At 50.0% G+C, this 230,686-nt stretch carries 196 protein-coding genes, 9 tRNA genes, 6 rRNA genes, 2 other RNA genes, 3 pseudogenes and 1 riboswitch (2 of these 217 running past the window's edge); of the genes and pseudogenes, 97 read left to right on the top strand and 119 right to left on the bottom strand.

Translation table 11 applies throughout. The features are described from left to right. Together recQ and pldA are read right to left on the bottom strand one after the other, a co-directional pair. Nucleotides 1-62 carry the 5' end (the start) of an ATP-dependent DNA helicase RecQ gene (gene recQ, locus J1C60_RS17445; RefSeq protein ID WP_128176304.1) on the bottom strand. The gene continues 1,768 nt to the left of window position 1, outside the view, so the window shows 62 of its 1,830 coding nt (coding positions 1-62); the start codon lies at nt 60-62; its stop codon lies beyond the left edge, outside the window. Between the two features lie 111 nt (nt 63-173). Next, entirely contained in the window at nt 174-1,052 is an 879-nt protein-coding gene (gene pldA, locus J1C60_RS17450; protein WP_128176306.1) for a phospholipase A, read from the bottom strand. Nucleotides 1,053-1,228: 176 nt separating this feature from the next. On the opposite strand from pldA, the gene J1C60_RS17455 reads away from it, so the two are divergent. Both J1C60_RS17455 and rarD read left to right on the top strand, forming a co-directional pair. Then, nucleotides 1,229-1,699, top strand: coding sequence for a thioesterase family protein (locus tag J1C60_RS17455; protein WP_128176308.1), 471 nt, complete (start codon nt 1,229-1,231; stop codon nt 1,697-1,699). Between the two features lie 129 nt (nt 1,700-1,828). Continuing rightward, entirely contained in the window at nt 1,829-2,728 is a 900-nt protein-coding gene (gene rarD / locus J1C60_RS17460) for an EamA family transporter RarD (protein WP_128176310.1), read from the top strand. Here rarD and J1C60_RS17465 read toward each other — a convergent pair. From J1C60_RS17465 to lptM, 8 genes are all read right to left on the bottom strand, one after another. Continuing rightward, nucleotides 2,708-3,754 (bottom strand): AbrB family transcriptional regulator, encoded by a 1,047-nt coding sequence (locus J1C60_RS17465; RefSeq protein ID WP_128176312.1) that lies wholly within the window; start codon nt 3,752-3,754, stop codon nt 2,708-2,710. The genes rarD and J1C60_RS17465 overlap by 21 nt on opposite strands. 255 nt (nt 3,755-4,009) lie before the next feature. Next, on the bottom strand, nt 4,010-4,963 hold the full coding sequence (gene corA, locus J1C60_RS17470) for a magnesium/cobalt transporter CorA (protein WP_128176314.1): 954 nt from the start codon (nt 4,961-4,963) through the stop codon (nt 4,010-4,012). 295 nt (nt 4,964-5,258) lie between these two features. Continuing rightward, the gene (gene uvrD, locus J1C60_RS17475) at nt 5,259-7,421 is read right to left on the bottom strand and encodes a DNA helicase II (protein ID WP_128176316.1); all 2,163 of its coding nucleotides are present in this window, start codon (nt 7,419-7,421) and stop codon (nt 5,259-5,261) included. 57 nt (nt 7,422-7,478) lie between these two features. Next, the gene (yigB, locus tag J1C60_RS17480) at nt 7,479-8,195 is read right to left on the bottom strand and encodes a 5-amino-6-(5-phospho-D-ribitylamino)uracil phosphatase YigB (RefSeq protein ID WP_128176319.1); all 717 of its coding nucleotides are present in this window, start codon (nt 8,193-8,195) and stop codon (nt 7,479-7,481) included. After that, nucleotides 8,195-9,103 (bottom strand): tyrosine recombinase XerC, encoded by a 909-nt coding sequence (xerC, locus tag J1C60_RS17485; protein ID WP_128176321.1) that lies wholly within the window; start codon nt 9,101-9,103, stop codon nt 8,195-8,197. The genes yigB and xerC overlap by 1 nt, the downstream gene beginning before the upstream one ends. Next, nucleotides 9,100-9,804 carry a DUF484 domain-containing protein gene (locus J1C60_RS17490; RefSeq protein WP_128176323.1) on the bottom strand — a complete coding sequence of 235 codons (705 nt, stop codon included), beginning with the start codon at nt 9,802-9,804 and terminating at the stop codon, nt 9,100-9,102. Before J1C60_RS17490 ends, xerC begins: the two co-directional genes overlap by 4 nt. After that, entirely contained in the window at nt 9,801-10,625 is an 825-nt protein-coding gene (gene dapF / locus J1C60_RS17495; protein ID WP_128176324.1) for a diaminopimelate epimerase, read from the bottom strand. The genes J1C60_RS17490 and dapF overlap by 4 nt, the downstream gene beginning before the upstream one ends. 39 nt (nt 10,626-10,664) lie before the next feature. Further along, the gene (gene lptM / locus J1C60_RS17500; RefSeq protein WP_128176326.1) at nt 10,665-10,868 is read right to left on the bottom strand and encodes an LPS translocon maturation chaperone LptM; all 204 of its coding nucleotides are present in this window, start codon (nt 10,866-10,868) and stop codon (nt 10,665-10,667) included. Between the two features lie 167 nt (nt 10,869-11,035). Between lptM and cyaY the strand changes: the two genes are divergently transcribed. Continuing rightward, nucleotides 11,036-11,362, top strand: coding sequence for an iron donor protein CyaY (cyaY, locus tag J1C60_RS17505; RefSeq protein WP_128176328.1), 327 nt, complete (start codon nt 11,036-11,038; stop codon nt 11,360-11,362). Between the two features lie 45 nt (nt 11,363-11,407). Here the strand turns inward: cyaY and J1C60_RS17510 are convergent, their stop codons facing one another. Next, nucleotides 11,408-13,966 carry a class I adenylate cyclase gene (locus J1C60_RS17510; RefSeq protein WP_128176330.1) on the bottom strand — a complete coding sequence of 853 codons (2,559 nt, stop codon included), beginning with the start codon at nt 13,964-13,966 and terminating at the stop codon, nt 11,408-11,410. Between the two features lie 288 nt (nt 13,967-14,254). Here J1C60_RS17510 and hemC point away from each other — a divergent pair, with 288 nt between their 5' ends. From hemC to hemY, 4 genes are read left to right on the top strand one after another with little or no spacing between them, the layout of a single operon-like run. Beyond that, the gene (gene hemC, locus J1C60_RS17515; protein ID WP_128176332.1) at nt 14,255-15,196 is read left to right on the top strand and encodes a hydroxymethylbilane synthase; all 942 of its coding nucleotides are present in this window, start codon (nt 14,255-14,257) and stop codon (nt 15,194-15,196) included. Beyond that, nucleotides 15,193-15,939 carry a uroporphyrinogen-III synthase gene (gene hemD, locus J1C60_RS17520; protein ID WP_128176334.1) on the top strand — a complete coding sequence of 249 codons (747 nt, stop codon included), beginning with the start codon at nt 15,193-15,195 and terminating at the stop codon, nt 15,937-15,939. The genes hemC and hemD overlap by 4 nt, the downstream gene beginning before the upstream one ends. 23 nt (nt 15,940-15,962) lie before the next feature. Next, a complete protein-coding gene (gene hemX / locus J1C60_RS17525) occupies nt 15,963-17,087 on the top strand; it encodes a uroporphyrinogen-III C-methyltransferase (protein WP_128176336.1) in 1,125 nt (374 codons plus the stop codon). A 2-nt stretch (nt 17,088-17,089) separates the two neighbouring features. Next, the gene (gene hemY, locus J1C60_RS17530) at nt 17,090-18,274 is read left to right on the top strand and encodes a protoheme IX biogenesis protein HemY (RefSeq protein WP_128176338.1); all 1,185 of its coding nucleotides are present in this window, start codon (nt 17,090-17,092) and stop codon (nt 18,272-18,274) included. 644 nt (nt 18,275-18,918) lie between these two features. Here the strand turns inward: hemY and J1C60_RS17535 are convergent. The 20 genes from J1C60_RS17535 to trxA form a co-directional block, all read right to left on the bottom strand. Further along, nucleotides 18,919-19,048, bottom strand: a non-coding RNA gene (locus J1C60_RS17535) — RtT sRNA. Between the two features lie 35 nt (nt 19,049-19,083). Beyond that, a non-coding RNA gene (locus J1C60_RS17540) (RtT sRNA) lies at nt 19,084-19,213 on the bottom strand. 35 nt (nt 19,214-19,248) lie between these two features. Then, nucleotides 19,249-19,325 (bottom strand) — tRNA-Pro (locus tag J1C60_RS17545). 26 nt (nt 19,326-19,351) lie between these two features. After that, nucleotides 19,352-19,438, bottom strand: a tRNA-Leu gene (locus tag J1C60_RS17550). 15 nt (nt 19,439-19,453) lie between these two features. Continuing rightward, nucleotides 19,454-19,529, bottom strand: a tRNA-His gene (locus J1C60_RS17555). Nucleotides 19,530-19,593: 64 nt separating this feature from the next. Further along, a tRNA-Arg gene (locus J1C60_RS17560) sits at nt 19,594-19,670 on the bottom strand. Between the two features lie 168 nt (nt 19,671-19,838). Further along, the gene (gene wecG / locus J1C60_RS17565) at nt 19,839-20,579 is read right to left on the bottom strand and encodes a lipopolysaccharide N-acetylmannosaminouronosyltransferase (protein ID WP_128176340.1); all 741 of its coding nucleotides are present in this window, start codon (nt 20,577-20,579) and stop codon (nt 19,839-19,841) included. A gap of 43 nt (nt 20,580-20,622) precedes the next feature. Beyond that, a complete protein-coding gene (wzyE, locus tag J1C60_RS17570; protein WP_128176342.1) occupies nt 20,623-21,975 on the bottom strand; it encodes an ECA oligosaccharide polymerase in 1,353 nt (450 codons plus the stop codon). Beyond that, nucleotides 21,972-23,045: a TDP-N-acetylfucosamine:lipid II N-acetylfucosaminyltransferase gene (locus J1C60_RS17575; RefSeq protein WP_128176343.1), complete on the bottom strand. Its 1,074-nt coding sequence runs from the start codon at nt 23,043-23,045 to the stop codon at nt 21,972-21,974. The genes wzyE and J1C60_RS17575 overlap by 4 nt, the downstream gene beginning before the upstream one ends. Then, nucleotides 23,042-24,292, bottom strand: a complete 1,251-nt coding sequence (gene wzxE, locus J1C60_RS17580) for a lipid III flippase WzxE (protein WP_128176345.1) — start codon at nt 24,290-24,292, stop codon at nt 23,042-23,044. The genes J1C60_RS17575 and wzxE overlap by 4 nt, the downstream gene beginning before the upstream one ends. Nucleotide 24,293: 1 nt before the next feature. Beyond that, nucleotides 24,294-25,424 (bottom strand): dTDP-4-amino-4,6-dideoxygalactose transaminase, encoded by a 1,131-nt coding sequence (gene rffA, locus J1C60_RS17585; RefSeq protein ID WP_128176347.1) that lies wholly within the window; start codon nt 25,422-25,424, stop codon nt 24,294-24,296. Between the two features lie 4 nt (nt 25,425-25,428). Continuing rightward, complete coding sequence (rffC, locus tag J1C60_RS17590; RefSeq protein ID WP_128176391.1) at nt 25,429-26,121, bottom strand: dTDP-4-amino-4,6-dideoxy-D-galactose acyltransferase; 693 nt, start codon at nt 26,119-26,121, stop codon at nt 25,429-25,431. Further along, nucleotides 26,099-26,980: a glucose-1-phosphate thymidylyltransferase RfbA gene (gene rfbA, locus J1C60_RS17595; RefSeq protein WP_128176349.1), complete on the bottom strand. Its 882-nt coding sequence runs from the start codon at nt 26,978-26,980 to the stop codon at nt 26,099-26,101. Before rfbA ends, rffC begins: the two co-directional genes overlap by 23 nt. A 22-nt stretch (nt 26,981-27,002) precedes the next feature. Further along, entirely contained in the window at nt 27,003-28,085 is a 1,083-nt protein-coding gene (gene rfbB, locus J1C60_RS17600; RefSeq protein WP_128176351.1) for a dTDP-glucose 4,6-dehydratase, read from the bottom strand. Further along, entirely contained in the window at nt 28,082-29,344 is a 1,263-nt protein-coding gene (wecC, locus tag J1C60_RS17605; protein ID WP_128176352.1) for a UDP-N-acetyl-D-mannosamine dehydrogenase, read from the bottom strand. Before wecC ends, rfbB begins: the two co-directional genes overlap by 4 nt. Continuing rightward, complete coding sequence (wecB, locus tag J1C60_RS17610) at nt 29,341-30,471, bottom strand: non-hydrolyzing UDP-N-acetylglucosamine 2-epimerase (RefSeq protein WP_128176354.1); 1,131 nt, start codon at nt 30,469-30,471, stop codon at nt 29,341-29,343. Before wecB ends, wecC begins: the two co-directional genes overlap by 4 nt. Before the next feature lie 51 nt (nt 30,472-30,522). Further along, a complete protein-coding gene (gene wzzE / locus J1C60_RS17615; protein WP_128176356.1) occupies nt 30,523-31,575 on the bottom strand; it encodes an ECA polysaccharide chain length modulation protein in 1,053 nt (350 codons plus the stop codon). A gap of 21 nt (nt 31,576-31,596) precedes the next feature. Next, on the bottom strand, nt 31,597-32,694 hold the full coding sequence (wecA, locus tag J1C60_RS17620; protein WP_128176358.1) for a UDP-N-acetylglucosamine--undecaprenyl-phosphate N-acetylglucosaminephosphotransferase: 1,098 nt from the start codon (nt 32,692-32,694) through the stop codon (nt 31,597-31,599). A 331-nt stretch (nt 32,695-33,025) separates the two neighbouring features. After that, nucleotides 33,026-34,285: a transcription termination factor Rho gene (rho, locus tag J1C60_RS17625; protein WP_128176360.1), complete on the bottom strand. Its 1,260-nt coding sequence runs from the start codon at nt 34,283-34,285 to the stop codon at nt 33,026-33,028. 361 nt (nt 34,286-34,646) lie between these two features. Continuing rightward, nucleotides 34,647-34,979 (bottom strand): thioredoxin TrxA, encoded by a 333-nt coding sequence (trxA, locus tag J1C60_RS17630; RefSeq protein ID WP_128176362.1) that lies wholly within the window; start codon nt 34,977-34,979, stop codon nt 34,647-34,649. Nucleotides 34,980-35,096: 117 nt separating this feature from the next. On the opposite strand from trxA, the gene rhlB reads away from it, so the two are divergent. Beyond that, nucleotides 35,097-36,389 (top strand): ATP-dependent RNA helicase RhlB, encoded by a 1,293-nt coding sequence (gene rhlB, locus J1C60_RS17635; protein WP_128176364.1) that lies wholly within the window; start codon nt 35,097-35,099, stop codon nt 36,387-36,389. A 7-nt stretch (nt 36,390-36,396) separates the two neighbouring features. Beyond that, nucleotides 36,397-37,881, top strand: a complete 1,485-nt coding sequence (gppA, locus tag J1C60_RS17640; protein ID WP_128176366.1) for a guanosine-5'-triphosphate,3'-diphosphate diphosphatase — start codon at nt 36,397-36,399, stop codon at nt 37,879-37,881. A 100-nt stretch (nt 37,882-37,981) separates the two neighbouring features. Here gppA and rep read toward each other — a convergent pair whose 3' ends face one another. Then, the gene (gene rep, locus J1C60_RS17645) at nt 37,982-40,003 is read right to left on the bottom strand and encodes a DNA helicase Rep (protein WP_128176368.1); all 2,022 of its coding nucleotides are present in this window, start codon (nt 40,001-40,003) and stop codon (nt 37,982-37,984) included. 90 nt (nt 40,004-40,093) lie between these two features. Between rep and ppiC the strand changes: the two genes are divergently transcribed. Next, the gene (gene ppiC / locus J1C60_RS17650) at nt 40,094-40,375 is read left to right on the top strand and encodes a peptidylprolyl isomerase PpiC (protein ID WP_128176370.1); all 282 of its coding nucleotides are present in this window, start codon (nt 40,094-40,096) and stop codon (nt 40,373-40,375) included. Nucleotides 40,376-40,439: 64 nt separating this feature from the next. On the opposite strand, the gene ilvC is transcribed toward ppiC, so the two are convergent. Continuing rightward, nucleotides 40,440-41,915 (bottom strand): ketol-acid reductoisomerase, encoded by a 1,476-nt coding sequence (gene ilvC / locus J1C60_RS17655; RefSeq protein ID WP_128176372.1) that lies wholly within the window; start codon nt 41,913-41,915, stop codon nt 40,440-40,442. Between the two features lie 166 nt (nt 41,916-42,081). On the opposite strand from ilvC, the gene ilvY reads away from it, so the two are divergent. Continuing rightward, a complete protein-coding gene (ilvY, locus tag J1C60_RS17660; protein ID WP_128176374.1) occupies nt 42,082-42,963 on the top strand; it encodes an HTH-type transcriptional activator IlvY in 882 nt (293 codons plus the stop codon). Here the strand turns inward: ilvY and ilvA are convergent, their stop codons facing one another. The 6 genes from ilvA to ilvL form a co-directional block, all read right to left on the bottom strand. After that, nucleotides 42,964-44,517 (bottom strand): threonine ammonia-lyase, biosynthetic, encoded by a 1,554-nt coding sequence (gene ilvA / locus J1C60_RS17665; RefSeq protein WP_128176376.1) that lies wholly within the window; start codon nt 44,515-44,517, stop codon nt 42,964-42,966. A gap of 2 nt (nt 44,518-44,519) precedes the next feature. After that, nucleotides 44,520-46,370, bottom strand: coding sequence for a dihydroxy-acid dehydratase (ilvD, locus tag J1C60_RS17670; protein WP_128176378.1), 1,851 nt, complete (start codon nt 46,368-46,370; stop codon nt 44,520-44,522). Between the two features lie 63 nt (nt 46,371-46,433). Continuing rightward, the gene (locus tag J1C60_RS17675; RefSeq protein WP_128176380.1) at nt 46,434-47,363 is read right to left on the bottom strand and encodes a branched-chain amino acid transaminase; all 930 of its coding nucleotides are present in this window, start codon (nt 47,361-47,363) and stop codon (nt 46,434-46,436) included. 18 nt (nt 47,364-47,381) lie between these two features. Then, complete coding sequence (gene ilvM, locus J1C60_RS17680) at nt 47,382-47,639, bottom strand: acetolactate synthase 2 small subunit (RefSeq protein WP_128176382.1); 258 nt, start codon at nt 47,637-47,639, stop codon at nt 47,382-47,384. Then, nucleotides 47,636-49,282 (bottom strand): acetolactate synthase 2 catalytic subunit, encoded by a 1,647-nt coding sequence (ilvG, locus tag J1C60_RS17685; protein WP_128176384.1) that lies wholly within the window; start codon nt 49,280-49,282, stop codon nt 47,636-47,638. The genes ilvM and ilvG overlap by 4 nt, the downstream gene beginning before the upstream one ends. Before the next feature lie 149 nt (nt 49,283-49,431). Next, a complete protein-coding gene (gene ilvL, locus J1C60_RS17690; RefSeq protein WP_072133251.1) occupies nt 49,432-49,530 on the bottom strand; it encodes an ilv operon leader peptide in 99 nt (32 codons plus the stop codon). Between the two features lie 425 nt (nt 49,531-49,955). On the opposite strand from ilvL, the gene J1C60_RS17695 reads away from it, so the two are divergent. Next, on the top strand, nt 49,956-51,476 hold the full coding sequence (locus J1C60_RS17695) for a YifB family Mg chelatase-like AAA ATPase (protein ID WP_128176386.1): 1,521 nt from the start codon (nt 49,956-49,958) through the stop codon (nt 51,474-51,476). Nucleotides 51,477-51,503: 27 nt separating this feature from the next. On the opposite strand, the gene J1C60_RS17700 is transcribed toward J1C60_RS17695, so the two are convergent. After that, complete coding sequence (locus tag J1C60_RS17700; protein WP_128176388.1) at nt 51,504-51,842, bottom strand: MaoP family protein; 339 nt, start codon at nt 51,840-51,842, stop codon at nt 51,504-51,506. 121 nt (nt 51,843-51,963) lie between these two features. Here J1C60_RS17700 and hdfR point away from each other — a divergent pair, with 121 nt between their 5' ends. Continuing rightward, complete coding sequence (gene hdfR, locus J1C60_RS17705; RefSeq protein WP_128176390.1) at nt 51,964-52,788, top strand: HTH-type transcriptional regulator HdfR; 825 nt, start codon at nt 51,964-51,966, stop codon at nt 52,786-52,788. 142 nt (nt 52,789-52,930) lie between these two features. Here the strand turns inward: hdfR and J1C60_RS17710 are convergent. From J1C60_RS17710 to btuB, 9 genes are all read right to left on the bottom strand, one after another. Continuing rightward, nucleotides 52,931-53,006 (bottom strand) — tRNA-Trp (locus J1C60_RS17710). An 8-nt stretch (nt 53,007-53,014) separates the two neighbouring features. Continuing rightward, nucleotides 53,015-53,091: transfer RNA gene (locus tag J1C60_RS17715), tRNA-Asp, on the bottom strand. Nucleotides 53,092-53,175: 84 nt separating this feature from the next. After that, nucleotides 53,176-53,291 (bottom strand): 5S ribosomal RNA (rrf, locus tag J1C60_RS17720). Between the two features lie 100 nt (nt 53,292-53,391). Then, nucleotides 53,392-56,299, bottom strand: a 23S ribosomal RNA gene (locus tag J1C60_RS17725). Nucleotides 56,300-56,500: 201 nt separating this feature from the next. Beyond that, nucleotides 56,501-56,576 (bottom strand) — tRNA-Ala (locus J1C60_RS17730). Between the two features lie 129 nt (nt 56,577-56,705). Then, nucleotides 56,706-56,782: transfer RNA gene (locus tag J1C60_RS17735), tRNA-Ile, on the bottom strand. 72 nt (nt 56,783-56,854) lie between these two features. Continuing rightward, a 16S ribosomal RNA gene (locus J1C60_RS17740) occupies nt 56,855-58,396 on the bottom strand. The 16S, 23S and 5S rRNA genes sit together here with 4 tRNA genes alongside, the layout of an rRNA operon. 357 nt (nt 58,397-58,753) lie before the next feature. After that, nucleotides 58,754-59,605 (bottom strand): glutamate racemase, encoded by an 852-nt coding sequence (murI, locus tag J1C60_RS17745; RefSeq protein WP_128175579.1) that lies wholly within the window; start codon nt 59,603-59,605, stop codon nt 58,754-58,756. Further along, a complete protein-coding gene (gene btuB, locus J1C60_RS17750; RefSeq protein ID WP_128175577.1) occupies nt 59,550-61,424 on the bottom strand; it encodes a TonB-dependent vitamin B12 receptor BtuB in 1,875 nt (624 codons plus the stop codon). Before btuB ends, murI begins: the two co-directional genes overlap by 56 nt. Nucleotides 61,425-61,495: 71 nt before the next feature. Beyond that, a riboswitch (cobalamin riboswitch) is annotated at nt 61,496-61,676 on the bottom strand. 122 nt (nt 61,677-61,798) lie between these two features. Here btuB and trmA point away from each other — a divergent pair. After that, nucleotides 61,799-62,905 (top strand): tRNA (uridine(54)-C5)-methyltransferase TrmA, encoded by a 1,107-nt coding sequence (gene trmA / locus J1C60_RS17755; protein WP_128175575.1) that lies wholly within the window; start codon nt 61,799-61,801, stop codon nt 62,903-62,905. On the opposite strand, the gene J1C60_RS17760 is transcribed toward trmA, so the two are convergent. From J1C60_RS17760 to fabR, 3 genes are read right to left on the bottom strand one after another with little or no spacing between them, the layout of a single operon-like run. After that, complete coding sequence (locus J1C60_RS17760) at nt 62,902-63,183, bottom strand: hypothetical protein (protein ID WP_128175573.1); 282 nt, start codon at nt 63,181-63,183, stop codon at nt 62,902-62,904. The two genes, trmA and J1C60_RS17760, sit on opposite strands and share 4 nt — an antisense overlap. A gap of 57 nt (nt 63,184-63,240) precedes the next feature. Further along, nucleotides 63,241-63,594 (bottom strand): YijD family membrane protein, encoded by a 354-nt coding sequence (locus J1C60_RS17765; protein WP_128175571.1) that lies wholly within the window; start codon nt 63,592-63,594, stop codon nt 63,241-63,243. Between the two features lie 22 nt (nt 63,595-63,616). Next, the gene (fabR, locus tag J1C60_RS17770; RefSeq protein ID WP_128175570.1) at nt 63,617-64,258 is read right to left on the bottom strand and encodes an HTH-type transcriptional repressor FabR; all 642 of its coding nucleotides are present in this window, start codon (nt 64,256-64,258) and stop codon (nt 63,617-63,619) included. A 192-nt stretch (nt 64,259-64,450) separates the two neighbouring features. On the opposite strand from fabR, the gene sthA reads away from it, so the two are divergent. After that, nucleotides 64,451-65,851 carry a Si-specific NAD(P)(+) transhydrogenase gene (gene sthA / locus J1C60_RS17775; RefSeq protein ID WP_128175568.1) on the top strand — a complete coding sequence of 467 codons (1,401 nt, stop codon included), beginning with the start codon at nt 64,451-64,453 and terminating at the stop codon, nt 65,849-65,851. Here the strand turns inward: sthA and oxyR are convergent. Next, nucleotides 65,834-66,751, bottom strand: a complete 918-nt coding sequence (oxyR, locus tag J1C60_RS17780) for a DNA-binding transcriptional regulator OxyR (protein WP_128175567.1) — start codon at nt 66,749-66,751, stop codon at nt 65,834-65,836. The genes sthA and oxyR overlap by 18 nt on opposite strands. Nucleotides 66,752-66,886: 135 nt before the next feature. Here oxyR and J1C60_RS17785 point away from each other — a divergent pair, with 135 nt between their 5' ends. Continuing rightward, a complete protein-coding gene (locus J1C60_RS17785) occupies nt 66,887-67,621 on the top strand; it encodes a glutathione peroxidase (RefSeq protein WP_128175565.1) in 735 nt (244 codons plus the stop codon). 109 nt (nt 67,622-67,730) lie between these two features. On the opposite strand, the gene argH is transcribed toward J1C60_RS17785, so the two are convergent. From argH to argC, 4 genes are all read right to left on the bottom strand, one after another. Next, nucleotides 67,731-69,104, bottom strand: a complete 1,374-nt coding sequence (gene argH / locus J1C60_RS17790; protein ID WP_128175564.1) for an argininosuccinate lyase — start codon at nt 69,102-69,104, stop codon at nt 67,731-67,733. A 135-nt stretch (nt 69,105-69,239) separates the two neighbouring features. Further along, the gene (locus tag J1C60_RS17795; protein ID WP_128175562.1) at nt 69,240-70,454 is read right to left on the bottom strand and encodes an argininosuccinate synthase; all 1,215 of its coding nucleotides are present in this window, start codon (nt 70,452-70,454) and stop codon (nt 69,240-69,242) included. Nucleotides 70,455-70,483: 29 nt separating this feature from the next. Beyond that, on the bottom strand, nt 70,484-71,260 hold the full coding sequence (argB, locus tag J1C60_RS17800) for an acetylglutamate kinase (RefSeq protein ID WP_128175560.1): 777 nt from the start codon (nt 71,258-71,260) through the stop codon (nt 70,484-70,486). An 18-nt stretch (nt 71,261-71,278) separates the two neighbouring features. Further along, the gene (gene argC, locus J1C60_RS17805) at nt 71,279-72,283 is read right to left on the bottom strand and encodes an N-acetyl-gamma-glutamyl-phosphate reductase (protein ID WP_128175558.1); all 1,005 of its coding nucleotides are present in this window, start codon (nt 72,281-72,283) and stop codon (nt 71,279-71,281) included. Nucleotides 72,284-72,463: 180 nt separating this feature from the next. On the opposite strand from argC, the gene argE reads away from it, so the two are divergent. The 5 genes from argE (at nt 72,464) to J1C60_RS17830 (ending at nt 80,516) form a co-directional block, all read left to right on the top strand. Beyond that, nucleotides 72,464-73,624, top strand: a complete 1,161-nt coding sequence (argE, locus tag J1C60_RS17810) for an acetylornithine deacetylase (protein ID WP_128175556.1) — start codon at nt 72,464-72,466, stop codon at nt 73,622-73,624. Nucleotides 73,625-74,185: 561 nt separating this feature from the next. Further along, complete coding sequence (gene ppc / locus J1C60_RS17815; protein WP_128175554.1) at nt 74,186-76,837, top strand: phosphoenolpyruvate carboxylase; 2,652 nt, start codon at nt 74,186-74,188, stop codon at nt 76,835-76,837. A gap of 258 nt (nt 76,838-77,095) precedes the next feature. Next, on the top strand, nt 77,096-78,229 hold the full coding sequence (locus J1C60_RS17820; protein ID WP_128175552.1) for a hypothetical protein: 1,134 nt from the start codon (nt 77,096-77,098) through the stop codon (nt 78,227-78,229). A gap of 5 nt (nt 78,230-78,234) precedes the next feature. Further along, nucleotides 78,235-79,368, top strand: coding sequence for a BamA/TamA family outer membrane protein (locus J1C60_RS17825; protein WP_375139780.1), 1,134 nt, complete (start codon nt 78,235-78,237; stop codon nt 79,366-79,368). Further along, nucleotides 79,368-80,516 (top strand): DUF4056 domain-containing protein, encoded by a 1,149-nt coding sequence (locus tag J1C60_RS17830; RefSeq protein WP_128175548.1) that lies wholly within the window; start codon nt 79,368-79,370, stop codon nt 80,514-80,516. The genes J1C60_RS17825 and J1C60_RS17830 overlap by 1 nt, the downstream gene beginning before the upstream one ends. A 2-nt stretch (nt 80,517-80,518) precedes the next feature. Here the strand turns inward: J1C60_RS17830 and metF are convergent, their stop codons facing one another. The 3 genes from metF to metB all read right to left on the bottom strand — a co-directional run bounded on the left by metF (nt 80,519) and on the right by metB (nt 85,246). Then, nucleotides 80,519-81,424 carry a methylenetetrahydrofolate reductase gene (gene metF, locus J1C60_RS17835; protein WP_128175546.1) on the bottom strand — a complete coding sequence of 302 codons (906 nt, stop codon included), beginning with the start codon at nt 81,422-81,424 and terminating at the stop codon, nt 80,519-80,521. A gap of 223 nt (nt 81,425-81,647) precedes the next feature. Next, on the bottom strand, nt 81,648-84,083 hold the full coding sequence (locus J1C60_RS17840) for a bifunctional aspartate kinase/homoserine dehydrogenase II (RefSeq protein ID WP_128175544.1): 2,436 nt from the start codon (nt 84,081-84,083) through the stop codon (nt 81,648-81,650). Nucleotides 84,084-84,085: 2 nt separating this feature from the next. Then, a complete protein-coding gene (gene metB, locus J1C60_RS17845; protein ID WP_128175542.1) occupies nt 84,086-85,246 on the bottom strand; it encodes a cystathionine gamma-synthase in 1,161 nt (386 codons plus the stop codon). A 286-nt stretch (nt 85,247-85,532) separates the two neighbouring features. Here metB and metJ point away from each other — a divergent pair, with 286 nt between their 5' ends. Then, on the top strand, nt 85,533-85,850 hold the full coding sequence (gene metJ, locus J1C60_RS17850) for a met regulon transcriptional regulator MetJ (RefSeq protein WP_128175540.1): 318 nt from the start codon (nt 85,533-85,535) through the stop codon (nt 85,848-85,850). Nucleotides 85,851-85,861: 11 nt separating this feature from the next. Here metJ and J1C60_RS17855 read toward each other — a convergent pair whose 3' ends face one another. Then, the gene (locus J1C60_RS17855; protein WP_128175538.1) at nt 85,862-86,761 is read right to left on the bottom strand and encodes a LysR family transcriptional regulator; all 900 of its coding nucleotides are present in this window, start codon (nt 86,759-86,761) and stop codon (nt 85,862-85,864) included. Between the two features lie 94 nt (nt 86,762-86,855). Beyond that, complete coding sequence (gene rpmE, locus J1C60_RS17860; protein WP_128175536.1) at nt 86,856-87,068, bottom strand: 50S ribosomal protein L31; 213 nt, start codon at nt 87,066-87,068, stop codon at nt 86,856-86,858. Nucleotides 87,069-87,406: 338 nt separating this feature from the next. On the opposite strand from rpmE, the gene priA reads away from it, so the two are divergent. The 7 genes from priA to rraA all read left to right on the top strand — a co-directional run bounded on the left by priA (nt 87,407) and on the right by rraA (nt 95,904). Then, complete coding sequence (priA, locus tag J1C60_RS17865; protein ID WP_128175534.1) at nt 87,407-89,602, top strand: primosomal protein N'; 2,196 nt, start codon at nt 87,407-87,409, stop codon at nt 89,600-89,602. A gap of 212 nt (nt 89,603-89,814) precedes the next feature. Further along, nucleotides 89,815-90,852, top strand: a complete 1,038-nt coding sequence (gene cytR, locus J1C60_RS17870; RefSeq protein WP_128175532.1) for a DNA-binding transcriptional regulator CytR — start codon at nt 89,815-89,817, stop codon at nt 90,850-90,852. A 340-nt stretch (nt 90,853-91,192) separates the two neighbouring features. After that, nucleotides 91,193-92,152 carry a cell division protein FtsN gene (gene ftsN / locus J1C60_RS17875; protein WP_128175530.1) on the top strand — a complete coding sequence of 320 codons (960 nt, stop codon included), beginning with the start codon at nt 91,193-91,195 and terminating at the stop codon, nt 92,150-92,152. A gap of 90 nt (nt 92,153-92,242) precedes the next feature. After that, nucleotides 92,243-92,773, top strand: coding sequence for an ATP-dependent protease subunit HslV (hslV, locus tag J1C60_RS17880; protein ID WP_004154863.1), 531 nt, complete (start codon nt 92,243-92,245; stop codon nt 92,771-92,773). Between the two features lie 11 nt (nt 92,774-92,784). Beyond that, the gene (gene hslU, locus J1C60_RS17885; protein ID WP_128175529.1) at nt 92,785-94,116 is read left to right on the top strand and encodes an HslU--HslV peptidase ATPase subunit; all 1,332 of its coding nucleotides are present in this window, start codon (nt 92,785-92,787) and stop codon (nt 94,114-94,116) included. A 269-nt stretch (nt 94,117-94,385) separates the two neighbouring features. Beyond that, the gene (locus tag J1C60_RS17890) at nt 94,386-95,312 is read left to right on the top strand and encodes a 1,4-dihydroxy-2-naphthoate polyprenyltransferase (RefSeq protein WP_128175527.1); all 927 of its coding nucleotides are present in this window, start codon (nt 94,386-94,388) and stop codon (nt 95,310-95,312) included. A gap of 106 nt (nt 95,313-95,418) precedes the next feature. Continuing rightward, complete coding sequence (rraA, locus tag J1C60_RS17895) at nt 95,419-95,904, top strand: ribonuclease E activity regulator RraA (RefSeq protein WP_128175525.1); 486 nt, start codon at nt 95,419-95,421, stop codon at nt 95,902-95,904. 76 nt (nt 95,905-95,980) lie between these two features. Here the strand turns inward: rraA and zapB are convergent, their stop codons facing one another. Further along, nucleotides 95,981-96,220, bottom strand: a complete 240-nt coding sequence (gene zapB, locus J1C60_RS17900; RefSeq protein WP_128175523.1) for a cell division protein ZapB — start codon at nt 96,218-96,220, stop codon at nt 95,981-95,983. A 565-nt stretch (nt 96,221-96,785) separates the two neighbouring features. On the opposite strand from zapB, the gene J1C60_RS17905 reads away from it, so the two are divergent. The 3 genes from J1C60_RS17905 to glpX all read left to right on the top strand — a co-directional run bounded on the left by J1C60_RS17905 (nt 96,786) and on the right by glpX (nt 100,302). Next, nucleotides 96,786-97,643: an MIP/aquaporin family protein gene (locus J1C60_RS17905; protein ID WP_128175521.1), complete on the top strand. Its 858-nt coding sequence runs from the start codon at nt 96,786-96,788 to the stop codon at nt 97,641-97,643. Between the two features lie 35 nt (nt 97,644-97,678). Further along, nucleotides 97,679-99,184, top strand: coding sequence for a glycerol kinase GlpK (gene glpK, locus J1C60_RS17910; RefSeq protein WP_128175519.1), 1,506 nt, complete (start codon nt 97,679-97,681; stop codon nt 99,182-99,184). Between the two features lie 107 nt (nt 99,185-99,291). Further along, a complete protein-coding gene (gene glpX, locus J1C60_RS17915; protein ID WP_128175517.1) occupies nt 99,292-100,302 on the top strand; it encodes a class II fructose-bisphosphatase in 1,011 nt (336 codons plus the stop codon). Nucleotides 100,303-100,437: 135 nt separating this feature from the next. On the opposite strand, the gene emrD is transcribed toward glpX, so the two are convergent. Further along, nucleotides 100,438-101,616 carry a multidrug efflux MFS transporter EmrD gene (gene emrD, locus J1C60_RS17920; protein ID WP_128175516.1) on the bottom strand — a complete coding sequence of 393 codons (1,179 nt, stop codon included), beginning with the start codon at nt 101,614-101,616 and terminating at the stop codon, nt 100,438-100,440. 391 nt (nt 101,617-102,007) lie between these two features. Here emrD and fpr point away from each other — a divergent pair, with 391 nt between their 5' ends. Further along, nucleotides 102,008-102,754: a ferredoxin--NADP(+) reductase gene (fpr, locus tag J1C60_RS17925; protein ID WP_128175514.1), complete on the top strand. Its 747-nt coding sequence runs from the start codon at nt 102,008-102,010 to the stop codon at nt 102,752-102,754. Here fpr and J1C60_RS17930 read toward each other — a convergent pair. Next, on the bottom strand, nt 102,745-103,182 hold the full coding sequence (locus tag J1C60_RS17930) for a DUF805 domain-containing protein (RefSeq protein ID WP_128175512.1): 438 nt from the start codon (nt 103,180-103,182) through the stop codon (nt 102,745-102,747). The two genes, fpr and J1C60_RS17930, sit on opposite strands and share 10 nt — an antisense overlap. A gap of 103 nt (nt 103,183-103,285) precedes the next feature. Between J1C60_RS17930 and J1C60_RS17935 the strand changes: the two genes are divergently transcribed. After that, nucleotides 103,286-103,876, top strand: a complete 591-nt coding sequence (locus J1C60_RS17935; protein ID WP_128175510.1) for a YiiQ family protein — start codon at nt 103,286-103,288, stop codon at nt 103,874-103,876. A 193-nt stretch (nt 103,877-104,069) separates the two neighbouring features. Next, the gene (gene tpiA / locus J1C60_RS17940) at nt 104,070-104,837 is read left to right on the top strand and encodes a triose-phosphate isomerase (RefSeq protein ID WP_128175508.1); all 768 of its coding nucleotides are present in this window, start codon (nt 104,070-104,072) and stop codon (nt 104,835-104,837) included. A gap of 27 nt (nt 104,838-104,864) precedes the next feature. Here the strand turns inward: tpiA and J1C60_RS17945 are convergent, their stop codons facing one another. The 5 genes from J1C60_RS17945 to cpxP form a co-directional block, all read right to left on the bottom strand. Further along, entirely contained in the window at nt 104,865-105,617 is a 753-nt protein-coding gene (locus J1C60_RS17945) for a CDP-diacylglycerol diphosphatase (protein WP_128175506.1), read from the bottom strand. Between the two features lie 197 nt (nt 105,618-105,814). Further along, the gene (locus tag J1C60_RS17950; protein ID WP_128175504.1) at nt 105,815-106,804 is read right to left on the bottom strand and encodes a sulfate ABC transporter substrate-binding protein; all 990 of its coding nucleotides are present in this window, start codon (nt 106,802-106,804) and stop codon (nt 105,815-105,817) included. Between the two features lie 146 nt (nt 106,805-106,950). Then, nucleotides 106,951-107,913, bottom strand: a complete 963-nt coding sequence (gene pfkA, locus J1C60_RS17955; protein WP_128175502.1) for a 6-phosphofructokinase — start codon at nt 107,911-107,913, stop codon at nt 106,951-106,953. 320 nt (nt 107,914-108,233) lie between these two features. Then, on the bottom strand, nt 108,234-109,127 hold the full coding sequence (fieF, locus tag J1C60_RS17960) for a CDF family cation-efflux transporter FieF (RefSeq protein ID WP_128175501.1): 894 nt from the start codon (nt 109,125-109,127) through the stop codon (nt 108,234-108,236). 119 nt (nt 109,128-109,246) lie between these two features. Beyond that, entirely contained in the window at nt 109,247-109,753 is a 507-nt protein-coding gene (gene cpxP, locus J1C60_RS17965) for a cell-envelope stress modulator CpxP (RefSeq protein ID WP_128175499.1), read from the bottom strand. Between the two features lie 150 nt (nt 109,754-109,903). On the opposite strand from cpxP, the gene cpxR reads away from it, so the two are divergent. The 3 genes from cpxR to trmL are packed head-to-tail and all read left to right on the top strand — an operon-like array spanning nt 109,904 to nt 112,489. Next, the gene (cpxR, locus tag J1C60_RS17970; RefSeq protein ID WP_128175497.1) at nt 109,904-110,602 is read left to right on the top strand and encodes an envelope stress response regulator transcription factor CpxR; all 699 of its coding nucleotides are present in this window, start codon (nt 109,904-109,906) and stop codon (nt 110,600-110,602) included. Then, the gene (cpxA, locus tag J1C60_RS17975) at nt 110,599-111,972 is read left to right on the top strand and encodes an envelope stress sensor histidine kinase CpxA (RefSeq protein WP_128175495.1); all 1,374 of its coding nucleotides are present in this window, start codon (nt 110,599-110,601) and stop codon (nt 111,970-111,972) included. The genes cpxR and cpxA overlap by 4 nt, the downstream gene beginning before the upstream one ends. Before the next feature lie 43 nt (nt 111,973-112,015). Beyond that, nucleotides 112,016-112,489, top strand: a complete 474-nt coding sequence (trmL, locus tag J1C60_RS17980; protein WP_128175493.1) for a tRNA (uridine(34)/cytosine(34)/5-carboxymethylaminomethyluridine(34)-2'-O)-methyltransferase TrmL — start codon at nt 112,016-112,018, stop codon at nt 112,487-112,489. Nucleotides 112,490-112,549: 60 nt separating this feature from the next. Here trmL and cysE read toward each other — a convergent pair whose 3' ends face one another. The 5 genes from cysE to J1C60_RS18005 form a co-directional block, all read right to left on the bottom strand. After that, nucleotides 112,550-113,371, bottom strand: coding sequence for a serine O-acetyltransferase (gene cysE / locus J1C60_RS17985; protein ID WP_128175491.1), 822 nt, complete (start codon nt 113,369-113,371; stop codon nt 112,550-112,552). Between the two features lie 74 nt (nt 113,372-113,445). Next, the gene (gene gpsA, locus J1C60_RS17990) at nt 113,446-114,465 is read right to left on the bottom strand and encodes an NAD(P)H-dependent glycerol-3-phosphate dehydrogenase (RefSeq protein ID WP_128175489.1); all 1,020 of its coding nucleotides are present in this window, start codon (nt 114,463-114,465) and stop codon (nt 113,446-113,448) included. Further along, nucleotides 114,465-114,929, bottom strand: coding sequence for a protein-export chaperone SecB (gene secB / locus J1C60_RS17995; protein ID WP_128175487.1), 465 nt, complete (start codon nt 114,927-114,929; stop codon nt 114,465-114,467). Before secB ends, gpsA begins: the two co-directional genes overlap by 1 nt. Before the next feature lie 160 nt (nt 114,930-115,089). Beyond that, nucleotides 115,090-115,341, bottom strand: a complete 252-nt coding sequence (gene grxC, locus J1C60_RS18000) for a glutaredoxin 3 (RefSeq protein ID WP_128175486.1) — start codon at nt 115,339-115,341, stop codon at nt 115,090-115,092. 19 nt (nt 115,342-115,360) lie between these two features. Further along, nucleotides 115,361-115,792: a rhodanese-like domain-containing protein gene (locus J1C60_RS18005; RefSeq protein WP_128175484.1), complete on the bottom strand. Its 432-nt coding sequence runs from the start codon at nt 115,790-115,792 to the stop codon at nt 115,361-115,363. Nucleotides 115,793-116,235: 443 nt separating this feature from the next. On the opposite strand from J1C60_RS18005, the gene envC reads away from it, so the two are divergent. Both envC and J1C60_RS18015 read left to right on the top strand, forming a co-directional pair. Continuing rightward, entirely contained in the window at nt 116,236-117,543 is a 1,308-nt protein-coding gene (envC, locus tag J1C60_RS18010; protein WP_128175482.1) for a murein hydrolase activator EnvC, read from the top strand. Nucleotides 117,544-117,546: 3 nt separating this feature from the next. Then, complete coding sequence (locus J1C60_RS18015) at nt 117,547-118,464, top strand: divergent polysaccharide deacetylase family protein (protein ID WP_128175480.1); 918 nt, start codon at nt 117,547-117,549, stop codon at nt 118,462-118,464. A 152-nt stretch (nt 118,465-118,616) separates the two neighbouring features. Here J1C60_RS18015 and tdh read toward each other — a convergent pair whose 3' ends face one another. Beyond that, nucleotides 118,617-119,645, bottom strand: coding sequence for an L-threonine 3-dehydrogenase (gene tdh / locus J1C60_RS18020; protein ID WP_128175478.1), 1,029 nt, complete (start codon nt 119,643-119,645; stop codon nt 118,617-118,619). An 11-nt stretch (nt 119,646-119,656) separates the two neighbouring features. Then, nucleotides 119,657-120,853 carry a glycine C-acetyltransferase gene (locus J1C60_RS18025; protein WP_128175476.1) on the bottom strand — a complete coding sequence of 399 codons (1,197 nt, stop codon included), beginning with the start codon at nt 120,851-120,853 and terminating at the stop codon, nt 119,657-119,659. Between the two features lie 228 nt (nt 120,854-121,081). Here J1C60_RS18025 and rfaD point away from each other — a divergent pair, with 228 nt between their 5' ends. From rfaD to J1C60_RS18060, 7 genes are all read left to right on the top strand, one after another. Beyond that, complete coding sequence (gene rfaD, locus J1C60_RS18030; RefSeq protein WP_128175474.1) at nt 121,082-122,014, top strand: ADP-glyceromanno-heptose 6-epimerase; 933 nt, start codon at nt 121,082-121,084, stop codon at nt 122,012-122,014. A gap of 17 nt (nt 122,015-122,031) precedes the next feature. Beyond that, a complete protein-coding gene (gene rfaF, locus J1C60_RS18035) occupies nt 122,032-123,081 on the top strand; it encodes an ADP-heptose--LPS heptosyltransferase RfaF (protein ID WP_128175590.1) in 1,050 nt (349 codons plus the stop codon). After that, the gene (gene rfaC / locus J1C60_RS18040) at nt 123,081-124,058 is read left to right on the top strand and encodes a lipopolysaccharide heptosyltransferase RfaC (RefSeq protein WP_128175473.1); all 978 of its coding nucleotides are present in this window, start codon (nt 123,081-123,083) and stop codon (nt 124,056-124,058) included. The genes rfaF and rfaC overlap by 1 nt, the downstream gene beginning before the upstream one ends. 185 nt (nt 124,059-124,243) lie before the next feature. Then, nucleotides 124,244-125,455, top strand: a complete 1,212-nt coding sequence (locus J1C60_RS18045) for an O-antigen ligase family protein (protein ID WP_164877262.1) — start codon at nt 124,244-124,246, stop codon at nt 125,453-125,455. Between the two features lies 1 nt (nt 125,456). Continuing rightward, nucleotides 125,457-126,467 carry a glycosyltransferase family 2 protein gene (locus J1C60_RS18050; protein WP_128175469.1) on the top strand — a complete coding sequence of 337 codons (1,011 nt, stop codon included), beginning with the start codon at nt 125,457-125,459 and terminating at the stop codon, nt 126,465-126,467. Between the two features lies 1 nt (nt 126,468). Then, nucleotides 126,469-127,503, top strand: a complete 1,035-nt coding sequence (gene rfaQ / locus J1C60_RS18055; RefSeq protein ID WP_128175467.1) for a lipopolysaccharide core heptosyltransferase RfaQ — start codon at nt 126,469-126,471, stop codon at nt 127,501-127,503. 15 nt (nt 127,504-127,518) lie between these two features. Continuing rightward, nucleotides 127,519-128,469, top strand: a complete 951-nt coding sequence (locus J1C60_RS18060; protein ID WP_128175466.1) for a glycosyltransferase family 8 protein — start codon at nt 127,519-127,521, stop codon at nt 128,467-128,469. A gap of 67 nt (nt 128,470-128,536) precedes the next feature. On the opposite strand, the gene J1C60_RS18065 is transcribed toward J1C60_RS18060, so the two are convergent. The 4 genes from J1C60_RS18065 to J1C60_RS18080 form a co-directional block, all read right to left on the bottom strand. Next, complete coding sequence (locus J1C60_RS18065; RefSeq protein WP_128175464.1) at nt 128,537-129,544, bottom strand: glycosyltransferase family 8 protein; 1,008 nt, start codon at nt 129,542-129,544, stop codon at nt 128,537-128,539. A gap of 92 nt (nt 129,545-129,636) precedes the next feature. Next, nucleotides 129,637-130,650 (bottom strand): glycosyltransferase, encoded by a 1,014-nt coding sequence (locus J1C60_RS18070; RefSeq protein ID WP_128175462.1) that lies wholly within the window; start codon nt 130,648-130,650, stop codon nt 129,637-129,639. A gap of 34 nt (nt 130,651-130,684) precedes the next feature. Then, on the bottom strand, nt 130,685-131,482 hold the full coding sequence (rfaP, locus tag J1C60_RS18075) for a lipopolysaccharide core heptose(I) kinase RfaP (RefSeq protein ID WP_128175460.1): 798 nt from the start codon (nt 131,480-131,482) through the stop codon (nt 130,685-130,687). Continuing rightward, nucleotides 131,475-132,599, bottom strand: a complete 1,125-nt coding sequence (locus J1C60_RS18080; RefSeq protein ID WP_128175458.1) for a glycosyltransferase family 4 protein — start codon at nt 132,597-132,599, stop codon at nt 131,475-131,477. The genes rfaP and J1C60_RS18080 overlap by 8 nt, the downstream gene beginning before the upstream one ends. A gap of 432 nt (nt 132,600-133,031) precedes the next feature. Here J1C60_RS18080 and waaA point away from each other — a divergent pair, with 432 nt between their 5' ends. Continuing rightward, nucleotides 133,032-134,309: a lipid IV(A) 3-deoxy-D-manno-octulosonic acid transferase gene (waaA, locus tag J1C60_RS18085; RefSeq protein WP_128175457.1), complete on the top strand. Its 1,278-nt coding sequence runs from the start codon at nt 133,032-133,034 to the stop codon at nt 134,307-134,309. An 11-nt stretch (nt 134,310-134,320) separates the two neighbouring features. Continuing rightward, nucleotides 134,321-134,797, top strand: coding sequence for a pantetheine-phosphate adenylyltransferase (coaD, locus tag J1C60_RS18090; RefSeq protein ID WP_128175455.1), 477 nt, complete (start codon nt 134,321-134,323; stop codon nt 134,795-134,797). A gap of 25 nt (nt 134,798-134,822) precedes the next feature. Here the strand turns inward: coaD and mutM are convergent, their stop codons facing one another. From mutM to radC, 4 genes are all read right to left on the bottom strand, one after another. Next, the gene (gene mutM, locus J1C60_RS18095; protein WP_128175453.1) at nt 134,823-135,632 is read right to left on the bottom strand and encodes a bifunctional DNA-formamidopyrimidine glycosylase/DNA-(apurinic or apyrimidinic site) lyase; all 810 of its coding nucleotides are present in this window, start codon (nt 135,630-135,632) and stop codon (nt 134,823-134,825) included. Between the two features lie 75 nt (nt 135,633-135,707). Beyond that, nucleotides 135,708-135,875: a 50S ribosomal protein L33 gene (gene rpmG / locus J1C60_RS18100; protein ID WP_001051798.1), complete on the bottom strand. Its 168-nt coding sequence runs from the start codon at nt 135,873-135,875 to the stop codon at nt 135,708-135,710. 11 nt (nt 135,876-135,886) lie between these two features. Next, complete coding sequence (rpmB, locus tag J1C60_RS18105) at nt 135,887-136,123, bottom strand: 50S ribosomal protein L28 (protein ID WP_128175451.1); 237 nt, start codon at nt 136,121-136,123, stop codon at nt 135,887-135,889. 268 nt (nt 136,124-136,391) lie between these two features. Beyond that, nucleotides 136,392-137,060, bottom strand: coding sequence for a RadC family protein (gene radC, locus J1C60_RS18110; RefSeq protein ID WP_128175449.1), 669 nt, complete (start codon nt 137,058-137,060; stop codon nt 136,392-136,394). A gap of 210 nt (nt 137,061-137,270) precedes the next feature. On the opposite strand from radC, the gene coaBC reads away from it, so the two are divergent. The 3 genes from coaBC (at nt 137,271) to slmA (ending at nt 139,741) form a co-directional block, all read left to right on the top strand. Next, nucleotides 137,271-138,485 (top strand): bifunctional phosphopantothenoylcysteine decarboxylase/phosphopantothenate--cysteine ligase CoaBC, encoded by a 1,215-nt coding sequence (gene coaBC, locus J1C60_RS18115; protein WP_128175447.1) that lies wholly within the window; start codon nt 137,271-137,273, stop codon nt 138,483-138,485. After that, nucleotides 138,463-138,921, top strand: a complete 459-nt coding sequence (dut, locus tag J1C60_RS18120; RefSeq protein ID WP_164877261.1) for a dUTP diphosphatase — start codon at nt 138,463-138,465, stop codon at nt 138,919-138,921. Before coaBC ends, dut begins: the two co-directional genes overlap by 23 nt. Nucleotides 138,922-139,144: 223 nt before the next feature. Further along, nucleotides 139,145-139,741, top strand: a complete 597-nt coding sequence (gene slmA, locus J1C60_RS18125) for a nucleoid occlusion factor SlmA (RefSeq protein WP_128175445.1) — start codon at nt 139,145-139,147, stop codon at nt 139,739-139,741. A gap of 6 nt (nt 139,742-139,747) precedes the next feature. Here the strand turns inward: slmA and J1C60_RS18130 are convergent, their stop codons facing one another. Genes J1C60_RS18130 through rph form a run of 4 tightly spaced genes read right to left on the bottom strand, consistent with a single transcriptional unit; the run spans nt 139,748 to nt 143,724 of the window. Beyond that, nucleotides 139,748-140,233, bottom strand: a complete 486-nt coding sequence (locus J1C60_RS18130) for a GDYXXLXY domain-containing protein (RefSeq protein WP_128175443.1) — start codon at nt 140,231-140,233, stop codon at nt 139,748-139,750. Next, nucleotides 140,226-142,277 carry a DUF4401 domain-containing protein gene (locus tag J1C60_RS18135; RefSeq protein WP_128175441.1) on the bottom strand — a complete coding sequence of 684 codons (2,052 nt, stop codon included), beginning with the start codon at nt 142,275-142,277 and terminating at the stop codon, nt 140,226-140,228. Before J1C60_RS18135 ends, J1C60_RS18130 begins: the two co-directional genes overlap by 8 nt. A 32-nt stretch (nt 142,278-142,309) precedes the next feature. Beyond that, nucleotides 142,310-142,951, bottom strand: coding sequence for an orotate phosphoribosyltransferase (pyrE, locus tag J1C60_RS18140; RefSeq protein ID WP_128175439.1), 642 nt, complete (start codon nt 142,949-142,951; stop codon nt 142,310-142,312). A gap of 56 nt (nt 142,952-143,007) precedes the next feature. Beyond that, the gene (gene rph / locus J1C60_RS18145; protein WP_128175437.1) at nt 143,008-143,724 is read right to left on the bottom strand and encodes a ribonuclease PH; all 717 of its coding nucleotides are present in this window, start codon (nt 143,722-143,724) and stop codon (nt 143,008-143,010) included. 238 nt (nt 143,725-143,962) lie between these two features. On the opposite strand from rph, the gene J1C60_RS18150 reads away from it, so the two are divergent. Next, nucleotides 143,963-145,147 (top strand): NupC/NupG family nucleoside CNT transporter, encoded by a 1,185-nt coding sequence (locus J1C60_RS18150; protein ID WP_128175435.1) that lies wholly within the window; start codon nt 143,963-143,965, stop codon nt 145,145-145,147. 33 nt (nt 145,148-145,180) lie between these two features. Here J1C60_RS18150 and J1C60_RS18155 read toward each other — a convergent pair whose 3' ends face one another. Next, nucleotides 145,181-145,630, bottom strand: a complete 450-nt coding sequence (locus J1C60_RS18155) for a DUF3574 domain-containing protein (RefSeq protein ID WP_128175433.1) — start codon at nt 145,628-145,630, stop codon at nt 145,181-145,183. Nucleotides 145,631-145,797: 167 nt separating this feature from the next. On the opposite strand from J1C60_RS18155, the gene J1C60_RS18160 reads away from it, so the two are divergent. Together J1C60_RS18160 and J1C60_RS18165 are read left to right on the top strand one after the other, a co-directional pair. Next, a complete protein-coding gene (locus J1C60_RS18160) occupies nt 145,798-146,661 on the top strand; it encodes a YicC/YloC family endoribonuclease (protein WP_128175431.1) in 864 nt (287 codons plus the stop codon). A gap of 38 nt (nt 146,662-146,699) precedes the next feature. Next, nucleotides 146,700-147,390, top strand: a pseudogene (locus J1C60_RS18165) (IS3 family transposase); the annotation flags it as partial. Between the two features lie 86 nt (nt 147,391-147,476). Here J1C60_RS18165 and J1C60_RS18660 read toward each other — a convergent pair. Beyond that, nucleotides 147,477-147,994: pseudogene (locus tag J1C60_RS18660) on the bottom strand (low molecular weight protein arginine phosphatase). A gap of 332 nt (nt 147,995-148,326) precedes the next feature. On the opposite strand from J1C60_RS18660, the pseudogene J1C60_RS18175 reads away from it, so the two are divergent. After that, nucleotides 148,327-148,512: pseudogene (locus tag J1C60_RS18175) on the top strand (transposase); the annotation flags it as partial. Between the two features lie 190 nt (nt 148,513-148,702). Here J1C60_RS18175 and J1C60_RS18180 read toward each other — a convergent pair. After that, nucleotides 148,703-148,945, bottom strand: a complete 243-nt coding sequence (locus J1C60_RS18180; protein ID WP_128175425.1) for a hypothetical protein — start codon at nt 148,943-148,945, stop codon at nt 148,703-148,705. A gap of 756 nt (nt 148,946-149,701) precedes the next feature. Between J1C60_RS18180 and J1C60_RS18185 the strand changes: the two genes are divergently transcribed. The 3 genes from J1C60_RS18185 to yjiA all read left to right on the top strand — a co-directional run bounded on the left by J1C60_RS18185 (nt 149,702) and on the right by yjiA (nt 153,112). Beyond that, nucleotides 149,702-151,855 (top strand): carbon starvation CstA family protein, encoded by a 2,154-nt coding sequence (locus J1C60_RS18185; RefSeq protein ID WP_128175421.1) that lies wholly within the window; start codon nt 149,702-149,704, stop codon nt 151,853-151,855. A 71-nt stretch (nt 151,856-151,926) separates the two neighbouring features. Next, entirely contained in the window at nt 151,927-152,130 is a 204-nt protein-coding gene (locus J1C60_RS18190) for a YbdD/YjiX family protein (RefSeq protein ID WP_128175387.1), read from the top strand. A gap of 19 nt (nt 152,131-152,149) precedes the next feature. Then, nucleotides 152,150-153,112: a GTPase gene (yjiA, locus tag J1C60_RS18195; protein WP_128175385.1), complete on the top strand. Its 963-nt coding sequence runs from the start codon at nt 152,150-152,152 to the stop codon at nt 153,110-153,112. A 40-nt stretch (nt 153,113-153,152) separates the two neighbouring features. Here yjiA and btsR read toward each other — a convergent pair whose 3' ends face one another. Further along, nucleotides 153,153-153,872 (bottom strand): two-component system response regulator BtsR, encoded by a 720-nt coding sequence (gene btsR / locus J1C60_RS18200; RefSeq protein WP_128175586.1) that lies wholly within the window; start codon nt 153,870-153,872, stop codon nt 153,153-153,155. Further along, the gene (locus tag J1C60_RS18205; RefSeq protein ID WP_128175383.1) at nt 153,872-155,554 is read right to left on the bottom strand and encodes a sensor histidine kinase; all 1,683 of its coding nucleotides are present in this window, start codon (nt 155,552-155,554) and stop codon (nt 153,872-153,874) included. Before J1C60_RS18205 ends, btsR begins: the two co-directional genes overlap by 1 nt. 191 nt (nt 155,555-155,745) lie before the next feature. Between J1C60_RS18205 and J1C60_RS18210 the strand changes: the two genes are divergently transcribed. Beyond that, the gene (locus J1C60_RS18210) at nt 155,746-156,141 is read left to right on the top strand and encodes a polyketide cyclase (RefSeq protein WP_128175381.1); all 396 of its coding nucleotides are present in this window, start codon (nt 155,746-155,748) and stop codon (nt 156,139-156,141) included. Between the two features lie 185 nt (nt 156,142-156,326). Beyond that, nucleotides 156,327-156,944: a trimeric intracellular cation channel family protein gene (locus J1C60_RS18215; RefSeq protein WP_128175379.1), complete on the top strand. Its 618-nt coding sequence runs from the start codon at nt 156,327-156,329 to the stop codon at nt 156,942-156,944. 76 nt (nt 156,945-157,020) lie between these two features. Here the strand turns inward: J1C60_RS18215 and ligB are convergent, their stop codons facing one another. Further along, nucleotides 157,021-158,700 (bottom strand): NAD-dependent DNA ligase LigB, encoded by a 1,680-nt coding sequence (ligB, locus tag J1C60_RS18220; RefSeq protein WP_128175378.1) that lies wholly within the window; start codon nt 158,698-158,700, stop codon nt 157,021-157,023. Nucleotides 158,701-158,952: 252 nt separating this feature from the next. On the opposite strand from ligB, the gene gmk reads away from it, so the two are divergent. The 5 genes from gmk (at nt 158,953) to recG (ending at nt 165,038) form a co-directional block, all read left to right on the top strand. After that, nucleotides 158,953-159,576: a guanylate kinase gene (gene gmk / locus J1C60_RS18225; protein WP_128175376.1), complete on the top strand. Its 624-nt coding sequence runs from the start codon at nt 158,953-158,955 to the stop codon at nt 159,574-159,576. Between the two features lie 53 nt (nt 159,577-159,629). After that, nucleotides 159,630-159,905 carry a DNA-directed RNA polymerase subunit omega gene (gene rpoZ / locus J1C60_RS18230; RefSeq protein ID WP_017801603.1) on the top strand — a complete coding sequence of 92 codons (276 nt, stop codon included), beginning with the start codon at nt 159,630-159,632 and terminating at the stop codon, nt 159,903-159,905. A gap of 21 nt (nt 159,906-159,926) precedes the next feature. Further along, nucleotides 159,927-162,044, top strand: a complete 2,118-nt coding sequence (gene spoT / locus J1C60_RS18235) for a bifunctional GTP diphosphokinase/guanosine-3',5'-bis pyrophosphate 3'-pyrophosphohydrolase (protein WP_128175374.1) — start codon at nt 159,927-159,929, stop codon at nt 162,042-162,044. A gap of 220 nt (nt 162,045-162,264) precedes the next feature. Beyond that, nucleotides 162,265-162,960 carry a tRNA (guanosine(18)-2'-O)-methyltransferase TrmH gene (trmH, locus tag J1C60_RS18240; RefSeq protein WP_128175584.1) on the top strand — a complete coding sequence of 232 codons (696 nt, stop codon included), beginning with the start codon at nt 162,265-162,267 and terminating at the stop codon, nt 162,958-162,960. Further along, nucleotides 162,957-165,038, top strand: a complete 2,082-nt coding sequence (gene recG / locus J1C60_RS18245; protein ID WP_128175582.1) for an ATP-dependent DNA helicase RecG — start codon at nt 162,957-162,959, stop codon at nt 165,036-165,038. The genes trmH and recG overlap by 4 nt, the downstream gene beginning before the upstream one ends. Nucleotides 165,039-165,075: 37 nt before the next feature. Here the strand turns inward: recG and J1C60_RS18250 are convergent, their stop codons facing one another. After that, nucleotides 165,076-165,981, bottom strand: coding sequence for a LysR family transcriptional regulator (locus J1C60_RS18250; RefSeq protein WP_128175580.1), 906 nt, complete (start codon nt 165,979-165,981; stop codon nt 165,076-165,078). 117 nt (nt 165,982-166,098) lie between these two features. Between J1C60_RS18250 and J1C60_RS18255 the strand changes: the two genes are divergently transcribed. The 4 genes from J1C60_RS18255 to J1C60_RS18270 all read left to right on the top strand — a co-directional run bounded on the left by J1C60_RS18255 (nt 166,099) and on the right by J1C60_RS18270 (nt 171,101). Then, nucleotides 166,099-166,959, top strand: coding sequence for a pirin family protein (locus J1C60_RS18255; protein ID WP_128175372.1), 861 nt, complete (start codon nt 166,099-166,101; stop codon nt 166,957-166,959). A 70-nt stretch (nt 166,960-167,029) separates the two neighbouring features. Next, nucleotides 167,030-167,665 (top strand): isochorismate family cysteine hydrolase YcaC, encoded by a 636-nt coding sequence (ycaC, locus tag J1C60_RS18260; protein ID WP_128175370.1) that lies wholly within the window; start codon nt 167,030-167,032, stop codon nt 167,663-167,665. A gap of 235 nt (nt 167,666-167,900) precedes the next feature. After that, nucleotides 167,901-169,289: a nucleobase:cation symporter-2 family protein gene (locus J1C60_RS18265; RefSeq protein ID WP_128175368.1), complete on the top strand. Its 1,389-nt coding sequence runs from the start codon at nt 167,901-167,903 to the stop codon at nt 169,287-169,289. 138 nt (nt 169,290-169,427) lie between these two features. Beyond that, the gene (locus J1C60_RS18270) at nt 169,428-171,101 is read left to right on the top strand and encodes an AsmA family protein (protein ID WP_128175366.1); all 1,674 of its coding nucleotides are present in this window, start codon (nt 169,428-169,430) and stop codon (nt 171,099-171,101) included. A 377-nt stretch (nt 171,102-171,478) separates the two neighbouring features. Here the strand turns inward: J1C60_RS18270 and fabY are convergent, their stop codons facing one another. The 5 genes from fabY to typA all read right to left on the bottom strand — a co-directional run bounded on the left by fabY (nt 171,479) and on the right by typA (nt 176,427). After that, complete coding sequence (gene fabY / locus J1C60_RS18275) at nt 171,479-172,417, bottom strand: fatty acid biosynthesis protein FabY (RefSeq protein WP_128175364.1); 939 nt, start codon at nt 172,415-172,417, stop codon at nt 171,479-171,481. Between the two features lie 59 nt (nt 172,418-172,476). Beyond that, nucleotides 172,477-172,914, bottom strand: a complete 438-nt coding sequence (gene dtd, locus J1C60_RS18280) for a D-aminoacyl-tRNA deacylase (protein ID WP_128175363.1) — start codon at nt 172,912-172,914, stop codon at nt 172,477-172,479. Beyond that, nucleotides 172,911-173,768: a virulence factor BrkB family protein gene (locus J1C60_RS18285; RefSeq protein ID WP_128175361.1), complete on the bottom strand. Its 858-nt coding sequence runs from the start codon at nt 173,766-173,768 to the stop codon at nt 172,911-172,913. Before J1C60_RS18285 ends, dtd begins: the two co-directional genes overlap by 4 nt. Before the next feature lie 11 nt (nt 173,769-173,779). After that, nucleotides 173,780-174,376 (bottom strand): glucose-1-phosphatase, encoded by a 597-nt coding sequence (yihX, locus tag J1C60_RS18290; RefSeq protein WP_128175359.1) that lies wholly within the window; start codon nt 174,374-174,376, stop codon nt 173,780-173,782. A 227-nt stretch (nt 174,377-174,603) separates the two neighbouring features. Beyond that, a complete protein-coding gene (gene typA, locus J1C60_RS18295; RefSeq protein WP_128175357.1) occupies nt 174,604-176,427 on the bottom strand; it encodes a ribosome-dependent GTPase TypA in 1,824 nt (607 codons plus the stop codon). Between the two features lie 435 nt (nt 176,428-176,862). Here typA and glnA point away from each other — a divergent pair, with 435 nt between their 5' ends. The 3 genes from glnA to glnG all read left to right on the top strand — a co-directional run bounded on the left by glnA (nt 176,863) and on the right by glnG (nt 181,043). Then, nucleotides 176,863-178,272, top strand: coding sequence for a glutamate--ammonia ligase (glnA, locus tag J1C60_RS18300; RefSeq protein WP_128175355.1), 1,410 nt, complete (start codon nt 176,863-176,865; stop codon nt 178,270-178,272). 303 nt (nt 178,273-178,575) lie between these two features. Beyond that, nucleotides 178,576-179,625, top strand: a complete 1,050-nt coding sequence (gene glnL, locus J1C60_RS18305; protein ID WP_128175353.1) for a nitrogen regulation protein NR(II) — start codon at nt 178,576-178,578, stop codon at nt 179,623-179,625. Nucleotides 179,626-179,633: 8 nt separating this feature from the next. Beyond that, a complete protein-coding gene (gene glnG, locus J1C60_RS18310) occupies nt 179,634-181,043 on the top strand; it encodes a nitrogen regulation protein NR(I) (RefSeq protein ID WP_128175351.1) in 1,410 nt (469 codons plus the stop codon). A 115-nt stretch (nt 181,044-181,158) separates the two neighbouring features. On the opposite strand, the gene hemN is transcribed toward glnG, so the two are convergent. Next, on the bottom strand, nt 181,159-182,532 hold the full coding sequence (hemN, locus tag J1C60_RS18315; RefSeq protein ID WP_128175349.1) for an oxygen-independent coproporphyrinogen III oxidase: 1,374 nt from the start codon (nt 182,530-182,532) through the stop codon (nt 181,159-181,161). A gap of 251 nt (nt 182,533-182,783) precedes the next feature. Further along, on the bottom strand, nt 182,784-183,308 hold the full coding sequence (yihI, locus tag J1C60_RS18320; RefSeq protein ID WP_128175345.1) for a Der GTPase-activating protein YihI: 525 nt from the start codon (nt 183,306-183,308) through the stop codon (nt 182,784-182,786). A 679-nt stretch (nt 183,309-183,987) separates the two neighbouring features. On the opposite strand from yihI, the gene yihA reads away from it, so the two are divergent. After that, nucleotides 183,988-184,626 (top strand): ribosome biogenesis GTP-binding protein YihA/YsxC, encoded by a 639-nt coding sequence (gene yihA / locus J1C60_RS18325; protein ID WP_182611436.1) that lies wholly within the window; start codon nt 183,988-183,990, stop codon nt 184,624-184,626. A gap of 127 nt (nt 184,627-184,753) precedes the next feature. Here yihA and spfP read toward each other — a convergent pair whose 3' ends face one another. From spfP to J1C60_RS18345, 5 genes are all read right to left on the bottom strand, one after another. Next, a complete protein-coding gene (spfP, locus tag J1C60_RS18780) occupies nt 184,754-184,801 on the bottom strand; it encodes a small protein SpfP (protein WP_071892919.1) in 48 nt (15 codons plus the stop codon). Between the two features lie 387 nt (nt 184,802-185,188). Further along, nucleotides 185,189-187,984, bottom strand: a complete 2,796-nt coding sequence (polA, locus tag J1C60_RS18330) for a DNA polymerase I (RefSeq protein WP_128175341.1) — start codon at nt 187,982-187,984, stop codon at nt 185,189-185,191. 529 nt (nt 187,985-188,513) lie between these two features. Further along, the gene (gene dsbA, locus J1C60_RS18335) at nt 188,514-189,143 is read right to left on the bottom strand and encodes a thiol:disulfide interchange protein DsbA (RefSeq protein WP_128175339.1); all 630 of its coding nucleotides are present in this window, start codon (nt 189,141-189,143) and stop codon (nt 188,514-188,516) included. A gap of 25 nt (nt 189,144-189,168) precedes the next feature. Further along, a complete protein-coding gene (locus J1C60_RS18340) occupies nt 189,169-190,155 on the bottom strand; it encodes a serine/threonine protein kinase (RefSeq protein WP_128175337.1) in 987 nt (328 codons plus the stop codon). A 209-nt stretch (nt 190,156-190,364) separates the two neighbouring features. Then, entirely contained in the window at nt 190,365-190,634 is a 270-nt protein-coding gene (locus tag J1C60_RS18345) for a YihD family protein (protein ID WP_128175336.1), read from the bottom strand. A gap of 76 nt (nt 190,635-190,710) precedes the next feature. Here J1C60_RS18345 and mobA point away from each other — a divergent pair, with 76 nt between their 5' ends. Both mobA and mobB read left to right on the top strand, forming a co-directional pair. Beyond that, entirely contained in the window at nt 190,711-191,298 is a 588-nt protein-coding gene (mobA, locus tag J1C60_RS18350; RefSeq protein WP_128175334.1) for a molybdenum cofactor guanylyltransferase MobA, read from the top strand. Beyond that, complete coding sequence (gene mobB / locus J1C60_RS18355) at nt 191,299-191,838, top strand: molybdopterin-guanine dinucleotide biosynthesis protein MobB (RefSeq protein ID WP_128175332.1); 540 nt, start codon at nt 191,299-191,301, stop codon at nt 191,836-191,838. 115 nt (nt 191,839-191,953) lie between these two features. Here mobB and rrf (J1C60_RS18360) read toward each other — a convergent pair. The 4 genes from rrf (J1C60_RS18360) to J1C60_RS18375 all read right to left on the bottom strand — a co-directional run bounded on the left by rrf (J1C60_RS18360) (nt 191,954) and on the right by J1C60_RS18375 (nt 197,014). Continuing rightward, a 5S ribosomal RNA gene (gene rrf / locus J1C60_RS18360) occupies nt 191,954-192,069 on the bottom strand. A gap of 99 nt (nt 192,070-192,168) precedes the next feature. Then, nucleotides 192,169-195,076 (bottom strand): 23S ribosomal RNA (locus J1C60_RS18365). A 215-nt stretch (nt 195,077-195,291) separates the two neighbouring features. Beyond that, nucleotides 195,292-195,367 (bottom strand) — tRNA-Glu (locus tag J1C60_RS18370). A gap of 105 nt (nt 195,368-195,472) precedes the next feature. Then, nucleotides 195,473-197,014, bottom strand: a 16S ribosomal RNA gene (locus tag J1C60_RS18375). Nucleotides 197,015-197,571: 557 nt separating this feature from the next. On the opposite strand from J1C60_RS18375, the gene mdtD reads away from it, so the two are divergent. Further along, nucleotides 197,572-198,969, top strand: a complete 1,398-nt coding sequence (gene mdtD / locus J1C60_RS18380) for a multidrug transporter subunit MdtD (RefSeq protein ID WP_128175310.1) — start codon at nt 197,572-197,574, stop codon at nt 198,967-198,969. Between the two features lie 5 nt (nt 198,970-198,974). On the opposite strand, the gene rbsR is transcribed toward mdtD, so the two are convergent. The 7 genes from rbsR to kup all read right to left on the bottom strand — a co-directional run bounded on the left by rbsR (nt 198,975) and on the right by kup (nt 207,144). Beyond that, nucleotides 198,975-199,979, bottom strand: coding sequence for a ribose operon transcriptional repressor RbsR (gene rbsR / locus J1C60_RS18385; protein WP_182611422.1), 1,005 nt, complete (start codon nt 199,977-199,979; stop codon nt 198,975-198,977). Between the two features lie 5 nt (nt 199,980-199,984). After that, nucleotides 199,985-200,914 (bottom strand): ribokinase, encoded by a 930-nt coding sequence (gene rbsK, locus J1C60_RS18390; RefSeq protein WP_128175309.1) that lies wholly within the window; start codon nt 200,912-200,914, stop codon nt 199,985-199,987. 63 nt (nt 200,915-200,977) lie between these two features. Then, nucleotides 200,978-201,859 (bottom strand): ribose ABC transporter substrate-binding protein RbsB, encoded by an 882-nt coding sequence (rbsB, locus tag J1C60_RS18395; protein WP_128175307.1) that lies wholly within the window; start codon nt 201,857-201,859, stop codon nt 200,978-200,980. 107 nt (nt 201,860-201,966) lie between these two features. Further along, nucleotides 201,967-202,926: a ribose ABC transporter permease gene (rbsC, locus tag J1C60_RS18400; RefSeq protein ID WP_375139774.1), complete on the bottom strand. Its 960-nt coding sequence runs from the start codon at nt 202,924-202,926 to the stop codon at nt 201,967-201,969. Nucleotides 202,927-202,930: 4 nt separating this feature from the next. Further along, nucleotides 202,931-204,445 carry a ribose ABC transporter ATP-binding protein RbsA gene (gene rbsA, locus J1C60_RS18405; protein ID WP_128175303.1) on the bottom strand — a complete coding sequence of 505 codons (1,515 nt, stop codon included), beginning with the start codon at nt 204,443-204,445 and terminating at the stop codon, nt 202,931-202,933. 7 nt (nt 204,446-204,452) lie between these two features. Further along, the gene (gene rbsD, locus J1C60_RS18410) at nt 204,453-204,872 is read right to left on the bottom strand and encodes a D-ribose pyranase (protein WP_128175301.1); all 420 of its coding nucleotides are present in this window, start codon (nt 204,870-204,872) and stop codon (nt 204,453-204,455) included. Nucleotides 204,873-205,275: 403 nt separating this feature from the next. Further along, complete coding sequence (gene kup, locus J1C60_RS18415; RefSeq protein ID WP_128175299.1) at nt 205,276-207,144, bottom strand: low affinity potassium transporter Kup; 1,869 nt, start codon at nt 207,142-207,144, stop codon at nt 205,276-205,278. Between the two features lie 253 nt (nt 207,145-207,397). On the opposite strand from kup, the gene ravA reads away from it, so the two are divergent. The 20 genes from ravA to pstS all read left to right on the top strand — a co-directional run. Continuing rightward, the gene (ravA, locus tag J1C60_RS18420) at nt 207,398-208,891 is read left to right on the top strand and encodes an ATPase RavA (RefSeq protein WP_128175297.1); all 1,494 of its coding nucleotides are present in this window, start codon (nt 207,398-207,400) and stop codon (nt 208,889-208,891) included. Next, complete coding sequence (gene viaA, locus J1C60_RS18425) at nt 208,888-210,351, top strand: ATPase RavA stimulator ViaA (RefSeq protein WP_128175295.1); 1,464 nt, start codon at nt 208,888-208,890, stop codon at nt 210,349-210,351. The genes ravA and viaA overlap by 4 nt, the downstream gene beginning before the upstream one ends. A 136-nt stretch (nt 210,352-210,487) precedes the next feature. Continuing rightward, complete coding sequence (gene ovoA, locus J1C60_RS18430; RefSeq protein WP_128175294.1) at nt 210,488-212,674, top strand: 5-histidylcysteine sulfoxide synthase; 2,187 nt, start codon at nt 210,488-210,490, stop codon at nt 212,672-212,674. A gap of 46 nt (nt 212,675-212,720) precedes the next feature. Continuing rightward, nucleotides 212,721-213,182: a transcriptional regulator AsnC gene (gene asnC, locus J1C60_RS18435; RefSeq protein ID WP_128175292.1), complete on the top strand. Its 462-nt coding sequence runs from the start codon at nt 212,721-212,723 to the stop codon at nt 213,180-213,182. A 244-nt stretch (nt 213,183-213,426) separates the two neighbouring features. Next, nucleotides 213,427-213,867, top strand: a complete 441-nt coding sequence (mioC, locus tag J1C60_RS18440) for an FMN-binding protein MioC (protein ID WP_128175290.1) — start codon at nt 213,427-213,429, stop codon at nt 213,865-213,867. Between the two features lie 460 nt (nt 213,868-214,327). Next, nucleotides 214,328-216,217: a tRNA uridine-5-carboxymethylaminomethyl(34) synthesis enzyme MnmG gene (gene mnmG, locus J1C60_RS18445; RefSeq protein WP_128175288.1), complete on the top strand. Its 1,890-nt coding sequence runs from the start codon at nt 214,328-214,330 to the stop codon at nt 216,215-216,217. A 52-nt stretch (nt 216,218-216,269) separates the two neighbouring features. After that, nucleotides 216,270-216,893 (top strand): 16S rRNA (guanine(527)-N(7))-methyltransferase RsmG, encoded by a 624-nt coding sequence (rsmG, locus tag J1C60_RS18450; protein WP_182611423.1) that lies wholly within the window; start codon nt 216,270-216,272, stop codon nt 216,891-216,893. 707 nt (nt 216,894-217,600) lie between these two features. Beyond that, nucleotides 217,601-217,981, top strand: a complete 381-nt coding sequence (gene atpI / locus J1C60_RS18455) for a F0F1 ATP synthase subunit I (protein WP_128175286.1) — start codon at nt 217,601-217,603, stop codon at nt 217,979-217,981. A gap of 8 nt (nt 217,982-217,989) precedes the next feature. Beyond that, nucleotides 217,990-218,808: a F0F1 ATP synthase subunit A gene (gene atpB, locus J1C60_RS18460; RefSeq protein WP_128175284.1), complete on the top strand. Its 819-nt coding sequence runs from the start codon at nt 217,990-217,992 to the stop codon at nt 218,806-218,808. A 174-nt stretch (nt 218,809-218,982) separates the two neighbouring features. Further along, the gene (gene atpE, locus J1C60_RS18465; RefSeq protein ID WP_003849523.1) at nt 218,983-219,222 is read left to right on the top strand and encodes a F0F1 ATP synthase subunit C; all 240 of its coding nucleotides are present in this window, start codon (nt 218,983-218,985) and stop codon (nt 219,220-219,222) included. Nucleotides 219,223-219,329: 107 nt separating this feature from the next. Beyond that, on the top strand, nt 219,330-219,800 hold the full coding sequence (atpF, locus tag J1C60_RS18470) for a F0F1 ATP synthase subunit B (protein WP_128175282.1): 471 nt from the start codon (nt 219,330-219,332) through the stop codon (nt 219,798-219,800). A 14-nt stretch (nt 219,801-219,814) separates the two neighbouring features. Beyond that, nucleotides 219,815-220,348, top strand: a complete 534-nt coding sequence (gene atpH, locus J1C60_RS18475; RefSeq protein WP_128175280.1) for a F0F1 ATP synthase subunit delta — start codon at nt 219,815-219,817, stop codon at nt 220,346-220,348. 14 nt (nt 220,349-220,362) lie between these two features. Further along, entirely contained in the window at nt 220,363-221,904 is a 1,542-nt protein-coding gene (gene atpA / locus J1C60_RS18480; protein WP_128175278.1) for a F0F1 ATP synthase subunit alpha, read from the top strand. 52 nt (nt 221,905-221,956) lie between these two features. Continuing rightward, nucleotides 221,957-222,823, top strand: coding sequence for a F0F1 ATP synthase subunit gamma (atpG, locus tag J1C60_RS18485; RefSeq protein WP_128175276.1), 867 nt, complete (start codon nt 221,957-221,959; stop codon nt 222,821-222,823). A 64-nt stretch (nt 222,824-222,887) separates the two neighbouring features. After that, a complete protein-coding gene (gene atpD, locus J1C60_RS18490) occupies nt 222,888-224,270 on the top strand; it encodes a F0F1 ATP synthase subunit beta (RefSeq protein WP_128175274.1) in 1,383 nt (460 codons plus the stop codon). 142 nt (nt 224,271-224,412) lie between these two features. Continuing rightward, entirely contained in the window at nt 224,413-224,832 is a 420-nt protein-coding gene (locus J1C60_RS18495; protein ID WP_128175272.1) for a F0F1 ATP synthase subunit epsilon, read from the top strand. A 139-nt stretch (nt 224,833-224,971) separates the two neighbouring features. Continuing rightward, the gene (glmU, locus tag J1C60_RS18500; RefSeq protein WP_128175270.1) at nt 224,972-226,342 is read left to right on the top strand and encodes a bifunctional UDP-N-acetylglucosamine diphosphorylase/glucosamine-1-phosphate N-acetyltransferase GlmU; all 1,371 of its coding nucleotides are present in this window, start codon (nt 224,972-224,974) and stop codon (nt 226,340-226,342) included. A 155-nt stretch (nt 226,343-226,497) separates the two neighbouring features. Next, complete coding sequence (gene glmS / locus J1C60_RS18505) at nt 226,498-228,327, top strand: glutamine--fructose-6-phosphate transaminase (isomerizing) (RefSeq protein WP_128175269.1); 1,830 nt, start codon at nt 226,498-226,500, stop codon at nt 228,325-228,327. Nucleotides 228,328-228,654: 327 nt separating this feature from the next. Then, complete coding sequence (shiA, locus tag J1C60_RS18510) at nt 228,655-229,965, top strand: shikimate transporter (protein ID WP_128175267.1); 1,311 nt, start codon at nt 228,655-228,657, stop codon at nt 229,963-229,965. A gap of 237 nt (nt 229,966-230,202) precedes the next feature. After that, a protein-coding gene (gene pstS / locus J1C60_RS18515) for a phosphate ABC transporter substrate-binding protein PstS (RefSeq protein WP_128175265.1) crosses the window boundary here: on the top strand, nt 230,203-230,686 show its 5' end (the start). The gene runs 557 nt beyond the window's last position; 484 of the gene's 1,041 nt are visible here — the first part of the coding sequence; its start codon is at nt 230,203-230,205; its stop codon lies beyond the right edge, outside the window.

Genomic DNA, 230,686 nt, shown 5'->3' on the forward strand with positions numbered 1-230,686 from the left:
AAGGTATCTTGTAATACCTGCTCCGCCAACGTCTCATGGTTAATTACAGCAGCCTCAGACACATCTTCCCCAAAAATCATTTGTGCATACTTTTCAACAGGAGCGGATAAAAGACTCGTACTTATGAATCAATTACTGAACCGGATAACGTATTTTTCCGGGACCTTCGCAGATTAAAACAGATCGTTCAAGGTTATTCCGACGCCAAGACGCGTCTGCCGATGATCGTAGTCAATTAAGGATTCACCGTAACCGCTGAAAAGTTGCGTGTAGAAACGTACGTGCTCGCTGATCGGATAGCTCCATCCAAGTTCAGCACCACCAAAACCACTGTTCCAGTTGTAATTACCCTGGACGCTAAAAATGCTGTCACCTAACGCATAGCCAAGCTTCAGCCGATAGTAACCCATGTATTTGGTGATATCCGGGTTATCATCATTATTGGCACTGTCGGGAATACGATACCATGGCTTAATTTCCGCCAGGAAATTACCGTTCTCAGCCATCAAACGCGCATAAACGCGGTTCCAGCTGCGCGATGTTGGATCGGAGCGACCATTAGATTGATGGTTCAAGCCAACTTCAATATCCCGAAGCGTCCAGCCAGCAAAGCGATAATCCGTGGCCCAGCCCAGGAAAATTTGGGGTTCATAATTCGTTTCACGAAACGGTGAAGAAGCCGAACGGTTGGAAAGCTGCCACCACGAGCGCTGTGTATAAGATGCGGCCAGAATAGAGTTATCACCGAGCACACCGCGCCATAATGGAAAAGCCAGGCTAAGCTGGAATTTTACTTCGTCTTTTTTTGCGTTATTGGCCCAGTCATACGATTCGATAGCATCTTTATTGATCGAGTTGGTATACGTGTAGAGTAAGTAATTGTTTTCGTAGGGATAAAGTAAAAAAGGATTATCATGCTTTTCCAGCAGGTTAGCAATGATGCTCCCACGTACCGCTGGCGCATCATGAACCTCGTTGACGGTTGCTTCCTGCGCCTGCGCTATTACAGGGAGTAACATCAATGCCGCCAGTATTCCTCGTAGCATACGCATAATCATCTCCAGATAAGAGGTGCGTTATGATGTGTAAAAAGCAGGCCATTCTACACAGAAATGCCCCCCGATATCAGCGTTGATTTCTGAATGTGAAAAGTACATCCTCTGATACAGAAAATAATTATTTGTTTAACATCTTTGGTCGTTAATTTGGCCTTCAGGAATCTCTGTTCATGTCGACTATCCCTTTAACTCAGGATGCTGCACGGCGCCTGATTGGTGAAATTTTCGTCTACCACATGCCATTTAATCAGGCGTTGGGACTGAAACTGGAACGTCTGGAACCCGATTACGCTGAGTTAAGCTTTACCAATCAGGAGATGCTGGTAGGTAATTCCGCGCAAAAAATTCTGCATGGTGGTGTTATCGCTTCAGTACTGGACGTTGCCGCCGGGCTGGTTTGCGTGAATAGCACACTGACGAGGCAGGAATGTATAACCGAAGAAGAATTGCGCCAGCGCCTGTCACGGATGGGGACCATCGACCTGCGCGTTGATTATCTGCGCCCTGGGCGCGGCGAACGCTTTATTGCCAGCAGCAGCCTGTTACGTGGCGGTAATAAGGTCGCGGTAGCCCGTGTCGAACTACATAACGATGCTGGCGTGTATATTGCCAGCGCGACGGCAACTTACCTTATTGGCTAGTAACGTCAAACTACGATTCACTTTTCTTAAGCTGATGACATACAGCACAGACAGATATCGCTAACCGCTGTTCCATCCAGTATAAAGCGAGTGAATAATATTGGATATTGTCTACTAAGCGTGGTTTTCATGGATGCACAACAAACACGCCAGGGCATTCTTTATGCCCTCGGTGCTTATTTCATCTGGGGCATTGCCCCCGCTTATTTTAAGTATATCAAGCAGGTTGCTCCCGGTGAAATCATGACGCACCGCGTTATCTGGTCAGCGCTGTTTATGATCATCTTGATTAGCCTTGGCCGTAACTGGGCAGCAGTGCGCAAGACCGTCCATCAGCGCAAAAAAGTCTTTTTACTCGCGCTTTCCGCGTTGGCTATTGGTGGGAACTGGCTTCTGTTCATCTGGGCGGTCAATAATAACCATATGCTGGAAGCGAGCCTTGGCTACTTCATCAACCCGCTGCTAAATGTGCTTGTAGGAATGCTATTTCTCGGTGAACGTTTTCGCCGCATGCAGTGGCTGGCAGTAGCGCTAGCTGCCTGTGGCGTGCTGATTCAGTTATGGAAATTCGGTTCCTTGCCGATCATTGCTCTGGGTTTGGCATTAAGTTTTTCATGCTATGGCCTGATCCGCAAAAAAGTGGCGGTCGATGCACAAACCGGCATGCTGATTGAAACTATGTGGTTATTTCCACTCGCGGCAATTTATCTTTTTGGTATTGCCGAAAGTAGTACCAGCAATATGAACAACAACGCCTCCACGCTGAATTTATTGCTGATTGCGGCTGGCATTATCACCACTATTCCGCTGATGTTGTTTACGGCGGCCTGCACGCGTTTAAGGCTATCAACGGTCGGTTTTTTCCAGTATCTCGGCCCCACACTCATGTTTCTGCTCGCCGTGATCTTTTACGGTGAGAAAATGACCGATGATAAAATGGTGACCTTCAGCTTTATATGGCTCGCACTGGCATTATTCATACTGGATGCGTTGTACACGCTGCGACACTCACGTACGCGCATAGCGTGAGATAAAACGCGCCACCGCCGGGCCGGTGAGCAAGATAGTAAATAAGCGTAGCGTCTGCATCGCCATTACAAATGCGATATCGACCCGGCTCCCGGCGGCGATGATTGCCACGGTATCCAGCCCACCCGGGCTGGTTGCCAGATAAGCTGTCATTAAATCCACATGCAACAACCGTGTTAACATCCATGCCATCGCACCACATAGCACCATTAATCCAACAATTGACCCGATCATTTGCGGCAAGGTACGTAACGCCAGAAGGAAAATAGATTTAGTGAAACGTAATCCTACGCTCCAGCCAATAAATGCATAAGCCAGCGCCAATAACCATTCAGGAACCTGTAATACCAGGGTATCCGTCGAGTGCAGCGTTGCACCGATCAGCGCCGGTAACAGTAACGCGCCGGAGGGAATGCGAAAACACTGACCCAGCCAGGCACCGCCCAACGCGACGACCAGCATCCCAACAAAACCCAGTCCCAGGGATGGGAACCAGACAAGAGCCCCTGCACTGTGTACATCATTCCCCATACCGATACGCGTGACCATAGCCGCAGCCGTCGCCACGAATAAGACGCGCAAATATTGCATAAAAGCGACCAAACGGACGTCAGCGCCAAAATCGCCAGCCATGGCGACCATCGCTGATGCTCCTCCAGGTGACGAACCCCACGCTCCTGTAGGCCCGGGAAGATCGCTAAAACGCACCAGTAGAAAACCCGATAGCCCGCTGGCAGCCAGCGTCATTAGTAAGACGCTGAGTACGACTGGCCAGTTAGCGATGAGCGGAGTCAGGATTGAGGGGGACAGGCTTTGTGCAATCATGCATCCGAGAATCGCCTGGGAGAAAATAAACAGACGCTTATCAATACGTACCGATGCACCCAAGAGCCCCATAACAACACCAACAATCATCGGCCCAAGCAGCAAAGCGGCTGGAACGTGAAAGTATTGCAGTGCAAAACCCAGTAGCAGTGAAGCACTCAGCAAGATAAATCCTTGCAGTCTTAGAGACAGTCGTTCCATATGATGACAACTTTGCTCAGAAAAATAAGAATATATACCCTAAATGATTTAAGTTGCAGGGCGCAGTGGAAAGATCGAGCATTCTGGGTCACTTACATAGATATGTGACCGGGGTGGCAAACCTGCCAGGGAAAAGATTTGAACGCGAGTTTAGCCGCCCAATGGGGCAATATCCAATCCAGGTGCCCCCGGGAGCTTACACAGGTAAGAACCCGGGGTGACTAAGTTTGTAGCCAGTGTGCAGTATGATAAGGATTACAACCAGTTCTTACGCTTAAAGTAGGCATAAGGTGCCAGACCTGCCAAAATCATCAGGGTAATCGCCCCCGGATAGCCAAAGCTCCATTTTAACTCTGGCATAAATTCGAAGTTCATACCGTAGCTTGAGGCCACCAGCGTAGGTGGCAGGAATACAACGGAAACCACAGAGAAGATTTTGATAATCCGGTTCTGCTCGATATTGATAAACCCCATTGCCGCCTGCATCAGGAAGTTCACTTTTTGAAATAACGATTCATTATGCGGCAACAGCGACTCGATATCGCGCAGGATTTCACGCGCCTGCTCTAGCTGGTTACCCGGCAGGCGGGCTTTGCGTACCAGAAAGTTAAGTGCTCGCTGGGTATCCATCAAACACAAACGCACTTTCCAACCGATATCTTCAAGTTCGGCCAGCGTCGATAGCGCACCGTCAAATTCATCTCCCTGATGCCCTTCCATAATCACACGGCTCAGCTTTTCCAGATCGCTATAAATATTTTCGATCTCATCAGCCAACTGCTCAATTTTGGTTTCAAACAGATCCAACAACAGTTCGAACGCATTACCATCTATTAGGGTCTGATTACGCGCGCGCATACGGTAGAGGCGGAATGCCGGTAGCTCACGCTCACGTAGAGTATAGAGACGTCCTTCACGAATGGTAAAAGCTACCGTCGCGTTACCCGCATGATCTTCAGCATCTTCATAAAAAAAGAAGGAGTGAATATGCAAGCCATCTTCATCTTCAAAAAAACGCGCGGAGGCTTCGATATCCTCCAGTTCCGGACGAGTGGCCAGACTCTGCCCTAACTCAGCCTGGACCCGCTCGCGCTCATTCTCTTCGGGTTCGATCAAATCGACCCAAACGGAAGAGATAAGTTCGTCAGACGTTTCGTCCAGCTCAAGACGCGTTAAGCGACCATGATTCAGTTTAAATGCGCTCAGCATAACAGTACTCCCAATTGCTGTAACAAATGGGACATCGCGCCAGAACACCAGAAACACCAAGGCTTCATTCAGTGATCAACGCTGACTCGTGCGACGGGGGAAATAAGCGGTCGCTGACAACCACGAAGGCTATCAGGCAAAAAGAGGATAGCCTTAGGCGTTGTACCTGCGTAACAGGTTAACGAGCCAGTATCGACTGGGTGTGTCCAAGGCGAATGTCCTCTTAGGGTGATCGTGCGCGCATGTTACGCTGAGACGAAAAAGCCGTCAAGCGCACCACTGCGCCTGAACACACTCAAACCGTCTCCAGCCGCGCGTAGGCTGCAACCAGCCATTTGATACCCTGTCCCTGAAAGGCGACCTGCAATCGACTATGTTCGCCGCTCCCCTCCAGATTAATAATGGTTCCCTCACCAAATTTCGCATGCCGGACACGCTGCCCCAGCGCAAAGCCACTGTCATTTTGCGTCATGGGTGTTCCCAGGCGCTGATGGCTTACTGGTCGGCTAACGCTGGCACGTAAACGCACTTCATCCACACATTCTTCGGGCAATTCACCAATGAAGCGTGAAGGGCGATGATACACTTCCTTACCATAAAGCCGCCGCGTTTCGGCATACGTCAGCGTCAGTTTTTGCATCGCACGAGTGACGCCAACATAAGCAAGCCGGCGTTCCTCTTCCAACCGTCCCCCCTCATCCAACGACATCTGACTCGGGAACATGCCTTCTTCCATCCCAACAATAAAAACCTGGCTAAACTCCAGACCTTTTGCCGCATGCATGGTCATTAGTTGTACCGCATCCTGCCATTTATCGGCCTGCCCTTCACCTGCCTCAAGCGCCGCGTGAGAAAGAAACGCCTGCAGTGGCATCAGATCCTCATCTTCATCCTGGTAACTGTACTGCCGCGTGGCATTCACCAGTTCTTCTAAGTTCTCGATGCGTGCCTGACCTTTTTCGCCTTTTTCCTGCTCATACATCAGCCACAGGCCCGAGTCTTTTACCACACGATCCGTTTGCACATGCAGCGGTAGTTCGGCTGTTTCCTGCGCCAGTGAATCTACCAGTTCGGTAAATCGCTGCAACGCCGAAGCCGCACGGCCTGCCAGTGCTTTTTCCTGCAGTAATATACGTGTCGCCTGCCACAGCGTCAGTTGGCGCTCGCGTGAAGTCTGACGTACCACATCCAGCGTGCGGTCACCGATGCCGCGCGTTGGCGTATTGACGACACGTTCAAAGGCTGCATCGTCGTTACGGTTGGCAATCAGGCGTAAATAAGCAAGCGCATCTTTAATTTCCTGCCGCTCAAAGAAGCGCATGCCGCCATAAATGCGATACGGCATACTGGTTTGTAATAGTGCCTCTTCCAGCACACGCGACTGGGCGTTACTACGGTAAAGAATGGCACAATCGTTCAATGCACCACCGTTTTCTTGCCAGACTTTGATACGATTAACAACAAAGCGCGCTTCGTCCAGTTCATTGAACGCACAATAAAGCGAAATCGGTTCGCCATCGCTACCGTCAGTCCACAATTCCTTACCCAAACGACCGCTATTGTTAGCGATAAGGGCATTAGCCGCTTTCAGTATATTATTGGTAGAACGGTAATTTTGCTCAAGGCGGATAGTTTCAGCACCGGAAAAATCACTCAGGAACCGCTGAATATTCTCAACCTGCGCACCACGCCAGCCATAAATGGACTGATCGTCATCACCGACAATAATGACTCGGCCACTATCGCCGGCCAGCAGACGGATCCAGGCATACTGAATATTGTTAGTATCCTGAAACTCATCCACTAAAATATTACTGAAGCGCTCACGGTAATGATTAAGAATATGCGGTTTATTCAGCCACAGCTCATGCGCCCGCAGTAACAGCTCTGCGAAATCCACCAGCCCGGCACGATCGCAGGCTTCCTGGTAAGCCTGATAAATTCGTAACCAGGTTTGCTCAATCGGATTGCCGTAGCTTTCAATATGCTTTGGCCGCAGCCCTTCGTCTTTTTTGCCGTTGATGTACCACATTGCCTGGCGCGCTGGCCACTGCTTCTCATCCAGATTCATGGCTTTAATCAGACGCTTAAGCAGGCGCAGTTGATCTTCGCTATCAAGGATCTGGAAGTCCTGAGGCAAGTTGGCATCCAAGTGATGAGCACGCAGCAAACGGTGCGCTAAACCATGAAAGGTACCAATCCACATGCCGCCCTGACTGGTACCAATTAACTGCTCAATGCGGTGGCGCATCTCAGCCGCTGCTTTGTTAGTAAAGGTGACGGCCATGATGGAGTAAGGCGAGCAGTTCTCTACCGTCAGTAACCAGGCAATACGATGTACCAGAACGCGTGTTTTTCCGCTCCCCGCGCCCGCCAGCACCAACAAATTGCTGCGTGGCGCCGCAACGGCTTCGCGTTGTTTGTCATTCAAACTGTTGAGCAGATCAGAAACGTCCATAAGCACCATTCAAGCAGGAAACGCAGGCTGCGCCTCACTGGATATTTATCCAGCTTATTATATCAGCGCCGTCAGCGATGCCAACTGCGAAATTTCAAGATGAGGCAGCAAACGACCGTCATTAATCTCCATCAGGCTACCGCCCTGCAAATTAATCCAGCATGCCTGCATACCGCTGCGTAGTGAACCAGCAACATCGGTGGTGAGATCGTCGCCGACGTGCAGGATATTTTCTAAGGGAATGCCAAGTTTTTCTGACGCCAGATGATACATATCCTGCCAGGGCTTCGCGCGGCCATCTGGCCCCGCACGCAGGATAAACTGAAAGTATTTATCGATACCAAACAGATGCGGCTGCGCATTGCCATTGGTGATGGCCACTAACGGAAAACGTTCACTGAGTGCCGCCAACGCCGAGTGAGTCTCTTCGGTGATGGTTATCTGGCTACGCCAGTAATCAAAGTTTTCCATCACTTTTCGTGAGCCATGATCTGCCTCATCGGGCGTTAGACCAACATTACGCATTGCCAACTCAACGGCACGGCGTCGCCACTCGCTCACGTCGTGATAAATATCCGGCTCTTCAGCGCACAGTTCTTCTCGCAGTTGCTGATAAGCCTCTACGCTGAAATCCTTTAACCCTGGATGGTAGGCCTGCAGAAAAGCATGAGATTCCTGCTGGGTACGGCGAATAACCTCAGAGTTATCATACAAGGTATCGTCCAGGTCAAACGTCATCGCTTTGACCGGGCGAAGCGGACGGTAAAAATGCATTACGATTTTCCTCGTTTCGCACGGGGGTGTGCAGCATCGTAAACGGATGCAAGGTGTTGAAAGTCGAGATGGGTATAGATTTGCGTCGTCGATAAGTTAGCATGGCCAAGTAGTTCCTGTACCGCGCGCAGATCGCCGCTCGATTCCAGTAGATGGGTAGCAAAAGAGTGCCGCAGTTTATGTGGATGAACATGGCTGGCAACACCCTGTTTCACTCCCCATTCAGCAAAGCGTTTCTGCACGTTACGCGCTGATATACGTCTACCCTGCTTAGACAAAAACACGGCCTCATCCTCCGGAGCAAACAGAAAGCGCAGCGCCATCCATTGTTCCAGCCAGCTCACTGCGGTACGACCTATCGGTAAACGGCGCTCTTTACTGCCTTTACCCATCACCCAAACTTCACCGGAATCAAGATCGAGATGACCGCAGTCAATTCCAACCAATTCGGAAAGACGCAGTCCCGCACCATACATAATTTCAAGCATCGCACGATCGCGCACCGCCAGCGGATCGTTAAGATCGATCTCCAGCAGTTGGTTAATTTCATCCACGTCAATATTTTTAGGCAAATGACGCGGCGCACGCGGTGTAGCAATCCCTTTTGCCGGATTGGCTTTTAACTTCCCCTGACTTACCAGCCAATCCAGGAAACTGCGTAGCGCGGAGAGACGTAATGCCAGGCTGGCAGGTTCTAAGCCAGCCCGGCGGCTGCGGGCGGCCAGAGAGCGCACGTGAGCAGCATCCAGCGCTGTCCAGTCTGCCACTTTCAGTTCATCAGCCAGGGCAACCAGTACCTCCAACTGATGAGCATAACTTTTCTGCGTTAGCGGGCTCAGTTGCCTCTCGACCTTCAGATAACGCAGAAAGCCCTCTACGGCGGACTGTAGAGGAGAAACCGGGGTCATGCTGGCTCAACCCAGCGGGAGAGGAGCTCCGGCATCATCATAGCCAGGTGTTGTAACAACACGGTGCCCATACCGGATTGATAGTGTTGCGTATCACGGCTGCTGAATATCAGAACGCCGAGATCGCCCCCTTCACCCATCAGCGACATGGCTACCGAGCCTATGGCTTTAGCCTGAGGAAGCAGCAGCAGCAGTTCCGGCCCGTTGAGATGCCCCAAATAGTGGTGCTGTTTGCCCAAACGTTGAATGCGAACCGGTTCAAAAGATTGCCGAGAGAGGGCCAGTTGGGTGAAACCAGAGGGGGCACCAATGCGCCACTTGTCATGGAACAGACGTACATTCGCTCCGGCAAGCCCCAGCTCTCTGGCCCAGCGATGCAGGCGATTGAGCATGTCATGCAGACTGGGGGCCGCCGCCAGGTGGCTCTGTAGCGCTAACAGCCGATCAAACAGTTGATGGTTGGCAGTCGCCTGTTCCATCAACAAGGTGATTTCTTCTTCCAGTTGCGCAATATGGTTACGCTGCCGTGCCAGATGCCACTCCACCAGCGACACTGTGCCGCGTACAGGATGAGGCACAACCATCTGCTCAACCTGACGCGCATTACGAATAAAGAAATCTGGATTTTGCAGTAGATAATCACCCACTATTCGATCGTCCAGCATGACCTCGCTGGATGTCTGTTCCTCGACATTTTTCATAGATGGATAAACCCGTCGTATACGTGTGTCGCCGGTCCTGTCATAAACAGGGGATGGCCCGGCCCTTTCCAGGCGATATGCAGTGTGCCACCCGGCAAATCGACACGAACTTTTTCTGCCAGCGTCGTCTGCTGAATCCCAACGGCCACTGCCGCACAGGCCCCACTACCACAAGCCTGCGTTTCGCCAGCACCGCGCTCGTAAACACGCAGGCGAATGTGCTCGCTACTTACCACTTCCATAAAACCCACGTTTACCCGTTCCGGGAAACGCTCATGGCTTTCCAGCACCGGTCCCAATGTTTCAACCGCAGCTGTTTTAACGCTGTCGACCTGGATTACGCAGTGAGGGTTGCCCATCGAGACCACGCCACACATAACCGTTTGCTCTGCAGCGCGCATTAGGTAGAGGCTTTCTGCTTTATTGGCTCGGAAAGGAACCTGTTGCGGTTCAAAATTAGGCTCCCCCATGTTCACCCGCACCCGATCGTCATCGGTCACGCTTAGGACCATACGCCCTGTTTGCGTACTAACATGAATTTCACTTTTATTCGTCAACCCTTTCAGGCGGACAAAGCGTGCAAAACAGCGAGCACCATTGCCACATTGGGCAACTTCACTACCGTCAGCATTAAAAATACGGTAATGAAAATCCAGATCGGGATCGTAAGGCGGTTCGACGATCAGCAACTGATCAAACCCGATCCCCAGATGACGATCCGCAAGACGGCGGATCAACTCCGGAGAGAAATAGACATTTTGCGTGACGGCATCAACGACCATAAAGTCATTGCCCAGGCCGTGCATTTTGGAGAACTGCATCTTCTGCTCCGCCGAGTGCGCCATAGGTTATTAAGTCGATTACATACTCGTATTGATGGTTGTCGGGTTTTCTTCGGCACCATCCGGTTGGGTCATTCTTGGGTCCTGAGACGTTGGCTGAGGCTGCACCTGCTGCCGATCCGACTTATCCTTCGGCGGAAAATAAAGCGGCCCTTTTAAACCACAACCGACCAGGCTCGCCAGCGCCAGCGCCATCGCTAACTGGCAAATTGTTTTATTCATTATCATTCTGCTCGTGATTGATGCTTAGCTCAATTGCTTATCTTCGCAGGTGAACGCTGAAAAGCAATAGGAATTGGCGATTCACTGTGGTGGGGCCTGTCGCAATTTCATTATTTTCCCTCCGGGGCCATCACGTTATACTCAGCCAAACGACAAAGGAAATCATAATGAACGACAGCGAATTTCACCGTCTTGCAGACAGCCTGATGCTTACCATTGAAGAACGCCTCGACGAGAATAACGATCACGGCGATGCAGACATTGATTATGAGAATAATGGCGGTACTTTAACGCTCAGTTTTGAAAACGGCAGCAAAATTGTCATCAACCGCCAGGAACCTCTCCATCAGATCTGGCTGGCGACAAAAGCAGGTGGCTATCATTTTGAGCTGAAGAATGAGCACTGGATTTGCAATCGCAGTGGTTTTGAATTCTGGCAATTACTGGAAGAGGCGTGTGCCGCTCAGTCTGGCGAAAAGATTCCATTTAAATAAATGCGATCCGCTGGGGCAGCTATCCTGCTCCAGCGCCACATGCATTTAATGTATCTGATAACGCTGAATGTAGTCGTTGTTATCATTATCCGGCAGGCTGGCACAGATTTGCGTCAGCGTCTGACTGCGGAAGGGAATAACCTGAAAGTTCCCATCTGCCTTCACGATTTGATAGAACTGCGGCAAATTAAAATTGATAAAACTCGAACCATAGGTAAAGCGATCGTGTGATGACGAGTAAAAACGGCTGACGTCACGTACCAGCTCTTCTTTGCTGCCTTCGCAATGATGATAGATCTCCACACGGTTTGTTTCATCCAGGATATAAATGTTAAAGCCGTGATCGTCACTGGTATCTTCAAAAAAGAATTGGATGATCCCCTCACTGGCGTAACCGTTTACCACATTCGGTAAGCGTGTTTGCTCGGTCTCAACCTTGATCGACAACCCGTGCAACTTGTTGTGGGAGATAGCACCATAGAATTCTACCGCATTTTCCAGCTTCTGCACTGACACGCTCAGGCGTTCGAAGAACAGTCCCCACGTTTGGCCTGCGACGCGCACCGCTTTAAACCGGCCGGGTTCCTGACGCGTGCTGGAGAGGCGCAGCTCAATACATTCGGAAACCAACTGCTGTACACGCGTACGAATAAGACCGCGCAAATGCTGGCTGTAACAAAATACCTCAACGGCATCAGGCGGTGCAGCATCCTGGTGCATTTTCCCCAGAATCGTTTTCAGCGCTTCGGTCATCGCCTGTTCACCATTAAAGTGCAGCGTACGGACTTCATTCCACGAGTTACGATAAAGCAGATCTATGCTGCCCACTAAACACTGCTGCTGCTGACCAAAACTGAAAACGTCCAGCTTACGGAAATCGAAATGCACGACCTGATTACGGAACGCCGATGTCGGATCATGCTCCAGATTTACGATGATCGCCAGATGACGAATTTCACAAGGGCTATAAAGCGCTTTCGGCGTCGGCGCAGGCAACCGCAAAGGGAAGTGGTGCGACACATCCGCCACCAACTCCTGCAAACGCGGCAAATCGCAAATATCATTGCCCTTAATATGCAGTCGCGTTTTCGCCGTCAGCAAACCATTAAACCATGCCCAGGCCACTAACTTATTCAGATAGCGGTTATATTCCAGTGGCTGGTGGCTAATGATCGAACTCATATCGGGCGACTGATTATAGAGGTACCAGCCGGCACGATTAGCACGCCCCGTCGGTACGTGAATAAATGTCAGGTGCGGCTCTGAGAGATCCGGTGATATTTGCGGGTTAACCAGCGTGACTTTACCGGGCAACGCCTCAAAGGCCGCATACAGCTTACGCGTTAGCACCCCAATATCCTGCGGACTGGCGCTAACGCTTAAGTTGTTCCGACGAGCAAAGCGGATCAAATTACGATAACTCTGCATCATGGCATCCAGCAATTCATTGTGCGCTTCGCGGACACGCTCAATTTTCCAGTCTGCGCGGCTGTCCAACATTACAACGCGTGCGTTATCCCAGCCCCACTCTTTGACCAGTTGGTTCAGGATCTCACGACGCCAGCCTGATTTACCCGACTCAACGTCAACCGACAGTTTTTCACACACCTTCAGGTAGAAACAGCGGCGAACCAGATCGAGACGTGCATGATCATCAATGCTGGTCAGATAATGCGTGACGCGCTCCAGCATCATACAGTACGAATCAAGACCAAAAGAGACGATCTCACCATCATGCAAACGCTGCTTAATATCCATTGCTAACAACTTGGTGTCCGGATATTCCCAGGAATAGGCTTCCAGCAACAACGTTTTTAATACGGCCTTATAAGGAGAATCGATACTTTTATACAGTTGCCATAAGCTGGCCCCAAAATACTCTTCCGCTGAAAGCGTGCCGAGGCCGCCAAGATCCAGCCATTCGTTTGGCGTCAATACGCCCTGCGCGTACAGCGACATGACGTAATCGTCATAATGTTCTTCTTCTTCGCCAGGCACCATATTCCACAGAATACGTTTGCCTGCCATCCGTACAGCGGTACGGTAAAACTCATCAAGCAGCAGGATATGTTGCGTTGAGCCGCAGTCTTCACCACCCAAATTTCCGCTTTCGTTATGACGAAAACGATTTTCATCAATCAGGAAAAAGCTCACCTCAAAGCCCATCGCCGCGCACCATTTCTGCAGCAGCGTGCATTTTTTTTGCAGGCGCAAGCGCTCTTCGTTATCCAACCAGGATTGATGGCAGACCCAGATATCAAGATCGGAGGTAATATTCTGACCGACCGATGAAGTACTGCCCATGGAGTAAACCCCGGTAATCGGCATTTCTCCCTTCGGCGGCACAGCAGCATTCGCCCCTGATTTTCCTTCGATATCATTCAGATAACTAATTTGATTTTCATCAGGCGTGAAAAAGCTGATACCATGTGGAACGTTACCTTCAAGGTAACCCGGCATCAGCGGATGATGATAATGTAATAAGGTCGGCAGCAGACTGTACACCTGCTGGAAAGCAGGTCCCATGGCAGCCAGTGCACGATCGACGCGCAGCTGGTTGATGGCATCCAGTCTCTGTTTCAATGTCTCAATGTAGAGGTACAAGACGTCTCGCCTGATTATCCCAGTGCTTACAAAAAAACCCTGTTCCCAAAATCCGCCGCTTGCTTTAAAAATAGTCGTGCGAATTATTGCTGGAAACGTGATCAATCTAACACCTGACAGATTGACCGTAAAGAAAGTTGCGCTACACAACATTTTAGCACGTTTACGGCCACCCATCCCGCTCAATCCTTTATGCGTACTTTTCCCGTCGCTTAAAAAACGTTGCAACTGACAGTTTTGACTTATCAATGATAGGATAATCAATGAACGATCAAAACGGTAAAGAGCATGTTAGACAAAATTTTAAGAATTGCCACCAGGCAAAGCCCGCTCGCTTTGTGGCAAGCACAGTATGTTCAACAACGTTTGATGGCTTGTCATCCCCAGCTTAGCGTTGAATTAGTCCCGATGGTTACTCGTGGCGATGTGCTACTGGACACACCGCTAGCCAAAGTCGGTGGTAAAGGCTTGTTTGTGAAAGAACTGGAACTGGCGCTGTTGGAGGGCCGTGCGGATATCGCCGTGCATTCAATGAAAGATGTGCCTGTCGCCTTTCCTGAGGGGCTTGGGCTGGTCACTATCTGTGAGCGGGAAGACCCTCTGGATGCCTTTGTTTCCAATCTGTATGAGCGTGTTGATATGTTACCGTTGGGCGCAATTGTGGGCACATCAAGCCTGCGCCGCCAGTGTCAACTGAGCGAACGTCGCCCTGATTTAGTGATTCGTACACTGCGAGGTAACGTTGGCACGCGTTTATCGAAACTCGATGCCGGAGAGTATGATGCCATCATCCTGGCTGCTGCTGGTTTGAAACGCCTTCAGTTACAGGATCGCATTCGCCATACCATGCCCGCAGAGGAGTCTCTGCCTGCAGTCGGCCAAGGTGCCGTGGGCGTTGAATGTCGCCTTGGCGATAGTGAAACGATTGAGCTGCTGGCCGCCTTAAACGATGATGATACTTCAGTACGCGTAAAGGCCGAACGTGCAATGAACACTCACCTTGAAGGCGGGTGCCAGGTACCAATTGGTAGCTATGCGGTGCTGGAAGGCGATAACCTCTGGCTGCGCGGATTGGTTGGTTCGCCTGACGGTAAGAAAATGATACGCGGTGAGCGCCGTGGCCCTCGAGAAGATGCAGAAAAAATGGGTATCTCGCTAGCTGAAGAACTACTTGATAACGGTGCACGCGCAATCCTCAGCGACATTTATCAGGGAAATCCGCCCGTATGACTATTCTGGTAACCCGCCCCTCTCCCGCAGCCGAAGAACTGGTCAGCCGGCTGCGCGCCCTGGGAAAGGTTGCCTGGAGCTTACCGCTAATTGAGTTTACACCCGGCCGCGACCTTGACCATTTGCCACAGCTGCTGGCAACGTTACAGGCTGGTGATATGGTGTTTGTTCTGTCACAACATGCTATTCATTACGCACAATCTGTTATTAATCAGGCCAGAACCGAATTAACATGGCCGGTTAACCTGAACTACTATGCAATAGGGCGCAGCAGTGCGCTGGCATTGCATACCGCAAGTGGTATGCAGGTGGAATACCCGCATGAGCGTGAAACCAGTGATATCTTAGTCCAGTTGCCCGCCTTATTGCGGGTTGCAGGCAAGCGCGCATTAATTCTGCGAGGTAACGGCGGGCGCGAGCTATTAGCAGAAACACTAAGCGAACGTGGTGCTGAAGTAACATTCTGCGAATGCTATCAGCGTTGTGCAAAAATTTATGATGGCTTCAGTGAAGCCCGACGCTGGCGTGAACGCAACATTAATACGCTGGTCGTAACCAGCGGAGAAATGCTACAACAGCTTTATTCACTGTTCCCCGAGAGAGATCGCAGGGAATGGTTATTACACTGTCGGCTACTTGTCGTCAGTGAACGTTTGGCTACCCTGGCCAGGGAATTGGGCTGGCAAGCGATTACGGTAGCTGATGGGGCTGATAACGACGCGCTCCTGCGCGCGTTACAATAAACTTATAGATGGGAAGTGCCATAATGACGGAACAAAAAGATTCCTCCGCCATAGTTGATGATGCCGCAACAACGGTTGAAGCAGCGACGCCTGAACAGCCGCAAAAGGCAAAAAATGCCGGAACGGCCCTGGGCGCAATTGCGATTGTAATTGCCCTGGCAATGGGGGTTGGACTTTATATTAATGGTAAATATCAGGAACAGCTGCAAACAGAGGCAAATCAGGCGCTGACAACAAAGCTTGAGGAATTGCAGCGGCAATCCACCAGTGACAAACAGCAACTGACGCAGCAGCTCGCGACACGTGATAGCGCATTGCAGACCGAACGCGATCGCCTCAGTGCCACCAGCCAACAACTGGATGAGCTAAAAGAAAAAGTGACCACCATTTCTGGTAATGATGCCCATACCTGGCTGCTGGCGCAGGCTGATTATCTGGTGAAACTCGCGGGTCGTAAATTATGGAGCGACCAGGATGTCACCACTGCCGCAGCCCTGCTCAAAAGCGCAGATGCCAGCCTGGCTGACATGAACGATCCCAGCCTCATCGATGTGCGTCGTGCATTAACTCACGATATCAGCGAACTTTCGGCAGTAAGTCAGGTTGATTACGACGGTATTATTCTGAAGTTGAATCAATTGGCTAATGGCGTGGACAACCTCCGCCTTGCTGACAACGATAATGATGATACGCCGATGGATGCTGACAGTAATGAACTTACCTCATCTCTGAATGAGTGGCGTCAAAATCTGGTAAAAAGCTGGCACACTTTTATGGATGATTTCATTACTATCCGGCGCCGTGATAATACTGCCGAACCGCTTTTAGCCCCCAATCAGGATGTCTATCTCCGTGAAAACATCCGCTCACGTCTGCTAATTGCCGCACAAGCCGTACCACGTCATCAGGACGAGATCTATCGTCAATCGATTGATACCGTTTCCACTTGGGTACGAGCCTGGTTCGATACTAACGATCCCGCGACAAAATCTTTTTTGGCCCAGCTTGATGATTTAAGCCAGCAAAACGTGTCAATGGACGTACCGGATGCGCTGGAAAGCCAGCCAATGCTCAATAAACTGATGCAAACACGCGTGCGTAATCTGCTGGCTCAGCCGTCAGCATCATCGCAACCACAGGGAGAATAAGCATGCTCAAAGTTCTGTTGCTTTTTCTTCTGTTAATCGCAGGCGTCGTGATTGGCCCGATGATCGCAGGCCATCAGGGCTATGTCCTGGTTCAAACCGATAACTGGAATATCGAAACCAGTGTGACTGGTCTGGTTATCATATTGATCGTCGCTTTACTGATCATTTTTGCTCTTGAATCAATCTTACGCCGGATTTTCCGTACCGGGGCCAGAACGCGAGGTTGGTTCCTTGGACGTAAACGTAGCCGAGCGCGTAAACAGACCAATGCTGCATTAATCAAGCTGGCTGAGGGTGATTATAAACAGGTTGAGAAGCTCCTATCACGCAATGCCGACCATGCAGAACAGCCCGTAGTGAATTATTTGTTAGCTGCCGAAGCTGCCCAGCAGCGCGGCGACGAGATCCGCGCCAATCAGCATCTGGGACGTGCCTCCGAGCTGGCAGAAAGCGATCAACTTCCTGTTGAGATCACTCGGGTACGCATTCAACTGGCGCGTAACGAAGATCATGCAGCCCGACACGGTATTGACCGTTTGCTGGAAATCGCGCCACGTCATCCAGAAGTGCTGAGGCTTGCCGAGCAGGCCTATGTGCGTACCGGCGCATGGAGTTCCATACTGGATATTCTGCCTTCGATGGAGAAAGCGCAGGTCAGCGACGATGCGCATCGACAAGCACTTCAGCAACAGGCATGGCTTGGTCTGATGAATCAGGCAATGGCAGATCAGGGTAGTGAAGGTTTGAAGCGCTGGTGGCAGGATCAAAGCCGTAAAACGCGCCACGAAACGGCATTGCAGGTTGCAATGGCAAATCATCTTATTGAATGCGACGACCATGAAACTGCACAGCAGATCGTTTTAGATGGTCTTAAGCGTCAATATGACGAACGTCTGGTGTTATTAATGCCGCGCCTCAAAACAGGCAACCCTGAACAACTTGAGAAAGCCCTCCGCCAGCAGATTAAACAGCATGGTGCAACAGCATTACTCCATAGCACGCTGGGGCAGCTGTTGATGAAGCATGGCGAATGGGAGCAGGCGAGCGAGGCTTTTCACGCAGCCTTGCAGCAGCGACCCGACGCGTTTGATTATGCCTGGCTGGCCGATACGCTGGAGCGTCTGCATAAACCCGAAGAAGCGGCACAAATGCGACGGGATGGTTTATTGCTCACGCTGAAAAACTAGAGGCTGAAACACACCATACAATACCGGAGGCCATCGCCCTCCGGTTTTTTTAGTCTGATTTTAAGCAAAAAAAAACCTGCCAAAATGGCAGGTATAAAGATCAGATCGGTAAGACAACCGATTGGTACCAGACTCAACGTAATGCCCACTTTCCAATAAGGTCCTCTAGCCCTGCATACTTCGCGTTCAGTCAACAAACCTGCACTTTGAAGTATGAGAGAAAAACGATATTGGCTGGTCGGGCAACAAGTACCGTAAATTGGCTCTGCATCATTCCCAATTTTATGAAGCATCAGCAAACATAAGGGGTGGAATGAGCATCTACATATTTAGTATTGCACAACGCGTGCCAGTGTAGAATTTCCCTTATTCCGAATAATGCAACCTACTGATTTTATATTCTTATTTATTCAAACTATGAAAAATCAGGGAGCCATACTGTCGCTATCATGCTACGGTTAGCCTTTATCATGTCGTCATAAAACGACAGTTAAAAAGACATCTGTAAAAAAAATTATAAAACAAATAGTTATACGTCTCTACTTTGAGACACCTTATGTGGTTCAGCTGTATTTCACAGGATTGAGCTTCACTAAACTCCAGACGAAAAAAAAACCTGCTTTTTAAAGCAGGTTTCTTAAATAGGGTCGCCGAGAGAGGATGAACGCTCTCTGCGAGAGCCGCCCTGCGGGCCGTTGCTGAAGCAACGTTGTCTCGCTGCATTCGGCTCAAACCTCCTTCGGAGGTTCTCATCCTCTTTGAACTCCAGACGAAAAAAAACCTGCTTTTTAAAGCAGGTTTCTTAAATATGGTCGGCGAGAGAGGATGACCGCTCTCTGCGAGAGCTGCCCTGCGGGCCGTTGCTGAAGCAACGTTGTCTCGCTGCGCTCGGCTCAAACCTCCTTCGGAGGTTCTCATCCTCTTTGAACTCCAGACGAAAAAAAACCTGCTTTTTAAAGCAGGTTTCTTAAATATGGTCGGCGAGAGAGGATTCGAACCTCCGACCCACTGGTCCCAAACCAGTTGCGCTACCAAGCTGCGCTACTCGCCGAAATAATGCTGGCACTTTATTTTGCGTGGTGCGAAGAGAGGGACTTGAACCCTCACGTCCGTTAAGACACTAACACCTGAAGCTAGCGCGTCTACCAATTCCGCCACCTTCGCGTACCTTGCAAAATTTGGGGTGGCTAATGGGACTCGAACCCACGACAACTGGAATCACAATCCAGGGCTCTACCAACTGAGCTATAGCCACCACAGTTACTTCTTTAACTAACACGGTATTACATACCGCCGCAGCTCTATGCGCACAAAAATAATGGCGCGCCCGACAGGATTCGAACCTGAGACCTCTGCCTCCGGAGGGCAGCGCTCTATCCAGCTGAGCTACGGGCGCGTAGCGCCGTTGCGGATGTGCATACTACGGATCCGGGCCGAACCTGTCCAGTGCTTTTTTCACAAAAAAACGCGTTTGATTACGCTTTGCGCATTCCGTCGAAACAACCGCCGTTTTTGTCGCATCGCTACCATGCAAAATGCAGCTAACCTACCGGAAAACCATCGCTTAGAGTTGCCCACGATAATGATAACCCAGATATTTCAGCAGTCGGAGCTGCCTGCGCAAACGGCTTGGCTGAAGGATCAGGCGATAAAGCCACTCCAGTCCCAAATTTTGCCAGATCAGTGGGGCACGCTTCACATGGCCGGTAAAAACGTCATAAGTTCCACCTACGCCCATATAGAGGGCTTCAGGATACAGAGCCTGGCAATCCCGCATCACAATTTCCTGCTTTGGCGACCCCATCGCCACCGTCACTATTTTCGCACCACTCTCCCGAACCCGCTGAAAAAGCGCATCACGATCGGCAACATCAAAATAGCCATCCTGGGTACCCACAATATTGAGGTTCCACTGACGACGCAGCTTATCTTGCGTTTGTTCCAGTATCTGCGGTTTACCACCGATCAAAAATACCGGCACCCCTTCGCGCCCAGCCCGCTCCATCAGCGCTTCCCACAGATTTGCCCCGGCAATACGCGTCACCTTAGCCTGTGGGTATTTTTTGCGTATCGAACGCACAATACTGATGCCGTCAGGATACTTATACTCTGCTGCTGCAATTAACTGATGAAAATCTGCATCGCTCTCTGCGGTTAACACTTTTTCAGCGTTTATCGCCACCAGAGAACCCGTTTTTACTCTGCCACCAGCAAAAAGAAAATCCAAAAACTGGGGCATATCGCGAAAACCATATAGCGTCAGCCCCCTGATCTGATACTGCGGTGCAACAGGAATATTATCCATTCGTTTCCCTTACATCGTTCCGATCATTTAATCGGTAGAGAATTTATTGTGGTATCAGCGGGTAAGCGCGACCCCGAGAGAAGTGCTGCCGAATGAGACCGGCACGATCAAACAGCCAGTACAGCAGTTTCGCCACTAGCACGCACGCCCCAAAAACAATACAGAAAAACACCACGCGCGAGACAAAAGCATCCAGCCCTTCCCGCGCCAACACAATCATATTAAACACCGCGCCAAAGCAGAAGCTTTGTAAAATCGCCGCTTTGTAGCGGTTTTTCTCGTATTTTCCCAACGCATAAAGCCAGTCGAACCATTTAATGATAAAACCCACCACAATCGCGCCCAACGGGATAAACGCCACGCCCCCCATGACAAGCAGTGAACCAATAAGCGTGGGCGAAATCGCCAGCCCTGAGTGGTTATTCAACACTTCCCAGGTAAAGTAGTTACCGCTATTCAGCACGACTTGAGGACGCTCCGGCCAAAGCCAACTGGGAATAAAAACATAAAAGTCGCGCACAATCGGTGCTAATCCCTGAAAATCGATCTTGTCGTAATTTTGCAGCAATAATCCGAGGTTTTCCCACGGCGAAAAGGTATCACGCGTTAAATAAAGGAAAGTATAAAATGTCTCAGCACCACTGACATCCAGGTTATAGCGTCGCATCGCCAGTAAAAACATGCCAAGGATGCCTAACACGCCTGCAACGGCCAGCATCCACAGTGTGATCCAGCCGCGGATAATCCCTATAAACAAGAACAACGCAAAAGCAATGATGATATTGGCACGCGTTCCACCAACAATGACATACGTCAGCAAACCGAAAGCTACGGTGCTGACAAGGAAAAGTAACCAGGTACGAAAATTCTGCCGCAGGAAATAGATCACTAACATGGCGGGGATGAAAAAATAAAAAAAACGCTTTAGGGCAACCCCAGAAACGTCACTGGAAAAAATCTGGCTGTAGCTGCGCAATTTCAACAGTAAAAAGCCATTGTGCATGAAGAAGATGCCCACGGTGACCAATGCGATGAGTGCCAGCAGCATCCAGACCAAATGCGTTTCAACGCGATTCATGCTAAATAGCGGTCGTCGAGACCGGTCGCCATGCGCGCGAAGACGTGTCTTATAACTGACATAATAGATCGCATAGAACCCCGTCGCGGCCAACAGCGCCTGCAACAGATACTCGGAGGGGACGACTTTGACATCAAACTGAAAGACCAGCAGGCCAGTAAGCGGAAAACCGAAGTAGAATGTCAGTAAAAAAAGCAATGAAAAGAATACGTTAAAATTAAAGCGCACACGGCGGAATTCGCGCCAGGTGAGCGTGAGGATAAAGCCAAGTGATAACAGATAAACCGTCAATAACCCGCTAAACGCCATCATGCTCATGCCCTATCCCCTTCAGCAAGCAACAGTGCATGTTTCCAACCATCAATATAAGCCGGGTCAAAGAAGGCAATGCGCTGTTTATCCAGCAGGCTCATCTGTCGTCGTGCTTCCGCAACCAGCGTTTGATCCAGCGGGTCATCACTGAAGAGCACTGGAACGTGCTGTCCTGCTAAATCTTGCCAGAAGGGATTCTCCCGGCTTAGCACAAACGGTACGTTAGCCTGGATCAACAAACATAATGTCCCAATACCCTGCTGACGTTTAAAAATAAAATAGCCTAAATCACACTGGGCGATCAGCTGCAAATATGCGGTGAAATCGAGCTTTTCCGTAAGCAACTGCAAATTCTCTGCACGGAATAGCGCTTCACCAGCACGGCGGATCTGACTGATATAGGCATCATTATCCGCCGGGTACCCTAACGGCACCACTACGTTTACGTTATCGCCAAATTGCTGATAAATAGCCTCTAACGCTTCAATGTGATGATTACTGGCATCCCCGGAATTACCCACCAGAATGGTAAACGGATGAGAAGGCGTGATAATCTCCGGAAGCTCACTTGGCATCCGTGTCGGAAAGTAGAGCAAAGATACCGGCGTACGTGGATGCCGCCGTTGGTAATGATTGATATCACCTTGCGTGGCAAAAACATGCCCCACCCGCCCTTGGGCAAAACGGCGCAGCAAATAGAACACGCGAAATTTCAGGCTACCTGATTCTTCATACAGGTCAGCCCCCCACACATGCCAGAATACTTGCGAAGAGCGTAACTTGCCGCTCAGAATAGCCAGCCATATCCCAGAATTGAATTGTCCGTGAAAAAAGAAACGCGTTTGTCGATGTTTGGCTCGCTGGATTACCGCCTGTGCCAGCGCTTTTTTTGAGGGAAAACACTCAATATTCAGCTGAGGAAAATCCGTGAAAACACGGGCGTCTTCGGCAACCACCATAAAATGGCGGGCACCGTCAGCAGGCTGCTGTATGCTCATCACGTCATTAAAAAAACGTAATACCGTTTGGTTATGGTGCGGGATAGGCGATCCCAGTACGTGAATCAGTGTATTCATGCTCTTCGACGATAAATAACAAAGGCGCCACAACAGAGCGCAAAATAGAGGATATAGGTTGCCATATAGGCCTGTGCTGCTCCGGTCGCGCCATAGAGCGGGATGAGCCAGCGAGAAAATGCCGTTAACAGAATCAACTGGCTAATTTCCGTCAGAATATAGAGCCGAAGGGACGCTTTGGCGATCACCAGATATCCGAAAATATAACATCCGACTTTGAATACATCACCGATTAGTTGCCAAATAAACAGATCCCGCATGCCGCTAAACTTGCTGGTAAAAAGCAGCCAGATAGTAAAATCACGCAGTAACCAGACGCAAAAACTGGCGGCTGCCACTGCTGGTATCACAAAGCGTAACGCCCGGAAAATTTCATTCGCGATGTCAGCTTTATTATTTAGGCGTGAAAGCGTAGGCAACAACCAAACGCTGAAGGTGGCAGTGATGAATTGTAAATAGGCATCAGATATGCTGGTCACGCCCTGCCATAACCCAACCGATTCCCAGCCATAGCGGGACGCCAGCAAGTTACGCATCATGACCCAGGCAACAGGTAATGTCACTGAGGTGATTAACGCCATCAGCGTAAATTTGCCAAGATTTCTCGCCAGTTCGCCGTGCCATTGTGGCTTCAGGTAATGCAGTGGCAGGTGGTTACGCTTTGCCAGTATTAACACTGCGGGAATCACGACCAGCGTCGGTACGAGGGCTAACCCGACCAGCGCTCCACTGTACCCGCCCAGCCTGTAGCAGGCGTACCATGCCATAACGCCGATCAGGCTACCGATAATCAGCGCCAGCGCATTCCCTGCCGCATCACGAAAACCTTTCATGATTGCCAGCGATAAATTGGCCCAGGCAATGCCCATTTGCAGGAAAGCAACGATACGGACGACGTTTTGATAATCAGAGTGGCCAAACAGTCCAACACTGACCGGTTTTGCCGCCAGCAAAAAAATCACTGCCAGTAAGGTAGAGAATCCAAGCACCATACTGGTTGCAGTACCCGTAACGGCGTATAACCGATCGGGCTGCTGCTGATATTCAGCAACGTATTTGGTGACGCCGTTAAAAATCCCGGCACCGGCCAATACCCCCAACACGGTAATCAACTGACGAAAATTTCCCGCCTGTCCTACACCACCCGGCCCATAGCTGACCGCCAGCAGTTTCACCACCAGCAAGCCCGCTGCAATTTTTACCAGCGTGGACGCCGCCGTCCACACTGACGCTTTTGCCAGTGACATATCAGGAGAAAAAACTCAGTAGCGAGTTAATTACCGTGCTCTGGTTATTATCGGATAAATTGTAAAACAGTGGCAAACGCAGCAGCCGTTCACTCTCGATCGTAGTGTAGCGATCGTCGCCGTCAAAACGACCAAACCGTTCTCCCGCGGGTGAGGAGTGCAGCGGAATGTAATGGAAGACCGCAAGAATTTCCGCCTCTTTCAACCAGTTGATAATCGCACTACGATCGTCGTTGTTCTTGAGTTTGATATAAAACATGTGGGCATTATGCTGGCAATGCGTAGGCACCGAGGGCAGCGTAATCCGGCCAGCCTCGGCAAGCGGCAGTAATGCCGTATAATAACGCTGCCACAGACGTAAACGCTGCTCGTTGATGCGGTCCGCCGCTTCGAGCTGCGCCCACAGGTAAGCCGCCTGAAGATCGGCCATCAGGTAGCTGGAGCCGATATCGCGCCAGGTATATTTATCTACCTGTCCACGGAAGAACTGGCTGCGATTAGTGCCTTTCTCACGAATGATTTCCGCCCGCTCCACGAGCGAGCTTTCGTTGATGAGTACCGCCCCACCTTCACCACCGGCCGTATAGTTTTTCGTTTCGTGAAAGCTAAAACAACCAATGTGACCAATGCTACCCAGCGCTTTGCCTTTGTATTCTGACATCACGCCCTGTGCCGCATCTTCAATAACCATCAGACCGTGCTTTTGTGCCAGTGCCATAATCGTATCCATTTCACAGGCTACGCCCGCATAATGGACCGGTACGATCGCACGTGTCTTATCCGTAATCGCCGCTTCTATGCGGGTTTCATCGATATTCATGGTGTCTGGTCGGACATCAACAAACACGATGGTTGCACCACGTAAGACAAAAGCATTAGCCGTTGATACAAAGGTATAGCTCGGCATAATGACTTCATCACCGGGCTTAATATCGATCAGGATCGCCGCCATTTCCAGAGATGCAGTACAGGATGGCGTCAGTAATACTTTTTTGCAGCCAAAGTGCTGCTCCATCCACTGCTGACAGCGGCGCGTAAAGCCCCCATCACCGCATAATTTACCGCTGCCCATTGCCGACTGCATATATTCGATTTCGGTTCCCACCACCGGTGGAGCATTGAATGGAATCATCAGATTACCTGTATAGCCAGTATGCAGTGCTTTCAAGTGAAGCTCCGCAACGAAGATAAAGCCGCATTGCGGCAAGATTACTTAATTGGGTCGCCACTCGCAGACTGGAGAGCCTACGCGCCTGACACCAGTCGGCGGCCGCGTTCATCAAGCGTGTTCCAACACCCTGCCCCTGCATTTCTGGCAGTGTTGCCAGCAGGCCGATACGCGCGGCGCCGTTATCCAACTCACGTAACGAGACAAACCCCTGCAACGCCCCCGTCTCACCGACTGCCAGCAAACACTGATTGTCAAAGGTGCCACGCACCGCATTTTCAATCCACTGCGCGTAAAAACGACCGCTATCACCCGCTTGATACCAAGGTTCGCGAAAACGGCTACGAGCAAAAGCCGCACTGGCTGCATCACGTAATAACGGTATATGCTCCACACGGGCAATACGAATGCCGGACTGCCGCTCGGTGGATTCAACGTTAAGTTGCAGCTCAGCTTCGCCTTCAACCAGCCTGAAGCCCTGTCCGGCAAGCACATCTAACAGGTCAGTCCGGTCTGCGCTCACTTTCGCCTGTATCCGCTCATAAGCTTGCATTTGCAGAACATCCAGCGGTTGAGCGTCATCAAAGGTAAGCCTTGCACTTTTTATCCCAAAAAAGTGACTTTCCCACTCAAGGGGGCTAATACTGGCGAGGACGGGCATGAAGAAGATCCAGTAAATATTTGCCATAGCCGGTTTTTGACAACGCGGCTGCCGAACGACGCACGTCGTCGTCGTTTAACCAGCCATTGCGCCAGCCAATTTCTTCCAGGCAGGCGATTTTGAATCCCTGACGTTTCTCGACCGTTTGTACAAATGTACTCGCCTCTATCAGGCTGTCATGAGTCCCCGTATCCAGCCAGGCAAAACCGCGCCCCAGCAATTGCACGGTCAACTCACCATTATCAAGATACATCTGGTTTATTGAGGTGATTTCCAGTTCTCCGCGCACGGAAGGCTTTACCTGTTTAGCGTATTCCACAACCTTGTTGTCATAGAAATATAGTCCGGTCACCGCCCAGTTTGACTTTGGCCGCGCAGGTTTTTCCTCTATCGAAATCGCACGAAAATCATCATCGAACTCCACCACGCCAAACCGCTCAGGATCCATCACCTGGTAGCCAAATACCGTCGCACCGGATGTTTTCGCTGCGACGCTTTTCAGCTTCGGACTAAATCCCTGACCAAAGTAGATGTTATCACCCAATACCAGGCAACATGATTCATCACCGATAAAAGTCTCACCTATAATAAACGCCTGTGCCAGGCCGTCGGGATGGGGTTGCTCAGCATACTGAAGGGTAATGCCAAACTCTGCGCCATCACCAAGCAGACGCTGATAATGTGATTTATCTTCCGGGGTGGTAATAATCAGGATTTCGCGGATTCCAGCCAGCATCAGGACAGAAAGCGGATAATAAATCATCGGCTTGTCATATATGGGCAAAAGCTGCTTCGATATTCCACGCGTGATCGGATACAGCCGGGTTCCTGAGCCACCAGCAAGAATGATACCTTTCATAGCATGCTCCTCTGTCTTGCGCTTAACGCGTGGTGGTCGTTGGTGACAGGACGGGATGCGCAGCCTGATAGCTACCATCCAGGATAGCTTGCCACCAGCTTTCGTTTTCTAAAAACCAAGTGACGGTTTTACGGATACCGCTGTCGAAACTCTCTTGCGGGCGCCATCCCAATTCTCTCTCAATTTTACCCGCGTCAATGGCATAACGCTGGTCATGGCCAGGTCGGTCAGTCACCCAACGAATCAAATCGCGATACTGTTTGACGCCTTGCGGTTTATTCGGTGCCAGCTCTTCTAAGAGCGCACATAAGGCTTCCACCACATCAATATTGGTACGCTCATTATGGCCACCGATGTTATAGGTTTCGCCAGGCTTCCCCTGCGTGACAACCTGGTACAACGCACGCGCATGATCTTCGACATACAACCAATCACGGATCTGTCTGCCGTTGCCGTAAACAGGTAGTGGTTTCCCCGATAACGCATTGATGATCATTAACGGGATCAGTTTCTCCGGGAAATGGTAGGGGCCGTAATTGTTCGAGCAATTTGTCACAATCACCGGTAAACCATAGGTACGCCACCATGCCCGTACCAGGTGGTCGCTACTGGCCTTGCTGGCAGAGTATGGACTGCTGGGAGCATACGGCGTCTCTTCAGTGAAAAAAGCCTGGCTGTCGTCCAGATCGCCAAAGACTTCATCGGTAGAGATATGGTGAAAAATAAAGCCTGCTTTTTTCTTTGCATCCAGCGAGGCCCAATAATGGCGGCTCGCTTCCAGTAACTGCCAGGTACCGACAATATTCGTTTCGATAAACGCAGCAGAGCCATCAATCGAGCGATCGACGTGGCTTTCAGCCGCCAGATGCATAACCAAATCAGGTTGGAATGCCGTAATAACGCGATCAACTTCACTACGATCGCAGATATCCACTTTTTCAAACGTAAAGCGTGCATTGCCAGCAACCGATGCCAGAGAGGCCAGATTGCCAGCATAACTGAGCTTATCGATAACCCTCACCTGATGCGTGGTCTGCCCGATGAGATATCTGACGACAGCAGAACCGATGAATCCGGCACCTCCAGTAACAAGGATACGTTTCACCGCCACACTCCTTTGGTATCCACAATCCATTCCTGTTTAATTCGTGTGGCATCGATCGCTTTAAAAGGATGATGGTCAACCAGCATCACCAGAATATCGGCATATTCAAGGGCATCGTCAATGGAAACAAGGGTTGCGGCATTCGCCAGTTTTAAGGGAAGGCTATCTATATTTGGTTCAATGACCCATGTTTCACCAACGTTCCAGTTCGCAATTAAATGCGCAACTTCCATCGCCGGACTTTCACGTAAATCGTCAATATTGGGCTTAAATGCCAGACCAAAACAGGCAATTTTCAGCTCGCTGGCGCGCTTATTACTGGCTATAAGGCAATCCGCAACGGTGTTTTTCACCTGTTTCAGAACCCAATGCGGTTTATCATCATTAACCTCACGAGCAGTGCGGATAAGCCTTGCCAGCTGAGGATTCTGGGCGACGATAAACCAGGGATCGACTGCGATGCAGTGCCCGCCGACACCCGGACCTGGCTGAAGAATATTCACTCGCGGATGGCGGTTTGCCAGGCTAATCAGCTCCCAGACGTTTATGCCCTGTTCGGCACAAATCACCGATAACTCATTGGCGAACGCAATGTTAACGTCGCGAAAACTGTTTTCAGTCAGTTTGCACATCTCTGCTGTGCGCGCATGGGTCGTGATGCACTCACCCTCAAGGAAAATAGTATAAAGCTCGCTGGCGCGCGCCGAGCAAACCGACGTCATTCCGCCAATTACCCGATCGTTTTTAATCAGCTCAACCATCACCTGCCCAGGCAAGACGCGCTCAGGACAATAGGCAATATTAATATCGGCCTGTTCACCCACCTGCTGCGGAAAACGCAGATCGCGCCTTGCTTCCGCCAGCCACTCAGCCATTTGCTCCGTGGCGCCGACGGGCGATGTCGACTCCAGAATCACCAGATCACCCTTTTTTAATACCGGTGCCAGCGATTTTGCCGCTGCCTCCACATAGCTCAGATCGGGTTGATGCCCATCTTTAAAGGGTGTCGGTACCGCAATCAAAAACGCATCAGCGGCAACCGGCTGGGTAGCAGCAGATAAAAACCCGTTCTCCACCGCCAGCTTTACAACTTTATCAAGATCGGGTTCAACGATATGAATATCACCGCGATTGATGGTTTCTACCGCGTGAGAATTAATATCAATTCCGACAACTTTTTTCCCTTTTGATGCAAAAGCCGCTGCGGTTGGCAAACCAATATAGCCCAAACCTATAACGGAAATCGTTTTGAAACTCATAGTGTTACTCTATTATTTTTAAGCGCTTGTATAATACGCGCGCAGGCATGTCCATCGCCATAAGGATTGTGGGCGCGACTCATCGTCTGATACGCCTCGTCGTCTGTTAAAAGACGTGTGACTTCCGCCAGGATTTTCTCCACATCGGTTCCTACCAGACTAACGGTTCCCGCCTCAACGGCTTCGGGACGCTCTGTCGTATCACGCATAACCAATACCGGTTTACCTAACGACGGAGCCTCCTCCTGTATGCCGCCAGAGTCGGTCAGAATTAACCATGAGCGATGCATCAGCCAAACAAAGGGCAGATACTCCTGCGGCTCAATCAGGACAATATTTTCAATATTCGACAGGATGCGGTTAACCGGCTCACTGACGTTAGGATTAAGGTGCACAGGGTAGACGATTTGCACCTCAGGATGTAAACGCGCAATGTCAGCCAGTGCCTGGCAAATACGTTCAAATCCGCCACCAAAGCTTTCACGACGATGCCCAGTGACCAAAATCATCTTCTTCTGTGGCTGTAAAAAGGCGTAACGCGTTGTCAGGCTGCTACGCAGCGCTTCATCACCAAGTATTCGGTTTCTTACCCATAGCAATGCGTCAATCACGGTATTTCCAGTAACGAAAATACGCTCACCACTCAGATTTTCACGAAGCAAATTCTGCCTCGAGGTTTCCGTTGGCGTGAAATGAAAAGTAGCAAGGTGGCCTGTCAGTTTACGGTTTGCTTCTTCAGGCCACGGAGAGTAAAGATCGCCAGTGCGCAAACCGGCCTCAACGTGGCCCACAGGAATACGATGATAAAAGGCAGCGAGGCTAGCTGCCAGCGTTGTGGTGGTATCACCATGAACCAATACGACGTCAGGCTTAAACTCATCAAAAACTGCCTTCAAATCTTGCAAAATACGGCAGGTAATTTCGGTCAGGCCCTGCTCAGGACGCATGATATTCAAATCATAATCAGGCACCAGGGCAAAAAGGCGCAGCACTTGATCCAACATTTCACGGTGCTGCGCAGTGACGCACAGACGTGAGTCGATATCAGGGTCGTCAGATAGGGCTTTTACCAGCGGGGCCATTTTTATGGCCTCAGGTCGCGTGCCGAAAACGGTCAATACTTTCACGGTATCTCTCTTAATTCGTCTGCAGTAATACGGAACCAAATGAGCGCTTGATTAAGCGCGTGGTCGACGTATCAGCGCAATGCCCGCGCCAATTAGCGCCCCAACTGCACCCCACATAATCATTAAGAACAGGCGACGCGGACTATCACGCTTAACAGGTTCTTCTGGCGTACGCAGATAACGGTACGTCTGGAATTTAGCATCCAGCGTTGGCCCGACATTCAACGTCAGCAGCATCGCTCTGTTTTTATCATAATCGAGATCGTAACTTGGACCGCTTGCCTGAAGATTTTCCAGACGAGCTTGCAGCATGGGACGTCCGAGCAAAAAGAGTTCAGAATCCGGCAACTGTTCGGAAGGCGTCGTGGTTTTGAGCTGTTCAACCCCCTGCTGTTGCGCGATTTTTAGCGCTTGCTGAACATTATGCAGCTGGCGATCATAAATAGATTGAGCAACAGTCTCCTGCCGTTTTACCTGTGCCTTCAACTGCGTTTCACGGGCATTCCAGCCGCCCGTTAACTCGTCATTTAAATGACGAGCAGCGCGCTGGCTGGCAAAAGCGACATACTGGCGCAGCAGATTATTAGCATCCGCTGCCGTTTCAGCCATTAGCCTGACACTATCGTTAATGTTTTTTGCTGCATCTGCGGCGGTAAACTCAATATTACCCACCATCTCATCAAGCAATGCCGCATCCTTTTTCGCATTACCATTTTTACGCTGTTTGTAATAATCCGTTTGTAACCAAAAATCACGTCGCGTGTCGTAAGCCGACAGTTGCATGACAAACTCCTTGTAAGCATCGTCCATTACCGTTGGCTGCGGGGTTGCAGCCACTGTATTGATGCGTGAATCCAGATTTTGCAGAAATTGCTGCTGAGAATAAAAGCCACCAAGCATATTCACCGTTGGACGATCGGTTATCGCCGCCGCACTCCACTGCTGTTTAACCAGCAAGGAGTAGATAAAAGCAGCAGCAATAAACAGTAGTGCCATACCGGCAATCCAGTGCTTTCCCCGCCACAGGGTGCAGCAGAGCCCACGAATATCCAACTCATTTTCCACCCGGGCCGAGTGTGAAAAAACTTCAGAATCTGTTTTCATGGCATTCCCAACATCGTCCATTCAAGAAAGTGTCTTATTCGCGCTTGAATTACGCATTCTGCGTTTCATTCGTTTAATAAAACGCGCCACGCGCCACGCGCGCTTAATGCAATATCCATACAAGCCAAATGCAAGCAAGAACAATACCAACATTATCCATTCGGGAATAAAATTAAGATATTCACCCAGAACACCCACGCCCGCCAGTAACGCAGCAGCCAGCGTGATCAAGACAAAAGCCTGACGTGAAGAGAAACCCGCCCGCATAATTAAATGATGAATATGCTGGCGATCGGCGGAAAAGGGACTCATCCCTTTACGCAGGCGACGATACATAATGGCAATCATATCCATCAAGGGGATAGCAATCAGCCAGAGTGCGGTAACCGGGGTGATCGGATGCCTTTTCCCCTGCGTCGTTTCCAGCAGGATCCAGATAACGGTAAAACCGATGAGCGTACTGCCCGCATCGCCCATAAAGACTTTATAGCGGCGACCAAAAACACCGAGATTCAACAGGATATAAGGAATAATGGCGGCAATCATGGCGAAACACCACATTGCAAGACTAAGCTGTCCGTCGAAATAGAGGATGATTCCCATGGCGCCAAAAGTAACGCAGGAAAGGCCGCCAAGGAGCCCATCAATACCGTCCACCATATTGAAAGCATTGATGGCCGCCCAGACGGCGAACAGCGTCAGGACATAACCAAATGGCCCAACAACCAGCTCCCATGAACCAAAGATGTAGCCAAGGCTGAGCAGATAGAGATTGCCAAAATACATCATCGCGATCGCGATCAGCGCCTGCACTGAGGCACGCAGCTTAACACTGATATCGTACCGATCGTCCAGTGCCCCAATCAGCACAAGAATCCCCGCACAACTCAGATACAGCAGCGCGTGAGGGACATAATAGTTTGTAATCAGAAAAGTAAAGCAGATACCCGCATAAACGGAGATACCACCCACCAGTGGGATGACACCCTGATGACGTTTACGATAATTAGGTTTGTCCACCAATCCGATTTTTTTGGCTATTTTTCGAGCAAAAAACAGGAACACAAGTGAAAACAAAAATATTGAAGCAAGCTCAGTACTCATATTGAGTAAATTCACATTAACAGCTCTCAGCAAAGAATCTCAGGTTTACCGTATAAGGTATGTACCCGATTCTGAAATCCTGCAATGGCGAAGGGCAAATCTGTATAGCGCCATCCTGACCATCATCTCAACGCGGTCACCCTACCGCAATCTCACCCGTTAACCACTAAAAGAAAACGCCCCTTCAGCGCTTACCGAAAGGGTGAATCCCTCAGACTGATGCGCAACGTAATGTTGTTCTGACACCCTGGTTAACTATCGGCACAAAGCCGATGCTGACATATCGTATAGCCCATAAACGAAAAACGCCACGTTTCTACGTGGCGTTCCCCGAGTTTTTGTATTTTTAAGAGCGCTTCATCATGTCGAAGAACTCATCGTTGGTTTTTGTCATCGCCAACTTATTAATGAGGAATTCCATTGCATCGATCTCACCCATTGGATGGATAATTTTACGCAGGATCCACATTTTCTGCAGCTCTTCCTGAGAAGTCAGCAGCTCTTCTTTACGCGTGCCTGAACGATTGTAATCGATCGCAGGGAAGACACGTTTTTCAGCAATTTTACGGGCAAGATGCAATTCCATGTTACCGGTGCCTTTAAACTCTTCGTAGATGACTTCATCCATCTTCGAACCGGTATCGACCAGCGCGGTTGCGATGATCGTCAGACTTCCACCTTCTTCCACATTACGTGCGGCACCAAAGAAGCGCTTAGGACGATGTAATGCGTTCGCGTCTACACCACCGGTCAGCACCTTACCGGAAGCCGGCACCACGGTGTTATAAGCACGCGCAAGACGCGTGATGGAGTCGAGCAGGATGATCACATCTTTTTTATGCTCAACCAGGCGTTTGGCCTTCTCGATCACCATTTCAGCAACCTGAACGTGGCGAGAGGCAGGTTCGTCAAAGGTAGAAGCAATAACTTCACCCTTCACCAGGCGCTGCATTTCCGTAACTTCTTCAGGGCGCTCATCGATCAGCAGCACCATCAGTACGCAATCCGGGTGATTATAAGCAATGCTTTGTGCAATATTCTGCAACAGCATGGTTTTACCCGCTTTCGGCGGTGCCACAATCAAACCACGCTGCCCACGACCAATTGGCGATGCCAGATCGAGGACGCGTGCGGTCAGATCTTCAGTGGAGCCGTTACCGCGCTCCATACGTAACCGTGAATTAGCATGCAGCGGCGTTAGGTTTTCGAACAGAATTTTGCTGCGCGCATTTTCAGGTTTATCGTAGTTAACTTCATTAACCTTCAGCAGTGCAAAATAGCGTTCACCTTCTTTTGGTGGACGAATTTTACCGGCGATGGTGTCGCCCGTGCGAAGGTTGAAACGGCGAATTTGGCTGGGAGAAACGTAGATATCATCAGGACCGGCGAGGTAGGAGCTATCAGCAGAACGGAGGAAACCAAATCCATCCTGCAATATCTCCAACACACCGTCGCCGAAGATATCTTCGCCACTTTTAGCATGCTGCTTGAGGATGGCAAAAATGATGTCCTGCTTACGCATGCGCGCCAGGTTTTCCAGCCCCATATTTTCGCCGAGAGTAATCAGGTCAGAAACCGGCGTATTTTTTAATTCGGTAAGATTCATAATGGTGGGTTCTTAAACTCGGGGTAAATCTCGAAATGATTGTCGTGAGTGGTATGGCAATACTGTCCATGCCAGTTAATTGCATTGTTTCCGTTGTCCGCTCGGCGATCATGTGCAGGAAAATGCAGATCTGAAAACGAGGAGACGGTTGGAACGTGATGCCAGAAAAAGTGATGCTAACCGTCAGATTGCTGAATGCTAATGCACTTGCGTGCGGAATACAGTATTCAACAAGGGAAAATCTAAGATTCAAACTACAGGTAAGTTCGAAATGCAGTGAAAGTAACTTATCATGCTTAATACCGGGCGTCTAGCGGTCTGAGTAAAATAACGCAAACCACCAGCGCCTGGCAACAAAACATTAGTCCAGATTCGCGTTCAGGAATTCTTTAAGCTGGCCTTTAGAGAGGGCACCGACCTTCGTTGCCGCAACTTCGCCATTCTTAAATAACAGCAGAGTTGGAATACCGCGAATACCGTATTTCGGCGCTGTGCCCGGGTTTTCGTCAATATTCAGCTTGGCGATGGTCAACTTACCTGCATATTCCTCAGCAACTTCGTCGAGGATCGGTGCGATCATTTTGCACGGACCACACCACTCTGCCCAGAAATCTACCAGCGTCAAACCGTCGGCTTTTAGTACGTCGGTTTCAAAGCTGTCATCGGTCAGGTGAACAATTTTATCGCTGCTCATGTCTTACTCCAAAAGTTTATGCCTGGCTGGTTGGCGTAAAATCTGCCAACTTAGGTTGACTTTATTTCACCGGATACGCTTTCGTAAAGCAATAGTAAGCTGATATTCTATCACACTATGAGCAAAACACACTTAACCGAAAAGAAGTTTTCCGACTTCGCCCTGCACCCTCAGGTGATTGAAGCCCTTGAAAGTAAAGGGTTTCATAATTGCACGCCCATCCAGGCGCTTGCATTGCCTTTTACGCTCTCCGGACGTGATGTAGCAGGTCAGGCGCAAACAGGTACCGGCAAAACGATGGCGTTTCTGACGTCAACGTTCCATCATCTCCTTTCTCACCCTGCGGCACCTGGCCGCCAGGTGAATCAACCTCGCGCGCTAATCATGGCCCCTACGCGCGAACTGGCAGTACAAATTCATGCCGATGCTGAGCCACTGACAAAATCTACTGGCTTAAAACTCGGGCTGGCTTACGGCGGCGATGGCTACGATAAACAGCTTAAGGTGCTGGAAAGTGGTGTGGACATCCTGATCGGTACTACCGGCCGCTTAATTGATTATGCTAAACAAAATCACATCAATCTTGGTGCGATTCAGGTCGTCGTACTGGACGAAGCCGACCGCATGTTTGATCTTGGCTTTATTAAAGATATCCGTTGGCTATTCCGCCGCATGCCGGCAACCAATCAACGTCTGAATATGCTGTTCTCCGCGACGCTCTCTTATCGCGTACGTGAGTTGGCTTTTGAACATATGAACAACGCTGAATATGTCGAAGTTGAACCGGAACAGAAAACGGGCCACCGCATCAAAGAAGAGCTGTTCTATCCTTCCAACGAAGAGAAAATGCGCCTGTTGCAAACGCTGCTGGAAGAAGAGTGGCCCGATCGTGCAATCATCTTCGCAAATACCAAGCATCGTTGTGAGGATATCTGGGGCCATCTGGCCGCCGACGGACATCGTGTTGGTTTGCTGACTGGAGATGTCGCGCAGAAAAAACGCCTGCGTATTCTCGACGACTTCACCAAAGGTGACGTTGATATCCTGGTGGCAACCGATGTTGCAGCGCGTGGCTTGCACATTCCCGCCGTTACGCACGTGTTTAACTACGATCTTCCGGACGATCGTGAAGATTATGTGCATCGCATTGGCCGTACCGGTCGCGCTGGAGCTAGCGGGCATTCAATTAGCCTGGCATGCGAAGAGTACGCGCTCAATCTGACAGCGATTGAAGAATATATCGGCCACAGTATTCCAATGAGTAAATACAACAGCGAAGCGCTGATGACCGATTTGCCACCGCCGAAACGCTTAACGCGTAACCGCTCAGGCAACGGCCCACGTCGTGGGGGCAATAACAATCGCCGCAGCAGCGCACCCCGTAATAACAACCGTAAACGCCCGGGTTAAGTCAGCTATGCTAAGCGCGTCGTCACTTTATGCTGCGATCGATCTTGGATCTAACAGCTTTCATATGTTGGTGGTGCGTGAAGTCGCTGGAAGTATCCAGACCGTCGCGCGGATTAAACGTAAAGTTCGCCTCGCGGCCGGCCTTGACAACGCCAATCATCTTTCTGATGAAGCAATGGCGCGAGGCTGGCAGTGCCTGCGGCTATTTTCTGAACAACTCCAGGATATCCCGCTGGAGCAAATTAGGGTTGTCGCTACTGCAACGCTCAGGCTAGCCGCTAATGCGGATATTTTTCTGTCTAAAGCCCAGCATATTCTCGGCAGCACTATTAACGTCATCAGCGGTGAGGAAGAAGCACGGCTGATTTATCAGGGCGTCGCACATACCACTGGTGGTTCTGATAAGCGTTTAGTCGTTGATATTGGCGGCGGCAGTACCGAACTCGTGACTGGCGATGGCGCGCATGCGACATCACTATTCAGTTTACCAATGGGCTGCGTGACCTGGCTTGAACGTTATTTCACCGATCGTCATCTGGGTAAAGCGAATTTCGAACAGGCAGAGCAGGCCGCACGGGCGATGATCCAGCCGGTTGCTGCAGCCCTAAGAACGCAAGGATGGCAGATTTGCGTTGGTGCGTCCGGTACCGTACAGGCACTGCAGGAAATTATGGTTGCACAGGGCATGGATGAGCAAATCACGCTGTCCAAGCTGCAACAACTTAAGCAGCGCGCCATTCAGTGTGGCAAGCTGGAGGAGTTGGAAATCGAAGGACTAACACTGGAACGAGCGTTAGTTTTCCCGAGCGGCTTATCGATCCTGATCGCCATTTTTAACGAATTGGGTATCGAAAGTATGACATTAGCGGGTGGCGCGTTACGCGAGGGACTCGTTTATGGCATGCTGCACTTACCCGTCGATCGTGATATTCGTAGTCGCACGCTGCAGAATGTCCAACGCAGGTTCACAATTGACACCGAGCAGGCAGAGCGCGTACGCCAACTGGCAGAAAGCTTTGCTCGTCAGGTGAAGCAAAACTGGAAGTTGGATGAGCGCTGCTGTGAATTACTGGAAAATGCCAGTCTGATCCATGAAATCGGCCTTAGTGTAGATTTCAAGCAAGCCCCGCAACATGCAGCCTATCTGATTCGCCACCTCGCGATGCCTGGCTTTACTCCCGCCCAGAAAAAATTGCTGGCAACGCTGTTGCAAAACCAGGGTAACAACATCGACCTTGGGCTATTAAGTCAGCAAAATGCCGTGCCACAACGTATGGCGGAACGGCTATGCCGGCTGCTGCGTTTAGCCATTATTTTTGCCAGTCGCCGCCGCGATGACACGCTGCCAGCAGTGCGTCTGCATGCTGATGACGAAACGTTATCGTTAACACTCCCGACCGACTGGCTGGAAGCGCATCCGCTGCGCGCGGAGCTGCTTGAGCAAGAGAGCCACTGGCAGAGTTATGTTCACTGGCCGTTAATCATCTCCTGATTTATTTTGTCGCTGATGCCGGGTTGGCATCGGCTACATTGCTTGACGTTCACTGCCTGGGGGCAACCTTAAGCCATGTTAAGTTGCGTCGCCGCCGGGGTTATCCCCCTTTTGCCTTCGCTAACTGCGCCCGGATATTCGCTAAATGGCTTTGCCCTTTCTGCATCCTCTCCTCAGCGCTCACAACTTTTCGCTCCGTTTCCCATTGCAGGTCATCCTGAGGCAGCTCCAGCAGAAAACGGCTAGGCTCGGGCCGTACAATTTCACCATATTGTCGACGCTCGCGGCATAAAGTAAACGTCAGCTCTTTCTGCGCGCGCGTGATCCCTACATAGGCGAGTCGGCGTTCTTCTTCCACATTGTCTTCATCGATACTGCTCTGATGCGGCAACAGCCCCTCTTCCATACCGACAAGATAAACGTAAGGAAACTCCAGACCTTTTGATGCATGCAGCGTCATCAGCTGTACCTGATCGAGCTCTTCATCACTCTCTCCGCGTTCCATCATATCGCGCAGGGTAAAACGCGTGACAACCTGGGTTAAGGTCATCGCCTCATCAATTTCCGACCCTTCGAGCATTTCCGTCATCCACTGAAATAGCGTATTGACGTTTTTCATTCGCATTTCGGCGGCTTTTGGGCTGGCGGAGGTTTCGAACAACCAGCTTTCATAATCGATACCGTGAATCAAATCACGCACCGCAGCCACAGGCTCACGTTCCGCCAGTTGTGAAATATCCCGTAGCCAGAAGGTAAAGCGCTGCAGTGATTCCAGTCCACGGCCGTTCAGCGTTTGCTCCAGTCCCATATCAAAACTGGCGTTCAGCATGCTTTTATTCCGCTGCATCGCCCATTCGCCCAGTTTCTGCAGCGTAACCGGACCAATCTCCCGGCGCGGCGTATTCACAATGCGCAGGAACGCACTGTCGTCATCCGGGTTGGTTAAAATCCGCAGATAAGCCAGCAAGTCCTTTATCTCCGGACGCGAAAAGAAAGAGGTTCCACCTGAGATGCGGTAAGGGATACGGTTTTGCATCAGCATCTTTTCAAATACGCGTGACTGGTGGTTGCCGCGATAGAGAATGGCATAGTCTTTATACTGCGTTTTATTAATAAAGTGATGGGCGATAAGTTCTCCGGTCACGCGTTCAGCTTCGTGCTCCTCGTGGTTCGCCGTCACCACTTTGAGCTCAGCACCATAGCCTAGCTCAGAGAAGAGTCGCTTCTCAAAAACATGCGGATTATTCGCAATCAAAATGTTCGCTGCTTTAAGGATGCGTTCAGATGAGCGGTAATTCTGTTCCAGTTTAATCACCTGTAGCGCAGGGAAATCCTCTTTGAGCAGTACCAGATTTTGTGGGCGGGCCCCGCGCCAGGAGTAGATCGACTGGTCATCATCCCCTACTACGGTAAAACGCGCACGTGCGCCCACCAGCAGTTTCACCAGCTCATACTGGCTGGTATTAGTGTCCTGATACTCATCTACCAGCAGATAACGAATACGCTGCTGCCAGCGCTCACGGACCTCTTCATTACGCTGTAGCAACAGCGTTGGCAGTAAAATAAGATCGTCAAAATCAAGCACATTACAGGACTTAAGATGACGATCGTACAGGGCATAACAGTGGGCGAAAATTTTATCGCGCTCGCTGTTTGCTCTCGCCGCAGCGTGAGAAGGATCGATCAGATCATTTTTCCAGTTAGAGAGGGTCGAGATCAGCTGTTGTAATAAGGCTTTGTCATTTTCCAGCCACTCTGCGGTGAGATCCTTCAGCAAGGCCATCTGGTCCTGATCGTCAAACAGTGAGAACTTCGCTTTCATCCCGAGCGCTGCATACTCACGCTTAATGATCTCAAGCCCTAACGTATGAAACGTGGAAATCATCAGGCCACGCGATTCTTTACGCCCAAGCGTTTGTGCAACTCGCTCTTTCATCTCACGGGAAGCTTTATTGGTAAACGTCACTGCAGCAATATGACGCGCCTGATAACCGCATTCACGGATCAGATGAGCGATTTTATTGGTTATCACACGTGTTTTACCGGATCCCGCCCCCGCCAGAACCAGACAGGGTCCGGTAACGAATTCGACGGCTTGTTGTTGACCTGGATTTAAACGCATAAGTGAAATCGCTCAGTGAAAAAGGCAGAGGGGGATAAATTTCAGCGTGGTAGTATAGCCAGCGAAATCAATATGACTCAAGGTACTATCATGGCAAAAACAGCGGCAGCACTGCATATCCTTGTTAAAGAAGAGAAACAGGCTCAGGAGATTCTGGCACAGCTGGAAAATGGCGCAGACTTTGAAAAACTGGCCAAAAAACATTCGATTTGCCCGTCTGGTAAAAAAGGCGGCCATTTAGGCGAGTTTAAGCAGGGCGCTATGGTGCCGGCGTTCGATAAAGTGGTTTTTTCCTGTCCGCTGATTACGCCGTATGGCCCACTGCATACGCAGTTCGGTTATCACATCATTAAGGTGCTGTACCGCAATTAAAAAAGGAGCCGATCGCTCGGCTCCTTTTTATCTACATTCCCCCGGCATCGGGGGAGTTTGGGAATTAGCTAGCTACCGCAATACGTTTCATATCGGTCATATAACCACGTAATTTACGGCCAACCGCTTCAATCGGGTGATGACGAATGGCCTCGTTAATATCACGCAACTGCGCGTTATCGACGGAACCGGCTGCGATCGCTTTACCCAAATCGCCAGCTTGCAGCGTGGTCATAAACTCTTTCAGCAGCGGTACGGCAGCGTAAGAGAACAGGTAGTTACCATATTCTGCGGTATCCGAGATAACCACATTCATTTCGTACAGACGCTTACGCGCGATGGTATTTGCAATCAGCGGCAGCTCATGCAGTGATTCGTAGTAAGCTGACTCTTCAATGATGCCCGCATCCACCATGGTTTCGAATGCCAGTTCAACACCCGCTTTCACCATCGCAATCATCAGAACGCCCTGATCGAAGTAATCCTGTTCAGCAATTTTCCCTTCGAATTGCGGGGCGGTTTCGAAGGCGGTTTTACCCGTCTCTTCACGCCAGCCCAACAGCTTCTTATCATCGTCCGCCCAGTCAGCCATCATGCCGGAAGAGAAATCACCGGAGATGATGTCATCCATATGTTTCTGGAACAGCGGCGCCATAATGGTTTTTAACTGCTCAGACAGGGCGTATGCACGCACCTTCGCCGGGTTGGAAAGGCGGTCCATCATTAATGTGATCCCGCCCTGCTTCAGCGCCTCGGTCACAGTTTCCCAGCCAAACTGAATCAGTTTTTCAGCATAAGCAGGGTCAGTGCCTTCTGCTACCAGCTTGTCAAAGCAGAGTAAAGAACCCGCCTGCAGCATGCCACACAGAATAGTTTGCTCACCCATCAGGTCAGATTTGACTTCCGCAACAAATGAGGATTCCAGCACGCCCGCACGGTGACCACCGGTTGCCGCTGCCCAGGCTTTGGCGATGGCCATACCTTCACCTTTCGGATCGTTTTCCGGGTGAACCGCGATCAGCGTCGGTACGCCAAAGCCGCGTTTGTACTCTTCACGCACTTCAGTTCCCGGACATTTCGGTGCAACCATCACCACGGTAATATCTTTACGAATGGTTTCGCCCACTTCAACAATGTTGAAGCCGTGAGAATAACCCAGCGCAGCGCCCTCTTTCATCATTGGCTGAACCGCTTGAACCACGGTTGAGTGCTGCTTGTCCGGCGTCAGGTTTACCACCAGGTCGGCTTGTGGAATCAGCTCTTCATAGGTGCCAACTTTGAAACCATTTTCGGTGGCTTTACGCCATGATGCGCGTTTTTCAGCGATCGCTTCGGCACGCAGAGCATAGGCGATGTCCAGTCCTGAATCACGCATGTTGAGGCCCTGGTTTAATCCCTGGGCGCCACAGCCAACAATCACGACTTTTTTCCCTTTCAGGTAGCTTGCTTCATCAGCAAACTCGTCACGCGACATAAAGCGGCATTTACCTAATTGCGCTAATTGGTTGCGCAAGTTCAGGGTGTTGAAATAGTTAGCCATGGGTACTCCATTATAAGGTTATGTTTATCATTTGTTCGACGGGCGAGGCGCTTATCAACCTGCCTTGAATGTTTCCCATCATATGACAGGAAATGCGTTGCTTAAATTGATATATTAACAACGTGACATTGCAATAAGTGCAACGCAAAAACGAGGCCTGCATCGCATGGATTTACGAGATCTGAAACTGTTTCTACATTTGGCTGAAAGCCGCCATTTTGGGCGTACGGCAAGAGCGATGCATGTCAGCCCGTCAACGCTTTCCCGCCAGATTCAAAGACTCGAAGAGGATCTTGGACAATCACTTTTTTTACGCGATAACCGCACGGTCATCCTGACCGATGCCGGGGATCGCCTGCGGGAATTCGCACAACACACCCTGCTGCAATACCAGCAGCTACGCCATGCTATTGGACAGAATGGCCCCTCATTAAGCGGCGAGCTCCGCCTTTTTTGCTCGGTAACCGCAGCCTACAGCCATTTGCCACCAATACTTGATCGTTTCCGCGCCGAGCACCCGCAGGTGGAAATTAAACTGACCACCGGTGATGCCGCCGATGCCGTCGAAAAAATACAATCCAACGATGCAGATTTAGCGATTGCGGGTCGACCTGAAACACTGCCAGCCAGCATTGGCTTTACGCCTCTCGGTGATATCCCCCTTGTTTTGATCGCTCCCGCTCTTGCATGTACGGTGAGGGCGCAGGCAACACAGCACCATCCCGACTGGTCCCAAATTCCTTTTATCCTGCCAGAACAGGGGCCGGTGAGGCGACGAATCGATCTCTGGTTTCGTCGCCTGCATATTGCGAATCCGCTAATTTATGCCTCGGTATCGGGTCATGAAGCGATCGTTTCAATGGTTGCACTAGGCTGTGGCATCGCCCTGTTACCCGATATCGTACTGGAGAATAGCCCTGAGCCAGTGCGTAACCGTGTGCTGGTGCTGGATAATGTAACCTCCGTTGCGCCATTTGAGCTCGGTGTATGCGTACAAAAAAAGCGGCTCAATGAGCCGCTTATCCAGGCATTCTGGAATCTGCTGTAACTATTTCTCATTCCCGGCGAGGAAAAAGCTGAACGCCGGGTTACGTGTTTCATCATGACAATCATAGCCCAGTGCGGTGAGATGGCGCTCAAACTCCGGCTCGTTTTCTCCCAGTTCGAAGCCTGCCAGCACGCGTCCGTAATCAGTACCGTGGCTGCGATAATGAAACAGTGAAATGTTCCAGTGCGTACCCAGCGTTTGCAGAAAACGCAGTAATGCGCCAGGTGCCTCAGGAAACTCGAAGCTAAACAACCGCTCGCGTAGCGGCTTCGAAGGACGTCCACCGACCATATAACGCACGTGTAGCTTTGCCATCTCGTCGTCAGAGAGATCGACCACCTTGTAACCACCTTCGGTCAGTAACGAAATAATTTCGCTCCGCTCTTCAAGGCCCCGGGTCAAACGCACACCGACAAAGATGCAGGCGTTATCTGCGTCCGCATAGCGGTAATTAAACTCGGTGACCGAACGTCCACCCAGCAGCTGGCAAAATGTCAGGAAGCTCCCTTGTTGTTCAGGAATGGTCACCGCCAGAAGGGCTTCACGTTGCTCACCCAATTCGCAGCGCTCTGAGACATAACGCAATCCGTGGAAGTTAACGTTTGCCCCTGAAAGGATATGTGCCAGGCGTTCCCCTTTGATGTCATGCTGCTGGATGTACTTCTTCATTCCTGCCAATGCCAGCGCCCCCGAGGGTTCTGCCACCGCACGGACATCTTCAAACAGATCCTTCATGGCAGCACAAATCGCATCACTGTCTACCGTGATGATATCGTCCAGATAAGCCTGGCACAGACGGAAGGTTTCATTGCCAATGCGCTTCACTGCAACGCCTTCAGCAAACAATCCAACACGAGGCAGGTCAACAGGTTCCCCTGCTTCCAGTGCCGCTTTCAGGCAGGCCGAGTCTTCCGCTTCAACGGCAATGACCTTAATCTGCGGCATCAGCTGCTTAATTAATACGGCTACGCCAGCCGCCAGTCCACCACCACCAACCGGAACAAAGATACGATCGAGATGTGCATCCTGCTGCAACAACTCCATCGCCAGCGTGCCCTGACCGGCGATGACTGCAGGATGATCGAACGGCGGAACGAAGGTGTAACCCTGCGCTTCCGATAATTCGATCGCCTTCGCTTTTGCCTCATCAAAATTGGCACCAAACAGCAAAGCCTCACCGCCAAAGGCACGCACCGCATCCACTTTAATGTCCGCGGTCGCTAGTGGCATCACGATCAATGATTTGATCCCCAGCTTGCTGGCGGAAAGCGCTACGCCTTGCGCATGGTTACCCGCGGAAGCCGTTACAACACCACGTGCTTTTTGCTCGTCGGTCAGCCCGGCAATCATTGCGTAGGCACCACGAAGCTTAAAACTGTGGACTGGCTGCCGATCTTCACGCTTAACTAAAATAGTGTTCGCAAAACGTGACGAGATTTTTTCCATTTTCTGCAGCGGCGTCACCTGTGCCACTTCGTACACCGGCGAACGGAGAACCGCTCGCAGGTACTCTGCGCCATCAGGCTTTTCCGATAGCGGTTGAGACTCTGCCATGTTTAGCCTCCCAGCTTGCTCTTATCGCGTACCGCACCTTTATCGGCACTGGTTGCTAACAGCGCATAAGCACGCAGAGCAAAGGAGACAGAACGCTCGCGTCCGTGTGGCGTATAGGCCGCTTCACCACGCGCCTCTTCCTCTTCGCGGCGCGCGTGAAGTTCACTGTCCGCTACGTCAAGCTTGATGCCACGGTTCGGAATATCGATATCGATCATATCGCCATCTTTCACCAATGCGATGGTACCGCCGCTTGCCGCTTCAGGAGAAACGTGACCGATTGACAGGCCAGAGGTGCCGCCGGAGAAACGACCATCGGTGATGAGCGCACAGCTTTTACCGAGTCCCATGGATTTAAGGTAGGTGGTGGGATAGAGCATTTCCTGCATTCCCGGGCCACCTTTCGGGCCTTCATAGCGGATAACGACGACATCGCCTGCAACCACTTTACCGCCCAAAATCGCTTCTACCGCCGCATCCTGGCTTTCATATACCTTCGCTGGGCCACGGAATGTCAGGCTCTCTTTCTCAACGCCGGCGGTTTTTACAATCGAACCGTCTTCCGCCATATTGCCGTACAGTACCGCCAGACCGCCATCCTGACTGAAGGCATACTCACGGGAACGGATACAGCCTTCCTGACGATCGTTATCCAGCGTATCCCAGCGGCAATCCTGTGAGAATGCCTGCGTGGTGCGAATACCTGCCGGACCGGCACGGAACATTTTCTTCACGCTTTCATCCTGGGTCAGCATGATGTCGTACTGCTCCAGTGTCTCTTTCAGCGTCAGATTAAGGATGTTTTTAACACTATTATCCAGCAGCCCTGCACGATCCAACTCGCCAAGGATACCCAGAACACCGCCGGCGCGATGCACATCTTCCATATGATATTTTTGCGTACTCGGGGCAACTTTGCACAGATGAGGAACTTTGCGGGAGAGGCGGTCGATATCGGAAATATTAAAATCTACACCGCCTTCCTGTGCAGCAGCCAGCAGATGCAGAACGGTATTGGTTGAACCGCCCATCGCGATATCCAGCGTCATGGCGTTTTCAAAGGCAGTTTTATTGGCGATATTGCGCGGCAGCACGCTTTCGTCATCCTGCTCGTAGTAACGTTTCGCCAGGCCCACGATACGCTTGCCCGCGTTCAGGAACAGCTCTTTACGATCGGCGTGGGTTGCTAACAACGAGCCATTACCCGGTTGCGACAGCCCCAGCGCTTCGGTCAGACAGTTCATCGAGTTCGCGGTAAACATACCGGAACAGGAGCCGCAGGTTGGGCAGGCTGAACGTTCAATTTGCTCACTATCCGCATCGCTCACATTGGGATTCGCGCCCTGGATCATGGCATCAACCAGGTCCAGCTTGATGATCTTATCGGACAGTTTGGTTTTACCGGCTTCCATTGGACCACCGGAAACAAAGATCACCGGAATATTGAGGCGCAAGGCTGCCATCAGCATCCCGGGGGTAATTTTGTCGCAGTTAGAGATACAGACCATGGCATCTGCACAGTGTGCGTTAACCATGTACTCGACGGAGTCAGCAATTAATTCGCGAGACGGCAGTGAATACAGCATGCCACCATGTCCCATCGCAATACCGTCATCGACAGCGATAGTGTTGAACTCTTTAGCGACGCCACCGGACGCTTCAATTTGCTCGGCGACAAGTTTTCCCAAATCGCGCAAATGCACGTGTCCCGGTACAAATTGGGTGAATGAGTTAACGACCGCAATGATCGGTTTACCGAAATCATCATCAGTCATTCCGGTTGCGCGCCACAGGGCACGGGCACCTGCCATATTTCGGCCATGGGTGGTGGTGGCGGAACGGTACTTAGGCATGCTCTATTTACTCCAGTCTGAAAAAGTTGCGAGCAGGGAATTCCCCGCTCGCTAAATCGTTATTTATGGGTTAACCGGATCTAACCAGCCCCATTTATCTTCTGTCTCGCCAGTGAATAAACCAAAGAAGGCTTGCTGAATACGTTTGGTCACAGGACCACGTTTTCCTTCACCCACCTTAATACCATCAACGCTGCGGACTGGGGTAATTTCAGCGGCAGTTCCGGACATGAAGACTTCATCAGCCAGGTACAGCGATTCACGCGACAGAACCTGCTCGCGCACTTCTATACCCAAATCCTTCGCCAGTTTGATAATTGCATCACGTGTGATGCCCGGCAGAGCGGATGAAGTAAAGGGTGGGGTGAACAGAATGCCATCCTTCACTTCAAACAGGTTCTCGCCAGCACCTTCAGAAATATAGCCTTGGGTATCCAGAGCGATCCCTTCCTGATAACCATGACGGCGCGCTTCGCTACCGACAAGCAGTGAAGAAAGGTAGTTACCACCGGCTTTTGCCGCGGTCGGAAGGGTATTTGGCGCAACACGGTTCCAGGAGGAAACCATCGCGTCAATACCTTGCTCCAGTGCTTCAGCACCCAAGTAAGCTCCCCATGGGAAAGCAGCAATAATGACATCAGTGCTGTAACCGTCTGGAGGATTCACGCCCAGACCAACATCACCGACGAATACCAGTGGACGAATGTAAGCACTTTTCAGTTTGTTTTCACGCAGTACCTTACGGCACGCTTCCATCAGTTCATCGACGCTCTGGCTGACAGGGAAGCGGTAAATTTTTGCCGAGTCATGCAGGCGTTGCATATGTTCACGATGGCGGAAAACAACGGGTCCCTTGTGCGAGTCGTAGCAGCGGACGCCTTCAAACACTGACGTACCGTAATGCAACGCATGGGACATCACGCTAACTTTCGCCTCTTCCCATTTAACCATCTCGCCATTGAACCAGATAAAGTCTGCTTTCTTCGTCGACATTCTTATTCCCTCTCGCGGCTAAGCGCGGATTTGTTGTGTTGTTTGTTGTTGAACCTGGACGCATTCAACGTCCATTAATTTGCTTAACTGCGATGACAGTAAATCGACTGAGCGTTGGCTGGCAACGGTCATTTCAATATTTATATTCTGAAGGTCGATCGCAGGGGCCATATTCATGGCACAAACCTGAAAGCCGCGATGGCGCACAACGCGTAAAATGCGTTCCAATAATTCAGGTCGGAAACGCGCTTCGATAGATAATTGGTGTTGGTTCATGAAATTTTCTCCATCATATTTGCGTTGCTGGCTCCCGGTGGGACCAGTGGCCAGACATTTTCAAGCTCGTCGATAGAAACATGTAATATGTAGGGGCCTTCACTTTTCAGCAGGGCGTCTAACGCACCGTCGACTTGGTCTTTACGCGTGATCTGTTGGCCCGGGATACCAAAAGCGCGTGCCAACATCAGGAAATCCGGATTATCAGAGAGGTTAGTCTCACTATAGCGTTCAGAGAAAAATAGCTGCTGCCACTGTCGAACCATCCCTAAACGTTGGTTATCCAGCAAGACGATTTTCACCGGTAGCTGTTTTCGTTTAATGGTTCCCAGTTCCTGCACATTCATCATAAACGAGCCGTCACCCGAAACGCAGATGACCATATCGTGTGGGCGGGCTACCTGCGCACCAACGGCGGCAGGCAAACCAAAGCCCATCGTTCCCAGCCCGGCGGAAGTGATAAAATTTTCCGGCGCGCTGAAACGCATATGCTGCGCTGCCCACATCTGATGCTGGCCAACATCAGTGGTCACCACCGTATTATCAGGTTTACGTGCCGAAAGCTGTTGTAAGAACAGAGGTGCATAAATTGCTTCCCCTGGATGATCGTAACGCCAACCGTGCTGCGCTTTCAGCGCCATCACCTGTTCACGCCATGCACAAATTTCAATAGGCTGATACATGTCAGGCAATAACGCGTTAAAGTCACCTTGTAAGGTAATATGCGCCCGGCGCAATTTATTCAATTCTGCAGGGTCGATGTCCATATGAATCACACTGGCGTAAGGGGCAAAAGTGTCCAGCTTGCCGGTGACACGATCGTCAAAACGCGCACCAATGGCGATTAATAAGTCACACTCATGAACAGCAAGATTAGCGGCTTTAGTACCATGCATTCCCAACATGCCAAGATAGCAAGGATCGTTGACGTCAGGTGCGCCTAACCCCTTCAGCGTAGCCACCGTAGGGATACCCGTCTCTCTGGCAAAGGCACGTAGCGCCGGAACGGCCTGTGCTATTCCGACGCCCCCGCCCACGTACAGTATGGGCTTCTTTGCATGCATTAGCATCGCGCGTGCCTGCTGTAATGCCTTATCAGGATGGGTTGGCGCTTCTTCAACCGGCAATAAATATGGCGTTAATTCGCCAGTGGCCAGCTGAATATCTTTTGGAATATCAACCAGGACCGGACCAGGACGACCGGACTGTGCGATAGCAAAAGCTTCAGCCATCACTGCGGGAAGCTCCTCTAAAGATTCAACCAGGAAACTATGTTTGGTACAGGCCAGTGACAACCCCAGCACATCGATTTCCTGAAAGGCATCCGTGCCAATAAAAGCAGCAGATACCTGCCCGGTAATCGCCACAACCGGTACCGAATCCATCATGGCATCCGCCAGCCCGGTAATAAGGTTAGTTGCACCAGGACCTGAGGTAGCGATACAGACGCCAACTTTACCGGTTGAACGCGCATAACCGATCGCCGCAATGGCTGCACCCTGCTCATGACGACACAGTAGATGTTCGACGCCGCCATCATAAAGCGCATCGTATACGGGCATGATGGCTCCGCCAGGATAACCAAATACTGTTTCCACACCTTGCGCACGCAACGCCTGAACCACCCACTGAGCACCATTCATAGTTATTCCCCCGCCTCTGGCCAGGAACAACAGCATTTTATGCTACTGTTCATTCTCGATTCCTCTCTCATTCACTTCACGTTAGCCTGGGTCGAAAAAAAACCCCCGAACCTTTCGGTGCGGGGGTTTTTTGAATTCAGACTTGATTTTTAAGCCTTTCTTTCTCCAAGCGATGCCCCGCACGGTGTGATAATAATCACCACCACGCTAATCACGACTAGGCTAATCACTCGTAGAAGGGCTTTCATTTTCTATTCTTTATTTTGCTTGTTCGAAGTAATGCCTACAGAGTTATCACAGTTAGTGTTCTATTGACAACTTTTTTCATCAGTTAATTTTATGACGCCTTAAAAGATAAGAAAGAAAAGTTTTATTATTCAGTAGATAAGCTACAAGCTGAAAAATCATCACACACCGGCCATAGCGCCTTGATTCCAGATAGTAGAACGCTGCCATTCGTGAAATCACGCACAACAATTTTTTACAATCGTGTACCGAAGAATATCTTTTCAGAAGTGTTACGCAATACGGAGAGTGCGTCATCGCATGGGTGGGATATCGTGTGCACACTGGGGGCGAGCAGAACCTCTTTCAGTGACCGCTGTTACAGGAGCACAGCAGGGACAAACCGGCAAATCAAATAACCTATTGGAGTAGCCTCTAAGGAGCTGTTATGGCTTTAGCCATGGTATTAACCCGTGCTGCACTCGGTGTAGAAGCACCTTTAGTGTCGGTTGAAGTACATTTAAGCAACGGATTACCTGGACTGTCACTTGTTGGTCTACCAGAAACTACGGTTAAAGAAGCCAGAGATCGCGTAAGAAGTGCCATCCTCAACAGTGGCTTTACTTTCCCTGTAAAGCGCATCACGGTTAATTTAGCCCCAGCCGATCTTCCTAAAGAGGGAGGACGTTATGACCTTCCCATCGCCATCGCTATTCTTGCGGCCTCAGAGCAAATCTCTGCGGATAAACTCCCACATTACGAATTCCTGGGTGAACTCGCATTAACCGGTGCGCTACGTGGCATACAGGGGGCTATTCCAGCCTCAATAGCGGCATTGTCAGAGGGGCGCCAACTCATTCTTTCGGGCGATAATCAGCAAGAAGTTGCGCTGATTCAACATGGAGAAAGTTTGGTGGGATACCATTTGCAGGAAGTTTGTGCATTTTTAAATGGGCAACAATCATTAAGTTCCGCGATAATACCTCCATTCACTGAGTGTCCAACACAGCAGGATCTCAGCGAGATTATTGGTCAAGAGCAAGCTAAGCGTGCATTAGAAATTACCGCAGCAGGTGGTCATAACCTATTACTACTTGGGCCCCCCGGTACAGGTAAAACGATGCTGGCATCACGTCTACCCGGATTGATGCCACCATTAAGCAACAGAGAGGCACTGGAGTGTGCATCTATAGCAAGCCTGGTGAGCACCGCTACCCTGCAACACAAATGGCGACAGCGGCCGTTCCGTTCGCCTCATCACAGTTCATCAATGTTTGCGTTGGTAGGCGGCGGATCATTACCGAGACCAGGAGAGATTTCACTCGCCCATAATGGCGTACTCTTTCTCGATGAATTGCCTGAATTTGGAAGGAATGTGCTGGACGCGCTGCGGGAACCCATTGAGTCAGGAGAAATTTCAATTTCCCGCGCGCGTGCAAAAGTGACCTATCCGGCCCGATTCCAGCTCGTTGCCGCAATGAATCCGAGCCCAAGTGGCCACTATAGCGGTATCCACAATCGATGCTCTCCGCAGCAAACTTTACGTTATTTGAGCCGCTTGTCTGGTCCCTTTCTTGATCGTTTTGATCTTTCACTTGAGGTTCCGTTGTTACCGCCGGGAACTCTCAGTCGCCAGGTCCGGGGGCATGAGACTAGTGAAATCGTCAGAGAACGAGTATTCGCCGCTCGGGAAAAACAATTGGCACGTAGTGCAAAAGTTAACGCGATACTGACAAATACAGAAATCCAGCAGTGGTGCTCAATTAGTCAACAAGATGCAGAGTGGCTGGAGGATGTACTAATCAGATTGGGGCTTTCTGCCAGAGCATGGCAGCGACTGTTAAAAGTGGCACGTACAATTGCTGACTTGGCTGATGAGGAGAACATACAGCGCAATCATCTACACGAAGCGTTAAGCTATCGGGCAATAGACCGCTTGTTCATCCATTTGCATAAGAGTATAGAATAAATAATGGGGCCTCGAGCCCCATCAAAATTAATCATCGCTGTCAGAATAATCCTCAACCCCTTCCATTTGCGGCTTACCGCCAGAAAGAGTATGGAAGCGCTTCGGGCGCTTAATGCGCGTCATGTATTTAGACCATACACGTTCTGCTTCCGTTTGCGGCTCACGGATACCACGACAAACTTCAATAAAGAGTCGCTCTTCTTCTGTCGCGGGTTCACGCTTGGCCAGATCCAGCTCATTAAAAGCGTAACCATGACGCTCCAGGAGCTGGGCCTCTTTAATGGTGAAATCACCATGACGAGAGAATCCGCGTGGGTAATGTTTGTTATCGAAAAAACGATTAGTTGTTGCGAAGCTTTCCGCCATTTTACACGCTCCTAACTCTTTTATAGCCATGCTATTTATGGCGCGGAGTATTAGATAGGCTTGACAGAGTGTAAAACAAAACATTTAAATCATTACGACAAAAGTTTTTTGGGGGATAACTGTGGATACGGAATTACTTAAAACCTTTCTTGAAGTGAGCAGAACTCGCCACTTTGGACGTGCCGCTGAAGCGCTTTATCTCACGCAGTCTGCCGTAAGCTTTCGCATCAGGCAGTTAGAAAATCAGTTAGGAGTGAATCTTTTCACTCGTCACCGTAATAACATTCGTCTGACTTCTGCAGGAGAGCGTTTATTACCCTACGCAGAGAATTTAATGAGCACCTGGATGACGGCGAAGAAAGAAGTGTCGCAAACACAGCAGCATCATGAGCTGTCCGTAGGTGCTAGCGCATCCCTTTGGGAGGCTTATCTGACACCGTGGCTACAAACGCTTTATGAGAGCCTTGAAAGCCTCCATCTGGAAGCACGTATTGCACAACGCCATTCACTGGTGAAGCAGTTACATGAACGCCAGTTGGATTTGCTCATCACGACAGAAGCGCCAAAAATGGACGAGTTAACCAGTCAGCAAATTGGCCATATTTCTCTGACACTGTTTCGATCGCGCAAAAGTGAGAAGCGTGACAAATATGATTACATTAAACTGGAGTGGGGAGCGGATTTCCATCAACATGAAAGTTACCTTGCCGGCGCCGATGATGTACCGGTATTAACCACTACATCTGCTCATTTGACCCGGCATCTTTTACATACCACTGGTGCATGTGCGTTCCTGCCTGATGTCTGGAATAATGCGTACTCGGATCTGGTGGTGATCCCTGATACCCCCGTCGCCATACGCCCACTTTATGCCGTCTGGTTGCAAAGTAGCGATCAGCAGTCACATATACGTCAATTACTCAAGTTTCCGATCGTTACACAATAATGATTTAAGAAAGGACAAGCTATTAATTAAGGGTCAGTGAGAACTGGCTCTTTATATGCGGATTAATGAAAGGGGATTTAGGGCACTTAGTGTGCTTATTCAGGGTAAAAAAAATCCTTTGCAGATGCAAAGGATTATTGTCTGGCAGGGGCGGAGGGACTCGAACCCCCAACACCCGGTTTTGGAGACCGGTGCTCTACCAATTGAACTACGCCCCTAAATAGGGTGGCGGAACGGACGGGGCTCGAACCCGCGACCCCCTGCGTGACAGGCAGGTATTCTAACCAACTGAACTACCGCTCCACCGATTCTGGACTGAATTCAGAATGTTGCTTCTGATATCAGGTATTTCGCCCGCCCCGCGTCACCGGGATGGTCATGTCTGATGCCTGGCAGTTCCCTACTCTCGCATGGGGAGACCCCACACTACCATCGGCGCTACGGCGTTTCACTTCTGAGTTCGGCATGGGGTCAGGTGGGACCACCGCGCTAGTGCCGCCAGGCAAATTCTTTTCGTGACGCTCATTCTGCGCCACTGATTCTTTATCCGTTTACAAGCCGAAAATCTTTATCGTCTCTCTACCAAAACGCCTCTGGCGTTGTAAGGTTAAGCCTCACGGGTCATTAGTACCGGTTAGCTCAACGCATCGCTGCGCTTACACACCCGGCCTATCAACGTCGTCGTCTTCAACGTCCCTTCAGGACTCTCAAGGAGTCAGGGAAGACTCATCTCGAGGCAAGTTTCGCGCTTAGATGCTTTCAGCGCTTATCTTTTCCGCACTTAGCTACCGGGCAATGCCATTGGCATGACAACCCGAACACCAGTGGTGCGTTCACTCCGGTCCTCTCGTACTAGGAGCAACCCCTCTCAGTCTTCCAGCGCCCACGGCAGATAGGGACCGAACTGTCTCACGACGTTCTAAACCCAGCTCGCGTACCACTTTAAACGGCGAACAGCCGTACCCTTGGGACCTACTTCAGCCCCAGGATGTGATGAGCCGACATCGAGGTGCCAAACACCGCCGTCGATATGAACTCTTGGGCGGTATCAGCCTGTTATCCCCGGAGTACCTTTTATCCGTTGAGCGATGGCCCTTCCATTCAGAACCACCGGATCACTATGACCTGCTTTCGCACCTGCTCGAGCCGTCACTCTCGCAGTCAAGCCAGCTTATGCCATTGCACTAACCTCACGATGTCCGACCGTGATTAGCTGACCTTCGTGCTCCTCCGTTACGCTTTAGGAGGAGACCGCCCCAGTCAAACTACCCACCAGACACTGTCCGCAGCCCGGATAACGGGCCTACGTTAGAACATCAAACGTTAAAGGGTGGTATTTCAAGGTCGGCTCCACGCAGACTGGCGTCCACGCTTCAAAGCCTCCCACCTATCCTACACATCAAGGCTCAATGTTCAGTGTCAAGCTGTAGTAAAGGTTCACGGGGTCTTTCCGTCTTGCCGCGGGTACACTGCATCTTCACAGCGAGTTCAATTTCACTGAGTCTCGGGTGGAGACAGCCTGGCCATCATTACGCCATTCGTGCAGGTCGGAACTTACCCGACAAGGAATTTCGCTACCTTAGGACCGTTATAGTTACGGCCGCCGTTTACCGGGGCTTCGATCAAGAGCTTCTCCTTGCGGATAACCCCATCAATTAACCTTCCGGCACCGGGCAGGCGTCACACCGTATACGTCCACTTTCGTGTTTGCACAGTGCTGTGTTTTTAATAAACAGTTGCAGCCAGCTGGTATCTTCGACTGGCTTCAGCTCCGGGAGCAAGTCCCTTCACCTACGCGCCAGCGTGCCTTCTCCCGAAGTTACGGCACCATTTTGCCTAGTTCCTTCACCCGAGTTCTCTCAAGCGCCTTGGTATTCTCTACCTGACCACCTGTGTCGGTTTGGGGTACGATTCAGTGTTACCTGGAGCTTAGAGGCTTTTCCCGGAAGCAGGGCATTTGTTACTTCAGCACCGTAGTGCCTCGTCATCACGCCTCAGCCTTAAAGCACCCCGGATTTGCCTGGGATGCAAGCCTACACGCTTAAACCGGGACAACCGTCGCCCGGCTAACATAGCCTTCTCCGTCCCCCCTTCGCAGTAACACCAAGTACGGGAATATTAACCCGTTTCCCATCGACTACGCCTTTCGGCCTCGCCTTAGGGGTCGACTCACCCTGCCCCGATTAACGTTGGACAGGAACCCTTGGTCTTCCGGCGAGCGGGCTTTTCACCCGCTTTATCGTTACTTATGTCAGCATTCGCACTTCTGATACCTCCAGCAACCCTCACAGGCCACCTTCAACGGCTTACAGAACGCTCCCCTACCCAACAACGCATAAGCGTCGCTGCCGCAGCTTCGGTGCATGGTTTAGCCCCGTTACATCTTCCGCGCAGGCCGACTCGACCAGTGAGCTATTACGCTTTCTTTAAATGATGGCTGCTTCTAAGCCAACATCCTGGCTGTCTGGGCCTTCCCACATCGTTTCCCACTTAACCATGACTTTGGGACCTTAGCTGGCGGTCTGGGTTGTTTCCCTCTTCACGACGGACGTTAGCACCCGCCGTGTGTCTCCCGTGATAACATTCTCCGGTATTCGCAGTTTGCATCGGGTTGGTAAGCCGGGATGGCCCCCTAGCCGAAACAGTGCTCTACCCCCGGAGATGAGTTCACGAGGCGCTACCTAAATAGCTTTCGGGGAGAACCAGCTATCTCCCGGTTTGATTGGCCTTTCACCCCCAGCCACAAGTCATCCGCTAATTTTTCAACATTAGTCGGTTCGGTCCTCCAGTTAGTGTTACCCAACCTTCAACCTGCCCATGGCTAGATCACCGGGTTTCGGGTCTATACCCTGCAACTTAACGCCCAGTTAAGACTCGGTTTCCCTGCGGCTCCCCTATACGGTTAACCTTGCTACAGAATATAAGTCGCTGACCCATTATACAAAAGGTACGCAGTCACCCCATTAAAGAGGCTCCCACTGCTTGTACGTACACGGTTTCAGGTTCTTTTTCACTCCCCTCGCCGGGGTTCTTTTCGCCTTTCCCTCACGGTACTGGTTCACTATCGGTCAGTCAGGAGTATTTAGCCTTGGAGGATGGTCCCCCCATATTCAGACAGGATACCACGTGTCCCGCCCTACTCTTCGAACTCACAGCAGGTGCATCTTCGTGTACGGGGCTTTCACCCTGTGTCGCGCGACTTTCCAGACGCTTCCACTGATGCACAAGCTGATGATGGTTCCGGGCTCCTCCCCGTTCGCTCGCCGCTACTGGGGGAATCTCGGTTGATTTCTTTTCCTCGGGGTACTTAGATGTTTCAGTTCCCCCGGTTCGCCTCATGCCACTATGTATTCATGACATGATAGTGCAACGGATTGCACTGGGTTTCCCCATTCGGGTATCGCCGGTTATAACGGTTCATATCACCTTACCGGCGCTTATCGCAGATTAGCACGCCCTTCATCGCCTCTGACTGCCAGGGCATCCACCGTGTACGCTTAGTCGCTTAACCTCACAACCCACAGGCGTTTTGCAACGCACATGTGTCGTGATAATTTGAGAGACTCGAACACACCGCCTTCATTCTTTATTACGGAAGAATGACGCGACGTGTCGTTTCAATTTTCAGCTTGTTCCGGATTGTTAAAGAGCATAATACTTCGCAGCATACTGTTGCCAGTACACTCTGAAGTATTGGATTTCAGGACATATATGGTGGAGCTAAGCGGGATCGAACCGCTGACCTCCTGCGTGCAAGGCAGGCGCTCTCCCAGCTGAGCTATAGCCCCATACAGTCACTTGCAGAGACCTTTATTACCAAACTCAATCAAGAGTTAATTCTTTCTCAGGCAAGGCATGCGACCGGGAAGTTTACTTCAGTAAACGACCGCGAGCATAACGCAGCATGAGTAAGAATTTGGTAGGCCTGAGTGGACTTGAACCACCGACCTCACCCTTATCAGGGGTGCGCTCTAACCACCTGAGCTACAAGCCTATAAAGGTATCCTGCTCGTTTCTTTTCATCAGACAATCTGTTGTGGACACTGCGCCGGAAAGTATCTTCAGGTAAGGAGGTGATCCAACCGCAGGTTCCCCTACGGTTACCTTGTTACGACTTCACCCCAGTCATGAATCACAAAGTGGTAAGCGCCCTCCCGAAGGTTAAGCTACCTACTTCTTTTGCAACCCACTCCCATGGTGTGACGGGCGGTGTGTACAAGGCCCGGGAACGTATTCACCGTGGCATTCTGATCCACGATTACTAGCGATTCCGACTTCACGGAGTCGAGTTGCAGACTCCGATCCGGACTACGACGCACTTTATGAGGTCCGCTTGCTCTCGCGAGGTCGCTTCTCTTTGTATGCGCCATTGTAGCACGTGTGTAGCCCTGGTCGTAAGGGCCATGATGACTTGACGTCATCCCCACCTTCCTCCGGTTTATCACCGGCAGTCTCCTTTGAGTTCCCGGCCGAACCGCTGGCAACAAAGGATAAGGGTTGCGCTCGTTGCGGGACTTAACCCAACATTTCACAACACGAGCTGACGACAGCCATGCAGCACCTGTCTCACAGTTCCCGAAGGCACCAATCCATCTCTGGAAAGTTCTGTGGATGTCAAGACCAGGTAAGGTTCTTCGCGTTGCATCGAATTAAACCACATGCTCCACCGCTTGTGCGGGCCCCCGTCAATTCATTTGAGTTTTAACCTTGCGGCCGTACTCCCCAGGCGGTCGACTTAACGCGTTAGCTCCGGAAGCCACGCCTCAAGGGCACAACCTCCAAGTCGACATCGTTTACGGCGTGGACTACCAGGGTATCTAATCCTGTTTGCTCCCCACGCTTTCGCACCTGAGCGTCAGTCTTCGTCCAGGGGGCCGCCTTCGCCACCGGTATTCCTCCAGATCTCTACGCATTTCACCGCTACACCTGGAATTCTACCCCCCTCTACGAGACTCAAGCCTGCCAGTTTCAAATGCAGTTCCCGGGTTGAGCCCGGGGATTTCACATCTGACTTAACAGACCGCCTGCGTGCGCTTTACGCCCAGTAATTCCGATTAACGCTTGCACCCTCCGTATTACCGCGGCTGCTGGCACGGAGTTAGCCGGTGCTTCTTCTGCGGGTAACGTCAATGAAAAAGGTTATTAACCTCTCTCCCTTCCTCCCCGCTGAAAGTACTTTACAACCCGAAGGCCTTCTTCATACACGCGGCATGGCTGCATCAGGCTTGCGCCCATTGTGCAATATTCCCCACTGCTGCCTCCCGTAGGAGTCTGGACCGTGTCTCAGTTCCAGTGTGGCTGGTCATCCTCTCAGACCAGCTAGAGATCGTCGCCTAGGTGAGCCGTTACCCCACCTACTAGCTAATCTCATCTGGGTTCATCCGATGGTGTGAGGCCCGAAGGTCCCCCACTTTGGTCTTGCGACGTTATGCGGTATTAGCTACCGTTTCCAGTAGTTATCCCCCTCCATCGGGCAGATCCCCAGACATTACTCACCCGTCCGCCACTCGTCACCCGAAGAGCAAGCTCTTCTGTGCTACCGTTCGACTTGCATGTGTTAGGCCTGCCGCCAGCGTTCAATCTGAGCCATGATCAAACTCTTCAATTTAAAGTTTGATTTGCTTCAACTCGTGAAGCGATGCTCAAGGAAAACGTCGTAATGAATTTATTACGTGTTCACTCTTAAGACTTGATATTTTTTACGTCCGGAGACGTTGATATCAATCCTGCGAGTGCCCACACAGATTGTCTGATAAATTGTTAAAGAGCGGTGCCACAATCTCGTGTGGCGCGGGTTGCGTATATTACGCTTTGCCGCTGAAGAGTCAAGGGTTTATTCGCCTTTCTCTTCCTGACACGCCGACCTGTAAGCCGTTGTTCCGTGTCAGTGGAGGCGCATTATAGGGAGTTCCTGACGGCTGACAAGTGTTAAATGCAAAAAAAAAATCGAATGTTTCTTTTTTACTCAAAACGCCAGTTTCTCGAGTTTTACAAAGCCATATCTTTGTAAAACGGGCATTAACTGAGCAGTTTCTTCCGTAAATTCCATACAAAAAGCAGTGTTACTTTCTGTTGAATACACTTTTGGTGATTCATGTTCCAGCAACCAGGCCGTTCGGCGCGCGATAGCCGCACCGGAATCGATTAATCGGGTTCCTTCAGGCAAGACGCTTTGCAATTCTTCGCTTAATAAGGGGAAATGGGTACATCCCAATACGACGGTATCCGGCGGTTCCTGCATACGCAGCCATGGCTGCAAAATCTGTGTCATCTCTTCCAGAGAAATCATCCGCCCGTGCAATTTTGCCTCAGCTAACTCAACCAGCTCTGCTGAACCCAGCATTTCAATTTTACATTCACTGGCAAAACGCGAAACCAATTCATGTGTATAGCGGCGTTTCACCGTAGCACGCGTCGCCAGCAGGCCAACAATTCCGTTACGTGTTAAACGTGCAGCGGGTTTAATCGCTGGCACAACACCGACTACTGGGAAATCAAATCGCTCACGTAGCGCTGGTAACGTTACCGTACTGGCGGTATTACACGCGATAACCACCAGAGAGAGTGGATAACATTTTTCCACTGCAGAGACGATATCCACTACACGCTCGACAATAAAATCTTCACTCTTCTCCCCATACGGAAAAGCGACGTTATCGAAGGCATAGAGATAATGAAGATCCGGCAACAATTGCCGGATTTCATCATAGACAGAAAGCCCGCCCACCCCGGAATCAAAAACCAGTACGGTGGGGCGCTGTTTAAAAGGTATAGCTGCCGCTAAGGTAGTACTCCCTTCCTGGAGTTTGATAGCCATAAACTGTCTCGTAATCTTTATCAAACAGGTTGGCGATTCTACCACGAACGGTAAGCTGGGATGTGATCGGATACGAAACGGCGAGATCCCACAGGCTAACGCCACCGAGTTTCACTGTCCGTGGCGTAAAGGATGAATTGAAGTCTTTATCGTAACGATCACCCAGGTACTGATAGCTCAGCGACCAGTCTAAACTATAGATCGTATAGTCCAGTTGATATTTGACCTGCTGCTTAGCGCGGCGAAGCAGAACCTCATGCGTCTGACCGTCGCGTGGGTCAACATAATCATACGAGAGAGAATGGCTGACCGGTCCGGTGTCAAAAGAGGCCGTTGCTTCTACACCCTTTATGGACACTTTACCAATGTTGTAATAGCGGAAAGTGGTGGGATCGCTATCGATAAGGTCCTCAATATCGTTGCGATAGCCGGATACGCGCCAATTCAGCGGCCCAGTGAGCCCCTCGAAACCGCCTTCCCACTGTTTACTTTTTTCCGGATTGAGATCGCGATTGCCATAGGTTCCACTATAAACCTGGCTTAGATTAGGTGCTTTGAAAGCCGTACCGTAAGATGCGAAAACGCTATACCCATCAACTAATTCCCAGGACACGCCAGTCTGCCAGGTATTGTGCCAGCCAAACGCATTGTTATCGTCACCGCGAACCGCACCTTCCAGCGTCACGCTTCCCAATTTTTGTTGGGTCGTCGCGTAAACGCCAGTATTACGCTGCTCTTGCCCCTCGCTGACAAAGTTAGTATTCGGCTCAGATGTTTGCTTTTGCCAGTCAACGCCTGTACTCACAGTGCCATAACCCACGGCAAGAGTATTACCCCATTGCAGGTTATATTGTTCAACGTCATCTGCCGTTGCCGGTTCAGCGTAGCGGCCCAGGCGCGGATCGTAATTATAATCTTTCGTGTGGCTATAGCTGGCAATTAACTGGGTAGAATAGATGTCGCGGTTGAAACGCAAGCCGGTATCCCACGTTTGGCTATAGAGCTGGCGAGTATCCACCAGCGCGCCGGGCACCGCGAAACTGAGGCTATTATCATAAGCAGTACGGTTATCATAACCATAACCACGGAAAAAACCGCTAAACTCATCATTAAACTGGTGCTCTACCGCACCATACAGGCTTTTACTCATAAACCCGTCGCGATCTTTTTGCGCCGGATCGCCATAGACATCCGGGTAATTAGCCACAACATCATAGCCACGGGTATAAGTGTAATTAGCCGCCAGCGTGGCGCGAGTCTGATCGCCAAGCATCTGCTGCGTAGCACCATCATAGGCCTGATAGCCATTCGATCCTATCCCGGCCGTCAGAGTGGTGCCTGGTTTGTCGCGGCCGGTGATAATATTGACTACGCCGCCAATAGCATCCGAACCATATATAGCTGAACGCGCCCCCCGAACATACTCAATACGTTGTACGAGGGAGACAGGTATTTGGCTAAGGTCTGAAGAACCACTAATTCCCGCCTGATTCAAGCGAATACCGTCAATCAGCACTAATACATGGCGGGACTCCGTGCCACGAATAAACAGTGAGCTTTGCTGACCCAATCCACCACTTTGAGCGATATCTACGCCAGGCAAACGCCGCATGACATCCGCAACGCTTTTGGATTGCCAGCGATCAATCTCTTCACGGGTAACAACGGAGGTTGAAGCTAATACTGATGACACCGGTTGAGAAAATCGGTTCGCCGTGGTGACCAGCGTATTGTCAGGCTCCTGTGCGAAGCCGTTTTGCACCCAAAGGTAGAGCGCCGCTGTGTTCAATGCCAACAGCGTTTTTTTATTCTTTTTCATGGTGATTAAGCATCCAAAAAATCATACAGGATGCCGCAGGCATACGATTGATAGCACGCGATAATCGTACGAAGTGCGACGTTACGCCGGCAGGTCTTCGGGCTGGGAGTCGATGATAAGGCGAAGACTTCCCATCCGAAGACAGTGTCTGCATCAGCAATCGCCTGGATACTCTTTACCGCTGCGCGTCAGCTCCAGATTTACACTGGATTCCCTTTTAACTCCTCGGGAGGCCGGTGCACGCATACTACTTTTTAGATACATGGAAATCCAGACTTCTAAACTGCTAAAAAATCACTTTTTGCGACAACGCTGGACATCGACCATTGAATCCCTACAATCGCCGGCAAGCAGGCATATTACCAGGATTAAAGATGACACCCGAACAACTCCCGATTGAACAGTACGACGCGCAACTCACGGAAAAGGTCAGCCGTTTACAGGCAATAATGACGCCTTTTAGCGCGCCCGACGTGGAGGTGTTCCGCTCACCGGTGAGTCACTACCGTATGCGCGCCGAGTTCCGCATATGGCACGAAGGTGATGATCTCTATCACATCATGTTTGATCAACAGACCAAACAACGTATTCGTGTCGATCAATTCCCCGCAGCCAGCGCCTTGATCAACCAGATGATGCCAAAAATGATCGATGCGCTACGTGACAATCACGTGCTGCGTTATAAGCTGTTCCAAATCGATTATCTGTCGACAATGAGCAATCAGATTGTTATTTCCCTGCTGTACCACCGCAAGTTGGAAGACAAATGGAGCGCTGCAGCAGCAACCTTGCGCGATAACCTTCGCGCCGAAGGGTTTGATGTACAGTTGATTGGCCGCGCCACCAAAACCAAAATTTGCCTGGATCGCGATTACGTTGATGAATGCTTGCCCGTCGCGGGCAAAGAGATGATTTATCGCCAGGTGGAAAACAGCTTCACGCAGCCTAACGCGGCTATGAATATACAGATGCTGGAGTGGGCCTTAGATGTGACACAAAATTCACACGGCGATCTACTGGAACTCTATTGCGGAAACGGTAACTTCTCGCTGGCGCTCGCACGTAATTTCCGCCGCGTACTGGCGACAGAAATCGCCAAACCATCAGTTGCATCAGCGCAATACAACATTACGGCTAATCATATTGATAACGTACAGATCATCCGCATGGCGGCAGAAGAATTTACCCAGGCAATGAACGGCGTACGTAGCTTCAATCGGTTAGAAGGTATCGACCTCAAAAGCTATCAATGTGAAACCATTTTTGTCGATCCACCGCGCAGTGGGCTGGATGACGAAACATTAAAGATGGTCCAGGGTTATTCGCGGATTCTGTATATTTCATGTAATCCACAAACGTTGAGCGATAACTTGCAAACGCTATCGCAAACGCATGACATCACCAGATTAGCCCTGTTTGATCAGTTTCCTTATACACACCATATGGAGTGCGGCGTATTACTCTCACGCTCAGGAAACTAGCGCACAATCACTTTCATATAATCAGGATCCGGCTGATAAGAACGACTAACACAACGCAACTTGTGCTGTTTAAGCTCGCCATGCTTGCCCGTATTTTCCTTTATCAGCCTAGCCTGTCGCAAACAATCCTGATAGCGCTGGCTCTGCGTGCGTTTATCACCATGGATCTGACCAGTCGACGTGCCAGGATATAAATCCTCGGCAGACTTCCAGGTTGACCCGTGATCGCTACAACCCGCCAAAAAAACGATGAAAAGGGATAAAGAAAGATAACGCATAATTTAAAGCCTTCCTTGTGCTTTAATTTGTCTGGATCCGAGCTCACCTTTTTTTTATCACAGCTTCTTCTTTGCTTTAAGACGTAGCCCAATCCAGAAAATCAGTGCGACCATCAGGATAACCGGGATAAAATTTGAACCAATATCAGGGTATTCAGCGCGAACGATAGCGCTATAAAGCAGGACACCAAGCAGGAAAAACGCCGCCGCCAACGAAGGCATACCTTCAGGCATCGCACGGTTAAGGTAGCGTTGATGCAAGCACCAGACCGCCAGGCCAAGAGCAATAATGGGGAAAATTGAAAACGGCACGATGGAGCTAAAAAGCACCGAAAAAGAACCATTTATCGAAAGCCCGGAGATAAAAGCTAACAATAACGTCCCTCTGTCCCGGTGAGTTTGTTCAGTCATGTCATTATCCTTATTAACCTGCTTAGTGATTTGATTCTAATGTTACCGCCAACCTCTCCTGCTCACGGCGATACCAGTAATAAGCACCCTTCGAAATCATGCGCAACTGCAACACCAGGCGTTCTTCAAGCTGACGTCTCTGTTCAGTATCAATGTCTAATGCTTCTGCTCCCGCATTGAAAACAATCGTGACCATTGCTTCCGCCTGCGCTTCCGTAAAGCTGCGCGGCATGCGATTTTCCAGCTCGAGATAATCGGCAAGCTCAGCAATGAAATGCTGAATCTCGCGGGCAACAGCAGCACGAAACGCCGCGGAAGTACCGGAACGCTCACGTAGCAACAGACGGAACGCATTGGGATTATTACCAATAAACTCCATAAATGTTGATACAGAGGTACGAATAACGCTACCTCCTTTTGCAATACGCTGTCGTGCCTGGCGCATCAACTGACGCAACATCAATCCACTTTCATCAACCATGGTTAACCCAAGCTCATCAACATCACGAAAGTGACGGTAAAAGGAGGTCGGCGCGATACCCGCTTCGCGAGCGACTTCACGCAAACTCAGGCTGGCAAAACTGCGCTCGGCACTCAGCTGACTGAATGCCGCTTCAATAAGCGAACGCCGTGTACGTTCTTTTTGCTGCGCTCTGACGCCCATTTTTATGCCTGTTTTGCATGCCGAAGCGGCACTATAGCAAACTTTTCAGCGTACAGTCCGGCAAAGTTTGTGACCGCCTGTTAACCCCACGCTTTGTCAAATCATGGTAAAAAACCCTGATACAATTGGGATGTTCGCGACGAGATGTTAGAATCCCGTTGTAAAAATGTATATAAAATAGGACTTACGGGTATGCAACAGTCTTACGATTACGATGCCATTGTTATTGGCTCAGGTCCCGGCGGTGAGGGTGCTGCGATGGGCCTGGTGAAACAGGGGGCGCGTATCGCAGTGATCGAGCGCTACCACAATATTGGTGGTGGCTGCACACACTGGGGAACCATACCGTCGAAGGCATTGCGCCATGCCGTCAGCCGCACTATCGAGTTTAATCAAAACCCGCTTTACAGTGACCATAGCCATCTGCTTCGTTCTTCTTTCGCTGATATTCTTAATCACACAGAAAACGTTATTAGCCAACAAACCCGCATGCGTCAGGGCTTTTACGAACGTAATCACTGCCAAATTTTTCAGGGGGATGCGCATTTTATTGATGCGAATACCATTGAGGTGGCCTATCCCGACGGCACCACTGAGCGCTTTACCGCCGAAAAATTTGTTATAGCCTGTGGCTCACGCCCATACCATCCGGCAGACGTTGATTTTACTCATCCACGTGTTTATGACTCAGATTCCATCCTTAATCTGACCCATGAGCCCGGTCATGTGATTATTTACGGCGCTGGCGTAATCGGCTGCGAATATGCCTCCATTTTTCGCGGTCTGAACGTGAAAGTGGATTTGATTAATACCCGCGATCGTCTGCTGGCATTCCTTGATCAGGAGATGTCAGATTCACTCTCATATCACTTTTGGAATAGCGGTGTTGTTATCCGACATAACGAAGAATTTGAGAAAATCGAAGGGGTACAGGATGGTGTCATTGTACATCTGAAATCCGGTAAGAAAGTGAAAGCAGACTGCTTGCTGTATGCTAACGGGCGTACCGGCAATACTGATTCACTCTCGCTGGAAAACGTAGGACTGGAAGCCGATAGTCGCGGATTGCTGAAAGTAAACAGTATGTACCAGACCGCACAACCGCATATCTATGCAGTGGGGGATGTCATTGGCTATCCAAGCCTTGCCTCTGCCGCTTATGATCAGGGCCGAATTGCCGCACAGGCGATCATTAAAGGTGAAGCCACCGCACATCTGATCGAAGATATCCCAACCGGGATTTATACCATCCCAGAAATTAGCTCTGTCGGTAAGACTGAGCAGCAGCTTACCGCAATGAAAGTCCCGTATGAAGTGGGGCGTGCGCAGTTTAAACATCTGGCACGAGCGCAAATTGTTGGTATGAATGTCGGTAGCCTGAAAATCCTGTTCCATCGTGAAACGAAAGAGATCCTCGGTATCCACTGCTTTGGTGAGCGTGCAGCGGAGATTATCCACATCGGCCAGGCGATCATGGAGCAAAAAAATGGTGGCAACACGATCGAATACTTCGTGAATACCACCTTTAATTATCCGACGATGGCTGAGGCCTATCGCGTTGCAGCGCTAAATGGCTTAAATCGCTTGTTTTAAGCCATTGCCCATATAAATCTGCATATGGGCACGGATTGCCTCTGCCAGGTGCTCATAACGGCTACGCAGCGGCGAGCCAGGACGGTAAACCAGCGCAATGGTGCGCTGGGGTTCTGGCTTGTAACATGAGAGGTAACACACACCGTCGCGAATCCGCTCTTTTGGTACGGCCAGTGACGGTAACAGCGTAATCCCACTGCCTGCGGCAACCATATTACGTAGCGTTTCCAGACTGGTCGCACGGAAATGCGTGTCTTCATCTGCACCGGCCTGAAAGCAGAATCCCAGTGCCTGATCGCGCAAGCAGTGGCCATCTTCCAACATCAGTAACTTCTCACCGGCTAAATCAGACATCGGCACGCGATCGCGATCGCGCCACGGGTGATCGGCGTAAATTGCCAGCTTCATCGGCTCGTCAAACAAAGGAACCTCAATAAAAGCCTCAGTCTCTTTAACCAGCGCCAAAATAGCGCAGTCAAGTTTTCCACTGTCGAGCTGAGCTAAAAGCTGATGCGTCTGTGCCTCGTGCAAATACATTTCAAGCTTTGGAAAGGTTTGATGCAGCATGGGTATTATCTGCGGCAACAGGTAGGGACCTACCGTCGGAATCAGCCCGATATGCAAAGGCCCTGACATCGCTTCGCCCTGCTGGCTCGCCATCTCTTTAAGTACCTTCACTTCGCGCAGGACGGTACGAGCCTGATCCACCAGCAATAGACCCGCCTGTGTGAACAAGACTTTACGGCTGGTGCGTTCCAGCAACATGACACCTAATTCATCTTCAAGCTTACGAATTTGTCCACTCAGCGTGGGCTGGCTGACATGGCATGAATCGGCGGCTCGTCGGAAATGACGATGCTCAGCCAACGCAACCAGGTATTCAAGATCACGAATATTCATTTAATCCTCCGAGCCACGATAGCCCGTGGCGATAGATAGCATAGCAATCAACGATTAGCCCTATCAAGTCCGGATCTGAATAATGTCCAATATTCAGGCAAAGCCATATCGACATTATTCACCATGAGGTAGTTTATGTTTGCAAGTCAGGAAGGTAAAAAGGTCCCGCAGGTTACGTTCCACACACGCCATGGCGATCGCTGGATCGACGTTACGACCGATGAACTGTTTAAAGACAAAACGGTTATCGTATTCTCGTTGCCGGGTGCTTTTACGCCAACCTGCTCCTCCAGCCACCTGCCGCGCTACAACGAGTTGGCCAGCGTCTTTGCCGCACAGGGTGTCGACAGCATTCTTTGCGTGTCGGTAAACGATACCTTTGTCATGAATGCCTGGAAGGCTGACCAGCATGCCGACAACATCACCTTTATTCCGGACGGCAACGGTGATTTTACCCGCGGTATGGAAATGCTGGTTGAAAAAGCGGATTTAGGTTTCGGCCCGCGCTCATGGCGTTACTCCATGCTGGTACGTAACGGTGTAGTAGAGAAAATGTTTGTTGAGCCGAACAAGCCAGGCGACCCGTTTGAAGTCTCCGACGCTGACACCATGCTGCGCTATCTGGCACCGGAATTTAAGGTACAGGAATCGGTTTCCCTGTTTACCAAGCCCGGCTGCCCATTCTGTACCAAAGCTAAGCAGATGCTGCTCGATCGTGGTATCCAGTATGAAGAGATTGTTCTGGGACAGGATGCCACCACCGTCAGTTTGCGCGCCGTAACCGGCCGCGCCACCGTGCCGCAGGTGTTTATTGGCGGACGCCATATTGGCGGCAGCGACGACCTGGAAAAATACTTCGCGACGGCGTAATAAGCGGGAGGGCGGACGATTATCCGATAGCCCGTCCCTCGGATGTATCTAAAAAAATAACGATTCTAACGCGTTAATTTGGCGGACTTTTATAAGCCCGCCTTTTTTATTAACCCAGGCGCTGCTTCGCTTCGGTAATAGCCAGTGAAACCTGATGCGGAGAAACACCGCCTTTAGCATTCCGCTTATCGAGGCAGGATTGTAGTGAAAGGAAGGGATAAACATCGTCACCGATCACGTCACTGAATTTCTGCAAATCCGCCAGCTTCAACGCTTCCAGTGCCACGCCTTGACCGATCGCTTCCACCACAGCCTCACCGACAATATGGTGCGCTTCACGGAACGGTACACCTTTCGCGACCAGATAGTCCGCCAGCTCGGTTGCATTAGCATAGCCTTGCTCAGCAGCATCTTTACAGCGCGGACGTTTTACCTGAATCCCTTCCAGTACCAGCGCAGCCATATGCAGGCAATCCGCCCAGGAATCGAGCGCATCGAACAGCCCCTCTTTGTCTTCCTGCATATCCTTGTTATAGGCCAGCGGCAAACCTTTCAGCGTCATCATCATGCCGGTCAGTGCACCCTGTACTCGGCCACACTTACCGCGGATCAATTCCAGTGCATCCGGATTTTTCTTTTGCGGCATCAATGACGAACCGGAAGTCACGCGATCGGAAAGCTCAACAAAGTTGGCCTCGCCGGTATTAAAGAAGATCAGATCTTCAGCAAAGCGCGACAAATGGATCATCCCGATCGACGCGTCAGAAAGCAGCTCCAGCACATGATCGCGATCGGAAACCGTGTCCAGGCTGTTACGCGTGGCGGAGGCAAAACCTAACCAGCCTGCCAGCTGCTCACGATCGATTTCATAGGCAGTGCCCGCCAGTGCGCCACAGCCCAGCGGACTTACGTCCAGGCGCTTCAGCGTATCCTGCAGACGGCTCTCATCACGCGCCAGCATCTCAACATAGGCCAGGCACCAGTGTGCAAAGGTTACCGGCTGAGCACGTTGCAAATGGGTGTAGCCCGGCATCACCGCATCCTGATTCGCTTCCGCAGTGGTAACCAGCGCCTGCTGCAACTGACGCGTCGCCAGCAGCAATTCACCAATCTGCGCTTTGCACCAAAGCTTGAGATCGGTGGCAACCTGATCGTTACGGCTACGCCCGGTATGGAGCTTTTTCCCCAACGCCCCGACTTTATCGATCAAGCGTCCTTCAACCCAGCTATGAATATCTTCGGCATCGCTTTCCAGGATCTGCTGCGGATTAGCTCTTACCTCCTCCAGCAACACATTCAGCGCGGCTTCTAACTGCTGCTGCTCTTCTACATTCAGCACGTTAACCGTAACCAGCGCTTTGGACCAGGCAACAGAACCGACGATATCCTGCTCGGCCAGACGATAGTCAAAGCGTAACGAGTCATTAAACAACTTGAAACGTTGATCCGCCGCCTGAGTAAACCGTCCACCCCAAAGTGCCATGTTATTGCCCCATTTCATCATTAGTCATCGAAGATAATCGCTAAAGCGATACGCTGTCTGTTATTCCGGCCCGTAAAGAGAAAACATTACGGGCCGTGGTGGTCAGTCACTCTGACCACATTGCGCTAGCAGATATTATTTCTTTTCATTTAACGCACGGATGCGTGAAGAGAGAGAGAATAAACGGATAAAGCCGCCCGCATGGCGGTGATCGTACACTTCATCTTCACCGAAGGTTGCAAACTCTTCTGAATAGAGGCTGTTGGGTGATTTTTTCTGAATCGCCGTGACCTGTCCCTTATACAGCTGTAGCACCACTTCGCCGTTAACCTCTTCCGCCAGTGCCTGTGCCGAAGCTTGCAGCGCTTTACGCAGCGGTGCAAACCAGCGGCCATCGTACACAACGTATGACATTTCAAGGCCCAGCTGTTCACGCCATTTAAAGCTATCACGGTCCAGTACCAGTTGCTCAATGGCACGCAGGGCGTTAACCATAATGGTGCCGCCGGGGGTTTCATAGCAGCCACGGGACTTAATGCCCACCAAACGGTTTTCGACGATATCAATCCGGCCTACGCCGTGTTTCGCGCCGATAACGTTCAGTTTTTCCAGGCACTGGAACGGACTCAGTTGCTCGCCGTTCACCGCGACTACGCAGCCTTTCTCAACGGTAATGGTAACCTGCTCCGGCTGATCCGGTGCTTCCAGCGGGTCGACGGTCCATACCCAGCAATCTTTATTTGGAGCATTCCACGGGCTTTCCAGCACGCCGCCTTCGGTCGAAATGTGCCAGGCGTTCTCATCACGGCTGTAGATTTTTTCCAGCGACGCGGTGGTTGGAATATTGCGCTCTTTCAGGTAATCCAGCAGCGCCTCACGCGAGCGCAGGTTCCATTCACGCCACGGCGCCACCACTTTCAGCTGAGGTGCCAGCGCGGTATAAGTGGTTTCAAAACGTACCTGGTCGTTACCTTTGCCGGTCGCACCATGGCACAACGCATCCGCGCCCACTTTACGTGCCAGTTCAACCTGCGCCTTAGCAATAATCGGACGAGCCATTGAGGTTCCCAACAGGTAGGTACCTTCATACAGCGCACCGGTCTGCAGCACGGGATAGACGTAATCACGGATAAATTCTTCACGCAGATCCACCACATGGCACTCGGATGCCCCGGACTGCAGCGCTTTCTGCTCAACACCTTCCAGATCGCTACGCTCCTGGCCAATATCCGCCACGAACGCGATAACTTCACAACCGCCGTAGTTCTCTTTCAGCCACGGAATGATGGCCGAGGTATCCAAACCACCGGAGTAAGCCAGAACGATTTTTTTAATGTCTTGGTTTTGCATCTCTTAATCCTTGAATATAAAGCGTTTGGTTAGGCGAGGATCCGGGTGCCAATCGACACGCCGTTAAACAATGTGGGAAGTTGCTCCGCATGACGCCAGCTGGCAATATCCACCGGGCGCCCCAGCGTGCGGGCAGCATCCAGCGCAGCATTCACTTTCACAATCATCCCGTCGGTAATGATGCCCTGAGCGATCAGTTGCTCTGCTTTAGCGGCCGTCATCTCGGCGATACGCTGGCCTTTGCCGTCAAGGATGCCGCTCACATCAGACAGTAAGATTAAGTCCGCACCCAGCGTTGCCGCCAGTGCCGTTGCCGCCTGATCGGCATTCACATTCATCAATTCGCCCGCTTCAGTGATGCCAATGGAGCTGATTACCGGCAGAAAACCAGAAGATAACAATGTATTGAGCAACAGGGGTGAGCCGGGCGTCGCGTTACCCACGTGACCCAATGCAGGATCCAACTGCTTTACATTCACGCTATCGCCATCGGCCAACGACAGACCAACCGCGTTGATACCGTTTTTCTTCGCCCAGGCCATTAAGGTTTTATTTGCTGTGCCTGCCAGCGCTCCGGTGATAATGTCGATCTGATCGGCCGGCGTGACGCGCAATCCCATTTTCTTCTCAACCGGCAACGCCAGTTTTTTCATCAACTCATCCACCAGGCAACCCCCGCCGTGCACGATTAACAGCGGACGCTGATGGGACTCACGATAAGTGACTAACGCGTGGAACAGGCGTTCCAGCGCTTCTTCGCTATCTAACAGTACGCCACCCAGTTTGATAATTAATGGATTGGTCATGTGTTTTAAACTCGTCAGTTAAATAAGTGACAGTGTTTCAGGAAAGCCGAAACGAATATTCAAACACTGAACGGCCTGGGATGAAGCGCCTTTCAGCAGGTTGTCTTCTGCCGCAACCACGATCAAATGCTCGCCCTTAACGGCAAAACCAATATCGCAGAAGGGCAAACCGACCACCGATTTCAACGCGGGAACGCCTTTATCATACAAACGCACCAGCGGTTTATCCTGATATGCCTGCAGGAAAGCCTGTGCGACATCTTCATGGCCGACTCCCGCATTCAAACGGCAAGTAATAGTGGCCAGAATGCCCCGTGGGAAATTGCCTAAATGCGGCGTAAAAATGACGGGCATGCCAAGATGCGCAACAATTTCAGGCTGATGGCGGTGATTAAAAATCCCGTAAGGCTGAAGGCTCACCTCACAAAAGCTGGTGCCGAGGCTCGCTTTGCGCCCTGCACCGCTCACGCCACTGGTGGCATTAATCACCGGCCATTGCGCCTCATTCAGCAAGCCCGCTTCAACCAAAGGCTTCAACGCCAACTGTGATGCCGTGGGATAACAGCCAGGCACCGCAATCAATTGCGCCTCTTTAAGATCTTTGTGTCGCCACTCCGCCAGGCCATATACCGCTTTATCCAGCCACGCCTGATGCTGATGTGAAAATCCGTAGTACTCGGTGTAGAAATTTTCGTCATTTACACGGAATGCACCAGAAAGGTCGAATACGACACAGCCTGCACTAAGAAATTCCGGTGCTAAATCGTGGCTCACTTCATGTGCGGTTGCCAGAAAAACCACATCGACTTTATCCGCAAAATCCGCGGCCTGACTTAGGGGTTGCAGCGGGAGATCGAGGATCCCTTTCAGCTGCGGATGAAGATCAGAAAGCAATTTTCCTGCATCCGGGCTTTGCGCTGAAACCGCTAAAGCGGTTATGTTCATATGCGGGTGGCGATTCAGATAGGTCGCCAGTTCTACACCAGCATATCCACTGGCACCAACAATCAGCGTATTCAACATCAGGCTGTATACCTTATTACAGTCACAACATTCCGGGTTGCAGCTTAGAAGCTTCATTCCCACGATGTCGGCGTTCAGGTTTACACAATTAAAGGGTTTCCCTGCGCACGACGTTAATGTATTTTTATTCACTATTAATGCATGAATATTTATACTATCCTAACTCAAGGGCCGTCAACAGTGAAGACAAAATTACCCCCTTTTATCGAACTTTACCGCCAGTTAATTGCGATACCTTCGATCAGTGCGACCGATAGTGCCATCGATCAGAGTAATGAAAGTTTAATCAATTTACTGGCTGGCTGGTTCCGCGATCTTGGCTTCAGCGTGGAGGTACAGCCCGTACCCGGTACGCACCATAAATTTAATATGCTGGCTAAAAGCGGAATCGGTGCAGGTGGCCTACTGCTGGCGGGCCACACGGATACGGTGCCTTACGATGATGGGCGCTGGACGCGCGATCCCTTCACGTTAACCGAGCATGAAAACAAACTGTACGGTCTCGGCACCGCCGACATGAAAGGTTTCTTCGCCTTTATCCTTGATACGCTACGCGATACCGACATCAGCAAGCTGGAAAAACCGTTGTACATTCTGGCAACGGCCGACGAAGAAACCACGATGGCTGGTGCCAAATATTTTTCAGAAAGCACCGCACTGCGCCCCGATTGCGCCATTATCGGTGAGCCAACCTCGTTGAAACCGGTACGTGCACATAAGGGCCATCTGTCGAATGCGATTCGCATTCAGGGCCAGTCAGGCCACTCCAGCGATCCGGGTCGCGGTGTCAATGCCATTGAGCTGATGCATGACGCTATCGGCCATCTGCTGACATTGCGCAATACGCTGAAAGAGCGTTACCACCATGACGGTTTCGCTATCCCTTACCCCACGATGAATCTGGGACATATTCATGGGGGGGATGCTGCCAACCGTATTTGCGCCTGCTGCGAGCTACATATGGATATTCGCCCGCTCCCCGGTCTGACGCTCAGCGATCTGGACGCCCTGCTGAATGAAGCACTGGCACCCGTGAGTGAACGCTGGCCTGGCCGCCTGACGGTAAACGAGCTGCACCCCCCCATTCCGGGCTATGAATGCCCGCCCGACCATCAACTGATCAAAGTAGTCGAGAAATTACTGGGCACGCCGACCGAAGTGGTGAACTATTGTACTGAAGCGCCTTTTCTTCAGACTCTATGTCCAACGCTGGTTCTGGGGCCAGGCTCAATCAACCAGGCACATCAGCCTGATGAATTTATCGATATGGCCTTTATTAAGCCCACTCGTGAGCTGATTGCACAGGTGGTACAACACTTTTGTCATCACAAAATAGCCTGAGTAATGATCCGGGCAATGCCAATCAGGCGGAAGCACAAAGGCACACAACCTCCTCAGCAGAGAGGAGACATAGCACTCGGGGTAAATAACTGCTAAAACAGTCGCTTGCCCTTAATTTATTCCGTCTTTAGCGATAAGAATAACTTATCTAACCGTTCACTAAATAAATTTCTTAAATTACCGTTAGTTAGATGCATAGCAATGCGAATTTAAGTCAATTGACGAACGGATAGTTACATGGCTAGATAAAAGGCGACGTCGTGCCCACACGGGTGAAATATAGTGAGAATCAGTCTGAGATAGTGATGGGCAACAACCGATCGAAGCAATGTGCAGAGGTGTAACTTATTTATATATCCCCTCAATATTTCGAGTTGCAGGGCGGAGGCAAACTCGAGGGCCCCTAAAACTTACTGAGGTAAGTGACCTGCGGGCTTGGGTACAGGCAATATGAGGTATGAGGGTGATAAAAACAGATTTATGCACATCTTCGGTCGAAAAGCGCAATCACAGTATATTTCAGGCGGTTCTGACCTTGATAATGAAGGGTGTCAGGAGTCTATGAACGAACAATATTCCGCAATGCGAAGTAATGTGAGTATGCTCGGCAAACTGCTCGGGGATACGATTAAGGATGCGCTGGGAGAAAACATCCTGGATAAGGTGGAAACCATCCGCAAACTCTCCAAGTCATCCCGTGCGGGAAATGACGCTCATCGTAAAGAACTACTCACTACACTACAGAATTTATCCAATGATGAATTACTGCCCGTGGCCAGAGCTTTCAGCCAGTTCCTCAACCTGACGAACACGGCAGAACAGTATCACACTATCTCACCCAAGGGTGAAGGGGCGAATCAGCCGGAAATGCTGGCGAAAGTCTTTGAGCGCCTGAAACAACAGCCAGAACTGAATGAAAATGCGATTCGCGAATCGATTGAGTCTCTCTCTCTTGAATTAGTGTTGACGGCTCATCCGACGGAGATCACCCGCCGAACCCTGATTCACAAACTGGTTGAGGTCAATACCAGCCTGAAACAACTCGACCATAACGATCTGTCCGACTACGACCGTAATCAGATTATGCGCCGCCTGCGCCAACTGGTCGCACAGGCCTGGCATACCGATGAAATCCGTAAATACCGTCCCTCACCGGTTGATGAAGCCAAGTGGGGCTTTGCCGTGGTGGAAAACAGTCTGTGGGAAGGTGTACCGAATTTTCTGCGCGAGTTGAATGAGCAGGTTGAAGCCTCCTTTGGCTACACATTACCGGTCGATTTCGTCCCCATTCAGTTCACTTCCTGGATGGGCGGTGACCGTGACGGCAACCCGAACGTTACTGCAGACGTAACGCGTCATGTCCTGCAACTCAGCCGCTGGAAAGCAACCGACCTGTTTTTACGCGATATCGGCGTGCTCATTTCTGAGCTTTCTATGTCGGAATGTACCCCCGAAGTTCGTGAACTTTGCGGTAATCCGGAAGCCCTTGAGCCCTACCGTGAAATTATGAAGCGTTTACGCTCGCAGCTGATGAGCACACAGGCATACCTGGAACGCCGTCTGAAAAATGAACGCTTGCCGCGTCCGGCAGATTTACTGATTTCCAACGATCAGCTGTGGGATCCGCTCTATGCCTGTTATCAATCCTTACAGGCGTGCGGCATGGGAATTATCGCGAATGGCCAACTGCTGGACACCCTTCGCCGCGTGAAATGTTTTGGTGTTCCACTGGTACGTATCGATATCCGTCAGGAGAGCACTCGTCATACTAATGCTATTGCTGAAGTAACGCGCTATTTGGGGCTTGGTGATTACGAAAGCTGGTCTGAAGCCGATAAACAGGCGTTTCTGATCCGTGAGCTCAATTCCAAACGCCCCTTGCTGCCGCGACAGTGGGAGCCTGGCGCCGACACGCGTGAAGTCCTGGACACATGTCGCGTTGCCGCAGAAGCACCAAAAGGCTCGATCGCCGCCTACGTCATCTCCATGGCAAAAACCCCTTCCGACGTGTTGGCGGTACATCTGTTACTTAAAGAAGCGGGTATTTCTTTCGCTATGCCGGTCGCCCCGCTATTTGAAACGCTGGATGACCTGAATAACGCCGATGATGTGATGAGCCAGCTACTCAATATCGACTGGTATCGTGGCTTTATTCAGGGCAAGCAGATGGTGATGATTGGCTATTCCGATTCGGCCAAAGACGCCGGTGTGATGGCAGCTTCCTGGGCACAATATCAGGCACAGGACGCATTGATCAAAACCTGCGAAAAAGCGGGTATCGCGCTGACGCTCTTCCATGGGCGTGGCGGCACCATTGGCCGCGGTGGCGCGCCGGCTCATGCCGCACTGTTGTCACAACCACCTGGCAGCCTGAAAGGCGGATTGCGCGTTACCGAACAGGGGGAAATGATCCGTTTTAAATACGGCTTACCAGAAATCACCATCGCCAGCTTGTCGCTATATACCGGCGCCATCCTGGAAGCGAATCTGCTGCCGCCACCGGAGCCAAAGAAAGAGTGGCGAAATATTATGGACCAGCTCTCAGCTTTCTCCTGCGATATGTACCGCGGTTATGTGCGGGAACATGTCGATTTCGTGCCTTATTTCCGTTCAGCAACGCCTGAATTGGAACTGGGTAAATTACCACTTGGCTCACGTCCAGCCAAAAGGCGCCCCACTGGCGGCGTTGAGTCGCTGCGTGCTATCCCATGGATTTTTGCATGGACACAAAACCGTCTGATGCTACCTGCCTGGCTCGGTGCCGGTGCGGCACTGCAAAAGGCGATGGAAGAGGGCCACCGGGATCAGCTGGAGGCAATGTGCAGCGACTGGCCGTTCTTTTCCACCCGTCTCGGTATGCTGGAAATGGTATTCTCCAAAGCAGACTTGTGGCTGGCTGAATATTACGATCAGCGGCTGGTTGATCAATCACTGTGGCCACTGGGCCAGCAGTTACGCGAGCAGTTAGAGTCCGATATTAAAGCGGTACTGACCATCGCTAATGATTCACATTTGATGGCTGACCAGCCATGGATTGCTGAATCTATTGCCTTACGTAACGTGTATACCGATCCACTCAACGTACTGCAGGCCGAATTACTGCATCGTTCCCGGCAACAGGAAGCGAACGGCGGAGAACCAGACGCACGCGTGGAACAGGCGCTGATGGTGACTATCGCTGGTGTTGCCGCAGGCATGCGTAATACGGGTTAATAGTCAGCCGCAATGAAAGGGGGGCGTTACTCCCCTTTCACTTTTCTACCTTGTTCCTGATACCCTTCCCCTACTGACAGAATGTCCAGTTACAAATAACAGTATTAATAATAAATAATCTGATAGACCCGGTTATACGTTCGGGATGTATAAACTCCGGATAATTGTCACAGCACTTTATGAAACACTTCACCCGTCAAAATATGTTTTTTTATTACACCTCAAGTTCGTAATATTTTATTAATGGGAAAGGATTCCATGCGCCACTCCTGTCGCCTTAATTATAAGAATGTGCAGCGATATACTACTATTTTGCTGTTCGGCGTTATTGCGTTAACGCGTGTTTCAACGGCTTTTTCTGCACCGTCCGTCAACCAATTAATTGAGCAATCTGATAAACCAGAATTCTTAAATACGGGGATCCCACAGCCCTGGGAAATGCCTTTAGCCAATAATAATCAAATTAAATCCAGAAATGAGATGGTAAAACCACCTCACAATAGCACCTCTTTTTTACCTCTATGGGGTGATGAAGCCAGGGCACGTGGGTATGATTTGCCCGAACCTTTTGGAATAAATATAAACTACATGAATATTCGTCAAAATATTCATGTAAATAGCATTAACTTTGCAAATTTAGGCTGGGACAATTTTAGAATTCCGTCCGGGATTTTTGATATTAAAACCAGTAAAACGCGAGAAAAAAGTAAAACGGAAACCCTTAAACTGGATGCATGGATATTACCCTTTATGGATATTTACGGCATCATTGGTCATACCCACGGTAGTTCTTTATCCAAAGTCAGCGTAGATTCAGATCCGGCTAAATTTCACGACGATTTTATGCAACAAATCATCTCACAGGTCATACACGGGATGAATCAACAAGGTACCCTGAAAGATCTCGACTTTAAATTGAAGTTTAAAGGTACGACTTATGGCGTCGGCACCGTGCTGGTCACCGGATATGATAATGTGTTTGGAATGCTGGATATGAACTACACCCAGACCCACTTTGATATTCTTGATGGCAATATTGACGCCTTTACACTCTCCCCCCGTGTTGGCTATCGTTTTACTTTGCCGGGAATACCCTTTCTGAACAATTCACAGAGCACACTTAATGTCTGGGTGGGCAGCATGTACCAGCATGTGCAGCAGGAATTCAAAGGTAGCCTCAACGATCTATCAATGCCCGCAAACCTCCAACAGTTACTGATCATTGCTAATCAGAATCACAACGGCCGTTTTGACGTTAAGCAAAGTCTGGATTCCCCATGGAATATGCTGGTGGGTGCCAGCTATGAAGTGAACCGCAGTTTTAATATCAATACTGAAGTCGGCTTTTCTAAGCGTAACAGCGTGTTTGTTTCTGCCGAATATCGCTTCTGATGACACTGCGTTTTTTATTCGGGGCAATGTTCCTGTTGTGTGTATCCCCGTTAACCAAAGCCAGCGCGATACTTCCTGACAGGGGAGAAATTGACGGCTGGCTGAAGCCACTCGGAGCAGATAACCATTTCGATCCACAAAAAGGTATTAACTGGGGCATTGTCCCTGGCCCTTTTTACACACCCGAACTGGGTGCCGGGATCGGTGCAGCCATGGTAGGTATGTACCGTACTCATCCGCAGGATACCGCAGACCAAAATTCGGTCGTCACCATCAGTGGCTACACATCATCGACCGGTGCCCTGGGCATCAACTTACAAAATTACAGTTTCTTTCCAGGCGATCGCTGGCGCGTGTTCCTCAACGGTAAGCTGAATAATACCCCTTCATGGTACTGGGGACCGGGCTTTAGTGCAGGAAAACATAAAAATCACAGACAAAAATATACCGCGCGCGAAATTTCTCTGTCCCCTGAAATACTACGTCGACTTTGGACAAACAGCTATTTTGGACTCGGCTGGGATTTTTCATCGTTTCATGCCGCTAAACCGGGTAAAGGTCCTCGGCTGGTACAAAATGCGCCTGGCGGTCCCTCTTTGCTTAACTCCGGGATGAGTTTTCAGCTGCTTTATGACAGCCGCGATTTTATAGCTAATCCCAGCCGTGGTCGGATGTTCAGCCTGAGCGATACGGTATACACCCCCGAATTAGGTAGCGATAGTCGTTTCAACGTCCTGACCACCCGATACAGCCAATATCACGCCTTTACCTCACGCGATACGCTCGCCTGGGAAGTATCAGGTGAATTCACTTCAGGCTCTGTCCCCTGGATCTCTTTACCTACACTGGGCAGCAGCCAGCGCATGCGTGGATATTATCCAGGGCGTTACCGTTCCCGCGATACATTGAGTGGTCAGGTAGAGTACCGCCGTCGCCTGGCATGGCGTCATGGCGTAGTCGCATGGCTGGGTGGAGGTACAATGGGCTCCGATATGGATGCGCTTTCCCATAGCCGCTGGCTCCCTTCCGTTGGTGTGGGTTACCGCTTTGCGTTTAAACCCAAAATGAATGTTCGGCTTGATTATGGCGTTGGCCAACACAGCAGTAGCTTCTACTTTCAAGTTGGTGAGGCATTTTAATGAAGCTCCTGTGGCAGCTCTTGTTCGGAACATTATTACTTATCGCCTCGGCGGCCAGAGCAGCTCTCCCCATTGTGGCAGATCTCTCCCTTACACCACAGTTGCTTCCCTGCCGTGTCTGGCCAGTCGTCGCGCCCCTTCCTGCTCCCGACGGTTTACGTCCCTGCTGCGCATTTGGCTATAACTTAAAAGCACGCTTACTGGGTATTCCAGTGCCGTTTTACACGTTAGATAACGTGATAGAGGCGAACAAAACCGGCACACATCATTACAACCACCGTCACCTCACCGTCTTGCTCACGCTGGCCGGGATAAATGATGAAAAAAATGGCCTGATTTACACCCATCGGGGAGGTTTCATTGACAGTGCTCACGTACGTGACACCGCAGATATGACGCTATTTATCTTCAGTCATATATGGCCCATGCTTGGACAGCCCGCCCGACTCGCTTTGGAGGACGAACTCGCAAGCCGTAAAATCGTGTTATTCCCCCTCGCGCCACCAACTGATGCGCGGCAAGGCTACGCCATCGCTGCCTGGCTTTCTGCCTCGTTGGCTTTTCAGGTTGCAGCATGGCACGAAATCGCACAGTGGTATGGATATCAATCGGTTCCGGGATTTCCCGAGGGAATTTCTGCATTTTCGCCAGAAGATCTCTATTCGAATCTGCTGGGAGCAAGGCTTGCCGTAACACTGATCCTACGTGGGCAGGCAGCATCTGTGACACAGTACAACGCGGCAATGTCAGCCATACTGCCCAACGCACTGGCGCAACTCAATGCGGTTAGCGCAGAAAAAACACGGTTTATGTTCGATATGCTGGATGGCGTCTGGTGGAATAGCCGTCGGCGGATACCCGATAAATTCCTTCTTCTCAGGCGGAACTATGATACCTCTGACGAACGGCTGCCAACCGCGAGTTCATTAGAGAATTCCGTACCGTTACCGTTACGGCTTCCGCAAAGAATTTTCGGATACACATTAGATCAGTCAGGGGAATTACGACTTTATTGTGGCAAAAATATGAAAAGCTTGCCGCATCCCGCTACCTTCTGGCACTGGCGCGACTTTGCCACACTGGCGAGTATGGCCCGGATACAGGACAAGCGCTCACTGGCAGAAAAAATGCAGCATGCGGCTCGCTGACGTCAGGCAACATGAGGAACAGTATCCGGACGCACGCCCAGCGTATGACAAATGGCATAACTCATCTCAGCGCGGTTCAGCGTGTAAAAATGGAAATCTTTTACGCCTTCGCGACTGAGGATCTTCACCATATCCATCGCTATATTAGCCCCCACCATTTTGCGAGTTTCAGGATCATCGTCTAATCCCTCAAACATGGCGCTCATCCAGCCAGGCACTCGGACATTAGTCATAGTGGCAAAACGCTGTAGCTGTTTAAAGTTAGACACCGGCAGAATACCCGGTACAATTTCCACATCAATGCCAATTGATACACAGCGATCGCGAAAACGCAGGTAACTTTCTACATCAAAGAAGAATTGCGTGATAGCGCGGTTCGCCCCGGCATCAATCTTACGTTTTAAGTTAATCAAATCTGACTGTGCAGTTTTCGCTTCAGGATGCACCTCGGGATAAGCAGCAACCGAGATATCGAATTCGCCGACTTCGCGTAATAACGCAACCAAATCCACGCCATACATTTCCGGCTTGCCCCCGCCCGGTGGCAAATCACCGCGTAACGCGACGATATGGCGGATACCGTTGTTCCAGTAATCTTTCGCAATGCCGCGCAACTCATCACGAGAAGCATCAATACAAGTCAGATGAGGTGCAGCATCAAGCCCCGTACGCTCTTTAATATCTTTAATAATGCTATGGGTACGGTCCCGTTCGCCTGAATTTGCACCATAGGTAACAGAAACAAATTTTGGTTTCAGGCTACTAAGGCGCGTGATTGAGCTCCAGAGAGTTTGTTCCATTTCACTCGTGCGCGGCGGGAAAAATTCAAAAGAAACATTAATTTTCCCGTTCAGCTCTGCCAGATTTTGATTCAGCGCCTCGCGCTGGTTGGCGTGAAAAAAACTCATACTCAATTACCTCATCAATCGCTGCTTATGATTATCGCGCTAGCAAATAAACATCCATACGTTTAGACGTCCAGACAGTCAAAATGACGGATATTGCTTATGACGTCAACAGAAAATTGATCGATAAGCGTGACAAGTTTTCATTCCGGTTGAATGAAATTCATCTAAAAGAGGTACAGCGGCTGGGAATATTCAGGGGCAACCTCATGCTGCCCCAGGGGAACTAAAGCAGTTGCGCCAGGCGGTTAATGTCTGACTGAATCGCACCAGCGGTGACATCGCGTCCGGCACCGGGCCCGCGAATCACTAAAGGGTTATCACGATACCAACGGCTTTCAATAGCAAAAACATTATCACAGGGTAACAAAGAGGCGAGCGGATGTTCCGGTCGCACAGCTTCAACACCCACGCGCGCTTTGCCGTTAGCATCAAACCTGGCAACATAACGCAGTACCAATCCCATCTCCTGTGCGGCCTCAAAGCGTTGCAGCATTTGTTCATTCAGCGCATCGCCGTGGTCAAAAAAATGATCGACAGACCCCTCTTCACATCCCGTCGGTACCAGTGATTCAACCCTGACCTGATCCGGCTCGATGTCGTAGCCAGCTTCCCGCGCCAGAATAACCAGTTTACGCATAACATCCTCACCTGAAAGATCAGCACGCGGGTCAGGCTCGGTTAGTCCTTGCTGCCAGGCCTGGTCAACCAGTTCGGTAAAGGGTACCGTGCCGTCAAATTGCAGGAACAGCCAGGAGAGCGTACCGGAGAAAATACCGCTGATAGCTAAAATGCTGTCACCACTTTCACGCAGATCGCGCACCGTGTGGTTCACCGGTAAACCGGCACCCACGGTAGCATTGTACAACCAGTGACGTCCCGTTTTGGTAAAAGCATCCCGGATCTGGCGATAGTGATTGCTGTTTGACGCGCCAGCGACTTTGTTAGCACTGATGACATGGAAACCATGGCTGGCGAAATCGAGATACTGTTCTGCCAATGGCACACTGGCGGTCACATCCAGCACCACCAGATCATCGAACGGATGCGCTCGCATCCACAGAAACAGCGACTCCTCATCTTGTTCAACCGCTTCATCTTCAAAAAAAGCCAGCGCCCGGCTGGCGTCTAATCCTTCATAACTCAACAGACTGCGGCAACTGTCCACCACTCCAGCCAAAATAAATTCGAAACCGGTGCGGGCGGAAAGCGTTTCGTGCTCGCGAGCAAACAACTCCAGCCAACGCGAACCAATATTACCTTTGCCGAACAGCATCAAACCGATACGTTTCTCAGCCCGAAATAACGACTGGTGCAGCCCACGAATCAAATGTTCCGTTGGCCCGATACGCAACACCGCCACCAGGCTGATACTATCCTCTGACTGCCAGATAAATTCTATCGGCTGGTCTTTAATCTGCTGCCAAAAACGATGACTATGTAACGGATTACGACTAACGCCCGCCCCAACCATAGCAACCAATGCCAGCCCATCACGCAGTTGCAAATGACCGGGCAAGCCGGCGTCCTGCAGTATTTCCAACGCGCTATTCACTACTTCTGAGGTGTAACAAAGTTGTAGCAGGTTACGATCCGGATGCACGCCAGCTGCCAGCGGGCGGAGCTGGGCACGCTTAAGTAACAGGTCGATTTCTTTATGTAATCCGGAAAAATCGTGATGTGGTGGGACCTGAAACTCAATCAGGCAGACATCGTCATGACTGGTCACAATACGCGCGCCAGTTCCCGAAGCCAGTACGCGCTCAATACGCGTTGATCCCTGCTCTGGCTGATAGCTACAACGTAGTTGCAAATCAATATCGCTTGCAGAGACAGGCTGCAAAGTGCGCGTATGCAGTACCGGTGCGGCTAAACGAGCCAGCTCGCTGGCTTCATCCAGACGTAATAACGGCAGCAAACAGGCATCTTTAACTTTACGGGGGTCGGCACTGTAAACGCCTGCCACATCACTCCAGATGGTCACACGTGATACACCCGCCAGCGCCCCTACCTGGGTCGCAGAGTAGTCAGACCCATTGCGGCCCAGTAATACAGTTTCACCCGCATCGTTACGACAGATAAACCCGGTCACTACCAGCTTCTTGTTAGGATGCTGTGCCATTAATTGTTGTAATAAAGGCCAGGATTTCCCTTCATCAACCTGCGGCTGTGCCGCACGTTCGGCCCTCAGGAAGTCGCGTGCGTCCAGCCAAACGGCTTCCTGATCGTACTGGTTCAACACTGCCGCCATCAGACGTGCGGACCAAATTTCACCATGGCCAACCACTTCGGCATAAGTGGCATCCGTCATTTTGCTATCCAGCAGTGCCGCAAGCCTTTCCAGATCGTGAACAAATGCAGCGATCATGGGCTCAGCCATTTCAGCAGATAACAACCCGCTCATCAGTTCAATTTGGTAACGACGCAACGTCTGTTGCACCTGATGCGCAGACAGCCGATCGCTTTGGCTCAACTTCAGCCAGTTAATCAGCTGGTTAGTCGTGCTGCCCGCGGCAGACACCACCATCAGATCGCCAGGCTGGCTGTAATCCGCCATAATGCCTGCCACGCGTTGATAGCATTTAGCATCAGCCAGGCTACTACCACCAAATTTATGCAATTGCCGTAAACCCGGCACCCTTGCTACTGCTGAAATACTCATGATTACCTCTTGGCTGCAACCCGGAATGCGTTATCCAGATCGGCTATTAAATCTTCGTGATCCTCAATGCCAACAGAAATACGTAGCAGCATTTCTGAAATACCCGCTTCAGCACGCGCTTCAGCGGACATGCCCGCGTGGGTCATAGTTGCAGTATGAGAAATCAGGCTTTCTACACCACCTAACGACTCTGCCAGGGTAAACAGTTCCAGTGCTTTCAGGAAACGACGTAGCGTTTGCTCATCACCATTCAGTTCAAAACTTAACATGGCACCAAAGCCGCGCTGCTGTCGTGCCGCATACTCATGGCCCGCATTTTCCGGCAGTGAAGGATGATACAACTTTTTGACTAAAGGTTGTTGCTTTAGGTAATCAATAATAGCGAGCGCGTTACGCTGCGCGGCCGCCATGCGTGGCGCCAGAGTACGCAAACCACGCAGCAGTAAATAGCTGTCAAACGCGGCCCCCGTCACACCAATGTTATTCGCCCACCATGCCAGTTCCGTTACAGTCGCGGCCTCTTTCGCAATCACTGCTCCAGCCACAACATCCGAGTGACCATTCAGATATTTAGTGCAAGAATGAAGGACCAGGTCGGCACCCAGCGCCAATGGGTTCTGGAGCGCAGGACTCAGGAAGGTGTTATCCACTACGCTCACCGCGCCAGCCTCACGCGCCGCATGGCAAATAGCGGGAATATCCACAACCCGTAATAATGGATTGCTGGGACTTTCAATCAGTACCAGCTTAGGTTTTTCTGCTAATGCAGCCGCTAAAGCGGCGTCATCGTTTTGATCGACAAATTTAACGCGATAAGCTCCTCGCTTACTCATGCTATCAAAGAGTCGATAACTTCCACCGTAACAGTCATGTGGTGCAACCAACAGATCGCCAGGTCGCAGGAAGACGGTACAAACCAGATGTATAGCCGACATACCGGTATTGGTCATGACCGCACCGGCACCGCCCTCCAACTCGGCTAATGCACGTTGTACAACATCGCGGGTTGGGTTACCCCGGCGCGAATAATCGTGCGTGCGCGGCTCATTGAAATCCGTAAAATTATAAGTACTGGAGAGATGAATAGGGGGGACAACGCAGCCATATTGCTCGTCATCATTCAAACCGCTGCGTACTGCGATAGTTGCCTGTTTCCGCGTCATGGCGCTCTGTTCCTGACTGATGAATAGGTGAAGGCGAGTAGAATAGCATTACTTAAATAGACGTCAATACATCTGGACATCTAAATGTCTTTGCGTATAGATTGAGCAAAGCGCGAATAACCGCTAAGATTATGCGCCATAGTCCGGCGAAACTCGCGCATAACACTGCTTATGTGATGTTAAGCATCAAATGCTGACATTCATTAGTGGGAAGCGGAAAAATCGGGCATAATCGACTGATTTCCGGCAGTTTCACTTTTTATTATGATGATGATTAAGGTAGCCCATGGCTGAATGGAATGGCGAATATATCAGCCCTTACGCTGAGCACGGTAAGAAAAGCGAGCAGGTCAAAAAGATTACGGTTTCAATCCCGCTTAAAGTTTTAAAGATTTTGACTGATGAGCGCACCCGCCGTCAGGTCAACAACTTACGTCATGCCACCAATAGTGAGCTACTGTGTGAGGCATTCCTGCACGCATTTACCGGGCAACCTCTGCCGGATGATGTGGATTTACGCAAAGAACGTAGCGATGAAATCCCGGAAGCAGCAAAAGTGATTATGCGGGAAATGGGTGTCGATCCCGATACCTGGGAGTATTAATTCTTTCCCCCTCATTGGGTTATCTGATGAGGAGAGGCATCACCAAACACACTCACAATTGTGTCAATGGCAGCCATCAGGGTGGAGCAAGCCTTTTCACCCGGCTGCCACAATATAACCAGCGGATGAGTTAACCCCACCTCACCCATTTCAGTGGCTACCTGCACCACATCGGGCTGTCTATCCGTATGCCAGTGTTCAGGTAACATCGCCCAACCCTGCTGCTCCGCCAGTAACGCCGCCAACATACTCTGCTCACCCACGACCTGAAAACGATCGGCAATTTGCATCCATTGCGCAAGCTGTGAAGGCATGTCTTCATAGGGGATCAATTGATTACGCGACGCCAGCGCCAGTAAAGAAACCGGCTGTGAAGGGAAAAAATTTTGGTGGGCGTATACGCCAAGCGTCAAAGTATCGATCGCTCGCCATTTAAAACTCTCGCTAACCGCTTTATACATTGCCTGGTAAATACCAATATCCACATCCCCGCTAAGGAGCCCGACTTCTGCCAGACGTCGACTTTGGCAGAGCAAGTGGAACTGAATACCTTGAGCGTGCAATTGCACAACCGCCCTCATCAACTTGTCACGCGGGGTGAACACATCATAGCTCAGCGTCAATGTGTGTTGTGAGGGTTGTTCCAGGTTTGCAGCAACCTGACCAAAGGCCTCGGCCTCCAGCAAAAATAGCCTCGCCTGCCGATAAAGCAACTGTCCCTGTGCCGTCAACGCGAGTGGGCGCGTTGTACGTTCAAATAGCGCATAGCCTAAATCCAGTTCCAAACAGGCTACCAGCTCGCTAACTGTGGTTCGATCCTTTCTTAATTTTCGTGCAGCGCGGGTAAAATTACCGCATTCATACACGCAGGCAAACGCTTCGATTTGCGCCAGTGAATAGTGAAACGTCATCCATGAACCTCCAGGCTTTAATAACAAAAAACCCGGCCGAAGCCGGGTTTTTGTGTTGCTGGCGAGGCTAAATTGCCATCGCCTGCACGCAATCTTACTTGCTGCCTGGGATGCTGAAGCGCTTGTTAAAGCGATCAACACGGCCACCGCTGGCAACATCACGCTGCTTACCGGTGTAGAATGGGTGGCATTGACCACACACATCCAGGTTCAGATCGCGACCCACGGTAGAGCGGGTTTTGATTTCGTTACCGCAAGAACATTTTGCAGTAATTTCAACGTAATTTGGGTGAATATCTTTTTGCATGGGAAACCTCAGTAAAGGCCGTGTCGCTCTCCCGTGCCAGGAAAGATCCTGCACCGGCACCACACGAGATTAAAAATTATACCCTGAATAATTCAGGTTGCAGGAAGGCAATAACGCAGCAAATTCCCTGTAACTAACTAAAGTCAGTGACGGGATGAGCGAAGAAAGCCAACGCACATGCAGCTTGAAGTGTGACAGGTATCGGTATCATTGATACTGAAACTCGGTATCAAAGGCGGCGAACTATACAGAAAATAAGCGTTCACTGCAATCGGATCCGCACATTTCAGAAGACACAGTGTACACTATCTCGTCATTTTTTTCATCCGGATGAATACATGCCCGTCGTTCAGGTTGCACTTCCCGTTCCGCTTGCCCGCAATTTTGATTATCTGCTTCCTGCCCACATCAAGGTGGCAGTTGGCGGCCGTGTTAGCGTGCCCTTTGGGAAGCGTAAAGCGGTGGGGATTGTCGTGGGTATCCGAGAAAGCAGTGATTTCCCAATGGACCAGCTTAAAGCGGTACATGACGTACTGGATAACGAATCACTCTATCCTCCTTCGCTTTGGCGCATTCTGCTTTGGGCAGCCGATTATTATCATTTTCCTCTGGGTGAAGTGCTTTTTCATGCCTTACCGGTACTACTACGCCAGGGAAAACCCGCTAAAGAAGCACCACTTTGGCAATGGTTTATTACTGAGCAAGGACGAGAAACCTCGCCAGAAAGCCTGAAACGCGCCCCCAAGCAGCAACAGGCGTTGGCCGCACTGCGGCAGCGTACCATTTACCGTCATGAAATCACGCAGCATGACATCACCGATGCTACTTTGCAGTCTTTACGTGCCAAGGGGTTAAGCGATCTGCGTGAACATTCACGGATGCAGATCGACTGGCGCGCTCATTTCACCGTAAATGGTGAGCGTCTGCGACTGAATACAGAACAAGCCACAGCCGTTGGCGCGATTCGTAGTGAAGACGATCGCTTCGCCGCATGGCTGCTGGCGGGGATTACAGGTTCAGGTAAGACGGAAGTCTATCTCAGCATTCTTGAGAACGTACTGGCAGACGGACGACAGGCGCTAATTCTGGTACCGGAAATCGGTCTGACGCCGCAAACCATTGCCCGTTTTCGTGAACGATTCAGTGCGCCCGTAGATGTACTGCATTCCGCCCTTAATGACAGTGAACGACTCGCCGTTTGGCTGCGGGCCCGCAGTGGCGAAACCGCTATCGTCATCGGCACCCGTTCCGCATTGTTTACACCTTTTGCCCGCCTCGGGATCATCGTTATTGATGAAGAGCACGATAGCTCTTATAAACAACAGGAAGGCTGGCGTTATCAGGCTCGCGATCTCGCTGTATTCCGTGCCCGTGAAGAAGATATTCCGATTGTTATGGGATCGGCCACGCCCGCCCTGGAAACACTGCATAACGTACAGGCTGGTAAATATCGTCAACTAACGCTCAGCAAACGCGCCGGTAATGCCCGACAAGCAACACAACAACTTATCGATCTAAAAGGCATAAAATTACAAGGTGGACTTTCGCCAGCGCTGATCAAAAAAATCCAACAACATCTACAAGCTGATAATCAGGTTCTGCTTTTTCTCAATCGTCGTGGTTTCTCTCCGGCGATGCTGTGCCATGAATGTGGCTGGATAGCGGAATGCCAGCGCTGCGATCACTACTACACGCTACATCAGGCCCAACGCCAGTTACGCTGCCATCACTGTGATAGCCAACGCCCCATACCGCATCAATGCCCACAGTGTGGCTCAACTCATCTGGTGCCGGTTGGCTTGGGCACCGAGCAGCTTGAGCATAACCTCAGCACATTGTTTCCTCACGTGCCGTTATCACGTATTGATCGCGATACGACCAGTCGCAAAGGCGCGCTGGAACAACAGTTGGCTGAAGTTCATCGTGGTGGTGCACGCCTCCTGATCGGTACACAAATGCTGGCAAAAGGCCATCACTTTCCCGACGTCACGTTAGTGTCACTGCTGGATGTCGACGGTGCGCTATTTTCAGCCGATTTTCGCTCCGCCGAGCGCTTTGCCCAACTTTATACGCAGGTGGCAGGTCGAGCAGGGCGCGCCGGTAAACAGGGCGAAGTCTTACTGCAAACGCATCATCCCGAGCATCCATTGCTGCAAACTTTATTGCACCACGGCTACGATGCCTTCGCCAGACAGGCACTACGTGAGCGTAAATCCGTCTTTCTACCACCTTTTACCAGCCACGTACTGCTCCGCGCGGAAGATCACGATAATCAACAAGCCGCAGAATTCTTACATCAGTTACGCAATTTGTTTGAAGCCAGCCCGCTAAAAGATGATGCACTCTGGGTGATGGGACCGGTTCCCGCTCTACAGGCAAAACGCAGCGGGCGCTATCGCTGGCAATTACTGCTACAGCATCCTTCGCGTATTCTCTTACAGCGTCTGCTAAAAGCCAGCCTGCCACTCGTTAATACGCTACCGATGTCCCGCAAGGTCAAGTGGACACTTGATGTGGATCCAACGGAAAGCTAACCACAAAAGTTATCCGATGCCAGTTCTGCGAGATGGATCGTAAAAAGTCGTACAAGTCACAATTTTTATGCAAATTAAGTAACAGCATGCAGACACAATCTGTTAAGAATGTGATAACCGTCAGTTACTGGCGTTATTTGTGACACGACTGCAATGGATTAACGAGAAATTCAGTAGGTCAGGCCAGCGTTGCTGGCGTGAGGAGAGAAGCATTGGAGCACAATCAAGAAACGGCAACGGTCACCATGAAAGATGTGGCTGAAAGAGCAGGTGTATCGACTGCAACGGTTTCACGTGCACTGATGAACCCGGAGAAAGTTTCAGCCGCGACGCGCCAGAAAGTAGAGCAGGCCGTGGTTGACGTAGGCTACTCGCCACATACGCTAGCACGTAACGCCAGACGCAGCGAATCACGCACGATTCTGGTTATCGTACCGGATATTTGCGATCCCTTCTTTAGCGAAATTATTCGCGGGGTCGAAATTACTGCGGCAGCTGAAGGCTACCTGGTGCTCATCGGAGACTGCGCCCATCAAAATCAGCAGGAGAAATCGTTTCTGAACCTGATGCTCACACGCCAGATTGATGGCATGGTGCTGCTGGGATCGCAGGTTCCATTTGATACTGGTGTAGAAGAACAGCGTAATCTTCCGCCTATGGTCATGGCCAATGAATTTGCACCCGAAATGGAGCTGCCAACGGTCCATATCGATAACCTGACAGCCGCATTTGAAGCCGTGAACCATCTGCATAAACTGGGACATCGCCGCATCGCCTGTATTGCAGGTCCCGAAGAGATGCCGCTCTGCCATTATCGCCTTCAGGGCTATATTCAGGCTCTGCGCCGTAACGGTATTACCGTCGAACCAGGCTATATCGTAAGGGGGGATTTTACCTTCGAAGCTGGTGCTGCGGCGCTGAAACAGCTAATGACGCAGCCACAGCCACCGGATGCGCTATTTTGCCACAGCGATATCATGGCGTTGGGCGCGATGTCCCAGGCAAAAATGATGGGGTTACGTATCCCGGAGGACCTGTCTCTGGTCGGTTTTGATGATATTGAGTTATCACGTTATAGCGATCCCCCGCTTACCACCGTTGCGCAGCCACGTTTTAGTATTGGTCGCGAAGCAACATTGTTATTGCTGGAACAACTCCATGGTAAAAACGTGAGCAATGGGTCTCGCCTGCTCGACTTTGAGTTAAAAGTCAGGGGAAGTACGACACATACCGTACGTTATAAATCCTGAACAATATGAGTTGCAGAAGTGGCGCTCCGGAGCACGCTGGCTTAATCGCCTAAGAAGCGCTGATGCTGGCCTGTAGCGTAAAAATCGGCCCCGGAAACACGCAAATTAATCAGGTGAACAAACGCATAGTTTGCAATAAAGCAGCTGTAAATAATCCGAATTTATAAGCAAACGGCATGTTTCAGTAAATTCTTAAGCGACTCACCGCTGGTCAAACTTCCAGCCCTTGAGTAACATGACGGGCTGATAGTCGGGCTCACGGGAAAAGCGGTGTCTTTTCTCGTTCATCGCCAATGATTGCCCGGCAGGCATCTTCTTATTTGATATTAGCGGAACGATAGTGGCACAAAAAGATTATGTAGGCCGCGGGCGTTCGACAGGGACGCGTCGCAAAAAGAACAATAGTCGCGGCAAAAAGCGCAGCAGTGGTTCGGGTGTATCTAAATTAATGATGGTGCTGGCTGCTGCTGTTTTGGTGACATTCATCGGCGGTTTGTGGTTTATCGCCCATCATAAAAAAGAAGATGCGCCCGTCATTCCTAATCATAAAGCGGCAGGTAATGGCCTTCCGCCTAAACCGGAAGAGCGCTGGCGCTATATTAAAGAGCTGGAGAATCGCCAGATTGGGGTACCTGTGCCTACAGAACCCTCTGCAGGTGGAGAAGTCCATTCGCAAACGCAGCTGACCGATGAACAGCGTCAGCTACTGGAGCAAATGCAGGCTGACATGCGTCAGCAGCCGACTCAACTGAACGAAGTCCCCTGGAATGAGCAAACACCGGCTCAACGCCAGCAGACCATTCAGCGTCAGCAGCAGGTCCAGCGCCAGCAACAGATTCAACAGCAAAAAATACAGCAGCAGCCAAACGCTTTGCAGCAGCAGTCGCGTATGCCGCAAACACAGCCTGCCGCACCAGTAACACGCGAACCTGTTCGCCAGGCTTCAGCGCCTCCTGCGCCACTAGCGCCGAAACCAAAACCGCAGGAAGTTGCCAAACCGCAACCGAAACCGCAGGAAATTGCCAAGCCGAAACCACAGGAAACGGCGAAAGTTAAAGAAGATAAGCCAAAATCGCAAAGCTGGATGGTACAGTGCGGTTCGTTTAAGGGCACCGATCAGGCTGAATCAGTACGGGCTCAGTTAGCATTCGAAGGGTTTGAAAGCCGAATTACTACCGGCGGCGGTTGGAATCGTGTCGTGGTGGGTCCTTATAACAACCGTGCATCTGCTGACAGTACTCTGAGAAGCCTACGCAGTTCTGGCCATTCAAACTGTATTCCGCTCTCCGTGGGGGGTTGAAACACCTCAAAACCGCCCCATATATTGTTGCACTATGCCCCGTACTCACCCGTACGGGGACATCTTCCGACTGCAACAAGGGGTCTGTCCGTGACAACAATAGTAAGTGTGCGACGCAATGGCCAGGTAGTGATTGGCGGTGATGGCCAGGCTACTCTCGGCAATACCGTGATGAAAGGCAACGTTAAGAAAGTGCGTCGTCTCTACAACGACAAAGTGATCGCTGGTTTTGCTGGCGGCACTGCAGATGCCTTTACTCTGTTTGAACTCTTCGAACGAAAACTGGAAATGCATCAGGGGCACCTGGTGAAGGCCGCCGTAGAACTGGCGAAAGACTGGCGTACCGACCGCATGCTACGCAAACTTGAAGCGCTGTTGGCCGTTGCCGATGAGAATGCATCACTTATCATTACTGGCAACGGGGACGTCATCCAGCCTGAAAATGACCTTATCGCCATTGGTTCGGGTGGACCTTACGCTCAGGCAGCTGCACGTGCCCTGTTGGAAAATACCGATATTGGCGCTCGCGATATAGTTGAAAAAGCGTTGGGCATCGCAGGTGATATCTGCATCTATACCAACCATAATCTCACCATTGAAGAATTACCGTCCAAAGCGTAAGGATCCCAACAATGTCTGAAATGACCCCACGCGAAATCGTCAGTGAACTGAACAGATTTATCATCGGCCAGGATGGCGCCAAACGCGCCGTCGCTATCGCCCTGCGCAATCGCTGGCGTCGCATGCAACTGGACGAAGAACTGCGTCACGAAGTAACGCCCAAAAATATTCTGATGATTGGTCCAACCGGCGTAGGTAAAACCGAAATTGCACGTCGTCTGGCAAAGCTGGCAAATGCCCCGTTCATTAAGGTTGAGGCGACTAAATTCACGGAAGTTGGCTATGTCGGTAAGGAAGTGGACTCCATTATTCGCGACCTGACCGATGCCGCGCTGAAAATGGTGCGCGTTCAGGCGATTGAAAAGAATCGTTATCGTGCGGAAGAAATGGCCGAAGAACGCATTCTCGACGTGCTCATCCCACCGGCAAAAAATAACTGGGGCCAATCAGAAACCGCTGCGGAGCCTTCAGCTGCTCGTCAGTCTTTCCGCAAGAAGTTGCGTGAAGGCCAACTGGACGATAAAGAAATTGAGATCGACCTGGCTGCTGCGCCAATGGGTGTTGAGATCATGGCACCGCCGGGCATGGAAGAGATGACCAGCCAGTTACAATCGATGTTCCAGAACCTCGGAGGTCAGAAACAGAAACCGCGGAAACTGAAAATCAAAGACGCGATGAAGTTGCTGGTTGAGGAAGAAGCGGCCAAGTTGGTTAACCCTGAAGAGCTGAAACAGGAAGCTATTGATGCTGTCGAACAGCACGGTATCGTGTTTATCGATGAGATTGATAAAATCTGTAAACGCGGCGAATCTTCCGGTCCGGATGTTTCACGCGAAGGTGTCCAGCGCGATCTGCTGCCACTGGTTGAAGGCTGTACTGTCTCGACCAAGCACGGCATGGTGAAAACCGACCATATCCTGTTTATTGCATCCGGTGCTTTTCAGGTTGCCAGCCCGTCGGATCTCATTCCTGAGTTGCAGGGTCGCTTACCGATTCGAGTTGAGCTGCAGGCGTTAACGGTCAATGATTTTGAACGCATTCTTACTGAGCCAAATGCTTCAGTCACCGTGCAGTATAAGGCGTTAATGGGAACAGAAGGCGTTAACATTGACTTCACCGATGATGCCATCCGTCGCATCGCGGAAGCCGCATGGCAAGTGAACGAAACGACCGAAAATATCGGCGCCCGTCGTTTACATACCGTGCTTGAGCGCCTGATGGAAGATATTTCCTATGATGCCAGCGATCGCCACGGTGACTCAGTTACCATTGATGCAGAATATGTCGGTAAGCATCTGGATGAGCTGGTAGCAGATGAAGATCTTAGCCGTTTCATTCTGTAACGCTTAACCCCGGGACCAGGAGGGTGCAAGCCCTCCTGCTTTCTGTGACGTCCCTCTGACGTATCCAGAGCATACTTTTTTCCCTAAAACTCCGATGTTACCCTCCGTGTACGCCATCGCAATATAACTCTTTAGTGCTATAAATCGTCACTTTTCCCCTCCGGGCTTGACTGAGATTAACTTTTTTTCACGGTAGCAAACATAAACTGGGCCTTGGTTAACAGGCATTTTGCCTCCTTGTCCGGCCAACTACCCTCCCGGTGAACTCTATGGAAAATATTCAAGTCGTTCCGAGTATGCGGGCCTCACGCGCCTGGCTGGAAAGTTTGCGTTTGCGTACGCTGCCACTGGCGTTTGCGTCAATCATTAATGGCTCGGCGCTGGCTTACTGGCTTGGGCGCATTGACCTAAAGGTTGCGTTACTCACGTTACTCACCACCAGCTTGCTGCAAATCCTGTCTAACCTGGCAAATGATTATGGTGATGCACTTAAAGGCAGTGACACGACAGAACGCATTGGGCCGCTGAGGGGAATGCAAAAAGGCGCGATCAGCATCGATCAGATGCGCGGTGCGCTGGTGCTGATGGTGCTACTAACGTTGTTTTCCGGTATCGCATTGATCGTATTGGCATGTGATAACCTTCAAGATGTTATGGTTTTTATCGGGTTAGGTGCGTTAGCGATTGTGGCGGCCATCGCTTATACCGTGGGGAAGAAACCCTATGGATACAGAGGGCTGGGCGATATTTCCGTTATGATTTTCTTTGGGTTGCTGGGCGTATCGGGTAGCCAGTATCTGCAAACACATAGCTTCCATAATATTACCCTGCTTCCCGCGATGGCATGCGGCCTGCTGGCGGCTGCCGTATTGAATGTCAACAATATGCGCGACATCGACACAGATCGCCAGCACGGTAAATATACGCTGGCCACCCGCCTCGGCGCGATTAATGCCCGGCGTTACCATGCGTTGTTACTGTCGGGTGCCCTGTTCTGCTTCGGGCTGTTCGCCTTTCTCGCCCAGACTGGCCCTGCTGGTTGGTTATTTCTTCTCGCCTCCCCGCTGCTTTACCGGCAGGCCCGTCATATTTTGCTGGAAACTAGCACGGTGGCAATGCGTCCGATGCTGGAGAAAACCGTTAAAACCGCTTTGTTATCTAACCTTCTTTTTGCGACCGGCTTAGTGCTGAGTTAATTGCGATGTCATTGACCCATCGCAATTTTTAACAATTGATGGTTTTGCCAACAACTGGCAGAAAGCGATATACTGGTGGCTCCTGTGGCAAACAGACGAAACTCCTATGAAATACGATACTTCCGAACTCTGCGACATCTATCATGAAGAAGTGAATGTTGTAGAACCGCTCTTTTCGAACTTTGGTGGTCGTTCCTCCTTTGGCGGGCAAATCATCACGGTCAAATGTTTCGAGGACAATGGCCTGTTATATGAGCTACTGGAGGAAAATGGCCGGGGACGTGTGTTACTGGTTGATGGCGGCGGCTCTGTACGCCGCGCCCTTATCGATGCCGCTCTGGCGCGATTGGCTCAACAGAACGAATGGGAAGGCATAGTCGTTTATGGTTCCGTACGGCAAGTCGATGATTTAGAAGAGCTGGATATCGGTATCCAGGCTATCGCGGCTATCCCGGTTGGTGCTGCTGGGGAAGGTATTGGTGAAAGCGATATTCGCGTTAATTTTGGCGGCGTGACCTTTTTCTCGGGAGACCACCTTTACGCCGATAACACCGGTATGATTCTTTCTGAAGATCCACTTGATATCGAATAATCCGTGGACTATTCGCCATGAGCGATAGCAAAACGGGTGCCTGAGGCACCCGTTTTTCGTTCCCAGCGAGATGGAATTACACTTCTTCCATCTTGCCCAGCAGCGCGCGCAAGCGCTCCTGCCAAACGTGCTGCTCTTCTTTCAACTGCTGGTTTTCACGCACCAGCGTCTCGCTATTACCAGAAGCGTTATCCACTTCCTGCTTCAGCGTATTGTTCTGCTCTTTTAGCTCTTCGATTTCCATCTGCAACAGCGTGATGGTATCAATCGCCTGCTGTACTTTTGCTTCCAGTTTCTCAAACACTTCAAATGACATCTTTCTGACCTCTCCTAATCGCAAGGCGTTGATGATGCTAGCCGCAGACCATGAGATTCACTGAAAACTCCGCGGATAACAACGATGCCTCGATTGTATGTAGCCCGGCACCCCAAGTCCAGCGGCGAACCCACACCAAGTGCAGTCTGTAACAATTTTCAGCCAATACCTAAAATTTCAGGTAAACGATGGCTCGGCATGCATAGAGACAAATTACGTCACAGAGAGCCGCGGCAGCAGTCACTTAAGCCTCTAAAGATAAAATATCTCCGTAGCGAGAGCAAATCCACATAGCCAATAAACCTTCAACCTGGAGTAGAGCAAAAATAGGCCACTAGCGGGAGTTATAAAGTGGACGGACCAGCATTTAAATGGTGCTTTAAGAAAGCAATAACACGCGAAATCGCTCATTTTTATGACGCAGCACACAAATTTTAAGCTCGATATTTCTCGTTAATGCTCGTTAACGATAAATTTACATCAGCCCCTACATTAAATTGGATATGGCTCAATGGAATGATAACAACACAAGACAACATTTAACCTCGCCTTCAGGAACTTCATTATGAGTCAAACTATAAGCACACTTAAAGGCCAGTGCATTGCCGAGTTCCTCGGTACGGGCCTGATCATATTTTTTGGCGCTGGCTGTGTCGCAGCGATGAAACTGGCCGGGGCAAGCTTCGGACAGTGGGAAATCAGCATTATTTGGGGGCTGGGCGTTTCAATGGCGATCTACATGAGTTCCGCCATCTCGGGAGCCCATCTTAATCCAGCCGTTACCATCGCCCTTTGGCTTTTTGCCTGTTTTGAACGCCGTAAAGTACTGCCTTATATCGTCGCACAAGTTGCCGGTGCCTTTTGCGCGGCTGCGTTGGTGTTCGGGCTCTACTACAATCTCTTTTTCGATTTTGAACAAACACACCAAATGGTTAGGGGTTCTGTCGAAAGCCTGGACCTGGCAGGCATCTTCTCTACTTACCCTAATCCACATATCAGTGTCGCTCAGGCCCTGTTGGTAGAAATTGTGATTACTGCGGTGCTGATGGCACTGATTATGGCGCTTACCGATGATGGTAATGGCATCCCACGTGGTCCTCTGGCACCGCTGCTGATTGGCCTGCTAATTGCGGTTATTGGCGCATCCATGGGCCCGTTAACCGGGTTCGCACTCAACCCGGCTCGTGATTTTGGTCCTAAACTCTTCGCATGGCTGGCCGGCTGGGGCGATGTTGCTTTCACCGGGGGACGCGAGATCCCTTACTTCCTCGTACCGATTTTTGGGCCTCTCATCGGGGCAAGCCTCGGCGCTTTCGGATACCGTGCGTTGATTGGTCGCAATCTGCCATGTGATGTGTGCATCAATGAAGACGAAGAGGCAACGAAGCCCGCAACGTCACGTACTGAACAGCATAAAGCGTAACCGGGCTTCCCTTCTGGACCTATAAGGAATTGATTATGACCACAGAGAAAAAATACATTGTCGCGCTCGACCAGGGCACCACCAGTTCACGCGCGGTGATACTCGATCACGATGCCAATATCGTCGCAGTTTCACAACGTGAGTTTCAGCAAATTTATCCTAAAACGGGTTGGGTCGAGCACGATCCCATGGAAATTTGGGCATCACAGAGTTCTACGCTGGTTGAAGTGCTCGCCAAGGCCGATATTCGCTCCGATCAAATTGCGGGTATCGGCATCACGAACCAACGTGAGACAGCCATTGTCTGGGAAAAAGAAACCGGTAAACCCATCTATAACGCCATCGTTTGGCAGTGTCCACGTACGGCTAACTACTGCGAAAAGTTAAAGAAAGAGGGACTGGAAGAATATATTCGTCATACCACAGGCCTGGTGATTAACCCCTATTTCTCTGGCACTAAAGTGAAGTGGATCCTCGATCATGTTGAAGGCTCACGTGAACGTGCCAAACGTGGCGAATTGCTGTTTGGCACCGTCGATACCTGGCTGGTATGGAAAATGACGCAGGGCCGGGTACATATCACCGATTACACCAACGCCTCACGCACCATGATGTTTGATATTCATAAACTGCAGTGGGATCAGCGCATGCTGGACATTCTCGATATCCCACGTGAAATGCTGCCCGAAGTGCGTAAATCATCGGAGGTATATGGCCAAACCAATATCGGTGGCAAAGGGGGAACCCGAATTCCAATCGCCGGTATTGCGGGTGACCAACAGGCTGCGCTCTATGGGCAACTTTGCGTGTCTCAGGGGATGGCTAAAAATACCTACGGTACTGGCTGCTTTATGCTGATGAATACCGGAACTGAAGCGGTCACGTCCACGCATGGCCTGCTGACAACAATTGCCTGTGGTCCACGTGGCGAAGTGAACTATGCGCTTGAAGGTGCCGTGTTTATCGGTGGTGCATCCATCCAGTGGCTACGTGATGAGATGAAGCTGATTAACGAAGCGGAAGACTCAGAATACTTTGCCATGAAAGTGAAAGATACCAATGGCGTTTATGTGGTGCCAGCCTTTACCGGTCTGGGCGCACCTTACTGGGATCCCTATGCACGCGGCGCGATCTTCGGTCTGACCCGCGGCGCGAATGCAAACCACATCATTCGCGCCACCCTGGAGTCTATAGCCTATCAGACGCGCGATGTGCTGGAAGCGATGCAGGCTGACGCCGGTACACGCTTGCAAGCGCTGCGTGTCGATGGTGGAGCCGTTGCTAACGATTTCCTGATGCAGTTTCAGTCGGATATTCTTGGCACCCGCGTGGAGCGCCCGGAAGTGCGTGAAGTGACGGCTCTGGGATCGGCCTATCTCGCGGGTCTTGCCGTCGGTTTCTGGAAAGACCTGGATGAAGTGCGCGCAAAATCAGTAATTGAACGCGAATTCCGCCCCAGCATTGAAACCACCGAACGTAATTATCGCTATGCCGGTTGGCAAAAAGCCGTTGCCCGCGCTAAAGCCTGGGAAGACCATTAAGTAAACTCGTCCTCTACCGCCCGCGAACACTCGCTTCGCGGGCATGCATCTCCGCTCTGTGTTCCTCTGTGGTAAACTTCCTGCCTCATCAATTTTAGAGACATGTCATGAAACGAGAACTCGCTATTGAATTTTCACGCGTTACCGAAGCTGCGGCGCTGGCAGGCTATAACTGGTTAGGGCGCGGGGATAAAAACGCAGCCGATGGCGCCGCCGTTCACGCAATGCGTATCATGCTGAATAAAGTTGATATCGATGGTCAGATCGTGATTGGTGAAGGTGAAATTGATGAGGCGCCAATGCTCTATATCGGTGAAAAAGTCGGCACAGGCAACGGTGATACAGTTGATATCGCCGTCGATCCGATTGAAGGCACGCGTATGACCGCCATGGGACAAGCAAACGCGCTGGCAGTACTGGCAGTAGGTGATAAAGGTACCTTCCTGCACGCACCGGACATGTACATGGAGAAATTGATTGTCGGGCCCGGCGCCAAAGGCAGTATCGATCTCAGTCTACCACTGGAAGAGAACCTGAAGCGCATTGCCAATGCGCTTCACAAGCCGCTAAGCGCGCTTACCGTGACCATTCTGGCTAAACCGCGTCATGATTCCATCATCGCAATAATGCAGCAGTTGGGCGTTCGCGTTTTTGCTATTCCTGATGGCGACGTGGCAGCCTCGATTTTGACCTGCATGCCCGACAGTGAAGTGGATGTACTTTATGGTATCGGCGGTGCGCCCGAAGGTGTGGTATCTGCTGCCGTTATCCGTGCATTAGATGGTGATATGCAGGGCCGTCTGTTGGCGCGCCATCATGTGAAAGGTGACAGCGAAGAGAATCGCCGCATCGGTCAACAAGAGATCCGGCGCTGCACAGAAATGGGGATTGTTGTCGGCAAGGTGCTGCAATTGGATGAGATGGCGAGGAGCGATAACGTTATTTTTTCTGCAACCGGGATTACCAGTGGCGATCTGCTCAAAGGCATTACGCGTAACGGCACTATAGCAACCTCCGAAACGCTGCTAATACGAGGTAAGTCACGGACTATCCGGCGGATTCAATCTATCCATTATCTCGATCGCAAAGATGAGAGCCTGCATCAGTATATTTTGTAATTCTGGGGAACAAGGCCCTAAACGCGCGCTCATTTAGCATCGGCAGTGTACCCGGCTCAGCCGCCCTATTTTCTCGGATATTACGGGCCAACGTAAACGTGCACCCGTGTCCGTGGTATCAGAACGGCAAGAACCTCAGATCGTTTGCGGTTCCGCCCGTTTTGACAGCGGCCACCAGCAAAATAAGATCAGCATCGCCATTGCGAACATCAGCATACCGAGACTAAATTGTCCCTCTTGCGGCATTATTGCAGACAGCCATGCTGCAAAGCCGGCCCCCAGATTCTGCAAACCGCCAACCAATGCCCCTGCCGTGCCTGCCAACGCAGGATAAGGTTCCATGGCGCCGCTAGTGGCCAGCGGAAAGAGCATACCTGCGCCAAAGAAAAACAGTGAAGCAGGGATGATAAGCGTCCAGATATTCATCATACCGAACCACGCGGGTATCCACATCATCGCTCCTGCCAGCAGGCAACTATTCACGGCATACCACATCAGATGGTGAAACGTTTTATTGTTACGTCCGGCAAACCAGGCACCGAAAAATGCGGCAGGGATCGGCAAAATAAATAACACGCTAACCGTCAACGCATTAAGCCTCAGTTCCCCCCCCATCAGTACTCCGCAACTGGCCTCAAAGACTGCGATCCCAGCCAGTGCACCAATAAGCATAATGAGATAGCGCACAAACATACTGTCCGCCAGCAAAGGACGATAGCGCGAAAAAAGCGGACACCTCTCATGATTCTCAGGGTGCGTTTCTGGTAACCAACGCAGCATAGCAACGGTCACGGCAAGACATACAAACAACAGAAAAACGAAACATGCATGCCAGCCAAAGAGCTGTGTTAGTGCAGCACCGATCAGAGGAGCCAGTAACGGACTCACCAGAATTCCCATGTTCAGCAAGCTATTGGCCTGCCGTAATGCAGGGCCAGAATAGAGATCGCGCGGCATCGTGCGCGCCATCACTCCCGCCACCCCGGTGCCAAGCCCCTGGATCGCCGTTGCTATAACTAAAGTATTGAACGTTTGCGCACTAAGTGCAGTCAGCGCACCCACAATAAAAATCGCCATGCCACTGAGGATTACCGGTCGTCGCCCAATGCTATCCGACAAAGGCCCATACAGTAACTGAGAGCCGCCATAGGTCATTAAATAAGCCGCCATCATGCGCTGTACCGTACCATCAGATACGCTAAATGCCCCCGCGATATCGGCCATAGCCGGGACATAAACGGTCTGCGCCATCTGACCAACGGCCACCAGTACGATCAACATCAGCAATAAATAACTGTTCTCAATTTTTTTCATTACCAGATCACAGGACTAAAACCGGTTATAAATTCACAAGATAGTAAATTAATCGGCAAGATATATTTTATGGCGGAGAAAATATCAGGAATGGAATTTAAAGCGAGGGAAAGGCAATAAACGCTCTGGCTAACCTTGTCAGTGAAATTGCGCAGTAGCGTACAAATAGCTTTACGTTACCTTTCCGACTAGCCGCTGAAGCGATCTCAACACAAGTAACGCCCCGACTATCGTCCATCCGAACGAAAAATTTAACGATCTTCCGATCGGTATGCTCATGAATTTGTCGATACGAGCTTTGTCGCTTTGCGGGGGTGGAAAAATTATCGTTCACTGGCGAAGATAACAACGGCAAGCACGTCTGCCGTAAAATAACCTTAAGGAGTGACACATGGCTGAGTGGGTAAACGCGAAAGTAGCCCGGGTTGATAACTGGACAGATAACTTATTCAGTATCACGGTACATGCGCCCGTCGCCCCGTTCACAGCTGGCCAGTTCGCCAAACTGGCGCTGGAAATTGAGGGGGAACGCGTGCAGCGAGCCTACTCTTATGTGAATGCTCCGGACGACGAGAATCTGGAGTTTTACCTGGTTACTGTACCAGAAGGCAAACTCAGTCCTGGCCTGCATGCGTTACAACCGGGTGATGAAGTGATGATCACTAAAGATGCAGCAGGTTTTTTTGTTCTCGATGAAATACCCGAATGTGAAACACTATGGATGCTGGCGACAGGCACCGCAATCGGCCCCTATCTATCGATCCTCCAGCAGGGCGACGGACTTGAACGCTTTAAAAATATTGTCTTAGTCCACGCCGCACGCTTCTCTGCCGACCTGAGTTATCTGCCACTGATGCAGCAGTTGCAACAACGTTACAGCGGCAAGTTACGCATCCAGACAGTGGTCAGCCGTGAAGAGATCGCTGGCTCACTGACCGGCCGCGTCCCCGCATTAATCGAAAGTGGCCAACTCGAAGCGGCAGTAGGTCTGCCGATGGATGCAAAAACCAGCCATATCATGCTGTGCGGTAATCCACAAATGGTACGCGATACGCAACAGTTGCTGAAAGAGGCACGCGCAATGCAAAAACATCTTCGTCGTAAGCCCGGACATATAACCAGCGAGCACTATTGGTAATCAGGCTTACCGAAGTAATTAACCGGGCGTGGCTCGCTGCCAAAGCGGTTGTCGCCCGGGCTACCGGTGAATACGCCCAACTCCAGCAGCATCAGAATAACAATCAGTGACGGAATAAACCGTCCAATGATCCACTGGGCGGTATTGCCCATGACCTCCCAGTTTCCGGCCAACAGCATCCAGGCCACGATGAGTAAAAGCGCCCAATACCCCTTGCGGTTACGATCGTGTAATCGCTTCACCAGCACCGCGCTTGAAGGCCAAAATAAACATACGACACCAAACGCGGCCATCTGTGTATCCATCCACCCTTTCCCGGCCAGGGTAAATAATAGTGTCATTAGCGCCAGCCATATCACTTGCCAAATCCAGAAATCGCGCCGTCCTATCCGACCCCGTAAAGAGAAACACCACTGCTGTAATGTCATTTTTAACCCCAGAAAAACACAAATAAAGACGCCTCAGCTTTTGACTTTAGCGGGTAAAAACCGTTCTAATCGTGAACCAAGTTTACTGGTTAGGGCCGATAAAATGAAGAATGCGCCTGCCGTCGCGCTGCTATCAGGAATATTAACGTTCGGTACAACCTGGGCCGCTCCGGACCCTATTGATCGCGCTGAACATATGCCAACCGCGCCTTATTTGCTGGCGGGTGCCCCCACATTTGATATGACCGTAGGCCAATTTCGCGAAAAATATAATACCGCCAACCCTGACCTCCCCCTCAGTGAATATCGTGCCATTGATAATCGTGATGAGAAAAGTAATCTGACACGAGCCGCCAGTAAGATTAACGAAAATCTTTATGCTTCAACCGCACTTGAGCGTGGCACAGGCAAAATCAAAACATTACAAATCACCTGGCTACCTATTCAGGGGCCTGAAGAGCGGGCCGCGCACGAAAAAGCGCTGGCATATATGAGCGCACTACTGCGCTTTTTCGAACCCACACTCTCCGCAGAAGAGAGTAGTAAACGACTAAACATCCTTCTTAATAAGGGTAAAGGAATGCGCTACTTCTCTCAAACGGAAGGGGCATTACGCTTCATCATTGCAGACAATGGTGAAAAGGGGCTGACCTTTGCCGTTGAGCCGATCAAGCTGTCGTTGGCGACACCTTGATCGTTGCCTCATTATTCAGGGAACGTGCGCCGAAGCGAACATACCTTCGGTCTGAAACAGGACGCGCATAGCCCGGGTAATATGACAAAAAGCAAAGCCTTTAACTGTTTTGATCTCTATACTGTCTGGCAGACATCGCTGCTCAATGGCAGCGCTATTTAATATCACGTCAAGCGTGAACGTGGAGGAAATAATGCGACATCCATTAGTTATGGGTAACTGGAAACTGAACGGTAACAAAAAGATGGTTAACGAGCTGATCGAAGGCCTGCGCCAGGAACTCAGCACCATTGATGGCTGCGGCGTTGCTATCGCCCCGCCGGTGATGTATTTAGATCAGGCTAAACACGCCATTTCCGGTAGCCATATTGCGCTGGGTGCACAAAACGTTGACGTGAATCTTTCAGGTGCTTTTACCGGTGAAGTTTCTGCCGACATGCTGAAAGACATCGGTGCAAAATACATCATCATCGGTCACTCTGAGCGCCGTACTTATCACAAAGAGAGTGACGAATTTATTGCGAAAAAATTTGCGGTATTAAAAGCTGCGGGTTTGATTCCAGTATTATGTATTGGTGAGACTGAAGCGGAAAACGAAACGGGTAAAACCGAAGAAGTGTGCGCTCGTCAGTTGGATGCCGTACTGGAAACCCAAGGCGCAGCAGCCTTTGAAGGCGTGGTGATCGCCTACGAACCCGTCTGGGCAATCGGCACCGGAAAATCCGCGACACCAGCACAGGCTCAGGCCGTGCACAAATTCATCCGTGACCATATCGCCAGGAAAGATGCAAACATTGCAGCCCAAGTCATCATTCAGTACGGTGGTTCAGTCAATGACAAAAATGCAGCAGAGCTGTTCACTCAACCTGATATTGATGGCGCGCTGGTCGGTGGCGCTTCACTGAAGGCTGATGCTTTCGCCGTGATTGTAAAAGCTGCTGCAGCAGCTAAAAAAGCGTAAAAAAAGGTAGGGGTGGCGATGCCGCCCCTACAAGATTTTGCAATCATGGTCCTGGATCTCCTCGCCTGAACCCCGATTTAACTTTAGCCAGTTCTCTTTTATCGCCATCAATGCCAGCCGTCCGTCAGGCAATGCAGCTAAAGCCATTCCATATTTCCACATTTCTCCGCGCGCATCCGGCAACTCTTCGGCCAGTCGAATAAATACGCTCTTTTCGTCCAGCTCATGCAGCGTTAATGCTCTGATAAAATAAGAGTGCTTCAAAATCGTTGTCGGCTGCCATTGCGAGGTTAGCTGCGTTGATAACTGGTCCAACTGCTGTCTGACATCGGCACGTAAGCAGGATATATGCACGTGCAGTTGATTCTGTGTGCGGCTGTATTCGGCATTAATCGCTAACGCCACGTGACTATCGGAAACGAAGGCTCCTCGCCTTTCCGCCATCAAATGGCGCGCATCCCAGGCCAGCGCAAAAAAATTAGGTGTATGAGAATAAAGAATCTGCGGATCTTCAATACCGCTAATCTTCGCCACTGGCATTAATAAAAACTGCAGCGGGCCAACACGGTCCTTCAGGGTGACATAGCCCTTTGCTTCATCGACATTCTCACAGGGCGCGGGATGCCCATTAGCCTTCATGCCGGGAACACATCTTTCACTGACAATTTCCCACAGTGCATCAGCATTTTTATGGACATAAAAAGCGGCTCCCGCCAGCGCAATAACCAACAGGGTAAGAATGGCGGCGATGACCGTAAGAAAACGGTTTCGGCTCTGCATAGGTATCCACTCGGTTTTTAAGCTGTTTAAATCCTCGCCGAAACGTTGTGGAATGTCACGCCCTAATCGCGTTTACGCGACCCCCTGTGTATCAGCGCTATAGCGCCTGAACAAAAAACGTCGGGCACAATAAAACAAAACGGGCAGTGTGAGCTGCCCGCTTTGCGGTATCCAAAGGTACGTCGATCTACTCGACGTTAACGTTTCATAATCTGATCGTAGGTACCGCCGTCGGAGAAATGTGTTTTCTGCGCGGCAGTCCAGCCACCAAATTTATTATCAATGGTAAACAACTGCACAGGTTTAAAGGCACTGGCATACTTCTTCGCCACTTCAGCATCGCGAGGACGATAGTAGTTTTTTGCCGCAATATCCTGACCTTCAGGCGAATAGAGATACTTGAGGTAATCTTCCGCTACTTTCCGCGTACCCCGCTCATCGACGACTCGATCTACCACTGAAACCGTAGGTTCAGCCAGAATCGACTCTGACGGCGTGATAATTTCAAATTGATCTTTACCTAATTTATTCACTGCAAGATAGGCTTCATTTTCCCATGCAATGAGGACGTCACCGATACCACGCTCGACAAAGGTGTTAGTTGCACCACGCGCTCCGGAATCCTGCACCTCAACGTTTTTAAACAACGCTTTGACGAATTCCTGTGCCTTTGCCTGATCGCCATTGTTCTTATCTAGTGCATAACCCCAGGCGGCCAGATAGTTCCAGCGTGCCCCTCCCGACGTTTTTGGATTTGGCGTGATGACCGACACACCCGGTTTATTCAAATCAGGCCAGTCATGGATTTGTTTAGGGTTACCTTTTCGTACGAGGAAAACAATGGTGGACGTGTAAGGTGCGGCATTATCCGGCAGGCGCTTGATCCAATTTTTATCGATACGCCCGCGTTCGGCAATCGCATCCACATCAGAAGCCAGAGCCAACGTCACGACGTCTGCTTTAATACCATTAATTACCGATGTCGCTTGTTTACCAGAACCACCGTGTGACTGTCGGACAACAACATTATCGCCCGTTTCCTGCTTGTAGTGCTGGCTGAACGCTTTGTTATACTCTTCGTATAATTCACGCGTTGGATCATATGATACGTTCAGTAACTGTATATCCTTCGCCAGTACACTGGTTGAGGCCAGTAACAGGGTCAACCCCACACTCCACTTATTCATCGCACGCCCCCTCAAAATAATTATGTAAGCAGCGTGACACAAAGCTTTGCGTGAATTAAAGAATTAAAAACCAGCATTTATAACAATAAGGAATAACAAGGCATATAAGAAAGGCGCTGACGATGCAGCGCCTTACCGAGTAACCATTAATATAATTTTTTAGCCGTTTCCAACCAGTCACCCTTAAACGGGCGCTTCATGTTTTCAATCGCATCAATAATATCGTGATGTACCATTTTTTCATTCTGGATACCTACGCAGCGCCCGCCATAACCCTGCAACAGGAGCTCAATAGAATACGCCCCCATGCGTGAAGCAAGGATGCGGTCATAAGCGACAGGTGCACCGCCGCGCTGTATATGGCCCAACACCGTCGCGCGCGTTTCGCGTTTGGTTTCAGCCTCAATATACTTCGCCAAATCGTCGATATCACAGATATGTTCAGTAATCGCGACGATCGCGTGTTTTTTACCTTTTGCGATGCCCGCTTTAATCTCTTCCACCAGCTCTTCACGGGTGTAGGGAATTTCTGGCAGTACAATAAATTCACAGCCACCGGCAATGGCTGCAGCGAGGGTTAAATCGCCACAATAGCGGCCCATCACTTCAACAATGGAAATACGTTGATGTGAAGAAGAGGTGTCACGTAAACGGTCAATCGCCTCAACAACGGTTTCCAGCGCGGTGAAGTAACCAATCGTGTAATCCGTACCCGCAACGTCGTTATCAATAGTACCCGGCAAACCGATGCAGGGAAAACCCATCTCCGTCAAACGCTTCGCGCCCATATAAGAACCATCGCCACCAATAACGACCAGCGCGTCAATGCCGCGCTTTTTCATATTATCTATGGCTACAGCACGCACATCTTCATTACGGAACTCAGGGAAACGAGCGGAACCAAGGAAAGTGCCACCACGGTTAATCATGTCGGATACGCTGTAACGATCCAAGTTCACCATGCGATCTTCGTACAGGCCAAGATAGCCATCGTAAACACCAAACACTTCCAGCCCTTCGCTCAGTGCCGCGCGGACTACGCCACGGATAGCTGCGTTCATTCCTGGGGCGTCACCGCCGCTTGTCAGTACACCGATTTTTTTGATCATGACAACCTCTGAACTAATTGATGCAAAATGATGAGTTGGGGACGCCGGAATGTTACGACGCATTAAAGAGAGAACGGCTCACCGACTAATGATAGAAGATAGTATATCAAACACTTGCCGCTGAATTGATTCAGGTCAGGCAAGTTTCCGGTATTTTTTTCCTTAGGCTTATGCTTTAGGCAGCTTAGACCGCATCTCACCTGTTGATTCACCTGATCTATTTATCGTGCCGCAAGCAGCTCGCACGCTGGATTGTCTCCTCTGCTAAATGCTTGCACACGCCATACCATGAGCGATTACCCATATTATGGGAGACTCACTTAAAGCCTCTGCCGTTCTGCGGATACTACAGAACGGGGATCCTGATGAATAATAATGTCCGAGGCAGGAAACTTCATCAATAACGCCTGCTCGACCTGCTCGGCGACTCTGTGCGCCTGGACTAAAGGTAAATGATCGTCCATTTCCAGATGGATTTGAATAAAACGCGTTGGACCAGACTGTCGCGTACGTAAACCATGGACTCCCCGCACACCAGGCCATGAAGTAACAATATCAATGATAGTGCTACACTCTTCATCCGGAAGCGCGTGGTCAAGCAGTGACTGAACGGCTTCATAGCCCATACGCAGCGCGCTATAAAGAATCCAGACGCCAATCCCCAGGGCAAAAAGCGCATCCGCGCGCGAAAAACCGTACCAGCTTAGCGCCAATGCGATCAAAATCGCCCCGTTCATCACCACGTCAGATTGATAATGCAGCATATCGGCACGAATCGCCTGGCTACGCGTTTTGCGCACCACCCACCGCTGAAACGTGACCAGAACAAATGTGGATAAAAGCGCAATGACGGTGACGACTACACCCACCAGTGGTGCACGGAGCGTTTCAGGCTGAGCAAGATGCTGAAATCCGGTCAGAAATAAAAACAGCGCGGAACCCGAAATGAACATGCTTTGAGCCAGCGCAGCCAACGATTCGGCTTTACCATGCCCAAAAGCATGTTCATCGTCCGCAGGTTGCAGCGAATAACGGACAACCAGTAGGTTAGTTAGGGACGCAGCAATATCCACCAGTGAGTCAACCAGTGCGGCAAGCAAGCTGACCGATCCGGTATACCACCAGGCAAAGATTTTGACTATTAGCAGTAGCGAAGCCAATATCGTAGCAGCAATGGCAGCAGTATTGACCAGACGGGCGTATTGAGAATTCATGCCACAACTCCGCAATATTTTAGCGTCAAGTATACTGAATTTAGAGCAAAAAAAACCCCGCCATCATGGCGGGGAAGACAGGGATGGTGTCTATGGCAAGGAAAAACAGGGATACTATATTACTGGTTACTGCCGGTACTACTCACTGCCTGCAGCGGTGTTGCCTGCTGCATATTCGTTAGCTTGCGCAATTCAGCTATGCGCTGCTGGTGTTTCTGTTGCAAAACGTCCTGCTGCTCAGGCGTTAGCAGGTGAAACATTTGGTTGCGTACGCGGGCCATTTCGACCTGTCGTGCAACACGTTCCTGCGCTATTTTTTCTGCCAGAGCCTTTACGGCCGTTTCATCAAATTTTTCTGCAATGACAAGGTCATGCATGGTTTCAATATCATTAACACTAACGGGAGGACGTTCATGTCGCGCTTGTTGCATCAAGTCCCGCATTTGCTGACGCTGTTGTTCCGTCAGGTTGATGCCATCAAACATGTGGCTTTGCGAATTTTGCGTCATACTACGATTCGCAAATTCATCGTCTTGATGCATCTCGTCAATCGTCGTAACGTCTGCTGCCCATGCGATGGGGAAGACCAGCGCTGAAGCAATGACGACGGCGGTTAAGTTGCGCATCGTTTACTCCCAGGTTCGTTTCCGTCTCGATTCAATGAGAGCCAGTGTACGGTGATGGCTGCAAACTAGCGTCAGGGGGTGTAAAACTACGTAAAGCGATGGATTGAGGATATGGGATCACGGTATTTTGCCTGTGGAGGGAAATAAAAAATGAATAAAATCCTGTTGGTTGACGATGACCGCGAATTAACTTCGCTGCTTAAAGAATTACTTGAAATGGAAGGTTTTGATGTGGTGGTCGCCAGTGATGGCGAACAGGCGCTCAATATACTGGACAGCTCTATCGATCTGTTGTTACTCGACGTCATGATGCCGAAAAAGAACGGCATTGATACGCTAAAAGAGCTACGTCAGCAGCACCAAACCCCGGTGATTATGCTTACCGCACGCGGTAGCGAACTGGACCGTGTCCTGGGGCTGGAGTTGGGCGCCGATGACTATTTACCCAAGCCTTTTAACGATCGTGAACTGGTGGCGCGTATTCGCGCTATTTTGCGTCGCTCTAACTGGAGTGAACAACAGCAGCAACATGACAGTAGCTCGCCTACTTTGGAAGTGGATTACCTACGCCTCAATCCCGGCCGCCAGGAAGCCAGCTTTGAAGGGGAAACCCTGGACCTCACCGGCACCGAGTTTACCCTGCTCTATCTTTTGGCCCAGCATCTTGGTCAGGTGGTTTCACGTGAGCATCTCAGTCAGGAAGTATTAGGTAAACGCTTGACGCCTTTTGATCGTGCGATTGATATGCATATTTCTAATCTTCGCCGTAAATTACCTGAACGCCATGACGGTCATCCCTGGTTTAAAACCTTGCGTGGCCGCGGTTATCTGATGGTTTCCGCAACATGATAAGTAGTTTGACCACCCGCATCTTCGCTATTTTTTGGTTAACACTTGCGTTGGTGCTGATGTTGGTACTTATGGTACCTAAGCTCGATTCCCGCCAGATGACCTCGCTGCTCGAAAGTGAGCAGCGCCAGGGCATCATGATTGAACAGCACGTCGAAGCAGAACTGGTGCAGGATCCACCTAACGATTTAATGTGGTGGCGCAGGCTTTTTCGCGCTATTGATAAGTGGGCTCCTCCTGGGCAGCGATTATTGCTGGTCACCAGTGAAGGCAGGGTGATCGGCGCGCAACGAAACGAAATGCAAATTATCCGAAATTTTATTGGCCAGTCGGATAACGCCGATCGTCCCCAGAAGAAAAAATATGGCCGCGTTGAATTGATTGGCCCGTTTTCGATACATGATGGCGAGGATAATTATCAACTCTATTTGATTCGCCCTGCAGCAAGCTCACAGCTTGATTTCGTCAATCTGCTGTTCGATCGTCCTCTATTGTTGCTTATCGTCACCATGCTGATCAGCTCCCCATTACTACTCTGGCTTGCCTGGAGCCTGGCTAAACCAGCGCGCAAATTGAAATATGCAGCAGATGAAGTTGCCAGTGGTAATCTACGCCAACACCCTGAACTGGAGGCCGGGCCGCAAGAGTTTCAGGCAGCAGGTGCGAGCTTTAATCAGATGGTCAGCGCGCTGGAGCGCATGATGACCGCACAACAACGCTTACTCTCCGATATTTCCCATGAGTTACGTACCCCTCTCACTCGCTTACAGTTGGCAACGGCGTTAATGCGCCGTCGCCAAGGAGAAGGGAAAGAGCTACAACGCATTGAAACAGAAGCGCAAAGGCTTGATGGGATGATCAACGATCTGCTGGTGTTATCACGCACGCAGCATAAAAACGCACTGATCAGCGAGGTGATGAAAGCCAACCAATTGTGGTCTGGCGTTCTGGATGATGCCACATTTGAAGCTGAGCAGATGGGTAAATCACTGGAGATCCCCTACCCACCCGGGCCATGGCCGCTTTACGGCAACCCCAACGCGTTGGATAGCGCGCTGGAAAATATCGTTCGTAATGCATTGCGCTACTCCAACTCAAAAATTGAAGTGAGTTTTTCTGTAGATAACCAAGGTATTACCATCCACGTTGATGATGATGGCCCCGGCGTCAGTCAGGAAGATCGTGAGCAAATCTTTCGCCCATTTTACCGAACCGATGAAGCGCGCGATCGTGAGTCTGGCGGGACAGGTTTAGGACTAGCAATTGTAGAAACAGCCATTCAACAGCATCGCGGTTGGGTAAAGGCTGATGACAGCTCACTTGGCGGCCTGCGCCTAACCATTTGGCTACCGCTGTACTCCCGTCGTTAATATTTTGCTATTCTTCGGCCCTCGCTACTGAGGGCCAGCACCCATGTTAAACATCGTTTTGTTCGAACCTGAAATACCACCCAATACGGGTAATATCATTCGTCTTTGCGCGAATACCGGTTTTCAATTGCATTTAATCGAGCCGCTTGGATTTACCTGGGACGATAAACGTCTGCGCCGGGCCGGGCTTGATTATCATGAATTTACTCACATTAAACGCCATGCTAATTACGAGACATTTATCAGTAACGAAGCGCCACAGCGTCTGTTCGCATTAACCACCAAAGGTACGCCAGCACATAGCGCTGTCCGTTATCAGCAAGGGGATTATTTACTCTTTGGTCCGGAAACGCGCGGCCTTCCGACATTCATTCTTGATGCATTGCCAGCCGAACAAAAAATCCGTATTCCTATGATCGCAAACAGTCGCAGCATGAACCTGTCGAATGCGGTCTCGGTGGTGGTATATGAAGCATGGCGGCAACTGGATTATACCGGTGCTTTTATTCGGGGTTAAATGAAGTGTATAACCGCTGGCCAGCAGACTCTGGTCAGCTCAAATAATAAGGATCCCGGGCTATATACCATCGCCGAACTCGAAACCAGGCACCATTCCATTAAAATGCTGATCCATCTCCATGGAGGGTTTATCACTGCCAGGTTTACCGACAATACGGGCCGGGACACCCGCGGCGGTCGTGTGCGGGGGGATTGATTGTAAAACGACAGAGCCGGCGCCAATCTTTGCACCGCGCCCTACTTCAATATTGCCAAGAATCTTCGCGCCTGCGCCAATCATGACGCCCTCACGAATCTTTGGATGACGATCTCCACTGGTTTTCCCGGTCCCCCCAAGGGTTACAGACTGCAGGATAGAAACATCATTTTCCACAACGGCGGTTTCACCGATAACAATGCCTGTCGCATGATCCAGCATAATGCCGCAGCCAATACGTGCGGCAGGATGAATATCAACTGCAAAAGAGACGGATACTTCATTCTGAAGATAGATTGCCAACGCACGACGCCCTTCATTCCATAGCCAATGACCAATTCGGTAAGCCTGTAGTGCATGGAAGCCTTTAAGGTACAGCAACGGTGTGGAGTATTTATCGATCGCCGGATCACGCTGGCGCACTGCGTAAATATCGCAGGCCGCTGAGGCAATCATTGATGGATCTTTGCGATAAGCTTCCTCAACAATTTCGCGAATTGCTATCGCCGGCATTATCGGATTGGCGAGTTTATTCGCCAGCATATAGCTCAGTGCGCTTCCCAGATTTTCATGTTTCAGCAATGTCGCATGGTAAAAGCTGGCCAGCATAGGCTCACCATCAGCCAGCGCCCGCGCTTCCGCCGTGATGTTTTTCCAGACCAGTGCTAACTCTTCAGACGACATGACTTTCTCCCCATAAAAAAACAGCGCCCGACAGTCATCGGTACGCTACAGGCGAACATGCTACGCTTCCCGCATCAGCTACTGCTGTTTTCATCCTTCCTTGTACGACCGAGTAACGTTAATGCTGCCTCGCGTGCGCTTTTTTCGCAATATAGTACCTGATAAATTTGCTCGGTTATTGGCATTTCGACACCACAACGTGATGCGAGTGCTTTCACCTCTTTGGTATTACGGTACCCTTCAACGACTTGACCAATAGTCGCCTGCGCTGAATCAACATCGCTTCCCTGCCCCAGCATCATGCCAAACCGCCGGTTACGTGATTGATTGTCCGTGCAGGTTAGCACCAGATCACCCAGACCAGCCATTCCCATGAATGTGGTGGGATCGGCGCCCAACGCGATACCTAAGCGAGTCATTTCCGCCAGACCGCGCGTGATCAATGCAGTACGTGCATTGGCACCAAATCCGATGCCATCGGAAATACCCGCACCAATAGCAATGACGTTTTTCACCGCGCCACCAAGCTGGACACCGATAAAATCAGCATTGTTATAAACACGAAAACTTTTACCACAGTGCAGTAATTGCTGCAGATCGTCGGCAAACTGCGGGTCGGTTGCCGCTAAGGTAATCGCCGTTGGTAAACCGGCAGCGAGCTCTTTGGCAAAAGTAGGGCCTGAGATCACAGCCAGCGGGATATCATCGCCAACGATTTCGCGTGCCACATCCTGTAACAGACGCCCGGTTTCTTTTTCCAGGCCTTTGGTCGCCCAGACAATGCGGGAATCCTTGCGCAGATAAGGTTGAATCTGTCGCAATACATCACCGAATACATGGCTCGGCACCACCACCAGCAAATCGCGACTGGCGGCAATCGCCGTTTCCAAATCGCTTTCTAAAAGCAACGTATCGGGGAAAGGGACATCAGGTAGAAAAGCGATATTACAACGATCGGCCTCAAGCTGGGCCTGATGTTGGGAATTATGGCCCCACATCACTACGCGGTGTCCGTTACGGGCAAGCGTAATCGCTAAAGCGGTGCCGTAAGAGCCGGCACCGATGACGGTCATAGACGCGTTCAGATTTTTCATCAGGCATCCTGACGGGGTTCAGCACCTTCACCTTGCTGCTGCAGATAATTCATAAACAGCGCATCAAAGTTAACCGGTGCCAGGTTAAGTTGCGGGAAGGTACCGCGGGAAACCAGGCTGGTGATGCACTCACGCGCATACGGGAACAAAATGTTCGGGCAATATGCACCGAGACAATGCGCCATTTGATTACCCTCAATACCGGAGATACTGAAGATACCCGCCTGCTGAACTTCACACAGGAACGCCGTATCATTTTCTACCGTTGCGGTTACCGTCACACGCAACACAACCTCAAACACATCATCCGCCAGCTGATTGGACGCCGTATCAAGATCCAGTTTGACTTCAGGTTCCCACTCTTTCTGAAAAACCTGCGGCGCATTCGGTGCTTCAAAGGAGATATCTTTAGTATAGATACGCTGAATCTGAAAAGACATTTCGCTGGAGTTTTGTTCTGACATTTTACTCAATCCTATCTGTTAATAATCCATTATATCCGTCATGTTTCGAGGTCAGGCCGCGCGAAGCCTGTGGGAAAACCGAATCGCTTATCTGAGTAAACTTAGCGGCATCCTCACCTGCTGCCCACCCTCTGGAATCGTTCAGGTACGCTCGTGAGCATTATTTCAGCAGCGGGTCGAGACCTGCGCGCTCATCTAATGCAAATAAATCGTCGCAGCCGCCAATATGCTGCGCATCAATAAAAATCTGGGGCACGGTCGTTCGGCCACTGCGCTTAATCATCTCTTCCCGCTTATCGGCATCACCATCAATTGGGATCTCATGGTATGCCACACCCTTTTGGCTCAGCAATGCTTTAGCACGGTGGCAAAACGGACAGGTTGATTTGGTATAGATCTCTACATTCGCCATTCACAACACCTCAAAAGGTTTATTTGCCACGAACCAACGGTAAATTCTCACCACTCCATCCAGACACGCCGTCTTTCAATACGGATACCTGTGCAAAACCAGCAGCGTTAAGCTGAGCGGCGGATTCTGAAGCGGAAGCTCCCGTAGCACACACCACGATAATCGGTTGAGCTTTATGCTTTTCCAATTCGCCAAAACTGCCTTTTTTAATGTCTGCTGCCAGCACGTTCAGCGCGCCGGATATATGACCTTTACGATAATCATCACGCGAGCGGACATCAACGACGATGGCGTCCTCTTTATTAATCAAATGTGTCGCCTCGCCGCGGCTAATGGTTTTGACTTTAGAGAACAGACTCTTAGCGGTGGTTCCGATCACCAAAACCAGCAAGATAACCCACGCTAAACTTAAGACCGGGTGATTACTTGCGAATTGCATCATTTCTTGCATGAGGGGTAACAGCTCCCGACAGGGTTAATAAGCTAAAACAAGGCTTCTGAGTATACCTGCGCCACTTCTCATGTACAGTCGCGCAGCGGTCAGAGTGACGTTTTATGCGGTAGATTTCAAAAAAAAGTCCATTCACCACAAAATCCCTTATCTGCGATATGCCGCTTTGATCTGAACCGGCTATTGATTGCACATCAGCAAAGTAAACTTGTACTCATTTTTTCTTTGTATAAGAAACGACGATTATTACCCTTTTTCCCTGTTCCTTCGGGATATTTGTCAGGATAAAAAAGCAAACATGGTTGAGTGCCTCAACGAATGATCAGACAGGCAGAGGAACCAACTGAACATGGCTGTAGCCGGAAACGGTAAATAAACAGAAATAGAAATCCAGCAAGAGATGACTGGTAAGCCGCTGTTCATCGTGGAATAATCCACCATCTATGAGGGGAAAAGCGGCAATGTCACATCAATGGACCCAGCGTAACGGAATCACCACGAGCCCGCCGTTACGTTCGAGATTGTCCACTCTATCCGTCGGCGTATTGTGTGCTGGCGTCCTGCTATTGCCTTTTTATAGTCAGGCGGCAGAGGACAATAAATCTCAGCTAAAAACCATTCAGCAGGACATTGCTGCGAAGGAAAAAAGCGTAAAACTGCAGCAAGATCAGCGTAATAAGCTCCTCGGCCAGTTACAAAGTCAGGAAAAAACCATTGCCCAGGCCAGCAGACAACTCCGCCAAACGCAAATTTCACTTACCTCATTAGATAAAGAAATCACCACGCTGACCACCTCCATCACGAAACTGCAAAAACAGCAGACCGAACAGGAGAAAATACTGTCAGAACAGCTTGATGCCGCGTTCCGTCAGGGCCAGCACAGCGGTTTACAGTTAGTATTAAGCGGTGAGGAGAGCCAACGCAGTGAGCGTATTTTGGCTTACTTTGGTTATCTCAACGATGCCCGCCAGAAAAATATCGATGACTTACAGCGAACCCGCCACGAGCTTTCATCGCAGAAGGCATCGCTGGTTGATAAGCAATCCCAGCAAAAAAAGCTGTTGGCGCAGCAACAAATTCAGCAAAGTACGCTGGAGCAAGCACGCATAGCGCGTAAAAAAACCATCACAACGTTAGAATCTTCGCTGGAAAAAGACCAGGCCCAGTTGGTTGAGATGCGTCAAAACCAGAGCCGCCTGCAGGATAAAATTGCTAAAGCGGAACGGGAAGCGCGCGCGCGCGCGGAGCGAGAGGCCAAAGAAGCCGAACGTGTTCGCCAACGCCAGCAACAAGCGAAAAGCAAAGGCACTACATATAAACCGACTGAAAGTGAGCGTTCACTGATGTCTCGTACTGGCGGTCTGGGTCGTGCAGGTCGCCAGGCCGTTTGGCCAGTGCGCGGCACCATAGAACATCGTTTCGGTGAGGCATTACAAGGTGAGCTGCGCTGGAAAGGATTGGTCATTGACGCGCCGGAAGGCACAGAAGTGAAAGCCATCGCGGATGGCCGGGTGCTAATGGCCGACTGGCTACAAGGCTACGGTTTGGTTGTCGTAGTTGAACACGGTAAAGGCGATATGAGCCTATATGGCTACAACCAAAGTGCGCTAGTGAGCGTGGGAACCCAGGTTAAGGCAGGAGAGCCAATCGCACTGGTCGGGACCAGTGGCGGCCGGGGCACGCCTTCACTCTATTTTGAAATCAGACGACAAGGACAGGCCGTCAATCCACTGCCGTGGTTAGGAAGATAAGTCTTGTTTCAGCTCAGAAAATTCAACATCCTGCTGTGCAGTTTATCGCTTGCTTGTTCAGCGCATGCTGGCAAGCTTGCTATCGTCATTGATGACTTTGGTTATCGCCCTAAGCAGGAAAATCAGGTACTGCAGATGCCACAGGCGGTTTCTGTCGCCGTGTTACCTAACGCCCCCCATGCCCGAGAAATGGCGACCAAGGCTCACCAACGCGGCCATGAAGTTTTGATCCACCTGCCTATGGCTCCTCTGAGCAAACAACCTCTGGAGAAAGACACGCTGCACCCGGATATGACCCGTTCAGAGATCGAGCGCATTATCCGTGAGGCAGTTAATGATGTGCCTTTTGCCGTTGGCCTGAATAATCATATGGGGAGTGCAATGACCTCCAGCCTGTTTGGCATGCAGAAAGTAATGCAGGTTCTGGATCACTATAACTTCTACTTTCTTGACAGTATGACGATCGGCAATAGCCAGTCAACACGCGCCGCGCAAGGCACCAGCGTAAAAGTCATCAAACGACGTGTATTCCTTGATGATAGCCAGAACGATGCCGAGATCCGTAAGCAGTTTACCCGAGCGGTACGTTTAGCTCAGCGTGATGGCTCCGCGATTGCTATTGGACACCCACATCCTGCAACAGTAAAGGTGCTGCAGCAAATGCTTCCAACGCTGCCGGCAGACATAACGTTAGTTCGACCCAGTCAGCTACTGCATGAGCCACAGCATAACGGCGATAAGCCGCTGGTTACAGATAGCAAACCAACGAAACCAGAAAAGCCACGCAACCCATTCCGCGGCGGCGAAACCTGTGCCCTTAAACAGCAACCCCCAGCAATCCCAGCCACGCGCGCACTCAGCATCATTGCTGAAAGTATCGCTAACAGCCCCTTGGTCAAAACGCTAAAAAGTCTGTTCTGATATTGATATATCGATAAAGTAAGCTGGTGAGGCATGTGCCGCACCAGCGATATATCCGCCGTATAACCAGTAGAAGTTGATTGACCGCGCACTCCCGCTTGGAGAACCTGAGCTTACGACAAACCACAACTCGCATGATGTATAAAACAGCATTAATCCCAGCTCAGAATCACTTTCCCCGATTTGCCCGAGCGCATATCATCAAAGCCTTGCTGAAAATCATCAATGCCGTAGCGATGGGTAACGATGGGGGTTAAATCCAGGCCAGACTGAATTAAAGCAGCCATTTTATACCAGGTTTCAAACATCTCACGCCCATAAATACCTTTAATAAACAAACCCTTGAAGATAACCTGATTCCAGTCAATAGACATATCTGAGGGTGGAATGCCCAGCAACGCAATACGCCCGCCATGGTTCATCACATTAAGCATGGCGCGAAAAGCTGGCGGCGCACCGGACATCTCCAACCCGACGTCAAAACCCTCGGACATTCCCAGTTCACTCATCACATCACTCAGATTTTCTGAGCTCACGTTAACCGCACGCGTGACCCCCATTTTACGTGCCAACTCAAGGCGATACTCGTTGACATCGGTAATCACAACATTCCTGGCTCCCACATGCCTGCAAACTGCTGCCGCCATGATGCCGATAGGGCCAGCGCCAGAAACCAGTACATCTTCACCCACGAGATCAAATGAAAGTGCCGTGTGTACAGCATTACCGAAGGGATCAAAAATGGCAGCCAACTCATCTGGGATATTGTCAGGGATTTTGAACGCATTGAATGCCGGTATCACCAGATACTCAGCAAAACTTCCCTGCCGATTGACGCCGACTCCTACGGTATTACGGCATAAATGCGTACGACCGGCACGACAGTTACGACAGTGTCCGCAGGTGATATGCCCTTCACCCGAGACGCGGTCACCCACGCTGAATCCATTAACTTCCTGCCCCATTGCGACTACTTCGCCCACATACTCGTGACCGACGATCATCGGGACCGGGATAGTTTTCTGAGACCACTCATCCCAGTTATAAATATGCACATCCGTACCGCAGATCGCACTTTTGCGGATTTTGATCAGGAGATCGTTGTGGCCTGGTTCCGGAATTGGCGCGTCGGTCACCATCCAGATCCCCTCTTCTGCTCTTAATTTGGCTAAGGCTTTCATCTGGGTTCCTCTCAGGCAATCACGCCAAGTTGCTTTCCGATACGCGTGAACGCCTCAACAGCGTGGACTATCTGCTCATGGCTATGGCCAGCAGACAATTGGGTACGGATGCGTGCCTGCCCTTTCGGTACTACAGGATAAAAGAAGCCTGTCACATAAATACCCTCTTTTTGCAGCAGACGCGCAAACTCTTGGGCGATACTGGCCTCACCCAGCATCACAGGGATAATCGCATGGTCTGCTCCGGCCAGCGTAAAACCTGCTTTTGTCATCTCTTCCCGGAAAAATTTTGCATTGTCCCAGAGGCGCTGACGCAATTCGTCACCTTCAGTCAACATATCCAGCACGCGAATCGAGGCTGCCACAATGGCTGGCGCAAGCGAGTTGGAGAACAGGTAAGGCCGCGAACGTTGACGTAACCATTCGATGACCTCTTTTTTAGCCGCCGTATAACCGCCAGATGCCCCTCCGAGTGCTTTACCTAGTGTGCCAGTAATAATGTCGACTCTGTTCATCACATCACAATACTCATGTGTACCGCGGCCATTCGCACCAACAAAACCCACCGCATGGGAATCATCCACCATAACCAACGCATCATACTGATCTGCCAGATCACAAATGCCTTTCAGATTTGCAATCACACCATCCATGGAGAAAACGCCATCGGTCGCAATCATGATATGTCTTGCGCCCGCAGCTTTCGCCTCGTCCAGTCGCGCTTCTAATTCGCTCATATCATTGTTGGCATAGCGATAGCGTTTCGCTTTACACAAGCGGACGCCGTCGATGATAGAAGCATGGTTAAGTGCGTCAGAGATGATGGCATCTTCAGGGCCTAACAATGTTTCAAACAGGCCACCATTAGCATCAAAACAGGATGAGTACAGAATCGCATCTTCCATTGCCAAAAACGCCGCCAAACGCTGCTCAAGTTGTTTGTGGCTATCTTGGGTCCCACAAATAAAACGCACTGATGCCATGCCAAAACCATGGCTATCCATCCCCTCTTTTGCCGCCAGGATCAGTTCCGGATGATTAGCCAGCCCTAAATAGTTGTTCGCACAGAAATTAATGACATGCTCGTCATCACCTACTTTAATATCTGCTTGCTGTGCTGACGTAATAATACGCTCTTCTTTGAAAAGCCCTTCCTGGCGCGTGAGCGCAATTTGCTCACTGATTTGACGATAGAAATTCGCAGGCATATTTATCCTCCATTACGGGCTACTTTTCGGCACATATTACTGAATGGAAGACCATTAAACGAGAATATGCGGCAGTGATTATCATTTTTGCAGCATATATCACGCCATTTTTGTAACTTACTTTCGCTTACGGACTCATCTGGCTGTCGGCCCCGCAATGAAATGTTATGATGGGAGGTATCCGCGTGTGGAACCTCCTGTTTCACCCCATTATTTAAGGTTAAGATCATGATTATCGTGACTGGCGGCGCCGGGATGATCGGCAGTAATATTGTCAAAGCACTCAATAATGAAGGTTTTAACGACATTCTGGTCGTTGATAATCTGAAAGATGGCACCAAGTTCGTTAATCTCGTCGATCTGGATATCACCGACTACATGGATAAAGAAGATTTTATCGCCAGCGTGGTCGCCGGCGATGACTTCGGGACTATCGAAGCGGTGTTTCATGAAGGCGCATGCTCTGCCACCACCGAATGGGATGGCAAGTATATGATGGATAATAACTATCAATACTCTAAAGAGTTACTGCACTTCTGTCTTGAGCGCGAGATCCCATTCCTGTATGCCTCTTCAGCTGCGACCTACGGCGGGCGTAGTGATAATTTTATTGAAGAGCGTCAGTATGAACAGCCTCTGAACGTCTATGGCTACTCGAAGGCGCTGTTTGATAATTATGTACGGCAGATCCTGCCGGAGGCGGAGTCACAAATTTGTGGTTTCCGTTATTTCAACGTTTACGGTCCACGTGAAGGCCATAAAGGTAGCATGGCCAGCGTTGCATTCCATTTGAACACTCAGTTGAATAATGGTGAAAATCCAAAACTATTTGAAGGTAGCGACAGTTTTAAACGTGACTTTATTCATGTTGATGATGTGGCCTCCGTTAATCTATGGTTCTGGAAAAAAGGGATTTCCGGCATATTTAACTGTGGGACTGGACGTGCAGAATCCTTCCAGGAAGTGGCTGATGCCGCACTAAAATTCCATCAACAGGGAGAAATTGAGTACGTTCCCTTCCCTGAGAAACTCAAAGGACGTTATCAGAGTTATACGCAAGCCGATCTGACACGGCTGCGCGCAGCGGGCTACGACAAACCATTTAAAACCGTTGCTGAAGGTGTAGCAGAGTATATGGCCTGGTTGAATCGCAGCGTTTAAGGAAGGCAATGTCGGTGATGAAAATTCTGGTTATCGGGCCCTCATGGGTCGGCGATATGATGATGTCGCAAAGTCTCTATCGTACCCTTAAGGCCGGAAATCCCGATGCGGTCATTGATGTGATGGCACCCGCTTGGTGCAGCCCACTTCTGGCGCGTATGCCGGAAGTTAACGCAGCGCTGGCAATGCCACTTGGCCATGGCGCGCTCGAAATTGGCGAGCGCCGCCGGTTGGGCAAAGCACTTAAGACACAGGGATACGATCGTGCCTACGTGCTACCCAACTCATTTAAATCAGCGCTAGTGCCCTTTTTTGCCGGAATTAAACAGCGTGTTGGCTGGCGTGGAGAAATGCGCTACGGCTTACTCAATGATCTACGTGCCTTAGACAAGTCCGCCTTTCCACTAATGGTTGAACGCTATGTGGCACTGGCCTACGATAAAGAACACGTTCGTTCGGCACGCGATCTGCCTCAACCCATAATGTGGCCGCGGCTGCAAGTTAGTGATGATGAAAAAACCATCACGGCGTTGGCATTTTCACTGTCAATTGAACGTCCCGTTATCGGCTTCTGTCCGGGAGCAGAGTTCGGACCAGCCAAACGCTGGCCACATTACCACTATGCTGCACTAGCGCAGCAGTTGATTGCGCAGGGCTATCAAATCGTGCTGTTCGGTTCGGCTAAAGATCACGAAACGGGTGAGCAGATTTTACAATCACTGAACGATGATGAACGTCTATTCTGCCGTAATCTGGCGGGGAAAACCCAACTCGGAGAAGCCGTTATTTTGCTGGCACATTGTCATGCTGTGGTGAGTAATGATTCCGGGCTGATGCACATCGCCGCTGCGCTAAATCGGCCGCTCGTTGCACTATATGGGCCCAGTAGCCCGGACTTTACCCCACCGCTATCTAAACAGGCTCGCGTTGTTCGTCTCATCACTGGCTATCACAAAGTGCGTAAAGGTGATGCGGATGAGGGATATCATCAAAGCCTGATCGATATCCAACCCACGCGCGTACTTGCTGAGCTTGAAAGTTTGTTCGCTAAAGGCCAGGAGAATTAATGCAGGTTTTGATTGTTAAAACATCATCAATGGGCGATGTGCTGCATACTCTCCCCGCATTGACTGATGCGATGAATGCCATACCAGGCATCCGCTTTGACTGGGTCGTAGAAGAAGGTTTTTCCCAGATTCCCAGCTGGCATCCCGCAGTCGATCGTGTTTTGCCCGTCGCGATACGTCGCTGGCGAAAACACTGGTTTGGTAATCAGCAACGTGAAGAACGAGTGATATTTAAACGCGAATTACAGTCACGGACTTACGATATTGTCATTGATGCCCAGGGACTGATAAAGAGCGCGGCCCTGGTTACGCGCCTGGCTAAAGGGATAAAACATGGACAGGATAGCCGCAGTGCGCGCGAGTCTTTTGCCAGTTGGTGGTACGACAAACGCCATGAAATCAGCAAGCAGCAACATGCCGTAGAGCGCACTCGCGAACTTTTTGCTAAAAGCCTGGGTTATGAAAAACCAGCAACACCGGGTGATTATGCCATTGCCCAGCATTTCCGCCATCGTTTAAGCACGGATGCAGGACAGTACATCGTGTTTTTACATTCAACTACGCGTGATGATAAACACTGGCCGGAAGAGAAGTGGCAGGCGTTAATTGCGCTGATGCAACCTTACGGGCTCACGATTAAACTCCCGTGGGGAACTGAGAAAGAAAAAGCGAGGGCAGAACGACTGGCACAGGGCTACGATTACGTTACTGTACTGCCAAAAATGACGCTTGAACAGGTTGCCCGACAGTTGGCTGGGGCAAAAGCGATCGTTTCGGTCGATACAGGCCTGAGTCATCTGGCTGCCGCACTAAGCTGTCCCAATATTACCCTTTTTGGGCCAACCGATCCTGGTTTGATTGGCGGCTATGGCAAGAATCAAAAGGAGATCGTGAGTGATAACCGCAGCATGTCTGGTATCACGGCAGAAGAAGTCTTTAACCTGCTTGTCTCGATGAGTGACCTGTTCCCTAAATAATCCGAGTTGCAGGAAAGTGTGACGCAAAGAACCCTCAGGAACTGACTGGATGACGGCAGTAAGTCAGCGCACAGACAGCTTGAAGTATGGTGGGTGTATCATTATATAAAGAGAACCATATGCCTTGCAGTAAGATGTCAACTTATAAAGCTAGCGCTGAGTTTTTTAAAAACAATGTGTTAAACATGTTAAATAAAACACTGCATTATTTATGCCTGCTGGCACTGGCAGTGCTTATCTTTTATCCCGATGAAGCAGTTAAGGTATTCACCGTCGCCAGTGCGCTGGCATTTTTTTTAATCGCCAGAGATTACAAGTCACTGCTCCCTAATAAATCCCTGCTGATATTACCCGTCCTGCTGCTGGCTTTCGGCTTACTACAGATGATATGGGTAGCCATATATAAACAATCGGTCAACGAATTTACTGCCGCGTACCGTTCATATCAAAATGCAGGGAAACTGATGATATTCTCTGCACTTATTGTCTATGCCTTGCAAACGACGGCAAGGCCGACAAAAGCTGGTTTACATAAAATTCTCTATATAATCATTGGGCTCAGCCTGATCACCTGCATCTACGCATTTTATCAAAAATTCACCTATCCAGCCGATTTTAGAGTCACGCTGGGACTGGAACGCGCAACCGGAACCGCTTATACCATGTCAGGGATTGCGCTTTTAGGTTCACAGGCCATTTTGTCACTCCGCTTCAAGTGTCGTGACCTGCTGTTTATCGCTCATTTTATCCTGACGCTGACAGCAATTATCTTTACTCAGACCCGAGCTGCTATTCTGGTATTCCCGGTACTCAATATGGTGCTGTTCATCATTCATCACTGGCGAGATAAAAAACTACTTTCATTCTGGATGACCATTTTTATTATCGTCGGCGGTATCACGTTTATCCCTTTCAAAGATAAGTTACTGAATCGTTTTGAACGCGTCGCCTATGAGGTCAATAAGTACTCTAATGATGACAGTAACACCTCCGTCGGAGCGCGTCTTGCGATGCAAAAAACTGGCCTGCTTAGTGGGCTTGAAGCACCATGGGGGCAATCCCTTGAGCTGCGCAGCAAACATATAAAGGGATTAACAAAGCAGGAACCCATGCTAAGTGGTGCATTGAGATTCCTGAATGTTCATCTGCATAATGAAATGATTGACACATTTTCCCTTAAGGGCATTCTCGGCGTTACAATGCTTATCAGCCTCTATTACATGTTACTGTATACGGCAATCAGATTGAGAAGTGGGATCTTTCTGGTGATAAGCACCAGCATTGCTGTCTATGGTTTGAGCGATGTTGTGTTATATGCAAAAGCAGAGGCTCTTGGTTGCATGCTATTTCTTTGCATCAGCCTCATGTTACAGCCAGTTTTGAAGAGTCAAGCCTGATATGACAAGCAATAGTCACTATACTCTGAGTATCATCATCCCCGTCTACAACAGTGCGGAGTTCATCGTAGAAACGCTGGAGTCTGTCTATAAAAATATCGCTGAAGATGTTGAAGTGATCATTATCAACGATGGGTCAACAGACAACACCGAAGAAAAAATCCAGAGTTTCCTGTTAACGCATGATGTACATCAGACGCAGTTTATATCACAGAGTAATATGGGTGTTTCGGCAAGTCGTAATACAGGGCTCGCCAATGCTAAGGGTGATTATATTGCGTTTGTCGACAGTGATGATATCGTCAGCCCGGATTATCATGCCATCCTTTTGCCGTTGGTCCGCAAAAACAAGTACGATATCATTGAGTTCGACCTGACGCGTGATTACGATAAACTTTATCGTACCGAGCAAAACACCACGCTTCACGATGCAAAAGAAATTACTGTTACACGCGACAAAATGCATACCTTGACGCCCGTTTTTGAGGCATCACAATGGCACCTGATGACAAAAATCTTTCATCGCAAGCTGATCTGCAATGAGCAGTTTGAAGTTGCGCGCCGCTATGAAGATATGATCCTCACCCCTTTTCTTTATCTGAAAAGTACCTGCAACTTAAAAATTGACTGTGCTCTCTATTTTTATAGAAAAAACGGAAATAGCATTACAGAAAATTTGCAAGAGAGCGATGCCGAGCATATTTTCTATGCCATGATGAAAATGTGCTCCTACGTACAACATCATCAGCATGCCAGAGCGTTGGCAACGCTCATGATTGTCAACTGTTTCCTTGAAGGCAGGAAAATCATTCGTAAGAAACGAGGATTTTACGATTATAACGACACTATGCTGGGATATTTCTCTACCGTAATTAAACATTCCGATAAGAGCGTCATCCCATCAAAAATTTATTTTAAAATGAAATATCCAAAATTTGATAAATTCATATCAAAAATGCGTTACAGGTTACTTACTGCCCTGAAAGGGATATTTAAATCAGGGGTTAAATAATATGAAAAAGATCAACAAAATTTTAATTTGCAAATTAAAGTTTCATGGTGACATGTTATTAACAACGCCATTAATCGCTACGCTAAATCATTTATATCCTGAAGCAAAAATCGATATTTTACTGTATAAAGAAACAAAATCTCTTTTGTCTGCAGACAAACGAATTAATACATTTTATGAAATAGAGAAAACACCATCCCTCGTTAAAAAAGTAGCAAACTTTTTTAACGTTCGTTCAGCATTGAAGAAAAAAAACCATGACATTATCATTAATTTGACGGATCAATGGCCCATCGCTTTATTGCTGGCATCACTGAATCAATACAGCATTGCTTTTAAACGTGGAAAAAAAACCTGGAATAGGTTGTTTACAAAAGTGGTTCCCAGCCAGGGAGAACACATCATTGAACAAAACTTATCCATTTTACAAGCGTTGGATGTTCCAGAAAATAAATTAATTAAAACGCTTTCGCTTTACTACAATGAAAGTGATTATCAAAGCTTATTCACTATCGACTCCTCTTTTAATAGCAATAAGTACGTTGTTATTCAACCTACCGCACGCCAACCCTTTAAATGCTGGGATGATGAAAAGTTCGCAGCATTAATTAATAAACTGCATCATGACGGACTGGATGTCATGCTCACATCAGGGCCATCAACGGAAGATCTAGCGCAGGTGAAACGCATCGCGGCACTATGCCAACGACCGCCCAACAGTCAATTTGCCGGAAAAACCACATTCTTACAGCTTGCAGCATTAATCGACCATGCCGAACTTTATATCGGCGTCGATTCAGCCCCGATGCATATGGCTGCAGCATTAGATATTCCCCAAGTGTGCATGTTTGGCGCAACCAACTATAAGCAGTGGCGTCCGTGGTCAGACAAAGCTACTGTCTTATGGGCAGGGAATTATCAGAAAATGCCGGAAAGACGTCATCTCGATCGTAGTAAAAAATATTTATCTTGTATCCCAGCGGATGATGTTATTCATGAAGCAGAGGTGCTTCTTAATAAGTTCGCCACGCGTTAATAAGGGAATATAAACATGAATCATAATAATAACCATCAAATTAACATTGCATATTGCACTGATGCTAATTATCTGGAATATGTTGCGACTTCAATTACGTCAGTTATCATGAATAATATGCAGGCATCATTAGCTTTTTATGTCTTTGTCTATGATGTTTCGTCAGATGATATCGAGAAACTAAAGAAAACCAGTCCTTATATAGAAGTGTTTGAAATGGAGAAATCTGATATTGATAAATATCAGACGGATTTCAAAATAAAACATTTGAACAGGTCAACCTATATGCGACTGGCGGTTCCACGCCTGCTGAAGGATAAAGTCGACACCTTTATTTACTTAGACGCGGATACATTATGCTTTGATGATATCAGTGCAATAACAGAAATTGATGTCAGTAAGGTTATCTGTGCTGTTGGACATGATTCGTTAGATGCCGCAGAGACTAAGCATGCAAAGCGTCTGGGATTAAATGTGGATAATTATTTTAATGCAGGTTTTCTCTACATTAATGTAGAGAACTGGATTAGTAATGGAATAGAAGAAAAAGCTAATGAAATTCTTTTTGAAAAAGCACAAGAACTGCCCTATCTGGATCAGGATGCATTAAACATAGCGATGACTGGTAATGTGACGTTTATCGACAATAAATGGAATTTTATTCATAACTGGTATACCGAGACGCAAAAAGATACCTATTTTTATGATAAATCTGATTTACCAAGGATTGTACATTTTACCGGTGGACGGAAACCTTGGTTTAAAGAACATGAAGGCCTGTCACAACAACTTTTCTCTTTCTACCATCACTTTACTCCCTGGCGTAACGAACCACTGCGTTCTTTTTCTTCGAGAATGCGACCTACGGATTATCGTGTTTACTCGCGTCAACACTTTCAACGCAGGCAATTTGGTAAAGCAATTGTGAATTACTTAAAATATCTCAAAGCTAAATTTAAACCATAATTATTTAAATAGAAAACGAGTTAAACAGTACGCTGATTAACTCGTTAATAAAAAATCACATACTCAATTACTTGCTCTTAAGTTTAGCGAGGAGATATTGTATATAACTTATTATTGACGTGGCATATTTTCCCTGTAGCCGTTCATGCCGTGATTTTTTCTTAAACTGCTTGGGAGTACGGGCTCCAACTAGCGGTTGGTCAGCCCAAGGGGATAATTTCCAGGGACGAACAAAATATTGAGCGCTAGGATAATCAGCCCAGGTATTCCACGGTTTTGTCACGCCAATATAATGGATTAATTTAGTTGATTCCGTAATCGTTTCTTTATACCGAGTGATATCTCGATTTTTAAGCTCTTGCTTAATGCCATAGATGCAATTAAAATTATTACTTAAGAATTGCACATTTCCTACATAAAGAAGGTTTAATACATCCTGATCAAAAAACTGGAATTTATTATTCTTATCTAAAAGTAATGACAACGCTTTTTCAAAGAAACCATTCTCTTTCCATTTATTAAGTTTTACCAGCATAACGCCAGCATTGAAATATGAATGATTTAATTCACTATTTTTTAGCCTTTCCCCTGTCTTTTCTCTTATTTCAGCAACATCAGGAATCACTGCAGCATATCTTTCAAAAAAGTTATAATTTAATAACTCCAGTAAGCTTCCTTTGCACATTACATCTGCATCCAGATAGAGTACAGAGTCTATTTTCTCCGATAAATATTCAAAAGCAATAAACCTGTAATAGGTTGCAATGGACCATGCATTAGAAATAGGCAACATACTGAAAAAATCAGAACTTATATAATAAACACTAATGGAAATCTTATTTTCTTCTGCAAGTTCGTTACATTTTATACTAAACTCATCACTTTCATAATCAGTAAAAATATGGAAATTTAAATTTATATCTTTATTGTTTAATATTATAGATGTAATGGAAACTGCGGCCCCAAAAAGGAAATTTTTATCAATACCATAAGCAATATTTAAAGACTTTTCTTCACTTTCTTTATAATTATACTCATTTATTTTTTTTATTGCATTGCCAAGTTCAAAAACCATTGTATACCTCATCTATACTATTAATAATACTTGCGTGAGATATAGTATTTCACACTGTATCGAAATATAAACAATATATTCTAACCACATGATCATAGTGACGATTTTATTATTTTACTCTTAATATACATAATATGACTAAATATGGATTTAACGTATTTCTTCTGTAGTCGTTCATGTCTGGATTTTCGCTTGAAAAGTTTCGCTGTATTGGCCTTTAATAGTGGCTGTTCATTCCAAACAGATTTCTGATATGCATCAAGGAAATATTTTGAGATCGGATAGTCAGCCCAACTATGCCATGGCTTAGTCACACCAACGTAGTGGACCAATATGGTATTATCGGTAATACTCCCCACATGCTTTTTACTTGTTTTATCGAGCACCTGATCGACACCATTAATGCAGTTAAAATCTCGGCGTAGAATAATCAGATGATTAACAAATAGAATATTAAGTACATCCTGGTCAAAATATAGCAAATGAGATTGTTCATCCAGTAGAATTTTAAAGGCCTCACTGAGAAGCCCCATTCTTTTCCAGATGACAAGATTAGCAAAAACAACACCCGAATTAAAATAGTCATGCGCCAATGCTGGAATATTTAAGCGCTCTGCAGATTTCATTCTGATAATATCGAGGTCATTAACAACGGCGGCATACTTCTCACCGAGATTTATTTTTGTTAGTTCGATTAATGACCCTTTACAGATTACGTCAGCATCTAAATACAATACAGACTCTAACGAACTACTCAAATATTCGAAGGCAACATAGCGATAATACATCGCATATGTCCAAAATTTAGTGCTGGGCAAGACCTTAAACTCATCATTATTGAAAATATAAATCTCAATATTCGTACTATATTGTTTTGCCAACGACTGAATTTTATCTACATATTCTGGATCTGCATAATCAGTGAAAATGTAAAAATTAAATCCCATATCTATATTGTTAATTAATATGGATGTTATAGAGATGCCTGCACCGAAAAGAAAATTCTTGTCCACGCCGTATGCAACATTGAGGTTACTCTCTTTGACATCAACACAATAATTGAATTTATATTCTTTTGTAATGTGCCTGCTAAAGTCAATATTCATTAAATATCCTCGTTCTATTATCACTCCGTGATAATTATAAAGATTTATTAATTGTCCTTACTTTTATTTTTTCAGCCTTTTGTTGCGCTTGTCTGAGCAGTTCAGCCTCTTGCTGTTGAATATCTCTTAGCGGCGTTGAAAAATAACATTTTAAAAAGCGGAAAATATCACGTTGGGTTAAACCAATATCCAGAGATGAAAAATAGAGCCCGATGAGATCTTTGTTACGCCAACGAAGTGGTACACGCTCGCGGAGCTGCGCACGATGTAAGTCAATTACCGATATTTTTAAATTTTCAGCATCGCCATTAAATGGCAAGTGGAGGAGAAAATGGCAAATATAGCAATCACGATGATTTACGCCCACAGCATGCATATTCCGCACCATCATCGCTACGCGTTCAATAATCATGCGCTTTATCGCTGGAGGGGGTGACGATACTTTCCAGTCGGCACAATAATCTTCGAGGCTGATCGTCGGTGATAAATCCTCAGTAATAATAAAAGAGATTCTGCGGACTGGATTTAGCCCCTTTTGCCCAAAACCAACCCCATGCATGGTGTCTATATGGTGCTTTTGCAAGCGATGAATAGCTTTCCACTCGCGATCGGCCCCTAATACAGGTAAGCGTAAAGACGCAAGGTTTTTTATCACCTCTTTCCAGGTCGTGCCATAATGAAGTTTAAGAAAATATCCTTTCTTATCAATCTCAAACCGCAAAGTTCTGCGCGTTTCCAGAGCACGAAATACTTCTCCATTTAATTTTTCAACCTCATTAAAGGGATCTTTATTCCGCCACAGGCTGAGAAGTGGCTCTTTTAATTTAATCATGTTTACTACCTAATATTAGATCGGCGGCCTTTTCCGGCAAGCTATACAGGTCCTGAGTATCAGCATAATGGCGAGCATTCGTTGCCCATTGATTCCGGATTGAAATATTTTCCAGACCTTTCCGCACTGCATCATTGAATGCGCGCTGCTCAAAAGGCTGTTTAAGGACAACGCCACACTCTGCATCCGAAATATGATGGGCGTAACCACATACTTCTGTCACAAGAACTGGCAACCCTGCGACAATACCCTCCAGCAGCACTATTCCGGCGGCTTCCTGATACGCGGGATGCAACAAAAGATCGGCTGCCGCCATCAATTCTGCAATATCATCGCGCCCTCGAAAAAACTGAACCCTATCCGCTATACCCAGTTGGGTGGCCAACGTTTGATATTTTTCTGCCTTATCTTGCCCAACGATCATTAACGTTGTTTTCTCTTTTACCGCTTCCGGCAACGATGCGACAGCCTGCAGCGTTCGGTCGACGCCCTTACGTCTGAAATCAGAGCCTATTTGCAATAACAGATAATGGTCGTGTGGTATATGGTTCCTGGCGCGGTAAACCGCTCTGCTGTCCGGTATCTGATGGCTATATTTTCGATCGAGGCTGATACCTGGCGGGAGCATATGAAAACGGTTTTCTTCCGTTTTATAATGCTTACGGAAATCGTTTATCTGCCGCTCCGTTAGCATGAGCAGTTGTGTCTTTGCTCCACGATGGAACGTTGCATATTCAAAAGCGGCATAATGCCGATAGCGGCGAGTCAGCTTGTAGAAAAACCCTTTCTCGCGCGCTACTTTTTCAGCATAGCAAACGTCCGCAGCATAATAGATATCCAGGCCAGGCATTTTATTAAAGCCAACTACACGGTCAGCCGGATGTGCCTTGAGATGAGCCTGAACCCATTGATAATATTTGCTGTTACGCCCATGGTTTGTAGGTGATTTTACAGGAACGATAACAACCTCAAACTCAACGGGACGTTCACCTTGCCACTCAAGAACATAAACACGCACACGGTGCCCACGCTTTGTGACTGCCTGAGCAATCCGCATAAAATCGCGTTGTAACCCACCAAAGGGAAAATATTTATACAAGCAGAAGGCTATCGTCATGCCGCCATTCCCATGTTGACTGGTAATTAAAAACAGGTGTGTTTGTTTGCATGCCCGCAAAAAATAAAACACGCTACCGCCCCGGGCTCAGTAGCTACCCGTTCGCTGGTATCGCGCCCAATTTAGGTCGCATAGTGTAACATTTCTTACACGGCAATCCGAGATGAATAACCTTTACCAGGCCGCCTCATTATTTTCTTTAAAAATATATAGATAATAAAATTTTATTAAAATTTATTTCCTTTTCCTCTCCTCTTTCGTCCTTATGCACTTATTGCCGCAAAAAACCGCATTAAAAGATAAAAAAACCATTAAATACAAAAAGATAAACACCCTCTCTTTTATCAAGGCCACCTTAGTGGGCAAAAGTAATGGTAATGCCCAGCCTAAATACATAGAATTCCTGCAAATTCATTAATCAGCTAAACGCATATGCTTCAATCGCTTTACACAGTGTTGCTCTACTTAATCCAGCCTTTGATTTGGGTTAGGTTATGGCTGCGTGGTCGTAAAGCACCGGCATATCGCAAACGTTGGGGCGAGCGTTACGGATTCTGCTCACAGAAGATGCAGCACGGCGGCATCATGCTTCATTCTGTCTCGGTTGGTGAAACCCTTGCAGCAATCCCGCTGGTTCGAGCACTACGCCATCGCTACCCTACATTGCCAATCACCGTCACGACCATGACACCAACAGGATCTGAACGCGTACAATCTGCGTTTGGCAAAGACGTGCAGCATGTCTATTTGCCCTATGACCTCCCTGGCTCGGTCAACCGCTTTCTGAACCGTATTAATCCCAAACTGGTGATTATCATGGAGACAGAACTGTGGCCAAACCTCATTACCGCCCTGAAAAAACGCGATATCCCTTTAGTCATCGCAAATGCCAGGTTGTCGGAGCGTTCAGCCCGTGGTTACATGCGACTTGGTAAACTGATTAAACAAATTCTACAACGCATTACGCTCATCGCCGCGCAAAATGAAGAAGATGGACAGCGCTTCCTCTCATTGGGATTAAAACGATCCCAATTGGTCGTAACGGGTAGCTTGAAATTTGACATTTCTGTCACGCCACAGCTAGCCGCTCGAGCCGTAACATTGCGTCGCCAGTGGGCTCCCCATCGTCCTGTATGGATTGCTGCCAGCACGCATGACGGAGAAGAAAGCGTCATTCTCGCAGCACATCGCCAGCTGCTGGCCAGGTTTCCTGATCTTCTGCTTATTCTGGTACCCCGGCATCCTGAGCGCTTTCCCGATATTATCCGCATGGCTCAGCAGGCTGGCATGCCGTATATCACCCGTTCTTCCGGCGAGGTTCCGCCTGCCAGCGCACAGGTAGTGATCGGCGATACGATGGGCGAATTGATGCTATTGTACGGTATTGCCGACCTCGCCTTTGTGGGAGGAAGCCTTATCGAAAGAGGTGGCCATAACCCGCTGGAGCCGGCTGCACATGCGATACCGGTACTAATGGGGCCGCATACGCTCAATTTCAAAGATATCTGTGCCAAACTGGAAGAGGCGGATGGTCTGATTACGGTGCAGGATACCGACTCCCTGGTAAAAGAAGTTGGCCTGCTGATTTCCGATCAGGACTATCGTCACTACTATGGACGTCATGCAGTTGAGGTGCTTTATCAAAACCAGGGAGCATTGCAGCGATTACTGCACCTTCTTGAACCTTATCTGCCGCCTAAAACGCATTAAGAGGTGCAGCGATGCTGAAAAGATCTATTTACCCGGGTACGTTTGACCCTTTTACCAACGGGCATCTTGATATTGTTACGCGTGCATCCGCCCTGTTTGATGTGGTTATTCTTGCCATCGCAGCCAGCCCGAGCAAAAAACCGCTGTTTACGCTGGATGAACGTGTCGCATTAGCGCAGCAGGCCACCACGCATCTGGATAATGTGGAAGTGATAGGTTTTAGCGATCTGATGGCTAACTTTGCCAGATCGCAAAATGCCAATATATTAGTACGTGGTTTGCGTGCGGTATCCGATTTTGAATACGAATTGCAGTTAGCCCATATGAATCGGCACTTGCTCCCCACGCTGGAAAGCGTATTTCTGATGCCGTCAGAAAAGTTCTCCTTTATTTCCTCTTCGCTGGTGAAAGAGGTTGCGCGTCATCAGGGGGATGTGACTCCCTTTTTACCACCTGCGGTCTATCGCGCTTTGATGGCTAAGTTATAAAGCATGGTCAGTTGCCCCCTGCCTGTTATTTCTGGCAGCGGCGGCAGAAAAATGTGCTACGTTGTCCATGCTTTGCGCTCTCAATCAGCGTAGCGCAAACGCGGCAAGGTTCCCCGACTCGGCCATAAACCTGTAGCTCTTGCGCAAAATAGCCTGGCTTACCATCGCTTTGTAAAAAATCACGCAGCGTGGTGCCGCCCTGTTCAATAGAGCGTAATAATACCGCTTTAATCGTTTCTACCAGCAATTCGGCCTCGGCAAACGTCAAAGACATTGCCGGGCGATCGGGCAATATCCCGGCAGCAAATAGTGATTCGCTGGCATAAATGTTTCCGACACCCACCACCAGCTTATTATCCATAATCCATTGCTTAATCGCGGTACGCTTAGTGCATGATTTTGCAAACAGATATTCGCCGGTAAATGTATCGCTAAGTGGCTCAGGCCCTAAATGCGCCAGTACATTGCTGGCCGCTGGATTGATGCTCCATAGCCAGGCACCAAAACGACGAGGATCGGTGTAACGCAACACCTTGCCATTACTCATGACTAAATCCACATGATCATGCTTAGCAGCGGGCATATCCTCAGGTAATACACGAAGGCTACCAGACATACCTAAATGGATAATAATCCAGCCAGTTGGTAACTCCAGCAGCAGATATTTAGCACGCCGCTGCACACTTAACACCTGCTGATCGCTGAGCGTGTGAATCTCCCGGGACACCGGCCAACGCAGGCGCGCATTGCGCACCACCGCATGCAGAATGGTTTCACCAAGCAGATGTGGCTCAATTCCGCGCCGGCTGGTTTCTACCTCAGGTAATTCAGGCATGACCGCTCCTCTCGTTTTACTGAGTTATAAACAAAAAAACCCGGCCGAGGCCGGGTTTTTCTTAAGTCACCAAAATTACTTAATTTTAGCTTCTTTATAGATCACGTGCTGGCGGACAACTGGATCGAATTTCTTCAGTTCCAATTTTTCCGGCTTAGTACGCTTGTTCTTCGTGGTGGTATAGAAGTGACCTGTACCAGCAGAGGAAACCAGCTTGATCTTCTCACGAATACCTTTAGCCATGATTCAGTTCCTTAGTACTTCTCACCACAGGTACGCATATCGGCCAGAACCGTATCAATACCCTTTTTATCAATAACACGCATACCTTTAGCAGATACACGAAGTGTGACAAAGCGCTTTTCGCTCTCAACCCAAAAACGGTGAGAGTGCAGGTTAGGCAGGAAACGGCGTTTCGTCGCGTTCATTGCGTGGGAACGATTGTTACCGCTCACCGGACGCTTGCCAGTTACTTGGCAGACTCGTGACATGTCTATTCTCCAAAAATCAAATCAGCTCGAGCTTTAAAAATAAGGTCTTGGCCGCCTCGTCAGGCTCTTAGCCCATCCAAGCGAGTTCCATGTGAACCCGCTGAGCAGGCCCAAACGCCAAACCCGAGATTCTCAAAGGTGGCGTAGTATACGCCCTGTAGCGCCGCTGCTCAAGTCCCGAACAGATAAAGATCCCAGTGGATCGCGCAAAATAGCCGCACCTGACGATAAATTTTATAGCGACAGAGGCTTAAGCAGCATCTCCTCGTCATACCCAACCTCGCTCAGCAAATGAAACAAACTCGCCGCGTCCAATCACCAGATGATCCAATATCCTGATGTTGAATAGCGCACTTGCACGCATTATTTGCTGAGTAATATCGCGGTCTGCTGCGCTCGGCTCGGCAATGCCGGAAGGATGATTGTGTGCCAGAATTAAGGCTACCGCATTTATTTTTAATGCTTCACGGATGATTTCACGCGGATGGACTTCCACGCTGTCAATCGTACCGGAAAACATCTCCTGCGAACGAATAACACGATGCTGATTATCCAGGAAAATCACCATAAATACCTCACGTTCCTGATGCGCAAGCACACTTTGCAGAAACTGATGAGTAATATGCGGATTAGCAAGCGTATCCTCACGCGCAAGCTGCGCATTGAAAAAACGTTTGCCTAATTCAGCAATAGCCTGGAGCTGCGTCAATTTGGCATCGCCAACACCTTTTATAGCAGACAGATGCTGCTTATCTGCCGTCATGACCTGATAGAGCGAGCCAAAATCCTCCAGCAACTGTGCCGCCAGCATCATGACGTGACAGCCTGTCGAACCGGTACGTAAAAAAATCGCCAATAACTCCGCATCGCTTAAGGCACCAGCCCCCAATTGATGCAGCTTTTCCCTTGGCAGTAGTTTTTGCCCTGTTGCTTCCATACCCACCCTCCCTGATATCAGCAATACCATGCCAGCCCTCATCAGGATTCACCAGGCATACCCGTGAGAAATTGTCAGGTTTCGAGCCGACTCGCAAAGCTTGTCGCTTGCTAAAGGGAGCAGACAAACAGAGTGTGATAAAATACACAGATTGTGACGCTGAATCAGTGCGCCGGCGTCGGACTGAACGAATGATAGCGGGTAATAGTTATGATGGGATTAACCGGTAAACACATTGTCCTGGGTGTCAGCGGTGGCATCGCCGCCTATAAAACTCCCGAACTGGTACGTCGTCTGCGCGATCGCGGTGCGGAAGTGCGCGTCGTAATGACGGAGGCGGCAAAAGCCTTTATTACGCCACTGAGCTTGCAGGCCGTTTCCGGTTTTCCCGTTTATGATGATTTACTCGATCCCGCAGCAGAAGCGGCAATGGGGCATATTGAACTTGGAAAATGGGCAGATTTGGTTATCCTTGCCCCTGCAACCGCCGATCTTATTGCCCGTGTGGCCGCAGGCATGGCGAACGATTTAGTGACAACTATTTGTCTGGCAACCGCGGCTCCTGTCGCCGTAGTGCCCGCAATGAATCAGCAAATGTATAGAGCGATTCCTACCCAGCACAATCTAAATATATTGGCCGGGCGCGGCATACTGCTATGGGGGCCGGATAGCGGTAGCCAAGCCTGCGGTGATATTGGCCCAGGGCGGATGCTGGACCCGCTGGAAATTGTCGATTATGCGGTAAAATGGTCTTCCCCTATCAACGATTTGAAACATCTCAATATTATGATTACTGCTGGCCCTACGCGTGAAGCGCTGGATCCGGTACGCTTTATCAGCAATCACAGTTCAGGCAAAATGGGGTTTGCGATTGCTGCTGCTGCTGCTGCACGTGGTGCAAATGTCACCCTTGTGGCAGGACCGGTCAACCAACCCGCTCCGCCGTGGGTTAATCGTATTGATGTCACAACCGCGCTGCAGATGCAAAAAGCGGTAATGGAGCACATTAGCCGACAGCATATTTTCATTGGCAGCGCAGCCGTGGCAGACTATCGCCCGGCAGAGATTGCCGATGAGAAAATCAAAAAACAGGGCGATGACGTTACCGTTAGAATGATAAAAAATCCCGATATTGTGGCCGGGGTCGGCGCAATGACCACCAGCCGTCCTTATGTCGTAGGATTTGCTGCTGAAACCCAGAATGTGGAAGAATACGCCCAACAAAAACGTGCGCGAAAGAATCTGGATTTAATCTGCGCCAACGATGTGTCAAAAGCCGGGCAAGGTTTCAATAGCGACACCAATGCTCTTCACCTTTTTTGGCAGGAGGGAGAAAAAGTCTTACCGCTTAGCGATAAGTCACTCCTTGGCCAACAGTTAATAGACGAGATTGTCAGCCGTTATGATGAAAAAAATCGACGTTAAAATTATTGATGCACGCGTGGGCAAGGATTTTCCTCTACCAACCTACGCCACATCGGGTTCTGCAGGCCTCGATCTGCGAGCCTGCCTGGATCACGCAATTGAGTTGGCTCCGGGCGTGACCACCCTGGTACCAACAGGCTTAGCCATTCATATAGGTGATCCCTCACTGGCCGCCGTTATCCTTCCACGCTCGGGGCTTGGCCATAAACACGGCGTAGTACTGGGTAATCTGGTGGGTCTGATTGACTCCGATTATCAGGGACAACTCATGGTGTCAGTGTGGAATCGAGGTCAGGAGACATTCACCATTCAACCTGGTGAACGTATTGCGCAAATGGTTTTTGTCCCTGTCGTCCAGACCGAGTTTAATCTGGTGGAAGATTTTGACGCCAGCGCACGCGGTGAAGGTGGTTTTGGCCATTCTGGCCGCCAGTAACCCCGGAATCTGAAGTTGTTGGTATTGAGGTGAGATAAAACCTCACGCACTGGCGAAGGTCGCTATCCGCTATCGTGCATATTTGCCAACGGCGCTGCAATTTCGAGTATATAAAACAGCCTTCGCAACACTCTTTAAAAACTTTAACGCCGTGAGAGGCTTTCTCACGGATGTTGCGCGGGTATTTGCCCTTTTATGGTGAATTTCAGGGGTCTTTGAAGTCATGGCAGAGAAAAAGAGTGCGAAAAGGAATCGTCGCGAAGAAATATTGCAGTCGCTGGCGCAAATGCTGGAATCCGGTGACGGTAGCCAGCGCATCACGACCGCAAAATTAGCCGCGAATGTCGGCGTCTCCGAAGCGGCACTGTACCGTCATTTTCCCAGCAAAACCCGAATGTTTGACAGCCTAATCGAATTTATCGAAGACAGCCTGATCACCCGAATCAATCTGATCTTAAAAGATGAAAAAGAGACGGTTCCACGACTGCGCTTAATTGTGCAATTGATCCTGGGCTTTGGTGAACGTAACCCCGGTCTGACACGTATTCTAACCGGGCATGCGCTTATGTTTGAACAGGACCGTTTGCAAGACAGGATAAACCAGCTGTTTGAACGGATCGAAGTCCAGCTTCGCCAGGTATTGCGTGAGCGCAAAATGCGAGAAGGAGAAGGCTTTACCACCGATGAAACATTGCTGGCCAGCCAACTACTGGCGTTTTGTGAAGGTATGCTATCGCGTTTTGTAAGGTCAGAATTTCGCTACCGCCCAACCGTGGATTTTGACGCGCGCTGGCCGTTGCTGGCATCACAGTTGATATAGTCGCTTCTAAGGCGCTGCTGCCAAAGGTTTTAACTGGTTATCCAGCATATTCACCAGCAGCGCCGTTCCATCTTCAGCAACACGCAGTTCACCATATTTAGCCGCAGCAAAAATTTCGGCTTCGCCCTCCTGAAAATACCATGCATCGCTGGCAATACTCACTCCCCGGCTACCGCGATAGTAATGCAGGTAATGCTGGTTCCCGGCGAGTGACTGGCCACGATCCCACTCGACATCGGTAGCAATCTTTTGCTCATCAAGCGTGACAATTAGCCGATCGTTTTCAGAACGCTTCCCACCATCATGCAGGCGAACATCCAGCGCATAAGTCAGCGCCATATAATCTCCCTGCAACAACGCACGAGGATCAACGGGTGCCAGCGCCAGTCGAACAATGTTCCCCTGGCTCAACAAACGTTCTTTCTGATAAATCGATAAATTAGTAACCAATAAAATCACTAACAGTGCGATCAGCAGCAACCCTTTACGCATATTCCCCTCCCTCTAAACGGCGATGAGCCAGTGCGGCAATGAGCAGCAACAAAATACCCGCCAGCAGCAGCATTAGCGCCTTATTCAACAAGGGAACACTCAAGAAGTAATACCAATCGAGGGTATAAAACACCAGCAACGACGCCGCCGTCAGCATCAGTACTTTGCTGTTCTGATAGCGTGCGAGCAAAATCAGCAGCCACGCCAATGCAATACCCGGCATAAACAGGCTGGTCGCGCCCAGTAGTGTAGCAATCAGTAATAATTGCCAGGCCGTGGGCATACCTTTACGTCGGCCAATAACCAGTGCAGAAAGCAGCAGCCCTGCGGCAACCCCTTCATTGAGCGTAGAAAAATCGTCCCCACTGGGAATAAACGCATGGATCAATACCCGTTCATTCAATGGTATTGATCCATAAAAACAGAGTAGGAATAAACCTGAGGCAATACCCAATAGAAGTGGGCGATAGCGCCAGGCATAGCGATCGTCTACGCCAAGTAAAATAACAGCGGCAGTGATAAAGGTCACAACCAATACCGGTAAAGTACTGCTTAGCCAAGGCAATAAAATCAAACCGTTAATCAGAAAAAAAACCAGCGCGGTACTATTCAAATAACGGTAAAAACCATGGTGGAACAGAACATACAAGAGAGCCAGCGGCGGAAGTAGTACCAGCCAGCCCCCTTTTTCCCACCAGACGGTGTCTCCCCACCAAAATATTCCCGCCACGCATAAAGCGACCGTACTGGTCATCGCCCAGGATAAACCTATTTGCTGCAAGGCCAGGTGCCGTTTACGCAATAATATGCTGGCAGGAATGCCGCTAACGAGTGCCATGAGTCCAAAGGGCAGCGCGGTAACGTCATCAAACAGATTGAACATAAAGCAGATCAGCACCAGCCATGCAAACGTCATTAATCCGGTAAACCAGCCGCATAACACGAAAGCGACATGGACATACCAGGGTAAATCAGTAAGCACATCTTGCGATTGCAGCAGTGTCACCTGTGCGGGTGTCAGTAATGCCTGTTCTTGCAGTTGATGTCCGATGGCAATCTGTTCAACGCGCTCAGCATTCTGAGGCACGCTTCGGTTCTTCGTATGCCATTCAGACATCCAGTGATGGACCCACAGAATATAGAGCCCCAAAACAATCAATGCGATAGTGCAGGCAAGAACAATATCATGTCGGATAAATATGCGAACCGTTCCTGCCACAAGGACAGTGCCGATGCTAAACAGGCCACAGATGATAACGAAGAGATCGCGTTGCCGCCGATAACAGAGTTGATAGCCGACGCAAAGAAGCGACAGCCATATTATCGCCGTAAGCATAACCGAAGGAGTAAAAGGGCTAAACAGCCCGATACTGTTCGCCAAAGTAAGTATCACCAGCGTCCAGAAAAGCATAATACGGAAAAGCCAGTCACGATGCCGCACCATCACAAATCGTAGTGCCAGCGTCGCCAGCAAAAAAAGCTGACAAACAACATCAGAGACAGCGTGTTCCCACCCCCCTAATCGGAGAGCGCAAGCGATATTGGCGACCAGCCAGCAAAGGAACCACAAGACATTAAGACGGGCAAAACAGGCAAGCGCGAATAGCGCAATTGCCCAGTTGCAAAACAGCAGCCAGCTTTCAGCTCCGGTTTGATAGATTTGTCCGTATACGGCAAAAAGTACGCCCAGCAAAAAACCAATGGCCAGCATCGCTAACTGGCCAGGCATCCGTGCCCAACGCCACCAAACTAATAACGCCAGCGCGATAATTAGCCCTTCGATCAGGGCAAATTTTGCCATCCGCGGCAGGAACTGCCAGTTCCAGGCAAAGAAAAAGATCGCGCCACAAACAAGTGAGAGCACGCCAGTTAACGCAAGGGCAGCGCGAATAAATAACAGCCATCCCCGAGCATCAGGGCGCGCACCTATTGCCAGCAAAATAGCATGATGAGCAGGTGCAGAAATAACGCCCTGTAACTGAAGCCGACGCGCTGCTTGTGCAACCGCCGTCGTTGCGTTTCCTGCATAAAAAGGATTACTCACGCGCCCCCCTTCACACCAGCCTGCTCCGGTCGTTAAATCCCGTATGCTTGACGATAGGCGTGAACGGCAGCCAGATGGTCAGCCATTTCGGGTTTCTCTTCAAGATAATCAATCAGATCTTCCAGCGTAATAATCGCCGCCACCTTGCAATGATAATCCCGCTCAACTTCCTGAATAGCCGAAATATCTCCCCGTCCGCGCTCTTGTCTGTCCAGCGAGATCAGCACGCCTGCCAGCGTAGCGCCCTGCGCCGCGATAATTTCCATTGATTCCCGGATAGCCGTGCCGGCGGTGATCACATCATCTACCAGCATGATGCGCCCCTGAAGTGGGCTTCCTACCAGCAAGCCACCTTCACCGTGATCTTTAGCCTCTTTGCGATTAAAGCAGTATGGCACATCGCGTTCATGATGGTCGGCAAGCGCCACCGCGGTGGTGGTCGCGATTGGGATACCTTTATAGGCCGGGCCAAATAACAGATCAAAATCAATCGCGGAATCGACCAGCGCCTGAGCATAAAAACGGCCTAACAGTGCCAGATCGCGACCGGTATTGAACAGGCCTGCGTTAAAGAAATAAGGGCTTTTACGGCCCGATTTCAGCGTGAATTCGCCGAACTTTAACACCTGCTTGTTGAGTGCGAATTCAATAAATTGGCGCTGCCAGGGTTTCATGCCTTTCTCCTCAAACGATTATCATAAAAAAGGCGACCCTCAGGTCGCCTGTAAAATTACTCTGCCAGCGCTGCTTTCTGCGCCTGAATCAAACTCTCTATGCCGCCTCTTGCCAGCTCAAGAAGTTTTAACAACTCATCATGGCTGAACGGCTCGCCTTCCGCGGTGCCCTGCACCTCAATCATCCGGCCATCTTCGGTCATCACCACATTCATATCGGTTTCTGCCGCGGAGTCTTCCACATACTCCAGATCGCAAAGTGCTTCACCGTTGACAATCCCCACCGAAATCGCCGCAACCATCCCTTTCATGGGGTTAGCTTTCAGCTTACCCTGCGCAACCAGTTGGTTCAGTGCATCGGTTAACGCGACACAAGCGCCGGTAATTGATGCGGTCCGGGTGCCGCCATCGGCCTGAATCACATCACAATCCAGCGTAATGGTGAACTCACCCAACGCTTTCAGATCGAGTGCCGCGCGCAGCGAACGCGCAATCAGGCGCTGGATCTCAAGCGTCCGCCCGCCCTGCTTGCCTTTGGCGGCTTCACGGGCATTGCGGCTATGGGTTGCGCGCGGCAACATACCATATTCTGCGGTGACCCAGCCTTTACCCTGACCTTTCAGAAAACGCGGTACGCCTTCTTCAATCGTGGCAGTACAAAGCACTTTGGTATCGCCGAATTCAACCAGCACAGAACCTTCTGCATGTTTGGTATAGTGACGGGTCAGTTTGACGGGACGCACCTGCTGTGCGCTACGGCCTGCTGGACGCATGGTTTCTCTCCGGCTCGCTAATATTGGCTGCGCATTATACCTGAATTCACTGACGTTGCAGCACTGAGGCTCGCCAGTTCCAGGCAGAAGTGGAAGATAAGCCGCCATTCTCCTGCCACAAATCATCAGAAATGCGATCCGCCTTATTGCCATGCTGTTGTTTACGTTCTCTAAAACAGGTGAAAACGACAGCAAACTGTGGCTAAATGCTTTTTTCCCCACGCGATCAAAAACTTATATGTCGAACTTTTTACATTTTATTCTGGCGCTGGTGATTATTTTCGCCCTTGCGTTGCTGGTGAGTCATGACCGCAAAAAAATCCGTCTGCGCTATCTGCTTCAGTTGATCATTATCGAAGCCGCGCTGGCGTTCTTCTTCCTCCATGCCGCAAGCGGTTTAACCGCGATTAAGCATGTGTCCGGCTTTTTTGAGACGTTGCTTACCTTCGCTGCACAGGGTTCTGATTTCGTCTTCGGTGGCATGAGCAAGCAGGGATTAGCCTTTATTTTCCTTGGCGTACTTTGCCCGATCATCTTTATCTCCGCTCTGATCGGCATTCTGCAACACTGGCGTATTCTTCCATTCCTGGTTCGCCTGATCGGCACGCTGCTGTCAAAGGTAAACGGTATGGGCAAGCTGGAGTCATTTAACGCCGTAAGTACGCTGATCCTGGGCCAGTCTGAAAATTTCATTGCCTATAAAGGCATACTGGCGGATATCTCCCCACGGCGTCTTTACTCCATGGCGGCTACCGCGATGTCGACCGTTTCGCTGTCAATTGTGGGCGCCTATATGACCATGATTGATGCCCGCTACGTAGTAACCGCGCTGGTACTGAATATGTTCAGCACCTTCATCGTGCTCTCCATCATTAATCCCACACCCGCCGGCACAGAACCGGAAATCAAGCTGGAGAAGCTGCATGAAGATCAGAGCTTTTTTGAGATGCTTGGCGAGTACATCCTTGCGGGCTTCAAGGTAGCCATGATTATCCTGGCGATGCTGATCGGTTTTATCGCGCTGATCGCCGCGGTTAATGCCATTTTTGCCGCCATCTTTGGCATCAGCTTTCAACAAATCCTCGGCTATGTGTTTTACCCGTTTGCCTGGCTTATTGGTATTCCGGCCGCGGATGCGCTTCACGCCGGCAGCATTATGGCCACCAAACTGGTGGCTAACGAGTTCGTCGCGATGATTGAGCTGAAGAAAGTGGCGATGGAAATGACGCCGCGCGGGCTGGGCATTTTATCGGTATTTTTGGTATCGTTCGCCAATTTCGCCTCTATCGGTATTGTGGCCGGTGCGATTAAAGGCCTGAACGAACAGCAGGGCAATGTGGTTTCACGCTATGGACTGAAGCTGGTCTATGGCTCAACGCTGGTCAGTTTACTCTCCGCCGCCTTTGCCGGGCTGGTACTGTAACAACAGGGCGGATTAAACATCCGCCCGCTAATTCTAGAACCCGACACAAACTGGCGCATCAACGCGCATCACGGACTCCTGAGCAAAGCGCTGCTTATAAAAAGTACGTAGTACCTCAATACTGCGTTCACGCGCTTCTGTTGGCGCATAAATCAGCATCAGCGCTTTACTGTTTTCGTGGGAAACCTGACCATTTTTACCAAGCCACTGCCCCTTCGCATCGAATACCGTTAGCCCCTCTTTGAAGCGCGGCGTCACATCGCGATCGATAAATGCTTGCCACTCCTTTTCGCTAATCGCGGCTCCCGTTTGGCGCTCCACGCCAAAATAGAGCGTAGTTTGCCGCATCATGTCACCCACCGCACAAGAGGTCGTTACCTCATGAGCCTGCTCCTGCTTTACCGGCATCGCACAGCTGGCTAACAGCAGAGAAAACGCCACCGTCAACGCTTTTGCAGGCAATCCCCTTTTTATTATGCGCATCACTTCCCCTTTTGAAATTAACGAACCCCATGCCAACATCATAAAAGCTTGCAGGCTAAAAATGCTATCCATCCCCGTGGCTTTTCACCGCTGCCGACGGTTTTGCCTATCATGCCTGCCGTAGCCTAGTTATAATTCGCTTATATTTCTCTGAACAGGTACGCAAAATGATCCGCAGCATGACCGCTTACGCACGTCGCGAAACCAAAGGCGAATGGGGCGCTGCCGCCTGGGAACTCCGTTCCGTTAATCAACGTTATCTGGAAACCTACATTCGTCTGCCGGAGCAGTTCCGCAGCCTGGAGCCCGTGATCCGCGAGCGCATTCGTCAGCGTCTGACGCGTGGCAAGATCGAATGTAATCTGCGATTCGACGCCGATCCCAGTGCACAAAGCTCGCTGATCCTGAATGAGAAACTGGCGAAACAGCTGGTGCAGGCAGCGAACTGGGTCAAAATGCAAAGCGACGAAGGTGAAATTAATCCGGTCGATATCCTGCGCTGGCCAGGCGTGATGTCCGCACAGGATCAGGATTTGGATGCGATCACCGCTGAGCTGCTGGTCGCACTGGATGGTGCCATTGATGATTTTATCGCCGCACGGGAAAGCGAAGGCGCAGCCCTGAAAACGCTGATTGAAACACGCCTGGAAGGCGTGAGCAGTGAAGTGGCTAAAGTGCGCGCGCACATGCCGGAAGTGATGAAATGGCAGCGTGAACGGCTGGTGAGCAAGCTGGAAGAGGCCGAGGTCCAGCTGGAAAACAATCGTCTGGAGCAGGAACTGGTGATGATGGCACAGCGCATTGATGTCGCCGAAGAGCTGGATCGCCTTGATGCCCACGTCAAAGAGACCTACAACATCCTGAAGAAAAAAGAAGCCGTTGGACGCCGCCTCGATTTTATGATGCAGGAGTTCAACCGCGAGTCCAACACCCTGGGCTCCAAATCGATCAATGCCGATATCACCACGTCAGCCATTGAGCTGAAAGTGCTGATTGAGCAAATGCGCGAGCAGATTCAGAATATTGAGTAACGTTTCACGCGATCTCTTAGAATCTCACTAAGTCTCGTCAGGCATTCACGGAGGCAAAACAGCGTTATGGTGCGCCTCGTCTCGCTGACGTACTGCCGGAGTACAACGTCAAAACTATTGCCGCCAGCCTGCGCCGTCAGGGATTCCGCGCAAGGCTGCCCGTAAGTTCAGCCCGGTCAGTTATCGTGAACATGGCCTGCCGGTGTCGGAGAACCTGCTGAAACAGAATTTTTACGCCAGCGGTCCGAACCAGAAATGGGCGGGTGACATCACGTACTTGCGCACGGACGAAAGCTGGTTGTACCTGGCGGTAATCATTGACCTGTGGTCCCGGGCCGTCATCGGCTGGTCGATGTCTTCACGGATGACGGCACAACTGGCCTGTGATGCACTGCAAATGGCACTCTGGCGGCGTAAACGACCAGAGAATGTTATCGTTCACACCGACCGTGGGGGCAGTACTGCTCAGCGGATTATCAGGTATTAATGAAACAGCATAATCTGCATGGGAGTATGAGTGCGAAAGGCTGCTGTTATGACAATGCCTGCGTGGAAAGCTTCTTTCATTCGCTGAAAGTGGAATGTATCCACGGGGAACGCTTTATCAGCCGGGAAATAATGCGGACGACGGTGTTTAATTATATCGAGCGTGATTACAATCGGTGGCGTCGTCACAGTACCTGTGGCGGCCTCAACCCGGAGCAGTTTGAAAACCAGAACCTCGCTTAGGAGCGTGTCCACATTACGTGGGTAGGATCAGGACAACGTCGCAGAATGGGAATTGACATGTCAATTCCCATTCTGCCTAGATTACTTTATTCTAACTCACCTGAAGCTTTATTTATTGCTACGGGTAAAAGTTTATCAAATTGAACTTCCAAAGCTCTGTATGCAGAGAGTGGTTTACCATAAGGGTCACTCAAATCCTCATGTTTACCCGTTGTGTATTCATACAGAGTAAAAACCTTATTTTTAGCCTGAGGATTTTGTGCAAGAATTTTGTGCTTATGCTCTTCTGTCATTGTTAATATCAGGCTTGATTTTTTATATCATCCTCAGTTAATTGCGTTGCCTTATGATTTGATATGTTAATCCCTCTCTCCTTTAATACTGCAACGGTTCCTTCCTCAGGGCTTATTTCTTTTGGAACAACATTAAGACCTCTGGATTGAACTTTTAAATTTAAGTGTTCTTTTTTAATTAAATCACTACTTAAAGCTTCAGCCATTGGGCTGCGTCCTGTATTGCCCCTGCATACAAATGTTATTAAGTGTTCGGAAGCGCTAGTTGCGACACTCAGCGTTAGTAAACACATGGCAAACAAAATTTTCATCCCTTTCACTTGAACTCCTTTTTTATTTAAACTTAACCCGTTTATACTATTGATAAATGACCTTACTCTTATTATCAGTTCTTTAAGAAAAAAACAAGTGACTGTAATTGACAACTAAAACTGGCCACATCTATCACCGGAACAAGAAACGTGCATAGCAACAGCAGATTACTATGGCTTTTTTGAATAAATCGAACTTTTGCCAAACGACAGGATCAGATCACGCATTATCCTGGTAATCCCCTCGAAAAACCGGTGTGTTCATAAGTAGAATTTTCTCGTAATCTGAACCGGGAGATTTCTATGACCCGAAGGGCAGCGAATCTCAAAAATCACATTTTACTGACAGCCAGATCATGGCCATTCTGAAGCAAGCCGAGGCCGGAACGCCGGTGGCTGAATTGTGCCGCGAGCATGGCATGAGCAATGCCAGTTTTTATAAGTGGCGTTCACGCTTTGGCGGGATGGATGCCTCGATGGTGGCTCGGCTGAAAGAGCTGGAAGACGAAACTGGCAGGGAAGGTCCGGTAACGCTGAATTCTGAGCGGGCAAAGCAGGCGGCTTAAATTAACCCGGGGTGGCAACTACCTTGACACTTACCGATCTCAGCCCGGAACAATTTGAAAACCAGAACCTCGCTTAGGACTGTTTCCACATTGCGTGGGTAGGATCAGAATACTCGCATTTAAACCATAACAAGTGTTGTCATTACCTCAAGAGTGATTCAATAACCGCTGAAAAACCGGTGTCTCCACTAAAATCCTTCAGGCTATTTATATTTAACTCATTACTTTCATTAATCTTTGAGATTGCATCTTCCCGGCTTTTTGCTTGAAAATCAGTACGTGAAAAACCCTGATTTTCAAGATCCTCAGCCTGTGATTTTTCTAATTTATTTAACTCGATTAGCTTGAAATTTTTATTGTTAAAAAAGAAAACATAATCTTTCATGGTCGATCCCTACGTTCAAATAATCTAAAAGGGCGAGATTTAACTCATCCATATTATATCGTTTATGGATTAATGGTTATCACGGGCACATGAAACAGACATTAATAATGCATCCTTTCATTTTTTCAAAAAACTATCAAGTCACATAATAACTTGCCCCTTTGGCCATACGTTTTCTGTTTATATTATCATGACTTATAATGATGATTTTTAAATTATTATACCTTAAATAATTCGAATTGCATGACAGCGGCGACGCAGTGAATCCCCGGGAGCTTACTGGAGTAAGTAACCAGGGTGAACGAGGGAAGCCAACGTACAAGCAACTTGAAGTATGACGGGTATACATTATTTAAATATCTATCGTACGCGTTATGCAGGTAAGATCAGAATAACCCAGCGCCTACAGTGTGATTTCAACCAGGCGCGAGGTTTGCCCACAACGCCAAAACTGATACGTTCCGCCAGCTTCCACGCGAAATACAGGCGTACTCTGATTACGGGCTTACTTATTGATTAACAGGGATTTCGTGATGAGATCTTAATCACATATTTCCGGGCATTATCCGGAGCTGAAAACCGCTTATAGGGCTAAAAGACCGCTTATCCCGTCTAAATAACCGCTCAATCAATAATCCCCCCGCTGCGTGCAAAAATTCGTCACGCTATTCCGGGTAGAAATAGCGCCTTTGCGCATAAAAAATATCAACCGAAGCGATCCCGGCTTCGCGTACTCATTTGAAAATCAGGCCTCCTATGGACAATAAAAAAATTCTCAGGCACATACCCTGGCTGATTGTGGGCATTATCGGTGCATTCTGCCTGTCCGTCGTCGCGTTACGGCGGGGTGAAAACGTTAGCGCATTGTGGATCGTTGTTGCCTCGGTGTCGGTTTATCTGGTCGCGTACCGCTATTACAGCCTCTACATTGCGCAAAAAGTTATGAAGCTGGACCCTACCCGTGCCACACCGGCGGTGATTAACAACGACGGGCTCAACTATGTTCCCACCAACCGCAACGTGTTGTTTGGGCACCACTTTGCGGCGATTGCTGGCGCTGGTCCCCTTGTTGGCCCGGTGCTGGCAGCGCAGATGGGGTATTTGCCCGGTACGCTCTGGTTACTGGCTGGCGTGGTGCTCGCGGGCGCAGTGCAGGATTTCATGGTGCTGTTTATCTCTTCCCGGCGTAACGGTGCTTCTCTCGGCGAGATAGTCAAAGAGGAGATGGGGCCAGTTCCCGGTACCATTGCTCTGTTCGGCTGTTTCTTAATCATGATTATTATTCTGGCGGTGCTGGCGCTGATTGTGGTGAAAGCGCTGGCTGAAAGCCCATGGGGCGTATTTACCGTCTGTTCGACGGTCCCTATCGCGCTATTTATGGGCATTTACATGCGCTTTATTCGCCCGGGACGCGTGGGTGAAATATCAGTAATTGGCGTGGTCCTGCTGGTGGCGTCCATCTGGTTTGGCGGCGTGATTGCGCACGATCCTTACTGGGGTCCGGCGCTTACGTTTAAAGACACCACCATCACCTTCACGCTGATCGGCTATGCTTTTGTTTCCGCACTGTTGCCGGTATGGCTGATTCTGGCCCCGCGTGACTACCTCGCTACTTTCCTGAAAATCGGCGTGATCGTGGGCCTGGCGCTGGGGATTGTTATCCTCAATCCCGATTTAAAAATGCCCGCGATGACGCAATACATTGATGGCACAGGGCCGCTCTGGAAAGGAGCACTGTTCCCGTTCCTGTTTATTACCATCGCCTGCGGCGCAGTGTCCGGCTTCCATGCGCTGATCGCATCCGGTACCACGCCAAAACTGCTGGCCTGCGAAACCGACGCACGCTTTATTGGTTACGGCGCCATGCTGATGGAGTCTTTTGTGGCGATTATGGCGCTGGTCGCCGCGTCTATTATTGAGCCCGGACTCTATTTTGCGATGAATACACCTCCAGCAGGATTAGGGATCGTCATGCCCAATCTGCATGAAATGGGAACCGCCAACGCGCCGCTGGTGATGGCGCAACTGCAGCAGGTGACAGTACAAGCCGCGGCTGCCGTCAGTTCCTGGGGCTTTGTGATTTCACCTGAGCAAATCCTGCAGACCGCAAAGGATATCGGCGAACCTTCCGTGCTTAACCGTGCCGGCGGCGCGCCCACGCTGGCGGTGGGAATTGCACACGTCTTTCACAAAATCATTCCCATGGCGGATATGGGTTTCTGGTATCACTTTGGGATTCTGTTTGAAGCCTTGTTTATCCTGACGGCGCTGGATGCGGGTACCCGTTCTGGCCGCTTTATGCTGCAGGACCTGTTGGGTAACTTCGTTCCTTTCCTGAAAAAAACCGATTCACTGGTCGCCGGCGTTATCGGCACCGCAGGCTGCGTCGGGCTGTGGGGCTATCTGCTGTATCAGGGCGTGGTTGATCCGTTGGGCGGCGTAAAAAGCCTCTGGCCGCTATTTGGTATCTCGAACCAGATGCTGGCCGCCGTCGCGCTGGTGCTGGCGACAGTGGTATTAGTGAAGATGAAACGTACACAGTACATTTGGGTCACCGTGGTCCCCGCGGTCTGGCTGCTGATTTGTACAACCTGGGCACTGGGCATGAAACTCTTCAGCAGCAATCCAGAAATGGAGGGATTCTTCTATATGGCGAAAGCCTATAAAGCCCGAATTCTGAGCGACAGCACAGAACTGACCGCCCAACAGATCGCGAATATGAATCATATTGTGATCAACAACTACACTAATGCAGGGCTGAGTATCCTTTTTCTGGTGGTGGTTTACAGTATTATTTTCTACGGTATCCGCACCGGCATTCAGGCCAACCGTACGCCAGCGCGAACGGACAAAGAAACGCCCTATGTGTCGGTCCCTAAAGAAGGCATCAAAACGTCTTCCGGTCATTAATACATCCGAGGGGCAAGATACTTGCCTCTATAAGCCCTGCGGCGGCGGGGCGATACCTTTCAGGAAAGCTTATGTTTGGTAACTTAGGTGAAGCAAAAAAATACCTTGGCCAGGCGGCCAAAATGCTGATCGGTATTCCCGATTACGATACCTACGTTCAGCATATGCAAACTAACCATCCGGATAAACCCGTCATGACCTATCCCGAATTCTTCCGGGAGCGGCAGCAGGCACGCTATGGCGGGGATGGAAAAGGGGGAATGCGCTGTTGCTGAATCCTGCAGGAGAACAACAATGACCACGATTGCAGTCACGGTTTTAACCGGTTTTTTAGGCGCCGGGAAAACCACGTTATTACGCCATATTCTGCATCAGCAGCATGAATACCGCATTGCGGTGATTGAAAATGAGTTCGGTGAAGTCGCGATAGACGATCAGTTGCTTGGCGACCGGGCCACACAAATTAAAACCCTCACCAATGGCTGTATTTGCTGCACGCGTTCCAGCGAACTGGAAGATGCCCTGTTGGATCTACTGGATAGCCTCGATAAAGGTGAGATCGCCTTTGATCGATTAGTGATCGAATGCACCGGCATGGCCGATCCCGGCCCCATTATTCAGACATTTTTCTCACATCCCGTGCTCTGCCAGCGTTACCTGCTGGACGGCGTGATTGCGCTGGTCGATGCGGCACATGCCAGTGAGCAACTGGATCGGTTTACTCTCGCACAATCGCAAATAGGTTATGCTGACCGCATCCTGCTGACAAAAACCGATGTTGCCGAAGAGTACAGCCCACTTCTCGACCGGCTACAACGCATCAACGCCCGCGCGCCCGTCTATCCGGTGCTCCACGGGAAGATCGATCTTGAGCTGTTATTTAACACCAACGGTTTTATGCTGGAAGAGAATGTTGTTCCGGCTAAACCTCGCTTTCACCGCCTTGTCGATCCACAGAACGCAGTATCTTCTATCGTGCTGGAGCTGGATTATCCGGTGATCTTAGAAGAGGTATCCCGTGTGATGGAAAACCTGCTGCTCAGTTTTGCCGATAACTTATTGCGTTACAAAGGTATGCTGTGGATTGAAGGAAACAACCATCGTTTGCTGTTCCAGGGCGTTCAGCGCCTATACAGCGCCGACTGGGATCGTGAATGGCAGCCTCAGGAACAGCCCCGTAGTACGTTAATATTTATCGGCGTTCAGCTCCCTGAACAGGAAATCAGACAGGCGTTTGCTAAGCTGCGTCCAGATTAACCACGGTGCGGGAGAGGTGATCTCCCCACCACATTACCGGTCATAATCCCAATACGCCCTTAATGCTTTTCAGATAGCGGCGGCTCACCGGCACGGTTAACCCATTGCACAATATCAGCTCCGCCTGGCCGTTATCCTCCAGCCGAATCTCTTTTAAATGTGTCATATTCACCAGATACTGACGATGACAGCGCAGTAACCGGGTACGGCTTTCCAGCGTACGCAATGTCAGTTCGGTAAATCCCTCCTTGCCGGCATGATCGGTCACGTACACGCCGCTCAGACGGCTGCTGACAAAGGCCACGTCATCCATCTGCAGCAAAAAAATTCGGCTTTGGCCATTGCAGGGGATAAATTTCAGCCGTTGCTGGCTCTCGGGAAGAGTCGATATATCCTGCGGAACAGGGATCTGACGCAGGCGCGTTAAGGTTTTCGCCAACCGGGCCGTGACAATGGGTTTTAGCAGGTAGTCAAAGGCGTGTTCTTCAAATGCCTTGATAGCATATTCATCAAATGCGGTGAGAAACACAATATAAGGCCGGTGCGCGTCATCCAGCATGCCTACCATTTCAAGCCCGCTGATCCGCGGCATCTGGATATCAATAAACAGCACATCCGGATGAAGTTTATTCACCGCACCGATGGCTTCAATCGCATTCGCGCATTCACCGACGATATCGATATCATGCTCTTTTTCCAGCAGAACGCGGAGGTTTTCCCGCGCCAGTGCTTCATCATCGACAATCAGCACCTTAAACATCATCTCTCCTCCAGCGGTAACCGCAGCGCGACACGGGTAAAGCGATCGGGTTCACAGGTTACGCTGATCCCACAGCTATCGCCAAAACGTGCCCGCAAACGCTTATCTACCAGGCTCATGCCTAAACCACTGACGATATTTGCGGGTTGATACAATCCGGCGTTATCTTCAATCGCCAGGATCAGATATCCCGCGTCCTGGCTGGCCTGAATGGTAATCTCTCCCTTGCCAAGCAACTGTGACGTGCCGTGTTTAATCGCATTTTCAACAATGGGCTGTAGCGTGAATGCAGGCAGCCGTTGCCAGGAAAGTGCGTCAGGAATCGCTAACCGAACCTGTAACTGCTCCTGAAAGCGCGCCTTTTCGATGTGTAAATAAGCACTGACGTGTTCGAGCTCATCCGCCAGCGTGACGATTTCCGACGAGCGCTTAAGGTTTTTACGAAAGAACGTCGACAGATATTGCACCAGTTGTCCTGCCTGATCGCTATCACGACGGATGACCGCCATTAACGTGTTGAGCGCATTGAATAAAAAGTGGGGATTGACCTGCGCATGCAGCAGCTTGATTTCAGATTGTGCCAGCAACGCCTTCTGACGCTCGTACTGCCCGGCAAGGATTTGCGCCGACAACAGCTGTGCGATCCCTTCCCCTAAGGTGCGATTAATGGAGCTAAAGAGCCGATTTTTCGCCTCATAGAGTTTGATGGTGCCAATGACCTGCTGATTCTCACCCCGTAACGGGATGACCAGCGTTGAACCGAGCTTGCACTGCGGGTGAAGTGAACAGCGGTACGGGACTTCATTACCATCCGCGTAGACCACGTCACCGCTCTCTATTGCCCGCAAGGTATAGCCCGAAGAGATCATTTTTCCGGGTAAATGGTGGTCGTCACCAATGCCCGTAAAGGCCAGTAATTTCTCGCGATCGGTAATGGCAACGGCACCGATATCCAGCTCGTCATACAGCACCTGCGCAACCCGCATGCTATTTTCTTCGTTAAAGCCCTGTCGCAGGATCCCTTCCGTCGAGGCCGCGACTTTAAGCGCCACCGCAGAAAAGGCCGAGGTGTATTTCTCAAACATCGCGCGCTTATCCAGCAAAATACGCATAAACAACGCGGCACCGACGGTGTTGGTTACCATCATCGGCGCGGCAATGCTTTCAACCAGATGCAGCGCATCCTGAAACGGACGGGCAATCAGTAAGATGATCAACATCTGCACTAATTCCGCAAAGAAAGTGATTGCGCCTGCCGTCAGTGGGCTGAAGACTTTGTCCGTACGCCCCCGCTTGATGAGCACGCTGTGCATCAAGCCGCCTAACAACCCCTCAGCAATGGTGGAAATCATGCAACTCAGGGCGGTCATGCCGCCCAGGGAATAACGGTGCAAACCACCCGTGAGACCGACCAGCCCACCGACCAGCGGCCCTCCCAGCAATCCGCCCATTACTGCACCAATCGCCCGCGTATTGGCGATAGAATCCTCGATATGCAGGCCAAAATAGGTGCCCATGATGCAAAAAATAGAGAACGTGACATAACACAACAGCTTATGGGGCAAGCGAACAGTGACTTGCATAAGTGGAATAAACAGGCGGGTTTTACTCATCAGCCAGGCGATAACTAAAAAGACACACATCTGCTGCAATAACAGTAAGACTAATTTAAATTCGTACATACCCGGTGACCACAAACGCTGAATAACCGCAGCATGCCACGTCAGTCAATTGCGTTCTTTGCGTCACAACGGAAAAACATAAAATCGCGGGTGCTAAACTACCGAATGTTAATTCTGATATCCGCTAACATCGGAACATTTGCTGCACCGCATCCTTTGATAACAATAGTCGGACCGCTCCGGGAGAGAACATGCTGCCATCACTTACTATCAGCCAATCGATACCCCGTCACTGGATGGATCTCTATGAAACCATCTGGGAACCCACATTTTTCCCGAAATGGGCTTCAGGTTTAAGCCAGTCAACGCTGACGCAAGAAGGAGGCTATTGGCTGGCTACAGGTCTGGAAGGCACTGTTCGGATTCGCTTCACTCCCCACAATCCGTTAGGCGTCATGGACCATTGGGTCGATACAGGCACCGGTCAGGAGATCTACATGCCGATGCGTATCATCGCTAATCAGCAGGGCGCTGATGTGATCATTACCGTTTACCGTCAACCCATTATGTCGGATGAGAAATTTGCTGAAGATATCGAATGGGTCACCCGCGACCTGCAAAAGCTGCATGCGCTACTGACCTGCTGATTTTTACCGACAGGTTTAGGTTTATTAGTGGATTGTATTTTTAATGCTTTGGTAATCGCGGATATATCCGGATAATGCCCTGCATTACATGAGATAAGCTCACATCTATTGCAGCCCTTAGAGAATTTCAGTCGCCTGTACTGGGAGAATCGCTTAGGCTTGCCGCGAATTTTCAGGAACTGGTTATGTTACTCACCGTCCTTTACATCCTTGGTATCACCGCCGAAGCCATGACAGGCGCACTAGCCGCGGGTCGCCGTAAGATGGATATGTTTGGCGTCATTATTATCGCCTCGGTTACCGCCATTGGTGGCGGTTCTGTGCGCGATATGCTGCTGGGTCACTACCCACTGGGCTGGGTGAAGCACCCTGAATACATCATGATTGTTGCCGCCGCCGCTGTAGTCACCACTTTTGTTGCCCCCTTAATGACGCATTTACGTAAGGTTTTTTTGGTACTGGATGCCCTGGGGCTGGTGGTTTTCTCCATTATTGGCGCTGAAGTGGCGCTGAGTATGGGCCATGCTCCCATTATTGCGGCGATCAGTGCCGTGATTACCGGTGTATTCGGTGGCGTACTGCGCGACATGTTCTGCAATCGCATTCCGCTGGTATTTCAGAAAGAACTCTATGCGGGTATCGCTTTCGCTTCCGGCTGGATCTACATTCTGCTGCTGAAAACCGCGCTCTCAAACGAGACCGTAATTATTATTACCCTGCTGTTTGGCTTTATCTCCCGATTATTAGCACTGCGCTTTAAGCTGGGCTTGCCCATTTTTAATTATCCTCATCCGGATCACTAAGCCACCCGCGCAACCTTTATGAGGAAAGGTCGCCACTAATGAGGTGGGGGCAACGGCTGGTGCGGCTGTCGCAAGCTTATTGCGTTATCGTCGCTGTTTGTAAAAAACGGATCAGATCCATCACTTTTTCATGATGTATAAACACGTTAATACGCTGCGCGACTTTCGGCCCGATGCCAGGTAATTGCTGCCAACTCGCTTCATCACGCGCGAGTAACTGCTCCCAATGAGTATCTGGCAACGCCTCCAGTGCCGCAGTCGGAATCGGGGCTCCCAATGCTTTGACCCAGCGCTTAAAAGGCTGCCGCTTGCTAAGCGAAAAGTGATGCCATAGCTGCTGCGCCCTTTTCTCACTCAGGCCCGGCAGACTCTGTAACTGTTCAATGGTGAAATCGAGCCACGAGAAGAGATGGGTAAATTCGCGCAGGTGCATGATCTGCTGCCAGCGGCTTCGCTGAATACCCGGCATATCCAGCACACTTTTTTGACTCAGCCAGATAAGGCGTGCCAGAAATTGTTCCCGACAATCACCCGCAGGCTCAAAGCAGCTCAGATAATCGTGCGGCTCCCGTGCGGGCAACGCGAAACCCTTGCGATCCGCCACGCGCCATACCACGCGTTCAAAACGCGGTATGCTCTGCCCCGCCAGGCTAATCGCGACCTGATCGCCCGGAATAATGTCCAGTTCTCGCCAACGCTTTACAGAACCAAGGTTAACCCGCCTGACGCTTTTATCGTCAAGCTGGACCGGTTGTAAGTTGGCCACCACGCTTCGTTTACCCGTGCGGCCTGTCGGAAAATCAATGGAGAGGACTTCACTACTGACTATCGGCGGCACATATTTCCATGCCGCAACCCAGCCGTTCTGACCGGGAAACCACTCTTTGCCTGCCGGACGCTGCTCACGGTGAATCACTACGCCATCGGTCACAAAAGGCAACGCTTCGCGGAACCAGCGCTCACGCCAGGCGGCAATCTCATCGACATTTTCAACCGGCTTCGTCCAGTCTGCTGCTAAATCAAAGCCAAAGCCCTGGAGCTGCTGTAATCGCTGCATCATGGTGTCAGGCCCATCCGGCCAGGCCCAGATAAAAATGCCCAATTCAGCCAATAATGGCGAAGGTTCCCGTTTCATCAATGCGCCCGCCACTTTCGAGCGGGCATTCAAGCCGCCCGCCTGCGCCTGCCGATGACCGGTCATCCTGAGAAACAGCTCACCCTGTAGTACAACGCGCGCGCGTTCTGTGGCGATCTGCTGGGGAACGGCGGCGATATAGCGCATTTTATCCAGCCAGGATTCGCCGCGCAGACCGTTGCCCCGACTGATCGCCGCCGCTAATTTACCGGCTTGATAGACCAGCGTCACCGCGACGCCGTCCACCTTTGGCTGGAGCCAGAGGCTCTCTTTCCCCCGGATCCAGTGCGCAACCGCCGTTTTGTTTGCCAGCTTTCTGACGCCGGTATGCGCGACCGGATGCGCCTGTACACCGCTGTCCGGCCATTGCGGTTCACGCAGGGGGGCCGTTGGCTGGAAACAGTGCTGCCATTGCTGTAGTCGCTTATGCAGACTGTCATACAGTGTGTCGTCAATAGGGCTTTCACCCTGTTGGTAATACGCGTTGTCCCAGCGTGACAGTTGCTGCGCCAGTTTGGCGATCTCCTCGCTTGCCCGGGCGGGCGTCCAGACGGGACAGCTCGCCTGCGCCATCGCGCAGCCCCCCCATAACAAAAGCAGTAACCAACGTCTCCCTGCCATAATCTTTCTCCCTTGATTAACTCGCTCAGTTAGCCCGCTGGCGAGATAAAAAACGAGAGGCAAAAGGCAATGCTGGAAGATAACGCGAAAAGATATGCTGCAATGATGAAAGCAGTGGATAAAGGCATCGCACGGGAGCGCAAAATAAAGAAAAATAGCGGTGATAAAGCGCAAACGCTGCATGGAAGGTTGAAGCTGTGTATACTGTGCAGGAAACAGACTCCTGCACTTTAAGACACTTCAAGAATAATCATGGCTCAAGGCACGCTTTATATTGTTTCCGCCCCCAGCGGCGCGGGTAAATCCAGCCTGATTCAGGCTCTGTTAAAAACGCAACCGCTGTACGATACGCAGGTTTCGATTTCCCACACGACGCGGGGCGTACGTCCTGGGGAAAATCACGGCGAACACTATTACTTCGTTTCAAAAACCGATTTTGAAGCGATGATTGGTGAAGATGCTTTCCTTGAACATGCGGAAGTCTTTGGCAACTATTACGGTACATCACGCAAAGCGATTGAGCAGGTGCTCTCCACCGGCGTTGATGTGTTCCTGGATATTGACTGGCAAGGTGCGCAGCAAATCCGCAATAAAATGCCACAGGCACGCAGTATTTTTGTACTGCCGCCCTCGAAAGATGAGCTCGATCGCCGTTTACGCGGTCGTGGGCAGGACAGCGAAGACATTATCACAAAGCGTATGGCGCAGGCCGTTGCCGAAATGAGCCATTACGCTGAGTATGATTATTTAATTGTGAATGATGATTTTGATTTAGCGTTATCCGATTTAAAAACCATTATTCGCGCCGAGCGTCTGCGAATGGGCCGTCAAAAAGCCCGACATGATGCTTTAATCAGCAAACTATTGGCAGACTGAAGACAACTCAGTATGATGCCGAGTCATTTCGTCACCCGTGGAGTATCACATTTATGGCACGCGTAACCGTACAGGACGCAGTAGAGAAAATTGGCAACCGCTTTGACCTGGTTCTGGTCGCTGCACGTCGCGCACGTCAGATGCAGGTTGGCGGTAAAGATGCACTGGTCCCGGAAGAGAACGATAAATCTACCGTTATCGCCCTCCGCGAGATCGAAGAAGGTCTGATCACCAACCAGATTCTGGATGTCCGTGATCGCCAGGAGCAGCAAGAGCAGGAAGCCGCTGAATTACAGGCCGTCACCGCTATCGCTGAAGGTCGTCGTTAATTAGCTGCCGGAAGGCTCGCCTTGTATCTGTTTGAAAGTCTCAATCAACTGATTGAAAAATACTTGCCTGAGGACCAGATTAAGCGCCTCAAGCAAGCCTATCTTGTTGCACGTGATGCCCACGAGGGACAGACACGCTCCAGCGGTGAGCCCTATATCACCCATCCGGTTGCGGTCGCCTGCATTCTCGCTGAAATGAAGCTCGACCATGAAACACTCATGGCCGCGCTTCTGCATGACGTGATCGAAGACACCCCTGCCACTTATCAGGATATGGAACAACTGTTCGGTAAAAGCGTTGCTGAACTGGTTGAGGGCGTATCCAAGCTGGATAAGCTGAAATTCCGCGATAAAAAAGAGGCGCAGGCCGAAAACTTCCGCAAGATGATCATGGCGATGGTGCAGGATATCCGCGTCATTCTGATCAAACTCGCTGACCGCACACATAACATGCGCACGCTGGGTTCTTTGCGTCCGGATAAGCGTCGGCGTATTGCGCTGGAAACGCTGGAAATCTATAGCCCGCTGGCACATCGGCTGGGTATTCATCATCTGAAAACCGAGCTGGAAGAGCTGGGTTTTGAGGCGCTTTATCCCAACCGCTATCGCGTGATTAAAGAAGTGGTAAAAGCGGCGCGTGGCAACCGTAAAGAGATGATTCAAAAAATCCTTTCGGAGATCGACGGCCGTTTGCAGGAAGCGGGCATTCCCTGCCGCGTCAGCGGGCGCGAAAAGCATCTTTACTCGATCTACTGCAAAATGCACCTGAAAGAGCAGCGTTTTCACTCGATCATGGACATTTATGCATTCCGCGTTATTGTCAGCGATGTGGATACTTGCTATCGCGTGCTGGGCCAGATGCACAGCCTGTATAAACCGCGCCCGGGTCGTGTGAAAGATTATATCGCCATCCCAAAAGCCAACGGCTATCAGTCGCTGCATACTTCAATGATCGGGCCGCATGGCGTGCCGGTTGAGGTGCAGATCCGTACTGAAGATATGGAACAGATGGCGGAGATGGGTGTTGCCGCGCACTGGGCTTATAAAGAACAGGGCGAAAGCAGCACGACGGCACAAATTCGTGCCCAGCGCTGGCTGCAAAGCCTGCTGGAACTACAGCAAAGCGCAGGCAGCTCCTTTGAATTTATTGAAAGCGTGAAATCCGATCTGTTTCCGGATGAAATTTACGTTTTTACCCCGGAAGGCCGTATCGTCGAACTTCCCGCAGGTGCAACCCCAGTCGACTTCGCTTACGCGGTGCATACCGATATTGGCCATGCCTGTGTCGGCGCACGCGTTGATCGCCAGCCTTACCCCTTGTCACAATCGCTCAGCAGCGGACAAACCGTCGAGATTATTACCGCGCCGGGCGCACGTCCGAATGCCGCCTGGCTCAATTTTGTCGTCAGCTCAAAAGCGCGCGCCAAGATCCGCCAACTGCTGAAAAACCTGAAGCGCGATGATTCGGTCAGCCTCGGACGCCGTCTGCTTAACCATGCGCTGGGAGGAAGCCGTAAACTGGCTGAAATCCCACCAGAAAATATCCAGCACGAGCTGGAGCGCATGAAGCTGGCCACGCTGGACGATCTTCTGGCAGAAATCGGTTTAGGTAACGCGATGAGCGTGGTGGTCGCGAAAAACCTGCAACACAACGAGCCAGCTACCGAATCCGCATCGTCCAGTAAAAAATCGCGCAGCAAGCTGCCGATTAAAGGCGCGGATGGCGTGCTGATTACCTTTGCCAAGTGCTGCCGTCCTATTCCGGGCGATCCCATCGTGGCCCATGTTAGCCCAGGTAAAGGGCTGGTGGTGCACCATGAGTCCTGCCGTAATATTCGTGGCTACCAGAAAGAGCCCGAAAAATTTATGGCCGTTGAGTGGGATAAGGTGACCGAACAGGAATTTGTTGCCGAGATCAAAGTGGATATGTTTAACCATCAGGGGGCGCTGGCCAACCTGACGGCGGCCATCAACACTGCCGGCTCCAATATTCAAAGCCTGAATACCGAAGAGAAAGACGGACGCGTTTACAGTGCCTTTATTCGCCTGACGGCACGCGACCGCGTTCATCTGGCGAACATCATGCGTAAGATCCGCGTGATGCCGGATGTGATTAAGGTTCACCGTAACCGTAACTGAGGTTGATAACGCGCCGGGAGGCTATCCCGGCAAGCATAACTCTCAGAGGGATCTTTCTCGGCCATCTGGCAGGCTGCCACAACGCAGTATTACGGGAAAGCCGCGCCGGTCATGAAGATCAGCCCGCCTCTCCTTTTCTGCGTGTTCAGCCCTGAATTGGCTGCCAATCCCCCACGGGGATAACAGCAGCATGATGACTTATCGTGGGATACTGCTTTTTATGAATGCCCAACGCTTTGCTCGCATCCGCGAGATGCTTGCTGCGCGTCAGCACGATCTGACCGTTTGCATGGAACAAGTCCACAAGCCACATAACGTTTCTGCCGTGATCCGCACCGCAGATGCGGTTGGCGTACACGAGGTGCATGCCGTTTGGCCCGGCAGCCGTATGCGTACCATGGTCTCTTCGGCTGCCGGCAGTAACAGCTGGGTTCAGGTGAAAACGCACCCTACTATTGCTGATGCCGTTGGCCATTTGAAAGACCAGGGCATGCAAATCCTCGCCACACATCTTTCGGACAGCGCCGTCGATTTCCGCGAAATTGATTACACCCGCCCCACCTGCATCCTGATGGGACAGGAAAAAACCGGGATTACCCGCGAAGCGCTGTATTTAGCCGATCGCGATATCATTATTCCTATGGTCGGAATGGTGCAGTCACTGAATGTTTCCGTCGCCTCAGCGCTGATTCTGTATGAAGCCCAGCGCCAACGTCAGAATGCCGGTATGTACGATCGCCAGGATAGCCTGCTGGATTATGCCGAACAGCAACGCTTGCTGTTTGAAGGCGGCTATCCGGTCTTGGCCCGTGTGGCAAAACACAAGGGGCTACCTTATCCCGTGATTAATGATCGGGGTGAAGTCGTTGCGGATGACGAATGGTGGACCACCATGCAATCTTCGGTGAAAAAATGAAAGGCCGTCTGCTGGACGCGATACCACTCAGTACGCTCTCCGGTGTCGGTGCCAGTCAGAGCGCCCGTCTGGCAAAACTGGGGCTGGCAACCGTTCAGGATTTGCTGTTACACCTTCCCCTACGCTACGAAGATCGCACCCAGCTCTACGCCATCAACGATCTGTTACCCGGTATTTACGCCACGGTTGAAGGTGAAGTGCTGCATACCGATATCAGCTTCGGTCGACGCCGTATGCTCACCTGTCAGATTAGCGACGGCAGCGGGATGGTCACGCTGCGCTTTTTCAATTTTAACGCCGGCATGAAAAACAGCCTGGCTCCCGGTAAACGGGTAACGGCATATGGTGAGATTAAACGCGGGCAGCGGGGTGCGGAAATTATCCATCCTGAATACCGCATCCAGGGGGAGAACAGCGTTACCGAATTGCAGGAAACGCTGACACCAGTTTATTCCACCACCGAAGGCATACGGCAGGCAACACTCCGTAACCTGACCGACCAGGCGCTGACGCTGCTGGAAACGTGCGCCATCGCTGAATTACTTCCCCCCGATCTCAGCAGCGGTATGATCAGCCTGCCGGACGCGCTGCGTACGCTACACCGTCCCCCACCTGATATGGCCCTGGTGGAACTGGAGAGCGGAAAGCATCCGGCACAGCGACGGCTGATTCTGGAAGAGCTGCTGGCGCATAACCTCAGTATGCTGGCGGTACGGGCGGGCGCTCAGCGCTATCACGCCTTACCGATGCCCGCTAACCATAGGTTAAGCGATAAACTGTTAGCGGCGCTACCGTTTAGCCCCACTCACGCTCAGGTTCGCGTGGTGAAAGAGATTGAGCACGACTTAGCACATGACTATCCGATGATGCGCCTGGTGCAAGGCGACGTCGGTTCCGGCAAAACGCTGGTGGCGGCCCTGGCGGCGCTGAACGTTATTGCTCACGGCAAGCAAGTGGCACTGATGGCACCGACGGAGCTGCTCGCGGAACAGCATGCCAATAACTTCCGCCAGTGGTTTGCCCCACTGGGTATCGAAGTCGGCTGGCTGGCGGGTAAACAGAAAGGTAAAGCGCGACAGGCGCAGCAGGAAGCCATTGCCAGCGGTCAGGTTTCGATGGTGGTGGGAACGCACGCTATTTTCCAGGAGCAGGTGCAATTTAAGGAAATGGCACTGGTGATTATTGATGAGCAGCATCGCTTCGGTGTCCATCAGCGTTTAGCCCTGTGGGAAAAAGGGGAAGAACAGGGTTTTCATCCGCATCAGTTAATCATGACTGCGACGCCCATCCCGCGCACGCTGGCAATGACCGCCTATGCCGACCTGGATACCTCTACCATTGATGAACTGCCGCCGGGGCGCACACCAGTAACAACTGTCGCTATCCCTGATACCCGCCGTGCGGAGATCATCGCGCGGGTAAAAGGCGCCTGCGGTGACGAAGGACGCCAGGCTTATTGGGTGTGTACCCTAATTGAAGAATCTGAGCTGCTGGAAGCTCAGGCGGCAGAAGCCACCTGGGAAGAACTTAAAATCGCGCTTCCCGAGCTGAACGTTGGGCTGGTGCATGGCCGGATGAAACCGCAGGAGAAACAGGCGGTAATGCAGGCATTTAAGCAGGGGGAGATTCAGTTGCTGATCGCCACCACAGTGATTGAAGTGGGCGTAGATGTGCCCAATGCCAGCCTGATGATTATTGAAAACCCTGAGCGCCTGGGACTTGCCCAGCTCCACCAGCTACGCGGCCGTGTGGGACGTGGCGCCGTGGCTTCACACTGCGTCCTGCTCTACAAATCCCCTCTCAGCAAAACGGCACAAAAACGCCTGCAGGTCTTGCGCGACAGTAATGATGGCTTTGTTATTGCCCAGTGCGATTTAGAGATCCGTGGCCCGGGTGAGCTGCTCGGTACACGCCAAACCGGTAGCGCAGAATTTAAGGTTGCCGATCTGCTGCGCGATCAGGCGATGATTCCCGAAGTTCAGCGCGTTGCCCGCCATATCCACCAGCACTATCCCGAACAGGCGCAGGCGCTGATTGAACGTTGGCTGCCAGAGACACAACGTTATACTAACGCCTGATATCATTATCTTTGCCGCAGGATCGACGATGGTAGTCTTAATTTTCGATCATTTTCGCATAGCTGTCGGCAAGATGATCGATCAGTAAACGCACCCCAGGCAGTAAACCCCGTCGGGAAGGAAAAACCGCATGGATAACTTCCCGACGCGGTGCCCAGTCCGGGACGATACGCACCAGATCTCCCTTTTCCAGTTGTTCAGCGACCATGATGCTCGGCAATTGCAATACTCCAATGCCAGCAAGCGCCGCTTCAAGCAGCGTCACCATATCGGTAGTGATAAAGCGTGGTGAATGCGGCACCCGGGCATGTGCGCCATCAGGTCCATGCAGGTCCCAGTAAAAACTGTTTTGGGGCTGACCTAATCCCAGGCTCGGCCAGGTCTGTAGATCTGCAGGCAAAACGGGGAAGCCGTAGCGCTTTATCAGGTCCGGACTGGCGACCAGGCACTGTCCACGATCGGATAACACCCGCATCACCAGATTACTGTCTTCAAGCGGCAACGGACGCACGCGGATCGCCACGTCGAACCCTTCCCCAAGAACATCAATACGCCGGTTAGTGGCCTCCAGATGTAGGTCGATATGCGGATAGCGCAGCATAAAAGCTGTCACCATTTTCCCTACATGCAAGTGCAGCAACGCCACAGGACAACTGATACGTAGCGTTCCCCTGGGTTCAGCCCAATGCGCATCAACAGACTCCTGTGCAGCTTCGGCCTCAACCAGCATCGCTTTACAGTGTTCGTAGTAAGTCTGTCCGACATCGGTAACGGAAAAGTGACGCGTGGATCGCTGAATTAAACGCACGCCCAAACGCTCCTCCAACATAGCGATCCGCCTGCTCAGTTTCGATTTTGGCATGTTCAACGCACGCCCGGCGGGCGCAAATCCGCCATGGTCCACCGACTGAACAAAATAATAGAGATCGTTCAGATCAAACACCTTATCCCCCAACTGTTCCAAATAAAGAACGATGATTCCTGTTTTACCCGTCTTTACCCATTACTTTACCAGTAATAAGCTTTAATCAAACAACATCATCGTTTCAGGAGAAGGACAATGAAAAAAGTTCTGGGTGTGTATAGTGCGCCACGTTCCCACTGGGTTGGTGACGGTTTTCCCGTTCGCTCGGTGTTCAGCTATAACAATCATGGTACGCAGCTCAGCCCATTTTTGCTGCTGGATTATGCGGGTCCCGTGGATTTCACCCCCTCCCAAGCGTCTCGGGGGGTGGGCATGCATCCTCATCGCGGTTTTGAAACGGTCACTATTGTGTATGAAGGTGAGGTATCGCACCGGGATTCTACCGGTAATGGCGGCACTATTGGCCCAGGTGATGTGCAGTGGATGACCGCAGGTTCCGGCATTCTGCACGAAGAATTCCACTCACCAGCGTTTACTGAAAACGGCGGAATGCTGGAAATGGTGCAGTTATGGGTCAATCTACCGGCGAAAGACAAAATGACAGCACCGGGATATCAGGCGATTCAACAGCAGGATATTCCGACGGTGTCTCTGCCGAATCATGCCGGCACCGTGCGCATCATCAGCGGTGAAATGGCGAATATACATGGCGCGGCCAGGACGTTTACGCCAATAAACCTCTGGGACATGCATCTGAATCAAGGTGGCTTCAGCACGCTCACGTTACCGGAGGGATGGCCCGTTGCGCTGTTTGTGGTTAAAGGGACCATTCAGGTGCAAGGCAGCACTCTCGCACGGGAAACACAGCTAGTTATTCTCGATCGTGAACGCAGTGAGGTCTCGATTGAGGCCAATAATGACGCAGTTGTATTGCTGCTGAGCGGCGCTCCGATTGATGAGCCTGTCGTCGGCCACGGTCCTTTCGTCATGAATAGTCAGCAGGAGATTGCACAAGCGATTGCTGATTTCAATCAGGGACGGTTTGGTCACGCATAAGTGTTATCTGGCCCGGTATTCCGCTATTTGCACCGGAGTGCCGGGCATCCACCACAAGAGGAGAATCACCATGAGTAAGCCTTATATTCGCCTTAACAAAGACGACGCCGCCGTCCTTCTGGTCGACCATCAAACGGGGCTATTATCGCTGGTGCGGGATATCGAACCCGATAAGTTTAAAAACAATGTGTTGGCGCTGGCGGACATCGCCACCTATTTTAAACTGCCGACGATTTTAACCACCAGCTTTGAAACTGGTCCTAATGGCCCACTGGTGCCGGAATTAAAAGCGCAGTTTCCGGATGCGCCTTATATCGCACGTCCCGGCAATATTAATGCCTGGGACAATGAGGATTTTGTGAAAGCGGTTAAGGCCACGGGTAAAAAACAACTGATTATTGCTGGCGTGGTTACCGAGGTTTGCGTGGCATTTCCGGCACTGTCTGCGCTGGAGGAAGGATTTGATGTGTTCGTGATCGCCGATGCTTCAGGGACCTTTAATGAGATGACACGCAACGCTGCATGGGAGCGTATGACCCAGGCAGGCGCGCAAATAATGACCTGGTTTGGTGCCGCCTGTGAGCTGCATCGTGACTGGCGTAATGATATTGAAGGGCTGGGTACGCTGTTCTCTCATCATATCCCGGATTACCGTAATCTGATGACCAGCTACAGTACCTTAACAGCAGATAAGGTTTCCTCGTAGTATGTGGGCCGGGATGGTTGCAGCAGCCTTGCTGCCTCAGGTTTAGTGGCGACATCGTTCGCGGGTAGGATTCCCGCCTGCCTCTGCTTTCGTGCAGGCGAACGACAAGGGGCCGGCATCGCACCGGCCCTGCCTGTTCATCCTTACGGATGAACAGAACGACGGCTTAGCAATCGATTGCTTTTGGCGGGCAGATGATTAAAATCGCCACTTTCTTTTCCAGGGATTTGAAGCTATGTCCGTCTCTCCCCATAAAATCACCGCCTCAGACGATATCGCCAAAGTCAAAAGCGAGTTGATCTACCGTCTGGAAGATCGCCCACCTCTACCCCAAACGCTTTTTGCTGCCTGTCAGCATCTGTTAGCGATGTTTGTTGCGGTGATCACTCCGGCACTACTGATTTGTCAGGCGCTTGGACTTCCGGCAGAAGATACGAAACATATCATCAGCATGTCCTTGTTTGCTTCCGGCGTAGCGTCAATTCTGCAAATTAAAACCTGGGGCCCGGTCGGTTCAGGTCTACTCTCGATCCAGGGCACCAGTTTTAATTTCGTGTCACCGTTGATTATGGGCGGAACCGCACTGAAAACAGGGGGAGCCGATGTCTCCACCATGATGGCGGCGCTGTTCGGTACCTTAATGGTCGCGTCCTGTACCGAAATGTTTTTGTCGCGGTTACTGCATCTCGCACGCCGTATTATTACGCCGCTGGTCTCCGGGATCGTGGTGATGATTATTGGTCTGTCACTGATTCAGGTTGGATTAACCTCTATCGGCGGTGGCTTTTCCGCGATGAACGATCATACTTTTGGTGCGCCAAAAAACCTGCTGCTAGCGGGTGCCGTGTTGGTAGTGATCGTGCTGCTTAATCGTCAGCGTAATCCTTACCTGCGTGTTGCTTCGCTGGTCATCGCCATGGCCGTGGGTTATCTGCTCGCATGGGGACTGGGTATGCTTCCCGAAGATAATCAGCCACAGCAACATGTGCTGATAACCGTACCAACCCCCCTTTATTACGGTCTGGGATTTGACTGGAATCTACTTATTCCACTGATGCTGGTGTTTATGGTCACGTCGCTGGAGACGATTGGTGATATCACTGCAACTTCGGATGTTTCAGAGCAGCCGGTCAGCGGCCCACTTTATATGAAACGCCTGAAGGGTGGCGTATTGGCTAACGGCCTGAACTCTTTTGTTTCAGCGCTATTCAACACCTTCCCCAATTCATGCTTTGGTCAAAACAACGGCGTGATTCAGCTAACCGGCGTGGCCAGCCGCTATGTAGGCTTCGTTGTTGCTCTGATGCTGATCGCGCTCGGCCTGTTTCCCGCCGTTAGCGGGTTCGTGCAGCATATTCCCGAGCCTGTGCTGGGTGGTGCAACCATCGTGATGTTTGGTACTATCGCCGCTTCAGGCGTACGTATTGTTTCACGTGAGCCACTGAACCGCCGCGCAATAATGATTATTGCCCTTTCGCTGGCCGTTGGCCTCGGCATTTCACAGCAACCCATGATTCTGCAATTTGCACCCGACTGGCTAAAAACGCTACTCTCTTCCGGTATCGCTGCCGGTGGCATCACCGCAATTGTGCTTAATTTGGTGTTTCCACACGAAGAGAAATGATCCTGAAGGCGGGCACGCTCGCCTTTAACCTTCCGCAATTTATCGCTTGCTGTAACTGACTTTACACCCGGCCTGTTGAGCTATAAGGGCATTTCAGGCATAACAAGCTGATACCGGAAATTCATAGGGAAGGATGCAATGAAATTCATCGGAAAATTTATTCTCACACTGCTGCTACTGCTTATTTTTATTGTGGTAGTGCTTTATTTCCTGTTACAGACTCAATGGGGCGCAGGCTGGGCGGGACGTTTCATTAGTGACCGTACCGATTACCATCTTTCGCTTACTAAAATTGAACATAACTTTTCGTCTCCCTCACATCTGATTCTGGATAATGTCACGTTCGGACATGATGGTCAGCCTGCGGTATTGGTCGCGAATCGGGTTGATTTAGGTCTGGCGCTCACTCAGTTTAGTAACCCGTTCCACTTCGCCAGTATTGAGTTTATGCGAGGATCACTTGACGTCGCGAACAACAATCTGGCCTGGCCACTGCAGGCCAACCGTTTGCAGTTGACTGATATGGCCGTCAATAGTCCCCATTTTTCTTTGCCGATCTCAGCACAACGCGTTAATGGCGGCGTGATGCCATGGCAACCGAAGGAAAACAACTTTTTGGGTGAAAATGCGAATTTCCAACTGAGCGCGGGCTCCATGGAATTGAACGGCATACCGGGTAATAACGTATTACTTCAGGGGAGGATCGCCCAAGACCAGTTAGTGTTCAGTAACGTTGGTGCAGATTTAGCCCGTGGCTCCATGACGGGGAATGCCGAACGTGATGCTGAAGGAAACTGGAATATCGCCAACCTGCGTCTTAATGATATCCGTCTGCAGACAGACTCTTCGCTGACAACGTTTCTTCAGCCCATTTTCGATCTCCCTTCAGTGCATATTGGCCGTCTTGATCTTATCAATGCCCATCTTCAGGGACCGGAATGGGCGGTAACCGATCTCGATCTCACACTGAAGGATTTAACGCTACGTGAAGGCGACTGGCAGAGCGAAATGGGAACGCTATCGATGAATGCCAGTAATTTTATTAATGGCCGGCTGGAGCTTAATGATCCTATTGTAAATATGGATTTTTCGCCCCAAGGCATTAATATTTCCCAGTTTAGTTCACGTTGGGTTAACGGCTTGCTGCGTGCGAAGGGACAATGGATACGCAATAATAAGCGTCTGATGCTTGATGAGCTGGTCGTGGCCGGACTGGAGTATACGCTACCGGACAATTGGCGCGACCGCTGGATGCAACCGCTACCTGACTGGCTGGATAGCGTAGCAGTGAAAAAATTTAGCGCCAACCGTAACCTGATTATCGATATTAACCCAGCATATCCCTTCCAGCTTACTGCGCTGGATGGTAAGGGAAGCGATCTGTTGCTGGCACGCAATCATCAATGGGGAATATGGCGCGGCGAACTCAGCTTCAATGCAGCAGAAGCCACCTTCAATCGCACCGATATAAGGCGTCCTTCTATCGCACTTAACGCTGATGCTAACCAAATCAGCGTGACCGAGATGAGTGCTTTTGCCGCTAACGGTATGCTGGAGGGTTTAGCTACCGTCACACAACAGCCCACGCGCGACCTCTCCCTGACGCTCAATGGCCGTGAAGTGCCAACGAATATACTGCATAACTGGGGCTGGCCAACGGTACCGCAAGCGGAAAATAGCGCACTGCAATTACAGCTTAATGCCCGACTGGAAAATAATAAGCCGCTACGCGATAGCGCCAGTGGAAAATTGACGATCTCAGTGAATGGGCAAACGACTGAACAAAACATGGTAAATGGAAGCGTGTATTAAATAACAGCGATACTTACTGGGGCCACGCCGCAGCCGAAGTTTCCGGCCTGTGATTTTTTAGACTCTGAGGAGGATGAACCTCCTCTTCTCATCATCACGTGAAAAACAATGATATTCTCTGCGACTGTCAGACACAGGTGCGACCATCCCGTGTATCGCGGTAAAGAATGTTGCCTCCATTTATTCCTGGTGCGGGTCCTGGTGCGGGCTACTCATGCCATCAGGGACCCGGTAAGGTGAAACCGTCATACCTGGAGGGTGTTGAAATACTCCGCCTCAATGCCTGACTCAAGATGAGAGTGAAATAAAGATTTTGGCGGTTCCTGCGTAGAGTTTTTTACGCGAACAAGGGCGGATAACCTTCCGCCCTTTCTGCCCTAGTGTCCTGAGCCCCCTTGCTCCAGCGGACCATCAGGATCGGCGGGTAACACAATATAAACCCCTTCAAATACGGCCCCAAGCAGATCGTTACCGAACAATTCGACTTCCAGTTGCACCCGGGCCTTACGCCCGCGAGCCAAACGATCAAGATCGCCGCTCAGCGATCCCAAACTGGCTACCGCGCCCGGTTTACCGGTTATCGCGTGACTATAGCGGATATGTGCATCGGCCAGGATGATCGTCCCACCCAGATGACGCTCGCGCAGCAGCAGCCAGATTAATCCCCATCCGGTCAATGTTGCCAGCGAGAACAAACTTCCGGCAAACAACGTATGGTGCGGGTTTTGATTACCGGTCTCCGGCATCGTGGTAATAAACTTTTGGCCGGTATATTGGGTAATGCGAACACCCATTTTCTCACTTAGCGGGATATGTTCGTACCAGGCTTGTTGCAGCTGACCGCACCAGTCAGCACGGTGTAAAATATCGTCAAGCGTGACGACCGGTTTAATCATCAGGAAATGTCGTACCGGCGTTGTTTGTGGCGCGGTGATTTCCCCCTGATTGAGATAACCAAGTTTGGAAAAGAACTCGGCGGCGTCTTCACGCGCGCTACATACCACACGCTTGACCCCTTCCTGCCGGGCGACTGACTCCAGCGTCATGGCGACCAGCGTTCCCAGACCTTTTCCCTGAACTGAAGGATGTACAGCAAGAAAACGTATCGCCGCTTCATTATCCGCGTTGATATAAAGTCGCCCAACGGCCACTGGCTTCCCCTGCTCATCGACCACCATTTGATGGTGTGCCATCGCATCCCAGGCGTCACGCTCCGATCCCTGCGGCTGGTGCAACGGTTTGCGTAACATCTCCCAGCGAAACTGATAATAGATATCCAGTTCTTCTGCGGTTTCAGGTACCCGAAGGTGATACATAAAATAACTCTCTCTTTCAGAGCTCGCCAGACTCATCCATTGTCGTTCGACGAACTACCTTAAACCTGTAACCAAAAGGTTACCGGGCCGTCATTCACCAACGCGACTTTCATGTCTGCAGCAAAGCGGCCGGTTTCTGTGACGATGCCTTTTTCCCGGCAACATCCCACGAAATAGTGATATAAACGCGCCGCTTCAACGGGGTCGGCTCCACCTGAAAATCCTGGACGCAGCCCTTTTTGCGTATCAGCAGCTAAGGTAAATTGCGAAACGACCAACAAACTGCCCGTTGACTGCTGCACGTTCAGATTCATCTTGCCGTTTTCATCACTAAAAATGCGATAACCCGTCACTCGCTGACACAAGCGATCGGCTTTTTGTTCAGTATCACCGTGTTCAACACCAAGCAGAATCAATAACCCTGGTCCGATACTGCCAATGGTTTCTTCCTCCACTGTCACGCTGGCATTGAGCACGCGTTGTATTAACGCAATCATGCTTTATCGTCTGCCTGTTCCTGCCGTCGCAGTTGGCGATAGTCTTCGAACGTTACCGTAATCTCTGCCCCCAGAAGCACAATACACCACGTCCAGTAAACCCACAGAAAAAGAATGGGGATAACCGCCAGTACGCCGTAAATTAATTGATACGAAGGAAACATCGTAACATAGAGTGCAAAACCTTTTTTCCCGAGCTCAAAAAGCAGCCCGGCAATCAGCGCACCTATCAGTGCATCACGCGGCGGAACCCGCTGAGTGGGGACAATGCTATATAATAACCAAAATGCCAGCCAGGAAAGCAATAGCGGAAAAATACGTATCACTTGATCCACCACCCCGGAAACACCACTGACCGCCACCCAGCGCATAGATAGCAAATAAGAGCTAATTGCCAGGCTGGCCCCTGCCAGTAACGGTCCAAGCGTCAGAATCATCCAGTAAACTGCGAAGGAGTAAATAAGCGGACGCTGCGTCTTACTACGCCAGATAGTGTTCAGCGCGGAATCCACTGAATACATGAGCAACAGGGCCGTCACGATTAGACCTACGGCACCGATAGCCGTCATTTTGTTTACGTTGGCAACGAATTGCTCCAGATAACGCTGGATGGTGTTACCCGCGGCGGGCATAAAGTTGGTAAAGATAAAATTCTTCAACTGCACGCTCACGTCCGAAAACACAGGGAAAGCAGCGAACAGCGCGAAGACCACGGCAACGAGCGGCACCAGAGCAAGTAATGAAACGTAGGCCAAATTTCCTGCCTGCGTCGTCATGCCATCATGCTCGATACGATGCCAGAGCAGTTTTAGCCACGTCAGCGATACACGCGCCAAATGACGCGTACGTCTCATGGATGACATCCTCAAACACGCGTGGCGAAATACGCAGGGATAACCGCCGCGTCGGTAACGTGAACGCTGGTAATACCCACCGCACGCGCGCCTTCAATATTCTCTTGATTGTCATCAAAGAATATCGCCTGGTCGGCCGTTACCCTCTCTTCGGCCAGCACGTTCTGATAGATAGCGGCTTCAGGTTTGCGTAATCCCATCTCCTGAGATAAATAGAGCTTATCTGCAGCCTGCTGCACTTCCGGATACTGCGAGGGCCAATAATGGCAATGCAGCCGGTTGGTATTCGACAGGATTACCACACGGTGACCCTGCTCACGCAATTTATGCATGATCGCAATCACGTCTTTACGTATGTCGACAAACACGGCCTGCCAGCCTGCAGTAAATTGTTCAAAACTCAGAGCTATGTCCAGCTCCGCGCAGATCCCGGCGGCAAATTGTTCATCGGTTATTTCTCCGCGTTCATGCTTTTTGAAGTTTTCACCCATGTTGAAGCGGCTTTGCAACGTCGATAACGGGACACGGCCAAGATCGCTCCAGACCCCCAGCACCCGGTTGAAATCAATATCAACAATGACGTTACCTAAATCAAAGATATACAACATGGCCATCTCCTTTTGTTCCGCTGAGTTATTCACTCTAGCGGTAAAAACGAAGGCTGAACAGGAGGTGGGGAGCAGGATGTGCTAAATCAGAACAAGTCTCTGAAAATGAGAGGCAAGATTATGAAATACATTTACGAATCCAGTAAAAAAGCCCCAACCGACGTTGAGGCTTTTTACATAGACACGATTGGCAGACTGGCTTGGTTACCCGTCCTTATCGCACCGACTTAAACGTCTTTGCTACCGCGGCTGGCGCGCTTGCGATCGTTCTCGGTCAGATGGCGCTTACGAATACGTACGGACGTCGGGGTAACTTCTACCAGTTCATCATCATCGATAAACTCCAGCGCCTGCTCCAGTGACATTTTAACTGGCGGCACTAACGTTGTGGCTTCATCAGTACCAGAAGCACGCATGTTCGTCAGTTTCTTACCGGTCAGACAGTTAACTGTCAGGTCATTAGAACGGCTGTGAATACCGATAATCTGGCCTTCATACACTTCAGCACCGTGGCCCAGGAAAAGCTTACCGCGATCCTGTAGGCTGAACAGTGCAAATGCGACCGCTTTACCTTGACCATTGGAAATCAGCACACCATTCTGGCGCTGACCGATTTCACCTGGACGCACATCATCGTAATGGCTGAAGGTTGAATACAGCAGACCAGTACCTGACGTCATGGTCATGAATTCTGTACGGAAACCGATCAGGCCGCGCGCAGGGATCATGTAATCCAGACGAATACGTCCTTTACCATCCGGCACCATGTCTTTGACGTCGCCTTTGCGCTCGCCCATGGCTTGCATAACCGCGCCCTGGTGCTGTTCTTCGATATCCAGCGTCACGTTCTCAAACGGTTCCTGCATACGGCCATCAATCATGCGATTGATAACTTTCGGACGGGATACCGCCAGTTCAAAACCTTCACGACGCATATTTTCGATCAGAACGGAGAGGTGAAGTTCACCACGGCCGGAAACACGGAATGCATCCGCATCTTCCGTTTCTTCCACGCGCAACGCAACGTTGTGCACCAGTTCTTTGTTCAATCGATCCAGAATCTGGCGCGAAGTAACGTATTTACCTTCTTTACCGCAGAACGGTGAAGTGTTGACGTTAAAGAACATGGTTACCGTTGGCTCATCGACGCTCAGCGCAGGCAGCGCTTCAACGTTCTGAGGATCACAGATAGTATCGGAGATGTTGAGTTCACCCAGACCGGTGATCGCGATGATATCGCCCGCTTCCGCTTCTGTCGCATCAATACGCTCCAGACCTAAATGGGTCAGAACCTTACCCACTTTACCGTTGCGAGTTTTGCCTTCGCTGTCGATAACAGTCACTTGCTGGTTCGGCTTCACTTTACCGCGCTTGATGCGGCCAATACCGATAACGCCAACGTAGTTGTTATAGTCCAATTGGGAGATCTGCATCTGGAACGGCGCGTCCATCTCAACCTGAGGAGGAGATACGTGGTCGACAATCGCCTGATACAGCGGCGTCATATCGTCAGCCATATCCGTGTGATCCAGCCCTGCAATACCATTCAGCGCAGAAGCATAAATGACAGGGAAATCAAGCTGCTCATCCGTTGCATCAAGGTTTACAAACAGGTCGAATACCTGATCGACAACCCAGTCTGGACGTGCGCCAGGACGGTCAACTTTGTTGATAACAACGATAGGTTTCAGACCATTAGCAAAAGCTTTTTTGGTCACGAAACGGGTTTGCGGCATCGGGCCATCCATTGCGTCGACAACCAGCAGAACCGAGTCAACCATTGACATCACTCGCTCAACCTCGCCGCCAAAGTCGGCGTGTCCCGGGGTATCAACAATGTTGATGCGATAGTCTTTCCAATTAATGGCGGTATTTTTCGCGAGGATGGTAATTCCACGCTCTTTCTCCAAATCGTTGGAGTCCATTACACGTTCGGTTGCTTCGGTACGGGCATCAAAGGTACCAGATTGTTGCAACAACTTATCAACCAGGGTGGTTTTCCCATGGTCAACGTGCGCAATAATGGCGATGTTACGCAAATTTTCGATCACAGCTTTGCCTCAGGCATTAGAAATAGCGCGCTATTGTACACGGATTAATCGAAGGACTGAACAGGATCACAAATTTCATATAAAGATTACTGTCAGGATTGCTTTTATACCGTTTTACAGTGCAATAGTTTGCACTCCATCCAGCATTTGCACCAAAATAGTGCCCATCAATCATTCAAAAGCACCACAATGGTGCGCGACATCCATTATGGTGCATTCCTCGTTTCACGAGAGGGCGCATAATAGCGCCTTTTTACCTAAATAAAAAAGTTGGCATAGATTTCGCTTTAATCTTTACAAGTAAAAACGGCAGTTTCTAAAACGGTTGATAGCTTGTCTGAGATCTTTATTATCGATTGAACGCAAAGAGTCAGGCGTTCCGGAAGTTGAGTTCTCAAACCATGGCAACAATGACTAACCCCAGGAGAATTAAGTATGTCCGCTGAACACGTTCTGTCGATGATGAACGAGCATGAAGTAAAGTTCGTCGATCTGCGTTTTACCGATACAAAAGGTAAAGAGCAGCACGTCACTATTCCTGCTCATCAGGTCAATGCTGACTTCTTTGAAGAAGGCAAAATGTTTGATGGTTCATCCATCGGTGGCTGGAAAGGTATCAACGAATCTGACATGGTTCTGATGCCTGACTCCACCACCGCCGTTCTCGATCCTTTCTTTGAAGACTCTACGCTAATCATCCGTTGTGACATCCTTGAGCCAGGTACCATGCAGGGCTACGACCGCGATCCGCGTTCTATCGCCAAGCGTGCCGAAGACTTCCTGCGTTCATCCGGTATCGCGGATACCGTTCTGTTCGGACCAGAGCCTGAATTCTTCCTGTTTGACGACGTGCGCTTTGGTGCAACCACCTCGGGTTCTCACGTTGCCATCGATGATATCGAAGCAGCATGGAACACCGGTAAAGAGTACGAAGGTGGTAACAAAGGCCATCGTCCAGGTCTGAAAGGCGGTTACTTCCCGGTACCACCGGTCGACTCTTCTCAAGACATCCGTTCTGCCATGTGTTTGACCATGGAGCAGATGGGCCTGGTGGTTGAAGCACACCACCATGAAGTCGCTACCGCTGGTCAGAACGAAGTGGCAACCCGCTTCAACACTATGACCAAAAAAGCCGACGAGATTCAGATCTACAAATATGTAGTGCACAACGTGGCTCACGCGTTTGGTAAGACCGCGACCTTTATGCCAAAACCTATCTTTGGTGATAATGGTTCCGGTATGCACTGCCATATGTCTTTGTCCAAAGGCGGCACTAACCTGTTCGCAGGTGATAAATACGGCGGCCTGTCTGAAACTGCCCTGTTCTACATCGGCGGTATCATCAAGCACGCAAAAGCGATCAACGCTCTGGCTAACCCAACGACCAACTCTTACAAGCGTCTGGTCCCGGGTTACGAAGCCCCTGTTATGCTGGCTTACTCCGCGCGTAACCGTTCTGCGTCAATCCGTATCCCAGTAGTTGCCAGCCCGAAAGCCCGTCGTATCGAAGCGCGCTTCCCTGATCCAGCGGCTAACCCATACCTGGCGTTCTCTGCACTGCTGATGGCTGGCCTGGACGGTATCATCAACAAGATCCATCCTGGTGATGCTATGGATAAAAACCTGTACGATCTTCCTCCGGAAGAAGAAGCAGAGATTCCAAAAGTTGCTGGCTCGCTGGAAGAGGCGTTGAGCGCGTTGAATGAAGACCGCGAATTCCTGACCCGTGGCGGCGTGTTCACTGACGATGCTATCGATGCGTATATTGAACTGCGTAAGTCTGAAATGGATCGCGTACGTATGACGCCACATCCTGTTGAGTTCGAACTGTACTACAGCGTTTAATAACGTGTAGGTGTGGCAGAGTTCAGTAATATGAATGAGGCCGACACCGCTGCGGCGTGATGACGCCCCAGCAATGTTGTTGCCGTGGAAATGTTAGCCCATCTTCGGATGGGCTTTTTTCTCCACGCATTCCGCTTGATAACGTATTGCTAATATAATGCACCATTATGGTGCTTGCCTCACCAGGCGTTATTATTGCCATGAGTTTGTCGTGGTCCATGCTGAACCTGGCGATGACCGGCAACAAATAAGCGGACAATAAAATAGCCTGTTGAGACAAGCTAAAGTGCAGGAGAGCGCGGCATGGCGAGTAACACGCTGCCCGATGCTGGGCAGATTCTCAACTCACTGATTAATAGCATCTTGCTGATTGATAGCGACTTAGTGATTCATTATGCGAATCCAGCCGCGCAGCAATTGCTGGCACAAAGTTCCCGGAAGCTATTTGGTACCCCGTTACCGGACCTGATGGGTTACTTCTCGCTAAATATTGACGTTATGCGCGAGAACCTCGACGCAGGACAAGGCTTTACTGACAGTGAAGTGACGTTGGTAGTGGATAGCCGTGCCCATATTATGTCGCTCACCGCCCAACGCCTGCCGGATGGCTTTATCTTGATGGAAATGGCGCCAATGGATAACCAGCGCCGCCTTAGCCAGGAACAACTTCAACACGCACAGCAGGTTGCTGCCCGTGATTTGGTACGCGGCCTGGCACATGAAATTAAAAACCCACTAGGCGGGTTACGCGGCGCAGCGCAACTGCTGGCAAAAGCGCTACCCGATCCGGCACTCACCGAATACACCAAAGTGATTATTGAGCAGGCGGATCGCTTACGCAATTTGGTTGACCGGCTGTTAGGTCCACAGCAACCGGGTATGCACGTGACGCAAAGTATCCATCAGGTTTCTGAGCGCGTCGTGAATCTGGTTTCCATGGAGCTACCTGACAACGTATCTCTGGTGCGGGATTACGACCCCAGCCTGCCAGAATTACCACATGACCCCGATCAACTTGAACAAGTGTTGCTGAACGTGGTGCGTAATGCTCTACAGGCGTTAGGCGAGGATGGTGGCACGATTACGCTTCGCACGCGCACGGCATTTCAGCTGACATTACACGGCGTACGCTATCGCCTGGTCGCACGTATTGATGTTGAAGATGACGGGCCAGGCATCCCGGCACAGCTGCAAGATACGCTGTTCTATCCCATGGTAAGTGGGCGCGAGGGAGGAACCGGCTTGGGGCTTTCTATCGCACGAAGTCTGATCGATCAGCATTCCGGGAAAATAGAGTTTAACAGTTGGCCCGGACACACCGAATTTTCGATTTACCTGCCCATTCGGAAGTAGAGGTTTCTATGCAACGAGGGATAGTTTGGATCGTCGATGACGATAGTTCCATCCGCTGGGTACTTGAACGTGCGCTCACGGGAGCGGGTTTAAGCTGCGCCACATTTGACAGCGGTAATGATGTACTGGAGGCGCTCGCGAGTAAAACTCCAGATGTTTTATTATCAGACATTCGCATGCCGGGTATGGATGGCCTCGCATTACTTAAGCAGATTAAGCAGCGTCATCCAATGCTTCCGGTCATCATAATGACCGCACATTCCGATCTGGATGCGGCCGTCAGTGCTTATCAGCAAGGTGCCTTTGATTACCTGCCAAAGCCGTTTGATATTGATGAAGCGGTGGCGCTGGTTGAACGTGCTATTAGCCATTATCAAGAGCAGCAACAACCACGAAATCAGCCGGTCAGCGGACCCACGACTGATATCATTGGCGAAGCTCCTGCCATGCAGGATGTATTTCGCATTATTGGCCGCCTGTCCCGCTCCTCTATCAGCGTATTGATTAATGGTGAATCAGGGACGGGTAAAGAGCTGGTGGCACATGCACTGCATCGTCATAGCCCCCGCGCTAAATCCCCTTTTATCGCACTGAACATGGCTGCAATCCCGAAAGATTTGATTGAGTCAGAGCTTTTTGGTCATGAAAAAGGTGCTTTTACCGGCGCGAACCAAATTCGTCAGGGACGTTTTGAGCAGGCTGATGGCGGGACATTGTTCCTGGATGAGATTGGCGATATGCCACTTGATGTGCAGACCCGTTTATTGCGCGTGCTGGCCGATGGGCAGTTTTATCGCGTCGGCGGCTACGCTCCGGTAAAAGTGGATGTCAGGATTATTGCGGCAACGCATCAGAACCTCGAAATGCGCGTTCAGGAAGGCAAATTCCGCGAAGATTTGTTCCATCGTCTGAATGTCATTCGCGTTCATTTACCGCCGTTGCGTGAGCGTCGTGAGGATATTCCACGGCTGGCGCGCTATTTCCTCCAGGTTGCCGCGCGTGAACTTGGCGTGGAAGCTAAAATTCTACATCCGGAAACGGAAACGGCGCTAACCCGGCTTCACTGGTCCGGTAATGTTCGTCAGTTAGAAAATACCTGTCGCTGGCTCACAGTGATGGCTGCGGGCCAGGAAGTCTTGATTCAGGATCTTCCACCAGAGTTATTTGAGAGTACAACCCCCGATAACCCGGTTCAGTCATTACCAGATAGTTGGGCAACTTTACTCGCTCAGTGGGCCGATCGCGCACTGCGTTCCGGGCATCAGAACCTGCTTTCTGAAGCACAACCGGAGATGGAAAGAACCCTTTTGACCACTGCTCTGCGACATACACAAGGCCATAAACAGGAGGCTGCGCGTTTGCTGGGCTGGGGGCGCAATACCCTGACGCGCAAGCTGAAAGAACTGGGAATGGAGTAAACATCGGCATACTGTAAGAAGGTTATTCATTAAATGATTTTTAGCCTTCTTACGCTTTACCGACGGTGTCCGCTCCGTCTTAATTCTGAGCGGACACCGAAAATTTATATCCGTATTAGATGACGCGTGAAAACTGCTGTATCCGCGCCTTCTGGCGCAGATAGCTATCAAAGCACATACAGATATTCCTGATTAATAAACGGCCCTTAGGCGTTACCCGAAGGCCTTCCTGGTGGCATTGAACCAGCCCGTCTTTAATCAATGGCGCAAGTAGCGCTAAATCTTCGGCAAAATAGTCCACAAAATCGATCTGCCATTGCGCCTCTATGGCAGCGTAATCCAGCGAAAAATTGCAGATAAGCGTCTTGATAACATCCCGCCGCAGGCAATCATCAGAGGTCAATGCAAGGCCGCGCCACAGCGCATTGCCTTGCGCACTGACGCTGGCGTAATACTCTTTTAGCACCTTCCGATTTTGCGCGTAGCTGTCACCCACCATGCTGATCGCGGACACACCCATCCCCAACAAGTCGCTATCACCCTGTGTGGTATATCCTTGAAAATTACGATGTAATAATCCCGAACGTTGCGCAATCGCCAGTTCGTCATCAGGCCGGGCAAAGTGATCCATACCGATAAACTGGTAGCCTTCGCGCGTCAGCGTAGCGATTGTTTGCTGTAAAATATCAAGCTTTTGCCGAGCATCAGGCAAGTCTGCATCTTTAATTTTACGCTGAGCCGCAAACAATTCAGGTAAATGTGCGTAGTTAAATACGCTCAAACGATCGGGGCCAAGCTCAACGACCTTTTTCAGGGTAAATGCAAAACTTTCTGGCGTCTGCTTGGGCAATCCGTAAATCAGATCGATATTGGTTGAGCTAAAGCCAAGGTCGCGGGCGCGCTTAATGAGCGCAAAGATAAAGTCTTCGTCCTGAACCCGATTGACCAGCTCCTGAACCTGCTTGTTAAAGTCCTGCACGCCCATGCTCAAGCGGTTAAATCCTTCAACGCGAAGATGGTCGAGCACATCCAGCTCAATTTCGCGCGGATCGACTTCAATCGATAGCTCGGCGTCAGCACTAAAATGGAAGCACTCACGCAATAAACCTGTCAGGCGGGTAATCTGCTTTTTGTCCAGGTAAGTTGGCGTACCGCCGCCCCAATGCATCTGTGAAACGGTACGGTTGGCAAATAGCGGCGCGCGCGCGCGAATCTCTTGTTCAAGCACATCAAGGTATTGATCGGCTTTTTGCTGTTGGCGCGTAACAATTTTATTACATCCACAGAAATAGCAGAGCCGGTGACAAAAAGGGATATGCACGTAAAGCGAGAGCGGACGATCGGGATAACGTTTTGCCGCCAGCAAGAAAGCATCTTCGCCATAGCCTTCATTAAATTCAAGCGCGGTGGGATAGGAGGTATAACGTGGGCCGGAATAATTGTACTTCTGAATGAGATCGAGGTCCCATTCAATGAGTGGCAGTGACATGATTACTCCTTCCATTTACGTGGCCTTGCTGACCGTCGTGCGGGAGGATGCTGTTTCAGCTGCCGGGTGACGGTGGCACGCCGCAGTTGGGACTTCAGCCGCGACAGACGCCGTAGTTTAGCGAATAACCAAAACAGATAACACGCCACCAGCAGGACTAAAATTGATCCAAGCCAAAACATTAGCAGAGAAGTCTCCAGCTACGGCATTTTACGGGCAGAATGCCGCCAGAACTGGCGGCAGAACGCCAATCAGTTTCCACCTTTTAGCAAGCGGTACATATCTTCTTCAGCTTCTTCATCTTCAGTATCATCGCCTAATTCAATGCCTAACTGTTCCATCAGAACATCAATTCGGTCCAACGTCTGATCCAGCCATGCCTGATCTTCGGCCGCAAGGACTTCACCATTTTCCAGGCGATCAAGCAATGCATCCAGCCTCTCGCTGTTTTCCAGCTGCGTCAGCTCTTCCTGTGGGCTAAGCACCGGTTTTTTCTCCACCTTCTCGGTTTTCACCTTAACGGGTTTCGTTACCGGCTCTTCCACACCCAGAGGGATCGGTTTTTTACTGCCAATACGCGGATCTTTCACCTTGCGAGCTTGTGTATTTTTTTGCTCCTGAACCGCGGGGTTAGCGCGGCTACCGGAGGCATTCCCCCGGTGTTTCTTTTCATGCTTACGTTCGCGGGCTTGCTGGTTCAGGTCTTCACGCGATGCTTTACGTTTGGCTTTTGGCGCGGCAGTCTTACCCTGCGGCGCTCGTGCAGGTTGCTTCATGTTTTCTGCTCTCAGAGATTTTTAATTCAGTATAGAATTGCGGCGAAATCTAGCAGAAAGCGGACAAAGAAAAAAGGCGGCAGGTCACCCTGTCGCCTTTTTTCGCACCTTCCGTAGAAGGACGGTCTTCCTTTACATCCTTTTATGCAATCAACATCCCAGTTTTTCCATCTGCTGTCCACTCATCCCGAGCGTGTCCTTTTCCTTCAAGGCCGGTTCCATAAGCCTGATTCCCTGCTCCTGACTCTTTGTCATCCTGACAATCCCTGAGTGCTTCGTCCTGAAGTGAGTCATCCAGACTCTGTGGATTACTTTAGACTAAATGCTCAAACAGACAAGACAGGGAAAGTGTTCGTTAGCATTTCGTTTAAGGAGAAAAAACTAACCATATGATAAATAAAAAATAAATAATTAATGGCATCAATAAAAAGAAGCTTAAGCTGTCATAAATAATGGTCAATGTCTCACAAGTAAACTTGGCATACTTAAAGAGGAAAAAACCATTACCGAACAAAAAAAAACCAAAATCTTTGTCGCTTACCATCGCCGCTACCTCAGTCGCACAGAAAGAACTGCCAACGTATGGTCGGATAGGTAGGGTATTAAAGGCTATCGGGCGCTTTGTCTGCTTTACAGGTATAATCACGCCATCGCTACATCGACTTTCGGAGTTTCTATTTTGTCTGGCTGGAATTATCACGTTACCCATTTTGTCACCAGCGCCCCGGATATTCGCCATCTTCCTGCCGATACCGGCATTGAAGTGGCGTTTGCTGGCCGTTCGAACGCCGGTAAATCCAGCGCGCTGAATACACTAACTAACCAAAAAAGCCTTGCGCGTACCAGTAAAACCCCGGGACGGACGCAGTTGATCAACTTATTTGAAGTTGAAGAGGGCGTACGCCTCGTGGATCTGCCTGGTTATGGTTACGCTCAGGTCCCCGAAGAGATGAAGAAGAAGTGGCAACGTGCACTGGCGGAATATCTGCAAAAGCGCAATTGCCTCAAAGGCCTGGTGATATTGATGGACATTCGCCACCCGCTAAAAGACCTCGATCAATCGATGGTTCAGTGGGCGGTACAAAGCAGTATTCCCGTTCTGATATTACTAACCAAAGCCGATAAGCTGGCTTCTGGCGCACGAAAAAGTCAGCTGAATATGGTGCGTGAAGCGTCTATGGCATTTATGGGTGATGTACAGGTCGAGTTATTTTCATCGTTGAAAAAGATCGGCGTGGATAAGCTGCGTCAAAAACTGGACAGCTGGTATAGCGAGATCCCACCCGCAACAGAAGAAGATTACATCGTAGAAGAGTAAACAGTGGCAACCCGGTAGACGACTATAGAGGGTTCACCGGGGTCCGCCTAACGAATAGCCAATGAAATGGCAAGGTCGCGACCATAAAAAACGCCCCAGCCATTAGATGACTGGGGCGGCTAAATATTCAGCCAAATCCGATTACGTGAAGTAAAAGGTCTGAAAGATAGAACATCTTACCTCTGTACCCTACGCCTTGAACTCTACCTGATTTTTTCTGACCAAAAAAGCATTTTCTGTAGTTAATTTTCATCAAAACGCAGTATTTTCCCTACGCAAGTCACAAAACACAGCACTCCATGTAGCTTAATTACTAAAAAAATGCTTTTACCATATAAACTTAGCGGCTTTAACCGCCATAACCCTATCGCAGCTGAAGCTGAACCGATTAAGTAAACTTTTTTCTTATGACCGCCGGGTAACGCGAGAAGAGAGTACGATCCGGTCGGTCATCATAATGATTCTTCGTCATACAGCAGTTCGCTGTATCTGTACGTCCAGGTTACTGAGTTCCCAGAATGACTTCATGGTTAATACGGCACCCAGTATATTCAGGGAGCAATTAGTGCGCCTGATCCCAGTTATCACCAACGCCAACATCCACACGTAATGGCACATCAAGTTTCATACAGCCTTCCATTAACGACCGAATTTGCTGACTTGCCCTTTCCACCGCCTCTTCCTTTACCTCAAACACCAACTCGTCATGCACTTGCATGATCATTTTCACATCAGTCGTCTTCTGCATCTCCAGCCAGCCATCAACGGCAATCATGGCCCGTTTGATAATGTCCGCCGCCGTGCCCTGCATCGGCGCATTAATTGCCGCACGTTCAGCCGCTTTACGCCGCATAGCGTTGCTGGCGTTAATATCAGGTAAATAGAGACGACGCCCATCAAGGGTAGAAACATAACCCTGCTCAGAAGCTTGCTGCCGTGTACTTTCCATATACTGCAATACGCCAGGATACCGCTCAAAATAGAGGTCCATATACTTTTTCGCCTCACCCGCGCCAATATTCAACTGCCGTGAAAGACCAAAAGCACTCATTCCGTAAATCAAACCAAAGTTAATGGCTTTAGCACTGCGGCGCTGCTCATGAGTCACTTTATCCAGCGAAATACTAAACACTTCTGCTGCAGTAGCCTGGTGGATGTCTTTACCTTCGGCAAATGCCGTGAGTAACCCTTTGTCCTGTGACAAATGCGCCATAATGCGCAATTCAATCTGCGAGTAGTCTGCCGCAATAATACGATGGCCCTTTGATGCAATGAATGCCTGACGAATACGGCGTCCTTCTTCATTGCGCACAGGAATGTTTTGCAGATTTGGATCGCTTGAAGACAAACGCCCGGTAGCTGTTACGGCCTGATGATAAGAAGTATGCACGCGGCCAGTATGCGGGTTAATCATCAGCGGTAGTTTATCGGTGTAAGTAGATTTCAACTTGGACAAACCACGATGCTCAAGGATGATTTTTGGTAAGGGGTAATCAAGTGCCAGTTCGGCTAAAACTTCTTCGCTGGTTGATGGAGCACCACCCGGCGTCTTTTTAGTTGGTTTGATGCCCTGTTTTTCAAACAAAATAGTTTGTAACTGTTTAGGTGATGAAAGATTAAACGGCTCGCCAGCCAGCTCATGTGCTTTCTGCTCAAGTTCCGCAAGCCGGATGGTTAGCTCTTTAGAATGCGTGGCCAGAATGCCCTGATCAATAAGTACACCGTTACGTTCAACGCGAGAGATCACGGTAACCAGCGGCATTTCGATCGTGTCAAACACGGCCCTTGGCCCCTGCTCTTTTTCCAGCTCTGGCCACATTTTCAAATGCAGCTGTAACGTCACGTCCGCATCTTCTGCGGCGTAATGTGCCGCCTGCTCCAGCGCTATCTGATTAAAGGTCAGCTGATTTTTACCTTTTCCAGCAATCTCTTCGAAGGTCACCGTCTTATGGTTAAGCCAGCGTGAAGCCAGGCTATCCATATCATGTTTACCCACAACGCTATTGAGCATGTATGATTCCAGCATGGTATCAAACCGAATGCCCCGGAGCTCAATATCCGCGCTCTTTAGTACACCGCGATCAAACTTCAGGTTTTGCCCTACTTTTAAGGCTTTTTCATCTTCCAACAGCGGTTTTAGACGCGCCAGTACCGCATTACGATCGAGTTGCGCGGGTGCATCCAGATAGTCATGAGCCACCGGTAAATAGGCTGCTTCACCAGGCGCCACCGCAAACGACAAGCCGATAATGTTTGCACTGATGGTATCCAGCGAATCGGTTTCAAGGTCAAAAGCAAAAACATCACTCACTTTCAGCTTCTCAAGCCATATTTCAAACGTTTGCTCATCAAGGATGGTGGCATAGCCATCAGATGAAAGGATACTGTTTATTTCTGCTTCATTTGGTTGCTGTTCGATGCTTTTCACTACCGACTTTGTTACAGAAGCCCCGCTTTTTTTCCCCTGCAACCATACACCCTCTTCCAAATCCGTGGTCCAGCGTTTGAACTCGTAATGCCTGAAAAGCGCGGATAACTCTTCAATCGCGGGTTCATTGACGTTGAGAGTGTCACAGGTGACATCCAGTTCGACGTCTGTCTTGATCGTTGCAAGTTGATAAGAAAGAAACGCGACCTCTTTATTCTGTTCCAGTTTGGTGGACATGGTTTTCGCCCCACGGAAAGAGAGATCGGCCACTTTATCAAGGTTCTCGTAGATTGTTTGGATCCCACCAAGCCCCTGTAATAAAGCCTGCGCAGTCTTTTCACCCACACCGGGCACACCGGGAATATTATCGGAGGAGTCGCCCATCAGAGCGAGGAAGTCGATAATTAACGCCGGTGGAATACCATATTTTTCCTTAACCTCTTCCGGGCCAAGGATAGCGTTGTTCATGGTATTAATCAGCGTGACATTTGGGGTAACTAACTGGGCCATGTCTTTATCACCGGTGCTGATCAATACGGCACGCCCTTGTTGCTCTGCTTGCAGCGCAAGGGTGCCAATCACATCGTCCGCTTCAACGCCAGTAACGGCTAACAATGGCAATCCCATCGCCGTAACCATTTTGTGCAGAGGTTCTATTTGTGCCCGTAAGTCATCGGGCATCGGTGGACGATGTGACTTGTAATGCTCGAAAAGTTCATCGCGAAAGGTTTTACCTTTTGCATCAAACACGACCGCAACATGGCTTGGCTTATATTGCAGCAAAAGGCTGCGTAGCATGTTAAGCACGCCATACATAGCGCCAGTCGGTTCCCCCGCGCTGTTAGTTAACGGGGGAAATGCATGGTATGCACGGTAGAGATACGAGGAGCCATCTACCAGAATCAGCGGGTTTTCTGCAATTTGTGCCATAAGTCGTCACGGTCTTCATTAGTCATTTGAATGGACTTTAGGATGCCACAGCTAAGGCATAAAGTTGAAATTACTGAGAGGCAAAGCGGTAAACTTTTCGATATTGAGGGAGATCTTCCACGATCAATCCTGTGGATAAGTTTGTGTGTAATTTTACTAACATATTGTTATTTACACAAATATTCAAAACAATAAAAATAAAAAAATAGCCTTTTCATATAGTTAATGTTTTTTCGGGTAACGATGAAGCCATCTTTTATCAGGTCATTTTATGTGGATATAAATATTTACCCCAAAATACTGCGAATTACTGTGCACTACGGCGTGCTTATTAAGCGAAGAGAAATCCACAAATCAGCCAATAGAACTAACGCACGAAAGTTTGCGGATATAAAGGCGCGTTTCAGGCGAGAAATTCCTGTGGAATAAAACAATTAATCCAGAAATAACTATCCGGACTACGCGGTAAAGAGCAGGAAAGAAAGCGAAAAACGCCGGTGAACCCGACGTTTTCCAATACGGTATATGATTACTTTTGCGCTACGAGAAACTTAACAACGTTAGCATATTGCTGAACGTAATTATCCATAGAGCTGGTGTCTAAACCACCGTTATTTACCATATATTTGCCGTTCACAAACATCGCCGGCACGCCACGTAAGTCAACATCAACTGCTGCCTTTTCCTGCTGAGCAACCAGTGACTTAACGACAAAGCTATTCCAGGCTGCATCATAATCTTCCGGCTTGATGCCCGCAGCTTTCACAAAGGTGTCTTTCAGACTGGCTGGATCGGTGATGGTTTGAGTTTTTTGAACGCCTTCAAAAATAGGTGCTGTAACCTTATCTTCGACTCCCAGCGCAATGGCAACAGCCCAAGCTTGAGTAATGGTTTTACCCATATCGCCCCCCAGAAACTCAACGTGGTACTTTGTTACCTTGACGTTTTCAGGAAGGTTCTTCTTCACGGTATCGCTAACATGATAGACGCGTTCGAATTCATAGCAGTGGGGGCAGTAAAACGAGAAAAACTCCAGCACCTGAGGTTCGCCCGTCACAGGTTTATCAAGGGTGATGTATTGCTGTCCATCAGAAAACTGTGCAGCAGAAGCGCTAAACGCCAGAACTAAACCAACGAACGCAAACCAAATCTTTTTCATCGTGAAAATCTCTCCTAATAAAACATCAAAACGCAGGAATTAACTGCAGTGGCGGTTCCTGCAACAGTTTATCTTGCTCATTAAAAATGGAAATCTGTCTGCGCCAGAAATCCTCATCTGTCATCCAGGGAAAACTTCTCGGAAACGCAGGATCCTGCCAGCGGCGAACAATCCAGGCAAGATAATAAACCATACGCATGGCACGTAAAGGTTCAATCAGTGACAATTCATGTGGGTCAAAATCACTAAATTCGGCATACGCCTCCAGCAAAATATCCCATTGAAGGCGTTGCTCCTGACGTTCACCATTCACCAGCATCCACAGATCCTGAATCGCCGGACCGTTACGCGCATCATCTAAATCAACAAAAAGTGGCCCATCGCGCCACAGAATATTCCCGGGATGGCAATCGCCGTGCAAACGCAGTGGAGCCCAGTTGGTATGCCAACACCTCTGCAATGTATCGATCAGGCGGTCAAGGCTTTCCAACAGTTTAATTTTTAGCGACTTAGGGATCAGTGGCGTCGCTTCCAATATCTGTCGAGGTTCGATCACATACTCTTTTAAGCCAATAGTCGGACGCTCTGTAAAACGTTTTTTTCTACCCGTTTGGTGGATTCGCCCAATGAAACGCCCGACCCATTCCATATGATCGTAGTTATCGGTCTCATACTGTCGCCCACCAAGGCTTGGGAATATGGCAAACCAGAATCCTTCATGTTGATGTAATCTTTTGTCCTGTAGCATTATAGGGGCTGCTATCGGGACATCGTCTTCAACCAACTCAACGGAAAATTGATGCTCTTCTTCGATCTGCTCCAGCGTCCAACGTTGAGGCCGGTAGAACTTCACCACATAACGTTTCTTGTCTTCATCTGAAAACTGATAAACGCGGTTTTCATAACTGTTGAGCGCCGTTAGACCCGACTCTACGCGTAAGCCCGTATCCCATAACGCATCAATAATCGTATCAGGATTTAACGTCTGAAAGTTGAAGGCTGGTATTGTCATTTTACGTGCTCACCATTTCGCTAACATTTATCAGCAATCAGTATACCCTAAATAATTCGCGTTGCCGGATGGCAACAATCCTGTCTGGGGTAGAATGGGAGCCGTTTACCGCAATCCACGAATAAGATAAAGAGCCACGCAGGTAACAAGCCGACAGCCTGAAACACAGCGGAAGTATGCTTAAATGACAAACCTTATAGACTTAGGTCTTAATCCTTAATCACACCACGTGCACGCAATAGTGCCGTTTTAAAATCCACTTCATAATCCTTTTTAAGTCCGGGGATAGCGTCGGTCTTTTCAGCATCACGCATTTTCAAATGATAGATTAGGATATCATCCGTCAATTCAGTCATTGGGCCAGTAAAACCTGACTCATTGGCCAGTTTCTGTAAAAATTGCAGCAGGTTTAGATCCGATTCTTTTTGCCATGCAGGCTGAAGAAGAGAGACTAATTCATTAAGACGGTGGTTTTTCATCGCAACATTCCTTTCAAAGAGAATAGCCGTTACGTTAACAGGCTTAAAACCACATTAAAAGAGAGGCTTTGTACGGATGTCCTTACAACAGCAGGAGATAACAGGCATTATTCTTGCCGGTGGCCGTGGCAGCAGAATGAATGGTGAAGACAAAGGGCTCATTTCATTAAACGGAGTACCTCTCTATCATCATGTTTTACAGCGACTGCAACCCCAGGTAAAGCAGACATTGATTAGCGCTAATAGGAATATCACACGTTATCAGGAAAGCGGCTGTCTTGTGGTTTCAGATATTCATCCAGATTTCGCAGGCCCCTTAGCTGGTATACTGGCATCGCTGCGTGCGATCGATACTGAATGGGCTGCATTCGTATCGTGTGATACACCTTTCATTCCCCTGGATTTGATCACACGCCTGTGGAGCGCTAAAAGACAGGCAAAAGCCGTTTGGGTGCGAAATGACAATAATGATCATCCTACGCTATCAATTATCCATCACAGCGTTGCCGACAGATTAGAACAGGAACTTTCACAAGGCCACGGTAGACTAATGCTATTTCTACAGCAAATCGGTGGACACGCCGTTATTTTTGACGATGATCCCCAGGTTTTTATCAATATGAATACGCCTGATGATATGAAATTTTATCAGGAGAACCATTAAATGGTGCCATTACTTGCTATCGCCGCCCGGAGCGGTACCGGTAAAACGACCCTACTTAAACAGCTTATTCCTGTCTTGAAAGCACGTGGTATCCGCCCCGGAGTCATTAAACATACCCATCATAATATGGACGTTGATACACCAGGAAAAGATAGCTATGAATTACGTAAATCCGGCGCCGATCAGGTGATGATTGCCAGTCAGCAACGCTGGGCGCTGATCGTTGAGGCCCCCCGGCATGAAGAACTTGATCTACAATATTTAGCCGCTCAAATGGATGCGTCTCAACTCGATATCATCCTCGTTGAAGGCTTTAAGCATGAGCAGATAGCAAAGATAGCGCTCTGGCGCGAAGAACATAGTAGTAATATCAGTGAGTTATTAGATAAACATGTTATCGCAGTCGCTAGCGATAGTGAGCTGAATGTAGATGTGCCAGTGCTCGATCTGAATAATCCGGAGCAGATCGCTGACTTCATTATTAACTGGTTAATACTATTTTCCAGGAAGGCAAATACGGAGAGAATAATCAGCATGTGAGTCGTAACAATTATGGCGTGCTCGGAGGGGTAGGTGGCATTTCCCGCGGTTAACTCAGGGGCCCAAAACAAAAAAAGCCCCCCGCTTTCGCAGGAGGCTTCTTTCTTTATTTGATGCCTGGCAGTTCCCTACTCTCGCATGGGGAGACCCCACACTACCATCGGCGCTACGGCGTTTCACTTCTGAGTTCGGCATGGGGTCAGGTGGGACCACCGCGCTAGTGCCGCCAGGCAAATTCTTTTCGTGACGCTCATTCTGCGCCACTGATTCTTTATCCGTTTACAAGCCGAAAATCTTATCGTCTCTCTACCAAAACGCCTCTGGCGTTGTAAGGTTAAGCCTCACGGGTCATTAGTACCGGTTAGCTCAACGCATCGCTGCGCTTACACACCCGGCCTATCAACGTCGTCGTCTTCAACGTCCCTTCAGGACTCTCAAGGAGTCAGGGAAGACTCATCTCGAGGCAAGTTTCGCGCTTAGATGCTTTCAGCGCTTATCTTTTCCGCACTTAGCTACCGGGCAATGCCATTGGCATGACAACCCGAACACCAGTGGTGCGTTCACTCCGGTCCTCTCGTACTAGGAGCAACCCCTCTCAGTCTTCCAGCGCCCACGGCAGATAGGGACCGAACTGTCTCACGACGTTCTAAACCCAGCTCGCGTACCACTTTAAACGGCGAACAGCCGTACCCTTGGGACCTACTTCAGCCCCAGGATGTGATGAGCCGACATCGAGGTGCCAAACACCGCCGTCGATATGAACTCTTGGGCGGTATCAGCCTGTTATCCCCGGAGTACCTTTTATCCGTTGAGCGATGGCCCTTCCATTCAGAACCACCGGATCACTATGACCTGCTTTCGCACCTGCTCGAGCCGTCACTCTCGCAGTCAAGCCAGCTTATGCCATTGCACTAACCTCACGATGTCCGACCGTGATTAGCTGACCTTCGTGCTCCTCCGTTACGCTTTAGGAGGAGACCGCCCCAGTCAAACTACCCACCAGACACTGTCCGCAGCCCGGATAACGGGCCTACGTTAGAACATCAAACGTTAAAGGGTGGTATTTCAAGGTCGGCTCCACGCAGACTGGCGTCCACGCTTCAAAGCCTCCCACCTATCCTACACATCAAGGCTCAATGTTCAGTGTCAAGCTGTAGTAAAGGTTCACGGGGTCTTTCCGTCTTGCCGCGGGTACACTGCATCTTCACAGCGAGTTCAATTTCACTGAGTCTCGGGTGGAGACAGCCTGGCCATCATTACGCCATTCGTGCAGGTCGGAACTTACCCGACAAGGAATTTCGCTACCTTAGGACCGTTATAGTTACGGCCGCCGTTTACCGGGGCTTCGATCAAGAGCTTCTCCTTGCGGATAACCCCATCAATTAACCTTCCGGCACCGGGCAGGCGTCACACCGTATACGTCCACTTTCGTGTTTGCACAGTGCTGTGTTTTTAATAAACAGTTGCAGCCAGCTGGTATCTTCGACTGGCTTCAGCTCCGGGAGCAAGTCCCTTCACCTACGCGCCAGCGTGCCTTCTCCCGAAGTTACGGCACCATTTTGCCTAGTTCCTTCACCCGAGTTCTCTCAAGCGCCTTGGTATTCTCTACCTGACCACCTGTGTCGGTTTGGGGTACGATTCAGTGTTACCTGGAGCTTAGAGGCTTTTCCCGGAAGCAGGGCATTTGTTACTTCAGCACCGTAGTGCCTCGTCATCACGCCTCAGCCTTAAAGCACCCCGGATTTGCCTGGGATGCAAGCCTACACGCTTAAACCGGGACAACCGTCGCCCGGCTAACATAGCCTTCTCCGTCCCCCCTTCGCAGTAACACCAAGTACGGGAATATTAACCCGTTTCCCATCGACTACGCCTTTCGGCCTCGCCTTAGGGGTCGACTCACCCTGCCCCGATTAACGTTGGACAGGAACCCTTGGTCTTCCGGCGAGCGGGCTTTTCACCCGCTTTATCGTTACTTATGTCAGCATTCGCACTTCTGATACCTCCAGCAACCCTCACAGGCCACCTTCAACGGCTTACAGAACGCTCCCCTACCCAACAACGCATAAGCGTCGCTGCCGCAGCTTCGGTGCATGGTTTAGCCCCGTTACATCTTCCGCGCAGGCCGACTCGACCAGTGAGCTATTACGCTTTCTTTAAATGATGGCTGCTTCTAAGCCAACATCCTGGCTGTCTGGGCCTTCCCACATCGTTTCCCACTTAACCATGACTTTGGGACCTTAGCTGGCGGTCTGGGTTGTTTCCCTCTTCACGACGGACGTTAGCACCCGCCGTGTGTCTCCCGTGATAACATTCTCCGGTATTCGCAGTTTGCATCGGGTTGGTAAGCCGGGATGGCCCCCTAGCCGAAACAGTGCTCTACCCCCGGAGATGAGTTCACGAGGCGCTACCTAAATAGCTTTCGGGGAGAACCAGCTATCTCCCGGTTTGATTGGCCTTTCACCCCCAGCCACAAGTCATCCGCTAATTTTTCAACATTAGTCGGTTCGGTCCTCCAGTTAGTGTTACCCAACCTTCAACCTGCCCATGGCTAGATCACCGGGTTTCGGGTCTATACCCTGCAACTTAACGCCCAGTTAAGACTCGGTTTCCCTGCGGCTCCCCTATACGGTTAACCTTGCTACAGAATATAAGTCGCTGACCCATTATACAAAAGGTACGCAGTCACCCCATTAAAGAGGCTCCCACTGCTTGTACGTACACGGTTTCAGGTTCTTTTTCACTCCCCTCGCCGGGGTTCTTTTCGCCTTTCCCTCACGGTACTGGTTCACTATCGGTCAGTCAGGAGTATTTAGCCTTGGAGGATGGTCCCCCCATATTCAGACAGGATACCACGTGTCCCGCCCTACTCTTCGAACTCACAGCAGGTGCATCTTCGTGTACGGGGCTTTCACCCTGTGTCGCGCGACTTTCCAGACGCTTCCACTGATGCACAAGCTGATGATGGTTCCGGGCTCCTCCCCGTTCGCTCGCCGCTACTGGGGGAATCTCGGTTGATTTCTTTTCCTCGGGGTACTTAGATGTTTCAGTTCCCCCGGTTCGCCTCATGCCACTATGTATTCATGACATGATAGTGCAACGGATTGCACTGGGTTTCCCCATTCGGGTATCGCCGGTTATAACGGTTCATATCACCTTACCGGCGCTTATCGCAGATTAGCACGCCCTTCATCGCCTCTGACTGCCAGGGCATCCACCGTGTACGCTTAGTCGCTTAACCTCACAACCCACAGGCGTTTTGCAACGCATACGTGTCGTGATAATTTGAGAGACTCGAACACACCGCCTTCATTCTTTATTACGGAAGAATGACGCGACGTGTCGTTTCAATTTTCAGCTTGTTCCGGATTGTTAAAGAGCAATATCTTAAAACCTGACTCGCGAAAGTCAGCTTTAAGCTATTTTTTGATAACGTCTTTCACTCGTTATCAGATATGGCGTCCCCAAGGGGATTCGAACCCCTGTTACAGCCGTGAAAGGGCAGTGTCCTGGGCCTCTAGACGATGGGGACACGAAATTTGCTTAACCGGCAACCGGTAAGCAAACGGCAATGCAATTGCTCATTACATCTATCAGACAATCTGTTGTGGACACTGCGCCGGAAAGTATCTTCAGGTAAGGAGGTGATCCAACCGCAGGTTCCCCTACGGTTACCTTGTTACGACTTCACCCCAGTCATGAATCACAAAGTGGTAAGCGCCCTCCCGAAGGTTAAGCTACCTACTTCTTTTGCAACCCACTCCCATGGTGTGACGGGCGGTGTGTACAAGGCCCGGGAACGTATTCACCGTGGCATTCTGATCCACGATTACTAGCGATTCCGACTTCACGGAGTCGAGTTGCAGACTCCGATCCGGACTACGACGCACTTTATGAGGTCCGCTTGCTCTCGCGAGGTCGCTTCTCTTTGTATGCGCCATTGTAGCACGTGTGTAGCCCTGGTCGTAAGGGCCATGATGACTTGACGTCATCCCCACCTTCCTCCGGTTTATCACCGGCAGTCTCCTTTGAGTTCCCGGCCGAACCGCTGGCAACAAAGGATAAGGGTTGCGCTCGTTGCGGGACTTAACCCAACATTTCACAACACGAGCTGACGACAGCCATGCAGCACCTGTCTCACAGTTCCCGAAGGCACCAATCCATCTCTGGAAAGTTCTGTGGATGTCAAGACCAGGTAAGGTTCTTCGCGTTGCATCGAATTAAACCACATGCTCCACCGCTTGTGCGGGCCCCCGTCAATTCATTTGAGTTTTAACCTTGCGGCCGTACTCCCCAGGCGGTCGACTTAACGCGTTAGCTCCGGAAGCCACGCCTCAAGGGCACAACCTCCAAGTCGACATCGTTTACGGCGTGGACTACCAGGGTATCTAATCCTGTTTGCTCCCCACGCTTTCGCACCTGAGCGTCAGTCTTCGTCCAGGGGGCCGCCTTCGCCACCGGTATTCCTCCAGATCTCTACGCATTTCACCGCTACACCTGGAATTCTACCCCCCTCTACGAGACTCAAGCCTGCCAGTTTCAAATGCAGTTCCCGGGTTGAGCCCGGGGATTTCACATCTGACTTAACAGACCGCCTGCGTGCGCTTTACGCCCAGTAATTCCGATTAACGCTTGCACCCTCCGTATTACCGCGGCTGCTGGCACGGAGTTAGCCGGTGCTTCTTCTGCGGGTAACGTCAATGAAAAAGGTTATTAACCTCTCTCCCTTCCTCCCCGCTGAAAGTACTTTACAACCCGAAGGCCTTCTTCATACACGCGGCATGGCTGCATCAGGCTTGCGCCCATTGTGCAATATTCCCCACTGCTGCCTCCCGTAGGAGTCTGGACCGTGTCTCAGTTCCAGTGTGGCTGGTCATCCTCTCAGACCAGCTAGAGATCGTCGCCTAGGTGAGCCGTTACCCCACCTACTAGCTAATCTCATCTGGGTTCATCCGATGGTGTGAGGCCCGAAGGTCCCCCACTTTGGTCTTGCGACGTTATGCGGTATTAGCTACCGTTTCCAGTAGTTATCCCCCTCCATCGGGCAGATCCCCAGACATTACTCACCCGTCCGCCACTCGTCACCCGAAGAGCAAGCTCTTCTGTGCTACCGTTCGACTTGCATGTGTTAGGCCTGCCGCCAGCGTTCAATCTGAGCCATGATCAAACTCTTCAATTTAAAGTTTGATTTGCTTCAACTCGTGAAGCGATGCTCAAGGAAAACGTCGTAATGAATTTATTACGTGTTCACTCTTAAGACTTGATATTTTTTACGTCCGGAGACGTTGATATCAATCCTGCGAGTGCCCACACAGATTGTCTGATAAATTGTTAAAGAGCGGTGCAGTCAGCGGCTTCGCCTGCTGCTGCGAGGTGGCGTATATTACGCTTTCCTCTTTCAGAGTCAACCCTTTTTAAGGAGGTTTTTTCTCTGGCGGTTCAGTGTGTTCTGAACCTCTGACCCGGTGGCCTGTAAGCCGTTGTTCCGTGTCAGTGGAGGCGCATTATAGGCAGTTCCTGACGGCTGACAAGTGTTAAATGCAAAAAAAAATCCAACTGCTTTATTTTCCATCAATCGCTGGATATTTGCACTTTTTAAGGTGTTTTTTTATCCATAAGGACCATTCCTGCCACAACATGAAGTCAATAAACTCAATATTGAGGATGCTATGCTTATCTGCATCTTCCGTTCGCACTGCAGGTTAGCGCGATCAATAAAAATAATAAGGATGCTTGATGCTTAAATCTGCCCGCAGTATGGCTGGTCTTCCGTGGATTGCCGCGATGGCATTTTTCATGCAGGCACTTGATGCGACGATACTTAACACGGCCCTCCCCGCAATCGCCCTTAGCCTTGAACGTTCACCATTAGCAATGCAATCTGCCGTTATCAGCTATGCGCTTACGGTAGCTATGTTGATTCCCATCAGCGGCTGGCTAGCGGATCGCTTCGGTACGCGCAAAGTCTTTATTACAGCAGTGCTGTTATTTACCCTCGGCTCGCTGTCTTGCGCACTATCAAGTTCCCTGAGTATGTTAGTGATTTCACGTGTAATACAAGGCATAGGCGGAGCGATGATGATGCCTGTTGCACGCCTGGCGCTCTTAAGAGCCTATCCGCGCAGTGAGCTACTGCCGGTATTGAACTTCGTTACAATGCCCGGGTTGATCGGGCCTATCCTCGGCCCTTTACTGGGTGGGTTACTGGTTACCTACGCGACCTGGCATTGGATATTCCTGATTAATATTCCCATTGGTATCCTGGGTATCATTTATGCACGTAAATATATGCCGGACTTCACCACACCTAAGCGCCGCTTCGATTTGTTAGGCTTTATTTTTTTTGGTCTTGGACTGGTGCTGTTGTCGAGCGGACTTGAGCTCTTTGGTGAAAAAATCGTTGCCAGTTGGCAAGCTTTGAGCGTAATGATTTGCGGGGTTGCACTGCTACTTCTCTATATAGTTCATGCACGTCGCTATCCGGTGCCTTTAATCGGGCTGCCTATGTTCAAAACACGAACATTTTCAGTTGGCATTCTTGGAAATATTGCTTCGAGGTTAGGGACCGGCTGCGTACCGTTTCTGATGCCACTGATGCTGCAGGTGGGTTTTGGTTATTCGGCTCTTCTGGCTGGCTGTATGTTAGCGCCAACGGCAATAGGCTCTATATTGGCTAAATCAACCGTCACCCAAGTTTTACGTTGGCTCGGCTATCGTAAGACACTGGTGAGTATCACCGTGATTATCGGTTTACTGATTGCCACATTTGCTCTGCAGATGCCAGGCTCCAGTATACTGATATTGCTGGCCCCGCTATTTATACTGGGCATGACGATGTCAACCCAGTTTACCGCCATGAATACCATTACCCTTGCAGATCTGAATGACGATAATGCCAGCAGCGGCAATAGCATGTTGGCGGTATCACAACAACTGGCGATTGGCCTGGGTGTCGCGGTCAGCGCCGCGGTGCTACGCTTTTATGAAAATTTTGATGGCACAACCGTTCAGCATTTTCACGCAACTTTCCTGACGATGGGCATAGTCACGATTCTTTCTGCTTTTGTCTTTATGCTTTTAAAACCAGGAGATGGTCGGCATTTAATCGCGGACCGTGAAAAACGTAAAAAATAACGGACTTACACAACCTCACCAACAGAAGCACGCTCAATCAGCTCAGGCGTTAAAACCAACGTTTGGCGATCAAAGTCGGGGTTTGCCAGTCGGTAAATGAGTGTATCAATGGCCAACTCCCCCAATTCGTCCTTGGGTTGATGGATCGTCGTGAGTGGAGGAGACATATAGCGCGCCAGTTCAATATCGTCGTATCCCATCACGGCAATATCCTGAGGAATGGTTAATCCGGCCTGATACAACGCATGATAGACACCAACGGCCATTGCATCATTGCTGGTAAAGACAGCTTGCGGCGGCTGGGAAAGCGCCAACAGCTGATTCATTGCGTTATAGCCGCCCTGGAATTCGAAATCACCATTAACAATATATTCAGGCAAAACAGGAAGCGACGCCGTCGTCATCGCTTTCTTATATCCATCAAGGCGCAGTTGAGCTGGCGTTTTATCCTGTGGCCCTGTGATACAGGCGATGCGCGTATATCCACGGGAGATGAGATAGGATGTTGCCAGTTCCCCGCCCAATAGTGAGTTATCCTGAATAATATCGCTGCTGCCTTCAAATGGTGCCCAGTCCATCATTACTGAAGGAATAGAGGGATAGCGATTAAGGATATCTATCGAGGGTAAATGGCTTTCGGTACACATGATAAGCAACCCATCAACACGTTTTTGCAACAGTGTTTCGAGGCTGCGATTCATTCGATCTTCATCACCCTCGGTATTACACAGCACCAGACTATACCCGCGTTCGTAGCAGCTATTCTCTACCCCGCGTACTACTTCCGAAAAAAAGGGGTTACTGCTGGCGGTTAATAGCATACCAATGGTGCGCGTCTTGTTTATTTTAAGGCTTCTAGCCAGTGCGGAGGGTGCGTAGTTAAGCTCATGAATTGCAGCAATAATTTTCTCCCGCACCGCTTCACTAACAAAACGGTTGTTGTTAATCACATGGGAGACCGTTGACGTCGAAACACCCGCTAAACGGGCGACATCCTTCATGGTAGCCAAGCAATCTACCCCTGCTGCTGTAAGAAGCTATCAATCTCTTTACGCCACGGAACAGAAGGCTGCGCACCGGGACGGGTGACCGCAATCGCTGCTGCTGCATGGGCAAAACGCACGGCTTTCTCTATTGGTTGCTGTTCCAGAAGCGCGGTGATCAACGCACCGTTAAAGGTATCACCTGCCGCAATGGTATCGACCGCCTCAACCTTGAAGCCAGGAATACGCTTCCCATTACCCTCCATACTTAGCCAGACACCGCGACTTCCCAGGGTAATCAATACCGTACCGATGCCTTTTTCATGTAACGCTGTCGCAGCCCGAGCAGCATCTTCATCAGTATCAATATGAATGCCGGTAAGAATTTCAGCTTCGGTTTCGTTAGGGGTAATGATGTCCACCAGCGATAGCAGCGTATCGTCCAGCTTCGTGGCCGGTGCCGGATTAAGGATCACTTTCGTCTGATGCTGATGGGCAATGTTTGCCGCGGCCAACACACTCTCCAAAGGAGACTCAAGTTGCATCAATAACGCTGAAGCGCCGGCAATAGTCTGCTGATATCGCATCACTCGTTCAGGCGTTAAAAACGCATTGGCTCCAGCATGAATACCAATGGTATTTTCTCCTTCCGCATTAACAAAAATCAACGCTACACCGGTTGCGGTTTCTGCTACTGCATCAATCGAAGCTGTATCAACTTTATCTTCCACCAGTTGCTGGCAGATTCGTTCACCAATATCATCCTGGCCAACACAGGCAATAAAAGCAATTTCCGCGCCGCTACGGCCAGCCGCCACCGCCTGATTGGCGCCTTTTCCTCCGAACGCGACCTGATAGTGTTTCCCGATCACCGTTTCTCCCGGGCGCGGAAAATGTGCCAGATTGAGGATATGATCTGCATTAATACTGCCCAGAACGGCGAGTTTACCGGTTTTCATCATGAGGAATTGTCCCTAAAAAGTGCGCCACCGCCAGAGGTGGCGCATAGCCCTGCGTTTTTTGATTTATTTGGTGATCAGCTTCAGATCGACCGGATTAATCGCCTGTACTTTTTCGCCTTTCAGCACTTTATCTGCAGTTTGTACGCCGATAATGCCAATTTGCTCTGGCATCTGCGCGACAGTTGCGCCCAGTTTACCGCTTTCAACCGCTTTCACACCGTCATCGGTACCGTCAAAACCCACAACAATCACATCCGATTTACCCGCAGTCTGTAGTGCACGCAGTGCGCCGAGCGCCATTTCATCGTTCTGGGCGAAGACACCTTGCACATCCGGATGCGCCGTCAACAAGTTCTGCATGACATTCAAGCCTTTCGTACGATCAAAATCCGCTGGCTGGCTGGCAAGAAGAGTAAATTTATGCGCATCTGCCGCCTGCTTAAAGCCTTCACCGCGCTCACGTGCTGCAGAAGCGCCGGCAATACCTTCCAACTGAATGATTTTTGCACCTTCACCCAGTTTTTTAGCCATGAAGTCACCCGCCATTTTGCCGCCAAAGCGGTTATCTGAAGCAACATGGCTGACAACATCACCTTTGGAAGCAACACGATCCAGTGTGATAACCGGAATTTTTGCTTGATTCGCCATTTTTACCGAATTGCCAACGGCATCAGAATCTGTCGGATTGATCAGGATTAATCGGGTGCCACGCACGGTAAGATCTTGTACGTTCGCCAGTTCTTTCGCTGGGTTATTCTGTGAATCGAGCACCACCAGATTGTAGCCCAGCTTATCCGCTTCTTTTTGCGCCCCATCCTTCAATGAAACGAAGAACGGGTTGTTCAGTGTGGAAACCACCAGGGCAATGGTATCTTTTGCCAGCGCATTGGTGCTAATAGCAGCGCTAAGGATTACAGCAAGTGCAGTCAGTTTTTTCATTTTCATGTTCTAATTTCCTGTAGGGATAACCCGAAGTGCTGGATATCGCAGCGCGTTAGCAAAGCCTGTGTTCAGGTCAATGCGACAACGGATATCAAACTCGACGGGCCGGGTTATTTACTGCTTTTATTGTCTACCAGCACCGCCAATAAAATGACTACTGCTTTAACGATCATCTGGTAGTAAGAAGAAACACCTAATAAATTCAGACCATTATTGAGAAATCCGAGGATCAACGCACCGATCAACGTTCCCACAATGCGCCCTTTCCCACCCGCCAGGCTGGTTCCCCCCAGCACAACAGCGGCAATGGCATCCAGCTCGTAGCCAGTACCCGCTGTTGGCTGCGCAGAGGAGAGTCGCGCAACTTCAATGACGCCAGCCAACGCCGCCGTCATACCACACAATGAATAAACGATGATTTTGACACGATTAACGTTGATACCCGAAAGGCTCGTCGCAGCCTCGTTGCCACCCAGAGCATAGATATAACGGCCTAAGCGAGTGTGATGCAGCATGTACCACGCCAGTACGAAAACAATGGCCATAATCCAGATTGGGGCTGGCACGCCGAGTGGACGACCAATACCGAACCAACCAAAAAGATCGGCATTATCGTTAAAACCGGTGTTTACCGGGCTACCATTGGTATAAACCATCGTGACACCGCGTAATAACAGCATCATTACCAGCGTGGCGATAAATGCCTGTACTTTTCCTTTGGCGACAATAGTGCCGGTAATTGCGCCAATAACCGTTCCTAGCGCTAACGCACCAGCCACAGCAACCAACGCGTTGACCTCCAGGCCAACCAGCGACGCTGCCACCGCGCCGGTTAGCGCCAGCAATGAGCCGACGGAAAGATCAATACCGGATGTGAGAATAACTAGCGTCATTCCAACCGCCATAATGGCGTTAACAGATGTCTGTTGCAGGATATTGAACAGATTATTCAGCGTAAAAAAACTGGGGCTCAGGCTAGAAACGATAGCGATCAGCACAATTAAGGCAATCAGCGATTTTTGTTCCAGCAACCAGGCTTTGCTTATCATACGACGGCGTGCAGGTAACATTTGGCTACTCATAATGGACTAACTCCTCGCTGTGTTGCTTACCCACGGCCGCAGCCATAAGGGCCTCCTGCGTGGCCTGTTCTATCGGGAAAGTGCCGCTGAGACGACCTTCATGCATCACCAGAATACGATCGCTCATGCCCAATACCTCTGGCATTTCAGATGAGACTAAGATGATGCTAAGCCCTTCCTCTTTAAATTGATTAATAAGTTGATAGATCTCTTTCTTCGCGCCAACATCCACGCCGCGTGTAGGCTCATCCAGAATCAGTACTTTCGGGCGAGTCATCAGTCCACGCGCGATGGCAATTTTTTGCTGATTACCACCGGAAAGTAGGCCAATCGGTTGATCCATAGACGGTGTTTTTACCTTGAAGAGGCGAATAAAATCGCCTACGGCCAGTTGCTCTTCAGCATGCTTCAGGCGTCCACCCGCGTGACTGAAATAACGCAGAGCGGTTAGCGACATGTTTTCTTTCACTGACATGCCCAACACCAATCCATCACGCTTGCGATCTTCAGAGATATACACGATGCCGTTCGCCAACCCTTCTTCAGGCGTGCGGGCTACAACGCTGTGCCCATCAAGCGTAACGTTACCGCCAGTACGTGGTAACGCGCCGTACAGCACTTTCATCAGTTCCGTACGCCCCGCACCCATCAGCCCCGCCACGCCAAGAATCTCTCCTTTACGCAATGTGAAACTGACGTCATCAACACCAGGACCACTAAGGTGTTCAACCTTAAGCAGGATCTCACCGGGCGCTTTATCCAGCCGTGGATACTGCTCTTCGAGTTTGCGGCCAACCATCATTTCAATAAGCGACTCTTCACTCAGCGTAGTGACCGCTCGCTCTGCAATGAACTGACCATCACGGAAGATGGTGACGTCATCGCAGATTTCGAAAATCTCTTTCATTCGATGCGAGATATAAACAATACCGCAGCCTTGCGCTTTTAATTCGTTAATAACGCGAAATAACGAAACCGTTTCGGTATCCGTCAGGGCATCGGTTGGCTCATCCATAATGATGACTTTCGATTCGAAACTCAGCACTTTAGCGATTTCAACCATCTGCTGATCGCCAATAGAGAGCTCGCTAACCAGCTTGTGGCTGTTAAAGCGCAAATTGAGTCGTTTCAGTAATACATCAGCGGCGGCATACATTTTTTTCCACTGAATACGACCAAAACGATTAACAAACTCACGTCCCAGAAAAATGTTTTCCGCGATACTGAGTTGGGGGATCAGATTAAGTTCCTGATGAATAATACCGATACCCGCTTCCTGTGAAGCCTTTGGTCCATTGAAGCGAGTTTCATTACCCAACCACAACAGCGATCCGGCATCACGCTGATAAATACCGGTCAGCACTTTCATCATTGTCGACTTACCGGCACCATTTTCCCCGACCAGTGCCATAACGCGGCCAGGATAAACGGACAACGCGGCGCCAGAGAGCGCTTTTACGCCCGGAAAAGATTTATCAATACCTTTCAGTTCCAGTAACGGTTGCATATCAACCTCAGAATGTCACGCCAGCACTGAGGATGACATTCGCATACGGGGAACACTCCCCGCTGCGAATGACAGCCTGACTGCGTTGTGTTTGTAATTTGAACTGTTCATGACTGATATAACGGATACTGATAGGTTTTCCCTGGTGTTGTTGCAATCGTTCAAGATGTGCGATCAGTTCGTTATGAAGCTGCGGATTGTGCTGCTTAATTTCCTCCGCAATGAGGGCACTTTCTACCTGCATCTCTTGCGTTACCGCTTCGGTGACCTGCATAAAACTGGGTATACCATGCGTCAGCGCCAGATCGATACGCTGTGGGCCCACAGGAACAGGTAAGCCTGCATCGCCAATCGTCAGGCAATCGGTATGGCCCAAACGGGAAATCACGTAAGAAACTTCAGAATTCAGTAAGGTGCCTTTTTTCATTTTTTACTCCAGAGCGAAACGTTTCGCTAACAATGAGTTTAAAAAAAGTGCGGCGGAAAACAACGGGAATATGATAAAAATGTGATCGCCATCGAAACGTTTCGCTCTCTGTGTTTAAAATTTGGTTTAGGACAAAGACGTGAGATGAAAAAAGACGATAAAACAGCGGCGTGTTAGCAATGCAGTTGGCACACAATGATGAACCGTTGCGCCGCCACGCACTGGCTGATCTTGATGCAGGGGGCGGGCAGGGTAAGCGTTTTACCGGCCGACGGGACAGGAAAAGCCGACTGCAGCTTAGAACTTTCCATCGTTAGCAATCTCGCAATGCTGCACGAGATTGCTAACGCGATGTGCTAATCGTCAGGAAGGGGGTTTTCAGCCTTCTCCCGGTATATCACCGTTAAATCTCAACCTGCGTGCCTAATTCAATCACACGGTTTGGTGGGATTTCAAACTGATCCGGTGCCCGTAGAGCATTGCGCTGTAGTGCGAGGAACAGTTTTCCACGCAGCCGTAAATACCACGGACGATCGCCAATAATGAGAGACTCATGCGACATGAAAAATGAGGTTTCCATCATCCGGCAGCTCAAACCTTCCAGCCCACAGCGATGGAAAATCTCTTCCATATTGGGCGTTTCTCGCCAGCCATAGCTTGCCACCACGCGCCAGAAGGTGGGCGAAAGCTGCTCAATACTGACACGACGCAGGTTATGCACATAGGGCGCATCTTCCGTACGCAACGTCAGCAGCACCACACGCTCATGTAAAACTTTGTTATGTTTAAGATTATGCAACATGGCAAAAGGAATAACGTTCAAAGCACGCGACATATAAACCGCGGTACCCGGTACACGAACCGGTGGCGATTTCTCCAGCGAAGCGATCATTGCCTCAAGGGAGTTACCGTGTTCATGCATACGACGCAATAAACGGAAGCGTTCACTTTTCCAGGTTGTCATCACAATAAACATCGCCAGCGCCAGGCTTAGCGGTAACCAGCCACCCGAGAACACTTTCACCAGGTTGGCAGAGAATAGTGGTACATCAATGCACAACATCATCACCAGAATCAGCGCAATGAGATAGCGATTCCAGTGCCAGTTTTTTACCGCTACGGTGCAACTCAGGATCGAGGTTAAAACCATGGTTCCCGTAACTGCAATACCGTAAGCCGCCGCAAGATTACTGGAGTGCTTAAAGCTCACGATAACAATCACCACCGCAAAGAAGAGTATCCAGTTAATCACCGGGATATAGATTTGTCCCGACTCATTTTCCGACGTATGAACGATGCGTATGGGTGGCAAATATCCTAATCGCACGGCCTGCCGAGTGAGGGAGAATACGCCAGAAATCACAGCTTGTGATGCAATAACCGTTGCCAACGTGGCCAGAATGAGTAATGGGATGAGCGCCCAGTCGGGTGCCAGCAAAAAGAATGGGTTTTTTATCGCCTCAGGATGCTTCAACAATAACGCTCCCTGACCAAAATAGTTCAGTACCAGCGCCGGTACCACAACAGAGAACCATGCCAGCCGAATAGGGAACTTACCAAAATGCCCCATATCCGCATACAGTGCCTCAACGCCGGTAATCGCCAATACGACGGCACCGAGAGCGAAGAAAGAGATCTGCTTGTATTGCACAAAGAAATGAACGGCCCAGGAAGGATTCATGGCTTGTAACACTTCAGGGTTATCAATAATGCTGCGCGCGCCGAGTATCGCCAGCACGATAAACCATAGCAGCATAACGGGCGCAAAGAGCTTGCCGACAATGCCTGTACCGTGTTTCTGAATAACAAAGAGCAGCGTCAATACTGCTATTGATAAGGGAACGATATACGCATCCAGTGAAGGTGCGGCAATCTCTAAACCTTCAATCGCAGACATCACCGAGATAGCAGGGGTGATCACCACTTCTCCGAAGAAAAAACTGCCGCCAATCAGGCCCATAATAACGAGCACAGCTGTTGCACGGGCGCCCGTATTGCGTCCGGCCAGTGACATCAGCGTTAAAATCCCGCCTTCACCAGCGTTATCAGCCCGCATCACATAGCTGATGTACTTCAGTGAAACGACGAGAATAAGAAGCCAAAAAATCAGGGATAAAAATCCGAAAACCGCGCCACGCTCAACACCAAAACCAAACTGACCAGAAAGACACTCACGCAGCGTATACAGCGGACTGGTGCCAATATCTCCGTATACCACACCAATTGCCGCAAGCGTCACGGCTCCAAGGGACTGCTTATTTTCAGCACTCATAGTCTAATCTTTAGTTAAAACAGAGATGCGCGACATTGCGCAGGGTTAATCCATAAAACGGCGCACAGTATGCACGAATTACCATAAAAGCCCATCCTGCTATCTGACTGGTTTTTGATTTGACGCGCCTCTTCACCCTTTAGTGATAAAAAAGCTGACTGCTATCAAGTGTTTCAAGCATGATAGCTAATAATAGTTACGCCCGTACTAAAGCCCACTGGCGACCTTGTACCTAAAGGATGATTGACTGATTATGGTTCAACCTCATTTACTGGCAGAAAGAATTTCCCGCCTCAGCAACGCGCTGGAAAAGGGATTGTATGAGCGCCATCACGCCATACGCCTCTGTTTACTGGCTGCCTTGTGTGGCGAAAGCGTATTTCTGCTGGGGCCGCCAGGTATCGCAAAAAGCCTGATTGCACGCCGTCTTAAATATGCATTTCAACATGCACGCGCTTTTGAATATCTTATGACGCGTTTCTCAACGCCGGAAGAGGTATTTGGTCCGTTGTCGATTCAGGCTCTAAAAGATGAGGGACGCTATCAGCGGCTGACAAAAGGATATCTCCCTGACGCGGAAATTGTGTTTCTTGACGAAATCTGGAAAGCCGGCCCGGCGATCCTCAATACGCTATTAACCGCAATCAACGAACGCCGCTTTCGCAACGGAGACAGTGAAGAAGCGATCCCGATGCGTCTGCTGGTTACCGCATCGAATGAGTTACCTGAGGCGGATAGCGGACTGGAGGCGCTTTACGATCGCATGTTAATCCGCCTGTGGCTGGACAATGTTCATGAGAAACAAAACTTTCGTAGCATGCTGATCCACCAACAGGATGAAAACACCAATCCGGTTGCAGAAAATCTCTGTATTAGTCATGAGGAATATCATGAATGGCAGAAAAGCATCGCGCTGGTGGAGTTACCGGACCATGTTTTTGAACTGATTTATCAGTTGCGCCAGCAGTTAGAAAATTTGCCGGATGCACCCTATATCTCCGATCGTCGCTGGAAGAAAGCTATCCACCTGCTGCAAGCCTGCGCGTTTTATAGCGGACGCAGTGCGATTACCCCCATCGATTTGATCTTGCTGAAAGATTGTCTGTGGCACGATGTCACGTCAATGAAACTACTCGACCGTGAAATCAATACACTGATCACGCAGCAGGCATGGCAGCAGCAGTCGATGTTAATCAGACTGCAGCAGATTGACGCACGCCGATTGGCGATACAACAGCAACAAAGTATTGAGCAGGCTATTGTGTTGGAAAAACATGGCGGCATGTTCAGCCGTAAACCCCATTATGAGCTTCCCGCCAGTCTGAGTGATGAACATCTGACACTTATGCTGCAAAAACCGCTCACATTGCATGATATGCAGGTTACCCATGTAGTGATCCCGCGAGAAGCGCTGCATCACTGGCTACAAAAAGGGGGGGAGGTTCGTGGTAAGTTGAACGGTATAGGCTTCGCGCAAATACTGGATCTGCAGGTGGATGGTAACGATTGCCTGACGCTGCGCGATGTCAGTCTGCAAGCGTCACGCCTGATGCTACCGGGCAAGCAGCAGAACAATATGCCAGAAGAAATCGTACAGGCGCTGGATGAGCTGGAAACGCAGCTACGCAGGCAACGCGCACTGTTCAGCCAGCAGCAACGCTGTCTGTTTATTAGCGACGACTGGCTGGCACGTATTGAAACCAGTCTGCAGGATGTGGCGGAACAGATGAAACAGGCGCGTAAATGATCTCGGTTGAGACATTGAGCGCGCTACTGTCTATCGGCGAAGGTGAGCTAATAGAAGAGCTAATTATTGTACTACTGGCATCACCGCAGCTGGCACTGTTCTTCGAGAAATTCCCGCGGATGAAAAATGCGTTGCTTCGCGATATCCCCCGCTGGAAGGCTGAAATAATCGAAAACCTAAAAACCACACCGATCCCTGAAACACTGGAAAAAGAATTTACACTATTTCAACAGTATCAAACGCTGAGTACCCGTGAATTCTCCTATCAATTAAAGGAATTACTCCTCAATCTTGATACGCTGAATACTCCCTTTGCTGAACAGGCACGCACGCTGGTTGCCAATATTGAAGCAAACAAGGTGAGCCAGGCTCAACATACACTTTTTCTGCAACGCTGGCGCCTTAATCTGACGCTACAAACCTTAACGCTCAATCAGCAGCTACTTGAACAGGAACGGGAAAAACTGCTGGCAGAATTGCAGCACCGTCTGGCGATCAGTGGCCAGTTAGCTCCCCTACTCTCGGACGATGATGAAGCCGCAGCGGGACGCTTATGGGATATGAGTGTCAGTTCCCTGCAACATGGCGACGATAAACTGATTGCCGAATATGGTGAATTCCTGACTCAACAGCCTGAACTGATAAAGCTGGCCGAACAGCTAGGCCGTAGTCGAGCAGCAAAATCGGTTCCCGCAGACGAAGCGCCACTGGAAGCGTTCCATCAACAGGTGCGCGAACCGGATAACGTGCCCGAAGAGGTAAGCGGCATTCATCAGAGTGATGATGTATTACGCCTGTTGCCGCCAGAACTGGCAATTCTGGGTATCAGCGAACTGGAAATTGAATTTTATCGGCGGTTAGTGGAAAAACGCCTGCTGACCTATCGGTTACAGGGTGATACATGGCATGAAAAGATGTCGCTACGTCCGGTCAGCCACCAACAACATGAAGATAGCCCCCGTGGTCCGTTTATCGTTTGTGTTGATACATCAGGCTCCATGGGCGGGTTTAATGAGCGCTGCGCCAAGGCCTTCTGCCTGGCCCTGCTAAAAGTCGCCCTGGCCGATAAGCGACGCTGTTACATCATGCTTTTCGCCCATGAGGTGATCGGGTATGAATTAACCGGCGATGATGGCATTGCCCAGGCTATTCGCTTTCTCGGGCAACGTTTTCGGGGCGGAACCGATCTGGCTGGCTGTCTGGATACGGTAATAAAACGTATGAAAAGCCCTATATGGCAGGAAGCGGATGCGGTTATCGTCTCGGACTTTATCGCTCAGCGACTACCTGATCCTTTAATAAAAAATATTCAGCATCATCAGTTACAACTGCAGCAACGCTTTCACGCCGTTGCCATGTCCGCCCATGGAAAACCGGGAACGCTTCGCATTTTCGATCATATCTGGCGCTTCGATACCGGATTAAAAAGCCGTTTACTACGACGCTGGCAGCGCAAATAATGTTGTACAAATAACAATTTATTTTCATATTCTGTACAACTTTCCCCAACAGATGAAAAAGCTTATTTGCTATAGTTACACTTAAAATAATTCGAGTTGCCGGCGGATGGCAGATTTATCATGCCTCGCAAGCCGCATGAATTTGACGGCATCTCTTTATTTCTCCACCGTGACCAGGGAGTATATCGTGACACAGCAGCACATTTCCGGCTTACCTGCCCCCACTAAAACGCTGCTTTTAAGTGGCAGTGATAGCGAACAGAAACGTCAGGAGATCCTTAACTATTTCACCCAAACGTGGGAGCTGTACGAAAGTCTGTTCGATTGCCTGAGCGACGATCGTGCCTGGTTTAACAAAGCTATTTCACTCCGCCATCCGTTGATCTTTTATTTTGGCCACACCGCCACGTTCTACATTAATAAACTGATGGCCGGGCAATACCTTGATCGCCGTATTGATGCCAACATCGAAGCGATGCTGGCGATTGGCGTGGATGAAATGAGCTGGGACGACCTGGATAATCGCCATTATTCATGGCCATCTCTTGCTGAACTACGTGATTACCGGGGCAAAGTAAAAAGCACCGTAAGCACCTTTATTCGTAACATGCCGCTAACGCTGCCTATTGACTGGAACAGCCCAGCCTGGGTGATTTTGATGGGCATTGAGCATGAACGTATCCATCTGGAAACCTCTAGCGTGCTGATACGTCAGTTGCCCGTGGAGTGGGTTCAACCCAATTCGCACTGGCCCGTTTGTGAAGTGGCGCGGCATCAACGTGAGGTAACGCCGAAAAACCAGCTTGTTGCGGTTCCCGGAGGAAAAGTCATCCAGGGGAAAACCGACGACACCTATGGCTGGGATAACGAATACGGTCAGTTACATACAGAGGTTAGTCCCTTTAAAGCCAGTCAAATGCTGGTGAGCAATGCCGAGTTCTTTGAATTTGTTGTCGCTGGCGGTTATCAACAGCAGCAATGGTGGGATGAGGAAGGCTGGGGCTGGCGTGAATTCTCCGCAGCAACCCTGCCAACATTTTGGGTTGGCGATCTTGCACAACCGGACGCATTGAAACTCCGTTTAATGACGGAAGAAGTCGCAATGCCGTGGGACTGGCCAGTAGAAGTGAATCAACTGGAAGCCGCAGCCTTTTGTCGCTGGAAAGCCGCAGAAACGGGTAAATCCATTCAGTTGCCGAGTGAAGCTGAATGGTATGTATTACGTGAACAGGTAGAGGGCGATCAGCCCGACTGGCCACAAGCACCCGGTAATATCAACCTGGCTTACTGGGCATCTTCCTGCCCGGTTGACCAATTCCCGCAGGGCGATTTTTACGATGTGGTAGGCAACGTCTGGCAATGGACGACCACACCAACGAATGGTCTGGAAGGATTCAGGGTTCATCCACTGTATGACGATTTTTCTACACCCACTTTTGACGGCAAGCATTCACTTATCAAAGGTGGTAGCTGGATTTCGACCGGCAATGAAGCGCTCAAGTCATCGAGGTATGCATTCCGCCGCCACTTTTTCCAGCATGCAGGTTTCCGCTATGTGATCTCTTCCCACCAGGAAACCATGAAGGTTAACCCGTACGAAACGGACAGCATGGTGTCCCAATACCTCGATTTTCAGTACGGTCCTGACTATTTTGGTGTAAAAAACTACGCTAAGGCGCTGGTAGAGATAGCCTTGCAGGTTACTCATAAACGTGGACGGGCACTGGATATTGGCTGCGCTACGGGTCGGGCGAGTTTTGAACTGGCACGCCATTTCGAGCAGGTTGTCGGAATGGATTACTCGGCACGCTTTATTGATGTAGCTTTACAACTCACCAGCGGTGAAGATTTTCGTTATGTGACGCAGGAAGAAGGTGACTTGGTGGAATACCGCCAGGTACGTCTCAAAGATTATGATGTGGGTACCGAGCAGGCTTCACGTATTCATTTTATTCAGGGAGATGCCTGTAACCTTAAACCACAACGCGAGTTATATGATTTGGTCCTGGCGTCAAATCTCATCGATCGGTTACACCAACCAGCACAATTTTTACGGGATATTACCACCATGCTACGTTCCGGCGGCGTATTGATGCTCTCTTCGCCTTACACATGGCTGGAAGAGTACACCCCAAAAGAAAACTGGCTGGGTGGTATACGGGAAAATGGTGAAGCGCTAACCTCGTATCAGGCGTTACAGCGTTTGCTAAGTCACGATTTTGAAGAGATTGCAGCCCCGCAGGACGTTCCTTTCGTGATCCGTGAAACCGCACGTAAATATCAGCATACGCTGGCACAGTTGACGGTTTGGCGTAAACGGTAAATTCGGACCGGCGTGGACAACCACGCCGTCATCATCGGAGCAAAAAGTGGTAGATAATCTGCAAATAGATAATCTCGATCGCGGCATCCTTAATGCGCTAATGGAAAATGCGCGTACAGCCTATGCCGAGCTGGCAAAAGTCTTTAACGTCAGCCCCGGTACCATTCACGTACGCGTAGAAAAAATGAAGCAAGCAGGGATCATCAAAGGAACTCGGGTGGAGATAGATCCTAAACATCTGGGTTATGACGTCTGCTGCTTTATCGGCATTATTCTGAAAAGCGCTCGGGATTACCCCGCCGCGGTAGCCAAACTTGATGCGTTGGATGAAGTGGTCGAAGCCTGGTATACCACGGGTCACTACAGCATATTTATCAAGGTGATGTGCCGTTCAATCGATGCATTGCAGCAAGTATTGATCAACAAGATCCAGACCATTGATGAAATTCAGTCCACTGAAACGTTAATCTCACTGCAAAATCCGATCATGCGCTCCATTAAGCCATAATCGGTGCATAATATTATCCACAGCCATTCAGCCATCACTTTCCGCCATTACACTGCTCAGAGCCGCTGCGTATTTCGATTAAAGTAGCGGCCATTAGCGGCGTTGTGCGAACTTTCTACTGAATCCCACAAAAGCCATTGAAGCTAAAAAATCAGTCATACCGGAGAAAAACCCTATTCTTCCACAGGTAGATCACCGGAAGATCACAGCGTACAATGCTTGCCTTTAGACTCAGGGATCCATTATGACTCACATCACCTTAATTACGGGTAGCACCTTAGGCAGTGCCGAATATGTTGCTGAGCATTTGGCAGAAAAACTGGAAGAAGCCGGTCATTCAACGGAGATTCTGCACGGTCCTGAACTGAATGAATTGTCATTAGACGGCTTGTGGCTGGTAGTGACTTCCACGCATGGTGCGGGTGAGCTGCCTGATAATCTGCAAACATTGTTTGATGAGATAGAAGAACAGCAGCCAGATTTGTCCGGCGTTCGCTATGGTGCAATCGGTATTGGCAATCGTGAGTACGACCTGTTTTGTGGAGCGATTGATAAAATGGATACGCTCCTTAATGAACGTGGCGCTATGCGACTGGGTGAACGTCTTGAAATTGACGTGCTCGAACATGAGATCCCGGAAGATCCGGCAGAAGTATGGCTGGGAAGCTGGATACCCCTACTTTAGCCTGACCAGACTTCTCATATGAGAGACATTTTTCTTTATAAAAGACGTTTTTTTGTGGCATCAGAGGTTTTATTCACTCTTTTTGTGCTTTTTATCTTGGAATGATTGTGGATAACTCATGTACTGATGCCCCAATAACCAGTAGTTATCCCAATAATAACTTTATAGCTGGCAAGAGACTGTGTATAAGTAGCCCTTTAGATCCCAGCTTATACGGATCAGGATCACCGGTCATTCACAAGAAACGATCGAAGCTAATTTCTTGATCGCTATGATCAAAACAGCCTTATCCACAGAGATCGTCGATCCTAATAAGAGATCTAATAAAGAGATCCTTAAATAAAAAGATCTTTCTTTTAAACCCTAACGATCCCGACACTTTCACCATCGTCTAAAGTTGAGTAGAATCCACGGCCCAGAGGTAATCTCCTCTGCAAGTCCAATCGCGAGGTGCAGTACCATGTTCTATCCAGATCCTTTTGACGTCATCGTTATTGGTGGTGGTCATGCGGGAACAGAAGCCGCAATGGCTGCTGCCCGAATGGGTCAACATACCCTGTTATTAACCCATAACATTGATACGCTGGGACAAATGTCCTGTAATCCTGCAATCGGTGGTATTGGGAAAGGACATCTGGTTAAGGAAGTGGATGCACTAGGCGGTCTAATGGCCACGGCGATTGACCATGCCGGTATTCAGTTTAGGATACTAAACGCCAGCAAAGGACCTGCAGTAAGGGCAACGCGTGCACAGGCCGATCGCGTACTTTATCGTCAGGCAGTCCGTACAGCACTGGAGAGTCAGCCTAACCTGATGATCTTCCAGCAGGCGGTTGATGATCTTATTGTGGAAAACGATCGTGTTGTAGGTGCAGTTACCCAAATGGGGCTGAAATTCCGAGCCAGGGCCGTGGTATTAACCGTGGGAACATTCCTTGACGGCAAAATCCATATTGGGCTGGATAATTACAGCGGTGGCCGTGCTGGCGATCCCCCTTCTATCCCACTGGCACGACGGCTGCGTGAATTACCGCTGCGTGTAAGTCGACTAAAAACCGGTACGCCACCGCGTATTGACGCACGCAGCATCAACTTCAGCGTATTAGCTCCGCAGCATGGCGATAATCCCATGCCAGTATTCTCATTCATGGGTAACAGGTCGCAACATCCGCAGCAAGTACCTTGCTATATCACCTATACCAATGAAAAAACGCATGAAGTGATCCGTAACAATCTCGACCGCAGTCCAATGTATGCCGGGATCATCGAAGGTATCGGGCCTCGTTATTGTCCATCGATCGAAGATAAAGTGATGCGTTTTGCCGATCGTAATGCACACCAAATTTTCCTTGAGCCGGAAGGGTTAACCAGCAACGAAATTTATCCAAACGGCATCTCAACCAGCTTGCCATTTGATGTACAAATGCAGATCGTTCGCTCGATGGAAGGACTGGAAAATGCCCGTATCGTGCGTCCAGGCTATGCCATTGAGTATGATTTCTTCGATCCACGAGATCTGAAACCTACGCTGGAAAGTAAATATATCAACGGTCTGTTTTTTGCCGGACAGATTAATGGTACCACCGGGTATGAAGAAGCAGCAGCACAGGGATTACTCGCGGGTCTGAATGCGGGACGTCTGTCGGCGGATAAAGAAGGCTGGGCGCCTACACGTTCTCAGGCTTATCTTGGTGTGCTGGTGGACGATCTTTGCACGCTGGGGACGAAAGAACCGTATCGCATGTTTACTTCTCGTGCCGAATATCGCCTGATGCTGCGTGAAGACAATGCAGACTTGCGTCTGACGGAAGCTGGGCGTGAGTTGGGATTGGTTGATGATGCACGTTGGGCACGTTTCAATCAGAAACTCGAAATGATTGAACAAGAACGCCAGCGTCTGCGAGATATTTGGGTACACCCAAAAACTGAAGGCATCGATGAAATTAATGCGGTACTGAGCGCTAACCTGACTAAAGAGGCGAGCGGGGAAGATTTGCTGCGCCGACCTGAAATGACGTATGAACGGTTGATGACGCTAAGTAAATTCTCGCCTGCGTTAAATGATGCGCAAGCGGCTGAACAAGTAGAAATTCAGGTTAAATACGAAGGTTATATTGCGCGTCAGCAGGAAGAGATCGATCGTCAACTACGTAATGAAAAGACTCTGCTACCAGCCACGCTGGACTACCATCAGGTGACGGGCCTTTCTAATGAAGTTATTGCTAAGCTGAACGATCATAAACCTAATTCGATCGGCCAGGCATCGCGTATCTCTGGCATTACGCCTGCCGCGATCTCAATTTTGTTAATCTACCTGAAAAAACAGGGACTACTGCGCAAGAGCGCATAATACTTTTATCGGGTCGGTTTTCCGACCCGACAACACTTTCATACGGGCTTAGATGACTTTGATCAACACACTTTCCCGCCTGCTGGCATCCGCCGATATTTCCCTGTCCGATCAGCAAAAACAGCAACTGGTTGGCTATGTTGAGATGCTCAACAAATGGAATAAAGCCTACAATTTGACTTCCGTGCGCGACCCGGAACAGATGCTAACGCGTCATATACTGGACAGCATTGTCGTTAATCCACATTTGCAAGGTGAGCGTTTTATTGATGTAGGTACCGGGCCTGGATTGCCGGGTATTCCGTTAGCGATTGTGCGTCCGGATGCCCATTTCACTCTGCTGGATAGCCTTGGCAAACGCATCCGCTTCCTGCGTCAGGTTCAGCATGAACTGAAACTGGAAAATATCGAACCTGTGCAAAGCCGCGTAGAAGCGTTTTCAGCAGAACCGCCCTTTGACGGGGTTATTAGCCGCGCCTTTGCTTCGTTGAACGATATGGTGAGCTGGTGCCATCATCTGCCGGCGAAAAATGGCGCGTTCTATGCGCTTAAAGGGGTATTGCCGGATGAAGAAATTGCCGCTCTTCCTGCAGATTATAGTGTGGATAAAATTCTTCGCCTCACTGTTCCACAACTGGAAGGGGAACGGCATTTGGTTATCATTAAAGCAATATGATGTCATTTCTGCTAAGGCAGGGTTAAATTAGGGATTCTGATTATATCTGTTACGCTCTGTTATTTAGCTTAACGTGCAGTTTTTTAAGATGAGAAAATCAGCGTGCTGTTTCTTTAAAGTTAAATCAGTCTGGGAAAACAATAGACATTCACATTCTCATTTAACGAGCTATTAACATTTTATTATCAGCTTCATTACCAGCTAAGGCATAAATAAGCCTCTAAATAATCACGCAGGAAAATATATTGTCCTTATAAAAGGCGGGAATCTCGGTTATCCGGAATGATAAAAATTTGCTAACGATGTCAATACGCGCTTTTTTGGGATAGTAACCGACATTTTCAAAAGATAATTATTTATCATTTTGATAAGTAACAATTATTTTATTTATATGCATTCGAAGCCTGGAAAGTAAGCGCCTGATTTTTCATCTTTTCATTGCTGTTGTGTGATCTAAAGCACGCTTTACCTTCCAGATTAGAGGCTTATTACAGAAATTTTTCTCCGGTTTATTGTTCTTGTGACTTTAAAAAAAAGTAGCGCAGAAAGAAATTTAAATAATTGTTCACCTTTTCGCTACTTATCGATTGAAATCGCAGGTACGCCCCGTATAATTTGCTCGTTTTTTGCTGCTTGACTCAAAAGAGTAAAGGCAGTTTTATACGACACGCGACATACCCCAAATGGGGCAGGAGAATTGCAGCATCATGTCAGTGTCTCTTTACAGTGTGAAATTTGCCCGAACCGTGCTGCTCGTTCAGCTGGTGACATTTGTCATAATCGGATTGCTGTTTGCCCTTAAAGACGTCACATGGGCTGCTTCTGCCATGGCTGGTGGCTTGGCAGCCTGGCTGCCAAACGTGCTGTTTATGATTTTAGCCTGGCGCCTGGGGGCGCAAACACCGGCTAAAGGCCGTGTCGCCTGGAGCTTCGCGCTGGGCGAAGTCTTGAAGGTGTTTGCCACTATCATTTTTCTCATCGTGGCGCTGGGAGTGTTCAATGCGGTGTTTATGCCGCTTGGATTGACCTGGTTATCGGTGCTGGTTGTGCAAATACTGGCACCGGCTGTAATTAACAACAAAGGGTAAGAGGCATCATGGCTGCAGGAGAAATCTCTACTCCGCAAGATTACATAGGTCACCATCTGAATAACCTTCAGTTGGACCTGCGTACTTTCGAGTTAGTGAACCCGCACGACGCACCTGCGACGTTCTGGGTATTAAATATCGATTCCATGTTTTTCTCCGTGTTGCTGGGCTTGGTGTTCCTGGTGCTGTTCCGCAAAGTCGCTAAAAACGTGACCAGCGGCGTGCCGGGAAAACTGCAGGCTGCTATTGAGCTGGTGGTTGGCTTTGTCGACAACAATGTTCGCGACATGTACCACGGTAAAAGCAAACTTATCGCCCCGCTGGCCCTGACAATTTTTGTCTGGGTGTTCCTGATGAATTTCATGGATCTGCTGCCAATTGACCTGTTGCCGTATATCGGTGAGAAGTGGTTTGGCCTGCCAGCGTTGCGTGTTGTGCCTTCTGCGGACGTTAACGTCACGCTCTCTATGGCACTTGGCGTCTTTATTTTGATTCTGTTTTACAGTATCAAGATGAAAGGCATCGGCGGCTTTACTAAAGAGCTGACGCTGCAACCCTTTAATCACCCGATTTTCATTCCTATCAACCTAATTCTTGAAGGTGTGAGCCTGCTGTCCAAACCGGTATCTCTGGGTTTGCGACTGTTCGGTAACATGTATGCGGGTGAATTGATTTTTATCCTGATTGCCGGTCTGTTGCCGTGGTGGTCACAGTGGGTTCTGAATGTGCCATGGGCCATTTTCCACATCCTGATCATTTCGCTACAGGCTTTCATTTTCATGGTCTTAACGATTGTCTATCTGTCGATGGCATCTGAAGAACATTGATTTTTTTCTCAACAATATCCCAATAGATTTCACGTTGCGGCATGGCGGTAACTGAACGAATCTCCGGGAGCATACATCGGTATGTGACTGGAGTGAGTAACGGCAACCAACACGGTCGCAACTTGAAGGATGAAGGGAATAATTCGTTTTAACTGAAACAAACTGGAGACTGTCATGGAAAACCTGAATATGGATCTGCTGTACATGGCTGCCGCTGTGATGATGGGCCTGGCGGCAATCGGTGCTGCGATCGGTATCGGCATCCTCGGAGGTAAATTCCTGGAAGGCGCTGCGCGTCAACCGGATCTGATTCCTCTGCTGCGTACGCAGTTCTTTGTTGTAATGGGTCTGGTGGATGCAATCCCAATGATCGCCGTTGGTCTGGGTCTGTACGTGATGTTTGCTGTCGCGTAAGTAATTATTGTTCATCTGCAACACGTGAAACGTTGGGCGATGAACGGATTCTGCAGGTTATCCATGATAACGGCAGATAAAGTTAACTTAACAAGAGGCATTGTGCTGTGAACCTTAACGCAACAATCCTCGGCCAGGCCATCGCGTTCGTCCTGTTTGTCCTGTTCTGCATGAAGTACGTATGGCCGCCGATTATGGCTGCCATCGAAAAGCGCCAGAAAGAAGTCGCTGAAGGCCTTGCTTCTGCAGAACGTGCAAAAAAAGATTTGGATCTCGCGCAGGCTAATGTGACCGACCAGCTTAAGAAAGCGAAAGATGAAGCTCAGGTAATCATTGAACAGGCTAACAAGCGCCGTTCTCAGATCCTGGATGAAGCGAAAACTGAAGCTGAGCAGGAACGCAACAAGATCGTTACGCAAGCGCAGGCTGAAATTGATGCTGAGCGTAAACGTGCACGTGAAGAGTTGCGCAAGCAAGTCGCGATGCTGGCTGTGGCCGGCGCCGAGAAAATCATTGAACGTTCCGTGGATGAAGCTGCTAACAGCGACATCGTAGATAAACTGGTCGCTGAACTGTAAGGAGGGAGGGGCTGATGTCTGAATTTGTAACTGTAGCTCGCCCCTACGCCAAAGCAGCTTTTGACTTTGCTGTTGAGCATCAAAGTGTCGATCGCTGGCAGCAGATGCTGGCGTTTGCCGCTGAAGTGGCAAGCAATGAGCAGATGGCAGACCTCCTTTCCGGCGCACTGGCGCCGGAATCCGTGTCTGCTACTTTCATTGCAATCTGTGGTGATCAACTCGACGAAGCAGGCCAGAACCTGATTAAGGTAATGGCAGAAAACGGACGTTTGCACGCGCTTCCTGATGTATTGGTTCAGTATGTTCAACTGCGCGAAGCTTATGAAGCGACCGCTGAAGTTGATGTTATCTCTGCCAGTACTCTGAGTGACGAACAGCTGACGAAAATCAGCACCGCGATGGAAAAACGTCTGTCACGCAAAGTTAAGCTGAATTGCAAAATCGATAAGTCTGTAATGGCAGGCGTAATCATCCGGGCGGGTGATATGGTCATTGATGGCAGCGTACGCGGTCGTCTTGAGCGTCTTGCAGACGTCTTGCAGTCTTAAGGGGACTGGAGCATATGCAACTGAATTCCACCGAAATCAGCGAACTGATCAAGCAGCGCATTGCTCAGTTCAATGTCGTGAGTGAATCTCACAACGAAGGTACTATTGTTTCTGTAAGTGACGGTATCATCCGCATCCACGGCCTGGCCGATTGTATGCAGGGTGAGATGATTGCCCTGCCGGGTAACCGTTACGCTATCGCACTGAACCTGGAGCGTGACTCTGTGGGTGCAGTAGTGATGGGTCCTTACGCTGACCTGGCTGAAGGCATGAAGGTCAAGTGTACGGGACGTATTCTGGAAGTGCCGGTTGGCCGTGGTCTGCTGGGCCGCGTCGTCAATACCCTCGGCGCGCCAATCGATGGTAAAGGTGCCATTGAAAACGATGGTTTCTCTCCTATCGAAGTTATCGCACCAGGCGTTATCGACAGGCAGTCTGTCGATGAGCCAGTGCAAACGGGTTATAAATCTGTCGACGCCATGATTCCAATCGGCCGTGGCCAGCGTGAGCTGATCATCGGTGACCGTCAGACCGGTAAAACCGCGATGGCTATCGACGCCATCATCAATCAGCGCGACTCCGGTATTAAATGTGTGTACGTGGCTATCGGCCAGAAGGCGTCCACCATTTCTAACGTGGTTCGTAAGCTGGAAGAGCACAACGCATTGGCAAACACGATTGTTGTGGTTGCGACTGCGTCTGAATCGGCTGCTCTGCAATACCTGGCACCGTATGCTGGTTGTGCGATGGGTGAATATTTCCGTGACCGCGGTGAAGATGCGCTGATCGTGTACGATGACCTGTCTAAGCAGGCTGTTGCTTACCGTCAGGTTTCTCTGCTGCTGCGCCGTCCACCAGGACGTGAAGCTTTCCCTGGCGATGTGTTCTACCTCCACTCTCGTCTGTTGGAGCGTGCATCTCGCGTTAACGCTGAGTATGTTGAAGCGTTTACTAAAGGTGAAGTGAAAGGCAAAACCGGTTCACTGACCGCGCTGCCAATCATTGAAACTCAGGCGGGTGACGTTTCTGCGTTCGTTCCGACTAACGTAATCTCAATTACCGATGGTCAGATCTTCCTGGAAACCAACCTGTTTAACTCCGGTATTCGTCCGGCAGTTAACCCGGGTATCTCTGTATCCCGTGTTGGTGGTGCTGCTCAGACCAAGATCATCAAGAAACTGTCCGGTGGTATTCGTACCGCGCTGGCACAGTATCGTGAACTGGCTGCGTTCTCGCAGTTCGCTTCTGATCTGGATGAAGCAACGCGTAAGCAGTTGAGCCATGGTCAGAAAGTGACCGAGCTGCTGAAACAGAAACAGTATGCGCCGATGTCCGTTGCGCAGCAGGGCCTGGTGCTGTTTGCTGCTGAACGCGGCTATCTGAATGACGTTGAACTGGCGAAAATCGGTAGCTTCGAAGCCGCGTTGCTGGCTTATGCCGATCGCGAACACGTCGAACTGATGGCTGAAATCAACCAGTCTGGTAACTATAACAACGATATCGAAGAGAAGCTGAAAGGCCTTCTTGATACGTTCAAAGCAACCCAGTCCTGGTAACGTCTGGCGGCTTGTCTGAAAGGGCAAGCCGCAAGGCTTTGAGGAGAAGCTTATGGCCGGCGCAAAAGAGATACGTAGTAAGATCGGAAGCGTCCAGAACACGCAAAAGATCACCAAAGCGATGGAAATGGTCGCCGCCTCCAAAATGCGTAAATCGCAGGAACGCATGGCGGCCAGCCGTCCTTATGCAGAAACCATGCGCAACGTGATTGGTCACATTGCGTTAGGTAATCTGGAATACAAGCACCCTTACCTGGAAGAGCGTGACGTGAAGCGCGTCGGCTATCTGGTCGTTTCTACCGACCGCGGGCTTTGTGGTGGTTTGAACATTAACCTGTTCAAAAAATTACTGGCTGATATGAAAAGCTGGTCTGATAAAGGCGTCGAGAGCGATCTGGCCATTATTGGTTCCAAGGGCGTGTCTTTCTTTAATTCTGTAGGCGGTAAGGTGGTTGCTCAGGTTACCGGCATGGGAGATAAACCTTCCCTGTCTGACTTGATTGGCCCCGTAAAAGTTATGCTACAGGCTTACGATGAAGGCCGTCTCGACAAGCTCTACATCGTTAGCAATAAATTTATCAACACCATGTCTCAATCTCCTCAGATCACACAGCTGCTGCCGTTACCGCCAGCAGAGGGTGAGGAAGATCTGAAGAAGAAGACCTGGGATTACCTGTATGAGCCGGATCCGAAAGGGTTGCTGGATACTTTACTGCGCCGCTATGTAGAGTCACAGGTTTACCAGGGTGTTGTTGAAAACCTGGCCAGCGAGCAGGCCGCGCGTATGGTGGCGATGAAAGCTGCAACCGATAACGGCGGTAACCTGATCAAAGAGCTGCAGTTGGTATACAACAAAGCTCGTCAGGCCAGCATCACCCAGGAACTTACCGAGATCGTCTCGGGGGCCTCCGCGGTTTAACCAGGTATACCCTGCTTGTGCGTAAAGCGTGCGGGGTATAAACGAATTAGGTAGAGGATTCAAGATGGCTACTGGAAAGATTGTCCAGGTAATCGGCGCCGTGGTGGACGTCGAGTTCCCTCAGGACGCAGTACCACAAGTGTACAGCGCCCTTGAGGTTAAAAATGGTGATGCTCGTCTGGTGCTGGAAGTACAGCAGCAGTTGGGTGGTGGCGTAGTACGTACTATCGCTATGGGTTCTTCAGACGGCCTTAAGCGCGGTCTGGAAACGACCGATCTCAAGCACCCAATTGAAGTACCAGTAGGAACGGCAACACTGGGCCGTATTATGAACGTGCTGGGTGAGCCGATCGATATGAAAGGTGACATCGGTGAAGAAGAGCGTTGGGCTATTCACCGTGCGGCACCGTCTTATGAAGACCAGTCTTCCTCACTGGAACTGCTGGAAACCGGCATCAAAGTTATCGACCTGATCTGTCCATTTGCTAAGGGTGGTAAAGTCGGTCTGTTCGGTGGTGCGGGTGTAGGTAAAACCGTAAACATGATGGAACTGATCCGTAACATTGCGGCTGAGCACTCAGGCTTCTCAGTGTTTGCGGGCGTGGGCGAGCGTACTCGTGAAGGTAACGACTTCTATCACGAAATGACCGATTCCAACGTTCTTGATAAAGTTGCTCTGGTTTATGGCCAGATGAACGAGCCACCAGGAAACCGTCTGCGCGTTGCGCTAACGGGGCTGACTATCGCGGAAAAATTCCGTGACGAAGGTCGTGACGTTCTGCTGTTTATCGATAACATCTATCGTTATACCCTGGCCGGTACTGAAGTATCAGCTCTGCTGGGGCGTATGCCTTCTGCAGTAGGCTATCAACCGACGCTGGCGGAAGAGATGGGTGTTCTTCAGGAGCGTATCACCTCCACGAAGACCGGTTCAATTACCTCCGTACAGGCTGTTTATGTCCCTGCGGATGACTTGACTGACCCGTCTCCAGCAACGACCTTTGCACACCTTGATTCCACGGTTACGTTAAGCCGTCAGATTGCTTCTCTGGGTATTTACCCGGCCGTTGATCCGCTGGATTCCACCAGCCGTCAGCTGGATCCACTGGTTGTGGGCCAGGAGCACTATGATACTGCGCGTGGTGTGCAGTCTTTGCTGCAACGCTATCAGGAACTGAAAGATATCATCGCTATTCTTGGTATGGACGAACTGTCTGAAGAAGATAAGCTGGTGGTTTCCCGCTCTCGTAAGATGCAGCGCTTCCTGTCTCAGCCGTTCTTTGTGGCAGAGGTTTTCACAGGTTCTCCTGGTAAATATGTGTCGCTGAAAGATACCATCCGTGGCTTTAAAGGCATTATGGAAGGTGAGTTCGACCATCTGCCAGAACAGGCTTTCTACATGGTTGGCGCCATTGAAGAAGCCGTGGAAAAAGCGAAGAAACTGTAATTATTTCCCTGAATCGTTCGGATGGCGGGAAGGCGATAAATATGTGGATCCCGAATTGCTTACTCAGGTCAGCAATTCGGCTGAACAAAAGCCATTAACGCACGTACGAACAGAGTGGGGATAGTTTCCCTGGAGGTTAGATATGGCTATGACTTATCATCTGGATGTCGTCAGTGCAGAGCAACAAATGTTCTCTGGCCTGGTGCAAAAAATCCAGGTGTCAGGTAGCGAAGGTGAACTGGGTATTTTTCCAGGGCACGCCCCGCTGCTGACTGCCATCAGGCCTGGTATGATTCGTATCGTTAAACAGCACGGTGAAGAAGAGTTTATCTATCTTTCCGGCGGTGTGCTGGAAGTTCAGCCGAGCACAACCACCGTGCTGGCTGATACGGCGATTCGTGGTACCGATCTCGACGAAGCGCGTGCGCTTGAAGCGAAACGCAAAGCGGAAGAGCATATGAACAGCTCTCACGGCGACGTCGATTACGCTCAGGCATCAGCAGAACTGGCCAAGGCAATCGCGAAGTTGCGCGTTATTGAGTTGACCAAAAAAGCGATGTAACCAGGCTTTATGTCCAGAAATGCCGATCGGTAATCCGATCGGCATTTTTTTTGTCTGCTAATTTTGTATCGAGAAAAATGTAGTAATCTCAACGTGAAACCGCTTTACTTTCGTCAATCAGAAAATGGTCAGGATGTTTATGTCAAACAGTGCGATGAGCGTGGTCATACTTGCTGCTGGCAAGGGTACCCGTATGTATTCCGATCTCCCCAAAGTTTTGCATCAGCTGGCAGGGAAACCTATGGTGCAGCACGTTATTGATGCAGCAAATCATCTTGGTGCGCGTAAAGTGAACCTGGTATATGGGCATGGTGGCGATCTGCTTAAATCCACACTGAATGATGACTCGCTGACTTGGGTACTTCAGGCTGAACAGTTGGGAACCGGGCACGCAATGCAGCAGGCAGCACCTCACTTTGCCGACGAAGAAGATATTTTAATGTTGTACGGTGATGTGCCATTGATCTCGTTAGAAACCCTTGAACGTTTGAGGGTGTCAAAGCCTGCAGGCGGCATTGGGTTGCTTACCGTCAAACTCGATAACCCGACCGGTTACGGGCGTATCGTGCGTCAGCAGGGCAACATTGTTGGCATCATTGAGCAAAAAGATGCCAGCCCGGAGCAACTGGCGATTAATGAAATTAATACCGGTATTCTGATCGCCAATGGCGCCGATCTGAAGCGTTGGCTGAGCAAACTCAGTAATAACAATGCGCAAGGTGAATATTATATTACCGATATCATAGCTCTTGCTCACCAGGAAGGCCGCAGCATTGAAGCTGTGCACCCGGCACGAATCAGTGAAACTGAAGGCGTAAACAACCGTCTGCAACTTTCCACGCTTGAGAGGGTATATCAGCACGAACAAGCTGAAAAATTGCTGTTGGCTGGCGTGATGTTACAGGACCCGGCGCGATTCGACCTGCGCGGTCAGCTTAAGCATGGCCGTGACGTGGTGATTGATACCAATGTGATCATTGAAGGTCAGGTTACGCTAGGCGATCGTGTAAAAATCGGTACCGGCTGTGTGATCAAAAACAGTGTGATTGGCGACGATTGCGAAATCAGCCCTTACAGCGTCGTCGAGGATGCTGAATTGGGCGTGAGCTGTACCATCGGACCCTTTGCCCGCTTACGTCCCGGCAGTGAACTGGCAGAAGGCGCGCATGTCGGTAACTTTGTCGAGATGAAAAAAGCGCGACTGGGTAAAGGTTCTAAAGCTGGACATCTCAGCTATCTGGGTGATGCGGAAATTGGCGCGGGCGTCAACATTGGGGCGGGGACGATTACCTGCAACTACGACGGCGCAAACAAATTTAAAACCATTATTGGCGACAATGTCTTTGTGGGTTCAGATACTCAGCTGGTTGCGCCAGTCACCGTAGCCAGCGGTGCCACTATCGCTGCGGGTACCACGGTGATGAAAGATATCCTTGCTGATGATTTAGTTTATAACCGTAAAGAACAGAATCATAAAGCCGGTTGGCATCGCCCGGCTAAAAAGAAATAAACCCATTTTTTGCAGGGTGAGCGCGGCTTGCCCTGAACTGCAAATAATAATACCCCCCTTATCTACAAGGCTCGGGGAACCGGTAAATACCGGCATAATCAGGTCATAAGACAACATAAATGGCGCTGAAACGCCATGAGTCAGGAAAAATATCTATGTGTGGAATTGTTGGCGCTGTTGCGCAGCGTGATATCGCAGAAATCCTGTTGGAAGGCCTGCGCCGTCTTGAGTATCGCGGATATGATTCTGCGGGATTGGCCGTCGTCGATCGGCAGGGGCATGTCACGCGCCTGCGCCGGTTAGGAAAAGTACAGAGGCTGGCTGAAGCGGTAGAAGAAACGGTTGTTGAAGGCGGTGCGGGCATTGCACACACTCGCTGGGCAACCCACGGTGAACCTTCCGAAGCGAATGCGCATCCGCATATTTCTCAACATATCATTGTGGTTCACAACGGTATTATTGAGAACCATGAACCGTTGCGGGCGCTGCTGGTTGAGCGCGGCTACGTTTTTGCTTCTGAAACGGATACCGAAGTGGTGGCGCATTTGGTCCACTGGGAGCAGCAGCAAGGCGGTAGCCTGCGTGAAGTTGTGTTGCGCGTTATCCCACAGCTGCGCGGCGCATATGGCATGGTCATCATGGATAGCCGCGATCCCTCCGTGTTGGTCGCCGCACGCTCCGGAAGTCCATTGGTGATTGGACGTGGCGTGGGTGAAAACTTTATCGCTTCAGATCAATTGGCATTATTGCCGGTCACGCGTCGTTTTATCTACCTTGAAGAGGGGGATATTGCTGAAATAACTCGTCGCGAAGTGAATATTGTCGATCGCGATGGCAATCAAGTGACACGTGCCGAGATTGAATCAAACGCGCAGTATGATGCCGGTGATAAGGGCGTATACCGCCATTACATGCAAAAAGAGATTTACGAACAACCTACGGCACTCAAAAACACGCTGAGTGGTCGCTTTAACCACGGTGAAGTCGATCTCTCTGAGTTGGGGCAGCAGGCGAATGTGCTGTTGTCACAGGTTGAACACATTCAGATCGTCGCCTGTGGGACCTCCTATAACTCAGGGATGGTTTCACGCTACTGGTTTGAGTCATTGGCGAATGTTCCCTGTGATGTAGAAATTGCCTCTGAATTTCGTTACCGCAAATCGGCGGTCCGTAAAAATAGCTTGTTGATTACTTTGTCACAATCCGGTGAAACGGCTGATACCCTTGCGGCTCTGCGCTTATCAAAGGAACTGGGATATCTTGGTTCACTGGCCATATGTAACGTGGCGGGTTCATCGTTGGTACGCGAGTCCGATCTGGCTCTGATGACCAAAGCCGGTACCGAAATCGGTGTCGCTTCGACTAAGGCATTTACCACACAGTTGACTGTTCTGCTCATGCTGGTGGCGAAGATAGGCCGCCTGAAAGGCATGGAAGCGCAGGTAGAACATGACATAGTCCATGCTTTACAGGCGTTACCAAGTCGTATTGAACAGATGTTGTCCCAGGATAAGCTGATTGAAGAGCTGGCGGAAGATTTTTCTGACAAGCACCATGCGTTATTCCTTGGCCGTGGCGATCAGTATCCGATTGCGATGGAAGGTGCGCTGAAGCTTAAAGAGATCTCTTATATTCATGCGGAAGCTTATGCGGCAGGTGAACTGAAACATGGTCCACTGGCATTGATTGATGCGGATATGCCGGTCATTGTCGTTGCACCGAACAATGAGCTGCTGGAAAAGCTGAAATCCAACATTGAAGAAGTACGTGCACGTGGTGGTTTACTGTATGTGTTTGCCGATCGCGATGCTGGATTCAGCGACAGCGAAGGCATGCGCATTATCCCACTGCCGCACGTTGAAGAGGTGATCGCGCCTATTTTCTACACGGTGCCGCTGCAGTTGCTTTCTTACCACGTTGCGCTGATTAAAGGCACGGACGTTGATCAGCCGCGAAACCTGGCTAAATCGGTCACGGTAGAGTAATTCGCTGATTAACAGGTAGCACACCTGGCGAGATCGAAACATACTATCCGGTATCCTTTCAACGGGCTCTGCCGGATTTTTTGTATTATTAATTGCTGTCAGCGCTGTGGCTTAATAACCCTCGTTAAATCCTTTGTACTCTGTCCGCGCCGGATATGTCGACCTTTCTCAAATTCTGACGTAAGTGAGAGCCGCTTGCCCGGTAAAGTCATTCCATTTTTCCATAACACGCAGTAGTCTCATCTTTCACTGCAACGGCCTGTCCGGTTGAGATAACCGCTCCGTTCCGAATAAAAAGAAAAATCGATCCGAACAATCAGGATAATTATGGACAACAGCATCATTCATCACCCTTCTTCGTCCACCCATAAACTGGCACACCGTGCTGCATGGGGGAGTTTTGCCGGGGCCGTCGTCGACTGGTATGATTTTTTACTGTATGGCATTACTGCTGCGCTGGTGTTCAACCATGCTTTTTTCCCACAGGTAAGCCCAACAATGGGAACGCTTGTGGCATTTGCGACCTTTGGTGTTGGTTTTTTGTTTCGCCCTTTAGGCGGTATTATTTTTGGTCATTATGGCGATCTGCTGGGACGTAAGCGGATGCTAATGCTAACAGTCTGGATGATGGGGCTTTCCACTGCCTGTATCGGCTTATTACCCTCTTATGACACGATTGGTTGGTGGGCACCGATACTGCTGGTTGTTTTGCGGGCTATCCAGGGATTTGCCGTTGGAGGTGAATGGGGTGGCGCAGCGTTGCTGGCAGTTGAAAATGCCCCAGAGGGGAAAAAAGCGTTCTATAGCAGTGGGGTGCAGGTGGGTTATGGCGTTGGGCTGCTTCTGGCAACGGGCCTGGTATCACTGATTAGTCATTTTACCCGCGATAGTGATTTTTTAAGCTGGGGCTGGCGGCTTCCCTTTTTATTTAGCCTGGTTCTGGTCGCGATAGCCTGGCGTATTCGCGCAGGCATAGATGAATCCCCCGACTTTATACGACAGCAAAAAAAACCGGAAGAAAAGCATACGTTGCCAGTGGTTGAGGCTTTGCGCCGCCACCCAGGTGCATTTTTACTGATTATCGCGCTACGACTATGTGAATTACTGACGATGTATATCGTCACTACTTTCGCCTTGAATTATTCCACCAGCGCGCTGGCGCTACCGCGTGAGCTATTCCTGAATATAGGTTTAGTGGTTGGTGCGGTTAGTTGCCTGACAATTCCTTTTTTTGCATTTCTTGCGGATAAGTTTGGGCGGCGGCGCGTTTATATTACTGGCGCATTGATTGGGGCCATTAGTGCCTTTCCATTCTTTCTGGCAATGGAATCGCATTCCACATTGTGGATCATCTTTTTCTCAGTAATGTTGGCGAATATTGCCCACGATATGGTGGTTTGCGTACAGCAACCGATGTTTACCGAGCTGTTCGGTGCGCGTTATCGGTACAGTGGTGCGGGCGTCGGGTATCAGGTCGCCAGCGTGGTTGGGGGCGGATTTACGCCATTTATCGCCGCTATGCTGGTGGTCTTTTCTGATGGCAGCTGGCACAGCGTCGCTGTATATCTCATGGCAGGTTGTCTGATATCGGCGCTCTCTGCTTTGCTGGTCAAACCCGCTCAACCTGTAAATGGCTAGTTTCCTTCCCAGGGGCGGTAGCGTATTGCGATCGCCCTATAATGCAGAGCGGTAGTGGCATATGCTTTTACTCTCAGCGCTCAGTGACTGGCGAACCGTTAAGCAGTTTGTTGTCATAAAAATGTCATTTTTAGTACATTTTACTGTCACTAAACTGTCCTATTTTCCCCCTCAGCAGCAATGAATAAACTTACTAAAATGGCGTGAAGCCTGACTTTATTATCCCGTGGAGGGAACATGACACAGATGCACAAATCTCTGGCTCAATTCGTGGCTGTAGCCCTTTCTTTAAGCGCCGTTTCCGCGTTTGCCGCCACTAATCTTACTGGCGCAGGTGGTACATTTCCCGCTCCGGTTTATAACAAATGGGCCGCTGAATACAATACCGCAACGGGCAGCCAGGTAAACTACCAGGGAATTGGTTCATCCGGTGGTGTAAAGCAGATTATTGCTAAAACCGTCGATTTTGGTGCTTCTGATGCTCCGCTGGCAGATGCAGACCTGCAAAAAAATGGCCTGTTCCAGTTCCCAACCGTTATTGGCGGTGTGGTTATGGCGGTGAACATCCCGGGTGTAAAATCTGGTGAACTGACGCTGGATGGTCAAACCGTGGGTGATATCTACCTGGGTAAAATCAAAAAGTGGAACGATGCCGCAATTACTAAACTGAACCCAGGCGTTAAGCTGCCAGACAGCAATATTAACGTGGTTCGTCGTGCTG

The sequence above is a fragment of the [Pantoea] beijingensis genome (genome assembly GCF_022647505.1).
Taxonomy (GTDB): Bacteria; Pseudomonadota; Gammaproteobacteria; order Enterobacterales; family Enterobacteriaceae; genus Erwinia; species Erwinia beijingensis.

Coding starts and splice junctions, on each gene's coding strand:
- pldA (WP_128176306.1), bottom strand. CDS start 1,052: ATGCGTATGCTACGAGGAATACTGGCGGCATTGATGTTACTCCCTGTA.
- J1C60_RS17455 (WP_128176308.1), top strand. CDS start 1,229: ATGTCGACTATCCCTTTAACTCAGGATGCTGCACGGCGCCTGATTGGT.
- rarD (WP_128176310.1), top strand. CDS start 1,829: ATGGATGCACAACAAACACGCCAGGGCATTCTTTATGCCCTCGGTGCT.
- J1C60_RS17465 (WP_128176312.1), bottom strand. CDS start 3,754: ATGGAACGACTGTCTCTAAGACTGCAAGGATTTATCTTGCTGAGTGCT.
- corA (WP_128176314.1), bottom strand. CDS start 4,963: ATGCTGAGCGCATTTAAACTGAATCATGGTCGCTTAACGCGTCTTGAG.
- uvrD (WP_128176316.1), bottom strand. CDS start 7,421: ATGGACGTTTCTGATCTGCTCAACAGTTTGAATGACAAACAACGCGAA.
- yigB (WP_128176319.1), bottom strand. CDS start 8,195: ATGCATTTTTACCGTCCGCTTCGCCCGGTCAAAGCGATGACGTTTGAC.
- xerC (WP_128176321.1), bottom strand. CDS start 9,103: ATGACCCCGGTTTCTCCTCTACAGTCCGCCGTAGAGGGCTTTCTGCGT.
- J1C60_RS17490 (WP_128176323.1), bottom strand. CDS start 9,804: ATGAAAAATGTCGAGGAACAGACATCCAGCGAGGTCATGCTGGACGAT.
- dapF (WP_128176324.1), bottom strand. CDS start 10,625: ATGCAGTTCTCCAAAATGCACGGCCTGGGCAATGACTTTATGGTCGTT.
- lptM (WP_128176326.1), bottom strand. CDS start 10,868: ATGAATAAAACAATTTGCCAGTTAGCGATGGCGCTGGCGCTGGCGAGC.
- cyaY (WP_128176328.1), top strand. CDS start 11,036: ATGAACGACAGCGAATTTCACCGTCTTGCAGACAGCCTGATGCTTACC.
- hemC (WP_128176332.1), top strand. CDS start 14,255: ATGTTAGACAAAATTTTAAGAATTGCCACCAGGCAAAGCCCGCTCGCT.
- hemD (WP_128176334.1), top strand. CDS start 15,193: ATGACTATTCTGGTAACCCGCCCCTCTCCCGCAGCCGAAGAACTGGTC.
- hemX (WP_128176336.1), top strand. CDS start 15,963: ATGACGGAACAAAAAGATTCCTCCGCCATAGTTGATGATGCCGCAACA.
- hemY (WP_128176338.1), top strand. CDS start 17,090: ATGCTCAAAGTTCTGTTGCTTTTTCTTCTGTTAATCGCAGGCGTCGTG.
- wecG (WP_128176340.1), bottom strand. CDS start 20,579: ATGGATAATATTCCTGTTGCACCGCAGTATCAGATCAGGGGGCTGACG.
- wzyE (WP_128176342.1), bottom strand. CDS start 21,975: ATGAGCATGATGGCGTTTAGCGGGTTATTGACGGTTTATCTGTTATCA.
- J1C60_RS17575 (WP_128176343.1), bottom strand. CDS start 23,045: ATGAATACACTGATTCACGTACTGGGATCGCCTATCCCGCACCATAAC.
- wzxE (WP_128176345.1), bottom strand. CDS start 24,292: ATGTCACTGGCAAAAGCGTCAGTGTGGACGGCGGCGTCCACGCTGGTA.
- rffA (WP_128176347.1), bottom strand. CDS start 25,424: ATGATTCCATTCAATGCTCCACCGGTGGTGGGAACCGAAATCGAATAT.
- rffC (WP_128176391.1), bottom strand. CDS start 26,121: ATGCCCGTCCTCGCCAGTATTAGCCCCCTTGAGTGGGAAAGTCACTTT.
- rfbA (WP_128176349.1), bottom strand. CDS start 26,980: ATGAAAGGTATCATTCTTGCTGGTGGCTCAGGAACCCGGCTGTATCCG.
- wecC (WP_128176352.1), bottom strand. CDS start 29,344: ATGAGTTTCAAAACGATTTCCGTTATAGGTTTGGGCTATATTGGTTTG.
- wzzE (WP_128176356.1), bottom strand. CDS start 31,575: ATGAAAACAGATTCTGAAGTTTTTTCACACTCGGCCCGGGTGGAAAAT.
- rho (WP_128176360.1), bottom strand. CDS start 34,285: ATGAATCTTACCGAATTAAAAAATACGCCGGTTTCTGACCTGATTACT.
- trxA (WP_128176362.1), bottom strand. CDS start 34,979: ATGAGCAGCGATAAAATTGTTCACCTGACCGATGACAGCTTTGAAACC.
- rhlB (WP_128176364.1), top strand. CDS start 35,097: ATGAGCAAAACACACTTAACCGAAAAGAAGTTTTCCGACTTCGCCCTG.
- gppA (WP_128176366.1), top strand. CDS start 36,397: ATGCTAAGCGCGTCGTCACTTTATGCTGCGATCGATCTTGGATCTAAC.
- rep (WP_128176368.1), bottom strand. CDS start 40,003: ATGCGTTTAAATCCAGGTCAACAACAAGCCGTCGAATTCGTTACCGGA.
- ppiC (WP_128176370.1), top strand. CDS start 40,094: ATGGCAAAAACAGCGGCAGCACTGCATATCCTTGTTAAAGAAGAGAAA.
- ilvC (WP_128176372.1), bottom strand. CDS start 41,915: ATGGCTAACTATTTCAACACCCTGAACTTGCGCAACCAATTAGCGCAA.
- ilvY (WP_128176374.1), top strand. CDS start 42,082: ATGGATTTACGAGATCTGAAACTGTTTCTACATTTGGCTGAAAGCCGC.
- ilvA (WP_128176376.1), bottom strand. CDS start 44,517: ATGGCAGAGTCTCAACCGCTATCGGAAAAGCCTGATGGCGCAGAGTAC.
- ilvD (WP_128176378.1), bottom strand. CDS start 46,370: ATGCCTAAGTACCGTTCCGCCACCACCACCCATGGCCGAAATATGGCA.
- J1C60_RS17675 (WP_128176380.1), bottom strand. CDS start 47,363: ATGTCGACGAAGAAAGCAGACTTTATCTGGTTCAATGGCGAGATGGTT.
- ilvM (WP_128176382.1), bottom strand. CDS start 47,639: ATGAACCAACACCAATTATCTATCGAAGCGCGTTTCCGACCTGAATTA.
- ilvG (WP_128176384.1), bottom strand. CDS start 49,282: ATGAATGGTGCTCAGTGGGTGGTTCAGGCGTTGCGTGCGCAAGGTGTG.
- ilvL (WP_072133251.1), bottom strand. CDS start 49,530: ATGAAAGCCCTTCTACGAGTGATTAGCCTAGTCGTGATTAGCGTGGTG.
- J1C60_RS17695 (WP_128176386.1), top strand. CDS start 49,956: ATGGCTTTAGCCATGGTATTAACCCGTGCTGCACTCGGTGTAGAAGCA.
- J1C60_RS17700 (WP_128176388.1), bottom strand. CDS start 51,842: ATGGCGGAAAGCTTCGCAACAACTAATCGTTTTTTCGATAACAAACAT.
- murI (WP_128175579.1), bottom strand. CDS start 59,605: ATGGCTATCAAACTCCAGGAAGGGAGTACTACCTTAGCGGCAGCTATA.
- btuB (WP_128175577.1), bottom strand. CDS start 61,424: ATGAAAAAGAATAAAAAAACGCTGTTGGCATTGAACACAGCGGCGCTC.
- trmA (WP_128175575.1), top strand. CDS start 61,799: ATGACACCCGAACAACTCCCGATTGAACAGTACGACGCGCAACTCACG.
- J1C60_RS17760 (WP_128175573.1), bottom strand. CDS start 63,183: ATGCGTTATCTTTCTTTATCCCTTTTCATCGTTTTTTTGGCGGGTTGT.
- J1C60_RS17765 (WP_128175571.1), bottom strand. CDS start 63,594: ATGACTGAACAAACTCACCGGGACAGAGGGACGTTATTGTTAGCTTTT.
- fabR (WP_128175570.1), bottom strand. CDS start 64,258: ATGGGCGTCAGAGCGCAGCAAAAAGAACGTACACGGCGTTCGCTTATT.
- sthA (WP_128175568.1), top strand. CDS start 64,451: ATGCAACAGTCTTACGATTACGATGCCATTGTTATTGGCTCAGGTCCC.
- oxyR (WP_128175567.1), bottom strand. CDS start 66,751: ATGAATATTCGTGATCTTGAATACCTGGTTGCGTTGGCTGAGCATCGT.
- J1C60_RS17785 (WP_128175565.1), top strand. CDS start 66,887: ATGTTTGCAAGTCAGGAAGGTAAAAAGGTCCCGCAGGTTACGTTCCAC.
- argH (WP_128175564.1), bottom strand. CDS start 69,104: ATGGCACTTTGGGGTGGACGGTTTACTCAGGCGGCGGATCAACGTTTC.
- J1C60_RS17795 (WP_128175562.1), bottom strand. CDS start 70,454: ATGCAAAACCAAGACATTAAAAAAATCGTTCTGGCTTACTCCGGTGGT.
- argB (WP_128175560.1), bottom strand. CDS start 71,260: ATGACCAATCCATTAATTATCAAACTGGGTGGCGTACTGTTAGATAGC.
- argC (WP_128175558.1), bottom strand. CDS start 72,283: ATGTTGAATACGCTGATTGTTGGTGCCAGTGGATATGCTGGTGTAGAA.
- ppc (WP_128175554.1), top strand. CDS start 74,186: ATGAACGAACAATATTCCGCAATGCGAAGTAATGTGAGTATGCTCGGC.
- J1C60_RS17820 (WP_128175552.1), top strand. CDS start 77,096: ATGCGCCACTCCTGTCGCCTTAATTATAAGAATGTGCAGCGATATACT.
- J1C60_RS17830 (WP_128175548.1), top strand. CDS start 79,368: ATGAAGCTCCTGTGGCAGCTCTTGTTCGGAACATTATTACTTATCGCC.
- metF (WP_128175546.1), bottom strand. CDS start 81,424: ATGAGTTTTTTTCACGCCAACCAGCGCGAGGCGCTGAATCAAAATCTG.
- J1C60_RS17840 (WP_128175544.1), bottom strand. CDS start 84,083: ATGAGTATTTCAGCAGTAGCAAGGGTGCCGGGTTTACGGCAATTGCAT.
- metB (WP_128175542.1), bottom strand. CDS start 85,246: ATGACGCGGAAACAGGCAACTATCGCAGTACGCAGCGGTTTGAATGAT.
- metJ (WP_128175540.1), top strand. CDS start 85,533: ATGGCTGAATGGAATGGCGAATATATCAGCCCTTACGCTGAGCACGGT.
- J1C60_RS17855 (WP_128175538.1), bottom strand. CDS start 86,761: ATGACGTTTCACTATTCACTGGCGCAAATCGAAGCGTTTGCCTGCGTG.
- rpmE (WP_128175536.1), bottom strand. CDS start 87,068: ATGCAAAAAGATATTCACCCAAATTACGTTGAAATTACTGCAAAATGT.
- priA (WP_128175534.1), top strand. CDS start 87,407: ATGCCCGTCGTTCAGGTTGCACTTCCCGTTCCGCTTGCCCGCAATTTT.
- hslU (WP_128175529.1), top strand. CDS start 92,785: ATGTCTGAAATGACCCCACGCGAAATCGTCAGTGAACTGAACAGATTT.
- J1C60_RS17890 (WP_128175527.1), top strand. CDS start 94,386: ATGGAAAATATTCAAGTCGTTCCGAGTATGCGGGCCTCACGCGCCTGG.
- rraA (WP_128175525.1), top strand. CDS start 95,419: ATGAAATACGATACTTCCGAACTCTGCGACATCTATCATGAAGAAGTG.
- zapB (WP_128175523.1), bottom strand. CDS start 96,220: ATGTCATTTGAAGTGTTTGAGAAACTGGAAGCAAAAGTACAGCAGGCG.
- J1C60_RS17905 (WP_128175521.1), top strand. CDS start 96,786: ATGAGTCAAACTATAAGCACACTTAAAGGCCAGTGCATTGCCGAGTTC.
- glpK (WP_128175519.1), top strand. CDS start 97,679: ATGACCACAGAGAAAAAATACATTGTCGCGCTCGACCAGGGCACCACC.
- glpX (WP_128175517.1), top strand. CDS start 99,292: ATGAAACGAGAACTCGCTATTGAATTTTCACGCGTTACCGAAGCTGCG.
- emrD (WP_128175516.1), bottom strand. CDS start 101,616: ATGAAAAAAATTGAGAACAGTTATTTATTGCTGATGTTGATCGTACTG.
- fpr (WP_128175514.1), top strand. CDS start 102,008: ATGGCTGAGTGGGTAAACGCGAAAGTAGCCCGGGTTGATAACTGGACA.
- J1C60_RS17930 (WP_128175512.1), bottom strand. CDS start 103,182: ATGACATTACAGCAGTGGTGTTTCTCTTTACGGGGTCGGATAGGACGG.
- J1C60_RS17935 (WP_128175510.1), top strand. CDS start 103,286: ATGAAGAATGCGCCTGCCGTCGCGCTGCTATCAGGAATATTAACGTTC.
- tpiA (WP_128175508.1), top strand. CDS start 104,070: ATGCGACATCCATTAGTTATGGGTAACTGGAAACTGAACGGTAACAAA.
- J1C60_RS17945 (WP_128175506.1), bottom strand. CDS start 105,617: ATGCAGAGCCGAAACCGTTTTCTTACGGTCATCGCCGCCATTCTTACC.
- J1C60_RS17950 (WP_128175504.1), bottom strand. CDS start 106,804: ATGAATAAGTGGAGTGTGGGGTTGACCCTGTTACTGGCCTCAACCAGT.
- pfkA (WP_128175502.1), bottom strand. CDS start 107,913: ATGATCAAAAAAATCGGTGTACTGACAAGCGGCGGTGACGCCCCAGGA.
- fieF (WP_128175501.1), bottom strand. CDS start 109,127: ATGAATTCTCAATACGCCCGTCTGGTCAATACTGCTGCCATTGCTGCT.
- cpxP (WP_128175499.1), bottom strand. CDS start 109,753: ATGCGCAACTTAACCGCCGTCGTCATTGCTTCAGCGCTGGTCTTCCCC.
- cpxR (WP_128175497.1), top strand. CDS start 109,904: ATGAATAAAATCCTGTTGGTTGACGATGACCGCGAATTAACTTCGCTG.
- cpxA (WP_128175495.1), top strand. CDS start 110,599: ATGATAAGTAGTTTGACCACCCGCATCTTCGCTATTTTTTGGTTAACA.
- trmL (WP_128175493.1), top strand. CDS start 112,016: ATGTTAAACATCGTTTTGTTCGAACCTGAAATACCACCCAATACGGGT.
- cysE (WP_128175491.1), bottom strand. CDS start 113,371: ATGTCGTCTGAAGAGTTAGCACTGGTCTGGAAAAACATCACGGCGGAA.
- gpsA (WP_128175489.1), bottom strand. CDS start 114,465: ATGAAAAATCTGAACGCGTCTATGACCGTCATCGGTGCCGGCTCTTAC.
- secB (WP_128175487.1), bottom strand. CDS start 114,929: ATGTCAGAACAAAACTCCAGCGAAATGTCTTTTCAGATTCAGCGTATC.
- grxC (WP_128175486.1), bottom strand. CDS start 115,341: ATGGCGAATGTAGAGATCTATACCAAATCAACCTGTCCGTTTTGCCAC.
- J1C60_RS18005 (WP_128175484.1), bottom strand. CDS start 115,792: ATGCAAGAAATGATGCAATTCGCAAGTAATCACCCGGTCTTAAGTTTA.
- envC (WP_128175482.1), top strand. CDS start 116,236: ATGAGGGGAAAAGCGGCAATGTCACATCAATGGACCCAGCGTAACGGA.
- tdh (WP_128175478.1), bottom strand. CDS start 119,645: ATGAAAGCCTTAGCCAAATTAAGAGCAGAAGAGGGGATCTGGATGGTG.
- J1C60_RS18025 (WP_128175476.1), bottom strand. CDS start 120,853: ATGCCTGCGAATTTCTATCGTCAAATCAGTGAGCAAATTGCGCTCACG.
- rfaD (WP_128175474.1), top strand. CDS start 121,082: ATGATTATCGTGACTGGCGGCGCCGGGATGATCGGCAGTAATATTGTC.
- rfaF (WP_128175590.1), top strand. CDS start 122,032: ATGAAAATTCTGGTTATCGGGCCCTCATGGGTCGGCGATATGATGATG.
- rfaC (WP_128175473.1), top strand. CDS start 123,081: ATGCAGGTTTTGATTGTTAAAACATCATCAATGGGCGATGTGCTGCAT.
- J1C60_RS18045 (WP_164877262.1), top strand. CDS start 124,244: ATGTTAAATAAAACACTGCATTATTTATGCCTGCTGGCACTGGCAGTG.
- J1C60_RS18050 (WP_128175469.1), top strand. CDS start 125,457: ATGACAAGCAATAGTCACTATACTCTGAGTATCATCATCCCCGTCTAC.
- rfaQ (WP_128175467.1), top strand. CDS start 126,469: ATGAAAAAGATCAACAAAATTTTAATTTGCAAATTAAAGTTTCATGGT.
- J1C60_RS18060 (WP_128175466.1), top strand. CDS start 127,519: ATGAATCATAATAATAACCATCAAATTAACATTGCATATTGCACTGAT.
- J1C60_RS18065 (WP_128175464.1), bottom strand. CDS start 129,544: ATGGTTTTTGAACTTGGCAATGCAATAAAAAAAATAAATGAGTATAAT.
- J1C60_RS18070 (WP_128175462.1), bottom strand. CDS start 130,650: ATGAATATTGACTTTAGCAGGCACATTACAAAAGAATATAAATTCAAT.
- rfaP (WP_128175460.1), bottom strand. CDS start 131,482: ATGATTAAATTAAAAGAGCCACTTCTCAGCCTGTGGCGGAATAAAGAT.
- J1C60_RS18080 (WP_128175458.1), bottom strand. CDS start 132,599: ATGACGATAGCCTTCTGCTTGTATAAATATTTTCCCTTTGGTGGGTTA.
- waaA (WP_128175457.1), top strand. CDS start 133,032: ATGCTTCAATCGCTTTACACAGTGTTGCTCTACTTAATCCAGCCTTTG.
- coaD (WP_128175455.1), top strand. CDS start 134,321: ATGCTGAAAAGATCTATTTACCCGGGTACGTTTGACCCTTTTACCAAC.
- mutM (WP_128175453.1), bottom strand. CDS start 135,632: ATGCCTGAATTACCTGAGGTAGAAACCAGCCGGCGCGGAATTGAGCCA.
- rpmG (WP_001051798.1), bottom strand. CDS start 135,875: ATGGCTAAAGGTATTCGTGAGAAGATCAAGCTGGTTTCCTCTGCTGGT.
- rpmB (WP_128175451.1), bottom strand. CDS start 136,123: ATGTCACGAGTCTGCCAAGTAACTGGCAAGCGTCCGGTGAGCGGTAAC.
- radC (WP_128175449.1), bottom strand. CDS start 137,060: ATGGAAGCAACAGGGCAAAAACTACTGCCAAGGGAAAAGCTGCATCAA.
- coaBC (WP_128175447.1), top strand. CDS start 137,271: ATGATGGGATTAACCGGTAAACACATTGTCCTGGGTGTCAGCGGTGGC.
- dut (WP_164877261.1), top strand. CDS start 138,463: ATGATGAAAAAAATCGACGTTAAAATTATTGATGCACGCGTGGGCAAG.
- slmA (WP_128175445.1), top strand. CDS start 139,145: ATGGCAGAGAAAAAGAGTGCGAAAAGGAATCGTCGCGAAGAAATATTG.
- J1C60_RS18130 (WP_128175443.1), bottom strand. CDS start 140,233: ATGCGTAAAGGGTTGCTGCTGATCGCACTGTTAGTGATTTTATTGGTT.
- pyrE (WP_128175439.1), bottom strand. CDS start 142,951: ATGAAACCCTGGCAGCGCCAATTTATTGAATTCGCACTCAACAAGCAG.
- rph (WP_128175437.1), bottom strand. CDS start 143,724: ATGCGTCCAGCAGGCCGTAGCGCACAGCAGGTGCGTCCCGTCAAACTG.
- J1C60_RS18150 (WP_128175435.1), top strand. CDS start 143,963: ATGTCGAACTTTTTACATTTTATTCTGGCGCTGGTGATTATTTTCGCC.
- J1C60_RS18155 (WP_128175433.1), bottom strand. CDS start 145,630: ATGCGCATAATAAAAAGGGGATTGCCTGCAAAAGCGTTGACGGTGGCG.
- J1C60_RS18160 (WP_128175431.1), top strand. CDS start 145,798: ATGATCCGCAGCATGACCGCTTACGCACGTCGCGAAACCAAAGGCGAA.
- J1C60_RS18180 (WP_128175425.1), bottom strand. CDS start 148,945: ATGAAAGATTATGTTTTCTTTTTTAACAATAAAAATTTCAAGCTAATC.
- J1C60_RS18185 (WP_128175421.1), top strand. CDS start 149,702: ATGGACAATAAAAAAATTCTCAGGCACATACCCTGGCTGATTGTGGGC.
- J1C60_RS18190 (WP_128175387.1), top strand. CDS start 151,927: ATGTTTGGTAACTTAGGTGAAGCAAAAAAATACCTTGGCCAGGCGGCC.
- yjiA (WP_128175385.1), top strand. CDS start 152,150: ATGACCACGATTGCAGTCACGGTTTTAACCGGTTTTTTAGGCGCCGGG.
- btsR (WP_128175586.1), bottom strand. CDS start 153,872: ATGTTTAAGGTGCTGATTGTCGATGATGAAGCACTGGCGCGGGAAAAC.
- J1C60_RS18205 (WP_128175383.1), bottom strand. CDS start 155,554: ATGTACGAATTTAAATTAGTCTTACTGTTATTGCAGCAGATGTGTGTC.
- J1C60_RS18210 (WP_128175381.1), top strand. CDS start 155,746: ATGCTGCCATCACTTACTATCAGCCAATCGATACCCCGTCACTGGATG.
- J1C60_RS18215 (WP_128175379.1), top strand. CDS start 156,327: ATGTTACTCACCGTCCTTTACATCCTTGGTATCACCGCCGAAGCCATG.
- ligB (WP_128175378.1), bottom strand. CDS start 158,700: ATGGCAGGGAGACGTTGGTTACTGCTTTTGTTATGGGGGGGCTGCGCG.
- gmk (WP_128175376.1), top strand. CDS start 158,953: ATGGCTCAAGGCACGCTTTATATTGTTTCCGCCCCCAGCGGCGCGGGT.
- rpoZ (WP_017801603.1), top strand. CDS start 159,630: ATGGCACGCGTAACCGTACAGGACGCAGTAGAGAAAATTGGCAACCGC.
- trmH (WP_128175584.1), top strand. CDS start 162,265: ATGAATGCCCAACGCTTTGCTCGCATCCGCGAGATGCTTGCTGCGCGT.
- recG (WP_128175582.1), top strand. CDS start 162,957: ATGAAAGGCCGTCTGCTGGACGCGATACCACTCAGTACGCTCTCCGGT.
- J1C60_RS18255 (WP_128175372.1), top strand. CDS start 166,099: ATGAAAAAAGTTCTGGGTGTGTATAGTGCGCCACGTTCCCACTGGGTT.
- ycaC (WP_128175370.1), top strand. CDS start 167,030: ATGAGTAAGCCTTATATTCGCCTTAACAAAGACGACGCCGCCGTCCTT.
- J1C60_RS18265 (WP_128175368.1), top strand. CDS start 167,901: ATGTCCGTCTCTCCCCATAAAATCACCGCCTCAGACGATATCGCCAAA.
- J1C60_RS18270 (WP_128175366.1), top strand. CDS start 169,428: ATGAAATTCATCGGAAAATTTATTCTCACACTGCTGCTACTGCTTATT.
- fabY (WP_128175364.1), bottom strand. CDS start 172,417: ATGTATCACCTTCGGGTACCTGAAACCGCAGAAGAACTGGATATCTAT.
- dtd (WP_128175363.1), bottom strand. CDS start 172,914: ATGATTGCGTTAATACAACGCGTGCTCAATGCCAGCGTGACAGTGGAG.
- J1C60_RS18285 (WP_128175361.1), bottom strand. CDS start 173,768: ATGAGACGTACGCGTCATTTGGCGCGTGTATCGCTGACGTGGCTAAAA.
- yihX (WP_128175359.1), bottom strand. CDS start 174,376: ATGTTGTATATCTTTGATTTAGGTAACGTCATTGTTGATATTGATTTC.
- glnA (WP_128175355.1), top strand. CDS start 176,863: ATGTCCGCTGAACACGTTCTGTCGATGATGAACGAGCATGAAGTAAAG.
- glnL (WP_128175353.1), top strand. CDS start 178,576: ATGGCGAGTAACACGCTGCCCGATGCTGGGCAGATTCTCAACTCACTG.
- glnG (WP_128175351.1), top strand. CDS start 179,634: ATGCAACGAGGGATAGTTTGGATCGTCGATGACGATAGTTCCATCCGC.
- hemN (WP_128175349.1), bottom strand. CDS start 182,532: ATGTCACTGCCACTCATTGAATGGGACCTCGATCTCATTCAGAAGTAC.
- yihI (WP_128175345.1), bottom strand. CDS start 183,308: ATGAAGCAACCTGCACGAGCGCCGCAGGGTAAGACTGCCGCGCCAAAA.
- polA (WP_128175341.1), bottom strand. CDS start 187,984: ATGGCACAAATTGCAGAAAACCCGCTGATTCTGGTAGATGGCTCCTCG.
- dsbA (WP_128175339.1), bottom strand. CDS start 189,143: ATGAAAAAGATTTGGTTTGCGTTCGTTGGTTTAGTTCTGGCGTTTAGC.
- J1C60_RS18340 (WP_128175337.1), bottom strand. CDS start 190,155: ATGACAATACCAGCCTTCAACTTTCAGACGTTAAATCCTGATACGATT.
- J1C60_RS18345 (WP_128175336.1), bottom strand. CDS start 190,634: ATGAAAAACCACCGTCTTAATGAATTAGTCTCTCTTCTTCAGCCTGCA.
- mobA (WP_128175334.1), top strand. CDS start 190,711: ATGTCCTTACAACAGCAGGAGATAACAGGCATTATTCTTGCCGGTGGC.
- mobB (WP_128175332.1), top strand. CDS start 191,299: ATGGTGCCATTACTTGCTATCGCCGCCCGGAGCGGTACCGGTAAAACG.
- mdtD (WP_128175310.1), top strand. CDS start 197,572: ATGCTTAAATCTGCCCGCAGTATGGCTGGTCTTCCGTGGATTGCCGCG.
- rbsK (WP_128175309.1), bottom strand. CDS start 200,914: ATGATGAAAACCGGTAAACTCGCCGTTCTGGGCAGTATTAATGCAGAT.
- rbsB (WP_128175307.1), bottom strand. CDS start 201,859: ATGAAAATGAAAAAACTGACTGCACTTGCTGTAATCCTTAGCGCTGCT.
- rbsC (WP_375139774.1), bottom strand. CDS start 202,926: ATGTTACCTGCACGCCGTCGTATGATAAGCAAAGCCTGGTTGCTGGAA.
- rbsA (WP_128175303.1), bottom strand. CDS start 204,445: ATGCAACCGTTACTGGAACTGAAAGGTATTGATAAATCTTTTCCGGGC.
- rbsD (WP_128175301.1), bottom strand. CDS start 204,872: ATGAAAAAAGGCACCTTACTGAATTCTGAAGTTTCTTACGTGATTTCC.
- kup (WP_128175299.1), bottom strand. CDS start 207,144: ATGAGTGCTGAAAATAAGCAGTCCCTTGGAGCCGTGACGCTTGCGGCA.
- ravA (WP_128175297.1), top strand. CDS start 207,398: ATGGTTCAACCTCATTTACTGGCAGAAAGAATTTCCCGCCTCAGCAAC.
- viaA (WP_128175295.1), top strand. CDS start 208,888: ATGATCTCGGTTGAGACATTGAGCGCGCTACTGTCTATCGGCGAAGGT.
- ovoA (WP_128175294.1), top strand. CDS start 210,488: ATGAATTTGACGGCATCTCTTTATTTCTCCACCGTGACCAGGGAGTAT.
- mioC (WP_128175290.1), top strand. CDS start 213,427: ATGACTCACATCACCTTAATTACGGGTAGCACCTTAGGCAGTGCCGAA.
- mnmG (WP_128175288.1), top strand. CDS start 214,328: ATGTTCTATCCAGATCCTTTTGACGTCATCGTTATTGGTGGTGGTCAT.
- rsmG (WP_182611423.1), top strand. CDS start 216,270: ATGACTTTGATCAACACACTTTCCCGCCTGCTGGCATCCGCCGATATT.
- atpI (WP_128175286.1), top strand. CDS start 217,601: ATGTCAGTGTCTCTTTACAGTGTGAAATTTGCCCGAACCGTGCTGCTC.
- atpB (WP_128175284.1), top strand. CDS start 217,990: ATGGCTGCAGGAGAAATCTCTACTCCGCAAGATTACATAGGTCACCAT.
- atpE (WP_003849523.1), top strand. CDS start 218,983: ATGGAAAACCTGAATATGGATCTGCTGTACATGGCTGCCGCTGTGATG.
- atpH (WP_128175280.1), top strand. CDS start 219,815: ATGTCTGAATTTGTAACTGTAGCTCGCCCCTACGCCAAAGCAGCTTTT.
- atpA (WP_128175278.1), top strand. CDS start 220,363: ATGCAACTGAATTCCACCGAAATCAGCGAACTGATCAAGCAGCGCATT.
- atpG (WP_128175276.1), top strand. CDS start 221,957: ATGGCCGGCGCAAAAGAGATACGTAGTAAGATCGGAAGCGTCCAGAAC.
- atpD (WP_128175274.1), top strand. CDS start 222,888: ATGGCTACTGGAAAGATTGTCCAGGTAATCGGCGCCGTGGTGGACGTC.
- J1C60_RS18495 (WP_128175272.1), top strand. CDS start 224,413: ATGGCTATGACTTATCATCTGGATGTCGTCAGTGCAGAGCAACAAATG.
- glmU (WP_128175270.1), top strand. CDS start 224,972: ATGTCAAACAGTGCGATGAGCGTGGTCATACTTGCTGCTGGCAAGGGT.
- glmS (WP_128175269.1), top strand. CDS start 226,498: ATGTGTGGAATTGTTGGCGCTGTTGCGCAGCGTGATATCGCAGAAATC.
- shiA (WP_128175267.1), top strand. CDS start 228,655: ATGGACAACAGCATCATTCATCACCCTTCTTCGTCCACCCATAAACTG.